The organism is Neogemmobacter tilapiae, from assembly GCF_014652215.1.
GTDB classification, from domain to species: Bacteria; Pseudomonadota; Alphaproteobacteria; order Rhodobacterales; family Rhodobacteraceae; genus Neogemmobacter; species Neogemmobacter tilapiae.
On sequence record NZ_BMYJ01000003.1, the window covers coordinates 55,863 to 283,866 of the forward strand.

The following is a 228,004-nucleotide window of genomic DNA, read 5'->3' on the forward strand; positions in this document are numbered from 1 at the left end:
CGGTTGCCCCTTGGCATGGGCCTCTTTGATCTCTTTCAGCACGCCCGCATATTTGTCGCGGCCTGTCCGATAGACCTGATCATGTTCGTCCTTGCGCTGGATCGCCCGGTTCGTCGGCACCTCCACCACACCCAGATTGTAGATCTGCGCGAATTCTTCCGCCTCGGTCATCGCCGTGCCGGTCATCCCGCCCAGTTTCTTGTAAAGCCGGAAATAATTCTGGAACGTCACACTCGCCAGCGTCACGTTTTCCGGCTGAATCTGCACATGCTCTTTCGCTTCAATCGCCTGATGAAGCCCTTCCGACAAACGCCGCCCGCGCATCATCCGCCCGGTGAATTCGTCGATCAGCATCACCTCGCCATCCCGCACGATGTAATTCTGATCCTTAAAGAACAGCTTATGCGCCCGCAGCGCTTGGTTCAGATGGTGAACAAGGCTCGTGCTTTCCGGGTCAAACAGCGACACATCCGCCTCCAGCAGACCCAGCTGCCGCAGCCGCCCCTCCAGCAACTCGTTGCCTTCTTCGGTATAGGTCGCCGACCGCGCCTTTTCGTCCAGCTTGTAATGCGCCTCGGTCAGCTCCGGCATCAGCGCATCAATCGTCTGATACAGATCCGACCGGTCATCCGAAGGGCCCGAAATGATCAAAGGCGTCCGCGCCTCGTCGATCAGAATGCTGTCCACCTCGTCTACGATGGCAAAGAAATGGCCCCGCTGCATCATCTGGTCGATGCGGCCTTTCATATTGTCGCGCAGATAGTCAAAACCCAGCTCGTTGTTCGTCGCATAGGTGATGTCCGCCTGATAGGCCGCGCGCTTTTCCTCTTCGGGCTGATAGGGATAGACGACACCCGTGGTCAGGCCCAAAGCCCCAAACACCTTGCTCATCCATTCCGCATCGCGCTTGGCCAGATAGTCGTTCACCGTGACGACATGCACGCCCTTGCCCGCCAAGGCGTTCAGATAGGCGGGGAAGGTGGCGACAAGGGTTTTCCCCTCACCCGTTTTCATTTCCGCGATATTGCCCTGATGCAGGAAAATCCCGCCCATCAGCTGCACATCAAAGGCCCGCAGACCCAAGGCCCGACGTGCGCCTTCGCGGCAATTGGCAAAAGCCTCGGGCAAAAGATCATCCAGCGCTTCGCCCTTTTGCAGACGCGCCTTAAAGGCCAGCGTCCGTTCTTTCAGGCCCTCATCCGACAGCGCCTGAAACTCAGGCTCCAGCGCATTGATCTTTTCGACCAGGGGACGAACCGATTTCACCTTGCGGTCGTTGACCGAACCAAAGACCTTCGTCGCAAGCGTTCCAAGACCCAGCATCATTTCCCCGCGTGGTCGTTTTCACCATTTCAGGCCGCGCCTGACATGATCGTGCGGGCTTCGGGGTTGCCCGCCCTACCCCACTTGCCTAAGAACAGCCAGGAAAGGCGCAGAAACCTGTCCCACGCGACTTGTGCGATGTAAGGAATGCCTGCGCGATAGTCAACGTGCCGCACAAGGCGGGCACGATCAGGAGGATGTGAGATGCCCGCAACAATACGACTTTGTGTCGTTTCCGCACTGGCGTTGGCCGCCGGTCTGGGTCTGCCCGCCATGGCGCAAGAGGCCACGACCGAGGCCCCCGCTGAAGCCACAACCACCACCTCGGCCGCTCAGGCGCTGACGGCAGAAACCGTGGTCGCAACTGTGGGCGACCAGTCGATCACCCTGGGCCATATGATCGCCCTACGCGACGCTTTGCCGCCGGAATATCTGACGCTGGACGACAAGACGCTGTATGACGGCATCCTGAACCAGTTGGTGCAGCAATCGGCCTTGGCGCAAACCCTGACCGGCAAGACGACCCTGCGGCAGGATCTGACCATCCAGAACGAAACCCGCGGTTTCCTGTCGGGTGCGGCGCTGCAAGCCGTGGCCGAAACCGCCGTCACCGATGCGGCCATTCAGGCCGCCTATGACGAACGGGTCAAGGCGATGGGCACGCAAACCGAATACCACGCCGCGCATATCATCGTGGACAGCGAGGAAAAGGCGGCCGCCCTCAAAACCGAAATCGACGGCGGCAAAGACTTTGGCGAAGTGGCCAAAGCCAACTCCACCGACGGTGCTGCCGCCAATGGCGGCGATCTGGGCTGGTTCGGTTTGGGCATGATGGTGAAACCGTTTGAAGATGCCGTCGTGGCGATGAAGCCGGGCGAAGTGAAAGGCCCGCTGCAAACCGAATTCGGCTGGCATCTGGTGAAACTGATCGAAACCCGCACCGCAGAAGCGCCCAAGATCGACGATCTGCGCGAAGAACTGGCCGGCGAGATCGAGAAAAAAGCCGTGGACGCCCATATTGAGGCGGTCATGGCGGGTGTCACTGTCACAAAACCGGGCGAAGCTTTCGATCCGGCGGCGTTGAAAGACACGACAATTCTGGGTCAGTGATCGAAAATCAGGGGGCGGATGATGGCAAAGACAGATTGGAAGGCCAAGGCCAAGGGCTTGAAAAAGCGGGTCAAGGCTTTGACGGGGGAGGCGGTGGCCGTCGCCGCGGCCCCCAAGACCAAGGTGAAACAGGTCTCGCCTCTGGCCCCGGCCAGCTTTCCCGATCTGCCCCTGATCAAAGGCGCACGCTTTGCCGCGGTTGAGGCGGGCGTGCGTTACAAGAACCGCCGCGATGTGATGCTGGTGGCCTTGGACGCGGGCACCACCGTGGCCGGTGTCTTCACCCGTTCGACCACCCGCGCCGCCTGCGTGCGCGATTGCCAACAGAAATTGGCGATCGAGGTGCCACGCGGATCCGGGGCCGCGATCATCGTGAACTCGGGCAACTCCAACGCCTTCACCGGCAAGACCGGCGAAAAATCGGTGGCGGCCGTCACGGGTTCCGTGGCCAAAGCGCTGGGCATTCCGGCGGAACGGGTCTTCTCCTCCTCCACCGGCGTCATTGGCGAGCCGCTGCCCCACGAACGGATCACCGCCGTTGTGGGCGATCTGGCCAACAACCTCACCGAAGACGGCATCAAATGGGCCGCCGAGGCGATTATGACGACCGACACCTTCCCGAAAGGGGCCAGCGCGGTGATCGAGGGCGAAGGCGGCCCGATCCACATTGCCGGCATTGCCAAGGGTTCGGGCATGATTGCCCCCGATATGGCGACGATGCTGGTCTATATTTTCACCGACGCTAAAATCACCGCATCGGCCCTGCAAAAGATGCTGTCCGACAATGTGGGCGATACGTTCAATTCCATCACCGTGGACAGCGACACCTCCACCTCAGACGCTTTGCTGCTGTGCGCCACCGGCCAAAGCGAGGCCGCCCCGGTGAAAGGCGCCGTCGCCAAAGCCTTCCAGACCGCCCTGCGCGGTGTCATGATGGATCTGGCACATCAGGTCGTCAAAGACGGCGAAGGGGCTACCAAGTTTGTTGAGGTCCGCGTCACCCGCGCCCAATCGCCCGACGATGCCACCCGTGTCGCCATGGCCATTGCCAATTCGCCCTTGGTGAAAACTGCCGTCGCGGGCGAGGATCCGAATTGGGGCCGCATCGTCATGGCCATCGGCAAATCCGGGGCCGTCGCCGACCGCGACAAGCTCGCCATCCGCTTTGGCGAACATCTGGTGGCCGAAAAAGGCTGGCGCGCCGCCGCCTATTCAGAGGAGGCGACCGCCGCCTATATGAAGGGCCAGAACCTGCTGATCCATGTCGATATGGGCCTTGGAAAATCCAACCGCACCGTCTGGACCTGCGATCTGACCCATCGCTACATCGACATCAACGCCGACTACCGCTCTTAACCCTTTCATCTTGCCATAAATACCTCGGGGGGGTCGCCGATTGTGCGCCATTGGTTCAAGCCCAATCGGCGACGGGGGCAGCAGCCCCCCGCCTTCTGGCAAAAGGAGCCCCATGAAAATCCTGCTCGTCACCGCCGTCGCCCTCATCGACCCCGATGGCCGCGTCCTGCTCGCCCAACGCCCCGAAGGCAAATCTTTGGCCGGCCTCTGGGAATTCCCCGGCGGCAAAGTCGACCCCGGCGAAACCCCCGAGGTGGCCCTGATCCGCGAGTTGCACGAGGAACTGGGCATCAACACATGGAAATCCTGCCTCGCCCCCCTCACCTTTGCCAGCCACACTTACGAAGACTTCCACCTTCTGATGCCCCTTTTCGCCTGCCGCCGCTGGGAGGGCACCGTTCAGGGCCGCGAAGGCCAGAACCTGGCCTGGGTTCGCCCCAACGCGTTGAAAGACTACCCCATGCCCCCCGCCGACATCCCCCTGATCCCCATCCTTCGTGACTGGCTGTAATCCCATGACCCCTGAATCCCGTATTTCCGAACTTGCCGACGCCATGACCCTGGCCGAACAGGTCAGCCTTCTGTCCGGCAGTGATTTCTGGTCCCTGCCCGCCGTCGAACGCCTCAGCATCGGCAAGCTGCGTGTCACCGATGGCCCCAACGGCGCGCGGGGCGGCGGTTCGCTGATCGGCGGCGTCAAATCGGCTGCCTTCCCCGTCGGCATTGCGCTGGGGGCCACATGGAACCCCGACCTCTTGCACCAAATCGGCCAAGCCTTGGCGGATGAGGTCAAATCCAAAAACGCCCATGTCCTGCTGGCCCCCACGGTGAACATCCACCGCAACCAGACCAATGGCCGCAATTTTGAATGCTATTCCGAAGACCCGATCCTGACCGCTGAACTCGCCGTCGGCTATATCACCGGCCTGCAATCGCAGGGCATTGGCGCGACAATCAAGCATTTCGCCGGCAATGAAAGCGAGATTCAGCGCACCACCATGTCGTCGGACGTCGATGAACGGACCCTGCGCGAGGTCTATCTTGTGCCCTTCGAGGCCGCCGTGAAACGCGCGAAAACCTGGGCGGTCATGTCCAGCTACAATCGGCTGAACGGCACCTATACCTCGGAACATGGCTGGCTTCTGAACACCGTTCTGCGCGGCGATTGGGGTTTTGATGGCGTTGTCATGTCCGACTGGTTCGGCAGCCATTCCACCGCCCCCTCCATCCTGAACGGCCTCGATCTGGAAATGCCGGGCCCCGCCCGTGACCGTGGCGAAAAGCTGATTGCGGCTGTTGAATCCGGCGAAGTGCCCGCAGGCGTCATCCGTCAGCGCGTGATCAACATCCTGCGCCTGATGGCCCGCACCGGCGCTTTGGACGATCACCGCCCCTTTAGCGAAAGCGCCAACGACCGCCCCGAACACCGCGCCCTGATCCGCAAGGCCGGGGCCGAATCGGCGGTCCTCTTGCAAAACAACGGCCTTCTGCCGCTGACGAACCCCGGCAAGATCGCCGTCATCGGCCCGAATGCGGCTGTGGCGCAGATCATGGGCGGCGGCTCCGCCCAATTGAACGCCCATTACCGCGTTTCCCCGCTGGACGGCCTGACCGCCGCCTTGGGGGCTGACCGCGTGATCCATGCCACGGGCTGCGACAACGGCAAATTCCAACCCATCCTGCAAACGCCGCTCAAGATGGCGCTCTATCCGACCACTGATCTTTCGGGCGAACCCACCACCGTGCAAGACTTGACCGAGGCGCAAGGTTTCTGGTTCGGCGAAATCGCCCCCGGCATCGACGCCGCGCATTTCTCGGCCCGCATCACTGGCCAGTTTACCGCGCCCAAGGCCGGCACTTGGCGGCTGGGCCTGCGCGTCGCCGGTTTGGCCCGCATCCGCGTCGATGGGGTGCAGGTCGCTGAAGCTTGGGAAACCTGGACCAAAGGCACGACCTTTTTTGAAGAGGGCTGCGAAGAGGTTCTCGCCGATCTGCCGCTGACGGCCGGTCAGACCATCCAGATCGAGATCGACCTTTCCTCCAAACCCTCAGCCAATCTGGCCTTTACCGCCTTGGCGGTTGGCTTGGGCCTGCCCACCGGACAGGCCGAGATTGACGAGGCCGTCGCCGCCGCCCGCGCGGCCGATGTGGCCATTGTCTGTGTCGGCCGCGATGCCAGCTGGGATACCGAAGGCGCCGATCTGCCGGGCATTTCCCTACCCGGCGGCCAGGTCTCCCTGATCCGCGCCGTCGCCGCCGCCAACCCGCGCACTGTGGTTGTCCTCCAGACCGGCGGCCCGGTGGAAATGCCTTGGACGGGCGAGGTCGCGGCGATCGTCCAAGCCTGGTATCCGGGCCAAGAGGCGGGCAATGCGATCGCCGACGTCCTACTGGGCCAAGCCGAACCCGGTGGCCGCCTGCCGCAAAGCTTTCCCGTCCGGTATGAGGATGGCGTGACCTTCACCCAAGACCCGGAAATCTATCCCGGCCTCGATGGACATGTGCGCTATGAGGAAGGCGTTTTCATCGGCTATCGCCACCACGACAAAACCGGAACCGATCCGCTTTGGCCCTTTGGTTTCGGATTATCCTATACCAATTTCGATATATCAGACCTCACTATTGGCCCCATCGATGCCGAAGGCAACTTCCAGGCCACGCTCAAAGTCACCAACACAGGCGATCGTGCCGGGTCCGAGGTGATCCAACTCTACCTCACCCCCGCCCCCTGCCCCGTTCCCCGCCCCAAGCGCGAACTCAAAGCCTTTGCCAAGGTCCACCTGAAACCGGGCGAAACGCAGACCGTCACCCTCTCGCTCGATGCCCGCGCCTTCGCTTGGTTCGACACCCAAACCCGCCGCTGGATCGCGAGCGCCGGCACCTATGGGGTTGAGATAGGTCGCAACGCCATGGACCTGCCTTTGCAGGGCCGCATCACCTTGGCGGAAACGATCATCCGGCTTCCTTGATTTCGTGCTGCACGAATGTTATCTATTCGTGCAGCATGGAGACCATCATGACAGCGACGGCGCAGGTCAAGACAATCGGGGCAAATGGTCAATTGTCGCTGGGCAAACGCTTTGCCGGGCGGCATGTGATCGTCGAAGAACAAGCCGAAGGTGTCTGGGTCATCCGCACGGCCCAGATCATCCCCGATTCCGAGGCTTGGATTCATGAACCCAAGGCCGCGAAAGATCTGGCCTTGGCTTTGGCCCATACCCCCAAGCCACCCGCCGCCGGTGACGATGAACTGGTTCTGAACCGCGCTGAACATGCCGAATGATCGGGTCGAACTGGATTTGAACAATCCAGTCTTTCAGGAAAACCTGTTCAACCTGCCCAAAGACATTCGGCATCAGGCCATAGAAACCCTACGCAAAATCCGTCAACTCACTTGGCAACAGGTCTACAGCGACAATGGCCTGAAATGGGAAAAGATCCTAAGTGTGACGCCACCAAAAGGCATCGCCGCTCTTTATTCCCTGCGCATCAGCCAATCCCGTCGCGCCACCGCTTACCGTGATGGCAACCTCATGCGGATGCTGACCATCGCTCCGGATCACGACGCCACCTATGGCCGCAAATGAAAAGGCCCCAGTCGATGACTGGGACCTTTCCACAAATTCCGACCCATCAGGCCAAAGTGCGCTTCACTTCTTCGCGCTCGAAAATCTCGATCACGTCGCCCGCGCGCACATCGTCGTAACGCTCGAACGCCATGCCGCATTCCTGGCCCGACTGCACTTCTTTCACTTCGTCCTTATAGCGCTTCAGCGTCTTCAGCGTCCCCTCGTGGATCACCACGTTGTCACGCAGCAGACGCACGCCCGCCGAACGGCGCGCCACGCCTTCGGTCACAAGGCAGCCCGCCACTTGGCCGATGCCCGTCACCTTGAACACTTCCTTGATCGTCGCATAACCGATAAAGGTTTCGCGGATCTCGGCTTTCAGCAGGCCCGAAGCGGCGGCTTTGATGTCATCCACCAGATCATAGATGATCGAGTAATAGCGGATCTCGACCCCCTTCTGATGCGCGCTGTTGCGCGCCGAGGCATTGGCCCGCACGTTGAACCCGATGATCGGCGCTTGGCTGGCTTCGGCCAGACCCACGTCGGTATCGGTGATCGCGCCCACACCGTAGGACAGAACCCGCACCCGCACCTCGTCGTTGCCGACTTTTTCCAGCGCCTGCACGATCGCCTCGGCCGAACCCTGCACGTCGGCTTTCACCAGAACCGGCAGTTCCGACACATCCAGATCGGCCTTAGCCTTCGCCATCAGCTGTTCCAGCGTCGTCGCAGCCCCAATCGCGGCGCGCTTGTCCTTCGCGGTCTTCTCACGATAGGTCGCAATCTCGCGCGCCTGTGCTTCGGTTTCCACCACGTTCAGCACATCGCCCGCTTCCGGCGTGCCCGACAGGCCCAGCACTTCCACCGGCACCGAAGGTCCAGCTTCATCCACGCGCTCGCCTTGATCGTTCAGCAGCGCGCGCACCTTGCCCCACTGCTGGCCCACCACAAAGATATCGCCTTTGCGCAGCGTCCCGTTCTGCACCAGAACCGTTGCCACCGGCCCACGACCCACGTCCAGCTTGGCTTCGATCACAGCCCCCGTCGCCGCCCGTTTCGGGTTTGCCTTCAGCTCCAGAACCTCAGCCTGCAAAGCAATCGCTTCCAGCAGCTCGTCCAAGCCCTTGCCCGTCAGCGCCGAAACCTCAACGTCCTGCACATCGCCCGACATCTGTTCCACCACGACCTCGTGCTGCAACAGATCGGTCCGCACTTTCTGCGGATTGGCCGACGGCTTGTCGATCTTGTTGATGGCCACGATCATCGGCACTTTCGCCGCTTTCGCATGGGCAATCGCCTCAATCGTCTGCGGCATCACAGCGTCATCCGCCGCAACCACCAGCACCACGATATCCGTCACATGTGCCCCGCGCGACCGCATCGAGGTAAAGGCCGCGTGGCCCGGCGTGTCGAGGAAGCTGATCACCGCCCCGCTCTCCGTGGTCACCTGATAGGCCCCGATATGCTGCGTGATGCCCCCGGCCTCGCCCGACACAACGCTCGTCTTGCGGATCGCGTCCAGAAGGCTCGTCTTGCCGTGGTCCACGTGGCCCATGATCGTCACAATCGGCGGCCGCGGTTGCAGGTCTTCGTCCCGATCCTGAACCGAATCGATCACCTGTTCCACGTCCGAGTCCGAAACCCGCACCGCCTTGTGACCGAATTCCTCGATCACCAGTTCGGCGGTATCCGCGTCGATGGCCTGGTTCATCGTGACCATCATACCCATCTTCATCAGCGACTTGACCACATCGGCGGCGCGTTCTGCCATCCGGTTGGCCAATTCGCTGACCACGATAGTTTCCGGCAGCTGCACATCGCGCACCTGCTTTTCGGGCTTGCTGCCCATCCCCATCGCTTTTTGCCGCGCTTTTTCCTGCTTCCGCTTGATCGCGGCCAAGCTGCGCTGACGCCCGCCTTCGCCGGTCATCGCATCCGACAGGGTCAACTTGCCCGAACGACGACCTTCGTCGCCCTTGCCCTTGGCCCCACGGTCACGGTCTGCATCACGCTCCCGTTCCGTCTTGCGCGGCGGAAGCCCCGGCTTCGCCGAGGCCGGCCCCCGCGGGTCTTCGCCCGGCGCGGTCGCCGCACCCGCCGCAGCTGGTGCAGGGCGTGCCCCACCCCGTGCCGCCGGTTTTGCGGCCGCTTCGGCCTTTGCAGCCTCGGCTTCGGCTTTCGCCGCCGCCTGACGGCGTGCCGCCGATGGTGTGTTCAGCACGTCCTGCTTGCGCTGACGCGCCTCTTCTTCGGCCCGCGCAGCCGCCCGTGCCGCTTCGGCGGCTGCATCTTCGGCTTTCTGCCGCAGGGCCGCTTCACGCGCCCGTTCCTCGCGCTCGCGCGCTTCGATTTCGTCGCGCTTGCGCTGACGCTCTTCCTCGCGCGCCCGATCTTCCTCGGCCCGCTTGGCAGCGTCTTCCTGTTCCCGCGCCTTCGCAGCCCGCAGCGCGGCCAGACGCCGATCCATCTCGGCATCCGAAATGCCCGCAGGCCGCTTCGACGGGTCGCCGGTATAACCCGACCCCGTTGCGCCACCCGGCTGCCCCGGCTTGGCCGGAACGACCACCCGCTTGCGTTTGGTTTCGACCACAACCGCATGGGTCCGTCCGTGGCTGAAGCTTTGCTTCACCGAACCCGAACGCGGTGCGCCGCCACCCAAACCCAGGGGTTTCTTGCCGTCAGTATCCGTCATGCGTCTTTCTTATCCCTTCCGGCGGTCCTGCCGCCGACGTGCCCGCGCAAACCAGCGAGTCGCGCCGCTTCCTCTACAACACGATTGGTGAGTCCGCCAGCGCCGAGCGCCGCGTGTATCGCATGTTCCCGGCCAAAGGACAAACCCAATTCCCCGGCCGTCAGGCATCCGATAAAGCGGTTCTCACCCTCGGGCAGGGAAATCTTGGTCTTCCCCCGCTCCGACCCGTCGCTGGCCTGGATCAACACCCGTGCCTGCCCTTTCGCCAGCCAGTCCTTGACCTTTTCATAACCGGTCACCGCACTGCCTGCCTTCCGCGCCAGACTGATCAAATCGACCACCCGCCGCGCTATCTGCGCCTCGACCTGCGCCGACAGATCGGCCCCCGCCTGCACAGGCTGCCGTGCCGCCCGGGCAAACAGGCCCTTCGACACAGCCTTGTCAATCGCCGCCCGGTCCGAGGTCACATAGATCCCCCGACCCGGCAGCTTGCCCATCACATCGGCCACCACCTGACCCTCCGGCCCGATCACGAAACGGATCAGCCCATCCTTCGGCGCCACCTCGCCCGTGACGATGCAGCGCCGTTCCGGCCCTTCGTTCAGATCTTCCCGGCCACCGCGCGTCATGGGCAATTCCAAGGCCTGAAATCAGGCCTCGGCCTCCTCGTCATCTTCGGCTTCCAGCGCCTCTTCCGGTTCGGCTTCGGTCGGATCCACCCAACCCAGCATCACCCGCGCCGTCATCACCAAGGTCTGCGCCTCTTCAAGGCTCATCTCGAACTTCTCCAGCACGCCTTCGTCTTTCACGCGCTGCCCGTTCACCGTGGTCCAGCCACCAGCCAGTTCCCAGTCGGCGCAGGTTGCAAAGTCTTCCAGCGTCTTCACGCCATCCTTCGCCAAGGCTTCCAGCATCTGCGGCGTCAGACCTTCGAAATTCGCCAGGCTGTCGTCCAAACCCAAGGACCGCGCATGTTCCAGCGCCTTTCGGTTCTGTTCGTCGATAAAGTCCCGCGCCCGCGCCTGCAATTCGCCTGCCGTGCCCTCATCGAACCCGTCGATAGACAGCAGTTCGTCCACATCGACATAGGCCACTTCTTCCAGATTGGTAAAGCCTTCGGCCACCAGAAGCTGCGCCATCATCTCGTCCACGTCCAACGTGTCCATGAACAGCTTGGTCCGTTCCGCAAATTCGGCCTGACGACGCTGGCTTTCCTCGGCCTCGGTCAGGATGTCGATGTCCAAAGCCGTCAACTGGCTCGCCAGACGCACGTTCTGCCCGCGGCGGCCAATCGCCAGCGAAAGCTGTTCGTCCGGCACCACCACTTCAATCTTGCCCGCTTCTTCGTCGAAGACCACCTTCGACACTTCCGCCGGTTGCAGCGCGTTCACCAGGAAAGTCGCCGTATCCTGATTCCACGGAATGATGTCGATCTTTTCGCCCTGAAGCTCGCCCACAACCGCCTGAACCCGGCTGCCCCGCATACCCACACAGGCCCCAACCGGATCAATCGAATTGTCATAGCTGATCACGGCAATCTTGGCGCGGCTGCCCGGATCACGGGCCACAGCCTTGATCTCGATGATGCCGTCATAGATTTCCGGCACTTCCATCTTGAACAGCTCTGCCATGAACTGCGGATCGGTCCGCGACAGGAACACCTGCGGCCCCCGCACTTCGCGCCGCACATCCTTGATATAGCAACGGATCCGGTCGTTCGGACGATAGCTTTCACGGCCGATCTTTTCGTTCCGCCGCAGGATGCCTTCGCCCCGGCCAATATCCACGATGATATTGCCGTATTCTTCCCGCTTGACCACGCCGTTGATGATCGTGCCTTTGCGGTCCTTGAACTCGTCATACTGACGATCCCGTTCCGCTTCGCGCACCTTTTGCAGAATCACCTGTTTCGCCGACTGCGCCGCAATCCGCCCCAGATCCACCGGCGGAACCTCGTCGATCACCTCATCGCCGATTTTCGGATCGGCCAGATAGGATTTCGCCTGTTTCACCGTGATCTGCGCATGGTGATTTTCTACCAGCTCATCCTCGACCACCGTGCGCACCCGCGCAAAGGTCGCCCGCCCGGTTTTCCGGTCAATCTTCACCCGGATGTCCAGTTCCGCCCCATAACGCGACTTGGCCGCACGGGCCAAGCTTTCTTCCATCGCCTGGATCACCAGATCGGGATCGATCATCTTTTCCCGCGCCACGGCCTCGGCCGTTTGCAACAGTTCAAGCTGGTTCGCTGAGGTAATCGCCATCTTCTAGACTCCCGGCGGTTCAGTGTTTCGTCACGGGGGCTTCGTCTTCGTCGTCGCCCCCTTCGGATTCTTCAATTTCGTCAAACTGGCTTTCGTCGATCACGCCGCTGGCCTTTTTCTGGCGCAGCATTTCCGCGATCAGATCGTCCGTCAGCAAAAGTTTCGCATCCGACAGCCAATCGAATTGCAGACCGATGGTCAGCGTTTCCGCCCCCTCTTCGATCTCGATCAGCACTTCTTCGGCCTCAACCCCTTGCAGGATGCCCTTGAACCGCCGACGCCCATCGATCAGTTCACTGGTTTCAATCCGTGCATCCCAGCCCTTCCACATCTCGAAATCCTTCAGCCGCGTCAGCGGCCGATCAATCCCGGGGCTCGAAACTTCCAGCACGTAATTGTCCTCAATCGGGTCTTCCACGTCCAGAATCGCCGAAACGGCGGTGCTGATCCGTCCGCAATCATCCACCTCGATCCCGCCTTCCGGCTTGTCAGCCATGATTTGCAGAATACGGGTCTTGCCCCCCATCAGGCGCACACGCACCAACTCGAACCCCATCGATTCGATCATCGGGGAAATCAGGTCGGCCAGACGCCGGTCGATGGCGGTTTTGGCGATAAGATCAGTCATGGCATCCAGAAACAAAAAACGGGCCCCAGCGGCCCGTTTGGTTCATCGGTCGTCCCGGGGGTGGAGACCGGAACTGCTGTTGGCAAGGCCTATACGCCCCTCCCCCAGCAAATGCAAGGGGCGAGGCCATAGCCCCGCCCCAGCCGATTACGCGGCCTTGGCCACGGTGTCGCGCGTCTTCCAAAGCGACACCACCACGCCCGCCGTCAGGATCGCAAAGGTGATCCCCAGCGACCACATGGGGGGAAACTTCGCCCAGCCCATCAGATCGGCGATAAAGATCTTCGACCCGATGAACACCAGCAGGATCGACAGCGCGTATTTCAGATAGGCAAACCGCGCCAACACCGCCGACAGGGCGAAATACAGGGCCCGCAAGCCAAGGATCGCAAAGATGTTCGACGTATAGACGATGAACGGGTCCGTCGTGATCGTGAAAACCGCCGGCACCGAATCGACGGCAAAGACCAGATCAGCGGCTTCCACCATCACCAGCGCCAGAAACAGCGGCGTCGCATAATTCACCAGCTTGCCGGTTTTCGGATCGGGCTTTTTCACAAAGAAATCGTTGCCCTCGATCTCATCCGTCACATGGAACCGCCGCTTCAGAAACTTGACCAGCGCGTTGTTGTGCAGGTCAGGTTCCTTGTCATGGCTCGAAAACAGCATTTTCACGCCCGTCAGGATCAGGAAGACGGCAAAGACATACAGCACCCACTGATACTGCGCGACCAGCGTCGCCCCCAGACCGATCATGATGCCGCGCAGCACGATCACGCCCAGAATTCCCCAGAACAGCACCCGGTGCTGATACATGCGGGGCACCGCGAAAAAGCCAAAGATCAGCGCGATGACAAAGATGTTGTCCAAGGCCAGCGTCTTTTCGACCACGAAAGCCGTCAGATACTGCGCCGTTGCAACGCCCCCCATCTGCCACCAGATAAACCCGGAAAAGCCCAAGCCCAGCGCAATATAGAAAGCCGACATTTTCAGGCTTTCGGCCACGCCGATCTCGTGATCGCCCGTGTTGAAAACCCCAAGGTCAAGAACCAGCAGGCCAATGACCAGAAACAGAAAGACACCCCACATCCAAAGCGGGGTTCCCAGAAACAATAGTGTTAGCATGTCCATTATCAGACCCTTTTGCACAGACATGCGCCGAGGTCCGCAGCGGAAGGCTTCCGGGCTGACATCGAGCGCGCTCGATGCGGCCGACATCACAGCATAGCTGTCAGAGGGGCCCGGTCCGCCCCCATCACTTAGGCGTGAAATTCACGGCTTCAAGCCCCCGCCCCCGGATTATCTTTCCAAACCCGCCAATTCAGCGGTGCCGCCACTGAAAGCCAAGCCAGATACGGCAGCAACAAAAGCCCGGCCCAAAGGTCCAGCAGGAAAAACGCCCAGACCATCAAGGCGACGACGATCCACAGCACCACCATGATCCCCATGCCCAGCCCCATCCGCCGCGCCCCAAAGAAGGTTGGCGTCCAAAGCGTGTTCAGCGCGATCTGCGCCGACCACAGCGCCAAGGCCCAGCCCGCCCCCGGCAGCGCCGAAACCCAAGTGGCAGCCAGCGCGGACAGGACATAAATCGTCGTCCAAGCCACCGGGAACATCCATTTTTCCGGCCGCCATTCCGGCTTTTTCAGCCCGTCGTACCAATCGCCCGGCTTGAACATGACTCCCGTCGATCCGGCAGCCGCACTGGCCAAGGCGAAAATCCCGAATGTTGCCCAATCCATCACGCCACCCCCTGCCGCCAATGATCCATCACCCGCACCAGTTCCGCCGTGATCGCCGGCTCCGACAGCGCATGGCCCGAAAGCCCCACCATCCGCAGATCACATTTTCCCCAGCCCTGCGCCAGTTTCCACGCCGAAATCGGCGGGCAGACCATATCAAACCGCCCCTGCACGATCACCGCCGGAATATCCGCCAACCGGGCCTTTTCCTCCAGAATCCAGCCATCCCGCGCCAGAAAACACGCATTCTGGAAATAGTGGTTCTCCAGTCGCGCAAAGGCCCGCGCATATTCTGCCGGGCTTTCTCCCATCACCCCATCGGATTGGATCGAGGCCAACGCATTTTCCCAAGACGCCCAAAGCCGCGCGTAACGGGTTTCTTCCCCAGCATTGCCGCTGAACAGCCGCCGGTGATAGGCCCCAATCAGATCGCCCCGTTCCTCCTCGGGGATCGCCAGCACGAAACGCTGCCAAAGGTCGGGATAAAACAGCCCCGCCCCCCCACCATAGAACCAATCAAGCTCCGCCCGCGTGCCCAGAAAAACCCCCCGCAGCGCCATCGCCACCACCCGTTCCGGATGCGTCAGCGCATAGCTCAGCGCCAAGGTCGCGCCCCAACTCCCGCCGAACAGGATGAAACGATCAATCTCCAGCAGATTGCGGATCACCTCGATGTCGCGGATCAGATCCGGCGTGGTGTTCGCCTCCACGCTCGCATGCGGCCGTGACCGCCCACAGCCCCGCTGATCGAACAGCACCACCCGATAAACCGCCGGGTCAAAGAACCGCCGCATCGTCGGGCTGCACCCGCCCCCCGGCCCGCCATGCAGCACCAGAACCGGTATCCCATCCCTGCGGCCACATTGTTCGACATAGACCTTGTGCCCGTCGCCCATGTTCACATGGCCCTGATCGAAAGGCTCGATCGGGGGATAAAGCGCCTCTTGCGCGTTTTTGGGGCCTGATCTTTGATCCATTCCCCCTATATAACGCCAATCAGCGGCTCTGCCATGCTGCTTTATGACAGAAGGTGATCCATGCAGACGACCATTGACCCAGCCGAAGTGGCAAAGTTTGAGGCGATGGCCGCCGAATGGTGGGATCCGAACGGCAAGTTCAAACCCCTGCATATGCTGAACCCCTGCCGCCTTGACTATATCAACGCCCAGATCGCCGCCCAATTTGACCGCGACCTGAAAGCGCCCCTGCCGTTCAAGGGCCTCCGCCTGCTCGACATCGGCTGCGGTGGCGGGCTGCTGTCGGAACCCATGGCCCGCCTAGGGGCCACCGTGGTTGGCGCCGACGCCGCCCCCCGCAACATTCCCGTGGCCCAAGTCCATGCCGAACAGATGGGCCTTTCCATCGACTACCGCCACAGCACCGCCGAAGACCTCGCCGCCGCAGGCGAGCGTTTCGATGTCGTCCTGAATATGGAGGTGGTCGAACATGTCTCGGACCCGCTCGCTTATCTGACGGCCTGCCATGATCTGCTAAAACCCGGCGGCATCATGCTCTGCTCCACCCTCAACCGCACGCCGCAAAGCTTTGCCATGGCGATCATCGGGGCCGAGTGGATCATGCGCTGGCTGCCCAAGGGCACCCATGAATGGAAGAAATTCATCACCCCCGATGAACTTTACGACCTCATCCGCAAGGCAGGCCTCACCCCCGTTGACCGCAAGGGCATGGTCTTCAACCCCCTCCGCTGGGACTGGTCCTTGTCAGACCGCGATCTGACTTGCAATTATGTGACGGCCAGCGTTCGGACTGGTTGATTTGAAACAGGTGCAGAATTGGCAAAATTTGTTTTTGGCACAGGCGTGGGTTCTGGCGGCAACCCCACCGGGGCTTCCATCTCTTTTGCGGTCATACCGCTCGTGCTGCTTCCCAAGGTCGAGGCAACGGCCGACAGCCTGCGCTACTTTGGCTCCAGTCAGGCTTCTTTCCGTTACAGTGGCGAGGGACTGAAATTTTCAGGTGCCCCCGGCGGGCCACTGGATGTGACCGGCGGCACGATCACCGGCCTGGTCGGCAAGATTGCCGGTGAAACAAAGGTGACCGTGACAGGCTGGGCCATTGACGCCCAGGCCTTCTATGACTTTTCCACCGCGCCGACCGAGCAGGCCTTGGCCAACCTGTTTTTCAACGGCAACGACACGATGATCGGCACAGCACTCGGCGACAGCCTGGAAGGTTTCGGCGGAAACGACGTCATCCAAGGCTTTGCCGGCCAGGATGAGCTTCAGGGCGGCAATGGCCGTGACCGGCTGGTTCTGGGCCGCGGCAATGACGCCGGAATTGGCAACGCCGGGAATGACACCATCCTTGGCGGTATTGGCAACGACACGCTTTATGCCTCGGCGGGCCAGGACTTGCTGACCGGCGGCGCAGGCGCGGATGATTTCCGTTTCGAAGAGACCCCCGCCACCACCGCAGGCAACCGGATCACCGATTTTCAGGCAGGGCTTGACGACATCGTTCTGAAAAGTTCCGAATTCGGCGGCCTCGCAGCGGGCGTTGTGGACAAAAACCATCTTCGGATCGGAAACGCCGCTTTGGATGCCAACGACTTTTTAATCTACAACAAGGCCACTGGTGCCTTGTTCTATGATGCTGATGGCAATGGCGTAGGGGAAAAGGTGCAGTTCGCCGCCGTCACGGCGGGGACCAATCTTACCAACGCTGATTTCCTGATCATCGCCTGATCGCGCCGCAATGGGTCGCGCGGTCACCATTCGGTCGTCCAGCGCCGCCTTGACGCAGGGGCCAGTTCAGCCCCTGCCTTGGCGCGCAAGTGTCCATTCCACAGCGAACGAAGGGCTTGCATCATGGCCCCTGGTTGATCATGCAGGCAAATGTGAACACCGCATCTGATCCCCTTTCCGCTGCCTTGGCAGACCTTGGTTGGTCGGCCTTCTTTACCGATCAGCTGACGGCGGAAGACGACGCCCTAGTCCCCATGCGCATCGCCACCGTCCACCGCGCCCGCCTCACCGCCGAATCCGGCCGTGGCCCTGTGCGCCTGATCCTTCCCATCGCCACCAACACCGCTGACTATGCCGTCGGCGATTGGGCCTTGGTTGAACCCGACACCAACACCCTCATCCGCCGCCTTAACCGCCAGTCCCTGCTGGAACGCCACACCGAAGGCGCGCGGGTTCCGCAGCTGATCGCCGCCAATGTCGATACCCTGTTCATCGCCACCTCCTGCAACGACGATCTGAACCCGGCCCGGCTGGAACGCTATCTGGCGCTGGCCGCCGAGGCGGGCACCAAACCCGTCATCGTTCTGACCAAAGCCGATCAGGTGCCCGATATCGCCCCCTACCGCGATCAGGTCACGGGCCTGCAACGCGACCTGCCCGTCGTCGCCGTCAACACCAAATCCCCCGAAACACTGGCCATCCTGGCCCCTTGGTGCGCCTCGGGCCAGACCATTGCCATCGTCGGCTCTTCTGGTGTCGGCAAATCCTCATTGCTCAACACCCTCGCCGCCAAGACGGGCGAGGATGCCCAACTGACCGGCGAAATCCGCGAATCTGATGCCAAGGGGCGGCACACCACCACCTCTCGCTCGCTTCACGCCATCGCCACCGGCGGCTGGGTCATCGACACTCCCGGCATCCGCACCCTGCATGTCAGCGACATTGCCGCTGGTCTGGGCGAGGTTTTCGCCGAAATCACCGAACTGGCCCCAAACTGCCGCTTTCGCAATTGCACCCATGCCCATGAACCGGGCTGTGCCGTTCAGGCGGCGGTCAAGGCTGGTGAACTCGATTCCGCGCGGCTGGCCCGCTGGCGTAAGCTGACGGATGAAAACACCGCCAACACGCCCGTCCAGACCGGCCCGCGCGGCAACAAGATCACCAAGGTTGGCGGCAAGAAACGCTAAGGGCGGCCCGAAAGCCGCCCTCCATCATCATTCCGCCGAAGATTTGGCCCAAAGATTGATGTCTTCCTCGGATGAAATCCGGTCAATCATCGCCAGCTCTTCCGCCGTGAATTCCAAGTTCTTCACGGCCCCCGCGCAATCCACCACCTGCTCGGGCTTGCTGGCCCCGATCAGCGCCGTGGTGATCCCGCCTTCGCGCAGAACCCAGGCCAAGGCCATCTGCGCCAAGGTCTGACCCCGTTCCTGCGCCATCGCATCCAGCGCCTTGACCGAGGCAATCGCCCGCTCGTTGATCGTCCCCGGATCCAGCGATTTGCCCTGCGCCGCCCGGCTGTCCGCCGGAATCCCACCCAGATACTTCCGCGTCAAAATGCCCTGCGCCAAAGGCGTAAAGGCTATCGACCCGATCCCCAACTCCTTCAGCGTATCCTTCAGCCCATCCGTTTCGACCCAGCGATTCAGGATGTTATAGCTCGGCTGATGGATCACGCAGGGCGTCCCCAGATCCTTCAGGATCGCCGCCGCCTCACGCGTGCGCTGGCTGTTATAGCTGGAAATGCCGACATACAGCGCCTTACCCGACCGCACGATCTGATCCAACGCGCCCATGGTTTCCTCCAGCGGCGTGTCGGGGTCAAAGCGGTGGGAATAGAAGATGTCGACATAGTCCAGCCCCATCCGTTTCAGCGACTGGTCGCAAGAGGCGACCACATATTTCCGGCTGCCCCATTCGCCATAAGGCCCGTCCCACATCCGGTATCCGGCCTTGGATGAAATGATCAGCTGATCCCGATAGCCCGCAAAATCCGTCCGCAAGATTTCCCCGAACGCCTCTTCGGCGCTGCCGGGCGGCGGGCCATAGTTGTTCGCCAGATCGAAATGCGTGATCCCGTGGTCCAGCGCCGTCCGGCAAATCGCCCGCTTGGTGTCGTGCGGTGTGTCGTGCCCAAAGTTGTGCCAAAGGCCCAGCGAAATGGCGGGCAGCATCAGGCCCGAGTTGCCGCAGCGGCGATAGACCATCCGCTCATGGCGGTCGGCGGCGGGGGTATAGGTCATGGAAGCCTCCCAGCAAAGATTACCGTTAATCTTTGCGGGCAAATGCGCCGGGGTTCAAGCCCCCGACAACCCATTCAGCAAGGCCGCAATGTCCGCGTCACTTTTCCCGGCCCCCAAAGCCATCGCATGCAGGCTTTGGCCCGGATCGGACACATCATAGCCTGCATCCCCCAGCAAAGCCTGCAAATCCTCCGCGCTCAGCCCGAACAACGGTGCGACCTTGTCCACCGGATTGGCCATCACCGCCCCCGCAAAGGCAAACTGCGGCGGCCCACCCGCACGCCCCTCTTCGCCCGCCAGAAAGAACGGCACCATCATCGCCACCGAAACCGCCGTCGCCACAATCATCGCCGGCTTGCGCAGATAGGCCATCATCGGCCGCCAGTTCTTCCACAGATGCAGCGCAAAGGGCAAAATCAGCACCAGACTTAGAATCTCGTGCATTTCCCGAAAGGCCGCCGGGCCGATATGCACGAAAAGCGCGATCCCCGTGATCAAAGAAATCATGAACAGCCAAGTGATGAATGGCGTGGCATAGCGGTGGACAATCTGGCTCATCGGTCTTCCTTGCATTCGGCGGCTGGCCCGCCAAAAGCAAAACGCGCGCGACGGGGCGTTCCGTCGCGCGCGTTGCAGGATTTTCGCCTAGATCAGACGAACCGGTTCCACAGGTTTTCCAGCCGCTCTTGACGGCCCGATTTCGGCTGCGGTTCCAGACCTTCGGCGGTCACCCGCGCCGCAGCAGCCTCCAGCCCGCCTTTCAGCATGGCTTGCGCGGCAGGGGTTTTCCAACCCGCATAGCGTTCGTCCCGCGCCTTTTCCAGCGAACCGTCTTCCAGCAGCGCTGCAGCCGCTTTCAGTGCCCGCGCACAGGTGTCCATCCCGCCGACATGCGCCAGAATCAGATCCTCGGCATCCAGCGACTGACGGCGCACCTTGGCGTCAAAGTTCGTCCCGCCCGTGGTGTACCCCCCCGCCCGCAGGATTTCATAGAAAGCCACCGCCTTTTCGGCATGGTTGTTCGGGAATTGGTCAGTGTCCCAGCCGGACTGATAGTCGTTCCGGTTCATGTCGATCGACCCGAAAATCCCAAGGGCCGAGGCCAGCGCGATTTCATGCTCAAACGAATGGCCCGCCAGAATCGCATGGCCCTGTTCGATGTTGACCTGAACTTCTTTCTCCAGCCCGAATTCTTTCAGGAACCCGTAAACCGTCGCCACGTCATAGTCATACTGGTGCTTTGACGGCTCTTGCGGCTTCGGCTCAATCAGGATCGCGCCTTTGAAACCGATCTTGTGCTTGTATTCCACCACCTGTTGCAGGAACCGCCCCGCATGGGCGCGTTCGGCTTTCAGGTCGGTGTTCAGCAGGGTTTCATAGCCTTCACGACCGCCCCACAGCACATAGTTCTGCCCGCCCAGACGTTTCGTCACGTCCATGTTCGCCTTCACATTGGCGGCGGCATAGGCGTAAACATCCGGGTCCGGGTTCGTGGCCGCCCCCGACATCCAGCGCCGATGGCTGAACATATTGGCCGTGCCCCACAGCAATTGCGTCTTGTGCTTGGCCTGTTTGGCTTCCAGATAATCCGCAATGTCGTTCAGGTTTTTCAGGCTTTCCGCGAAAGTCGCCCCTTCAGGGCGGGCATCGGCGTCGTGGAAGCAATAGAAAGGCACCCCCAGAATATCGAACATCTCGAACGCGACATCCGCTTTCAGCCGCGCCAGATCCATGCTGTCGCCAAACCACGGGCGCTCAAAGGTCTGCCCGCCGAACGGATCGCCCCCCGGCCAGGCAAACGAATGCCAATAGGCCACGGCAAAGCGCATCTGGTCTTCCATCCGCTTGCCCATGACGATCTCGTCGGGGTTATAGTGGCGAAAGGCGAATTCGTTGCTGCTGTCCGGGCCTTCATATTTGATCGCCGGGATGCCTTTGAAAAAGTCGGTCATGGTGTCGTTCCTTAGAAGTTTGCGCCAGTGATGGCGGTTTGGGCGGCGCGATAGCGGGCATGGCCGGCATCGAACGCGTCTTTCAGGGCCGCATCCGGTTCAACCGAACGCGCGATGGGCGGCAGGCTGGCGATTTCGGCGCCTGCCCCCGTGGCGGCCATAAGGGCCAGACGGGCGGCACCAAAGGCCCCGCCAAAATCACCCGCCACCGGCAGATGCACCGGGCAATCCAGCGCCGTGGCAATGGCCCGCAGCCAGTATTCCGACCGCGAACCGCCGCCGACGGCCAGCAGGTTTTCCAGCTTGGTTCCCGTTGCGGCCAAAGCATCGCGGCAGTCGCGGATGGCAAAGGTCACACCCTCCAGCACCGCCCGCGTCGCTGCGGCCCGGTCGGTCGCATGTTCCAACCCGACAAAGGCCCCCCGCACGGCGGCATTGTTCAGCGGAGTCCGCTCGCCCCCCAGATAGGGCAGGAAGGCCGTCTTGCCCGGCGCTTGCAGCGCCCCAAGGTTCCCCGTCAGGCTGGCCGCATCCTGCCCCACCAGCCCCGCAAACCAGTTCAGCGCATCCGTCGCCGCCAGAATCACGCCCATCTGGTGCCAGGTGTTGGGCAAAGCATGGCAGAACGTATGCACCGCCGTCGCCGGATCCGGCTGATAGCCGTCATTCGCCGCAAACAGCACGCCCGAGGTTCCCAGCGAAACAAACGCCTCCCCCGCCCGCACCACGCCGACCCCGACGCCGGACGCCGCATTGTCGCCGCCCCCGCCTGCAACGATTACGCTGTTGGACAAGCCCCAACGCGAACACAGCTCGGTCCGCAGTGTCCCCGACACTTCAGACCCTTCCACCAAACGCGGCATCTGATCGCGGTTCAGCCCCGTCGCGGCCAGCAGATCCTCCGACCAATCCCGCTTGCCCGTGTCCAGCCAGCTTGTCCCCGCCGCATCCGACATTTCCGCGACATGGTCCCCTACCAGCCAAAGCCGCAGGTAATCTTTCGGCAGCAGAACCTTCGCCACCTTGTCCCAAATGGCCCGCTCATGCCGCTGCACCCAGACCAGTTTCGGCGCCGTAAACCCCGGAAACACGATATTACCGCTAACACGCCGGAACTGCGGATCCCCATCCAATTCCGCCGCCTCTTCATGGCTGCGCGTGTCGTTCCACAGGATGCAGGGCCGCAGCACCTCATCCGCTTTATCCAGCAAGGTCGCCCCGTGCATATGCCCCGAAAGGCCAATCCCCTTGACCCCCGAAAGCCCATGCGCCGACAGCGCATCCATCACCTTTTCCGCCGCCGCGATCCAATCCGCCGGCGTCTGCTCGCTCCACCCCTCATGCGGCCGCGCCACGTTCAGCGGCGCGCTCGCTTCGGCGATCACCTTCTGATCTTCCGAAATCAGAATGCCCTTCAGACCGGACGTGCCCAGATCAAGCCCGATATACATGCTCACACCGCCTGCGCAGGCTTTTTGCCCGCAATGATCATGCCCAGAATGTCGTCATCCGTGACTTCATTCACATTCACCGTCCCCACACGCTGGCCGTTCTTCATCACCACCGCCCGGTCGCACAGCTTCATCACATTGTGGATGTCATGCTCGATCAGGAAAATCCCCAGACCCTGCGCCTTCAGTTCCTGGATCAGCTCTGACACCATCTGCGTCTCATGCGGCCCCAGGGCCGCTGTCGGCTCGTCCATGATCAGGATTTTCGCGTTGAAATAGACGGCACGCGCAATCGCCACCGATTGCCGCTGCCCCCCCGAAAGCGCGCTCACCGGCACGTTGAACTTGCGGAAGTTCGGGTTCAGCCGCCCCATGATCTTGCGGGTTTCCGCCTCCATCTTCGTCTCATCGACGAAACCAAAGCTGTTCACCAGCTCCCGACCCAGAAACAGGTTCGAAGCCGCATCCAGATTGTCCGCCAAAGCCAGCGTCTGATAGATCGTCTCGATGTTCTGCGCCCGCGCATCCCGCGGATCCTTGATCTCGACCTTTTCACCATTGATGAAAATGTCGCCCGCATCCGCCTGATAGGCCCCCGACAGGCATTTGATCAGCGTCGATTTCCCCGCCCCGTTGTGGCCCAAAAGGCCCACAACTTCGCCCGGATACAGATCGACCGTCACATGGTCGACCGCCTTGATGCCCCCAAAGGCAATCGAAATGTCGCGCATTTCGACAAGGGGCGTGCCGCGATTTGTGGTGTTCATGACTCGTCCCCTTATTTCAGGCGTTTGCGGTAAAGAATGTCCAGATAGACGGCCAGAACCAGCGCCGCCCCGATCACGATCTTGCGGTAAGAACCGTCGCCAAAACCGATCAGCACCATCCCCGTTTGCAGCGATACCAGCACCAAGGCCCCGATAATCGCCCCATAGATCGTGCCCACGCCCCCGGCCAACGACGTGCCGCCGACAACCGCCGCCGCGATCACATACAATTCGTCCAGATCCCCCAGCGCGTTGGTCGCACTGTTCAGACGCGCCGAACCGATGACCCCCGCCAGACCAGCCAAGGCCCCCATCAGCGTAAAGATCTTCACCGTCATCGCCCGGGTGTTGATCCCCGACAGCGCCGCCGCTTCCGGGTTGCCCCCGATAGCAAACACATAGCGACCAAAACGGGTGCGCGTCATCAGCACCGTCATCAGGATCGCCACGACCACAAGGATGATCACCGGATAGGCGTAGCCATGCGAGATAAAGGCGTCCTCCGGCACTTCCTGCCCCAGACCCTCATAATACTGTTTCAGAATGCCCTTCGGCCACGGATAGGCATTCACCACCCAGGTCGCCACGGCAATCAGCCCCACGCCCAGACCGGCCATGAAATATTCCGCCCACATCGGACGCAGCGGAAAGCCGTGCTTGCGCCGATTGCCACGCCCCCGCACGATCATCCAGATCACACCCGCGCTCGCAATCGCCGCCAAAATCCACGATCCCGTCGCCCCAATCGCCCCGAACGGCCCGCCCCCGATCAGCGCAAAGGTCTCATCCACCGGCGAAATCGTCCGGCCATCGGCCGCCAGAAAGGCCACACCGCGCCAGATCAGCAAACCGCCCAAGGTCACGATAAAGGCCGGGATCGACAAATAGGCGATCATGCTGCCTTGAAGCGCGCCGATCAAAGCCCCCAACACAATCCCGAAGATTACCGTGATGATCCAGATCGCCGGATGCCCCAGCCCCAGATATTGCGGCAGCCATTCCACCTGCAACAGACCCATATACATGCCCGTCACGCCGACAATCGAACCGACCGACAGGTCGATGTTGCGGGTGATGATCACCAGAACCATCCCCGTCGCCATGATGCCGATCGAGGCCGTCTGCACCGAAAGGTTCCACAGGTTCCGCGGCGTCAGGAAAGTGCCGCCGCCCAGAAACAGCTCGGCATAAACGTGAAAACCGATCCAGATCAGCAGCAGCGCGCCGACCATGCCGATCAGGCGGGGGTCAATTTCGGTGGCCCGCAGAAAACGGCCAATCGGGCCTTCCTCTTTTCCGGCGGCCTGAGGATTTTGGTTGATGTCGGTCATGTCCCGTCCATGTGACTAAAGGGTGACCGCGCGGCCTTGTTCCGGCCCATATGGCATGCGGTCAAAAGAGGACGTCTTGGCCTGGCGTCTCGCCCCGGCCCGTCAGGAAAATGGGGTGCCGCCCCAAGGACGGCACCCCGCGATCAAGCGATCACTCGCAGCCGACAACGCCAGCCATCGCACCTTCGCAAGCCTGCTCTTTCGAGATATGGCCCGCGTCGATCGCGACGTTCAGGTTGTCTTTGGTCAGCGGCGTCGGAGCCAGCAGGATCGCGTTCATTTCAACGCCTTTTTCCCCACCCGAGAACTTGGTCGCACCAGCGATCCCGTCCAGCGCCGTGCCATCTGCCAGGGCCGAGGCGATTTCGCCAGCGGCCTTGCCCAGTTGACGCGCGTCTTTCCAGACCGAAACGGTCTGGGTGCCACGGGCCACGCGGTTGATCGCAGCCAAGTCACCGTCTTGACCACCCAGAGGAACGTTCAGGCCCTGTGCGGCCAGCGCGGCCGCAGCACCACCGGCCATCCCGTCGTTCTGCGACAGAACGGCGTCCACGGCGTTGTTGTTGGCGGTCAGGATCTGCTCCATGTTCTTCTGGGCATTCTCTGGCTTCCAGCCGTCCGAGTTGGCTTCGCCGACGATCACAATGTCGCCCGCAGCCACGGCAGCGCCGATGACTTCTTCCATGCCTTGACGCAGGAAGCCGACGTTCGGATCACCGGGGTCACCCTTGATGATCGCATAGTTGCCTTTGGGGGCAGCGGCGAACACGTTTTCCGCGATGATGCGGCCCACGCCCACGTTGTCGAAGGTCAGATAGAAAGTCCGGTCGTCTTCGATCAGACGGTCATAGCCCACAACCGGAATGCCTTCGGCAGCGGCTTTCTCGATGGCCGGCCCGATAGCGTCCTTGTCCCAGGCGTTGATCACCAGCGCATCCACCCCTTGCGCGATCAGTGCGTCAACGTCCGACAGTTGCTTTTCAGCTGACGATTGCGCGTCAGCCGACACGTATTCGTTGCCAGCCGCTTCAATCGCCGCTTTCATCGCCGCTTCGTCGATCTTCCAGCGCTCTTCCTGGAACTGCGCCCACGACACGCCGATTTTCTTGCCTTCGGCCAAAGCAGCCGAATTGATACCAGCCGCGGCGATGACCGCAGCGATAAATACCTTGCGCATATTATCCTCCCTTGGATGCGACCCATGCATGGCCGGTCCGGCAGATTCGCCGATACGGGCGGGAAATTGGCCTGATTATTTTCAGTTGTCAAAATAAAAAATGTCGCTCAATCTTCACATGACCGCTTTTTCAGCAGGCACCTGCTGCATCGCGGCGAAAAACAGGCCTTGCGTAAACGTTATAGGCGATCTTTTGTTCAGGGGACTAAAGAAATGTCATCGGTGCGGCGGACGCAAAGGCCCGAGGGAAGGCTAGGCTGCGGCCCACTGATTCCGCCCCTGTCCGAATCACTCCGCCCACTGCGGCAACAGGTCTTCGAACGCATCCGCGCCGCTGGCCAGATCGCCCGCAGCCAGATCGCCAAGGAGCTTTCCGTCAGCCCCGCCAGCGTGACCACGCTGACGCAGGAACTGATCGAGGCTGGGCTGATCGAAGAAATCAGCGCCCCCCGCGAAAATGAGGCCGGACGTGGCCGCCCCGCCGTGGCCCTGGGCGTCCGGGCCGAGGCGCATCGCGTGGTGGGCCTCAAACTCTCCGACGGCAGTCTTTCGGCGGTGATCACCGATTTCGCCGGCAACCATCTGGCCGATCATGTGCTGGACCGTATGCCCGAACCCCTGACCCCGGCCGAGGCGGTCAGCCTGATCGACATGCTGGTCGACACCGTCACCGCCAAAATTGGCATGACCCGCCGCGACCTCTCTGCCGTTGGCATCGCCATGCCCGGCTTCATCGAAAGCAGCAGCGGCACCGTCCTTTGGTCCTCCGTCCTCGCCGAAATCCACGTCCCCCTCGCCGATCTCGCGGGCAGCCGTCTGGGCGTGCCCGTCTTCATCGACAACGACGCCAATCTTTGCGCCTTGGCCGAGCTGTGGTTCGGCGCGGGTCGCGGTCGCTCGGATTTCGCGGTTGTCACCATCGAACAGGGGCTTGGCATGGGCCTTGTCCTCAACCACCGCCTTTATCGCGGCGCGCGCGGGCTGGGGATGGAGCTGGGCCATATCAAGGTCCAGCTTGACGGTGCCCTCTGCCGCTGCGGCCAGCGCGGCTGTCTTGAGGCTTATACCGCCGACTACGCCCTTGCGCGCGAGGCGACCGTGGCCCTGAACCTCACCAACCGCGACGGCCGCCCGATGAAGGTGCTGCTGGAAAGCCTCTATGACCACGCCAAGGCCGGCAATGGGGCCGCCCGTTCCATCTTCCGTCGCGCCGGGCGCTATCTGGCCGTTGGCCTGTCGAACATCGTCAACCTCTTCGACCCCGAACTCATCATCCTCTCCGGCGAACGCATGCGCTTTGATTATCTCTACGCCTCCGAAACCCTGGCCGAGATGGAAAACCTCGCCATCCGCACCGGCAAACCCCTGCCCCCCATCGAAATCAGCACCTGGGGCCATCTCCTCTGGGCCCAAGGGGCCGCCGCCCTCGCCCTTTCGGCCATCAGCGAAAACCTGCTCCTGTCGACGCGCGAGAGTTTTGCCGCCCAATAGCCGGGAACCTTCGCATTGCGGATTGCGTTCACAGGCGGGGCTGCCATAGTCGGCCCATCACCTGTTGTTCTCGGGGGGGAACTTGGCCCGTTATCTGGTAACCCTTTCCGCCACGGCCCTGACCGCGGCCCTGTTGTCCGCTGCCCTGCCAACGCAAGCGCAGGATCTGGTCGATTTCCGCGTGTCCAGCACGGATGAGGATCTGACCGAAACCCTGAAAGACTCCTCCGCCCTGCTAGAGGCCGCCCGCGAAAAGACGCAAGAACCCGGCGACCTGTTTGCCGCCGCCTTGTCCGAATATGGCCGCATGGTCGGCGCGCTTTATGCCCAAGGCCATTACTCCCCCGTCGTCCATGTTCTGGTCGATGGGCGTGAGGCCGCTTCGATCCCCGCCCTCGACGCCCCCGCCCAAATCCGTCAGGTGATCGTCACCGTCGATCCCGGCCCCACCTTCCTGTTTTCCCGCGCCGCCATCGGCCCCCTCGCCACCGGCACCGAACTGCCCGAGGGTTTTGCCACCGGCCAAGTGGCGCAAAGCGACCTTGTCGTCGAAAGCGTGACCGCCGCGACAAAGGCTTGGCGCGATCTGGGCCATGCCAAGGCCGGTGTCGCCGCGCAAAAGATCGTCGCCAACCACCCCGCCCAGACTCTTGCTGCCGACATCGCGATGGACCCCGGCCCCCGCCTGCGCTTTGGCCCCCTTTCGGTCGAAGGCATCCAGCGTATGAAAGAACGCCGTGTGCGCAAAATCGCGGGCCTGCCCGAAGGTGAGGTTTTCAGCCCCGAGGAACTCGACCGCGCCGCCGACCGCCTGCGCCGCACCGGCGTTTTCTCCTCCGTCAGCATGATCGAAAGCGAAACCATCCAATCGCCCGACCTCTTGCCCATCACCGCCATGCTTGTTGAACAAAAGCCGCGCCATTATTCGCTGGGGGCCGAGCTTTCCAGTCTCGAAGGTGCCAAACTCACCGGCGAATGGACCCATCGCAACCTGCTGGGCGGGGCCGAACGCCTGACGTTCTCCGGCGAAATCCTGAACATTGGCGCGGCCACCGGCGGCACCGACTATGGGCTAGAGGTGACGCTTGACCGCCCCGCCACCTTTACCCCCGACACCACCTTGGGCCTGAAATTCGGCATCGGGCGGCTGAATGAAGAAGATTTCACCGCTGATCTCGCCGTCGCCGGGGTTTCCCTCAGCCATTATTTCAGCCCCAAACTCAGCGGTTCGCTTGGGATTGAATACGAATATGGCAAATTTGACATATCAGGAACCGAAATCACCCTCAAACATCTGGCGCTGCCCATAGGCCTGACATGGGACAGCCGCGATGAACCCTTGGATGCCACCAAGGGCTTTTACGTCGATGGTGAAATCAAACCCTTCAAGGGCTTTGGCGTCACCGCCTCGGGCCTGCGCGCCGTTGTCGATGCCCGCGCCTATCGCGGCTTTGGCGAAGATGCGCGCTTTGTCGTGGCGGGCCGTGTTCAGGCGGGCGCAATCTTTGGGGCCGATCCGCTGACCACCCCGCAGGATGACCTCTTCTATACCGGCGGCGGCGGTTCGGTGCGCGGTCAGCCCTATCAATCTTTGGGGGCCACCGATGCCAGTGGCGCGGCCTTGGGCATGGGCGGCACCGAATTCATGGCCGGGTCGCTGGAATTGCGCGCCAAGATCACCCAGAAAATCGGCCTCGTCGGCTTTGTCGATGCAGGCCAGGTCAGCATGGACGGCGGCGGCAGCGACTGGCACGCAGGCGCAGGCCTTGGTGCACGCTATGACACCGGCTTTGGCCCCATCCGTCTGGATGTCGCCACCCCCGTGGGGGGCGACACTGGCGACGGCGTGCAATTCTACATCGGTATCGGGCAGGCCTTTTGATGAAGCGTATCCTTTTCCCCCTTCTCTTCCTCGCCCTGCCCGCCCAAGCGCAGGAAAGCGACCGCGATTTTCTGACCGGCCTTCTGGAAGACAATCTTTCCGGCGCGGGCCGTCAGGTCATCGTCACCGGCTTTCAGGGGGCTTTGTCCTCGCAGGCGACCATCGAAAGGCTGACCATCGCCGATGATCAGGGCATCTGGCTGACGCTAAACGGCGTCGTGTTGGATTGGAACCGTTCCGCCCTTCTGGGCGGTCGCGTTTCGGTCAACCAACTGACCGCCGATGAAATCATCCTCGACCGCCTGCCCAAAACCGAAACCACCGCCAGCCCCGAGGCGGGCGGTTTTGCCATTCCCGAACTGCCTGTGTCGGTCGAGCTGGGCCAACTGGGCACCCAACGCCTGCTTTTGGGCGAATCGGTTCTGGGTGAACCGATCGAGGCGTCGATCACCGCGCGGGCCGCCATCGACGGCGGGCAAGGGGCGGCCCAACTGACGCTGGAACGCACCGACGATGGCCCTGCGGCCAAGATCGAATTTGGCGGTTCCTTCGACAACGCCTCCCAGCAACTCGTCCTGCGCCTTTCCGCGTCCGAGGCGGCGGGCGGGATCGCCACCCGGCTTTTGAACCTGCCCGGCAACCCGGCGGTGGATCTGTCGATTTCAGGCGATGGCCCCATCTCGGACTTTACCGCCGATGTGCGGCTGGCCAGTGCAGGGCAAGACCGCCTGACAGGTCAGATCGAACTGATCGAACGGCCCGACGGTCAGGCTTTCCGCGCCAATCTGGCGGGCGATCTTGCGCCCTTGTTCCTGCCCGAATACGCCGATTTCTTTGGCAATGACCTGCGCCTGACTGCCGATGGCCTGCGCCGCAGCAGCGGCGCGCTGTCGCTGAATGATTTCGATCTTTCGGCCCGCTCGATCCAACTGTCCGGCCAATTGCAATTGCGCGCCGATGGCCTGCCCGACAGCTTTAATCTGACCGCCGACATTGCTGACCCTGCGGGGCAGGCCGTAACCCTGCCCATCGCGGGCGAAACGCCGGTGCAGATCACAAAGGCCCATCTGCAACTGGGCTACGATTCCCGATCCGACACCGGCTGGCGGCTGGATGGTGCCCTTCAGGGCCTTTCAACCAGCGGCTTCCGCGCGCAGGATCTGGCGCTTTCCGGCGCAGGCCGCATTGGCCGCAGCACCGCGGGGGCTGTCGTCGGCGGCAGCCTGCGTTTTAACGGGCAAGGTCTGGCCACCGACGACCCCACCCTGCAACCGGTTCTGGCGCAGGGCCTGTCCGGCCAAGCCCTGTTCCATTGGCAAGAAGGCCAGCCCCTCGCCCTGTCGAACCTGACCCTGCAAGGCCCCGATTTCGGCCTGCAAGGCAACCTCCGCCTCTCCGATCCGGCCCAAGGCCTCCGCCTCTCCGGCAAGGCCACCATCAACGCCGATGACCTGACCCGCTTTGCCCTCCTTGCCGGGCGTCCCCTCACCGGCGCGGTGCAGGGGCAGGTTTCGGGGCAAGGCCTTTTGCTGGCAGGCGCGGGCGATGTGACGGGTCAGATTGACACAACCAATGTCACCATCGGCCAGCCCCATGCCGACCGGCTTTTGCAAGGGCAGGCGCAACTGGCCTTTGCCGTCACCCGCGATGCCACGGGCATCACCCTCAAACAGCTGGATGTCACCGCCCGCCAACTCACCGCCCGCGCCCAAGGCCAGCTTTCCAGCACCGCCACCGATCTCACCGCCCAGATCGCCCTCACCGACCTTGCCGCCCTTGATCCCGCCTATGGCGGTGCCCTTTCCGCCGATCTCGCGCTCAAGGGCCCCCTCGACAACCTCACCGCCACCCTCAAAGGCAACGGCACCAGCCTCCGCCTTGGCATCGCCGAGGCTGACCGCCTTCTGGCAGGCACCTCCACCCTCGACATCGAGCTTGGCCTTGCGGGCGACCGGATCGACCTCCGCCGCGCCCTTGTCCAGAACCCCCAACTGAACGCCAGCGCCCAGACCCAGGGCGAAGCCATCGCCCTCAACGCCCGCCTCGCCAACCTTGCCCTCCTCCTTCCAGATTTCCCCGGCCCCGTCACCCTCACAGGCACCGCCCGCCCCCAAGGCACGGCCTATGCCCTTGACCTGACAGGCACCGGCCCCGGCGGCATCAACGCCCGCGTCACCGGCACCTATGGCTCCACCGCCGCCCTTCGCCTGTCGGGCACCGCTCAGGCCGGCCTTGCCAATGTCTTCATCCGCCCCCGCACCATCACCGGCCCCGTCTCCTTTGACCTCGCCCTCAACGGCCCCCCCCAGCTTTCCAGCCTTTCCGGCACCATCACCCTCTCCCGCGCCCGCCTCGCCGATTCCGCCCTCCCCTTCTCCCTTGCGGGCATCGAAGCCACAGCCCGCCTCGCCGCAGGCCGCGCTGACGTTACCTTCTCCACCGCTGTCAGTTCCGGCGGCCAGATCACCGGCGGCGGCTCCCTCAGCCTCTCCCCCCCCTTCACAGGCGACCTTCAGGCCAGCCTTGCCCAGGTCATCCTCCGCGACCCCCGCCTTTACCAAACCCGCCTCAACGGCGATGTCCGCATCTCTGGCCCCCTCACCGGCGGCGCCCTGGTCACCGGCAACATCCTTCTCAATGAAACCGAAATCCGCGTCCCCGACACCGGCCTTGGCGCCGCAGGCAGCCTCCCCGACCTCCAGCATGTCGCCGAACCCGCCGATGTCCGCGAAACCCGCCGCCGCGCGGGCCTGCTCGGTGGCCCCGACACCAGCAGCACCGCCACCCGCCCCTTTGCCCTTGATATCACCATCGACGCCCCCGAGCGCGTCTTTGTCCGTGGCCGTGGCCTTGATGCCGAACTCGGCGGCAGCCTGCGCCTGACGGGCACCAGCGACAACATTCAGCCCATCGGCCAATTCGACCTCATCCGCGGCCGCCTCGATATCCTTGGCAAACGCCTCGAAATCGCCCAGGCCAGCCTTCAGATGGAGGGCAATTTCGACCCCCGCCTTGACATCCTCGCCTCGACCGAAAGCGAAGGCATCACCGCCTCGGTCCGCGTCGCCGGTCGCGCCTTTGAACCCGAAGTCACCTTCGAATCCTCCCCCGACCTGCCCGAAGAAGAAATCCTTTCCCGCCTGCTCTTCGCCCGCGATCTGACCAGCCTTTCCGCCTTTCAGCTCGCCCAGCTTGCCAGCGCCGTCGCCACCCTTGCAGGCCGTGGCGGCGAAGGCATCGTCGCCAAACTCCGCAAGGGCTTTGGCCTTGATGATCTCGACGTCTCCACCGCCGAGGATGGCAACACCGCCGTCAAACTGGGCAAATACATCTCCCGCAACGCCTATACGACGATCGAGGTTGAAAGCGACGGCACCAGCGAAATCCAGTTAAACCTCGACATCACCGACAGCATCACCGCGCGCGGTTCCGTCGACAACAAGGGCGACACAGGCATCGGCCTGTTCTTTGAGAAAGATTATTAGGAAGCGTCCCGTTCCGCGTCCACCGCGGCCCCCAGCAGCAGCGCATAGGCCCCGAAATAGAACCACATCATCAGCGCCGCCACCGCCCCGATGGACCCGTAAATTTTATTGTAGCTGGCGAAATTCGCCAGATACAAAACGAATCCCCGCGACACCATCACCCAAAGGATCAACGCCACGGCAATGCCCGGCGTAAAAAAAGCAATCCGTCCGCCCTGGGGGCGATTCGGTCCAAAGCGATAGGCGATGGCCAGACCAAAGATGGCTAGACCCAGACCCAGCAGGTTGTTCGCCGAATGCAGTACAAAGCTTGACGCCGCCCCCAGCGGCAGCAGCGCCAACACAATGGGGGCCACCACAGCGGCCAACATCGCCGCCAGCGTGATCCCCACCAGCGCCACGGTCAGCAGCATCGACAAGGCCTCATGCCACAGCCCGCCATGGTCGGGCAGGTGATGCACGGCGTTCAGCCCCCCCACCAGCGCCGAAATGCCCGCGCGGGCGGACCAAAGCGCGATCAGTGTGGACACAAGCGTTGCAAGCCCTAGGCCCGGCGTGCTGGCCGCCACCAAGGCCTCCAGCTGGCCAGAAATCAGGCTAAAGGCATCGGGCGGCAAAAGGTCTCGCAGCGGCTCGATCTGTTGGCCCACAAAGGCCGGGTCGGCTCCCACGCCCCACAGGGCAATAATCACAGCGGCGGCGGGGAACAGGGCCAGAAAGCCGAAAAAGGCGGTGCTGGCGGCGGCCATACCAATCTTGGCCATCTGGATGCGATACATCAGGCGGCGCAGAAAACTCAGGCTTTGGCGCAGAAAGGACAACACGGTTCAGACAGAGATCAGGAAAAACAAAAGGGTCCGCGCAAGGCGGACCCTTTGTACGACTTTACAGCCGTTTCGGTCAGATTAGTTGCTGCCCGAGGTCGAAGCCGAGTCGTCCGACGAAGCAACCAGAGCGGCCACAACGCCCAGACCCAGCAGCGGCAGCAGCAGGCCCGACGACGAGCCGGGGCCAGCAACGACTTCCGGAACCGGATCAGCTTCGACAACAACCGGGCCGCCAGCCGAGGCGACCGAAACCGAAGCCAGCAGTGCGGCGGCGGCGATAGCGAACTTTTTCATTTAACTCTCCGTGACTTGGATTGGTGGATTAACTTTGCGATACCATAGGGCTGCGGTTCATGGAAGCCCTAAGTTCGGGCGTTGTCAATGACCCTGGTCAGCACCATTGGCCCCCAGGATGTATTGATCAACTGATTGGATTTCCTAAGGAAATTACCGTTTTCGATCCAATATTCATTGGTGAATTCGGCCCCTTTTCCGGTGCAGCTTTCCGCAATATGACGCACCGTGTGTTGTCTCTCTACAACAGTGATATTGCTGCGCCCGCGATCTTGCAGAACGCAGTCGAATTCATAGCGCTGCGATTGGTCGGCCCCGTCCAGATAAACATAGATTCGCTTATGCTGTCCCTGCCCTGCCGCAATCTGCGCAAGGCTTGGGCCCGAGGCCTGCATGATATCCGCCCCAAAGCCCCGGGTGCCCACCACAAGGCCGTCACGGAAGGCCAGCGTTTTCTTATCCGCCGAGGCCCAAGTCTCGATACTTCCGTTCTGTCCATAAGGCACCACAAAGGTGAACAACTGCATCGTCGGAATTTCGACCATGATCATGGGCGTCTTGTATTGTGCCAACGCCGCCTGTGTCAGGGCGGGGGCCCCTGCCGCTGCCGCCTTGGGTTTCCCCAGCCCCTTCAGCGCCGCACCAACGGTCTTGGCCACCGGCGCCGCGTCCTTTTCCGAACCGCAACCGGCCAAGGCCAGTGCCAACAGGCCTGTCAGCAGAAAAGCCTTCTTGAACATCATTTCCAGAATCTTCCCCACTGATCTTCGATGCCAACCTGCTGATAATCGGACAGCAGATCGTAAAGCCGGCCATCCACCTTCAACCGGGCCCCGCCATCGCGGCTCAGCGGGCGGATCGTGGTGACGTTGGAACGGCGGTTGGGTGAACCCAGGAACCAGTTCACCGGAATTTCGATGATGATGCCCTTGTCAAAGGATCCTTCGCCGAAATCCTCAAACGGCACGTCGGTCAGCGTCGCAAAGACACCAAAACGCCAGCCATTCTCAAAGGTGCGGTTCAGCGTCAGCGTGGCCCCATAGTCGCCCGCCAGATAGCGGCCGACATCCAGCTGGGCCAGATAATTCTTGTCGCGCCCAAAGGCGTAATAACCCGACACATGGCCCGTCACGACATCATAGTCCTGAAAGCCGAACATTTGGTCATATTCGCGCTTCTTGGCATAGTTGACCTCGACGCCCAGCGCAAAGGGGCTGTCCACCTTTTTCCACAGCACTTCGGTCGAAACCCCACCGAACATGCTTTCCAGATAGCCCACGGTCACCCGCCCATACAGATTGGGCGAAAGCTGGCGATGATAGGCCAAAGTCAGATTGTTGATGTCCAAATCCTGATCGCGGTCATAAAGCACACCATCCGACCGGACCAGGGGCAGAACCGAATCCGAGCCCCGGCCATCGCCCAGATTGCCCGCAATCGGATAGGTCAAAGCCCCCGACGCCACCAACCCCGGCGCAATATCCCAGTTGCCTGACAGCTTTGCCCCGATTTCAGCCCGATAGGGATTTGTCGGATCAAACAGCCGCGTTTTCATATAGGGTGCCAAAGACCACGCAAACTTGGGATAAAGTTCTTCCCCCAGTTCCAAACCCGCAATATTGGGCGGCACATCGGCAAAGGTCACACGCTCCAGCATCGCCGCGTCCCCGCCCACCGCATAGTCCAGCTGTTCCAGATCGCTGCGCCGCACCGTCACTTTCGAGGTTTTCATACCGTTCACCACCGGCACAATCTCGAAATATTCCACCGACGCCGGCATGATCTGGCTCATGGCCCGCGCCACCCGACCAATCGCCTGCGCCTCCGCATCATTGCGCGGATTCCGGATCAGCACCGTCGCTGTCGTCGCCGTAAAGCTGATGCCTTCCACCACAATCCCGTCATCCTCTACCCGAGAATTGACGTTCTTGATCAACACCGGCGCAATCCCCGGCTGGCTCACCCATTCTGGCGACCAGGCGTCCGGATCCGCAGACCGGCTTGGCCGCGGCTTCACATAGAACGGCGCCGTATCCCGCACCCCGCCCATGGGCCGCTGCGCCGGATTGATGAAGAAATGCGCCGCAAGGCCCAGCTGGCTGCCATACATGTAGTAGGCCCCCAACTGCATCGCGTCATCCTTCCGGTACTCGATGCCAAAGTTGAACGGGCTGTTCCGATCAAAGGTCTGCCGATTGGTCGCTTCCATATCATAGGCGTCCGACGAATATTCCGCCTTCACGCTCCAATGATCGTTGAACCGATATTCAACCCCCGCAAAAGGCGCCGCATCCCCCTGGAACCATTGCCCAAAGTTGATCTTCCCCCCCCGATCGATGTCAATCGCCGGCCGGTCCCCAAACAACTGCCCAATACTTCCATAGCTGCCCAGACGCCCCCAGCCCAGACCTGCCGTCACCTTCAGATCATCGCCGATGTTCTTGGTTGCCACCACATATTCGCCAGCAAACAACCCCGTTCCCACGAAATCCTGCAAGCCCACCGTCACCGATGGCCGATATTCCCCCTCCCGCAACACCTGATACCGCAGATCAAAGCTCCGGTCGAAGTAAGTGTCGAATTTCGACGGCACCACCGCATTGAAATCCCGCACCCCTTGATACCGAAAACTTCCCGACAGACGCGGCGTGATCTGGAAGGTCAACGTATGCCGGCTGATCGGCCCGAAATGCGCGGTCGAGGCGGTGAACGCCCCATCGTGCTGCTGCTCCGCCGAAGGCATGTCGATCAGACCCGTCACGCCATAAAAGTTCAGCGACGGCCGACCTTCGGCCAGCGCGCCATGAGCGGCAAATGCAACAACAGCCGTCGAGGCGGCAAGCCGGGCGCGGCGGGTCGGGGCGTGTCGTCTGGTCATCAAAGCCTCTTATTCCTGCGCCACAGTCTAGGGGAACGCCACCCGCTCAACAATCACTTTCCCGCCGCCACCGTCACGGCAACCGGCGGCTGATAGCCCTCGACCCATGTGCAGATCAAAGCGCGCGCCGCTTCAGCATCGCCCGCCGCCACCGCAGCCCGCAGGGTCCGCAACACATTCGCCAATTCCAGTTCAGACAAACAAGCCTCGCGCGCCCGCAGAATTTTCTGATGCGGCGTCGTCAGCAACCCTTCGCCGATCAACAATTCCTCATGCAGCTTTTCCCCCGGCCGCAGCCCTGTCACCAAAATCTCGATGTCACCATCCGGATTCTTGGCATCTTTCACCGCATAGCCTGCCGCATGGATCATCTGCACAGCCAAATCCCTGATCCGCACCGGTTGCCCCATATCCAGCACGAACACATCCCCGCCTTCCGCATAGGAACCCGCCAGCAGAACCAGCTTTGCCGCCTCGGCAATCGTCATAAAGAACCGTGTCACCTCATCATGCGTCAAGGTCACCGGCCCGCCCTTCGCGATCTGTTCCTTGAACAGCGGAATCACCGACCCCGACGACCCCAGCACATTCCCGAACCGCACCATCGAAAAGACCGTCGCCGAATCGCGCTTGGCCATATCCTGCGCCACCAGTTCTGCCAGACGCTTGGACGCCCCCATGATATTTGTTGGGCGCACCGCCTTGTCCGTTGAAATCAGGATGAACCGCTCTACCCCCGCATCGATTGCCGCATCGGCCAATGTCCGCGTCCCCAGCACATTGTTCGCAAGGCCCGCAATCGGGTTCATCTCCACCAGGGGCACATGCTTATAGGCCGCCGCATGGAACACCACATCCACCGCATGATCGGCCATCACCGCCCGCGCCAGACGACTGTCCGTCACCGATCCCAGCACCGCCTGAATTTCCACCCCGGAATCCACGGCCAATTCATGCATTTCGCGGTCGATGTTATACAGCGCAAATTCGCTGACCTCGAACAACACGATCTTTTTCGGCTGGCACGAAATCAACTGACGGCACAGTTCCGACCCCACGGACCCGCCAGCCCCCGACACCAGCACCGACCGCCCCACATAGGCCTCGGCCCCCATCGGCAGACTGTCGCCATGCGTCTGCCGGTTCAGGAACTGCCCTGCGGAAACGGCACCCAGCCGATCGACCAGCTTTTCTTCACCCACCAGCTGCGCGAAAGAAGGCAGCGAATGCACCTCCAGACCCAACTGCTTCAGATGCCGCGAAATCTGCCCTTGCTTCGGCGCCGGCAGTGACGGCATCGCCAGAACGATCCGGTCCACCCCCCGTTCGCGCGCAAAAATTTCCAAACGCTCGGGCGGCAAAACCTTCAGACCTGCCACCATCACCGCCTGAAGCGCCGGATTGTCATCGACAAAGGCCACCGGCACCAGATCTTTGTGAGACCGCAAGGCGGCGGCCAGCTGCATCCCCGTATTGCCCGCCCCATAGATGATGACCCGCCGCTTGGTCTTGCCCTGCCGCAGCACCCACAACAGGATCTGCAACATCACCATCCGCGACATGACCGACAGCATGAACAGAATCAGGCCGTAAAGCACTGTCCCAAACACCGGCATGCCAAAGCCAGTGCCAGCATTCATTACCGCCAGAACCAGCATCAACCCAAAAGAATAGCTGGCCGTCCGCAGCACCGCCCGGCTTTCATAGGCGTTCAGCTTGATCCGCGGAATACCCAAGGCCACACTGGCGAACCCGGCAGCCACCGCCAGAATCGGCACGGCCATCCAGAATTGCCAGATGCCCCACAGCGGATGAAACGGGCCGTAAATCAACACAAAGGTCAGCAGCAAAGCCAGCGGGGCCAGCACCATGTCGACAGCCGTCAACACCAGGCGCTTTTGCCCCCGCGTCAGCCGTTCGACCAGTGCATAAAGCCTGCTTTTGCTGTTCTGCATCCGCCCCTCGGATCGCCCGCCTTTGCGGGTCTTGGTCACGATCAATCTACACCAATGACGCTGGCCACGGGTTCAATTCCTGCGGGTCACCCCACAGGCTGTGGCTCGCCATATCAAAATTGCAACAGAAGTCTACCGCCTAGCGCGACTTGTTCGCCCGCTGCGGGCCAAAACGGGCAAGCATCCGCCCGATTGTGCGGCCCAGCAGCAGGAAATCGTAACAAACATTGCGATTGCGTTGATAAATTAGGTCCAGATGCGCCTTGCGCGGCACGCAACGTCTTGCATAGACCGCATCGGTTTCGACCGCGTCCTTGCAGGGTTTCAGCAGCCGTTCCTCATGTCCGTGATAGACCAAGGTGGCCAAGCCGGTGATTCCCGGTCGGCTTTGCAGGACTTGCCCGTAAAGTTCGGGAAAGCGTTCGACATATTGGCGCAGGGGCGGGCGCGGCCCGACAAAGCTCATGTCGCCTTTCAACACATTCCAAAGCTGCGGAATTTCATCCAGCCGCGTTTTGCGCAGAAACCGCCCGGTGCGGGTGATACGCGCGGATTTGTCTCCACCCGAAACACCGCTGTCGCTGGCGGCCACTTTCATCGTCCGCAATTTCCACAACCGGAAAGGTCGGCCCGGCGCGCGCATCCGCTCTGCCACATAAAAGACGGGGCGGCCGTCCAGAACCAACAGAACACCGACCAAAATCAGAAAGGGCAGAAGCAAGATCGCCCCCAAGATCAGGGCGATGACGATATCCATCAGACGTTTGCCAAAGGTCATGCCCGTGCCCCCGCATCCATCCCCAAGACGCGCCATTCGGCGGCCATTGCGGCGGGATCGGCCTTCGGCAGATCAACCAACGCGCCCAGCGCCGACACATCCAGCACCAGCCGCGCCAGCACATCGGGGCTAGGCGGGCCATAGGCCCAGTCAAATCCCGCCGCATCCAGCAAACCGGCCATCGTCACAGCCGGGTCCAAGCCAAAATTCAGCACGCGCGGCAGCGGCTGTCCGCGCAGGGCCAAGGCGATCAAATCGCCCAGCACCCGACCAAAACTCACAGGGCCGATATAGGACCGCATCGGCCCCCCGGCACGCCCCGGCGCTGGGGTCAGGCTGACCGCACGGACAAAACGCGCGTTGCCAATCAGGCTGTCACAACCAAAGACATTGCCAATGCGCAGAAAGGTGACATGCGGCCGATGCGCCAAAGCCTGCTCCATCGCCAGCTTTGACCGGCCATAATCCGACCCCGGTGCGGGTTTGGTGGTCTCATGCAGGTCGGCATGGTCATCCGGCGCATAGACAGCACTGCTTGATGCCAGAAAGACATGCGCAGCGCCCTCTTCCTCCGCCAGACGACAGACCGCCTCGGCCAGCGTCACATTTCCCGCCAGATCACCCCGCCCCCCCGCCAGATGCACCACAACACCGCCTGCAAGGCTTGGCCCCGTCCAAGGCGCACCGATCTGCCACAGCAAATCCCCCGGCCCCGGATCACGCCGCACCTGCCAAAGCGGGCGAAAACGCCGCTCCTCCTGCCATACCTTCCGCAGCACCCGCCCCAGCTTGCCGCCCGAGCCCGTCACCAGAACCGGCGCCGTCATCGCCCGCCCCCCTGCTCCAGCAACCCTCGCATCTCCCGCAGCACCGACAGCGCCCCCCGCACCCGGTCCGCCCCGATCTGGCTGACCAGCTGCCCGATCACTGGTGCAATCGCCTGCACCGCCGCATCCCGAGCCGCCTTGCCCGCCGGGCTGATCGCCACAAACTTCCGCCGCGCATCGTCCCAATCGGGCCGGATGTGGATATGCCCCGCCCATTCCAGCTTGGCCAAAGTGTTCGTCATCGCCCCCCGCGTCACATGAAACGACCGCGCCAGCTGCGCCGGGGTCTTTTCCTGCTCACTCCGCGCCAGATGGTTCAGCACACTGAAATGCGACAGCTCCATCCCCTTCGGCAACACTTTCGACAGCCGGTTCCGCGCCAATTGGTCGGCCATGAACAGCTCGCCAAACAAGGCCACCGCGATATCTTCGGTTCGATCGGACATGCCCGACGTTCTGGCCATTCACAGCCCAAAAGGCAAAAGGAAAAGCGCCTTACGGTGCGTCAAACTCCCGGTCATGCCGCAGCGACGGCACCCGCCCCCGCGCCTGCCCCACCGCATCCAGATCCAGATCCGCGAAAATCACCCCCGGCGCCACGCCCGCATCCGCCAGAACCTCCCCCCAAGGCCCCACCACCAGCGAATGCCCATGCGTCCGCCGCCCCTTGCCTTCCGCCTCTGCATGAAACCCCGTCTGCGCCGGGGCCAGCACGAAACACCCCGTCTCAATCGCCCGCGCCCGCAGCAGCACCTCCCAATGCGCCGCCCCCGTCACATGGTTGAACGCCGCCGGAACCGTCAGAATATCTGCCCCACCCTGCGCCAAGGCCCGGAACAAGGCCCCGAACCGCACGTCATAGCACACCGCCATCCCCAGCCGCGCCGCGCCCATATCCGCCACAACCGCCCGATGACCCGGCCGATAGCCCGCACTTTCCCGGTAAACTTCCGCCTCCGACACATTCACGTCGAACATGTGAATCTTGTCATACCGCGCCGCAATCGCCCCATCCGGCCCGATCAGAAAAGATCGGTTCGCAAACCGCCCATCCGCATCCTCGGTCAAAACCCCCAAGGAACCCACCAGCAGCCAAATCCCCCCCGCCCTTGCCTGTTCCCGCAAGGCCGCCAAGGTCGGATCATCCCCCTCATGATGCAGAACCCGCCGCTGATGGTCCCGGTTTGACGACAACAGGTTCGTGCATTCCGGCGTCAGCACAAATTCTGCCCCGCCTGCAATCGCCTTGGCCACCAAATCCTGTGTCACCGGCAGGTTCGCCACCGGATCATCGCTCACATTCAGCTGAACCAGCCCGACACGCATCCCTCAGGCCAGCATCGGATCAAGTTTCCCCGCATCGTCCAGCGCATGGATGTCATCGCTTCCACCCACATGCCGCCCATCAATGAAAATCTGCGGCACGGTCCGTCGCCCCCCCGCCCGCTGCGTCATCGCCGCCCGCAGTTCCGGATCCCCGCTCACATCAATCTCTTTGTAAGCCGCCCCCTTTTTCGCCAGCAGCCGTTTCGCAGCCGCGCAATAGGGGCAGGTCGGGGTCGTATAGATTTCAACGCTTTTCATGGGGCACCTTTGCTTTCCCCCTCAATCTAGGACTCCTTCGCCACCCGCGCCAGTGCCAGAACCGAAATCCCGCTCGCCCCTTCCGCCAGACAAGCCTCAGCCGCCGCCGCAAAGGTCGCGCCCGAGGTCATCACATCATCCACCAGCAACACATGCCGGCCCTCCACTCGCCCCGCCCGCCGCGGATGCAGCCGCAAAGCCCCCTCCATATTCCGAAACCGCCCTTCACGGGTCTTGCCATCCTGCGATCCGGTAAACCGCTTGCGCAGCAGCAAATCCGGGCAATGCTCCAGCCCCGCCAACCGCGCCACCCCCGCTGACAAAAGCCCCGCCTGATTGTAGCGCCGCTTGATCAACCGCAACCAATGCAAGGGAATCGGGGCCACCAGCATATCCGCCCGCAACATCGGCCCCGCCGCCCGCAGCAACCAATCCGACGCCGGACGCGCCAGATCCAAACGATCCCCATGCTTTAACCCCAGCACCAGCTTTCGCCCATTGCCCTGATAAAGCAGCGCCGCCCGGCCCTGCCCCCAGGGCCGCGCCACCGCCAGACAATCATCGCATTGCACCACCTGCCCATCCTCATCCCCCGCCAAGGGCACCCCGCATTGGTCACAGACCAGCCCCCGGATGAACGGCGTTTCCCGCCAACAATCGGCACAAAGACCGAATTCCGTCGTCACCAACGTATCACAAGTCAGGCATTGCGGCGGATAGATCGCCCGGATCAGGGGTTTCAGCGCGGCCTGCATTGCCATATCTAAACCCCTGAACCCTTGGACTGCATGATGACCCCCGACCTCACCGACCGCCAAAGCCTTGCCCGCCACCGCGCCCGCGCGGCGCAAAAAGGCGCAGACCTGTTCCTGCTGGACGAGGTGATCCTTGAGGCTCAGGAAAGACTCATCGAGGTTAATAAATCGTTCACCGACATCGCCATCGTGACGCCTTGGCCGGAACCCTGGGCCGCCGCCTTTCCAAACGCCCGGATCGTGCCGGATGATGAAACCTTGGCCCTGGAACCCGGCGCACATGATCTGGTGATCCACGCCCTTTGCCTGCATTGGGCGAATGATCCCGTCGGCCAACTGGTCCAATGCCGCCGCGCCCTGCGCCCCGATGGTCTGCTGCTCGCCAGCCTTTTCGGCGGCCAAACCCTGCATGAACTCCGCACGGCCTTGGCCGAGGCCGAGGCGGCGATCACCGGCGGCCTTTCCCCCCGCGTCTTGCCGATGGCCGAAATCCGCGATCTGGGCGGGTTGATCCAGCGCGCTGGGTTAGCCCTGCCCGTTGCCGATGGCTATGCCCGCAAGGTGATGTATCGCGACCTCTTTCATCTGATCACCGATCTGCGGGCGATGGGCGAACAAAACGCCCTCACCGCTCGCCTGCGCCATCCGACACCCCGCGCGCTGTTTGCCCAAGCGGCGGCGATCTATGATCAGGCCTTTGCCGACCCCGAAACAGGCCGCATTCCCGCGACGTTTGAGACCCTGTGGCTGACCGGATGGGCGGCCCATGACAGCCAGCAAAAGCCGCTGCGCCCCGGTTCCGCCCTGACAAGGCTGGCCGATGCCCTAAATACCGCCGAAACGCCTCTGCCGACCAAGGATTGACCCATGTCCGCCGACCGCCTGACCCATGCCCCCGCCAACCATCCGCCCGTCATGCCCAAGAAGATCGGGGTTCTGCTGGCCAATCTGGGCACGCCGGACGGTTATGATTATTGGTCGATGCGGCGCTATCTGTCAGAGTTTTTGTCCGACAAACGTGTCGTCGATATTCCCAACTGGAAATGGCAGCCTCTGCTGCAACTGATCATCCTGACCAAACGCCCCTTCACCAGCGGCGCGAATTACAAACTGATCTGGAACCACGATAAGGGCGAAAGCCCCTTGATGACCTTTACCAAAGACCAAACCGCCGCCATCGCCGCCCGGATGCAGGCGCTTTATGGGGCGGATGTCATGGTCGATTTCTGTATGCGCTATGGCAATCCCTCCACCGAATCCAAGGTTCAGGCGATGGTCAAGGCGGGCTGCGAAAAGATCCTGTTCTTCCCGCTTTACCCCCACTACGCCGGGGCCACTTCGGCCACCGCCAACGATGCCTTCTTTGCCGCCCTTGCGAAAGAAAAACGCCAGCCCGCCGCGCGCACCGTGGCGGAGTATTTCGACCATCCGCTCTATATCGACGCGCTGGCCCAATCGGTGGAACGCGCCTATGCGGGGCTTGCGAACCGGCCCGATGTTCTGGTGGCCAGCTATCACGGCATGCCAAAACGCTATCTGATGGAGGGCGACCCCTACCACTGCCAATGCCAGAAAACGACGCGCCTGCTGCGCGAAAGGCTGGGCTGGGACAGGGCGGCGATTGATACCTCGTTCCAATCGGTCTTTGGGCGAGAGGAATGGTTGAAACCCTACACCGTCGAACATGTGGCGGAACTGGCGAAACAAGGCAAAAAACGCATCGCCGTGATCGCGCCTGCCTTTTCCGCCGATTGCATCGAAACGCTCGAAGAAATCAACGGCGAGATTCGTGAGGCCTTTGAACATGCGGGGGGTGAGGAATTCACCTACATCCCCTGCCTGAACGACGATGCCGCCCATATCGACGCGCTGACCGCGATCATTCAGGAAAACCTGCAAGGCTGGACCGCGTAGGGTGGGTGAAACCCACCACCAACACATTCAAAATATATAATATAGCAAGAAAAACAAAGACTTGTCTAGCATTTCACGCGTGAAAACCCCGGCCCTTTCAGGCCGGGGCGGGGTCTCTAGATCAACAGAACCTGCGTGCCAACCTTGGCAAGCTCGAACAGCTCCAAGATATGCTCGTTATAAAGCCCGATGCAGCCGTTCGAAGACTTCCGCCCGATCTTGCGGGTGTCATGGGTGCCGTGAATCCGGTAAGCGGGCCAGCTCAGATACAGCGCCCGGACGCCCAGCGGATTGTCCGGCGAGCCACCCTCAATGATATCCGGCCAGTCCGGGTTGCGTTCCTTCATCGAAGCAGTCGGCCGCCACGGCGGGTTCACGACCTTCTGGATCACCTCAGTCTTGCCCGTGCGGGTCAGCTCATCGTTCAGCGGCACCGAAGAGGGGTAGAGCTTATAGATCGACTGATCTTCCGACCAGTAATGCACGGCCCGCGACACGGTATCCGCAAGGATCGCCCCATTGCGGGTATTGTCGAAATACTGCCGCCAGTCGAGCATCCGAAAGCTCGAGATATTGTTCCGCGTCACCTTGGGCGCTTCAAAAACCGTGGTCCCATCCTGCACCTGCGCCAACGCCGGTGCCGCGAGAACGGTCGCCGCAGCGGCCCCCGCGATCAGGAGGTGACGTTTGGTGGGGTCGAAGCTGTCCTGTGCCATCATCTGCACCTTTGTATGGTCTGCTCTTTGGCGCTTCTTATCCCCCAGCCGTTACAGGTGCAATTCAAACCGGCGTCATCTTGCCGATACGGGGTTTGATCCCGCCGTTGGGATGGGATAAGCCCGAACCCGCAAAGATGGGGTTTAAGATGGACAGACGTTCGGTTCTGGCGGTTTCGGGTTTGGCCTTGGTCGCGGCCTGCACAAGTTCGGCCCCCCAGTTGGGCGCCGACGGCCTGCCCTTGCCGCAGGTCTACACCATCACTCAGGACATGACGAACGACATCTATTTCCGCTTGCTTGACAGCGTGAACTCGCTGCGTTCGGCGCGGAATCTTTCGCAGCTTCAGTTCAACGCCGAACTGAACGCCGCTGCCTCGGCCCATGCCCGCGACATGTCGGTCCAGAACCGGCCCTGGCACTTTGGTTCGGACGGATCCTCGCCTTTGTCCCGCGTGCAGCGGATCGGCTATAAAGGCCGCTTGGGCGGCGAATTGCTGAGCGAGACCTATGAGACCGAAGTTCAGACCCTGTCCGCCTGGATGGCCCAAGCGGACACCCGCGCGATCATTCTGGATCCGTCGGTGAATGAACTGGGCTTTTCCTGGTGGCAGGAGCCCAACGGAAAGATCTGGTGGGTGATGCTGACAGGCACAGCAGGTGCCACTGCCTATCAGTCGATCACGCCGATGGGCACCAGCGTGGTGCCTCAGTCCTCGGCATTTGCCAATTGAATCAGCTGTTCTTCGGGTGAGGCCGGAGCGATGGGCTGCGGCGCGGGTGGGAAGCCCCGCGCATCGGGCATGATCAGGATCGGCGTACCGTCGCGGACCATGGCATAGACGTCTTCCATTTCCTTGTCGGTCACCGCGATGCAGCCCCAGGTCCAGTCGCCGCGTTTGCCCTTCTTGCCGTGATTGCCGTGGACAAAAATCTCACCGCCGGGCCGCTGCCCCGCCGCTTCGGCAAATTCCCTGTCCGCCGGGTTCGGATAGGAAATGCCAATCGACAGGTGATAGTTCGAGTTCGGATTGCGCCGGTCGATGTAATAGATGCCCTCGGGCGTCTTCAGATCGCCCTCAAACTGCTTATGCCCCAGCGGTTGCTGGCCCAGACCAATGTCATAGGCCTTGAGCACCTTGTCGTTGTGCAGCAGATACATCTTGCGTTCGGCCTTGTGGACCTGAACCTGCGTCACCTCGGGCCCGTTGTATTTCTTGAACTTGGACCCACAGGCCGAAAGCCCAAGGGCCAGCGAAAGGGCAAGGATCAGTCGGAACGCGAACATGGAAAGGCTGCCTGTTGTTTTTCCTGAACATACCGCGAATTTCCCTGCCCCGCAAATAGGGCTGGATCAAGGCCCGCTCACGTCAGCGTGAAAAGCGGGCCGCCAATTCGACATGGGCCGACCAGCGGAACTGATCGACGGGCTGCACCCAATCCAGATGGTAACCCCCGGCGATCAGGGCCTTCGCATCGCGCGCAAAGGTCACCGGGTTGCAGGACACATAGGCGATCACCGGCACTTTGCTGGCCGCCAGCCTTGCGCATTGCGCCTCGGCCCCGGCGCGGGGCGGGTCGATGACCACGGCCTCGATCCCTTTGAATTCGTCGGGTTCCAGCGGACGGCGGAACAGGTCACGGGTTTCCGTTGTGACCTTTTTCAACCCCTGCGCCTGCCGCCAACCTTTTTCCAGCGCCGCCGTCAGGGCGGCATCGCCTTCGACCGCCAGAATCTCGGCTTGGGCCGCCAGTGACAGAGCAAAGGTGCCGCAACCGGCGAAAAGATCCGCGATCTTTCGGGCTGGACCGATGGCTTCCTTGACGGCGGTCAGCAAGGACGCCTCGCCATGATCGGTCGCTTGCAGAAATGCCCCCGGCGGCATCGGCACGCGGGCCCCGCCAAAACCCAACATGGGCATGATCCGCAGGGCCAAGGTTTCATTGTTCCATGTCAGCCGCGCCAGACCCTTTTCCTCGGCCAGTCGGGCAAGGTTCAGGCCCAGTTCGGCATCCATCGGCTTGCCGCCTGTCACACTGACATCCAACCCGGTCAGGCTGCGCGTGACGGTCAAAGACATTTCGCCCGAACGCGAGCCGCCAGTGATCACCAAAGCCTCTAGCGCGGGAAAGGCGGCGATCAAATCGGGATGCAAAAGTTGGCATTGCGGGACAGGGATGATCACATCGCTGCCGCGCTGGTGAAAACCCAAAAGTGCCCCCGCCTTGGTGCGTCGTCCGGCCAGTGTCGCCCGACGGCGGCTGCGGGCGGGTGAGGTCAGGATTGGACGCAAGGGCGCCTCCAACCCCTGACCAGCCAACGCACCCTGAACGATGCCTTCCTTCCAGCGCGCCGTTAACGCATCGCTCGCATGTTGCATCAGGCAACCGCCGCAGGCGCGGGCGTGGACACAGGGCGGTTTCACCCGGTCGGGCGACGGCGTCACGATCCGAATGTCTTGCAGCGTCTCGCCGCGCAGTTCGCCCGTCACCACCTCGCCCGGCAGAGTGCCGGGTGCGAACAGGCCTGCCCCGATTCCGTCGCCCAGATGGCCCAGCTTTTCGATGGTGACTTGCATGGGGCTTCCTTCAAGGGTGGCTTTCCAGCCCCTTTGCGCGGTTTCGTCCGGGGGTCAAGACGCTACTCGGCAGCTTCCTCTTCAACGCCCAGAAAGCCACCCGATTGCCTTGCCCAGTATCGAGCGTAAAGGCCGCCCTTTGCCAAAAGGCTTTCGTGGTTGCCTTCCTCGACGATCTGGCCCTGATCTAAGACAACGATCCGGTCCATGGCCACGATGGTCGAAAGCCGGTGCGCGATGGCCAGAACCGTCTTGCCCTGCATCACGCGGCCCAAGGCCTGTTGAATGCTGGCTTCCACTTCGGAATCCAAGGCGCTGGTTGCCTCGTCCAACACCAGAATAGGGGCGTCTTTCAGGAAGGTCCGCGCCAAGGCGATCCGTTGGCGTTGGCCGCCCGAGAGTTTCACCCCGCGTTCGCCCAAGTAAGCATCATAGCCCTGCCGCCCCTGATGGTCCTGCATCTGGGCGATAAATTCATCGGCCTCGGCCGCCTTGGCCGCCGCCTCAAGTTCGGCCTGCGAGGCGCCCGGTCGGCCATACAGGATATTGTCCCGTGCCGAGCGGTTGAACATTGCTGTTTCCTGCGTGACCATGCCGATCTGGCGGCGCAAAGATTCCTGCGTCACTTGGCGCACGTCCTGCCCATCGAACAGAACCTTCCCCTGTTCGGCGTCATATAGCCGCAAAAGCAGCGAAACGAGAGTGGACTTGCCTGCCCCCGAGGCCCCGACAATCCCGAGCTTTTCGCCGGGGCGGATGGTCAGATCAATGCCCCGCACCCCAGCGCGACCATGGCCATAGCCAAAGGTTACATGGTCAAAGCGAATCTCGCCCTTGACCCGCGCCAGATCGACAGCCCCAGGCGCGTCGGCCAGAACATGTGGCACAGCAAGCGTTTTCATGCCGTCTTCAACCTCACCAATCGAGGTATAGATCGACATCAGGGTAAAGCTGACCCAGCCCGACATCTGGGCGATCCGCAGGGAAATGGCCCCGGCGGCGGCAATCTCGCCCGGTGTGGCGCTGCCCACGGACCACATCCACAGCGCGCCACCGATCAGGATCACTGGAAGGATCCCGGCAAGCGTCATCAGCGCATAGCGGAACCAAGTGGAGATCACGCCGAAATCCAGCGATTTGTCGCGGAAGACCTCCATCGCATCAAGGGCGACCCGATCCTCATAGGCCGCATGGGCGAAAAGTTTGACCGTCTTGATGTTGGTGATGGTGTCAACAACCTGCCCCGACACCATCGCGCGGCTGGAGGCGCGGGCGGCGGAGTTGACTTTGACCTTGGGCAGAAAGAAGCGGATCAGCCAGATATAGGCGACCAGCCACCCGGCCAGCGCCAAGGCAATGCGGGCGTCAATGGCCACCAGATAGATGACCGAGCCGATGACCGAAGCCAGCGCAAAGGCCACGGTGTTGATCATTTCGGTCGCGACATCGGTCACGGCGCGCGCCGCCTGCATCTGCTTTTGAGCGATGCGGCCCGCGAAATCGTTGTCAAAGAAGGTGACAGCCTGGCCCAAGGTCCAGCGGTGCAAGCGCGACAGCACGAGGGGCAGGACGTTGGCCCCGACGACGATGGAGTTGGTGGCGGACGAGGCGGCAAAGGTCAGGGGGCGGAGGATGATGTAGAAGACCACGGCCCAGATCAGCAGGGAGAGGTTTTCGGTGAAGAACGTGGTGGGTCCGCTGGCGAGGGCGGTGTCGATGACCCAGCCAAGGATCAGGGCGCTGACCACCTCCATCGCGCCGGCGATGCCAGAGACGATGAAGGCCAGCCACAGCATGGGCCAAGACCCCGACAGCGACCAGCGGAAAAAGGGCATAAGGGTTTGCGGCGGCGGCCCTTCGGCGGGGCGGAAGGCGTTGATCGAATTTCCCAGCCGCCGCAATAAGGTGTTCATGCCGTTTCCTCATCCAACCCGATGAACCCGCCGGATTGGCGCGCCCAGAACCCGGCATACAAACCATCCGGAATGCGCAACAGTTCCGCATGGCTGCCTTGTTCCGCCACCCGGCCCCCGTCCAGCACCACAATGCGGTCCATCGCCGCGATCGTGGAAAGGCGGTGCGCAATGGCGATCACGGTCTTGCCCTGCATGACGCCATATAGGGTTTCCTGAATCGCAGCCTCAACCTCGCTGTCCAGCGCACTCGTCGCCTCGTCCAAGATCAGGATCGGCGCGTCTTTCAGGATCACGCGCGCAAGCCCGATACGCTGGCGCTGCCCGCCCGACAATTTCACACCGCGTTCGCCGACATGGGCATCATAGCCTTTGCGGCCCTGCGGATCCTCTAGCTGAAGGATAAACTCATGCGCCTCAGCCCGCTTGGCGGCCTGAACCATCGCCACATCGCCCGCCTCGGGCCGACCATAAAGGATATTGTCGCGCACCGAACGATGCAAAAGGCTGCTATCCTGCTGCACCATGCCGATGGCGCGGCGCAGGCTGTCCTGGCTGACCATAGCAATATCTTGCCCGTCGATCAGGATGCGGCCCTGTTCGGCGTCGTAAAACCGCAGCATCAGCTTGACGAGGGTGGATTTCCCCGCCCCCGAACGACCCACGACGCCGACCTTTTCGCCCGGTTTCAGCGTCAGACTGATCTGGTCCAACCCGCCCCAACCGCGCCCGTAATGATGCGAGACGCCCTCCAGACGGATTTCACCCTGACCTACGCGCAACGCGCAGGCCTCGGGCGCGTCCAACAGAGTAATGGGTTGGGTGATCGTTTCCATCCCTTCCTGCACAACGCCCAGGTTCTGCACCAAAGAGGTCGTGGCCCACATGATCCAATATGTCATGTTGTTCAGCCGCAAAACCAAGGCCGCCGCCGCCGCCACCATGCCCGCCGTGGTTTGCCCATCGGCCCAAAGCCAGATTGCCCAGCCGACAATCGACACGATCAACCCGCCATTCAGCAGGGTCAGCATCACATCCATCTTGGTGATGATGCGCATTTCTTTAAAGAACTTGGCCCGCGCCGTTTCGATGGCATCGCGGGCATAGTCCATTTCATGCTCGTTCTGGGCGAACAGCTTGACCGAATGGATGTTGGTATAGCTGTCCACCACCCGGCCAGTGATGGCCGAACGGGCATCGGAACTGGCCGTGGCGGCGGGGCCTGCGCGTTTGATCGTCCAGCGCACCAGCAGGCAGTAAAGCCCGAACCAGATCACCAAAGGCAGGATTAGCCGGGCATCGGCATCGGCCAGCACCGCGCCGGAACCAATGACAGTGACCACCGCAAAGGCCACGGCATCAAAGGTCTGGAACACCGCCTCACCCGCCGCCGGGGGGGTCTGCATGATGCGGTTGGCGATGCGACCGGCGAAATCGGATTCGAACCAGCCGACGGGCTGGCGCAAAACGTGGCGATGGGCACGGTAGCGGATCATCGTGCCAAAGTTGGGCAGGATGGTGTTGTGCAACAACGCGACATGCACGCCGGAAATCACCGGGCGCAGGAACAGGATGATCAGGGCGACCACCGCAAATTCCCAGCCATGCGTCGCCAGCACCTGCTGCGGCGGGGCACTGGCCAAAAGATCGACCATGCGACCGACATACCAGATCAAGGTCACGTCAAAGCTGGCCACCAAAAGGGCGGTCAGCGTGGTAACAGCAAAGACCTTGCGGAAAGGTCGGATGTAGCCCGCCAGAAACGGCCAAAGTCGCCGGGGGGGCGTGTCGGATTGCTCGTAGGGGCCGTAAGGGTCCACGAGGCTTTCAAAGAACCGGAACACGGGTTCGCCTCATTGGTGAATGTCTGACAGACTTAGACCGGGAATTCGGAAAGGAAAAGGCACAAATCAGGAACGGTTCTGTGCATCCCCGCGCGAAAGCGCCAAGAGTTGTGCCCTGTCCAAGGCAAAACCGGAATCGAGCCAAGCGCTTTCAAGGTGTTTGAGCTGTCGGCCCAAGGCAGCGCCCTGAAATTCGGGCATCAGATCAGCGGCCTTGATCGGGAAATGGGCGGCCATGCCTTGGGTCAAGCTGTCCTGCCAATTTTGCGGAAGTTCCTGCCCCATCAGGGCTGACTGCACCAGCAAAGCATCGCGCGCCAGTTCGCTGCCGTGCCGCCACGCCAGAATGGCGGGGGCTTCGCCGGATTGGACGGCTTGGGCCAAGGTCACCAGCCGCGCAGCGTCTTGTTTGGAAAGGCGCAGGGCATCGCCCCAATCGACAGACAAGGCCAAAACAGCCAGTCGCCGCCGCCAGTCAGGACCAACGCCATCCTCCAGATGCACCAGCGGGGCCAAGGCCCGAGGGTCGGACCCCGGCAGAATCCGCGCCAGGACGCCCGTCTGCGCCATGGCGGCCACCGAAGGGGCCGGGTCGGGTGCGGTCAGCAGCTTGGCCAGTTCATGCCCCACCCGTTCGCGCGACAACCCGTCCAGCAGGTCGACCCCGGCCGCACAAGCGGCCAGACCCTCGGCATCCAGCCCCTCGCCAGGATCGCCATACCAAGCGTGAAAACGGAAAAACCGCAGAATGCGCAGGGCGTCCTCGGCGATGCGTTCGCCAGCATCCCCCACAAAACGCACGCGCCGTGCCAAAAGATCAGGGAGCCCATCCAAAGGATCAACAACCGTGCCATCGGCCCGCGCGTAAAGCGCGTTCATCGTCAGGTCGCGGCGCATGGCATCCTGGGCGATGTCATCTGTAAAAGCCACCACCGCCCGCCGCCCGTCGGTTTCCACATCACGGCGGAAGGTCGTCACCTCATGCGCGACGCCCCCGGCCACCACCGTGACCGTGCCGTGGTCCATGCCGGTGGGAATGACCCTGAATCCTGCCGCTTGGCAAAGCTCTGTCACGCGCAAAGGCAAAGCATCGGTCGAAAGATCGATGTCCGCCACGGCTTCACCCAGCAAAGCATTGCGCACGCAGCCCCCGACGAACAGCGCCTGATGCCCGCCAGCCGACAGCACGGCGCAAAGCGCCTGTGTTCCTTGCCCGGTCATCCAATCGCCAGAAACCTTCACAGCCTGTCCGCCAACCCCCGCAAGATCCGCGCCGTCGCGCCCCAGATGTAATAGGGCCCCCAGGGTGCGGCATAGAAATTTCGAAAGGTGCCGCGCCAAAGCCGCCCTTCCACCCGATAATTCCCCGGATCGCCCAACCACGACAGCGGCACGCTGAACACCTCGTCCACCTCACCCGGCTCGGCCACAGGCGTGAAATCTGCCACATGGGCCAGAACGGGGGTGATGCGAAAACCTGTGACCGTTTCATGGTCGGGCAAGCGACCGATGATCGTTACGGCTGAATTGGGCAGACCGATTTCCTCGGCCGCCTCGCGCAGGGCCGCGCCTTCGGGGCCATCGTCGCCATCGTCGATCTTTCCACCGGGAAAGGCGATTTGCCCCGGATGATGCGCCAAATGGCTGGAGCGTTTGGTCAGGATCACGCGGTCGTCCTGAATGCCCACCAGCACCGCCGCCGGGCGAAGAACGCGGCCCAAAGGCCCCGACTGGCCGGGGTTCAAGTCATAATCCGAGGAAGGCCGCGCTGGGCGCAATAGGGCCGCATGCAAAGCATCCGGCCCCATCGTTCAGTTCCCTTCCGCAGGACGATCCGCCTCGAACCCCAAGGTGCGGGGGTCGAATTCGTAATGCGCGCCGCAGAACTGGCAATCGGCGGTCAGTTTCCCCTCATCCGTCGTCATTGTCATGATTTCGCGGCGCGAATAGATGCCCAGTGAATTGCGCACCTTATCTGCTGAACAGGAACAGCCAAAGCGGATCGCCTGCGCGTCATAGACCCGGGGCTGTTCCTCATGGAACAGCCGCAGCAGCAAGTCAGCGGGCGAGACATGGGGGCCAATCAGCTCCATCTCCTCCACCGTGTCCAGCAGCATGTTCACGCGGTTCCAGTTTTCACCTTCCTGGCCTTGCAGGATGTCGGCGTGATTAAGCAAACCACCCTCACCCGTGGCGTCTTTCTCGGCGACAAAGGGCGAGGCTTTGGGCATGTGTTGCAGCATGACGCCGCCCGCGCGCCAGACTTCGGGCTGGCCAGGCATCTGGCTGCGGGCCCAGCGCAAGACGAACCGCGTCGGCAGTTGTTCGGATTGGGCGAAATAGGTTTCTGCGCAGGTCGTCAGCGACCCGCCCGCCACGGGCGTAATGCCCTGATAGGGCGTCATCCCCGCCCCTTGGTCGATCCGCACAGCGAAATAGCCGCCACCGATCAGGTCAAAGGGGTTGTCGGTGGGCGTCAGTTTATCGGCGTCAAAGTTGGCATAGGCCCGCATCCGCGCCGGTTCACCATCTTCGGTCGGCCCATAGTAATCGGCCGCGATCAGCTTGACCGGCCCGCCGCCCGTCACCTGCAGCGAAAGCCGCCAGCGCAGTTTCATCGTCTGCCCGATCAGCGCCGTCAGCAGCGCGAGTTCCGCCACCAGCGATTCAATGTCTGAGGGGTAGGAATGCTGATCCAGCACTTCGTCCAGCACGCCATCCAGCCGCGCCACGCGGCCCCGGATGTCGGCCAGATCAAGCTGAAAGGGCAGGACGCTGTCGTCCCAGGCGATTTGCGAACCGATGGTCATGGGATTTCCTGAAAGCCAGTCTTTGGCATACCGCGTCCATATAAGCACGACAACCAAAGTGCCAAGCCCCTCTGGTAACTACCCGGCGAAAGTGCTTTCTTTCGCATCAGGGTTGGAGGAACGTTAATATGACGAACTGGGGAATCATCGGGCCGGGCTCGATTGCAGGCAACTTTGCGCAGGGGTTGAAGGAATCAGCCTCGGGGCGGCTGGTGGCGATTGCCAGCCGCGATGCCGGACGGCGGGCGGAATTTGGCGATAAATTCGGTGTCGCGGCGGACAAGCGTTACAGCGATTACGCGGCGATCCTGAAGGATGATCAGGTGCAGGCGATTTACATTGCCACGCCGCATCCTTGGCATTGCGAACTGGCGCTGGCGGCGATTCGGGCGAAAAAGGCGGTCCTGGTGGAAAAGCCGGGCGGGCTGAACGCCGCTGAAGTCGTGCTTTTGACCGAAGCGGCACGGCAAGAGGGGGTCTTTTTCATGGAGGCCTTCATGTACCGCTGCCATCCGCAGATCGCGCGGTTGCTGGAGGTGATTGCTTCGGGTGAGATCGGCACGATCCAGCATATGCGGATCAACTTTGGCTTTAATGCGCCAAACCGCCCAGGGTCGCGGCTGTATGAAAAATCGCTGGCGGGTGGCGGGATTTATGACGTCGGCGGTTATCCGGTGTCCTTGGCGCGTCTGGTGGCGGGCGCGGCGGTGGGTAAGGGCTTTGCTGAGCCAGTCGATGTAAAGGGCACGGGACTGGTCGGGGCAACAGGCGTGGACGAAGCGGCCTATGGGCTGCTGCGCTTTGCCAGCGGCATCACGGCCGAGGTCGCCGTGGCTGTCGGGCGGAACATGGACAATCGGGCGCTGATCTATGGCGACAAGGGCATGATCGAAGTGGTCGATCCTTGGACGCCGGGGCGCAATGCCGGGCCTTCCGACGCTTTGATCCGGGTGACGGTGGGCAAAGATACGCGCGAAATCTGGCTGCGTGACGAAAAGATGCTTTTCGCGTTCGAGGCGGAAGTGGCTTCGCAAGCGATTGCCGATGGGTTGCAGGAAGCCCCCTATCCGGCGATGAACTGGGCGGAATCCATTGGAAACAACACGGTTTTGGACCGTTGGCGGGCGGAGGTGGGGGTGGTCTCCATCGCCGATGAACCCTCGCAAAAGCGGGTGCTGAAGGGGGCGATTCCGGCCCATCTGCCGCGTGTGCCAAAGGCGACCCTTCCGGGCGTTGATCTTCCGGTCAGCCGCCTGATCATTGGTTGCGACAACAAGGATGGCATCGCCGAAGGCGCGGTCGTTTGGGATGCTTGGGCCGAGGCTGGGGGGAATGCCTTTGACACGGCGTTTGTCTATGGCGGCGGGCGGCACGAAACTGTTCTGGGCCAGTGGATCGCCTCGCGCGGGATGGCAAAGGATATCGTCGTTATCGCCAAGGGCGCGCATTCGCCCTATTGCCTGCCCGGCGCGATTGGGCCGCAGTTGGACCAGTCGCTGACGCGTCTGGGGCTGGACCGGGTGCCCGTCTATATCATGCACCGCGACAACCCAGATGTGCCGGTCGGCGAATTTGTCGAGGCGCTGAATGACCTGCGCAAAGCCGGCAAGATCAGCGTCTTTGGCGGGTCGAACTGGTCGCCTGCGCGGATTGCCGAGGCGAATGCCTATGCGGCGGCCAAGGGTTTGCAGGGCATGACGATCCTGAACAACAACCTTTCGCTGGCGACAATGATCAAGCCGGTCTGGGCGGGTTGTGTGTCGTCAAACACACCGGAAACCTTGGCGATGCTGCGGCAGGGCGGGGTGGCGCATGTCAGCTGGTCGTCGCAGGCACGGGGCTATTTCCTGCCGGAAGAACTGCGCAACCGACTGCCCGAAGACACGGCGCCGGAAACTTGTTTTGGCGGGCCGGACAATGCGGAGCGGCGGCGGCGCGCCGAAGCCTTGGCGGCACGTTTGGGGATTTCGGCGCATAACGTAGCGACGGCTTGGGTGCTTTCGCAGGGCTTCCCTTCGTTCGCCCTGATCGGGCCGCGCACGGCGGGGGAGATTGCTTCCACCTTGCCGGGTCTGGGGCTGGAACTTTCGCCCGAACAGGTGGCATGGTTGAATCTGGAACGCGACAGCGAGTAGGCCATGATCCGACGCTATGGGGAATCCGTGAAACCGGGCCAGCGCTATAAGCGCAGGCCCGGCGTCTATGCGGTGCTTTTGTCAGGGGATTCCATCCTGACAACCTTTCAGGAAAGCCCCGCGCCGGAATTTCAGCTTCCCGGTGGGGGGATTGATCCCGGTGAACACCCCGTTGCCGCCCTGCACCGCGAGGTGTTTGAGGAAACCGGCTGGCGGATTGGGAACATCCGCCATCTGGGCACCTTTCGGCGTTTCTGCTTCATGCCGGAATACGATTTCTGGGCGGAAAAGCTGTGCCAAGTCTATCTGGCCCGCCCCATTCGCCCCCACGGCCCGCCAACCGAGGCGGGACATACAGCGGTTTGGCTGCCCGTGACCGAGGCTTTGGGCCTGCTGGGCAATGCGGGTGATCGCGCGATGCTGACTTATGCGTTGGGGCTGCCCGCATAGTGCAAAAGCACCCCTGACACATCATCCCGGAAATCCTGACCCCCGGTGAAATCGGTCAAATCCCAAACCAGCGCCTCAAGCAAATCCTGTGGGGAAAGATGCGCGTTGGTGCGCAGGATACGGTCCAGCCCGTCCTGCCCCAACTCGCTGCCGTCGGGGGCCATGCATTCCGTCACGCCATCCGACACCAGAAACAACCTGTCCCCCGCTGCCAGTTGCAAGGCAAAAGGGTTATAGCCCGCACCGGGGATCAGCCCCACCGGCAAGCCCCCTTGGCCCACGAATTCCACCCGCCCGTCGGCGCGCAAAACCACGGGATGCGGATGACCCGCCTGCACCATTTCCACCCCGCCAGTGGCCAGATCCAGTTCGGCATAGGCCAGCGTCAGATATTGATCGACGCCCAGTTCATCCAGAATCAGGTTGTTCAACCGCGCAGCCACTGCTGGCGGCGGTAAGGTCTTTCCGTCGCGAAAGGCGATGTGCTGATCGGCATCTGACCCGACAAACAGCCCCGCCAGCCGCGCGGTCATCATGGCCGACGCGACTCCATGCCCCGCGACATCCACCGAAAACAAGGCGACGCGGCCTGGCGCCAGCTGAAAAAACCCGGCCAGATCGCCGCCCACATGGCCTGACGGCCGCAAAAGGACCGAGACAGTCGCACCGCCGAAGTCACGATAGCGGTCGCGGATCAGCGCCTGCTGCACCTTGCGCGCCTCGATCAGGTCACGGTTCAGATTGTCGTGCATTTGCTGCAACCGCCCCATCGCTGCGCTGATCATGCGGTTTTTATCCACCAGTTCCGATTGCATCCCCAAGATCCGTTCCCCCGCCCGCAGCCGGGCGTGCAGTTCGTCGGAATGCACCGGTTTCGTCAGGAAATCATCCGCCCCACAGTCGAGCCCATCGGCGACCTGTGTGCTTTCGGAATTTGAGGTCAGAAGGATAAAATAGGCGTAGGTTTCACGCGGCAAGGCGCGAAAGGCGCGGCAGAAATCCAGCCCTGACATGCCGGGCATCACCCAATCGCTGATCACCATCGCGAAATCCTGCGATTGGCACAGATCAAGCGCTTCTTCGGCCGACCCGGCCTCAATCACCTCATACCCGCCGCGTTGAAGCGACATGCAAAGCAAGCGGCGCTGGGCGCGGCTATCATCGACCACCAGAATCCGTCGGGCGATTGACGCCGCCGGTTCCTGCACTTTGATTCGGTCACTTTGCCGGGCGCTTTGCACGTTTCACCTGCCTTCCACGGCCTTGATCGCCCATCCGCCTTAACGGCAGGTGAAAATTAAAATGCCAAATTATGGGCGGGGTCAGACTTACCAACGGTTAATTAAGACACGCCATGCTGCGAGGACGGTACAGGGGAATGACGATGATTGATTGGAACAGGGTAGGAGACCTTCGGTCCGAAATCGGTGACGACAGCTTTGTCGAGGTGGTCGAGATTTTTCTGGAAGAAGCGGACGAGGTTACCAACCGAATGTTGCGCCTGACGACATCTGCCGCGCAAGCACAGGCTCTGCATTTTCTGAAGGGGGCAGCACTGAACTTGGGGTTCGAGGATCTGGCCGATTTGTGTCAGGCTGGCGAGCACCGCGCCGCCAGGGGCGTGATGATCGAGCCGGACCCCATTCTTGCATGCTATCAGGCGTCAAAGACCGCGTTCCTGACCAGCCTGCAACGGCCCAGCGCCGCCTGATCAGACCAAGGCGCGCTTTTCGATGTAATGGCCATAAAGCGTGGTCAAAACTGAGGCGCCCAGCATCAGACTGATCCAGCCCGTGATCGTGCCCCAAACAAAGACCAAGAAGCTGTTTTGGATGAAGAACAGCGGAACTTGCAGAATCAGCGCCAAACCAAAGGTCAAGCCAACCACGCCCAACATCACGCCGCTTTCCCCTTTTGTCGCCTCCCATCCGCTGAGGATCGGCACGCCGGGTTTCAGCGCGGCGCCAGGCAACATCGCGCTAAGGCGGGTCATCAACACGCCCACCGGCAACAGGAAGATCAGCGGCACCAGCTGCGCCAGCAGAAACTTGCCCGGCGAGGTGGCAAGCGTGGACGGGTCAACCCTAAACAAAGCATGACCCACAACAGCGCCCAACATCAAAAGCAGCAGCGCCGGAATCACTATCATCAACCCGATGCCCAGCCCTTTGCCGAAATAGCCCAGCACCCGGTCGGCATGGAAAACCGGCACCACGCCACCGCGTTCTTCGGTCAAAACAAAACGATGCCAAGCAACGGCGATCCAAAGCGACATGACGCCGCTAACAACGCCCACCGCAAATGCCAAACCGGGGTTCAACTGCCCACTGTCCATCGCTGCCTGCAAAGCTTCGGCGGTCGGGTAGTTGTGCAGGCCCGATCCAAAAAGTGCGGCTTGGCCGATCAGATAGGGAATGACCGACACTTGCAGTGCCGCGCCGAAATTGCCGAACACCTGCCGCCAAGAATGAACGAAGATCTGCCACGCTTTCATCGCGCCCTCATGCCTTACGCAGATGCAAGGGGTCATGCCGCACGACGCAAGTCAAGTGTGCCGGGTACAAGCCTGTTCTTGCCCCCTGCCCCTTTTCCCGTTAATCGCGCGGAAACTCTGGCGGAGACTTTGCATGTCGGCACCCAAGAAAGTTGTCCTGGCCTATTCGGGCGGTCTGGATACCTCGATCATTCTGAAATGGCTGCAAACCGAATATGGCTGCGAGGTGGTGACTTTCACCGCCGATCTGGGCCAGGGCGAGGAACTGGAACCGGCGCGCCAAAAGGCGCTGCTGATGGGGATCAAACCCGAGAACATTCACATCGTCGATGTGCGCGAAGAATTCGTGCGCGACTTCGTTTTCCCGATGTTCCGGGCGAATGCGCTGTACGAAGGGCTGTATCTGCTGGGCACATCGATCGCGCGACCGCTGATTTCGCAGCATCTGGTGCGGATCGCGCATGAAACCGGGGCCGATGCGGTGGCGCATGGGGCGACGGGCAAGGGCAATGATCAGGTGCGGTTTGAACTGTCGGCGGCGGCTTTGGACCCGGCGATCAAGGTGATCGCACCTTGGCGGCTGTGGGATCTGACCAGCCGGACGAAACTGCTGGAATTTGCCGAGGCGAACCAGATTCCGATTGCGAAAGACAAGCGGGGCGAAGCGCCGTTCAGCGTGGACGCGAACCTTTTGCACACCTCGTCCGAGGGCAAGGTTCTGGAAAACCCGGCCGAGGAAGCACCCGAATTCGTCTATCAGCGGGTTGTTCCGGTGGAACAGGCGCCGGATCAGGCGGAATATGTGGAAATCGGGTTCGAGCGCGGCGATGCCGTGTCGATCAACGGTGAGGCTTTGTCGCCCGCGACGATTTTGGCGCGTTTGAACGACATCGGCGGCAAGCATGGTGTGGGCCTGCTGGATCTGGTGGAAAATCGCTTTGTCGGGATGAAATCGCGGGGGCTGTATGAAACGCCCGGCGGGACGATCCTGTTGGAAGCGCACCGGGGGATCGAACAGATCACCTTGGACGCAGGCGCTGGCCATCTGAAAGACAGCATCATGCCGCGCTATGCGGAACTGATCTACAACGGGTTCTGGTTCAGCCCGGAGCGCGAAATGTTGCAGGCGCTGATCGACAAGTCACAGGAGCATGTGACGGGCACGGTGCGGGTGAAACTGTACAAGGGTTCGGCCCGGACGGTGGCGCGTTGGTCGGACCATTCGCTTTATTCCGAGAAGCATGTGACCTTTGAAGAAGACGCGGGGGCCTATGACCAAAAGGACGCGGCAGGCTTTATCCGCCTGAACGCCCTGCGCCTGCGCCTGATCGCGGCGCGGAATTCGCGGGTGAAATGATCCGGATGGCCAGCCCTTAAAGGGGCTGGCCATTCCATGTTCCGCTAAGTGTTGGTGCATCGCCATTCAGCGGATCAAAGAATTCCACATCGCCACTGTCGGAACCGGCGGCGATGTGCAGGGTTAGGTTCAGCCCGTCCTTGCCATCGCTGGCGTAGACTTCATGCCCGATGCCGTTCAGCACCACGCCCGGCCATATGCGGCAGTTTTCAAAGCGCAGAACCGTCATGCTGTCCGTGCCGCTGAATGTGACATTCCCCCCGCCGGTGCAGGCTGTCCTGATGACGGAAACACCGTCCCAGGCGTAGAAATCAGGATACATCCAAAGCTCGTCCCAGATCAGGCTGGCGATCGACATCGGATCATTATTGCCCGCCGGATAGAGCGGCAGATAATCGGTCATCAGCGGGACATTGCAGAAGGGTTCCAATCGGGGCCTCACCCCGTCAAACAACAAAGAGGCCACGGCATCGTCCGGGCAGGATTCGCCGCGACCCCAGATCACATGCGGGCCGTTCTGTTGCAGGATCAGATGGCTGTTCCGCGCATGGCGGGCGACAGATTTGGCCATTTCAGCCGGGGTGATCGGGTCGGCATCACCATTCAAAACCACGGTCGGATAATCCCCCCCGGCAAAGGGTTCGGGCCGCTTCACGCCCTTTTCAGGCGACCAGAAGGCACAAGCCAGACGTTCGGCGTAATAGCTGCGGTCCATCCGGCCCTTTGGCCAGGCCTTTGCCTGTTCGATCACCGCTTGCGCATCGGCTGTCGGATCGCCGCTGCCCTCGGCATAGTCGCCACAGGTGACGGCATAATAGGCCGCGCCGAACCACATGCCGTCCGACAGGGGCGTTTCCGTGTCGGGGTCGAGATACAGGTTCGCATATTCCAACCGCAGCAGGGGCACCAAATCACCGTCGCCCGCCGCAGCCAAAGCCCGCAGCAGTTCCGACCGCGATTCCTGCCCATACAGCGCATAAAACGCCACGTTTTGCAGGGCTTGCGGGGTCAGCGCCCTTTCGACATGGCCTTCCGAAGACAGGGGATAGGCGATTTGCATGGGCAAACGCGCCATCAGCGCGTCATAGGCCTGCGCTGCCGGTTGGCCCATGTCTTTGGCACAGTTCGGATCGGCGTCGCATTCGGCAAAGACTCGGTCCAGAATCGCCTCGGCTGCGCGGGTTGAGGTGGCGTAGAACCCTTGCGAGGACAGGTTCAGATCAACCACCCCATCCAGAATGATCCCCTTCACCGCCTTGGGATAGGCCGTCGCATAGGCTTGGGCGACCTGTGTGCCATAGCTTTCGCCATAAATCCAAACCATCCCGAGCCTCAGCTTTTGCCGAAAGGCTTCAAGATCGCGGATCACCTGATCGGTGGTCAGATAGGGCAACAGGTCAGGCCGCGCCACCTCGGCCTTGCAAGCCTGCACAAAGGCGCGGGCCAAGGCGATGGATTGGGCGGGAGCCTCGACCGGCAGGGGGGCGCGGTCAAAGGCGGCCTGCGCCTTCAGGCATTCAAGACCGGTTTCCGCACCCACCCCGCGCTGGTCGAAAAAGATGATGTTCATCTGATCGGTCAGTTCAGGGGTAAAGGTCGGCATATAGCTGCCCGCCGAAACCAACCCCGAAACGCCCGGCCCGCCCACCGCATAGATCAGCGTGCCCTGCGGATCGGGGGCCATATGCACGGCGAAGGTGACGGGAACGGTGCTGTCAGGGTCATTCGCCGCGTGATCCAGCGGCATGGGCAGGGTCACGCAGATCAGATCGGAATCGACGCAGGGTTGGGCATCCAATGCGGCCAAAGCATCGGGCAGGCTGTCTTGGGCTGCGCCCCCCAATGGGCACATAAATGCAAGAAAAACCGAAACAAATCTCATCTTCCGCCCCCAATTGCCCCTGCGACCATGCGGGGAACCGGTGGATGATACAAGGTCAGTCGGCAGTTTTCGAAGCGATCAAGCTTTCGGCTTCAAGCAACAGGCCCAAGCTCGCGTAGATGATCGAGAAATCGTGCATAAGGCTTTTGACTTGCGCCTCCAATCTTTGGCTGGCCAGAACAAGGCCGCCGACACGGCTGAAACCATAATTGCAGCGGATCGCAAGCTGGGTTTGATGGCCGTCGCAGATCGACGAAAGCAGTCTTGCAGTGGGATCAAACTGGTTTGCGATGCGAAAGTGCCGATCAAGGATGCTGGACAAGAGCGAATGGCTTGGGTCTGTGCGATGGGAGACATAAAGCAGGTGGTTAGGCCAAAGCTGCAGATTGGCTTGGTGATGGTAGAAGGTGTTTACGGTTTCAAGTCCTGACCAGCGCTTATCCGGCAAAGCGCGTGCGACGAGGTGGAACTCTGGCATCGGCACCCGATGATGCAGGGTTAGCAAGATGCCCTCGAAAAGGTCGTCGTCATCATTCGGGTGGGGGATTCGGATCTTGGAGTAGATCAGTTCCTGTTTGCCAAAATGGCTAACAGCAAACTCTTGCACCTTTAACCGATGTGCTTCAGGCAAAAGTCCGGGCCGAACGCGATCCCGCATGGTGTTTCTGATCTGGCGCGTGATCTTTGCGGGAACGTCTAGTCCGACCATAGCGGCCAAGCGCGGTAGGACGGTTCGCTGTTGGAGCAACTCCATCCAATGCAACGCAAAGACCGCTGGAAAAATACACATAGTGATGCCGAAGCCCAAAACCCAAGGGTTTACAGCCGACTGCAAAGACGCGTCATGGGCAAGCATGACAACCATTGCGAGGCTTGCCGCTATACCCATCAAGCCTACAATACGCGCACGTCGCAATTTTGGAAGGGCCGCCTTCACTGCGGCCATTGCATCCTGATCCGCCTCCACGACAGCCCCTACATCTTGTGCAGATAAAGCCGTTCGTAAAACGGCATCGCCTCTTCGGCGAGCTGCGCATAGTCGCCTTCCAATTCGGGCAGCGGTCCTTCGGCGGTGTCAAAGCCGGTGCTGCGATGCACGGCGTTGTACCAATGGGGTGCCCAGACCCCATCATAGGGTTTTGGCCCCGCCTGCCAATGCAGCATCCTGTCGTTGAAGGGCAGACCTAAAGAGCCGCACAGTTTCATCAAGGTCACCCGCGGCGTCGCACGGATATCCTCGGCGGCCACCACACGCGGGGTATGGCCCGTCCGATGGGCGATTTCATCGAACAGTTCCGCCTGCTGCACAAAGCCGATGTCGGCCAGCGTCGGCCCCTCGCGTTTCGCGGCATAGCTGGCGATCACCCGAGCCGGATGCCGGATCAGGAACACATTTTCGCAAGATGCCATCCAGTCGCGCGGGAAGCCCGGCACCATATGCAGTGTCATATGCTTTTGATAGAAATAGGGTTTCTCCGGATTGCCCGGCCCTCGACATTCGCCAGCGACGATAAAGGGATCGACAGGGCCTTTGGCAATCACCTCTTGATACATCGGATGGTGCAGACCTGTGGCTTGCAAATAGGCCGCATAAAACGGCTCATCCCAAACGCCGCAATCGCCCCGCGCGGCAAAGGAATACATCAGCGCCGTCGAAAGATTCCGAGGGCCGGACCACATCGCTATCCGCATGATTTCACCAACTCTTTATATAGGCCCCGCAGCCGTTGCGTCATCGGGCCCATCTGACCCGTGCCGATCTGCCGCCCGTCGATCAACCCCACCGGGGTCTGGGCCCCGAAGGTGCCCGTCAGGAACGCCTCCTCCGCAGAATATACCTCAACCAAGGAGAAATTGCGTTCGAAAACAGGGATGCCGTTGTCGCGGCAAAGGCGGATCACCTTGGCCCTTGTGATGCCGTTCATGCAGTAATCGCCCGTGCTGGTCCAAACCTCGCCCTTGCGGACGATGAAAAAATTGCAGGCATTGGTGGTGTTCACAAAGCCATGAACATCCAGCATCAACGCCTCATCCGCGCCGGCCTTTTCGGCGGCGATACAAGCCAAGATGCAATTCAGTTTGGAATGGCTGTTCAGCTTGGGATCCTGCGTCATCGGCAGACCGCGCATATGCGGCACAGTGGCCAGACGGATGGGGCGGGGAATCTTGGGCCGTGAATGTTCCATGATGATGGCGACGGTCGGCCCCTGCTGCGACAGGCGCGGATGCTGAAAGGGTCGTGTCTTGACCCCGCGCGTCACCATCAGCCGGGCATGGGCATCGGTTTCCATGCCATTGGCCTTTTGCAGATCGCGCAAGGATTGCGCGATCTGGGCGGGGGTCTGGCCGATGTCCAGATCAATCGCCTTGGCGGCCTCGAACAGCCGCTCCAGATGTTCGTCCAGAAAGGCCCATCTGCCGTCATAAAGGCGAATGCCTTCCCAAACCCCATCGCCCAGCATGAAACCGGCATCATAAACGCTGACCAGAGCCTGCGCCTTGGGTAGGATTTTACCGTTCACATGGATCAGGATCTGCTCGTTCCGGCTGTCTTCTTCAGCCTGATGGGTATGGGCGTGGTCGGTCATGGCGGGCTCCTTTCCGCCAGCCTAGCCCTTTGCCGTTGATCCCGAAAGCTGCAACCTAGACCGTGTTTCTGCCCAGCAGGCCCTTGCCTGCACCAAGTCGTCACGAAGGGCCTTTGCCGGGCCAGTTTTTAGGCGTTGTTCCAGCCTTTCCAAGACCTCATGCAATACCCCTGCCCCGAAAACAGCAGCCGAACCCGCCATACGATGCGCCATAGCCGCCATGGCTAGGGGATCGTCCGTGCTTTCGATCAACCTCGCCATATCCGAATCGGTTTGGCTAAGGAACTGACCAAGCAGCTCCCGAAACTTTGCCTCACCCAAGGACTGACGCAATTGATCCAGCGTATCATCGCGCACCAAGGGTTCCTGCGGCTCGGCAGCAACAGACCAAGCCTCGATCTGCGCAAACGTGCTTTGCAGTAGTCCCTGCAATCGACGGATCGAAATGGGTTTGATCAAAGTTTGGGCTAAGCCGGCTGCCCGAAAACGTTCCATATCTTGGGGCAGCGCATGAGCCGTCAGCGCAACGATGGGCGCTTGTTGGGACGCCCCCTTCGCATCAGCCTGGATGCGTCGCGCAGCGGCCAGACCATCCACATCGGGCATACTGATATCCATCAAAATTAGATCATAGGACTGTCGCCTCGCCAGAGCGACGCCTTCCTCGCCATCATGTGCCTCATCCACGAGACAGCCTTCGCGTTGCAACATTTCGCGCACAACAAAGCGGTTGATGTGGTTGTCCTCCACCACCAGAATTCGACGCCCAGCCCAAGGTTTGCGCCGCCGCCCGCGGCCGAGCCCCGCCTTTCCATCATTGGACGGCGACAAGACATCCTCTGCCAAGGGCAAGCGGACCCAGAACAGGCTTCCTTGTCCTGCCTCGCTTTCCACGCCAATCTGCCCACCCATCGCGCGCACCAACCTTTGCGCGATGCCGAGGCCCAGCCCCGTTCCACCGGCGCTGCGCATATAAGAGGCATCGATCGTTACGAAATCTTCGAAAATCCGGGGTTGATCGGCCTTGGGGATTCCTATTCCCGTGTCGATCACCCGAAATTCGGCCAAGCCGCCGGGTAGACGTTTGGCCAGAATCGTGACATCGCCATTTCGGGTGAACTTTACGGCGTTGCCCACCAAATTCAGTAGAACTTGTCGCAGACGCTTGGCGTCGCCCCGAACGGCGTTCAAGCTGTCGTCCTCTGGCGACCAATGCAGCCGATTGCCTTTCGTCAGCGCCAGATGGCCCTGATTCTCGACAATTTCTTGAACCAGGGCATTTGCATTGAAGTGGTCGGCCTGAAGCTCCATTTTGCCGGCATCTAGGCGCGAAATGTCCAGAACATCATTCACATGGTGCAGCAACAACTGGCCCGAGCTGGCGATCACCTGCACATAGCGTTTCTGGCTGTCGTCCAGCCGCGTGGACTGCAACAGTTCCAGCGTTCCCAGCATACCGTTCAGCGGCGTTCGCATTTCATGGCTCATCACCGCCAGAAAATCTGCCTTCGCCTTTTCGCCTTGGACAGCTTTGTCGCGCGCGTTGACCAGTTCCTGTTCCGCAGCAAGACGCGCCGAAATGTCGCGCAAAAAGGATACGAAAATCTCGCCTTCGGCACTGCTGGCGACTGACACCGAAAACTCGATGGGGAAGACCTCGCCGTTTTTCCGCCGACCCTCCATCTGGACGCGTGCCTTGCCCACGATCCGACTGTCGCGCGTGACATCGAACCGTCGCATACCAGCCGCGTGGGCCGCCTTTAGATGATCAGGGATCATCAGATCTGCCATGACCTGCCCGATCACCTCGGCCCGTGCATAGCCAAAAATGCCTTGCGCGGCGGCATTGTAGTCCAAGATCACCCCATCGCGGTCGATCACGATCACACCATCCAATGCGGTGGAAATAATCGCTTCAAGCCGCGCGCGTGTTGCTGATTGTTCATTCGCCCGACGATGGGCCTGCCTTGTCATGAAGGTCAGGACCATGACCATCATCGTCAATGCCAAAACAAGCGCCGCAGTCAGAAGTGCGATCCAAAGTAAGGTTTCCGAGGCGATCATCCGCCGCTCGTCCGCCGTAGCCGAGAAGATGCGGATACCCAACAAGGACATGGCCCGCAAACGAGCCTGCAAACCTTCGGCTTCGGCGACGATGTCGGGCAACGCGGCCTGCAAGTCGCTATCGTTGCCATCAACCAACACGACCTGCCGATCCAGAAAATTCTGGGTATAGGCGATGCTGGCCATCACATCTGGTGACCGGCGCAGTTCGCGGAACTGGCTGCTTTCCTGCAACATCCTTGCTCGGCTGTAAAAGATGTCAAACCTTTCGCGAAAGGCATCAAGCCCTTCCCCGCTGGCCATGGAACGGCGACCCGCGTTGATCATCGCCAACAGTTCCAACTCGTTCTGGGCCAGTGACCATTGCGTATTGTCCGCATTGGCCCGAGCAAGATCGTCAATCTCGCGTCGGACATCGGAAGACAGATATGAAATAGCAAAAGCGCAAAGCAAAATTGCCAGGGCCACAAGACTGGCGATCAGCACATTCAGAAGGGGCTGCGTTGACTGCGGATTCAGCACGGCCAACGCCCTACCTTGCCCCAGGCCATCACGGCAAAACCTCGATCCGATCCAATTGCCAGACACTGCGGGCATAGATCGTTTCCGACTGATAGGCCGGATTCTGATCATAGGGGTAAACCAGCCAAAGCGGACCTTTGTCGCGCAAGGTCATGCGTTGGCCATTATTCAGATAAGCAAGGATTGGCCCGCCCTGCACCGCGTCAGAAATTGGCACTTCGATGCTATAGTCATTCACCGCCGTAACCTTCAGGGTCCGGCCTTTGATCTTGAGATGCGCCAATAGTTCGACCAACGGCACACCAGACAAAACCTGCTGCCCTTCAGTCCAGATTGTCGTTGTCGCGAAGGTCTTTCGGTCAAGCGCTTCCAGCATGGCAAGATCAAAGGTGGCTGCGCCTTCGCCATTCGTTGCACCGATCAAACCGGTTACCGTCAAGACCACCTTACCTTTTGGCGGTTCAAGCCCTTCGGGCCAAGATGGCGCAGCTAAAGCCATCAGCAAAGCAGTCACCCATGTGAGAATTCGCATCTGTCTATACCCGCACCGGATCAATGCCGGATTCGTGACATATTCCGTTGCATGAGTCAGCACTGCCAATGGATATGGCCCTACCCGAAAGGATAGGAAGGGTATACAATGACCAATAGGGCAAAGAAAGTCTGCTGCGGTGATGGATCTAAGCGCCCTAGTCAAATGATGAAGGCCAAGCGATCCGTCCGGCGTGTCATTCTTGCCGGTCGGAGTGAGTACGAAGATTGATGTTCAAAGGAACAAGCGCGTCAGCCACTGGGGTTCTTAGGGTGGGTTCGACGATGGCCAGATTGTTGATTGCCGATGACCACGATCTCGTGCGGGAAACCATCGCGGCCTTCCTGCAAGCGGAAGGTGTGGGCGAGGTGACAACGGCACCGTCCTTGGGGGCCGCCCTATCTATTGTTCAGCAAAAAGGGCGGTTTGATCTGGTTCTGCTGGACTATAATATGCCGGGGATGGACGGGCTGTCAGGGTTGACGCGGATGATTACTGCGAACAAGGGCCCTGTTGCGATCTTGTCAGGAACCGCAACGCCAGGGATCGCAGAGGAAGCGATGCGCGCCGGGGCTGCGGGTTTTGTTCCGAAAACCCTGTCTTCAAAATCAATGGTGACAGCCGTGCGTTTTATGATCGCAGGTGAGGTTTTTGCCCCTTTTGCCTTTTTGCAGCAAGAGAGCCGCATAGGTGCAGGCAACCTGTCGCCGCGCGAAGTCGAGGTCTTGCGGGGGGTTTGTGACGGTAAGTCGAACAAGGAAATCGCCAGAGATCTGGACGTGCAGGAAGTGACCGTAAAACTGCATGTAAAAACGCTGAGCCGCAAGCTGAACGCCCGGAACCGAACCCATGCGGCGATGATCGCCCGGGATCAGAATTTGCTTTGAGCCGCTCCGAAATTCACAACCCAAGGATGTTTCGCCGCAGCAAGGTGGCTTGTTTCTCTGGTATTCCGTGGATACCGTCCGGTGTTGATCATGGGTAGGAGGCCGGGAATGTCACACGCAAAGGTTCGACCGGTCATCCTATGTGGCGGGTCGGGCAAGCGGTTGTGGCCCGTGTCCCGCAAAAGCCGACCCAAGCAATTCGTCCGGCTATTTGGGCAAGAAAGCCTTTTGCAGACGACGCTGCGGCGGCTTGAGGAAATGGGTTGTGTGAACCCCCTGCTGATGACGGCCGAAGATTATCGTTTTGTCGTCCAAGAACAACTTGCGGAAATGGGGTTAGGCGGGGCGAGCGTGGTGGTGGAGCCGACACCGCGCAACACGGGGCCCGCCATTTGCGCGGCGGCGGGACTGGCTTTTGCTGACGACCCTGAGGCTTTGTTGCTGGTGGCACCATCGGACCACCATATTGGCGATGTCACAGCCTTTGGGCAGGCTTTAGCCGCCGGCATAGAACAGGCGTTGGATGGCCGGATCGTGACCTTTGGTATCCGGCCGGATCGGGCCGAGACGGGATATGGCTATATTGAAACGGCAGAGCGACCACAGGACGGGATCGCACAGACGTTTCAAAGATTTGTCGAAAAGCCAGATTTGGCTGGCGCGCAACTGATGCAAGAATCGGGGCGGTATCTTTGGAATGCGGGGATTTTCCTGTTCTCGGCCCGCAGCATCCTGGCTGCTTTTGGGACACATGCACCAGGGGTGGCCTTGGCCGTAAAGGCCAGCATTGCCAGCTCTCGTCCTGACCTGTCCTTCTTGCGTCTCGGGCCGGAATTTGCCGAAGCGCCGGAAATCTCGGTCGACTACGCCGTGCTGGAACATGTCGCTGGCGTGGTGATACCGGTTTCTGCCCGATGGAACGATATGGGCAGTTGGCGCAGCGTCTGGCAGGAATCGGTTCGGGATGGGCAAGAGGTCGCCCGATCGGGTGAGGTGACAGCGATAGGTTGCGCCGACAGCCTGCTGCGGTCGGATGAACCGGGCGTACATCTGGTGGGGATCGGGCTGAAAAACATCGCCGCGGTGGCAACCCGCGATGGTGTGCTGATCACTGATCTGGATGCGACGCAATCCGTGTCCGAAGCGGTGATCCATCTGCAAAAGGCCGGAGTAAAGCAAGCCGACGATTTTCCGCGGCAGGCTCGCCCTTGGGGGCACTATGAGACTTTGGCCATGGGACCACGATTCCAAGTCAAATCCATCGTCGTGAAGCCAGGTGGCCAACTGTCGCTGCAAAGTCATGTTCACCGCGCCGAACATTGGGTCGTGGTGGAAGGGACGGCGCAAGTGACGGTGGGGCAGGAAGCGCGTTTGGTTGGCGAAAACCAGTCCGTCTATATCCCTTTGGGCGCTGTCCATCGCTTGGCCAATCCGGGGAAACTGCCCTTACGGCTGATTGAGGTTCAGACCGGTGCCTACTTGGGCGAAGACGACATCCGGCGCTATGAGGATGTCTATGCCCGCAAATAGGCTGACCTGTTTCAAAAGCTATGACATCCGCGGGCGCGTCGGTGTTGACCTGAACGAAGATCTGGCCTTTCGCATCGGATGGGCCTTTGCGACTTGCCAGAGGGCCAAGACCGTTGTCGTAGGTCGAGATGGCCGGGAAAGCAGCCCTGCGCTTCAGGCGGCCCTGATGGGCGGCCTTTGTGCGGCGGGTGTCGATGTTGTCGATATTGGGCAAGCTGGAACAGAGGAAGTTTACTTTGCCGTCGACCACTTTGGGGCCGACGGGGGGATTGAAGTTACCGCCTCGCACAACCCGATCGAATACAACGGAATGAAATTGGTAGGGCCGGGGGCAAAGCCGCTAAGGGACGGCGAATTGGGCAGGCTGGAGTCGCTGGCCATTGGATGCGATCCGACGCTGAAAAAGGGGAATGGCACGATCCGCGCCAAGATGGCCCGAACCGAATATGCGCGACGAGTGGTGGGCTTGATCGACGTCAAAAACCTGCGGCCACTGCGAATCCTGGTGAATGCGGGGAATGGCGTTGCGGGGGCTGCCTTTGACGCAATTGCCGCCGAACTGGCCGCACGGGCCGCACCTCTGAGTTTTGTGCGTGTGAACCATAACCCCGATCCACTTTTTCCAAACGGTGTCCTGAATCCGCTGTTGCCGGAAAACCGAGATCAGACCAGCCAGGCCGTTTTGGCCGCCAAGGCCGATATGGGCATTGCTTGGGATGGCGATTTTGACCGCTGTTTCTTTTTTGATGCGGCGGGTCATTTTGTGGACGGTGAACATGTTGTGGCGTTGCTGGCCGCCGCCTGCCTGGAGGACGAGCCGGGTGGACGGATCGTGCACGACCGACGGGTAATTTGGAACGTTCAGTCCGTGGTGGCGCGCGCCGGTGGTCAGGCTGTTCCGGCCAAAGTCGGACACGTCCACATGAAACATGCGATGCGCCAAGCCGACGCCATCTATGGTGGGGAAATGTCAGCCCATCACTACTTTCGGGATTTCATGTTCTGTGACAGTGGGATGATCCCTTGGCTCAAAATCGCCGCTTTGCTTTCGAAAACAGGGAAGCCTTTGTCGGCGTTGGTGGACGAGATGAGGGCCAATTTTCCAACATCGGGCGAGACTAATTTTCGGGTGTTAAATATTGCGGAATCTGTCGCGAAGGTCTCAGCAGTGTATCGAGCCTTGGCGACAGAAATTGATGAAAGTGATGGGCTGTCGCTGTCATTTCACGATTGGCGATTGAACCTGCGTGGGTCATCGACGGAAAACTTTCTGCGCCTGAATATCGAAACGCGGGGGAATGCTGCCTTGGTTGCGTTGAAACTGCAAGAAATCCGCGCGTTGCTGGCTCAGTAGCGGGTGGTCATCCTGTGACCACGTCGATGACTTAGCGTGACATGAGTAATTCCGACGGATTGCCACCAAGTCATCCGTTCCACCCTGAACACGGGGTCGCCGGGGTCAAAGCCCAAATGGGTAACTTCTTCCGCCGCCGCGGCGGCGGCGAGAAAACTGACCTCGACTTCAGAGTAGGGAACAGCCCGGATCAGCCATTCGTTCGGCCCCTCGTGGTGAAAATCCTGATCCAGCACTTGCGGCAGGGCTTGGGCATTGATCCAGCGATCTTCAAGCTGCCAAGGTTGCCCATCCGCCAAATGCAGACAAAGCAGATGCAATGCTGTGGACCCTTGTCCCAGATGCAGCCGGGCCGCCAACCAATCCGGTGCGGGCAGAAGCTCTTTCTTAATCAAAACATAGCGATAGCGCGCACCAGTGCGCTCGATTTCTAAACGCACAATCGGCATTTCGAACCGCGCTTGTCGCAGCGGGGCCAGCCGGACCCGCGTCCCCGCCTTGCGCTTGCGGTCCAACAGGCCCGCCTCGTCCAACTCGCGCAGAGCGCGGTTGACCGTGGCGCGGGCGCAGGCGAATTCTTCGGCCAGCGCCAGTTCGCCGGGCAAAAGGCTGCCGGGGGGCCAGATGCCTTGCGTGATCCGGCGCAGGATCTCTGCCTTAACCTCTCGGAAACCAATTGCCTCAGTCACGGCAAACATCACCCATCTTTGCAGCCCGGTTGGCCCTTGATAGGGATAGGTGCAGACATAAAGCAAGGCGGCCCATGTTTGAGATCCTGACACCCGCGCAATTTTTGACCAGCCCTTGGAGGAATGGCGGCGGCGTTACGCATGAGATTGCCAAGGCCGAGCAGGATGGCCGTTGGCTTTGGCGGCTGAGCGTGGCGGAGGTTGCCAGCGACGGGCCGTTTTCGCATTTTCCTGGCATGGCGCGGATTTTGACCGTGATCGAGGGCGCGGGGATGGTTTTGGACACGCCGGATGGGCCGCTTGCGGCGCAACCCTTGCACCCTGTCGGTTTCTCTGGCGAGACTTCGGTGGTTGGACGGTTGCTGAACGGCCAGATCCGCGATTTGAATGTGATTTATGATCCGCTTCGGGTGCGGGCCGAGGTCCGGCTTTGGCAGGGTGAGGCGGTTCAAAGCCATGACCGTGGGATGACCGGGCTGTTTGCGCTTTCGGATGGTGTTCACGCGAATGGCCAGACCGTCCCGGAGGGCGCGATGGTTTTGGGACACGGTTTTACCTTGCAAGGCGGGCAGGGCCTGTTGCTGCATCTGGATCAACAAAGCCCTACATGACTGCGCGCAGTCGTTGCGCCAAACCGCGCCAGCGCACTAGGATCCCGTCGCGCTGCCTATGGCGGCCCTGCTGCACCTGATGCCGTCCTGCTGACCACAGATCGGTCAGCGCCGATTGGCCTGCGGCAAAGGTCAGCCCGTCCAGCCAGCGATCCGGGGGCAGGGGGCACAGCGTGGGGTGGTCGGTGTCGATGGCCAAAAGGTCGGCCCAAAGGCCCAAGGCAATTTCCCCGGCTTGACGGCCAAGCGCCTGCGCCCCACCTTTCGCCGCTGCCGTGTAAAGATGATGCCCGACCGAACCTTCGCCCGCGACCAGCACATTGCGCTCCATGTCGCGCAGACGTTGGGAATATTCCAGCGTGCGCAATTCCTCGACCATCGAGATCCGCACATTGGAATCGCTGCCCACACCAAAGGCCCCAGCCGCCGCCAGCCAGCCCGGCCCATTGAACGGCCCGTCGCCCAAGTTCGCCTCGGTCACCGGGCAAAGCCCTGCCACGGCGCCGGTCGCGGCCAGTCGCGCAGTTTCGTCGGGGGTCATGTGGGTCGCATGGATCAGGCACCAATCGGGGCCAAGCGGCAGGTTATCTAGCGCCCATTCCACTGGCCTTGCGCCCAGCCAAGCCCGCACATCGGCCACCTCTTTTGGCTGTTCCGCGATGTGGATATGGCGTGGGCCGGGCAGGTTCATCGCCAGCAAGGCCCGCAGATCGTCGGGACAGGTGGCACGCAGTGAGTGTGGCGCGATGCCCAAAGCGGCGTCATGGGGCAGGACGGTCAGGCCCGTTTGCGCTTTGGACACCAGATCGGCAAAGCGTTCCACATCATTGCCGAAGCGTCGCTGCCCCTGCGCCAAGGGCTGCATTCCTGCCCCGCCATAGCTGTAAAGCACCGGCAGATGGGTCAGGCCGATGCCGGTCAGCGCCGCTGCCGCAAAGATACGCTCGGACAATTCTGCAATATTGTCATAGGCTTGCCCGCCTGGCTGATGGTGGACATAATGAAATTCGCCGACGGCGGCAAAGCCCGCCTCTTGCATTTCCATAAAGGCCAGCGCGGCGATGGTTTCGATGTCATCCGGGGCCAGGTGATCCATGAAGCGATACATCAGGTCGCGCCATGTCCAGAAGGAATCGCGCCCCGCCGCGCGGCGTTCGGTCAGCCCGGCCATCGCCCGCTGAAAGCTGTGCGAATGCAGGTTTGACAGGGCAGGCAGCAGGGCCTTGACCCGCGTGTCACCGGGCTGGGCCGAAGCCCCCGTTTCCAGCGATGAAATCCGCCCGTTCGTGATGCCAAGACGCACGTCAGAAACCCAATCTTGCCCCAACAGGGCCTGTTCGGCAAAGATCATCGCGGCTTCCTTATGTATAGACATAATAGTGATACTCGCATACATATCGATTCGGCAACCACGCTGTAAGGGCCGTCGATGCGCGCACCTGTCATCCTTGAAAACTGCCAGACCGCGATCCCCGATGCGGCGATTGTGATGGATGAACGGCTGCTTTGGCTGGGGCCGCGTGCGGATTTGCCCGGCGATTATGCGGGGCTTGTGCGGCATGATCTGGGGGGGCGGCTGGTGACGCCTGCGCTGATCGATTGCCATACGCATATCGTGCATGGCGGCAACCGGGCGGGCGAATTTGCGCAGCGTCTGGAAGGCGTTTCCTATGAGGAGATCGCGCGGGCCGGGGGGGGCATTCTGTCCACCGTGCGGGCGACGCGGGCGGCGACACAGGCGGAATTGGTGGCGAAGGCGCTGCCCTTTGTCGATGCGCTGTTGGCCGAGGGTGTGGGGACAATCGAAATCAAATCAGGCTATGGGCTGGAGGCCGAGGCGGAGCTGCGGATGCTGCGAGCGGCGCGTGAGATTGCCGGGCTGCGGGATGTGACGGTGAAGACGACCTATCTGGCGGCCCATGCGGTGCCGCCGGAATACAAGGGCCGGGCCGATGCCTATCTGGACGAGGTTTGTATTCCGACGCTGCGGGTGGCCCATGCCGAGGGGCTGGTGGATGCGGTCGATGCCTTTTGTGAAGGGATCGCCTTTTCGTCGGATCAGGTGGATCGGTTGTTTCGCGCGGCCAAGGCGCTGAATTTGCCGGTGAAACTGCACGCAGAGCAATTGTCGAACCTGCATGGGGCGGCGCTGGCGGCGGGGCATGGGGCGCTTTCGGCGGACCATCTGGAATGGCTGGATGAGGATGGGGTGAAGGCGATGGCGGCGGCGGTGACGGTGGCCGTGTTGTTGCCGGGGGCGTTTTATGCGCTGCGGGAAACGCGGTTGCCGCCGATCGATCTTTTGCGCCGTCATGGCGTGGCGATGGCGGTGGCGACGGATATGAACCCCGGAACCTCTCCGCTTTCGTCGCTGCTGTTGGCGATGAACATGGCCTGCACCCTGTTCCGGCTGACCCCGGCCGAGGCTTTGGATGGGGTGACGCGGCAGGCGGCGCGGGCCTTGGGCCTGTCGGATCGGGGCGAACTGGTCGTTGGCCAGCGGGCCGATCTGGCGGTGTGGAACTGCGAAAGCGTGGCGGAACTGTCTTATCGCATCGGGTTCAACCCGCTGCATCAACGCATCATCGGAGGCGTGTTGTGATCCTGACCCCCGGCAAAGTGACCCTTTCCGATCTGGCAACGATTTACCGCGAGGGGCTGGCGGTGACGCTGGACCCGTCCTGTCGGGCGGGGGTGCTGGCGGCGGCGGCAGTGATTGCGCGGGCGGCGGGGGCGGATGCCCCGGCTTACGGTGTGAACACGGGCTTTGGCAAGCTGGCGAGTCTGCGGATTGCTCCGGCGGATACAGAAACGCTGCAACGCAATCTGATCCTGTCGCATTGCTGCGGGGTGGGGCCGGATTTGCCTGCGGCACAGGTGCGGCTGATGATGGTGCTGAAGCTGCTAAGCCTAGGGCGGGGGGCGTCAGGCGTGCGGTGGGAGATCATTGCGCTGATCGAGGGGATGCTGGGGCAGGGGGTTGTTCCTGTGATCCCGGCGCAGGGTTCGGTGGGGGCTTCGGGCGATCTGGCCCCCTTGGCGCATCTGGCGGCGGTGATGATTGGTGAGGGCTTCGCGGATTACCGGGGAAAGCGGCTGACGGGCGGGGCGGCTTTGGCCGCTGCGGGGCTGGTGCCGGTGGTGCTGGGGCCCAAGGAAGGCTTGGCGCTGATCAACGGGACACAGTTTTCAACGGCCTGCGCCTTGGCGGGGTTGTTTGGGGCGTGGAATGCGGCGCAGGCGGCGCTGGTGACTTCGGCTCTGTCGACGGATGCCATCATGGGATCGACGGCGCATTTGCATCCGGACATTCACAGCCTGCGGGGCCATGCGGGGCAGGCCGAGGCGGCGGGCGTGTTGCGCGATCTGTTGGCGGGATCGGTGATCCGGGAAAGCCATCTTTTGGGGGATACACGGGTGCAAGACCCCTATTGCATCCGCTGCCAGCCGCAGGTGACGGGGGCAGCGATGGATGTTCTGCGGATGGCGGGGCGGACGCTGGAGATCGAGGCGAACGCGGCGACGGACAATCCTTTGGTGACATCGGACGGTCAAATCGTGTCGGGCGGGAATTTCCATGCGGAACCGGTGGGTTTTGCGGCGGATATGATCGCGCTGGCCTTGGCCGAGATTGGGGCGATTGCGCAACGGCGGGTGGCGATGATGGTCGATCCGGCGATGTCGTTCGGGCTGCCTGCGTTCTTGACGCCCGCGCCGGGGTTGAATTCTGGGCTGATGATCGCCGAGGTGACGACGGCGGCTTTGATGAGTGAAAACAAACACATCGCCATGCCCTGCGTGACGGACAGCACGCCGACATCGGCCAATCAGGAAGACCACGTCAGCATGGCGGCGCATGGGGCGCGGCGGTTGTCGCGGATGGTGGAGAACCTGAATGTGATTCTGGGGGTCGAGGCGATGTGCGGGGCGCAGGGCGTGGAATTCCGCGCGCCTTTGGTGACCAGCCCCGCCTTGCAGGCGGTGGTGGCGCGGCTGCGGCAGGATGTGGCGACGATGGGGGATGACCGTTATCTGGCGCCGGATCTTGCGGCGGCGGCGGCTTTGGTGGGCTCGGGTGAGCTGGCCAGCGCCGGGGGGCTGGCTTTGCCAGAACTTTGGGCATGACCTTTTCTGTTCAACCCGGTGATGGCCCCGTGATTCTGGCGATGCCGCATGGGGGCACGGATATGCCCGAGGCCTTGGCGGCACGGCTGAACGCCAATGGGCGGGCCCTTGCGGATACCGATTGGCACATCGCGCGGCTGTATGAAGGTCTTTTGCCGGGTGCGACCACGGTGCAGGCGACATTCCACCGCTATGTCATTGATGCCAACCGTGATCCCAAAGGCCAAAGCCTTTATCCCGGCCAGAACACCACCGAACTTTGCCCGACCACCGATTTCGACGGTCTTTCCATCTGGCAAGACGGACAGCAACCCGGCGCGGACGAGATCGCGCAAAGAACCCGCGATTTCCACGCGCCCTATCATGCGGCGCTGGCGGAACAGGTGGAGCGGGTCAAGGCGCGGCATGGCCTTGCCATTCTTTATGACTGCCATTCGATCCGTTCGGAAATTCCTTTCCTCTTCAACGGCCTGCTGCCGGTCTTTTCCATTGGCACCAACAGTGGCACCACCTGTTCCCAAGTCGTCGTAGAGGCCACACTGAAACCCTGCCAATCGGAAAGCCACGTGCTGAATGGCCGTTTCAAAGGCGGCTGGACGACGCGGCACTATGGCCGCCCGCAGGAAAACATCCATGCCATCCAGATGGAACTGGCCCAACGCGCCTATCTGAGGGCCGAGGCCGCCCCTTGGACCTATGACACCCAACGCGCCGCACCTTTGCGCCAGACCCTTTCCCAAATCCTGCACGGCCTTGCCGCCCTGACCGAAGGAATTCGCCATGAATGACCGCAAGAACGCCCGCGACATCTATCCCGCCACCGGCACCGAACGCACAGCCAAAAGCTGGCAGACCGAGGCGGCGCTGCGGATGTTGATGAACAACCTGCATCCCGATGTCGCTGAAAACCCGCATGAACTGGTCGTTTACGGCGGTATTGGCCGGGCAGCGCGGACCTGGGGCGACTTTGATCGCATTGTTTCGGCCCTGCGGGATCTGGAAGCGGACGAAACCCTGCTGGTGCAGTCGGGTCGACCGGTGGGGATTTTCCGCACCCATGCCGATGCGCCGCGCGTGCTGATTGCCAATTCCAACCTTGTGCCGCATTGGGCCAACTGGGACCATTTTCACGAATTGGATCGCAAGGGCCTGATGATGTACGGCCAGATGACGGCGGGGTCTTGGATTTACATCGGCACCCAAGGCATCGTGCAGGGCACCTATGAAACCTTTGCCGAGGCCGGGCGTCAGCACTATGGCGGCAATCTGAAAGGCCGCTGGATCCTGACCGGGGGCCTAGGCGGCATGGGCGGCGCGCAGCCCTTGGCGGCGGTGATGGCGGGGGCCTGCTGTCTGGCGGTGGAATGCGACGAGACGCGGATCGATTTCCGCCTGCGCACCCGTTATGTGGACGCCAAGGCCAAGACTTTGGACGAGGCTTTGGCCATGATCGCCGACTGGACGGCGAAGGGTGAGGCGAAATCGGTCGGCCTTTTGGGCAATGCCGCCGACATCTTCCCCGAACTGGTGGCCCGGATGAAGGCAGGGGGACCACGCCCCGATATCGTGACGGATCAGACCAGCGCGCATGACCCGCTGAACGGCTATCTGCCGCAGGGCTGGACGGTGGAACAGGCCAAGGCGATGCGCGAAACCGACCCGAAGGCGGTGGAAAAGGCGGCGAAGGCCAGCATGCGCGTGCATGTCGCGGCCATGGTCGATTTCTGGAACGCCGGGGTGCCGACGCTGGATTACGGCAACAACATCCGGCAGGTGGCCTTGGACGAAGGGCTTGAAAACGCTTTCGCTTTCCCCGGTTTTGTGCCCGCCTATATTCGTCCCTTGTTCTGCAAGGGCATCGGCCCCTTCCGCTGGTGTGCCCTGTCGGGCGACCCGGAAGACATCCGCAAAACCGACGCGGCGATGAAAAAGCTGTTCCCCGACAACGCCCATCTGCACCGCTGGCTGGACATGGCGGGGGAGCGGATCGCCTTTCAGGGCCTACCCGCACGCATCTGCTGGATCGGACTGGGGGATCGCCACCGCGCCGGGCTGATGTTCAACGAAATGGTCGCCTCCGGTGAATTGAAAGCGCCGATTGTGATTGGCCGCGACCATCTGGATTCCGGTTCCGTCGCCAGCCCGAACCGGGAAACCGAGGCGATGATGGATGGATCGGATGCCGTGTCGGACTGGCCGCTGCTGAACGCTTTGCTGAACACGGCGAGCGGGGCCACTTGGGTTTCGCTGCACCATGGCGGTGGGGTGGGGATGGGCTTTTCGCAGCATTCCGGCATGGTGATCGTGGCGGACGGGACCGAGGACGCCGCCCGGCGGCTGGAACGCGTGCTGTGGAACGACCCGGCGACGGGGGTCATGCGCCATGCGGATGCGGGGTATGAGGTGGCACGGGATTGGGCGCAGGTGCAGGGGTTAAGGTTGCCTTCGGTGCGAGGGGCTTCACATTTTCCTAAACATGGTTGATCGAGGCGCGAAGGGCTGGGCCCGCCGCGGGTGGGCACTGGAACGGCTGCTCTCCTCGATTTATGGTGCATCCCCGAACGATGTCGCGCCTGTTCCCAACGTCGCAATCGTGCCCGCCCGGGGGGCGGCGGGCACGGCCCGGCTGGTCGCCGGGCGGGACAGGTTAATCGCGCAGCCCTTATTCATGAAATTGAATTACACATTAACTGCTGTATGATGGCCAATCTCCTTGTTAAGTAAGATTGCTTCAGGCTATCATGAAACAAATTTCCAAGGACTTCCCCCATGCCCGACCCTCGCCTCATCCGCTATGACATCGCCGACCCTCAGGCCGGGGGTCAACGTCGGCCCTTTGCCAAGGCGGTCCGGGCGGGGGATTATGTGCATGTCTCGGGTCAGGTGCCGACGCTGAACGGCGAGGTGATCAGCGGCGGGATCGTGGCGCAGACCGAGGCGGTGATTGCGAATATCAAGGCGGTGCTGGCCTTGGCGGGTTGTGGGTTGGAGGATGTGATCAAGGTCACCTGCTGGCTGGATGATCCGCGCGATTTCTCCAGCTTCAATGCGGTGTTTGAAAAGCATTTCATCGACCATCCCCCGGCGCGTTCGACGGTGCAGTCGCGGTTGATGGTGGATGCCAAGGTGGAAATCGACGCCATTGCGTGGAAACCGCTGTGAAAATCCTGATCCATCCTGATGCCGAACGGGCCGCCGATTGCGTAGCCGAACTGATTGCCGCGCGGTTGCGGACGGAACCCGCGACCAATCTAGGGCTGGCGACGGGCGGCACGATGGAAGCGGTCTATGCGCGGCTGATCGCGGCCTACCGGGGGGGCCAAGTCAGCTTTGCCGGGGCGACCAGTTTTAATCTGGATGAATATGTGGGGCTGCCGCCGGACCACCCGTGCTCCTATTGGCGCTATATGCGGGAACATCTGTTCGACCATGTGGACCTGACCGACACGCATTTGCCGCATGGCGATGCCGCCGATGCCGAGGTGGAAGCGGCGCGCTATGAGGCGGCAATTGTGGCGGCGGGGGATATCGGGCTGCAACTGCTGGGGCTAGGGGCGAATGGGCATATCGGGTTCAACGAGCCGACCTCCAGCCTGTCGTCGCTGACGCGGATCAAGACCCTGACCCGCTCCACACGCGAGGCGAACGCGCGGTATTTTGAGCGGTTCGAGGATGTGCCAAGGCATGCGATCACGATGGGCATTGGCACGATTATGCGGGCGGATGAGGTGGTCTTGCTGGCCTATGGGGCGGGCAAGGTCGATGCCGTGGCGGCGATGATCGAGGGGCCGGTTTCGGCGGCTTGTCCGGCGTCGGTGCTGCAAATGCACCGCAAGGTGACGGTTGTGATCGACGAGGCGGCGGCGAAGGGGCTGAAACTGCGGGCCTATTATGATGAGGTCCACCCGGATGGTGGTGAGGCGCTGCTATAGGGCATCCAGCGCCTGCCGGAGCGCCCGGACCTTTTCCACATCGGTCCCCTTTGCGCCGGGGGGCTGAAAGCCGAAAGCGGCAATCTGTGCAAGGCCGGGTGGGGGCAGGGGGCTGGAGCCTGAGGCGTGGATTTCGTGCAGGGACAGGGCTTTGGCGAAGGCTGCCACATTGCCCGCATGAACCCCGCCGCCGGGCATGACCGTCACACCAGAGCGTGCCATTTCGGCCAGACGGTCCATCCCGGCCTCGGCCGTTTGCTCCCCGCCCGAGGACAGCACGCGGCGAATGCCCAGCGAGGCGCAAAGCGCCATCGCTTCCTTTACATCCGGCACAAGATCGATGGCGCGGTGCAAGGTGATGTCCAGCCCCTTGGCCGCTTGCACCAGGGTCGCCAAAACGGCCTCATCCAACCGCCCATCGGGCAGGCTGGCCCCGATCACGACGCCCGCCAGACCAGCAGCCCGAACGGCGGCAATCTCGGCCAGCATCGCCCGAACCTCTGCCGCCGACCAGACAAAATCGCCTGCACGGGGGCGGATCATCGCCATCGCGGGCAGGGGGCTTTCGGCGGCCAAGGCGATCAGCCCGGCCGAGGGCGTCAGCCCGCCAAGGGCCAAGGCTGAACACAATTCGATCCGGTCCGCCCCCCCGGCGAAAGCCGCTGCAATCCCCGCCGCATCATCGACGCAGATTTCAAGCGTGATCTTTGCCATGTTCCAACCCCATCAACAAAAGCGCGCCCAACACGCCCAAACCGCCTGACAACAGCGCGGTCAGCCCATAGCCGCCAAGCGCCGTGCCGATGCCAAAGACCCCCGCCCCCAAGGCCCCGCCCAGAAAATAGTTCACCGCCAGAAGTGAGGCGGAAAGGCCGGGGCGGTCGCGGATCAGATCGAGCAGATAGCTGATCGGCAGGGAAATCAAGGCGGCGGCGGAAAACCCGGCGATCAGGCTGGCGGCATAGACATGCCAGGGGGCACTCGCCACGGCCAGCCCACCCAGATAGACAAGGTAAAGCGCCGATGAAATCAGCAAAGCGCGGGTCAGGTTGTGGCCACGGACGGCCCAGGCCCAATAGACCATGAAACCCACCTCTAGCACCGCGACCATGCCGACCAGAAAACCGATGTCTTCGGGCTTGCCCCCGGCTTGGCCTGTGACGATCAAGGGCAGGACGGCGGTGTTCACATGCAGCACCTGCGAAATCAGCGCGACACCCAACACGCGGGCCAAAATCCCCCGCCCGACCAAAAGGCGCAGATCGCCCAAGGCGGCGCGGCTTGGCGGGGGTGGCGTATCATCCGCGCCTTTCATCCCAAACAGGATCGTTGCCATGCAAGCCGCCGCAACCACAGCGGCAATGGCCCATGCGGCAATCATGCTGTCGCGGCCTCGCATCATGATGCCCACAACGCCGGGCATCAGCACCCAGGACAGGGACACCATGATCCGCATCAGGGCGTTGACGATGCGCGCTTCTTCCGCCTCAAAACGGTCGGTCTGGGCGCGGACGGCCCCGAACAGCATCGAATTCGTGGCGTGGAACAGGGCCAAGGGGCCGATGGTGGCCAGCACAAAGGTCAGCGGCGAGGGAATCGCCCAGATCATGCCATAGCCAAGGATGCCAAAGGCCGAGACAAAGATCAGCGGCGCGCGATAGCTGTGCATCCGGTCGGACAAAAGCCCCGCCACAATCGCCATGGTGACATTGGCGACAGAGGCGAGCAAAGCGATCCAGGCATAGGCGCTGTCGGACAGACCCAGATCCTGAATGGCGAGCATGGATTGATAGGGCGAGGTTGCGGCCCCAGCGAAACCGTAAAGGAAAATCGCAAGGGCTGCGGCGCGCACCACGGCATGGCGGCGCAGGATTGAAAACCAGATCTGCATGATCAGCGCAGGAACCGGGCCGATGGCTGGGGTTCGGGCGTGAAATCATGGTCGGGGGCAAAGGGCAGGGTGCCCTTGGCACGGTGATGGTTGGTCAGGCGCGGAATGTCTTGGTTCACCACACCATCGGTCAGGGCCATCAGGTTCGGATTGGCGAGGGGGGCGAGTTCGGGCGACAGATAGCCGGATTTGACGACAAGAAGGCGGGCTTTCGTAGGGTCTAGGCCAAGGGCCGTGAAATCGGCGATGTTGTGATAGGGGCGGCGACGGGCGGCCAGAACAAGGGTGATGCCGTTAATTTGGACAACGGCTTGCGGGTCGTTGGGTTCAAGGAAGACGACCTTGGCCTTGGCCTGAACATGAACCCCTGCGGGGTCAAGGCTGGCTCCGATGGTCAGATCGAGGGTCGCGCCAAGACCTGCGCCAAAGCAAGCCTCTACCGCTGGACGGTCGGTAATGCCTGCAACCATTGCGCCTTGCCAATCGCGGGCGATGAGCTCGGCCAGAACATCGGCGCGGTCCCCAACCCCGCCGCCCGTGGGGTTGTCGCCACTGTCGGCCAGAATCACCGGCGCGGTTTTCGCCGCTGCCGCGATGTCCAGCATCTGACTCAAAGGCCCTGTCACCGAGCCAAAGCGGAACTCCCCCCGCGCCGCCCAGAAATCACTGGCGATCTGCGCCGCCGCCCGTTCCGCCGCCGCCCGGTCCAAGCCCGTCACCACCGCCGCTGCCGTGGCCCGGGGTTCGTCGGCCCAGACATAGCCGATCATCAGATCGGTGCGCCAAACCCCCTGCCCTTCCAACCCCGGCAGACCCGCATACAGCCGCCGCGCGGGTTCATCCTCGGTCGAAGACCGTTCGCCCGGCAACAGCAGGGGAATCGCGACCCGCACCACGCCGGGGCGTTCCTCGGTCTCCAGCGCCCGCAACAGCATTTCATAAGCGGCGCGCATGGTTTCGGGCGTGTCGATATGGGGGGCGGTGCGGTAGGCGGCGAAGATGTCGATCTGATCGACGATCTTTTGGCTGACGTTGCCATGCAGGTCATAGCTGGTGGCGATCAGCATCTCTGGCCCCACCACATCGCGCACCGCCGAAATCCAGTCGCCCTCGGCATCGAACAGTCCGTCCACCTTCATCGCGCCATGCATCGCGAGATAGACGCCATCGACAGGAAGCGCCTCCCGCAGACGGTCGAGGAATTCGGCCTTGAAGCCTTCATAGCATTCACGCGCCACAGGCCCGCCGGGCACGGCGCGGGCGTGTAAAAGCGGGGCAACCGTCGCTGGATAATCGCCCAGAAAGGCGAAGTAGTCATGGGCCAGCAGGTCATCCCCCCGCACAACGCGGAAGTCCTGTTCCTGCATCAACACGGGCGAATAGGTGGAGCATTCGGTGTGAATGCCCCCAACGGCGATACGCATTGGAAACCCCTAGAGTGTCGGATGCAGACGGGCCTGCACGGCAAAGCGCAGCCAGTCCTTGTTGTCGCGGTTCGTCCAACCCGCCTCGGCCACCGCCGAAAGGCGGGGGAAGACCAGATCGTTGAACCATGCGGTGGTGGTGTAATGTTCGCACCAAATACAGGCCTGAATCCCCCGCATATGGTGGCGCAGATCGGCGGGGAAATCGCCTTCCGCCTCATATTCATAGGTTTTCACGGGGGGCACCGGCCCGGCCCAGCCCGCGCCGTTTTCCAGCCAGTCGGGGCCTTGGACCATATCAAGGTAATAGGCCTGCCCCGGCGTCATCACCACATCATAACCGGCCTTCGCCAGTTCGATCCCCACCTCGGGCTTTTCCCAGGCCATCAGCAGCGTATCGTCGGGCGGCACGCCGCCGCCATGCGCCACCTCGTTCCAGCCGACCAGAACCTTGCCCCGCGCGGTCAGCATCGCCTTGATTTTGGTCAGGAACCAGCTTTGCATTTCGAAGGTTCCCGCCAACCCTTCGCGCTGCATCAGGCTGCGGGCTTTCGGGCTTTCCAGCCAAGCGTTTTTCGCCACCTCATCGCCGCCAATGTGGAAATAGCGCGAGGGGAAGATGCCGCAGAGTTCGTTGATGATCTTTTCCAGAACCACAAAGGTTTCCGGCATCCCCGGGTTCCAGGAATTGTTCGGATAGCCCTGCACCGGGTGATAGCTGTCGGGGGTCTCATCAGGATCGACAAGGAAGGGCAAGGCGGCCAGCACGCAGGCGGCATGGCCGGGGGTTTCAATCTCGGGCATGACCTCGATGCCCAAGGATCCTGCATGGGCCACAAGGGCGCGCATTTGGTCTTGGGTGTAATAACCGCCGCTTTGCGCAGCACCATCGCCCAATTGCGGCAGCATTCCTGGCAGATCATCGGCACGGGTCGCGCCCACGGTGGTCAATTCGGGATAGGCCTTGATCTCGGCGCGCCAGCCTTCGTCATCGGTCAAGTGCCAGTGGAACAGGTTCAGCTTGTGCCAAGCGAGCATGTCCACCACGCGGGAGACCTGATCAAAGCTCCAGAAATGGCGCGAGACATCCAGATGGCAACCGCGCCAGCCATAGCGGGGGGCGTCGATGATCGTGCCCGTGGCGGGGAAGAGGAATTTTGCATCCGCATAGGCCCCATGCAGCATCTGGGCGAGGGAAAGCAGACCGAAACGACGGCCAGCCTCGGCGCTGGCGGACAGGGTGATCGTGTCGCCAAAATCCAGACGATAGCCTTCGTCCGGCAGGGTTTTGTCCACGGCGAAACTCAGCGCGCGAGAACCTGGCGCGGGGGAAAGCTGGAAGAGTTTGCGCGCAGCGGGGAACAGGCGGGCGTGCAGGGCATCGACCGACAGCATCAGGCGAAGGTCGGGCAAGGATGCGCCGGGGGCGGCGTGCAGGATCACCGGGGCCGAGCCGGGGGTCGCCTCAATGGCGTTGGGCCAAGGCAGCAGGGCAAAGGGCAGGGTCAGCCGCCCCTCGGGCAGGCGGGGCGGCGGCAGGACGGGGGCGGCGTTGCCTTCGATCAAGTCGGCTACTTGCACGGTTTGGTGCGACCCATCTTTCAGCGTCACCCAAGCGGTTTTCGCGGCGTCATTGCGGTGGAAAGGCGAGCGGAACAGGCCCTCGGCCTGAAAACTCCACGCCTCACCCGGCGCAAGGGTTAGCGGGTCGATGGGGCCAAAGCGGTGATAGTTCGCCGTCCGGTGCAACAGCCGCGCGCCATAGATGTGATGTTCCGGCATGATCCGGGTGATCGTCGTCACCGAAAGGGTGAAATCGGCCAAAGGCGTATCGCCCAGATTGGTCAGTTTGATCGTCCAAGTGCCCGCAGGGGCGGGTTCGGCAGTCCAGGTGTTTTCAAGGAAAAGCATCGTTTGATCCGTTCAGTAATCTTCGGTCTGGCTGAAGGTGCGGGCAAGCGCTGGAATGCCGGCGGTCAGCCCGCAATCGACAGCCAGACAAACCCCGGTGATGGCGGCGGCAAGGGGCGAGGCGAGGAAACCCACGGCATTCGCCACATCCTCGGGCAGGACGATCCGGCCAAGGGCGTAATGTTCGGCGGCTTCTTTAAACACGTTCGGGTTTTCCGCTGCCCGCGCCTCCCAGCCTTGGGTTTTCACGGTGCCGGGGGCGACCGCATTGGCCCGCACCCCGTGACGACCATATTCCACGGCAATCGAACGCGTCAGATGCACCATTCCGGCCTTGGCCGCCGAATAGGCGGGATGGCCGTAAACCCCGAAGCCGTTGACCGAGGCAATGTTCACAACCGACCCCTTTGCCGCGACCAGCCGCGCGGCCAAAGCGTTGAACATCAGAAACGCCCCGTCAAAATTCAGCGCCCTGTCCTTGGCCCAGCTTTCCGGCGTCGTCTGATGCAAGGACGCCCCCCAAGCCGCCCCCGCGTTGTTCACCAGCGTTGTCAGCGGCCCCAGATCGGCCAGCCCCGCGCAGCTGGCGGCATTGGTCACATCCACCGGCATCGCCCGGAAACCCGCGCCCAACGCCAAGGCCGCCCGTTCCGCCCCCGCCAGATCGCGGTCGGCCAAGATTACCAGATCATGATCCTGCCGCAGACGTGCCCCGATGGCTCGCCCGATATCCCCCGCCCCTCCGGTCACAATGGCCAGACGCTGCCCCATGGGTCGCTTCCTTTGCGGCATATGGAAGAACCCGGCCCGGGGCGGCCGCCTGCGCCCCGGCGGGGGGTCAGTCGCCCAAAAGCTGGCGATCGTCGCCGTCGCGGTGGCGGATCAATTGTTCTTTGATCCCCCGCAGAATCCGCGCCGAACGCGGACGGTCGGCATAGGCCACAAGGTTCGCCATCACATCCACCGCCGCCAGATAGGCATAGCGCGTTGATGTGGCGCGAAAGATATTCTGCCCCTCGGGAAGGTTCACGCCAATCACCACATCGGCAGCGTCCGCCACCGGCGACCCGCTTTGTGTCATGGCAATGGTCGCAATCCCCCTTTCGCGCAGCAGCGCGAAACAGCGGGCCAGTTCCTGATTGCGCCCCGAAAAGGACGATCCAAACACCACCGTCCCGGGCCCGGCCGCCGCCGAAAGCATCAGGTTCATACCGTGATCGTTTGACGCGGAAATCCGCACGCCCAGCCGGAACAGGCGGTTCTGCAATTCGTTGACGATCATCGACGAATTGCCGCCCGAGCCAAAGGCATAGACCATTTCCGCCCCGGAAATCAGCGCCGCCGCCTTTTCCACCGCCGCCAGATCCAGCGCGCGGTGCATTTCAAACAGCGCCTTTTGCGCCTTGGTCACGATGTCTTCGGCCACCTCGACCGCCGTCGACGTCACCGATTCCGGTTTCAGATAGCGCAGGCCGACATAGGCGCTTTTGGCCAGTTGCACCTTGAAGTCTGAAAAAGAGGCACAGCCCAGACGGCGGCAAAAGCGGGTTACCGTGGGGGGCGACACTTCGGCCCGCGCCGCAATCTCGGTGATTGAGGCATTGGTGGCGAAATTCACATCGGCCAAGACGCTGGCCGCCAGTTTGCGTTCCAGCACGGAAAGCTTGCCCTCATCATCGGTCAGGGCCGCGATCAGGGCGTCGGGCGACAGGGGGGCGGCGACGATTTCGGTGTCTTCGTTCATGGGCATTCCGATGGGCAAAGGCGGTTCAAGGGGCGTTCCCCTGCCACGAACCCTGTGCTGATCGCCCGGTCAAGCATTTGCATGAAACCCGAAATTCATTTTCGTTCCGCCTTGACATTTAGCCCTATCAGGACCGAATATTCCAGTGACAAAGCAAGTATGCTGAAAATATTTTCACAGGGCGACCAAAAACATGGCAGAGCGTGACGCTTTCAAGAATCCCTTCCCGGCAGGTGATGCGGACCGTCGGGCGATCTGGGACATGCTGGTGACGCGCGACATCGACGCCTTTGTCGCGGCGGATTGGTCGGCGGTTCAGGGCGACTTTATCGAGGCGGGCTTTACGGGGATCAGCGGCAACCATCAGGGCGATCCGCAGGGCTATACCTTGGCCTTTCCGACGCTGGCGGGCTATCGCGACCGCTGGCTTTCGCAGGCCCATGCCTTTGGGGCGGATATGGCGGCGGGGGCTTTTGCGGGCGACGCGCGGGCCGGGATCTATCAGGCGACGCGGCTGGAAGAGATCGAGATTGACGGCGACGCGGCGCTGGTGCGCAAAAAGTTCGACGGGCGGCTGGCGAAAACGGACGGCAGCTTTGATCGCATGAACTGGCAGACGCTGTATATCTGTCGGCGGGATGGCGGGCGGTGGAAGATTGCGGGCTTTGTGGGCTATCTGCCCCATATCGTCGAATGACCGTGCCCCCCGGCCCCAGAAAGATCTTTGTCGCGGCCTTGGCGACCGAGACGAACACCTTTTCCCCCATCGTGGTGGACAGGCGGGCGTTTGAGGAATCGCTTTATGCGCCCCCCGGTCAGCATCCCGCGACGCCGACGCTTTGCACCGCGCCCATTCCGGTGGGGCGGCGGGTTTGTGCGGAGAAGGGCTGGGAGCTGATCGAGGGGACAGCCGCCTGGGCGGACCCGGCTGGGCTGGTGGCGCGGGGCGCGTTTGAAACCCTGCGGGACGAGATTCTGGGGCAGTTGCAGGCGGCCTTGCCGGTGGATGCGGTGGTGCTGGGGCTGCATGGGGCGATGGTGGCGCAGGGTTACCTTGACCCCGAGGGCGATTTTCTGGAGCGGGTGCGGGGCATTGTGGGGCCGGACGTCCTGTTGGCGGCCGAACTGGACCCGCACAGCCATTTGACGGCGCGTCGGGTGGCGGCGGCGGATGTCTTCGTGGTGTTCAAGGAATTTCCGCACACCGATTTCGTGGACCGGGCCGAAGACCTGTGGCGGATCGTGGTTGATACTTTGGAGGGGCGGGTGCGTCCGGTTATGTCGGTGTTTGACTGCCGGATGATTGATGTCTTTCCCACATCGCGCGAGCCGATGCGGGGGTTTGTGGACCGGATGATGGCGCTGGAGATGTCGGACCCGAAAGTGCTGTCGCTGTCGGCGATTCACGGTTTCATGGCGGGCGATGTGCCGGAAATGGGGGCCAAGATGATCGCCGTGACCGATGGCGATGCGGCCTATGGCGCGGCTTTGGCCGAACGGTTGGGGATGGAATTGTTCGCCAACCGGGGCAAGCATCTGATGCCGCAGCTGGATGAAAAGGCCGCGGTGGCGCAGGCGATGGCCGCCAAGGCCCATCCGGTGGTGATTGCCGATATGTGGGACAATCCGGGCGGCGGGACGGCGGGCGATGCGACGGTGGTCCTAAAGGAACTGCTGGCCCAAGGGGCGCAGGGCGTGGCGATTGGCACGATCTGGGATCCTATGGCGGTGCAGCTTTGCTTTGTGGCGGGCGAGGGGGCCGAGATGCCTTTGCGCTTTGGGGCGAAATCGGCACCATTCACGGGTGAGCCGATGGATGCCTTGGTGCGGGTGGTGCGGCTGAACGCCGAGGCTGAGATGCGGTTCGGGGAAAGCGTGGTTCCTTTCGGGCGGGCGGCGCGGATTGCGGTGCTGGACGATCAGGGGCAAGAGACGGGGATCGAGGTGATCCTGAACACGGTGCGGGCGCAAAGCTATGATCCGTCGCTGTTCACTGCCTTGGGGATTGATCCTTTGGCGCAGAAGATTCTGGTGATCAAATCGACGAACCATTTCTATGCAGCGTTTCAGCCGATTGCGGCGGATATCCTGTATTGCTCGGCGGGGCGGCCCTATCCGAATGATCCGACGACAACGCCCTATCGGCACGTGCGGGCGGATATCTGGCCGCGGATGGCGGACCCGTTTGGAAAGGACAGCTGATGGCTTTCCCTTGGCCTGAAGTGGGCACGGCGCTGGCGGATGTGATGACGCCAATGCCGGTCATTGATGAGGATCGGCTGGCAGCGAATATTGCCCGCGCGCAGGCCTATATGAACCAACATGGTCTGGCGTTCCGGCCACATATCAAGACGCATAAGATTCCCGCTGTGGCGCGGGCGCAGATGGCGGCGGGGGCGGTGGGCATCAACTGTCAAAAGCTGAGCGAGGCGGAGGCGTTTGCAGAGGCGGGGTTTGAGGATATTCTGATCACCTTCAATCTGTTGGGTTTGGAACGTCTGTCCCGCCTGCGGGCCTTGAAGGATCGGGTGGCGCGGCTGACGGTGGTGGCCGACAGTGCTGTGACGGTGGACGGTCTGGCCGCTGTTCCGGGGCTGGCTGTGATGGTGGAGTGCGATACGGGCGGTGGGCGCTGCGGGGTGCAAACGCCGGAGGAGGCTTTGGCGCTGGCCGAACGGATCGTTGCGGCGGGGCTGCGGTTTCAGGGCTTGCTAACCTATCCGGCCGTGGGCGGGGCAGAGCGGGTGGAAGAATTTCTGCGCGCGACGATCAGCCTTCTGACCGCGCGGGGCATCGACTGCCCGGTCCGGTCGAACGGGGGCAGCCCGGATTTGTGGCGGGCGCATCTGGTGCCCTCGGCCACGGAACATCGGGCGGGGACTTATGTTTACAACGACCGTTCGATGGTGCGGGCGGGGGAATGCGGGCCGGATGATCTGGCGATGCATATTCTGGCCACCGTTGTTTCACGGCCCACGCCGACGCGGGCGGTCTTGGATGCGGGATCGAAGGCGCTGACCTCGGATCTTTTGGGGTTCAGCGATTTTGGGGAAATTTTGGGCCTGCCGGGGGCAAGGATCGTCTCGCTTTCTGAAGAACACGGCGTGGTCGATCTTTCGGCCTGTGAGGGGCCGCTTCCCGCTGTCGGGGATCGAGTGAGGATCATCCCGAACCATACCTGCGTCGTTTCAAACCTGTTTGATCGGATGGTTTTTCACCGCAATGGCCTTGTCAGCCTGGTGGAAGAGGTGGCCGCGCGCGGGACGGTCTGGTAGGGTCGCGCCATGGCAAGGCAGGTCTATCAGGCGGAACGGATTTTTGACGGCAGTGACTGGCATGAGGATGCCGCGCTGGTGGTCGAGGATGGCCGCGTGGTGGATTTCACGCGTGAAAAGGGCGTTTTGTTAACCGGTTTCATCGTGCCGGGGCTGGTCGATTTGCAGGTGAATGGCGGGGGTGGGCGGCTTCTCAACAACGCGCCGACGCTTGAGACCATTCACCATATGCGCCTGGCCCATGCCGGCTTTGGCACGACCTCCATCATGGCGACGCTGATCACAGATGGCCCCGATGTGACCCGCGCGGCGATTGCGGCGGCCAAGGATGCGCCCGGTTTGCTGGGCCTGCATCTGGAGGGGCCACATCTGGACACGGCGCGAAAGGGGACACATGACCCCGGGCTGATCCGCCCGATGGCGGCGGATGATCTGGCGGTTCTGTTGCAAGCGGCCAAGGATCTGCCGCATCTGATCTGCACTTTGGCGCCCGAGGCGGTCGGTCTGGAACAGGTTCAGGCGCTGGTGGGGGCGGGGGCTGTGGTCAGCCTTGGGCATACGGATTGTACCCATCCCACCGCCCGCGCCTATACAGAGGCCGGGGCCAGCATGGTCACCCATTTGTTCAACGCGATGAGCCAGATGCAGCACCGCGCGCCGGGGTTGGTGGGGGCGGCGCTTTCCGACTCGCGCCTGTGGGCGGGGCTGATTGCGGATGGGTTTCATGTGGATGATGCGGTGATTCAGGTTGCCCTGCGGGCCAAGGATGAGATTTTTCTGGTGTCCGATTCGATGTCGACCATCGGAAGCGACCAAACCAGTTTCACCCTGAACGGGCGGCAGATCTTTCGGGCGGATGGGCGGTTGACCTTGGCCGATGGCACGCTGGCGGGGGCCGATATTGCGCTGTTGGATGCGGTGCGGCATGTGCATCTGACGCTGGGTCTGCCTTTGGAACGCGCGCTGCAACTGGCCAGCCTGCACCCTGCGCGCGCCTTGGGGCTGAGCGACCGGGGTCATTTGCGGCCCGGCGCGCGGGCTGATTTCTTTTGTCTGATGCCCGGTGTGAAAGCCGGGTCTTGCTGGATTGCCGGGGAACGAGTCGCATGATCCTGTGTTTTGACATCGGCGGAACGGCCATCAAGATCGCCCATGCCTTTGCCCGCGATGACATTCGCCCCATGGGCCGGGTGCCGACGCCTGCGGATGATTTCACGGCCTTTGTGGGCGCACTGCGCGAGGCGATCAAGGCGGCCCCCATGCGGCCAGAGCGGCTGGCCTTTTCTATTGCGGGGGTCATTGACCCCGACACGGGCCGGGCGACCGTGGCGAATATTCCCTGCCTGACCGGGCGGCGTTTGCAGAATGACCTTGAGGCGGCGCTGCTGGTGCCGGTCGATCTGGCGAACGACGCCGATTGCTTTGCGCTGGCCGAATCCGCCGTGGGGGCGGGGCGGGGGCATGAGGTGGTGTTCGGCATCATTCTGGGCACCGGGGTCGGTGGTGGTGTGGTGGTGCGGGGCGAGTTGATCAATTCGGGTGGTGGTTTCGCGGGGGAATGGGGGCATGGGCCTGTCGCGCAGCGCATTCTGACCGAGGCGAATGTGACCCTGCCTGCCTTTGCCTGCGGCTGCGGTTTGACCGGCTGTCTGGATGCCGTCTGTTCGGCGCGGGGCATGGAAAAGCTGCACGCGCATCTGCATGGGGTGCAGGCCGAAAGCACAGAAATCGTGGCGGGCTGGGAGGCGGGGCAGGTGGCGGAAAGCCGCACCATCGCCATTTGGCTGGAGCTGTTGTCCGGCCCGCTGGCGGTGGTGGAAAACATGCTGGGCGCGGGAATCATGGCGGTGGGGGGCGGGCTTTCCAATTCGAAACCGCTGATCGCGGCGCTGGATCAGAAGGTGCGCGCCCGCATTTTGCGGCGCTTTGACCGCCCGCTGATCGTGCCTGCCGAATGCGCGATTGAACCCGGATTGGTCGGCGCGGCCATTCTGGGTCTGGGTCGCCGGGTGGCGAGTGCGGCGTAATCGTTACCGCTGCCTTTTTCGGGGCAGTTTGTGAAAACGAATTACAGAAATGTAAGAAAGCCGTGAAAAATCGTTGACGATTGGCCTTGCGCTGCGCATGATCCAGAAAAAGAATTTCTCTACAGGGAAAGACGAATGCGAGTCGCGATCATCGGTCTGGGGTTCCGTCTGGGCTATCTGGGCCATGTCTTTCGGGAAATGGACCCGAGTTTTCAGATCGTAGGCTATCACGACCCGGCCCCGGCGGGGATGGCCGTGCTGCAAGAGCATGGGATTTCGGCAGGCAAGGCCTATGACAGCGCCGAAGAGCTGGTGCGGGCAGGCGGGTTTGATCTGTTGATGGTGGGTTCGCCGAACCATCTGCATCTGGACCATATCCGGCTGGGTCTCGAGGCCGGAGTGAAAATCTTTTCGGAAAAGCCCATCGTTTCGACGATTGAGCAAAGCTATGAACTGGCCGGGCTGCTGGGGCAGTATGGGCCGGATCAACTGCTGGTGGGCTTGGTGCTGCGCTATGCCCCGCTGTACCGCGATCTGATTACAGCGCGGGATCAGGGCCAGCTTGGCAAGATCGTGTCGATCGAGGCGGCAGAGCATATCTATCCCTATCACGGCGCATTTTTCATGCGGGACTGGCGGCGGTATGAAAAATGGTCAGGCAGTTTCATGCTGGAAAAATGCTGCCATGATCTGGACCTTTACAACGGGCTGATCGGGGCGCGGCCGGAACGGGTGGCGAGTTTCGGGGGGCGGAAGACCTTTATCCCGGCGAATGATCCGCGGCTGGAAGGGGTGAATGATCTGGGCCTTTACCACCGCAAACCCAGCGGCTGGAATGGGTCGGACAAGGTGTTCGACAGCGATGGGGATATCATCGACTATCAGGTGGCGATCATCGAATATGCCAATGGCGTGGGGATGAATTTCCACACGAACCTGAACGCCCCCGACCAGTTCCGCCGCTTTGCAGTGTTTGGCACGAAGGGTCAGGCCGAGGGGGATTTTATCCGGGGTTTCCTGAAGGTGACGGATGTGCTTTCGGAAAAGCGGATCACGGAAACGGAATACAAGGCGACGGCGCTGTCGCAGCACTATGGGGCCGATGAGCAGATGGCCGCCGAGGTGGTGGCGCATGTGATGCAGGGCGGACCGCTGCCGGTGTCGCCCTTGGACGCGCTGGAGGCGGGCATTCTGGCGCTGGCGACGGATGAGGCGCGGCGGACGAAACAGGTGATCGACCTGCGGCCGGTCTGGGACCGCTATGACAATGCTTTCGCGCGGAAGGCGGCGTAATGATCAAGTCGCGCTCCAGCCTGATCTTTGCCTGGGCGCTTTTGGCCCCCGCGATCCTGTATATTTTGGTGATCGTGGCTTGGCCGCTGTTTGAAACCTTTCGGCTGTCGTTCACCGATGCGTCGCTGCGGAAGGTGACGAACTATGTCGGCTGGAAGAACTATGACAAGATTTTCAACGAAACCTTCCTGACGGTGATCCTGCGGACCTTTGCTTGGACCTTCTTTTCGGTGGCGCTAAAGATGATCATCGGCACCTTTGGGGCGGTTTTGCTGAACGCGGCGGTGCCGGGGCGGCATATTTTCCGTATCCTGACGATGCCGCCGTGGATCGTGCCGATGGCGATTGGCATTTTCATGTGGGGCTGGATGTACAACGGCCAGTTCGGGATGATCTCGGGCCTGTTGCAGCGGTTCGGGATTGTGGACGGGCCGGTGGCGTTTCTGGCTTGGGGGAACACGGCGTTCTGGGCGACGATTGTGACGGATGTCTGGATCGGTGTGCCGATGGTCACGATCTATTTCCTGGCGGCGATCCAATCGATTCCGAAAGATCTGTATGAGGCGGCCTGGACGGATGGGGCCAGCCGTTGGACGCGGTTCCGGCGGATCACGCTGCCGCTGATGGCCCCCGCGATCATCACCATGTCGATGCTGTCGTTGATCGCCACGTTCAACAGTTTCGACATCATCTGGATCCTGACCCAAGGCGGTCCTTCGGGTTCGACGACGACGATGATCATCGACACCTATCAGACGGCGATTGGGTCGAAGAAATATGGTGAGGGGGCGGCGCGGGCGGTGGTGATCTGCATCTTTCTGTCGCTGTTCTGTCTTGCCTATTTCCGTGTGACGCGCCGTCTTTCGGCGACTGAGAAAGCCTGAGCCATGGCCCGTAAAAACACCGACACCCGCGCCATGATCGACCGCTATCGCTGGTGGGAAGTGATGGCGATCTATGCGGGGATCTTTGTCTTTCTGTTCTTTCTGCTGTCGCCCTTTATCGAAGGGTTTCTGGTCAGCCTGAAACCGCTGTCGCAGCTTTTCTCATCGCCCTATCGGTTCTGGCCGGAAAACGGGTCGTTCAAGGCCTATTCGACGATGTGGGATTCGGTGCCGGCCTTTGGTTGGTATATCTTCAACTCGTTCCTCATCTCGACGGTCGCCACGATCATCGTCTTGCTGCTGGTGGTGCCTGCGGCCTATGCCTTTGCGCGGTTTGAATATGCCGGGATGGCGCTGGTTCTGGGCGGGTTTCTGGCCGTGTCGATGTTTTCGGGCGCGGTGCTGCTGATCCCGCTGTTCCGCCTGATGCGGACCTTGGGCCTGCTGAACACCTATTTCGCCATGATCGTACCGGGGGTGGCTTTCCTGATCCCCTCGGCCATCTGGCTGCTGCGCACCTATATGATGCGCATTCCGGTCGAGTTGAACGAGGCGGCCTATATGGACGGGGCCAGCCAGTTTTACACCTTCCGCCGGGTGATCCTGCCGATTGCCATGCCGGGCATTGTTGTCGTCGCGATCACCACCTTTATCGGGGCCTATGCGCAGCAGTTTATCTTTGCGCTGACCTTTAACTCCAAGACCGAATACATGCCGCTTCCCGTGGGCCTTTTCGCCTATTTCGGCAAGCAGGACGTGATCTGGAACGAGCTGATGGCCGCCAGTTTCGTGGGCATTGCCCCGGCGCTGATCATCATCTTTTTCCTGCAACGCTATCTCGTCGGCGGGCTGACCGCCGGTGCGGTGAAACAATAATCAACTGGGAGACAAGAACGTGATCAAACTGTATCGAACAAGCCTGATCGGTGTCGCGCTAGCCTGCACCACCGCCCTGCCCGCGCTGGCGCAGGACATCACCTGGATCTATTGCGGCGACAAGATCGACCCCGTCCATGAAAAGGCCATTGCCGATTGGCAAGCGGCCAACGAAGGTTGGACCGTGACCCCGGAAGTCGTGGGCTGGGGCCAGTGCCAAGACAAGGCGACGACTTTGGCCGCAGCAGGCAGCCCGGCGGGCATGGCCTATGTCGGTTCGCGCACGCTGAAGGAATTCGCGCTGAACGATCTGATCGTGCCGGTGCCGATGACCGAAGAAGAGCAAGCCGCCTATTACCCGCATATTGTGTCGACCGTGACGTTTGAGGGCACGCAATGGGGCGTTCCGATTGCCTTCTCGACCAAGGCGCTGTATTGGAACAAGGCCCTGTTCAAAGAGGCTGGGCTTGACCCGGAAAGCCCGCCGAAGACCTGGGCGGAAACCATCGCAGCGGCGACCGCCATCAAGGAAAAGACTGGCAAGGCCGGTTATGGTCTGCCCGCCAAAACCTTTGACAACACGATGCACCAGTTCCTGCATTGGGTTTACACGAACAACGGCTCGGTGATCGATGCTGATGGCAACATCACGCTGGACAGCCCGCAGAACCTGGCCGCGCTGGAAGCCTATAAGGCGCTGGTGCCGGTTTCGGTCGAAGGGGCAACCGCCTATGAGCAGAACGAAATCCGCGCGATTTTCCTGGATGGCCAAGTGGGCATGATTCAGGCCGCTGTGGGTGCCGCCTATCTGCTGCGCGATGGTGGCAAGGTGGAATGGGGTGTCGCCGATCTGCCGCTGGGGCCGGATGCCCAAGGGCCGGGGACGCTGCTGATCACTGACAGCTTGGCCGTGTTCAAGGGTTCGGGGGTCGAGGAGAAGGCGATTGAGTTCGCCAAATATGTGACCTCTCCCGAAGTGCAGGAACCCTATGAAGGTGGTGGTGCCGCTGGTCTGACGCCGCTGCGTCCGTCGCCTGCGGTCGACAAGATGCTGGCCGAGAATCCCTTCTGGAAACCGTTTGTCGATGGCATCGCTTTCGGCGGGCCGGAGCCTTTGCTGACCGACTATAAAGGCTTTCAGAACGTGATGATCGAAATGGTGCAATCGGTGGTCACGGGGTCTGCGGAACCGCAGGCGGCGCTGACGAAAGCCGCGGGCGCGCTGGAAGAATACAAATAATCCTCCCCGGTCCTGCTGCGGGTGGGGCAGTCGGACCAAGCTGGGGGCGCGGTGAACGCGCCCCCGGTCTTTTGACAGTCAAGGAGTGCCGCTTTGGGCCAGCTTTCCCTGAAATCCGTGATCAAGACCTTTGGTGAATTCGAGGTTGTGAAGGGCGTGTCGCTGGACGTGCACGAGGGCGAATTCGTCGTCTTTGTCGGGCCTTCGGGCTGTGGCAAATCCACCCTTCTGCGGATGATCGCCGGGCTGGAACATACGACCGATGGGGATATCGTCATCGACGGGAAACGGGTGAACGACCTGCCGCCGGTGAAACGGGGCATTGCCATGGTGTTCCAATCCTATGCCTTGTATCCGCATATGACGGTTTTCGAGAATATCGCCTTTCCGCTGCGGGTGGAAAAAGCGCCTGCGGATGTGATCAAGAAAAAGGTCGAAGCGGCGGCCGCGATCCTGCATCTGGACACAAGATTGCAGCAAAAGCCGGGGCAATTGTCGGGTGGGCAGCGGCAGCGGGTGGCGATTGGCCGTGCGATTGTGCGGGAGCCGGAGATTTTTCTGTTCGACGAGCCTTTGTCGAACCTGGATGCGGCGCTGCGGGCGGATATGCGGATTGAATTGACCCGGCTGCACAAGCAGTTGGGCGCGACGATGATCTATGTGACGCATGATCAGATCGAAGCGATGACAATGGCCGACCGGATCGTGGTGCTGAACGGTGGGCATATTGCGCAGGTAGGGGCCCCGCTGGAACTGTATCACAAGCCGCAGAATACCTTTGTGGCGGGGTTCATCGGGAACCCGCGGATGAACCTGTTGCCCGCGCGCTGCGTGGGGACAAGTGCGGCGGCGGTGACGGTGCAATGTCAGGGGCAGACGATCACGCTTCCGGTGGCGGGGCGTGAGGGGCTGGTGGGCAGCGATCTGCTGCTGGGTATCCGGCCAGAGCATGTAGCGCTGGGGCGGGTGGATGTGACGCTGCGGGTGGTGCCGCATGTGGTGGAACAGCTGGGTCAGCAGACGGTGGGCTATGCGGCGCTGGAGGGGCGGGAGGAAAACTTCCTGTTCGTGCTGCCGGGTACGCGGGGGATTCAGGACGATCAGCCCTTGGATGTGGGGTTCAGGGCGGGGGATTGCCATCTGTTCGATGCGGAAGGGAACGCATTGGAGCGGCAGGTCGATCTGGCGGCGTTGACGGCCCCGGCGGGTTAAGGGGCCAAAATCAATTCTGCCGCGCGACTGGCCAAGGCCAGCGTCGGCGCATTGGTGTTGGCGGCGGGGATCTGGGGCATGATCGAGGCATCGGCAATGCGCAGGCCCTGAACGCCCATGACGCGCAGATGGCTGTCAACCACGCTGCCCATCGCGCAGGTGCCGACGGGGTGGTAGTTGGTTTTGACCGTGGCGCGGATATGGCGGTCGATGCTGTCGCTGGCAAAATCGGTGGGCATCAACGCGCCTGTGACCATATCGCGCAGGGGTGCTTGGGCCAGAACTTCGCGCGCTTTGGCGATGCCGTCACGCATGGCCTGCATGTCGGCGGGGTTAGTCAGAAAGGCGGGGTCGACCAAAGGCAATCCGTGGGGATCGGCAGGGTTCAGACGGATTTCGCCGCGCGATTTTGGGCGGGCAAGGCAGGGGGTGAGGGTGAGGCCCCAAGTCGGATCAACGCCACTGACGGTGCGATCGACATAGACGGTGGGCACGCAATAAAGCTGGATCATGGGGCGGGGATCGGTGCCAAGCGAGATAAAGGCGCAAGCCTCGACCCCCGTGGATGTCACCGGGCCGGAGCGGGAAAGGACATAGCGCAGACCGTGGCGCAGCATATTCCAGCCGCTGTCTTGACCAAAGTAACCCATGCCCCGGCGCAGGGTGGAAATCACCGGCACCTCGCAATGGTCCTGAAGGTTCTGGCCGACTTGGGGCAAGTCAGCCCGGACCGCTATTCCAGCGGCGCGAAGCTGGGTTTCGGGGCCAAGGCCCGAGCGCATGAGAAGATGAGGTGATGCGAGGGCCCCGGCGGTAAGCATGATCTGGGCGGCGTGGCTTTCGTGGGTCTGGCCGTTTTGCTGCCACCGGACCCCCGTCACGCGGTCACCGGTCATGAGCAGTTGATCGACACGCGCGCCGCATTCAAGGCGCAGGTTCTTGTGGGTCTTGATGGGGGCGAGAAAGGCTTTGACGGCGGAGGAGCGGCGTCGGGCGTGGCCGTCAATGGTGTGCTGCATGCGGCCGGAACCGGCTTGGGTGGGGCCGTTGAAATCGTCGTTGTGGTGTAGGCCTATCGCGTCGCAGGCGGCCAGAAAGGCGGCGGTGACGGGGTTCATATGGCCCAGATGCGAAACTTTGAGCGGGCCTTGGGTGCCGTGATGGGGGCCGGAAAGCTCGGCGTTGCCTTCCATCGCGGTGAAATGGGGCAGCATGGCTTGGTAGGACCAGCCTTGGTCACCGGTGATCTGTGCCCAATCGTCATAGTCTTGGGCGGTGCCGCGCAGATAGACCATGGCGTTGATGGCCGAGCCGCCGCCAAGGATGCGGCCTTGGGGGATGATCATGGATCGCCCGCCCAGTTGGGGTTGGGGCGTGGTGGGGTAATATTTGAGGAAGCGTTCGGAATTGAGGAACTTCATGTAACCGGCAGGCAGGTCGAGCAGGGGGTGGCCCCTTGCAGGGCCTTCTTCCAGCAGAAGGACGCTGGCCCCGGATTGCACAAGGCGCGAGGCGATCAGGCAACCGGAGGAGCCACCGCCGATGATGATGAAGTCAGACATCCGAGGATCCGGTCAGAAAGGGCAGAAGGGGGGCCAGCGGGTCGCCTTGTCGGGCATGGGTCAGGGCTGGGCCTTGGCCTTGGGGCGGGGCGCCAGAAAGGGGCAGAAGGCTGGCATAGGCCAAGGCCATGCCTTGATCCAAGAGGGGGCGATCCAGCGCCATCTCATCGCGCAGGATGCGCCAGAGAAGGGCCACGAGCAGCGGATCGGTCAGCGCCTTGTCCAGCGCATGAAAGCCCCGCGCCGGGCCGAGGCGCGAGAGGATGGCGGCGGCAAGGGGGGGGATGGCGGCGCTATCCATGCTGCGCCCCGTTGATGGCTGCATAAAGCTGACGGAACCGGGCGCGGCGGGGGACATAGGCCGCTGCAAGGGCCGGATCGGGGGTGATGGTCGCGCGGATGGGCGGGGGGTTGAAGTGGCCCGCGTCAAAGCCCGGCGACAAACAAGCCCGCGCCAATTTCGCCGCGCCATAGGCGGCCCCGACATCCGCGCTTTCTGGGATCAGCAGCGTCAGGCCTGTCGCGGCGGCGATGATCCGCAGCCAGGATTCCGACCGTGCGCCGCCGCCCACGGCCAGCACCGGCCCCATGGCCACGCCGCTGCGGCCCAAGGCGTCATGCACATCGGCCAAGGCAAAGGCCACGCCTTCCATCACCGCCTGCACCAGTTGTGCCCGGTCAGTCGAGGCCGCGAGACCGACAAAGGCCCCCCGTGCTGTGGGGGCGTTGTGAGGCGTTCTTTCGCCCGAGAGATAGGGCAGGAACATCACATCCGAGGCCCGCGCCACATCGCGGGGCACCAAGGCCGCCAGTTCGGGGGGCGTTGCGCCCATCTGCCGCGAAAGCCATGACAGGCTGTCCACCGCCGAAAGCGTGACCCCCATCTGATGCCAGCGCCCCGGTACGGCATGACAGAAGGCATGCACAGCCTCGGCTGTGTTGGGACGGAAATCGCGGGTTGCGGCAAACAGCACGCCCGAGGTGCCAAGGCTGAGGAACCCCGCGCCCGGTTCCAGCACACCCATGCCGCAGGCGGTGGCGGCATTGTCGCCGCCCCCTGCCGCGACGGGAACGGGGGACACGCCCCATTCGGCGGCAAGGTCGGCCCGCAGATGACCGGAAACGGCGGTGCCTTCCAGCACGCGGGGCATATGGTCAGGGGTCAGCCCCGTGGCGGCCAGCAATTCCGGGGACCAGCGCCTTTGGCCCACATCCAGCCAAAGCGTGCCGGCTGCATCCGACATGTCGGTGGCCTTTTCGCCGGTCAGCCAAAGGCGGACATAATCCTTGGGCAGCAGAACCATGCGGGTTGCGGCGAAGGTATGCGGTTCCTGTTCCGCCACCCAAAGCAGTTTTGGTGCGGTGAAACCGGCCATGGCGATATTGCCCGAAAGGCCCCGCACATCGGCGCGGGATTCAAAGGGGGCGCAATGATCGGCGGCGCGGCCATCGTTCCACAGGATGCAGGGCCGAAGGGGTCGGTCATCGGCCCCAAGGAGGGTGGCCCCGTGCATTTGCCCGGCCAGCCCGATGGAAGCGAGTTTTGCGAAATCTGCCGGAAAGTCGTGGCGCAAAGCACCCACCGCCGCCTGCACGGCGGCGATCCAGTCGTCGGGGTTCTGTTCGGCCCAACCGGGGTGCGGACGGCTGGTGGTCAGCGCCGCATCCCGGCTGGCCAGAACCTGACCGGCATCGGTCATCATCAGGGCCTTGACGCCCGAAGTTCCGATGTCGATGCCCAGATGCAAGGGATCAGCCCCGCAGGCTGATCTGGATTTTCACATCCGTCGGCCGCGCCTCGACCGCACGGTCGAAGGCCTGAATCGACTGTTCAAAGGGCAGTGTTGCCGAGATCAACGGTTTCAGATCGACCTTGCCGCTGGCAATCAGGGCGATGGCGCGGTCATAGACGTTGGAATAACGAAAGACCGTTTCAATCCGCGCCTCGCGCGCCTGAAGGCCGACAATGTCCATCGGCACGGGGTCGACGGGCATGCCGACCAGAACCACCGCGCCGCCGGGGGCGACAAGGGCGGGCAGGCCCAGAACGGCGCGGGCATTGCCGGAACATTCAAAGACGACATCCGCGCCCCAACCGGCGGTTTCCTCGGCCACCACTTCGGCGAAGGGTCGGTCTTTCAGGTTAAAGGCGGAAATGCCGGGATATTTGGCGATGATGTCCAGCTTTGGTTGGGCCATGTCGCTGATCAAGACGCGCGAACAGCCGCCCGCCAGTGCGGCCAGCGCGACCATCATGCCAATCGGCCCTGCGCCGGTGACCACCGCGACATCGCCAGGGCGGATTTTGGCGCGCAGGGCGGCCTGCATGCCGATGGCAAAGGGTTCGACCATCGCCGCCTCGGCATAAGAGACATTGTCGGGCAGGACATAGGTATAGGCGGCGGGATGCACCACCTCGGGCGCAAGGCAGCCGTGGATCGGGGGGGTCGCCCAAAAGCGGACGGCGGGATCGACGTTGTAGATGCCCAGTTTCGAGGCTTTGGAATTGGGGTCGGGAATGCCCGGTTCCATGCAGACCCGGTCGCCCAGTTTCAGATGGGTGACGGCGGAACCGACCGCGATCACCTGACCCGAGGCTTCGTGGCCCAGAACCATCGGTTCGTTGACGACAAAGGGGCCGATCTTGCCATGAGTGTAGTAGTGCACGTCTGAGCCGCAGACGCCGACCGTGTCGATGGCGATCTTGACATCATGCGGGCCGACCGTGGTCGGCAGGTCGATTTCACGCAGGGCGAGCTTGCCCTTTTCTTCCAGCACCAGCGCCTTCATGCCACCACTCCCGGTTCGAGGATCACCTTGAGCGAAGCCCGCCCATCTGCCGCAATGTCGATGCCTTCGCGGAAACGTGCAAGGGGCAGGCTGTGGGTGAGGATGTCTTCGATGGGCAGGCGGCCTTCGGCCAGCATGCGGATGGCATGGGCATAGGTGTTGGGCGAAAGATGCGCGCCGTGGATGTTGAGTTCCTTGCTGTCACCGATGATCGTCCAATCGACGGTGACGGGATCTTTGAAGACGGAAAATTCGACAAAGGTGCCCAGCTTGCGGATGGCAAGCAGGCCCTGTTCGACGGATTTTCCGGCCCCAGTCGCCTCGATATAGACATCGCAGCCGTAACCGTCGGTGAGGTCGCGGATGGCCTGCACGACATCCGTTTCGGCGGGGTTCATCACGATATCCGCGCCGCAGCGTTTCGCCAGTTCAAGACGGTGGGGGTTGAGATCGAGCGCGATCAGGCGGGCGGGGTTCTTCATGCGGGCGGCGGCGACCATGCCAAGGCCCAAGGCACCACAACCGGAAATGACCACGGTATCGTTGAAACCGATATTGCCGCGGTTCACCGCATGGATGGAGCAGGCCAAGGGTTCGACATAGACGCCGTGGCGGGGGTTCATGCCATCGGGCAGGCGATAGTTCCGCGATTTGGCGGGATAGACCATATATTCGGCCCATGACCCTTGGGTGATGCGGTGAAAGCCATAAAGGTCGTGGGGTTGGCACATCCAGTAATTGCCCTCGCGGCAATAGCGGCATTCGCCGCAGGGGACGATCTGTTCCGAAACGGCGACATCGCCCAAGGCCAGCCCGTGCAGTTCGGCAGCCCCTTCGCCCAAGGCGACGACCTGGCCCACGAATTCATGGCCGGGGATGACATCGGTTTCGGCATAGGCCTTGCGGTTGGCATCGCCCCAGAACATCGGCGTGCCTTGGAAACATTTCACATCCCCGGCGCAGATGCCGGCGGCGATGACCTTGACCAGAACCTCGCCCTTGCCGGGCTTGGGGACAGGGCGCGTTTCAAGGCGGTAGTCTTCGGGGCCATAGCAGACAACGGCCTGCATGGTTTCAGGAATTTGGGTCATGGGATCACCAGCAGGTATAGCCGCCATCGGCTGTCACGACCGATCCGGTCATGTAGCTGGCGGCCTGAGAGGCAAGGAAGACAACGATCGAGGCGATTTCGTCGGGCTGACCGGCGCGGGCCATGGGGGTCAGTTCCATCCATTTGGCGGCCATGACGGGATCATCGACCATCGCGTATTTCGTCATCTGGGTTTCGATATAGCCCGGTGCCACCGCATTGACGCGGACGCCGCGCCCGGCCCATTCGGCCCCCATGGAGCGCACCAGATGGTGCACGGCGGCCTTGGAGGCGTTGTAATAGCTTTGGTTCTGGGGCCGGTTGGAGATGTCACCGGAAATGGAACCGATGGCGACGATGGAGCCTTTGCCCGCCGTCAGCATCTGGGCCCCGAAGGCGCGGGCGGTGTAGAGGACGCCGTAGAAATTGGTGTTCATCACATCCTGAACCACCTCATCCGCGACGCTTTCGGCGGCCTCGCCCGAACGGGCGATCCCGGCGTTGGCGACGACCACATCCAGCGGGCCCAGCCGTTCGGCCAAGGCGAGGGTCGCGGCGCTGTCGGTGACGTCCAAGGCGTGCCATTCGGCGCTGTGGCCCCGCGCTGCGAAATCGGCGGCAACCTTTTGCAGCAGGGTTGTGTCGCGCGAGGTCAGGATCACATGCGCCCCCGCCTCGGCCAAGGCTTGCGCGCAGGCAAGGCCGATGCCTTGGCTGGCCCCGGTGACCAAGGCCCGTTGGCCGTGAAGGCTGAATTTGTCCAGAATGCTCATCTCACCCGGTTCCCTGTTGTCGTATCAAAGAACAGGCACTGGCCTGCCCCCACATCAAAACGCAGCTCCGACCCCAAGGCGGGGCGGAATTTCTTGTCGCAGCGCAGGTTGGCCCTTTGGCCGCCCATGTCCAGAACGACATAGGTGGATTCGCCGGTCGGTTCGACCTCGAACACGCGGCCTGAGAATTGACCTTGGTCGCTGATGCGCGTGTCTTCGGCGCGAAAGCCCAAGGTCAGCGCGCCGCTGCCGGGGCAGGCGAGGGAGGAAACCCCCGGCCCGTCGAAGCGCCCGCCCGAGGCTTGGCCTTGGACAAAGTTCATCGGCGGTGATCCGATGAAGCCCGCGACAAAGATATTCTGCGGATCATCATAGATTTCGTCGGGCGTGCCGACCTGCTGGATCTGGCCGTCGTTCAGCAGAACCACGCGGTCTGCCAAAGTCATCGCCTCGATCTGGTCATGGGTCACATAGATCATCGTCACGCCAAGCGTGCGTTGCAGATGTTTGATTTCCGCCCGCATGGCGACGCGCAGCTTGGCATCGAGGTTGGAAAGCGGCTCGTCCAGCAGGAACACCCCCGGCGAACGCACCAGCGCGCGGGCCAAGGCGACACGCTGCCTTTGGCCGCCTGAAAGGTCACGCGGATAGCGGGCCAGATAGGGCGTGAGGTCCACCTTTTTCGCGGCAGCATCGACCTGTTTGGCGCGTTCTTCCTTGGCCACTTTGGCGATTTTCAGCGGATAGCCGATGTTTTCGGCCACCGTCATATGCGGGTAAAGTGCGTAGGACTGAAACACCATCGCCACGTTGCGGTCGCGCGGATGCAGCACGGTCACATCGCGGTCGTCAAAGCGCAGCGTGCCGGTGGTGATTTCCTCAAGCCCCGCGATCATGCGCATTGTCGTGGATTTGCCGCAGCCCGAAGGCCCCAGCAGCACGACAAATTCCCCATCGGCAATATCGAGGTCGAGCGGTTTCAGAACCGTCAGCGCCCCATAGCTTTTGCCCACCCCAGCAAGGGTTACACGGCTCATGTTCTATCCTTTTCTGATGATCCACTGGCCCAGAACCGCTGACAAAAGCACCGCCACCCAAAGGGGGGCATAGGCTTCGACAAAGCGCATCCAGAACAGGGAAATGGCGATGAACAACACGACCGAAATAAAGATCCGGTCAAAGGTGTTGGTCTTGATGGGCAGAAACCCGTTGCGTTCGTTGGCCATGGTCTATCCTTTCACCGCGCCAAAGGTCAGACCGGCGACGATATGCCTTTGCACCAACGCCAGAACCAAGGCAGCGGGGGCGAGGGTCAGCATGGCGACGGCGGCCAGTTGGCCCCAGTTGGTGCCGGTTACGGTCACGAATTCCGCAAGGCCCGTGGTGATGGTCCGCGCCTCGACCGAGGTGAGGGTGGAGGCGAAGAGATATTCGTTCCAGGCAAAGACCCAGGTGAGGATGCCGGTGACAGCCAGACCGGGGCGGGCGAGTGGAAAGATCACGGTGCGCAAAACGGTAAAGGTGCTGGCCCCATCGACATAGGCGGCCTCGTCCAGTTCTTTCGGGATGGCATCGACGATGCCCTGCAACAGCCAAAAGGCGAAGGGCAGGTTGAAGACGCAGTAAAGCAGTATCAACCCGATGCGGCTGTCAAACAGTGACCAGTCGCCGATCTTGACAGCGGTGAACATCAGGAACAGCGGCAGCAGAAAGACGGCGGGCGGGGCCATGCGGTTGGTCAGCACCCAGAAAAAGATGTTGTCCCGCCCCACCAGCCGAAAGCGCGACATGGCATAGGCGGCCAGCAGTGCCAGAACCGAGACAAGCACCGCGTTGGAGGTGGCGATGATCAGCGAGTTGATCATGTACTTCTGGAAAGACGGGTTCGACAGAACCTCGGCATAGTTGGCCCAGGTCATTTTCGCCGTATCCACCAGGAAGGACGGCTTGCCGAAAAGATCCGCCCGCGATTTGACGGACACAAGGAACATCCACCAGACCGGCAGCAGGGTCAGCGCCGACATGCAGAGCCAGAAGATCAGCGTGACGGCGGTCGATTGGAAAAGCCCGCGTTTCATGCCTTGTTTTCCTTCATGCCGGTCATGGCGACGTAAAGCAGCCAGCACATGACGATGGTCAGATAGAGGGTGATCAGCGACATGGCGGAACCATAGCCGTAATCCGTCTTGGGAAAGACGACGCGCCAGATGTGCAGGCCGATGAACCGCGTTTCCGCCCCCGGTCCGCCGCCGGTTAGCATCCAGACCTCATCCACGGTGCGCAGGGCATCCATCAGGCGGATGAAGATCGTGGTCAGCAGGACCGGTTTCAGGAAGGCGAGGGTGATGTCCCAGAAGATGCGCCATTCGCTGGCCCCGTCGATGCGGGCCTGTTCCAAGGGTTCCTCGGGCAGGTTCGACAGGCCGGCCATCAGGGTCAATGTGACCAGGGGCGTCCAGTGCCAGATGTCCATGATGACGACGGTGGCAAAGGCCTGATCGGGAAAGCGCGACAGGATATAGTCGATGCCGAACCAGCTTTTCAGATAATGCGGGATCGGGCCAAGGCCGGGCACGGTCAGCAGCCGCCAAGTGGCACCCACGGCGATGGGGGCGATCATCAGGGGCAGGGTGTGGATGGTGCGGAACAGGCCCTTCAGCGGCACATTGCGCAACAGCATCCGGGCCAGAAATAAGCCAATAACCAATTGGCTGATCAGCACAAAGGCCGTGAATTTCAGCGTCAGCCAGATGGATTTCAGGAAGGCCTTGTCAAACACCAGTTCGCGGAAATTGTCCGCCCCGGTGAAGGTGGGTTCCGGGTTCTGGGCAAAGGTGTTCCAGTCAAAGAAGGACACCACCAGAACATAGATAAAGGGCACAAAGCCCGTAATGAACAGGATGAACAGGGTCGGTGCGATCAGCAGCCATCCGGTCGTGGAATTGCGCATCGACGCACTCCGCCAATGAAAGGGAAAAGCCCGGTGGGGCCAAGGGAGCATCCCCACCGGGCAGGAAGCAAGGTTATTCTTTCGCGTAACCCAGCTTGATCAGTTCGGCATCGGCGGCCGCGGCCGCGGCATCCAAGGCGTCTTCCGGCGTCATGGTGCCGACGATGGCCTCATAGATGAACGGGGCCACCACCTCGCGCACCTGGGCGTGGAACGGATATTCCGGTGCGCCCTTGAACAGATAGCCCTTGTCGCGCATCAAGTCGAAATAGCCGTCAGCCTTGGCGTTGACCTCTTGCACCTTGGGGTCGTCATAAGTCGCCTGATGCACGACGCGGGAACCCGCGACCGCCCAATCGGCCTGAACCGAGGCTTGGCCGATGAATTCCAGCCACAACACGGCGGCCTCTTTGTTCTTGGACGAATGCGGGATGCCGAAAGCGCCGCCATCGTAGTAACCGATGTAACCTTCACCCTTTTCGGCGGCTTCCATGACCCCCTCGACCATCGGCGGCAATGCAACCCCGACCTTACCCACCACGGTCGATTTTTCGGGGTTCGTTGCAATCCATGCGGCGTTTTCGCCATAGACCCAGCCCTGGGCCGCGCGGCCAGCGGCGAAGGTTGAGGCGACCTCGTCCCATGTCGAAGCGGTGGCTTCTGGCGGGGCGAATTCCAACAGGCCCACCCAGAATTTCAGCGCCTCTTTCGCCTCGGGCGAGTTCATGCGACCGCCCTTGTCGACCGAAGCGGCATAGGTGGTGCCGTCAATGCCCCAGTCGTAAACGCCATAGGTCGGTGCAATCGATTCGAAGAATTCATAGAAGGCCGCCGGATGGCCGGACGAGGCCTGAACCGTGGTGCCCCAGAGTTCATCATCCTGCGACAGATTGGCGAAGTATTCAGCGTTGTCGCGCCATTGCTGGAAGGTTGTGGCCGGGGCCAGATCATAGCCGTATTTGGCCTTGAACGCCTCTATATGCGCCGGGTCTTCGAACAGGTCTTTGCGGTAGAGATAGACCTTGATGAAGGCTTCCATCGGCACGCCAAAGATATTGCCGTTTTCGCCGCGGAAGTTGTCGATGAAGGTGGTGAATTCCTCGAATTTGAAGTCGGGCGCTTGCAGGTCGGGGTTGTCTTTCAGCGTCTGGGTGATGTCGACCAGAAAGTCGCGGGCGAGGTAGGAATAGATGATGTCCTGTTCGATATAGACAAAGTCATAGATGCCGGAATTGGCCTCCATGTCCTTGATCGCCTTGTCGAACATCTGATCCCAAGATGTGGTTTCGAATTCGACCACGATGCCGGTCTTTTCGGTGAACTGCGGGGCCAGCACGTCTTTGACATAGTTCGACGGCGGGGTGCTTTCCGACACGCCACGGATGGTGACGCCCTGATATTTCGCCCCGGCGTCCGACCAGAAATCGGCGCGGGCCGGTGCGCCAAGCGCAAGCGCGATCGCCGAAGTGGCGAGCATGAATTTCAACATTTTATTCCTCCCGTTTGGGCCTGTCGCGCGGCCCGGCGCACCCCTTGGGCAGGCGGACCATGATTCCGCACCGCCCTGGGGACAGCCATTCGATACAATTGTCTTTTTCATTGCACAAGTGTATTTTGCAGATGTAAATTGATATTTGCATTTGTTCGGGGTTGGGCTAAGTCGGGCTGGTGGGGTAAGGCCAGCGTAAACGTTGCAGAAGGGCGAAAGCGGGATGAACACGGGTGCAACCGACGAAAGCGAAGCCTTTCTGGCCGAGGTCTGCTGGCATTATTATGTGAACGAGTTGACGCAATCGGATGTGGCGCGGGTGATGGGGGTCACGCGGCTGCGGGTGAACAAGGCGCTGCAAGAGGCGCGCGCTGTGGGGCTGGTGCGGGTGGAAATCCGTTCGCCCTTTGTGGCGCGGTTGGATGTGCAGGAACGACTGCGCAAGGTGCTGGGTCTGGCCGAGGTGATCTGCGCGCCAGCGGATGCAGCGCATCACGATTACCACGGGCCGGTGGGGGCGGCGCTGGCGCTGTGGCTGGAAAAGGGGCTGCGGGATGGGCAATGGAAATCCATTGGCATGTCCTGGGGGCAGACCTTGAAAAGCGCGATCCAGCGGTTGCCGCGCCTGCCGATGCCCGATGTGGACATTGTGTCGATGATCGGGGGCACCTCGCAGGGGGGCAGTTTCAATGCCTTTGGCATTGCCTCGTCCTTGGCCGACAAGCTGGGGGCCAGCTATTCGCTGTTTTCAGCGCCGATCTATCTGTCACCCGGCACGGACAAGGCGCAATTCCTGTCGGAAGGGGCGTTCCAGTCGCATTTGGCGCGGCTGAAGCGGCTGGATCTGGCGGTGCTGGTGGCAGGGGATGTGACGGAAAAGTCCTTTCTTGTGTCGATGGGTTTGCCGAATGGGGTGACGCCTGCGGACCTTTTAGCAAAGGGCGCGGTGGGCGATGTTCTGGGGCATTTCCTGACGGTAGAGGGGGCCGAAATCGCCCATCCGATCAACAGCAGCGTGGTGGGGCTGGATCTTGAGGCGCTGGCCCTTGTGCCGCAACGGGTGTTGGCGGCCGGGGGGCAGCATAAGGTGGAGATCATTCTGGCGGCCTGCCGCCGGGGATTGGTGCAGACACTGATCACCGATGATGTGACGGCTGAAATGCTGCTGGGGCGGCTGGAATGACCGGGCTGGTGATCTTTGACTTCGATGGGGTGATTGCCAACAGCGAGATCATCGCTTTGGCCGAATTGCAGGCGATGCTGGCCGAGCATGGGTTAAAGCTGGATCGGGGCCAGATGATCGACCGTTTCTTGGGCAATTCGCTGGACCGGATCGTGGGGATTCTGGCGGCGGAAACCGGGCGACCGGTGGCGGCGGACTTTCGGGCGCGGTGGTATGACCGCTTGTTCGCGCGCTATGAGGTGGAATTGCAGCCGGTGGCGGGGATTTCTGAGGTGCTGGATGCGCTGGAAGATCGGGGCACAGATTACTGCATCGCCTCGGGCAGCTCGCGGCTGCGGCTGTCGGTGTCGATGGGCTGCATCGGCATGGCGGATCGTTTCAAGGACCGGGCCTTTAGCGCCGAGGATGTGCGTTGTGGCAAGCCGGAGCCGGATTTGATGCTGTATGCGGCGGCGATGCGGGGGGCGATGGTGCCTGATTGTCTGGTGGTCGAGGATGCGACGGCGGGGGTTCTGTCGGCCCGCCGGGCGGGAATGCGGGCATTGGGTTTTGTCGGCGGCGAGCATCTGGCCCCGGTGCGGGATGGTCAGGCGCAGGCGCTGCGGGCGGCGGGGGCCTTTGATGTGGTCGCGGACCATGCGCAGACCTTGGAACGTCTGGCGGCCTAGGCTTGATCCTTGACCACCTCCATCGCGACATAGGTGGAGGTGGAGGCGACATGGGGCAGGGCGGAAATGCGTTCACCCAGCAGGGTGCGATAGCCTTGGATGTCGGCAGTGCGGACTTTCAGCAGATAGTCAAAGCGGCTGGCGATCATGTGGCATTCTTCGATTTCCGCAATGCTTTGGACGGCGCGGTTAAATGCCAAAAGGGCGGGGTTGCGGGTGTCTGACAGCTTGACCTCTACAAAGGCCACATGGGCGCGGCCCATACGGATGGGGTTCAGCTGGGCGTGATAGCCGGTGATATAGCCTTGGGTTTCGAGTTTGCGGACGCGGGCCTGGGTGGGGGTTTTTGACAAGCCGATGGTTTCGGCGAGCTCGGCGATGGTCATGCGGCCATCGCGGGAGAGATGTTCCAGAATGGCGCGGTCATAGCTGTCTAGGTCATCTGTCATGTTTTGATCCCCAATTTCAGGCGAATAGTCTGTCAGATGGGGTATCTTTAGCCCAATCCACCAAAACCTTTGCGCTATTCTGGGCAAAAGCAAAGGGGATTCCGATGGACAAAGCTTGGTCGCAGATCACGATGGCTTCGCTGGCCCCGGAAGCGCCGCTTTTGCGGCAATTGCTGGATGAGGCCCGCTTGGACGGTGCCGCGCGTCAGGCGATCACGGCGCAGGGGGCTGATCTGGTGGGACGGATCCGGGCCAGTGCCAAGCCGGGGCTGATGGAGGTCTTTCTGGCGGAATACGGGCTTTCGACGCAAGAAGGCATTGCCCTGATGTGTCTGGCCGAAGCACTTTTGCGGGTGCCGGATGCGGCGACCATGGATGCTTTGATTGAGGATAAAATTGCGCCCTCGGATTGGGGACGGCATTTGGGGCAGTCGGCTTCGTCGTTGGTGAACGCCTCGACCTGGGCCCTGATGCTGACGGGCAAGGTGCTGGACGACACGCCGCCGGGCATCGCGGGGCATTTGCGGGGGGCGTTGAAGCGGCTGGGAGAGCCTGTGATCCGGGCCGCCGTGGGGCGGGCGATGCGGGAAATGGGCGGGCAGTTTGTGCTGGGGGAAACCATCAGCGCCGCGATGAAGCGGGCGCGCGAGCTGGAGGCGAAGGGCTACAGCTATTCCTATGACATGCTGGGCGAGGCGGCGCGGACAGAGGACGACGCGCGGCGCTATCATCTGGCCTATGGGCAGGCGATCACGGCGATTGCGGGGGCGGCGAAGGGGGGGGATATCCGGGAAAATCCGGGGATTTCGGTAAAGCTGTCGGCGCTGCATCCGCGCTATGAATGGGCGAAACGCGACAGGGTGATGGCGGAGCTGGTGCCGCGTCTGCGCGCCTTGGCGGGACTGGCGCGGTCGGCGGGGATTGGGCTGAATGTGGACGCGGAAGAGGCGGATCGGCTGGTGCTGTCGCTGGAGGTGATCAAGGCGGCGCTGCAAGATCCGGGGCTGGCGGGCTGGGATGGTTTTGGCGTGGTGGTGCAGGCCTATGGTCGGCGGGCGGGGGCGGTGATCGACTGGCTGCATGGGCTGGCGGGGGATTTGGACCGCCGGATCATGGTGCGGCTGGTGAAGGGTGCGTATTGGGACGCCGAGGTGAAACGGGCGCAGGTGCTGGGCCTTGCGGATTTCCCGGTGTTCACGCGGAAAGAGGCGACGGATGTGTCCTATATCGCCCTGGCGCGAAAGCTGCTGGGGATGACCGACCGGATTTACCCGCAGTTTGCCACGCACAACGCGCATACGGTGGCGGCGGTGCTGCATATGGGGCGGGACTTGCCGCGTGAGGCGTTTGAATTCCAGCGCCTGCATGGGATGGGCGAACGGCTGCATGACCTTGTTCTGGGCGACACAGGCCGCCGCTGCCGAATTTACGCGCCGGTGGGGGCGCATCGGGATTTGCTGGCCTATCTGGTGCGCCGCTTGCTGGAAAATGGCGCCAATTCCAGTTTCGTGAACCAGATTGTCGATGAGGAGGTGTCGCCTGCGCAGGTGGCGGCTTGTCCTTTGACGAAGATTGAAGGGTTGGCGCAGGTGGAAAGCCCGGCGATTGTTCGGGGGCCGGAGTTGTTCGGCGCGCGGCGGAATTCGGCGGGGCTGGATTTGACGGACCTTGGCGATTTGGCGCGGATTGCCGGGCGGGACGTGCCGCCTGTGGAACTGCCGACCAGCGATGTTGAAGCGGCTTTGGCAGGGGTTAAGCCGTGGCATGCGCCGGGCCGGGGCGAGGTGCTGCGCCGGGCCGCGGATTTGTATGAGGCGAACCTGGGGCCGATCCTAGCGCTTTTGGCGCGAGAAGGTGGAAAGACCCTGCCCGATGCGGTGGGGGAACTGCGCGAGGCGGTGGATTTCCTGCGCTATTATGCCGATGGGGCGGGAGGCCGCGCGCGGGGGGTTTTCGCCTGCATCAGCCCTTGGAACTTTCCTTTGGCGATCTTTACCGGGCAAATCGCGGCGGCTTTGGCGATGGGCAATGGGGTGATTGCAAAGCCTGCACCGCAAACACCGCTGATTGCCAAGCTGGCGGTGGACCTGCTGCATCAGGCCGGGGTTCCCGAGGACGCGCTGTGGTTCATTCCGGGCGGGCCAGCGGTGGGGGCGGCTTTGGTGGGGGATGCTCGGCTGGATGGCGTGGTTTTCACAGGGTCCACGGCGACCGCCCGCAAAATTCAGGCGACGATGGCGGCGACGGGCAACCCTTGCGCGCCCTTGATCGCGGAAACGGGGGGGCTGAACGCGATGATCGTGGACAGCACGGCCCTGCCGGAACAGGCGGTGCGGGATATTCTGGCATCCGCCTTTCAGTCGGCGGGGCAAAGGTGTTCCGCCTTGCGCTGTCTGTATGTGCAAGAGGATGTGGCGGAAACCATCGAACATATGCTGCTGGGCGCGATGCGGGAATTGCAACTGGGCGATCCTTGGGCATTGTCCACCGACATAGGCCCTGTCATCGACGCCCCCGCCAAGGCCAAGATTGACGCGCATGTTGCGAAGGCCAAGGCCGAGGGGCGGTTGTTGTTTCAGCTTGCCGCACCCGAGGGCCTTTTCGTCGGGCCAGCGGTCATTCGCGTGAAGGGGATTGCCGAGATGGCCGAGGAGATCTTTGGCCCTGTCTTGCACATCGCCCGCTATAAATCAGGCGATCTGGCCAAGGTCGTCGCGGCGATCAACGCCACAGGCTATGGGCTGACGATGGGCCTGCACAGCCGCATTGATGACCGGGTGCAATCGGTCGTGGAAACCGCACATGTCGGCAACCTGTATGTCAATCGCAATCAGATTGGCGCGGTGGTGGGGTCGCAGCCTTTTGGCGGTGAGGGGCTTTCGGGCACCGGGCCCAAGGCGGGCGGGCCTTTGTATGCCGCCCGCTTCTGTCAGGGCGGGGCGACGCTGCCGCCCGGCACCTATGACCTGCCCGGCCCCACGGGGGAATCGAACCGCCTGACGTTGACGCCGCGTTTGCCCGTACTGTGCCTTGGGCCCGGTGATGCGACGGCCCAGCAGCAGGCGCAGGCGATCCGCGCCTTGGGGGGTCTGGCCGAAATTGCACCGGACCTTGACCCAAAGGCGCTGATCACACGGCAGGGCATCAGTGGCGTGATGCTTTGGGCTGACCCCGAAACTGCCCGTCCCTTTGCCCGCGCCTTGGCCGAAAGGCCCGGTGCAATCCTGCCCCTGATCGGCGGAATGCCCGATTCGGCCCATGCGCTAAGCGAGCGCCACACATGCATCGACACCACGGCGGCGGGGGGAAATGCCCAGCTTCTGGCGCAGGTCAGCAAGGATTGAACGTTTTCAGGCGCAGCAAGCCTTGACCCTTCCCCCGGGCAGTGACACTTCAACAATCAGCTTGCCCGGAGGATTGACCCGATGCCCGCCTATCGTTCCCGCACAACCACCCATGGACGCAACATGGCCGGGGCCCGTGGCCTTTGGCGCGCCACAGGCATGAAGGATGGGGATTTCGGCAAGCCGATCATCGCTGTCGTCAACTCTTTCACCCAGTTCGTGCCGGGCCATGTCCATCTGAAAGACCTGGGCCAACTGGTCGCCCGCGAAATTGAAGCCGTCGGTGGTGTCGCGAAAGAATTCAACACGATTGCCGTCGATGACGGCATCGCGATGGGCCATGACGGGATGCTGTATTCCCTGCCCTCACGCGAATTGATTGCCGACAGCGTGGAATACATGGTCAACGCCCATTGCGCCGATGCGATGGTCTGCATTTCCAACTGCGACAAGATCACCCCCGGTATGCTGATGGCCGCGATGCGGCTGAACATTCCTGTGGTGTTCGTCTCGGGCGGGCCGATGGAAGCGGGCAAGGCTGTGATCAAGGGCCGCGAAATTGCGCTGGATCTGGTCGATGCGATGGTTGTCGCCGCCGACGAAAGCTATACCGACGAAGAAGTCGAAGAGATTGAAAAGGCGGCCTGCCCGACCTGTGGGTCGTGTTCCGGCATGTTCACCGCGAATTCGATGAACTGCCTGACCGAGGCTTTGGGGCTTTCCCTGCCGGGCAATGGTTCGACGCTGGCAACCCATGATGACCGCAAGCGGCTGTTCCTTGAGGCGGGGCGTCTGATCGTGGAGATCACCAAGCGGCATTATGAACAGAACGACGACAGTGTTTTGCCGCGCAATGTGGCGAACAAGGCGGCCTTTGAAAACGCGATGGCCTTGGACATTGCGATGGGCGGTTCGACGAACACCGTGCTGCATATTCTGGCGACGGCGCATGAAGGCGGCATTGATTTCACGATGGACGACATCGACCGTCTGTCGCGCAAAGTTCCCTGCCTGTGCAAAGTGGCCCCGGCCAAGCAAGACGTGCATATGGAAGATGTTCACCGGGCCGGGGGGATCATGTCGATCCTCGGTCAGTTGGACAATGCAGGCCTGTTGAACCGCGATTGCGTGACGGTGCATAGCCCCACAATGGGGGCTGCGCTGGATCATTGGGACATCAGCCGGACGAACCACGAAGAGGTGCGGCATTTCTTTATGGCGGCACCGGGTGGTCAGCGTTCGGCCACGGCCTTTAGCCAAATGTCGCGTTACAAGGTGTTGGATCTGGACCGCGAACATGGGGTGATCCGTTCAGCGAAACATCCTTTCTCGAAAGACGGCGGTCTGGCCGTGCTGAAAGGCAATGTGGCGCTGGACGGCTGCATCGTGAAAACGGCGGGGGTAGACGAGTCGATCCTTGTCTTTTCCGGCCCGGCGCGGGTGTTTGAAAGCCAGAATGATGCGGTGGCGGCGATCCTGTCGAACCATATCAAGGCGGGCGATGTTCTGGTCATCCGCTATGAAGGGCCAAAGGGCGGGCCGGGGATGCAGGAGATGCTGTATCCGACCAGCTATCTGAAATCGAAAGGTCTGGGCAAAGCCTGCGCTTTGTTGACCGACGGGCGTTTCTCGGGTGGCACCTCGGGCCTGTCCATCGGCCATGTCAGCCCCGAAGCGGCGGCGGGCGGGACGATTGGCTTGGTGCGCGAAGGGGATATGATCGACATCGACATTCCGGGCAGGACGATCAGCGTGCGGGTTTCCGAGGCCGAGTTGGCGACGCGGCGGGCAGAGCAGGATAAGCTGGGCTGGAAGCCTGCGAAAGTGCGCCCGCGCAAGGTTTCGGCGGCGCTGAAGGCCTATGCGATGCTGGCGACTTCGGCCGACAAGGGCGCGGTGCGGCAATTGCCGGACGATTTTTAGGGGAAAGGGGCGCTTTCGCGCCCCTTGTCATTCCGCCTCGGTGAAGACCTCATCCCGCTTTTTGCGGATGCTGGGTAGGGTGACGACGACCAGAACCGCGACCATCAGCAACAAAAGCAACAGACTGATCGGACGGGTCACAAACACCGTCGGATCGCCCCGGCCCAAAATCATCGCGCGGCGGAGGTTTTCTTCCAGCATCGGCCCCAGAACAAAGCCCAGCAGCAAAGGGGCCGGTTCGCAGCGCAGTTTGATCAGGCCGTAACCCAACAACCCAAAGAAGGCGACGGTGAACAGGTCATAGACGTTGGAGTTCACCGAATAGACCCCGATGGAACACATCGCCATGATGATGGGGAACAGGATGTGATAGGGCACTTTCAGCAGTTTGACCCAAAGCCCGATCAAGGGCAGGTTCAAGACCACCAGCATCAGGTTGCCGATCCACATGCTGGCGATGATGCCCCAGAACAATTCGGGTTGTTCGCTGGCGACATTTGGCCCCGGCACGATGCCTTGTATGATCATCGCCCCGATCATCAGGGCCATCACCGGGTTCGCCGGAATCCCCAGTGTCAGCAATGGAATGAACGAGGTCTGCGCCCCGGCGTTGTTCGCTGATTCCGGCCCCGCCACACCCTCAATCGCCCCATGGCCAAACTCTTCGGGCGTTTTTGAGATTCGCTTTTCAACGGTATAGGACGCGAAAGACGCCAACACCGCCCCACCCCCCGGCAAAATGCCCAGAACCGAGCCAATCGCCGTGCCACGGAACATCGGGGCCACCATCCGTTTCAGATCCGCCCGTGAGGGGAACAGGCCCGCCAGTCTGGTGCCCAGAACCGTCCGATCCTGTTCGCCTTCCAGATTGCGAAGGATTTCGGCAATCCCGAACACCCCCACTGCCAGCGCCACGAAATTCAGCCCTCCGGCAAATTCGGGCATCCCAAAGGTGAAACGCGGCGTTCCCGTGTAAAGGTCATCCCCCACCAACCCCAGCAACAGGCCCAACACCACCATCGCCAAGGCCTTCAGGATCGACCCATGGGCCAAGGCAATGGCCGAAACCAAACCCAGCATCATCAGGCTGAAATATTCGGCCGCTCCGAATTTCAATGCCACCACCGTCAGCGGCGGCGCAAAAAGGGCCACCAGCAGGGTCGCCACCGAACCCGCAAAGAACGAACCCAGCGCTGCCACCGCCAAGGCCGTTCCCGCCTTGCCCTTGCGCGCCATCTGATAGCCGTCGATCGCCGTCACCGCCGATGAACTTTCCCCGGGCATGTTGATCAGAATGGCCGTCGTCGACCCGCCATACTGTGCCCCATAATAGATCCCCGCCAGCATGATCAGCGAGGACACCGGCTCCAGCTGAAAGGTGATGGGCAAAAGCATGGCAATGGTCGCGGTGGCCCCGATGCCGGGCAGAACGCCGATCAAGGTGCCCAAGATCACGCCGATCAAGCAAAAGAACAAGTTTTCGGGCGAGGCGGCGGTGGCAAAGCCAAGGCCAAGGTTGGAAATCAGATCCATTTTGGGACGCCTTTCAAAGCGGAAGCCAAGGGCCGAAACGGCGGAAGGGCAGGCCAAGGCCATAGGAAAAGACGAGGGTCGAAAAGACCGTGACACCGAAGGCCAAAACCAGGGCCCATTGCGGTTTCATCTTGAGCGAGGCGAGGCCCGCGATCAGCGTGGTCAGAAAAATGGCAGGTACAAAGCCCAGACCACGCACGGTCAGGCCAAAGAACACCGGGGCGGGCAGGATGAACAGCATCCCGCGCCAGGCAAAGCCGCCCATCTCGGTCGCACTGACCTTTTTGAAGGCAATGATCAAGATGGCCAGCCCCAGCAGGATCAGGACGCCCGACAAGACCAGTGGGAAATAGCCCGGACCCATGCGAAAGGCAGTGCCGAGTTCCATGCCCAGCGATTGCACGCCGAAAAGCAGGCCGAAAGCGATGAACAAGATGCCCGCCGCAGCATCGGTGCGGTCGGTTTTGGTGGTCGTCATGGGGATCTCCCTTCAAGGGGGGCGAAGGGGCAGACCAATGGCCCGCCCCGCGGCTGGGTCAGTCGGCGTAGACGCCAGCGGCCTCGATGATCGGCTTCCAGCGGGCGATTTCACCGTCCAGTTTCGCCTTGAGCGCAGCCGGCGTTGCATCGGCGGCAGGGGAAGGGGCGGTGCCGAGTTCCGCCAGCTTGGTCGCTATCCCCGGATCGGCGAGCGCAGCTTGCAAGGCTGTGGCTAGGCGGTCCACTGCTTCGGGCGGGGTGCCTGCTGGGGCGTAAAGCCCGTGCCAGACCGAAACCTCTAGCCCCGGAAAGCCACCTTCGGCGACGGTGGGCATGTCGGGGAAGATGTCCAGACGGGCCGGGGTGGTGACGGCATAGCCCTTGATCGTGCCACCCTTTATCTGTTCGGTGGTGTTGGTTGTCTGATCGCACATCAGATCAATCTGCCCGCCGATCAGTTCGGTCATGGCCGGACCCGTGCCCTTGTAAGGGACGGTCACGATGGGGGCATCGACCGCCTGCATGAAGAGCATACCGCACAGATGCGAGGCAGCCCCGATCCCGGCATTGGCCATGGTGATCGTGTCGGCGTTTTCCTTGACATAGGCCATCAGCGCCGGGAAATCGGCGGGCTCCAGATCTTTGCGCGCGACGATGGTCATCGGCACCTCGGTCACCAGACCCACGGGCGCAAAGCCATCGGCGGGGCTGTAGGCGAGGTTGCGGTAAAGCGTCGCGGATGTCGCCATGCCGATATGGTGCAGCAGAACGGTGTAGCCATCGGCCTCGGCCGCCGCGACCTGACCGGCGCCCAAGGTGCCGCCTGCGCCGCCGACGTTTTCGACGATGATCTGCTGGCCCAGATCGGCCGACATGCGTTCGGCCACCAGCCGGGCGACGGTGTCGGTTGGCCCGCCTGCGGCAAAGGGCACGACCATGGTGATGGAACGGTCGGGATAGTCCTGCGCCAGTGCGGTGGTGGCCATCAGGGTTGCGGCGACGGCAAGGCCGGCGCGCATTGTGGTGAATGCCATTGTGTCCTCCCAGACAATTTTGCCCGCCGGACTCTCCTCCCAGCGGTTGGCATCACAAAGCGCGCTGGGGGCGCTTTACGCAAAGGTCATGCGAGGGCTTTCGGTGGATTTCTGGGATGGATTGGGGGGCTTTGCGTCGGAAACGTAACATCGGGGGAAAAACGATGGGTGGATTTCCACCCATTCTAGTCATCGCCTTCGGTGATCAGATGCCGGTCGAGGCCGTGTTTCTGCATTTTCTCGTACAAGGTCTTGCGGCTGATGCCGAGCGATTCATAGACTCGCCGCAGATGGCCGCGATGGGCGGCGATGGCCCCGGCAATCACGCTGCGTTCAAAACCCGCGACCCGTTCGGCCAAAAGGGCGGGGCCGCTGCCGGTTTGATCCAGCCAATCGAGGCCCAGAACCAGACGATCCGCTGCATTGCGCAATTCCCGCACATTGCCCGGCCAGTCGCGCGCCGACAATTCGGCCAGCAGCTCCGGGCTGGGCAGGCGATCATCCATGCCGTGCCGCGCCGCCGCCTCGCGCAGCAATTGCAGGAACAGCAGGGGCACATCCTCGCGCCGGGCCGACAGGGGGGGCACGCGCAGGGTGATGACGTTCAACCGGTAAAGCAGGTCTTCGCGGAAACGGCCCTGTTGCACGGCTTGCGCCAGATCGGCCTTGGAGGTCGCCAGAAATCGCACATCCAGCGCCACGGGATCGTTTGACCCCAGCCGGGTGATCACCCGGTCTTGTAGAACGCGCAGCAGTTTCGCCTGCAAATCCAAAGGCATAGAACCGATTTCGTCCAAAAGGATCGTCCCGCCGCGTGCATGTTCGAACCGTCCATAGCGGGGTCGCATGGCGCCGGGGAAGGCCCCGGCCTCATGCCCGAACAGCTCACTTTCCATAAGGTGATCAGGGAGCGAGGCGCAGTTGATCGCGACAAAGGGCTTGCCCGCGCGGGGGGAAAGGTCGTGCATGGCCTGCGCCACCACCTCTTTGCCCGCGCCGGTTGGCCCGGTGATCAAGGCATCCGCCTCGGACGGGCCGACAGTGCGGATGATCCGCCGCAGGTCGATCATCGCGGGGGAACGGCCGGGCAAACGCCCCTCAAGATCATCCCTTTGCCCGGCCACCGCGCGCAGCCGCCGGTTTTCCATGACAAGGGCACGATGGTCCAAAGCGCGACGCAGAACGGTCAGCAAGTCTTGCACGACAAAGGGCTTTTCGATGAAATCATAGGCCCCACGCCGCATGGCCTCTACTGCCAGGGACACCTCGGCATGGCCGGTGATCAGGATCACTGGCAGATCGGCGTCCAGATCGGTCAGCCGTTGCAGTAGGGTCATGCCGTCCATGCCCGGCATGCGGATGTCGCTGATCACCACGCCGTTCAGCCCCGGCCCGGCGCGTGACAAAGCCTCCTCAGCGGAGGGCAGGGCCAGCACCGACAGCCCCGCCAGTTCCAGCGCCTGTTCGGTGGACCGGCGCATCGCCTCATCATCATCAATCAGCAGGACGGTTTGTTGGGTCATTCGGCAGCAAGGCTTTCCTGAACGGGGGCGGGGCGAAAGTGCAGGGTAAAGACGGCCCCGCCTTCGGGATGATTCACAACCCGCAGGTCGCCCCCGAAATCCTGCATGATGTTGTAGCTGATCGACAGGCCCAGCCCCAGACCGGAGCCGACGGTTTTGGTGGTAAAGAACGGATCAAAGATCCTGTCGGCAATGGCGGGGGAAACCCCCGGACCATGATCGCGGATGGACAGGATCACTTCTGAGGCGCTGGCCGTTGCCGTTACCTCGATCCGGGGTTTCGATGTGCCTTCAACCGCATCGGCGGCATTGGTCAAAAGGTTGACGATCACCTGTTGCAGCCGGACAGAACCGGCCATGACTTGTGGCAAATCCGCCGGCAGCCAGACGACCAGCATCGCGCCCGAGGGTGCAAGACGGCTGTCGGCAATCAGGCGTGCCTCCTCCACCGCCTCGGTCAGGCTGACCGGGCGCAGGGTTTCCGGCTTGCGGGCCACATTGCGCAGATGGCGGGCGATGGTGGCCATCCGGTCGATCAGCGAAAGAATCTGGCCGATGTTTTCCCCCGCCCGCGCGAAATCACCACGTTCGATCAACAGGGTGGCGCTGTCGGCATAGTTGCGGGCGGCGGCAAGGGGTTGGTTGATCTCATGGCTCAGCGCCGCCGAAATGCGGCCCAAGGCGGCGAGTTTCCCGGCCTGCACGAGATCAGCCTGCATCCGGTGCAATTCGGCATTGGCAGCGGTCAGATCGGCGGTGCGGGCGGCGACCTGACCCTCCAATTCGGCCTGAGCGGCGGCCTGCAAGGCGATGCGTTCGGCCAGCCGTGCCCGCCTTTGCCGCCAAGCCCAAGCCAGAGACAGCGCCACCGCCAAGAACATCAGAAAAGCCAGCAGCACGACGCGGGCTTGCAGATGCATGGGGGCGGTGTCGAGCAGGACATGGACCGTCCAACCGGCGGCAGGCATGTCGCGGCGTAGTTCCAGATATTCACCGCTGCCTGCGGGCGGCAGGGGTTTGAACAGCTGATAGCCGGCTTCGCGGGTGTTCAGGAACGGCAGCTCGGTGAGCGGTTGATCGGAATATCGGCGTGAGGCATCGCTGCGGGCCAAGCGGTCGGGGGTCAGGGGCAGCAAGCCTTTGTAAAGCCAGCCGGGTTCGGTGGACATAAAAATGATGCCCTGCGGATCGCTGACCATCACGCGGATGTCGCCACCGCGCCAGCCCTGTTCAATCTGATCGACCCCGATTTTCAGGGCAACGACGCCAATGCGCTGACCCTGATCATCCAGAACGGCGGCGGAAAAGTAATAGCCCCGAACGCCCGAGGTGGTGCCCAAGGCAAAGAACCAGCCCTCACCCCCCGCCATCGCCTGAAAGAAATAGGGGCGATAGGCGAAATTCTGGCCGACGAAACTGTCGCTGCGGTCATGGTTGGAGGCGGAAAGCGTGGTGCCATTGGCATCCATCAGATAGAGGTCGCTGGCCCCCAGAATGGCATTGGTTTCCGATAACCATTGGTTCATTCGCCCGATGGCCGTGGCATCAGGCGCGCTCAGCAGCGCGCGGATGTCGTCCTGCCGGGCCAAAAGCGCCGGCAGGGCCTGAAAGCGGTTCAACTGCCCTTCCAACCCGGTGACGGTTTGGTGCAACAACCCCTCGGCCCGGGTCTGGCCTTCGGACAGGGCGGCGCGCCAAGCCATGCGGTCCACCGCGATGGCCAGCATCAGGCAGATCAGCGCAATCCCGAATGCGATGGCCCCTTTGCGCACGTCTCCCCCCGCCGCTTTGCCGGGGCATCATGGCCCATTCCGGCGGCGATGGCTAGGATCAGCGCCCCTATGCCCCGGCGCGGGCCTGTCGCAAGGCGCCTGCCCAAAGAGCGCGGGCGGCTTGGCGTTCTTCTGCGGATAGGCGGGGCGGGCAGATGTCGGCGGTCTGGGGCAGGGGCATTGTGTGGCCTATGCTGGCAAAGGCCATGGCGGCGACGCCCAAGGCGCCGATTTCCTCAACCTGCGCCACCTCCACCGGTTTGCCCAAAAGGTCGGCCTGCAATTGCATGAGGTAGGCATTGGCCGAAGCGCCGCCATCGGCCTTGAGCCCCAGCAGCGGGTGACCTGTATCCGCCTCCATCGCCGCAAAAACATCGGCAATCTGATGGGCGATGGCGTCAAAGGTGGCATGGGCCAGATGGGCCGGGGTGGTGGCATGGGTCATGCCCGTGATCGTGCCCCGCGCGGCATCGTCCCAATGCGGTGCGCCCAGACCCGCCAAGGCCGGGACGAAGCTGACGCCGCCGCTGTTCGGCACGGTTTGCGCCAGATCGGACAAGGCGCTGGCGTCTTTCAGGCCCAGGGTGCGGGCCATAAAGGCGGCGGCTTGGGCGGAAACGGTGATGTTCCCTTCTAGCGCGTAAGCCGTGCCTCGGACATCGGTCCAGGCGATGGTGCCGGAAAGCCCGTGGTTGGAGGCCGTGCGGCCCGGCGTCAGCACCATCAGGCTGGAACCTGTGCCATAGGTCGCCTTGACCGTTCCCGGCTGGCGGACGCCGTGGCCGTAAAGCGCGGCATGGCTGTCGCCCATCATCGCGCGGATGGGAATGCCAGCGGGCAGGGCGGTTGTGCCTTCGGCGGTCGAGCCGAACAGGCTGTCGGAGGGCATGGGTTCGGGCAGGCAATCCACCGATGCACCGAAGATTTCGGCCAGTTCAGGTGAAAATCGCAGGCTGTCGGTGTCAAACAACTGCGTGCGGCTGGCATTCGAATGATCGGTGGCGAAAACCGCACCGCCCGTCAGGTTCCACAACAGCCAGGAATCCACTGTCCCTGCCCGCAAGTGGCCCTTGGACAGCAGATCCCGCGCGCCGTTGATGTTGTCCAGCACCCAAGCCAGCTTTCCCGCCGGGAACAAGGGATTGATCCCTAATCCTGTCGCCGCCACCACCGCCGCGTCGTGTCCTTCGGCAATCAACCTCGCGCTGGCCTCCGCCGTGCGGCGGCATTGCCAGATGGGCGCGGGGCAGAGGGGTTCTGATGTCTGCGCGTCCCAGACCACCAAGGTTTCCCGCTGGTTGGTCAGGGCCAGGGCGTCGGGCGTGCCGTGGTCGGCCGCGATCCGGGCGATGACATCCTGCACGCTGGCCCAGATGGCACTGGCCGATTGTTCGGCCCAGCCGGGGTGGGGGTATTCCGTAACAAGCGGGCTTGCGGCCCGCCCGACCACGCGGCCCTGATCGTCGATCAGCACCGCCTTGGTGTTGGTCGTGCCCTGATCAATCGCCAGAACGCGCATCGCCTAGGCCCGTTTCCGAGCCAAAGCGCGTTTCGCAGCGGCGGCGATGCCTTCGCTGGACAGACCGAATTCCTTGAACAGGAATTCCACCGAACCCGTCGGCATGAAACCCGGAAAGCCCACACGTTCCACCGGAACCGGACGGTTCGCCGCGGTGAATTCTGCCACGGCCCCGCCGAGACCGCCGCGAATGCTGGCTTCCTCGACCGTCACAATCGCCCCGGTTTCGGCTGCTTGATGCAAGGCTTCCTCGTCCAACGGGTTCAGCGTCGCCATGTTCAGCACCCGCGCCGCAATGCCTTCCAAGGCCAATGCTTCAGCGGCCTGAACCGCCAGATGCACGGTTGTACCACTCGCAATGATGGTCAGATCATCCCCCTGACAAACCACTTCCGCGCGGCCCATTCGGAACACCCGATCCGCCACCTGCAAATCCGGCACCGGCATACGGCTTAGGCGCAGATAGACCGGCCCCTCATAGCCCGCCGCCCATTTCACCGCTTCCGCCGTTTCCCAGGCATCCGCAGGCGCGATCACCACCAGATTGGCCAGGGGCCGCAGCCAGGCGAAATCTTCGATCGAATGGTGCGTTGCGCCCAGTTCGCCATAGGCAATCCCCGACGATTGCCCCACCAGTTTCACGTTGAAATTGGCATAGGCAATGTCGGCCTTGACCTGTTCCAGCGCGCGACCCGTGATGAAACAGGACGCCGCCGAAACGAAAGGCACGCGGCCCCCATTCGCCAGTCCCGCCCCCACGCCCACCATCACCTGTTCGGCAATGCCCACATTGATCAGCCGATCCGGGAATTTCTTCTGGAAACTGTTCAGCTTGGATGAACCGACGGAATCATTCACCACCGCCACGATACGAGGATCCTTTTCGGCCAAAGCCTCCAATGTCGCCACCCAGGCATTGCGGCAATCGTTCCAGCCTTGGGCTGCGGGCGCTGCATGGGCCATTACACCAGTTCCTTCATCGCTTGCGCAAATTGCGCGTCATTCGGCACGCCATGGTGCCAGCTTGCCTGATTTTCCATGAAGGACACGCCTTTGCCCTTCACCGTATTCGCAATCACGCAGCGCGGCTTGTTCCCCGGCGCGCGGCCCAAGGTCGCCAAAAGGGCGGCATGGTCATGCCCGTCGATCATTTCCACATCCCAGCCAAATGCCGCGTATTTCTGATCCAAGGGGTCCAGCCCCGAGGTTTCCTCGGTCCCCGCGCCCTGTTGCAGGCGATTCCGGTCGATGATCAGCGTCAGATTGGCCAGTTTCCGGTGGCCCGCCACCATCGCCGCCTCCCAGTTCGAGCCTTCCTGTTGTTCGCCATCCCCCGTCAGCACAAAGGTCCGATAGGACGCGCCGCGCAATTGCCCCGCAATCGCAATGCCCACCGCCACCGGGAAACCATGCCCCAAAGGCCCGGTGTTGGTTTCGACCCCCGGCAGATAGTTGCGGTTCGGGTGGCCGTTCAGTTTGGAATGCGGCTGCATATAGGTTTGCAGCCAATCCTCGGGGAAGTAGCCCGCCCCGCAAAGCGCCGTATACAAGGCCCCCGTCGCATGCCCCTTCGACATGATGAACCGATCCCGGTCTTCCCAATTCGGGCGGCGGACATCGTAGTTCATCACCCCGAAATACAGCGTCGCCATTGCGTCAATCGCCGAAAAGTCGCCGCCGGGATGGCCCAGTTGCGCGCGGTGGACCATTTCAAAAGCCGTGCGCCGCATCCACAGCGCCTTTTCCCGAATGCGGGGAAGGGGGTCGTTTATTGTCATTTCAGAACCGGTTCGGGATATAAAGTTGCGGTTCGGGGTCGCCCCCGTGGTGATAGATCGGCCAGCCGAGATAGCGGGTCACGGCCTCGTTCACGACATCGGCATGGTGCCCGCGCACCATCGCCACATGATGTTCAAAGCCGTTTTGCGTGACGAAGCGCAGCAGGCGGCGCAGGTTTTCGACGCGGGTGACAGCAATGCCGCCGTCCATGGCAAAGGGGTGGTCGGTGAATTCGCCTTCACCCAGATAGCATTTCATGGTGCCCGCCCGGTCATCGGTGGACAGGCGGAAATAGGTCATGGGGCCAGGCTTTACCTTGCCCTTGACCGCGCCAAAGCATTTCGACCGCCCGATGCTTTCGCCCAGCACGTCCAGCTCGGAAATCTCGGGCGTGTCGCCGATGAAAGACTTGGGATAGTTGCCGCAATGGGTGCAGACGCACAGGTCTTTTTCGGCGCCGTAGTTGTTGTTCCAGTCCAGAATCGCCGGCGGCGCACCGCTCGCCAGCGCCAGCGCATACATCGACACTGCGCCCATGATGTCGACCTCGCAAGCCGAGGGCATCAGTTCTTCGCCCATCATCGACATGGTGACGCAGGTCGCGCAGCCGAAATTGTCCTGCAAGGACCGCCAGCATTGGATCGCACTGGCATCGCAGCCGTTTTCCTCGATCCAGCGGTTCACGGCCAAGGTCCATTTCGCCTGCTTCACGATCTGGTCGCGGGTGATGTGCCCCGGAATTGTGCCATAGGCCTTGATCTTTTCCATCTTGGCCAGAAGGTCCGGCTCATCATCCCGGATCGCCCCGGCGGCCCCCATCATTTCCGACAGATCGACCGTGACGACGGTCATTCCCGCCGCCTGCAACAGCTTTTCACTGTAGCGCATGGTCTGAAAAGCCCCCGTCCGCGCCCCGATGGAGCCCAGCCTTGCCCCACGCAGGCCGCGCACCGTCCGGCAAACCCGCGCGAAACGTTCCAGATCGGCCCCGAATTCGTCGCTGGACACATCGCAGGTGTGGCTCGTCGTTTCGGTGAACGGCACGCCATATTGCCAGAAATTGTTCGTCACGCTGATCTTGCCGCAGAACGCATCGCGGCGTTCGCTGACGGAAACCTTGCTGACCTCATCGTTGGAGGCTTGCAGCAAGATCGGCACGTTCAGCTTGGCCCGGTTCACCAGTTCGGCCACCGCAATTTCATCGCCAAAGTTCGGCAAGCAGATCACCAGCCCGTCGATGCGGTCGGCATTTGCCTTGAAATGCCGCGCGTAAAGTTCGGCATCGGGAATGCTTTGCACCGCCCCGTTCGCTGTCGCCTCGAACGGCAGGATCACCGCATCGATGCCCAGCCGCGACAGATGCGCCAGAACCTCATCCCGCGCGTCTTTGCACGGCGCGGGGCTGAAAAACGCCCGGCTGCCGATCACGACGCCCAATGTGACCTTGCGGCGAATGGTCAGGGACATGGTTCCTCCGATGGCTTTCATTTGCTTTCGATTGGATGTGTTTGTAGTCGAATCGAAAACCTCTGGCAAGCGGTGTGTTGGGCTTGTTTGTCATAGATTATACCCAAATCACTTGCTGCAAGCGCGAATTTCAATGCCGCATCGCGGCATGGGCGGCTCCAAAAAACAGCAGCAAAAGAAAACATTTGACGTGAAACGAAAACAAGCATCAGAAATGCACAGGAGGAGTGCATCTGATTCGGATGCAAACGAAAGGGAGGAAATCCAATGAACATGAAACGTCGCTTGCTGATGACCGTTATGGCCGCCGCTATGGCGGGCGCGCTGCCGTCCTTGGCTGCTGCTGCCGATACCATCGCCATCATCACCCCCAGCCATGACAACCCGTTCTTCAAGGCCGAAGCCGATGGTGCTGCCGCGAAAGCGAAAGAACTGGGCTATGAAGTCATGGTTCTGGTGCATGATGATGATGCCAACAAACAATCGGAACTGTTCGACAGCGCGATTGCAGCGGGCGTCAAGGCGATCATTCTGGACAACGCCGGGGCCGACGCTTCGGTCGCCGCTGTGCAAAAGGCCAAGGATGCGGGCATCCCGTCCTTCCTGATCGACCGCGAAATCACTGCAACGGGCGTGGCCGTCAGCCAGATTGTGTCGAACAACTATCAAGGCGCGCAGCTGGGTGCCGAGGAGTTCGTCAAACTCATGGGCGAAACGGGCGAATATGCCGAACTGATCGGCAAGGAATCCGACACGAACGCAGGCATCCGGTCGAAAGGCTATCACGATGTGATCGACCAATACCCGGATCTGAAAATGGTGGCCTCGCAAACCGCGAACTGGTCGCAGACCGAAGCCTATACCGTGATGGAATCGATGCTTCAGGCCAATCCGGGTATCAAGGGCGTCATCTCGGGCAACGACACGATGGCGATGGGCGCTTGGGCCGCTTTGGAAGCAGCGGGCCGGACCGATGTCATCGTGGTCGGCTTTGACGGGTCGAACGACGTGCGCGATTCGATTGCCAAGGGCGGCATCAAGGCGACCGTGCTGCAACCGGCCTATGCACAGGCGCAGATGGCAGTGATGCAGGCGGATACGTTCATCAAGACCGGCTCCACCGGCGTTGATGAAAAGCAGTTGATGGATTGCGTTCTGATCAACGCCGACAACGCGGCCAAGCTGGAAACCTTCGCGCTGTCTGAATAATCCCAGAAGACTGAACCGGCGCAGGCAGGCTCCCGCCTGCGCCGGATTTTTCCTTTTGTGCCTGGAATGAACATGACCCGTCTGCCGCTTGTTGCGCTGGCCTTGCTGGCCGCTATGGGCCTGCCCGCCTGCAAAATCGTAAAAACCCCGTTTCCGGGCGAAGGCGGTGCCATCGTTGCGGGCGAGGCAGGGGATGATGCGCGCATTGCCGCGCTGCTGGATGAAACATTGGACGCGACATTGCTGCCGTTGATCCGGGAAAAAGCGGTGGCGCTGGCTGATCTGCGCAGCGCACTGGCGGGGGGACTGGATGCGGCCGGGGCCACCTATGGCAACCGGGGCGCAGGCGAAGGGGCAGCTTGGAATTTTGCCGTCAAGGGCGCGGGCAAGGTGATTGCGGCAAATCTTGAAAGCCGGGCGCGCAAGGCGGAATTGGATACGGATGGCGACGGCAAGGCCGATGTGACACTTCAACTCGGCCCGGTGATCAAGGGCAGTTCCTTGCGCGACGCAGTGGCGCTGTTCAATTTCGGTGATTTCCGCGACCAGATCGAATTTGCGAAACTGGGGCGCGTGATCAATGATCGGGTTTCGGCAGGTTTGAAATTGCCCGAGAGCGACCTGATTGGCCAGACGCTGAACTTTACCGGGGCGGTGACGCTGACCAAAGCAAGCGATCCACTGCTGGTGACGGCGATCGAGGTTACGCCATGAGTGACCATCCCATCGGTCTGACCATCCGGGGCGGGGTCAAGGTCTATCCCGGAACCCGCGCGCTGAAAGGCGTCGATTTCGACCTGCGCATGGGGGCTGTGAATGTGCTGGTCGGGGAAAACGGGGCGGGCAAATCGACTTTGATGAAGGTGATTGCCGGGGTCGAAAGCCTGACCGAAGGCCGCGTTGAAATGGGCAGTCAGCCCGTCCATTTCCGCAACAAATCGGACGCCGTGGCGCATGGCATCGGCATTGTTTTTCAGGAACTGAACCTGTTCCCGAACCTGTCGGTGGCCGAAAACATATTTATCGGGCGCGAGCCTGTGCGGGGCGGCGTCGATATCGACACGGCCCATCAATACAAAGCCGCCGCTGCGCTGATGGCGCGCCTGGAGCAGGACATTGATCCCGACACGCCGCTTGGTCATTTGCGGGTCGGCCAGCAGCAGATCGTGGAAATTGCCAAGGCCTTGGCGCAGGACGCACGCATTCTGATCCTGGATGAACCGACCAGCGCGCTTTCGGCGGCCGAGGTTCAGGTGCTGTTCCGCGTTATCCGCGACCTGACGGCGCAGGGGGTGGGGATTGTCTATATCAGCCATCGCTTGGACGAACTGATCCATATCGGCGACTATATCACCGTGCTGCGCGATGGTGTGATCACCGGCGCGCGCAGCATGGAAGGGGTGGATATTCCCTGGATCGTGCGCGCGATGATCGGTGAGGGTTCCAAGGAATTCCCCCGCACAGAACCGCCGAATTTCGGGGACGAGGTGTTTCGCGCCGAAAGCGTGACCCTACCCCGTGCGGGCGGAGGGAACACGGTCGATCATGTGTCTTTGTCCGTGCGCAAGGGCGAAATCGTCGGGCTTTACGGGCTGATGGGGGCGGGACGGACGGAATTTCTGGAATGCATCATGGCCCAGCATCCCCATTCGCGGGGTCAGTTCTTTGTCGATGGCAAACCCCTCACTGAACCCGACGTCGCCTCTCGCATCGGGCGCGGCATCGCCCTGATCCCCGAGGATCGAAAGCGCGACGGTCTGGTGCAGATCATGTCGATCCGCGAGAATATCACGCTTTCCGCCTTGGGCCGTTTCACGCGGCTGTTCCACCTGAACCTGCGGGGCGAAGCCGCCACCGCGCTGGATTTCGTGAAACGCCTGACGATCAAGATCGCCAGCCCGGAAAACCCGGTGTCATCGCTGTCAGGCGGCAATCAGCAAAAGGTGGTCATCGGCAAGGCGCTGATGACCGGGCCGAAGATCCTTTTGATGGATGAACCCAGCCGGGGCATCGACATCGGGGCCAAGGCCGAGGTTTTCCGCACCATGCGCAAACTCGCCGCCGATGGTCTGGGCATCCTGTTCGTCACATCCGATCTGGACGAGGTTCGCGCCCTGTCCGACCGCATTCTTGTCATGGCGAATGGCCGCATCACGGGGGAATTCCCCGGCGATGCCGATGCCGCCGCCATCATCGGGGCCGCCAGCCCCAGCACCCAACGGAGCCAAGCCGCATGACTGCCACCTCGCCCGCCACCAATGCCCTGCTGCTCCTGCTGCGCCTGCGCACCTTTGTCGCCTTGTTCCTTGTGCTGGCCTTCTTTTCAGTCATGGCCCCGAATTTCCTGACCACCGCCAATGCGGTGATCGTGTCGAAACATGTGGCCCTGAACGCCTTTCTGGCCATCGGCATGACCTTTGTCATCATCACCGGGGGCATTGACCTTTCCGTCGGCTCCATCGTCGGGCTTTGCGCGATGGTCGCGGGTTGGCTGGTGTTGAACGGTGTCGATACCGGGATGGGCTATACGATCTGGTTCAACACCTATGAAATCGTGGGCCTTGTGATGCTGGTGGGCGTCGGCGTTGGGCTGATCAACGGCATTCTAATCACAAGACTGAACGTCGCCCCCTTCATCGCCACCTTGGGCACGCTTTACATCGCCCGTGGTGCGGCCCTGCTGTCCTCTGGCGGGCGGACCTTTCCGAACCTGAACGGGACTGAGGAGATGGGGACGGCCAGTTTCCCCTTTATCGGCACCGGCACCATTCTGGGCCTGCCCTTCATGGTCTGGCTGCTGATCGCGGTGGCGGTGGGCGCGCATTACATTTCCCGCCGCACGCCTTTGGGCCGCCATATCTATGCTGTTGGCGGCAACGAACGGGGCGCGGCCCTGTCTGGCGTCAAGGTCAACCGGATCAAGCTGTTCGTCTATATGTTTTCCGGCTTTTGTGCCGCCTTGGTCGGGTTGATCATCGCCAGCCAATTGCAGGCGAGCCACCCCGCGACGGGCGAGACGTTCGAGTTGAACGCCATCGCCGCCGCTGTGCTGGGCGGAACCTCAATGTCCGGCGGGCGGGGGCGGATCACGGGCACCATCGTCGGGGCCTTTGTCATCGGCATCCTGTCGGATGGGTTGATCATGATGGGCGTTTCCAGTTTCTGGCAAACCGTCATCAAAGGCATCGTCATCATCGTCGCCGTGGTCATCGACCAAGCCCAAAGCCGCCTTCAGGCCCGCGTGGCCTTGGCGCAAGAGGCGGCGGCGGCACGCTGAATTCAGTTTCGTTGCAAGTAAGGACGGTTCCTTCTATGGCTAACAGTCACAGGGAAAGTGATTGTTAGCGAAAACATCGGGGTCAAGGTGAACGAAAAGCCCGGAAATCTGCGCGCCGAACCCGTTGCGGGGCTTTTGTCCGAGCCGCGTCGTCGGCGCATCCTTGATTGGATCCAAGAGGAAGGTTCCGCCCGTGTCCGCGAACTGGCGCTGGCCTTTCAGGTGTCCGAGGCGACGATCCGCCAGGATCTGGAACGTCTGGAACAAGACGGCCAGATCACCCGCGAACATGGCGGGGCCTTTCTGAATTCGCTGCCTGCCCAGGTCGGCACCATGACCCTGCACCATCAGGACAATATGGAACAAAAGCGTCGCATCGGCGCTTTGGCGGCGGGGCTGGTCAAGGATGGCGAAACGATCATTCTGGATGCAGGCACCACCACTACCGAAATCGCCCTGCGTCTGACTGGGCGGCGGAATCTGACGGTGATCACCAACGCCCTGAACATCGCCGTCATCCTTGGCGCGGTTCCGGGGAATGCCGTCCATATGCCCGGCGGCCAGTTCAAAGCGCCCACGCTTTCGCTGTCAGGCGACAGTTCCGTCGAATATTTCCGCAACATCTTTGCCGCCAAGCTGTTTCTGGCGACGGCTGGCGTCGCCTTGGATGCGGGTCTGACCTATCCCAGCTTTGCCGATCTGCAATTGAAAGAGGCGATGATCAAAGCCGCCAGCCATGTCTATCTGGTCGCCGATTCGACCAAGATCAACAAATCCAGCTTTACCCGTCTGGGGTCGCTGGATGTGATCCATTCCTTCATCACCGATGCGGGCATTGGCGCAACCGACGCTGACGCATTTCGCAAGCGCGGCATTGAACTGCTGATCGCGGGTTAGGCTGTCTGCACGCCATCAGCGGCCAGAATCCCGCCCAGCCCCCGCAGCTGCTCCACCATCAGATCGACCATTTCGCCAAAACCCATCGCATCATCCTGCACCCAGACCTTGATCGACCGCGACATGGACAAAATCAGCACATCGGCGAGCAAGTAAGCGATTTCTGTGCGATCAGCGCCCAGCCGACCCACCAAAGCCGCGGCCATCTGCGCTGTCAGATGGGCCAAGGATCGATGAAAGGCCGGAATCATGCTGGGATAGGTTTCCAGAAAATCATGGATGGCGTGGATCTTGTCTTTCTCGGGCGCGTCCGCCTCTTGCGTGCCGCGCACCAGTTCGGCGAAATCGGCGACAACCGCACCCCGCCCCGCCTGAAACCGCGCCACCAGACCCACGTCGAATTGCGGTGGTGGTCCGACAGCGGCCGCCTCTTTGTTCGGGTAATAGTTGAAAAAGGTCCGCACCGAAATATCCGCCGCTTGGGCGATCATTTCCGTTGTCACGGCCTCGAAACCATTCTGACGGATCAGGCGCAACGTGATATGCTGGATCTCGCGCGCCGTTCGTAGACGGCGGCGATCACGAAGCGATGAGGCGGTATCAAGCAGGGCTTCCATGGGATTGCGCCTTGTGCAAAAATTGCATACTGTGCAAATTAGCCGGATTTGGCCTGTCGCGCAAGTCACTTGCCCTGAACCGCCCGCCCCCAATTGTTTGAGGTCACGATGAACCGTTCCTTTGTCACAGCCAGCCTTGCTCTGGCGCTTTCGGCCAGCCCGCTTTTTGCCCAGCAGGAAATGCCGCCGAAACAGGTGGGCGTCGTGGAAATGCAGTTGCAAGAGGTGCCGCGCATCGTGACGCTGCCGGGCCGGGCGATTGCGGGCGAAGAGGCGGCGATCCGGCCTAGGGTTTCAGGTCTTGTGAAGGAGATCCTTTACAAGGCGGGCACGCCACTGACCGCTGGCGATCCGATGTTCCGCATTGATGCCACCACCTACGAGGCGTCAGTCGTTTCCGCCGAGGCCGAGGTTGTTTCGGCCACGGCGGCGGTGACGCAGGCCAATTCGGCCTATGAACGGGTGCAACGCCTGTCGGGTTCGGCGGCGACGGCAGTGGATGTGGAAAATGCGCTTTTGACCAAGCAACAGGCCGATGCGCGGCTGAAGGCGGCGCAGGCGGCACTGGAACTGGCGCAGGCAGAACTGGGCTGGACCACGATCACCAGTCCGATTGCCGGGCTGGCTGGCGTGGCGCAGGTGTCGGTGGGCGATTTGGTGACGGCCAGCCAAGGCGATGCCTTGGCCGTCGTCACGCGGCTCGATCCGATTGACGTCGATATGTACGAACCCTCGGCCCGGTTGCTGGGCCTGTTCGACGACATCAACAGCGACAGGCTGAAGATGAACGACACGATCACCGCGACGCTGACGCTGGAAACCGGGCAGACCTATTCGGCCAAGGGCGAACTCTTGGCTCCCGGCCATACGGTTTCCACGACGACCGGGGCGGTGGACCATCGCTTCCGCTTTGAAAATGCCGAACGGCGGCTGTTGCCGGGCATGTTCGTGCGCGGTCAGGTGGAAATGGGCCGGACCGAGGCTTTTCTTGTGTCGCAATCGGCGGCAACGCGCGATCGGACGGGCAAGCTGTCGGTCTTTGTCGTGCAAGACGGCAAGGCCGTGCGCAAGGAATTGGTGGATGACGGCACCTATCAGAACAACTGGATTGTGGTTGAGGGGCTGACGGCGGGCGACCTGCTGGTGGCCGATGGGCTGATGGGGTTGATGGATGGCGCGGCCGTGACGACGGTGCCCGTGGAATATGACGCGCAAGGCGTGGTGCGGAATGTGGCCGCGCCAGAAGGGGCGGAAACGGCCCCCGAGGAGACCGCCACCGAAGAAGCCCCGGCGGCTTCGGAGTAAACCCAGATGGCCAAGTTTTTCATCCATCGCCCGGTCTTTGCCTGGGTTATCGCCCTGATCACCATGCTGGCAGGGGCCTTTGGCCTGTGGACACTGCCCATTGAACAATACCCGCAGATCGCGCCGACCAATGTCAGCATTCGCGCGAATTATACGGGTGCGTCGGCGGAAATCGTCGAAGCATCGGTCACCAAGGTCATTGAGGATTCGATGACGGGGATCGAGGGGTTGATCTATATGACCTCCAACTCCACCCCCGGCTCGGCCTCGATCCAACTGACCTTTGATGACAGCGTCGATCCCGACATCGCGCAGGTGCAGGTGCAGAACAAGCTGCAACTCGTCACCTCGCAACTGCCTTCGGTCGTGCAACAAAGCGGCGTTAATGTCGCAAGGTCCACCTCCTCCATCCTGCTGGTAGGCGCGCTGACCTCGACCGATGGGCGCTATGACTCGCTGGCCTTGGGCGACATCACCGCGCAGGTGCTGGAAGACCCGGTGAAACGCACGCCGGGCGTCGGGTCGATCAACGTCTTCAGTTCCGGCTATGCCATGCGCGTCTGGCTGGACCCGATGAAGATGGTCCAATATCAAGTGACCCCCGCCGATGTCATTGCGGCGGTGTCGGAACAAAACACCAATGTCACGGTCGGCGATCTGGGCAGCCAGCCTTCGCCCGAAGGCCAGCGGCTGACGCTTTCGGTTTCCGCCCAGTCGCAGTTTTCGACGGTGGATGAATTCCAGCGCATCCTTTTGCGGGTGGACGAAGACGGCTCTACCGTTTTCCTTGGCGATGTCGCGCGGATTGAGATCGGGCAGGAAAGCTATGGCTTTGCCTCGCGTTACAACGGGCATCCGGCCTCGGGCTTTGCGGTCAACTTGGCCAGCGGGGCCAATGCCGTCGATACGGCGGCGGCGGTCCGTGCGGTGATTGACGGTATGGCGACATCGCTGCCGGATGGGGTGGATGTGGTCTATCCCTATGACACCTCGCCCTTTATCGAAAAATCGATCCATCAGGTCTATAAGACCCTTGCCGAGGCGGTGGTTCTGGTTTTCCTTGTGATCCTTGTCTTCCTGCAAAGCTGGCGGGCGACGCTGATCCCGGTGATCGCGATCCCCGTCGTCTTGCTGGGCACCTTTGGCATCCTGACGGTGGCCGGTTTCACCATCAATACGCTGACCATGTTCGCCATGGTCCTGGCCATCGGCCTTTTGGTGGATGATGCCATCGTGGTGGTGGAAAACGTCGAACGGGTGATGGAGGAAGAAGGCCTTGGCCCGGTCGAGGCGACCGAGAAAAGCATGGACGAAATCTCGTCCGCGCTGGTCGGCATCGTGTTGGTCCTGTCGGCGGTGTTCCTGCCCATGGCCTTTATGTCGGGGTCAACCGGGGTCATCTATCGCCAGTTTTCCGTGACGATCATTTCGGCGATGGTGCTGTCGCTGGGTGTGGCCTTGATTCTGACCCCGGCGATGTGCGCCAGCCTGTTGCGCCCGCGCAAACATGGCGACGGCATCGCGCCCGCCCGCTGGTTCAACCGCAATCTGGACAGGGCAACACGCGGCTATGGCCGTTCAGTGGGGGCTTTGGTGCGGCGTCCGCTGCGGATGCTGTTGGTGCTGGCGGCGCTCAGCGGTGGGGCGCTTTGGATGTATGAAAAGCTGCCGGGATCGTTCCTGCCGCAAGAAGATCAGGGCGTGCTGATGGTCATGGCACAGACGCCCAAGGGATCGACCTCGGCGCAGACGATGGCCTTGGTCGAACAGGTGGAAAACTATCTGATGACCGCCGAGACCGACACAGTGGATTCGGTCTTTGCCGTGCTGGGGTTCAGCTTTGGCGGATCAGGGCAAAACAACGCCATGCTGTTCATCAAGCTGAAGGAATATGAAGACCGCGAAGGTTTCACTGCGGCCGATATGGTGAACCGGGCGAATGGCTATTTCTATATGACAGGCCGCGCGGGGCAGGTCTATTTCCTGCAACCCCCGCCGATCCAAGGCATGGGGTCGTCGTCGGGGTTCAGCATGTATCTGGTCGATCAGGCCGGGAACGGGCAGGAACAGCTTTCGGCGGCGGCAGGCGATCTGGTGGCCAAGGGCACGGCGGACGGGCGGGTGACAAACCTGCGGGGCAATGAACAGCCCAGCCAGACGACCCTGCGCTTGGACATTGACCAGCAGAAAGCGGCCGCCTTTGGCCTGTCGATTTCCGAAGTGAATGCGATGCTGGCGGTGATCTTTTCGGGGCGCGAGGTGAATGACTTTGCCTTGGGCAGCGAATTGCGTCCGGTGATCATTCAGGGCGAAGGGGCGGCACGGGCGCAGCCCGAGGATATCGGCCTATGGCATGCCCGGAACAAGACGGGGGAAATGGTGTCCTTCCGCGCGTTTTCAACGCAGGTCTGGGATCAGGAACCGCAGGCCTTGGCCCGTTACGGCGGCACCCGCGCGATGGAGATCAGCGGCGCGGCCGCAGCAGGTCTGTCGTCCGGTGCGGCGATGAGCGCGATGGAAGAAATGGTCGCCGAAATGCCGGGCGGCTATGGCACGGCTTGGACGGGGCTGTCCTATCAGGAACGCATGTCGGGCAATCAGGCACCAATGCTGTTCGCGCTTTCGGCCTTGGTCGTTTTTCTGGCGCTGGCCGCACTTTATGAAAGCTGGACAGTGCCCTTGGCCGTGTTGATGACCGTGCCCATCGGCATTCTGGGGGCCTTGGTTGCGACTTGGTGGTTTGGCCAGTCGAACGACGTCTATTTCAAGGTGGGCTTGCTGACGACCATCGGCCTTGCAGCGCGGAATGCCATCCTGATCGTCGAATTCGCGCAGTCGCTGCTGGGGCAGGGGCGTAGCCTGCTGGAAGCGGCGGTCGAGGCGTCGAAACTGCGGCTGCGGCCCATCCTGATGACGACCTTTGCCTTCATGCTGGGGGTTCTGCCCTTGGCGCTCGCCTCCGGCGCAGGGGCGGCGGCGCAGCATTCCATCGGCATTGGCGTGTTGGGTGGTATGGCGGCATCGGCTGTGATCGGGATCTTTCTGGTGCCGGTCTTCTATGTCGCGGTGCTGAAGGGCGTGGCACTGGTCCAGCGCAAAAAGGTCTAAGGCGAAAGGCCGCAGGTTTCCCTGCGGCCTTTCTTCATTCGGCGGCCTGCACCAGTTTGCGGGAGGCTGGGAACAGATCATCCATTTCCGCCACCGCACGGGCCAATCGCACCAAGGCCGCCTCGCCGGTCAGCACCCCCTCGGTGAAATCCTTGTCCGACACATGCACAGCGGTCGACAGAACCCGCGCCTCGAAAAACCCGAACAGCGGGCGCAACTGATGTTCCACCGCCAAGGCATGCCTGTCGCCGCCCCCTGTCGCCCCAATCAGCACCGGCTTGCGCAGCAGCGCCGCCGGGTCGATCAGATCGATCAGATGCTTGAACAGGCCCGGATAGCTGCCCTTGTAGATCGGCGTCGCCACGATCAGCGCATCGGCGTCCAGCAGTTTTTGCAGGTTCGCCTGCGCCTCGGGCGAAAGCTGCCCGATTTTGCGCGCCCGGCCCAGATCAACCCCGAAATCGGCCAGTTCCAGCAGGGTCGTCTCTGCCTCCAACTGATCCGCCGCCAAGGCCAAGGCACTGCCCACCAGCGCACGGGTTTTTGAGGGGGAGGTGATGTTGCCGGACAGGCCGACAATCGAAAGACGGGTCATAGGGCAATCCTTTCAATGCAAACCGAATTCGGCCATCAACTGCCGCCGCATGGCGACGAAAACCGTATCGTTGCGGTCACGCGGTCGGGGCAGTTCGACATTGATCAGCCGGGGCACGGCACCTTTTTCCTTGGGCAGAACCAGAACCCGGTCGGCCAGAAAGATTGCCTCCTCCAGGTCATGGGTCACAAGGATCAAGGTCACCTGTTCCTCGCGCCAGATGCGGGCCAGTTCTTCCTGCATGGTCAGCTTGGTCATCGCATCCAACGCGCCCAAAGGTTCGTCCAGCAACAGGATTTCCGGCTGCACCGTCAGCGCCCGCGCGATGCCCACCCTTTGCGCCATGCCGCCGGACAATTGTCTTGGATAGGCTTCCTCAAACTCCGCTAGGCCGACCAGCCGTATATAGCGCCGCGCATGGGCCTCGGCCCGATCACGCGGCAGGCCGCGCATTTCCAGCCCAAAGCCCACATTGCGCAGCACGTTCAGCCAAGGCAGCAGGCGCGGTTCCTGAAAGATGATGGCGCGTTCACGCCCCACGCCGCCGACCTTTGCCCCGTCAATCAGCACCTCGCCGCTGTCTGGTGCCTCCAGCCCCGCCAGAACCCGCAACAAGGTGGTCTTGCCGCAACCCGATGGCCCAACGATGGCCAGACTTTCCCCCGCACGGATGTTCAGGTTCAGATCGCGCAGCACCGCCAAAGGCTGGCCCTTCAGCGCGAAGGATTTGGAAAGGCCGCGCACGGCGACCTCTCCTTTCTTGGCTTTTTCCAGGGTTGTCATTGCATCCTCAATTCGTTGCCGGGGCATCGCCCGTGGTGAACAGGATGTCTTTCGCCACCAGCTTGCCCGCCGGGATGGACCCTTGGCGTTCCAGAACGTCGATCCAGAATTGGATGTCGCGTTCCACAGCCAAGCCACCTTCCCGCACGCCAAAGCCTGCGAAATACTGCGCGACATCGGGGTTCTCGTCGCGTTCGGCCAAGGCGCGTGCAAAGATCGCGCGGGTTTCTTCGGGATGCTCGCGGGCATAATCCAGCGCCTTGGCCGAACCTTCGACAAAGGCCTTCGCCTCCGCCGGATGTGCCTCGATCCAGTCGCGGCGCAGCACGACAAAGCCCCCGGCGATTTCGCCCAAGACATCCGTGTCATCAAACACCGCCTGCAAACCGCCCGTCTTGCGCGCAGCCCCTTCAAAGGTGGTTTGCCAATAGCCAAAGGCGGAAATGTCCACCTGACCCGACCGCAAAACCTGTTCCAGCTGCGGCCCCGGCACGACGATCAGATTGGCCGCATTTTCCGGCAGGCCGGCCTGATGCAGCGCCTCGCGCACGGTATAGTCCAGATGCGCGCCAAGCGTGTTCACCGCGATGGTCTTGCCGACGATATCCTTGATTTCCTTGATCGGGCTGCCTTCCAGCGTGTAGAAAATCGACTGCGCCTCTTCATTGATACCGTTCGAGGGATAGGCCGCGACAAAGTCATTGCCCGCCGCAATCGAATTGATCACCGCCGCCGTGGCCGCCGAGCCCAATTCGACGCTGCCGCCCGCCAAGGCCACCAGTGACGCAGGCCCGCCTTGGGCATAGCCCACGTTTTCCAAGGTGATGCCAGTGCCCTCGAAATAGCCGAGTTCGGCGGCCAGTTCATGGGCGGACAAGCCACCTTGGCTGGCCAGATAGCGGATGTTCACATCGGCCCAGGCGGGGGAAAGGGTCAGGCCTGTGGTGGCAGCGAAAGCGAAAAGCGAAAGTTTCATGATCAGTTTCCTTTGAGGATGGGGTTGGGTTAGCGGGCCAGTTCCGACCAGCGGCACAGGCGGCGTTGCAGGGCGACGAGCAAGGCATTCGCAGCCAGCCCAAACAGGGCCAGAAGGATGATGGCGGCGAACATCTGCGGGATCTGGAAATTGTACTGGGCGTTCATCACCTGAAAGCCGAGGCCCTTGTTAGCGCCGATCATCTCGGCAGCGATCAGCAGCAGCAGAGCGGTGGTCGCCGACAGGCGCAGGCCGACAAAGATGGCCGGAACCGAGGCGGGCAGGATGATGCGGCGAAAGATTGTCAACCGCGCCGCACCAAAGGTCTGCGCCATTTCCACCAGCTTGCGGTCCACTTCCTTGACGCCGCCGATGGTGGCCAAAAGGATGGGGAACAGGGTTGCCCAGAAGATCACAAAGACCTTGGATGCCTCACCCAGTCCCAGCAGCAGGATAAAGACCGGGTAAAGCGCAAGCGCCGAGGTCTGGCGGAAGAACTGCAAGATCGGGTCCAGCGCCTGTTCCAAGGGTTTGATCTGCCCCATGAACAGACCCAACGGAATACCCAGCAGAATGGCCGCACCATAGGCCAGCCCGGCACGTTGCAGGCTGATGGCAATGTCATCCATATAGGCGCCCGAGGTCAGGCTGTTCCACAGCGCGGCGATGATCGTGTCGAGCGGCGGAAAGATCGTCGGGTTGATCCAGCCGTTCGTGGCCGCCACCTGCCAGAAAAGCAGGAAGCCGCCCAACAGACCAAAGCGCTTCAGCCCGGCGCGGGCCAAGGCCCCGGCCCGGCTTGACAGGACCGGAAGGGCGGGCAGGCGCAGCGGCGGGTCGATGGTTTGAAAGGTCATGGCTCTACTCCGCCGCAAGGGTTGCGCCACGAGCCAAGGCCCAGCGGGTTTGGGGGAAGGGCAGGCCCAGATTGTCACGCAGGGTGCGGCCTTCGTATTCCGTGCGGAACAGGCCCCGCCGTTGCAGTTCCGGGATCACCAGATCGACGAAATCCGTCAGACCCGTGGGCAGCCACGGCGGCAAGATGTTGAACCCGTCCGCCGCTTCGTTCGTGAACCATTCTTCCAGAATATCCACAATCTGCACCGGCGTTCCGACCACGGTGAAATGGCCCCGCGCCGTGGCGATCCATTGGTAAAGCTGGCGAATGGTGAAATTGTTTTCCGTCGCAATCTGCCGGATCAGGGCTTGGCGCGACTTCATCCCTTCGGTCGGGGCCAGGGGCGGCAAGGGGCCGTCCAGATCGACCCCCGTCAGGTCCAACTCGCCCCCGGTCAGCCCTTCGACCAGCGCGATGCCGTCCTTTTCCAGGATCAGGCTGGTGAGGCGATCATATTTTTCCCGCGCCTCCGCTTCGGTCCGGCCCACGAAAGGCGCAACGCCGGGCATCACAAGGATATGGCTGGGGTCACGGCCCAGACCGCGTGCGCGGGCCTTAATATCGCGATAGAATTCTTGCGCTGTGTCCAGCTTTTGATGCGCGGTAAAGATCACCTCTGCCGTCGCCGCCGCCAGACCGCGCCCGTCTTCGGACTGGCCCGCCTGCACGATCACCGGATGGCCCTGCGGCGACCGCGCCACGTTCAGCGGCCCCCGCACCTTGAAATGTTCGCCCGAATGGTCGGTGTAATGCACCTTGTCCTTGTCAAAGAAAACGCCGCTTTTCTTGTCGCGGGTAAAGGCGTCATCCTCAAAACTGTCCCACAGCTTCTTGACGACCTGCACATGTTCCTGCGCCCGGCGATAGCGGAAGGCATGGGGATGCTGCTGATCGAGGTTAAAGTTCTGCGCTGCCGTTTCCGTAGCGGTCGTCACCACATTCCAGCCGGCCCGCCCGCCGGAAATCACGTCGAGCGAGGCGAATTTCCGGGCAAGGTTATAGGGCTCCTCATAGGTCGAGGACGCCGTGGCGATGAAGCCAAGGTTTTTCGTCAGGGGCGCAAGGGCGGAAAACAGTGTCACGGGTTCCAGCCCTGCGATGCGAGCATTGCCACCTTCGACGCCGCCACCAAAGCCGACCGACAGGTTGTCCGCCAGAAAATAGGCGTCAAACAGGCCGCGTTCAGCCTCTTGCGCCAGTTTGACGTGGAACTCAAAATTGGTGGCCCCATCAGCGGGCTGATCGGGATGCCGCCACGAGGCGATGTGCTGGCCACCACCAGGAAGGAAAGCGCCAAGGCGAATTTTGCGGGTCATATTGTCTCTCCAATGGGAATTGCGGTTCAGGCGGCGGGCTTGATGCGTGCCACGCTGGAACGACCGTCGATGCTGCGGGGAATGTCGCCTTCCAGCGTGATCCGCCGGACCACGCGATGGGCATCGCCATAGTCGTTGACGGCGTAGTGCTGGGTCGCGCGGTTGTCCCAGATCACGACGTCATTCTTTTGCCAGCGCCAGCGCACGGTGTTTTCCGGCGCGGTCACATAGGATTGCAGCAGGTCATAGATCTGCTGCGACTCGGTCCGCGACAGGCCGCTGATCCGCTGGACAAAGCTGCCCAGCAGCAGCGTGCGCTCGCCCGTTTCGGGATGAATGCGCACCACCGGATGTTCGGTTTCATAGACTTTCGAGGCGAAAACCTCGGCGTGATAGGTCTTGTCACGCTCGCTGGCTTGCGGGCGTTGCGCGGCATAGTCATAGGCATTGCTGTGGACGGCCCAAAGATTTTCGGCCAGTTGCCGCAGCCATTGCGGCAGGTTTTCATAGGCGGCGGCGGTGTTCGACCAGATCGTGTCACCGCCAAAGGCCGGGATCGTGACACCGCGCAGAACCGAGATTTTCGGATAGGCTTCGACAAAGGTCACATCGGTATGCCAGGCATCGGCGCGGCCACCGCCCCGGCTGGCATCCAGTTCCAGGATTGAGGCGCTGCCTGCCACCACCTTTTGCGTCGGATGGGGGTCCAAGGCGCCCAGACGGCGGGCAAAACCCTCTTGCCCCGCATCGTCCAGATGGTCCTGCCCCCGAAAGAACAGCACCTTATGGCGCAAAAGCAGGTCGTGGATGCGGGCGATGGTGGCGTCATCCAGCTGGCCGCCAAGGGCAATGCCGCGCACTTCGGCCCCGATCCTAGCCGAGACTTGGAACACCTGTTCCGGGGTGATTACATCGCCAAAGGTTTCACGAATGGTCATGGTTTTCCCTTCCTGAACAGAGGCTTGGCCTTTGTTCTTTATCACGACATTTCTTATCGTCATTTATAGAGGGGAAGGGTTCGTCCGGCGATTCCAAAGATCGCGCTTTGTCAGAAGGGTTCTTCCCCCCGCGCCATGGCCGGGGGGAAGAATATTTCTCAGGCCCCGATGAATTCCCGCACAAAGGCTGTTGCTGGCCTTGCGCGGATGTCGGCGGGTTTGCCGATTTGCTCGATGCGGCCCATCGACATGACGACAACCAGATCGGCCAGTTCCATCGCCTCGTCCTGATCATGCGTCACAAAGATTGTCGTCAGGCCGGTTTCGTCATGGATGTCGCGCAGGCCTTGGCGCAGTTCCTTGCGCACCTTGGCATCCAGCGCGCCAAAGGGTTCGTCCAGCAGCAACATGCGGGGTTCGATGGCCAAGGCGCGTGCCAAGGCGACGCGCTGGCGCTGGCCACCGGAAAGCTGGCTGGGGAAACGCCCGCCAATGTCGGGCAGTTGGATCAGCTCCAGCAGTTTCGTCACCCGTCGGGCAATTTCGGCCTTTTGCGGGCGGCTCGCCCTTGGGCGGGCGGTCAGGCCATAGGCGATGTTGTCAAACACCGTCATGTGGCGGAACAGGGCGTAGGACTGAAACACAAATCCCGCGCGTCTTTGTTGCACGGTCAGATTGGTCGCATCCTGCCCGTCAAACCGAACCCGCCCGGACGAGGGAAATTCCAAGCCCCCCAGAATACGTAGAAGGGTGGTCTTGCCGGAACCAGATGGGCCCAGCAAAGCGACCAGCGCGCCGGATGGGATGGACAGCGAAACAGGCGTCAGCGCCGCCGTGGTGCCAAATTGTTTGGAGATTTCGTCGATCTGGATATGCATGGCCTTTCCTTTCCCAATCAATGGCGACGTTGGGCCGAAAGCTGATCGGCATGGCGGATTTCAAGCAGGGTTTTCAGCAGCAGAGTGACCAGCGCCAGCAGCGCCAGCACGGCGGCCATCGAAAAGGCCGCGACGGAAAGGTATTCATTGTACAGCATCTCGATGGTGATCGGCATGGTCGCGGTCTGGCCACGGATCTTGCCGGACACCACGGCAACCGCCCCGAATTCACCCATCGCGCGGGCGTTGCACAGCAGAACGCCATACAACAGCGCCCAGCGGATGTTCGGGATCGTCACCGTCCAGAACGTCCGCCAGCCCGAAGCGCCCAAGGTCAGCGCCGCCTCTTCCTCGGCCCGGCCCTGTTCGATCATCACGGGGATCAACTCCCGCGCCACAAAGGGAAAGGTCACGAACATGGTGGCCAGAACGATGCCCGGAAGGGCAAAGACGATGTGATAGCCCTGCGCCACCAGCCAACCGCCCAGCAACGAATTGCTGCCGAACATCAACACGATGCACAGGCCCGCGACGACGGGCGACACGGAAAACGGCAGATCGATCAGCGTGATCAGGAATGCCTTGCCGCGAAAGTCGAACTTGGTGATGAACCAGGCTGCCGCAATACCAAAGGCCGCGTTCAATGGCACGGCAATGGCCGTGATGATCAGTGTCAGCTTGATGGCCGACAGCGCATCCCGGTTGCCAAGGCTTTTCACGGCAGCCCAAGCGCCCTGCACCAAAGCCTCGGCAAAGACGGCGATCAGCGGCGCAAAGACCAGCACCGCCAAGCCCGCAAAGGCGATGCCGATCAGCGCCCAGCGGGCCAGCGGGGTTTCCTCGGTGGCCGAACGGAAACGGATGGGGGCGATATCAGACATAACCAATTCTCCGACGGCTCCAGACCTGGATCAGATTGATCACCAGCAGCAGGGCAAAGCTGATCAGCAGCATGGCGATGCCGATGCTGGCGGCGGCGTCGTAATTGAATTCCTCCAACTGGATGACGATCAGCAGGGGGGCGATTTCGGTGACAAGGGGGATGTTCCCCGCGATGAAGATCACCGATCCGTATTCACCCACAGCGCGGGCCAGCGACAGGGCGAACCCGGTCATGGCGGCGGGGGCCAGCATCGGCAGGATGACCCGGCGCAGGGTGTACAGCCGCGTCGCGCCAAGGGTGGCCGATGCCTCCTCGACCTCACGCTCAATTTCCTCGATCACCGGCTGTACGGTGCGGGTGACGAAGGGCAGGCCCACAAAGACCAGCGCGATGAAGATACCCCATTGGCTATAGGCGATCTTCCAGCCCAGTTCTTTCGCCAGCGAACCAAACACACCATTCGGCGCATAAAGCGCGGTCAGGGCAATGCCCGCGACAGCCGTGGGCAGGGCAAAGGGCAGATCCACGGCGGCATCCAAAATGCGGCGACCGGGAAAGCGATAGCGCACAAGAACCCAGGCGAGCATCACCCCAAAAACCAAATTGAACAAGGCCGCAAAGAACGACAGGCGGAACGACAGGAACAGCGCCGCCCAAACCCTTTCGCGGTTCACAGTGTCCCAGATGTTGCACAAGCCAAAGCTGGCGCCCTTCCAAAGAAGGGCGCCGATGGGCAGAAGCACAACAAGGGATAGCATCGTCAGGGTGACCCCCATACTCAGCCCAAGGCCGGGCATGGGGGAACGGTGGATAAGGGGTCTGCCCATCTTTAAACTCACTTCGGAACGTAGATCTGATCAAAGATGCCGCCGTCGCCGAAATGTTCCGGCTGCACTTTGGCCCAGCCCCCGAAATGGGCGATGTCCACCAGTTCCAGTTTCGGGAAACGCGCCACATCATCCGGATTGGCCGCCGAGGCATCCCAAGCGCGGTAGAAGTTCTTGAAGGCAATCGCCTGACCTTCTGGCGAATACAGGAAATCAAGATAGGCCTGCGCCAGCTTGCGCTGTTCGTCGTTCGCAATGTTGCCTTCGACCAAAGCCACCGGCGGTTCGGCAAGAACAGAAACCGAAGGCACCACAATGTCGAACTGATCCTCGCCCAACTCTTTCAGCGCCAGATAGGCCTCATTCTCCCAAGCCAGCAGCACATCGCCGATGCCCCGCTGCGCAAAGGTCGTCGTCGAACCACGCGCCCCGCTGTCCAGCACCGGCACGTTTTTGAACAGCTTGCCCACGAACTCCTGCGGGTCTTGGCCGTTCTTTTCCGCCCAAGCCCAAGCTGCCAGATAGTTCCAACGCGCCCCGCCGCTGGTTTTCGGGTTTGGTGTGATCACCTCGACCCCGTCACCCACCAGATCACCCCAGTCTTTCAGACCTTTCGGGTTCCCCTCGCGCACCAGAAACACGATGGTCGACGTATAGGGCGAGGAATTGTGCGGCAGTTTCGTCTGCCAATCGGCGGGCAGCTTGCCGGTTTCCGCGATCTTGTCGATGTCGCTCGCCAAGGCCAAGGTCACCACCTGCGCCGAAAGCCCGTCGATCACCGCCCGCGCCTGCGAACCCGAACCGCCATGGCTCGTTTCGATGGTCGGCGCTTCGTTCCCTTGTGCGGCATACCAAGCCGCAAAGGCTTCGTTGAATTCGCGGTAAAGTTCGCGGGTCGGGTCATAGCTGACGTTCAGCAGCGTCTCCGCCTGCACCGGGGCAGGGGCCGCGCCCAGGCCCAAGGCCGCCAGCGCCAAGGCCGACAAGGCGCCTTTCAGCCAGCGCGACACCGGCCAGCCGGTCAGCTTTTGCTGGCCCGTCGAAATGGTCACGCGGCCATCGGCATGTTCGGCAATCTTGGTGCCTTGCGCCGAAACATGGCCGGCAAGGGTAATGGTGGTCAGCATCGTATTCTCCGGTTCTTGGTTGCGGGGGCCAAGGCCGCGCCGCGAGGGAAGGGGAAGAAAGGGCACAAGGCCCAGAATGGTTTGGGGATGGCTCAGCGGGTTCAACGTCCTGCCCCGGAACCCAGCGTTTCGATCCGTGCCTCCCAGACAGACGGGTCACGCCCGTCCAGCAGTTCGGCGACAGCGACGCCCGGCTCGCGCGTAAAGATCACCAGCGGCATGCCATTGATCCGATGCGCCGCGCCCGTCCGACGGTCAATCAGGCGCACCGCACAGGTGTCCTGCATCCCCATACGGCCAGCGGCGGCCTTGGGATGAATATGTCCTGCGATCATGGTCTGACCTCCTGTCATGGATGGGGAAACCTCATGTTTCTCCGATACCCTAAATATCGATGGGATTGGTCGTGTTTGGCAACAGAATAATAACGGCTATTTTTGTCGTGATTATAGAAGAATATTCTACACCCCTTCAGGCTCGACCATCCGCCTTGTGGCGGGCTAGAATCCGCGCCAGCAGCTTGGGGATATTCATGAAAACCATCGGCATTCTGGGCGGCATGTCCGCTGCCTCGACCCTGATCTACTATCAGCAATTCGTCACCCTGGCCCAGGAACGCCTGGGCGGGCTGCACGGGCCCGAACTTTTGATTCGTTCTGTCGATTTCGCTCGGATTGAACGCTTGCAACGCGCCGATCAATGGGATCAGGCAGGCGACATTCTGAACGCCGAGGCCAAGGCACTGGAACGCTGCGGGGCCGATCTGCTGATTCTGGCGACCAATACGATGCACAAACTGGCGGTTCCAATGATGGAGGGCGTCACGATCCCCTTCCTGCACATCGCCGAGGCGACCGCCCAAAGCCTCACCCGCGCGGGCCTGTCCCGCCCCGGCCTGATGGCGACGGCCTTTACGATGGAACAAAGCTTCTACACCGACCGGCTAGCTGCCGCGGGGCTGAACCCGATCATTCCCGAAGCATCAGACCGCGCCACGACGCACCAGATCATCTATGAACAGCTTTGCCGGGGCATCATCACCGAAGGCAGCCGCGCCGCCTATGTCGGAATTGCCGAAAGGCTGGTGCAAAACGGGGCCGACAGCCTGATTCTGGGCTGCACCGAGGTTGGGATGCTGCTGAACCAAGGCAATGTGCCGGTGCCGGTGTTCGACACCGCGCTGATCCATTGCGCCGCGGCCTTTGATTTGGCGTTAGCCTAGGCCCCCGCCAAATGGCCACCCGCGTCTGTGGGTCGCACCCTTCCGGCCCGTCCATCCAGCGCCGAGTCCTGTAGAAAACGCCGTGGCGGAACCCCGACATGGCGACTGAAGGCCGTGCTGAAGGTGCTGGCAGAGCCATAGCCGATCCGCCGGGCCACCTCGTCCATCGCGAGACCGCCACTTTGCAGCAGATTCTTTGCCACAGCCATGCGCCAAGCCAGCAGGTATTCCATAGGCCGTTGCCCCACCATCCGCACGAATCGATCAAAGAAGGCTGACCGCGACATTCCTGTTTCCTGCGCCAAGGCGGGAATCGTCCAGTTGTGTTCCAAGTCCCTGTGCATGGCACGAAGTGCCATTCCGATCCTTGCGTCGGCCAAGCCGCGCAATAGTCCTGGATGGGTATCCCTTGAAGGCGCGGCGCGAAGTGCCTCAATCAGCAGGATTTCAATGTATCTTTGCAGAATAAGCTGATGCCCGGCGGCCTCTCGCGCGACCTCGTCGCCCAAAAATTGCACCAACTGGCTGAGACGTCTTTCGCCCTTGATGTGGATCATGCGCGGCAAAAGCCCGACAAACAGCCGCGCGTCCGGTGCGCCAAAGTTAAACCAGCCGCCAAATTGCTGAACATCCGGCGGGCCCGCTTGTCGGCCATAGCGGATTTCTTGGTTCGCAAGGGGGGATGTCTTGGGGTCAATCCGTTGTGCCCGCGCCGGCTCCATGCTCGACATCACAAAGGCCGGTGTCGCAGGCAGCAGCACAAAATCCCCTTCGTGCAAAACAACGGACGGCGAACCATGCACCGCCAAGCGACAGCTTCCCTTTGTCACGGCGCAAAAGCCGGGTAGGCCAAATTCGGCATATTCTACCGCCCAAGCACCGGCCCCGCTGATGCCTTTCGAAAACACAGCACTGGGGCGCAGAAGTTCCACCACTTGGGAAAGCGGATCGGCCATTTCGGACTTTCGCAAAAGTAATGTGGACTGATCATAGATGTTCGTCCGGATCATGCCGGTTAAATCGGTCTCGTCAACATCAAACATGGAGATCAATATGAACACCGTCCTTATCACGGGCTGCTCGTCCGGCTATGGCTTGGAAACAGCGCGTCACTTTTACGCCATGGGCTGGACCGTGGTGGCCACAATGCGCCAGCCCCGCGCCGCCCTTCTGCCATCGTCGGATCGGATGCGCCTTTTGGCCTTGGACGTGACTCGTGAGGAAAGCATTCTGGCGGCGGTCAAGGCCGCTGGCCCAATCGACGTGCTTGTCAACAACGCGGGCATCGGCGTGGTAGGCGCGTTTGAGGCGACACCGATGGCCCATATCCGCAAGGTTTTTGAAGCCAACACCTTTGGAACCATGGCGATGGTGCAGGCCTTTATCCCTCAGATGCGGGCACGTCGGTCCGGAGTGATCGTCAATGTCACCTCCAGCGTCACCTTGGCCCCTATGCCGCTAGCGGCTGCCTACACAGCCAGCAAGCAGGCGATCGAAGGCTTTACCGGATCGCTGGCCCACGAACTTGCTGCCTTTGGTGTTCGCGCCAAGTTGGTCGAACCGGGCTATGGCCCGACCACCCGTTTTGCCCAGAATACGGACATTCCCGTCAGTGACTTGATCCCGGAAAGCTATGCCGCCTTTGCGGCCCCGATCTTTGCGGCCTTTGCCAATCCCCCCTTGACCACGAAGGAAAGCGATGTCGCCCAGATTGTTTGGCAGGCCGCGACAGATGACAGCACGCAGTTGCGCTATCCAGCTGGTCCTGACGCAGTCGCCTTGGCGCAGGCCTAGCCCGGGGCCTATCCCCTTAGGCCCCGATCACCTGATCCGCCACAGCCGAAGACCGCAGCATATCTTCCAGCGTCAGCGATTCGATGATCAACAGGTAAGACCAGAACACTTCGGCAAAGACCTTGCGGATGCGGCAAGTCGCCTCGTCCGTGCAATCATCGCAACGCTGATAGGCCCGCCGCGACAGGCAGGGCAGGGGGGCAATCGGCCCGTCGATCAGACGCAAAAGCTCGGAAATCGACACTTCCGCCGGTTTCTTGATCAGGCTGTAGCCCCCCGACCGCCCCCGGATCGACGCGATCACCCCCGCATTCCGCACCTCCAGCAGGATATGCTCCAGAAAACGCTTCGGCGTGTCCGAACGCTTGGCAATCTGTTCGATCGTCAAGGGTTCCGGCACCTCGCGCCGCGCCTCGTCGGCCAGCACAAGCAGGGCCTTCAGCGCATATTTCATTTTCTGCGTGATCATGGATCAGGGTTAAGCACTGAAAGCCCGACAATCAATGTCGTGATTGCCAAATTCCGGCGAAAGTGCCCCCAAATCCACTGGAATCTTAGTGGTTCCGACCACCAAAGCAGATTCTTCGCTTATACACGATAAAGACGCTAGACATTTAGTTGTTTATCTCCATGCTAAGGGAACTCGACCGTTGAAGGAGCGTAAGATGGATGACCTGGACCTGATCGATCGCAAGATCGTCGCCACGCTGATGGCCGATGCGACGCTGCCGGTGGCCCAGATTGCTGACAAAGTGGGCCTCTCCCAGACCCCCTGCTGGAAGCGCATCCAAAAGCTGGAGGCGGCGGGTGTCTTGACTGGCCGCGTCGCCTTGGCCGATCCGGGCCGCCTGGGTTTCGATCTGACCGTCTTTGTCGGGATCGAGGCCCCGGACCATTCCGAAGAATGGCGCGAGATCTTTGGCCGCGCCGTCGCCAGCCTGCCCCAGATCATGGAAGTCTACCGTATGGCCGGGGAAATGGACTATCTGCTGCGGGTTTCCGTGCAGGATATGGCGGCCTTTGACGCGCTTTACAAACAGCTGACGAATGCTGTCGCGATCAAGAACGTCACCAGCCATTTCGCGATGGAACGGATGAAGTTCACCACCGCCTATCCCGTCGATACCCGCACCCGCTAGAGGTAAAACTTCTAAATCCACTGGGAAGTTTGGAACCTTTAATCACGACAATCTTGCTAGATTATAACGGTGAACCGATTCCCGGACAGGAGGCAAAGATGACGAAAACCCTGATCGTGCACGGCCTTGACGGATCCCCCGCGCCGCATTGGCAGCAATGGTGGGCCGCAGGCGAACATGACGCCATCATGGTCGAACTCTCCGATCCCGACCGCCCGGTGCCCGCCGTGTGGGAGATTGAATTGGCCGGTATGATCCTGCGCCATCCTGACAGCATTCTGGTTGGCCATTCGCTGGGTGCGGTGCTCATCGCGCGTCTTTTGGCCACTTGGCCGCATCTGCGGGTGCGCGGCGCTTTGCTGGTCGCCCCCGCCGAAACCGAAGGCGTGCAGCGCATTGCCCAGTTCGGCAGCCTGCCGCAGCGGCGGATGGACATTCCGACGACAGTTGTGGCCAGCCGCAACGACCCGTGGATGTCGTTTTCGCGGGCCACCCATCTGGCGCGGGCTTGGGGCTCTGATCTGGTCGATATGGGCTTTTCCGGCCATATCAACGTCGATTCGGGCTTTGGTCCCTGGGCACAGGGTAAGGAACTGCGGGATGATCTGATCCTGCGCTCCACCCCCGTTTCGGTCTTTGGCCGTGGCGAAATGCGGGTGGCGCGATGACGCGGCTGTTCCGCACCACGCGCCCCGCTTTCGCCGATTGGCTGGGCCTGTCGCTGTTTGCGCTGGTCTATCTGGCAGCCATGGGGGCAGTCATCGCCCCGCATGTGCTGGCCCCCGATGCTCCGCGCGACATCGTGCTGAAAGAATGACTTCGACAACTCAGGAAAGGAACAGGACATGATCGACGGACGTTTTGACCCCGCCTTTGCCCAAGTCTTTGGCCAGGATCTTGTGGCGCAGGAAAGCCCTGCTTCCGGCCTTTCGCTGCGCTTGGCGCTGATCGGCTATGGCACGGTTCTGGCCGCTTTGTTCTGTCTTTGGCTGATGGCGCCGATGCCATGAAAGACCATCTGACCCATGACCCCGACCATCGCCCCGGCCCCCATGTGCTGATCGTGGGGGGCGGGGCCAGCGGCGTTTTGATGGCGGCCCATCTTCTGGCCCAAAGCGAGGCGCAGTTCCGCGTGACCATCATCGAAGGGCGGCACATGTTGGGCTGCGGTGTCGCCTATTCGACGACCGATCCCGACCATCTGCTGAACACGCGCGTTTTGAACATGAGCGCCTATCCCGATGATCCACAACATTTTTTGCGCTGGTTGCAGGCACAGCCCGAAGGGCAGGGCAAGACGGGGCAGTCTTTCGTCAGCCGGGCGGTCTATGGCGCCTATCTGGCGGATCTGCTGAAACCCTGGCAACAGGCGCAGGGCACCGCACGGCGGCTGCGCTGCGTGCGCCAGACCTGCCTGCGCATCGACGAAACCCCCCGCGGCTGTGTGGCGCATCTGGAGGACGGGCAAAGCCTGATCGGCGACCGGCTGATCCTCGCCACCGGCCATGTCCAGCCCGAACCCGATCCGCAGGGCCTTTTGACCGGGCCTTGGCAGGCTTTTGACCCGACCAAGGCCGACCAGCGTATCGTCATCATCGGCTCGGGCCTGTCGATGGTGGATCAACTGCTGTCCATCCTGAAATCGGGCCATCGGGGCGAGGTTGTCACCGTTTCTCGCCGGGGGCAATTGCCCCGTGCGCATAAGCCAACGCATCCGCTGACACTTGGCCCCGCCGATATTCCACTTGGGGCTTCGGTCAGTCGGATGTTGTTCTGGGCGCGTGGTCTGGCGGCCCGTGCCAAAACGCAGGGTGGCACATGGCGCGATGCTGTCGATGCCATCCGCCCGCATGTGCGCAGCATTTGGCGCGCTTGGTCGCAGGCGGAAAGGGCGCGTTTCCTGCGCCATGCCGCCACGCTTTGGGATGTGCATCGCCACCGCATGCCGCCCGAATCTGATGCCGAAATGCGCGCGGCCAAGGCGCGGGGCCAGTTGATCCTGCGCCGGGCCGCCTATCTGGCGACCGAGGCGGGGCCGGATGGCGGGCCCGTGGTGGTCTTGCGTGATCATGGCGCGGCGCAGCCGGTGCGCCTGTCCGCAGGCCGGGTGATCGACTGCCGGGGCATCCGTCATGATCCGGAACGGAATGCGACACCGCTGTTCGCCGACCTTCTGGCGCGGGGCAGGGCGCGGATTGACCCCCTGCGCATCGGGCTGGATGTGGACCGCTTCTGCCATCTGCTGCCGGGGTCGGGTGAGGCGCTGACCCGCGTGCAGGCGATAGGCCCAGTCACCCGCGCGGCCTTTTGGGAGATTACCGCCATCCCCGATATTCGCGAACAGACCGCCCGTCTGGCGCAGGATATGGCGGCCGATCTCGCTTGGGCCGGGGTTTAGACAGCCTAGCCCAACTCGGCCCAAGGACCGCTTTTCCCGTTTCCCTGCGGCCAGTCGGCAGCGGGTCTGCAAGTTCGGCCTTGCTGCTTTCGCGCTCCGTCCAATCGGACTGGCCTGCCCCCCCCCCACAATCCCCGATTGACAGCGCCCAAACCCCCGCCTATCCATTCCCCACGTCAGGGGAGTCCCGCCATAGGGGACTGAGAGGCTGATGGGGTTTCGATCACTCGGACCCCGGTGAAGCGACCCTTTGAACCTGACCCAGTTGAGACTGGCGTAGGAAGACCGAAGGTGCCGCCATGGCCCTTTGGGCCGTCGCGGCCCTCCATCTGGGGTCACGTCGCCCCTTTCTGCCTTTTCATCACGGGTCGTCTTTGTGCTGTGAAAGGAACAGACATGACGATTCACGAACCCCTCACCCCCAAGGTGACGACCGGCCCCTTGCCCGGTTCTTCAAAGCTCTACCTCCCCGGCCAGATACATCCCGACCTCCGCGTCGCCATGCGCCAGATTGCACTTTCGGCTATGGCGGGCGAGCCACCCCTCACGGTCTATGACCCCTCTGGCCCCTATACCGAACCCGCCGCCCTGATCGACATCGCCAAGGGCCTGCCCCCCCAACGCGCCCAATGGCAGATCGCACGTGGCGATGTGGCCCCCTATGCCCCCCGCCCCGTTCAACCCGCCGACAACGGCTTTGCCACGGGCGAACGGCTTGCCCCCGTCTTCCCCACCACCCGCCCACCGCTCAAGGCCCAACCGGGCCGCACCACCACCCAGCTTGCCTATGCCCGTGCCGGCATCATCACCCCCGAAATGGAATATGTCGCCATCCGCGAAAACATGGCCCGCACCGCCGCTGCCCCCCGCGACGGTCATGACTTTGGTGCTTCCATCCCCGACCTTGTCACGCCCGAATTCGTGCGCGACGAGATCGCCCGCGGCCGCGCGGTCATCCCTGCCAACATCAACCACCCCGAACTGGAACCGATGATCATCGGGCGCAATTTTCTGGTCAAGATCAACGCCAATATCGGCAACTCCGCCCTTACCTCGGGGATGGAGGAAGAGGTCGAAAAGATGGTCTGGGCCATCCGCTGGGGTGCCGATACCGTGATGGACCTGTCCACTGGGCGCAACATCCACAACATTCGCGACTGGATTCTGCGCAATGCCCCTGTCCCCATTGGCACCGTGCCGCTTTATCAAGCCTTGGAAAAGGTTGGCGGCGTGGCCGAGGCCCTGACATGGGAGGTTTTCCGCGACACACTGATCGAACAGGCAGAACAGGGCGTCGATTACTTTACCATCCACGCCGGGGTCCGCCTGCGCTATGTGCCCCTGACCGCCAACCGCGTCACCGGCATCGTCTCGCGCGGTGGGTCGATCATGGCCAAATGGTGCCTGCACCATCACCGCGAATCCTTCCTTTACGAACGCTTTGACGACATCTGCGACATCATGCGCGCCTATGACGTGACCTTTTCCTTGGGTGACGGCCTTCGCCCCGGATCCATCGCCGATGCCAATGATGCCGCCCAATTTGCCGAACTGGAAACTCTAGGGGAACTAACCCAGATCGCTTGGGCCAAGGATTGTCAGGTGATGATCGAAGGGCCGGGCCATGTCGCTATGCACAAGATCAAGGCCAATATGGACAAGCAATTGGCCACCTGTGGCGAGGCCCCGTTTTACACCCTCGGGCCGCTGACCACCGACATCGCGCCGGGCTATGACCATATCACCAGCGCCATCGGCGCCGCGATGATCGGTTGGTTCGGCACGGCGATGCTTTGCTATGTCACCCCCAAGGAACATCTGGGCCTGCCCGACCGAAACGACGTGAAAACCGGGGTGATCACCTATAAAATCGCCGCCCATGCCGCCGATCTGGCCAAGGGCCATCCCGGCGCGCAGGCCCGCGATGATGCCCTATCCCGCGCGCGGTTTGATTTCCGCTGGGAAGATCAGTTCAATCTCGGATTGGACCCCGACACGGCCCGCGCCTTCCACGACGAAACCCTGCCGAAAGAGGCGCATAAGCTGGCACATTTCTGTTCGATGTGCGGGCCGAAATTCTGCTCGATGAAGATCAGCCACGACATCCGCGCCGAGGCGCAGAAAGAAGGCATGGAGGCGATGGCCGCGAAATACCGCGACGGCGGCGCGCTTTACATGCCTAGGGACGCCGCGGAATGAGGGTCAGCATCTTGGGAGCCGGTGTCGCGGGCCTATGCGCGGCGCATGTTCTTGCGGCGCGGGGCATGGATGTGGTGCTGTGTGATGACGGGCGGGCAGGGGCCTCAACCCTTGCTGGCGGCATGATCGCGCCTTGGTGCGAGGCCGAGGTGGCACCGCAGGTTCTTGAGCGCGGCAAAACGGCGCTCGACTGGTGGGTGGCGCGCGTGCCGGGGGTGGCGCGGCGCGGCACGCTGGTTCTGGCGACGGGGCGCGACCGGGGCGAATTGACCCGTTTTGCGGCGCGGACCTTGGGGCATCAAAGCGTCGCGGCGGGTGATCTGGAACCCGCCCTTGCCGACCGCTTTGATCAGGCGCTGTTCTTCGCGGATGAGGGGCATCTGGACCCGGTGAAAGCCTTGGCCCATCTGCGGCAGGGCCTGCCCCTTGCGCCAAACCCCCGCCAAGGCGACGTGATCGTCGATTGTCGGGGCATCGCCGCGCGCGACCAACTGCCCCTGCGCGCGGTGCGGGGGGAAATGCTGGTGCTGCATGCGCCCGACATCAACCTTTCGCGCCCCATCCGTCTGCTGCATCCGCGCTGGCCCCTTTATGTCGTGCCGCGTGGCGATGGGATCTTTATGCTGGGGGCGACGATGCTGGAAAGCGACGATCCCGGCCCGGTGACGGCGCGTTCGGTGATCGATCTTTTGAACGCCGCCTATGCCCTGCATCCCGCCTTTGCCGAAGCGCGGGTGCTGAAAACCGGCGCGGGGCTGCGCCCGGCCTTTGCCGACAACCTGCCGCGTGTGGAACGTTGGGGTGGGGTTTGGCATCTGAACGGGCTTTACCGCCACGGCTTTCTGCTGGCCCCGGTTCTGGCTCAGGAACTGGCCGATGCTCTGATCGGGGGGATGGCCCATGCGGATTGAGGTGAATGGCCAAAGTCACGAAATGCCACCAACAACCGTCGCTATCGCTCTGGCAAATCTTGGCTTTCCGACCAAAGGCATCGCGACGGCCCTGAACGGTCATTTCCTTGCCGCCCATGCCCGCGACCGACTGCTGGCTGAAGGCGACCGGCTGGAAGTTTTGTCACCCATGCAAGGAGGTTAAGATGCAGGTCTACGGCACAAAGGTTAAAACACCGCTCTTTCTGGGCACTGCGCGTTATCCATCCCCCGCGATCCTGTTGCAGGCCATCCAAACGGCACAGGCCGAGGTGATCACCGTCAGCCTCCGCCGCGAAGGGGCTGGCGGTGGGGCCTTCCGCGACCTTCTGGCGCAAAGCGGGGCAAGGGTGCTGCCCAACACGGCAGGCTGCCATTCGGTCGCCGAGGCGATCACCACCGCCCGCATGGCGCGGGAAGTGTTTCAAACAGATTGGTTAAAGTTAGAGGTGATCGGAAACGCCGACAGCCTGCAACCGGATGTGTTCCAGACCGTTCAGGCCGCAAAAGTGCTGTGTGCAGAAGGGTTCAAGGTCTTTCCCTACACCACCGACGATCTGATCGTTGGGGAAAGGCTGCTGGAGGCGGGCTGTCAGGTTCTGATGCCTTGGGGCGCGCCCATCGGCACCTGTCAGGGCCTGCGCAACCCGGATGCCCTGCGGGCCATGCGGGCGCATTTTCCCGGCGTCCCGCTGATCGTTGATGCAGGGATCGGTGCCCCCAGCCACGCGGCGCAGGTGATGGAGATGGGCTTTGATGGCGTTCTGACGAATACCGCCGTCGCCTTGGCAGGCGATCCGGTGGCGATGGCCGGGGCCTTGGCCGGGGCGGTCGGGGCGGGGCAGGCGGCCTATCACGCGGGCATCGTCGCTCCGCGCGACATGGCCGAACCCTCCACCCCCGTCTTCGGATTGGCGGTGCTGGGATGAGGCTTTCGCGATTTTATCCTGTGATGCCGGATGCCGTTTGGGTCACGCGGGTCGTGGGTCTTGGCGCGCGGATGGTGCAACTGCGTGCCAAGGGTTTCACGCCTGATATCCTGCGAGATCAAGCCCTTAGGGCGCAGGAGATTTGCGACAGGGCGGGGGCGGAACTGGTGCTGAACGACCATTGGAAACTGGCCATCGACCTTGGGATCAAGGCGGTGCATCTGGGGCAAGAGGATATGGCCACAGCCGACTTTACGGCGATCCGGCGGGCGAGCATCGCCTTTGGTCTTTCGACCCATGACGAGGCCGAGTTGGACCGCGCCTTGTCACATGACCCGGCCTATATCGCGCTTGGTCCCATCTATGAAACCCGGCTCAAGGTGATGCCTTGGGCCCCACAGGGGTTGGAAAAACTCACCCGATGGAAGGCGGCTGTTGGATCAAAACCCTTGGTGGCAATTGGCGGGTTGACCCCCGAACGCCTGCCGGGGGTCTTTGCGGCCGGGGCGGATGTGGCGGCGGTGGTGACGGATTTGGTGACGGCCGAAGACGCTGCCGGCCGTGTGGCCGAATGGCGCGGGGCCTGCGATGCGCTATAATCGCCAGATGATCCTCCCCGGCGTCGGGGCCGACGGACAGGCGCGGCTGGCGGCCGCCCGTGTCCTGATCGTCGGAGCGGGGGGCCTTGGCTGTCCCTGTCTTTCGGCGCTGGCCGGGGCGGGGGTCGGACGGATTACCCTGGTCGATCCCGATGTGGTCGAGGCCACGAACCTACATCGTCAGTTACTGTACCTTCCCGGTGACATCGGCCAGCCCAAGGTCCAAGTCGCGGCCCAGCGCGCCATGGCCCAGAACCCGGATGTGCAGGTCATGCCGGTGATGACCCGATTGACGCCCGACAACCTGCCCGATCTGGCCCGATCCCAAGACCTGCTGATCGACGGTGCCGACAGTTTCGCCGTCACCTATGCCCTCTCCGACCATGCCCGCAGCACCGACCAGCCGCTGTTCAGTGCCTCGGCCGTTGGATTGGCGGGTTATGCCGGCGGCTTTTGCGGCGGTGGGCCGTCTTATCGCGCCGTCTTTCCCGAACCGCCGAACGCGGGCGCCACCTGTGACACGGCAGGGGTTCTTGGGCCGGTCCCCATGATGCTCGGCACAGCTTTGGCCCAAATGGCGCTGGCCCATATCCTTCGTCTCGCACCTTCGCCCATTGGCCGAATGCTCACGCTCGATTTCGCCACGGCGCGTTTCGACAGTTTCCGCTTTGACGAAGCTCCCGAACCAGAGCGTTCCATCCCCTTCATCGGCCCCCGATCCCGGCGATCCGGCGACATGTTCATCGACCTCCGCCACCAGACCCTGCCCCATATCCTGCCCAAGGCACGGCTTATTCTGGCTTGCCGCAGCGGCTTGCGCGCTTGGCGCATGGCCGAAACGCTGTCCCATCCCGACATCGCCCTTCTGGCCCTTGGCGATGACTGAAACCCTGCTTCTCATCGGCGGCATCGATTCAGGCGCCGGGGCCGGTCTCTTGCGCGATCACGCCACCGCGCTGTCACTGGGACTCTCGGTGCGGGTCGTAGTTACTGCACTAACCGCGCAAAATGATTGCGGTGTGCGGTCCGTCAACTTCACCAATCCCACCATGATCGCGGCCCAGATCGTGGCAGCCGTCGAGGCTGGGCCTATTGCCGCCGTCAAGATCGGAATGCTTGGCAACGCCGGGATTGTCCGGGCGGTCGAGGCCGCCTTACCCAATTGTCCCATTGTACTGGATCCGGTACTCAGCAGCACGTCGGGCCACAGCCTGCTTGATCCGTCCGGCCTGCTGTGTCTCCGTCGCATGATCCCCAAAGTTTCGGTTCTAACACCCAACCTGCCTGAACTTGCGCTTCTGTCGGGACAGCCCCAACCACAATCGGCCGAACTGGCCGAATCCTTGGCAAGGGCTTGGCCCATCGCTGTCCTTGTCAAAGACGGGCACGGCGCAGGCCATACAAGCACCGACTATCTTTTTCAGCCAAACTGTCCGGCGCTGACCCTACCCGCCCCGCGCCAGCGTCAAAGCCGACGTGGCACGGGTTGCACATTGGCGACCGCTTTGGCGTGCGGCTTAGCGCAGGGATTGTCGTTGGAAGCGGCGGCGCGAAAGGCAAAGCTGGCGGTGGGCACCTATCTTTCGTCGATAGTACCTGCCGTCGATTGCCACGACAAATCCGTTGACAGCTCGGCATGATTCGCGCATTTCTAAGGTAGGAAAAGGTTTTCCGATCGCAGAATCGCAGCTTTCAAGCCAAATCTCGCAGGAGGGCGGGTTTTGGTGGCGGTGGTGTCTTGCCCGGCGAAACCGGACCGCAAATGGGAGAAACGCCGCCGGGCGAACCGGGCGGTATGGGAGGATATGCCATGAAGACCATGCTCCCCCGGTTTGGCCGGGGATTGATGACTTGTGCCTTGGCGCTGGCCACGGCAACACCGCTGATGGCCGAAGACCTGACCATGTGGGTGCGCGAAAGTGCGGCTGATCCGGGCACCCTGATGGTGAACCTGTGGAACAGCACGCATGATAACAAAATCACGCTGACCGCGATTCCCGACAACCAGCTTGTCACCAAACTGGCGACCAGTTCGCAAACGGGCGATGCGCCGGATCTGGTGTCGTTCGACCTGATCTATATGCCCGACTTCATGAAGGCGGGGCTGCTGACAGATCTGACAGAACAACTGGCCGCCGATGGGAACTATGCGACTCATATCCAAGCCTATAAGGACATTGCCACCTATGAGGGCAAGACCTTTGGCGTGGGCTTTACCCCCGATGTGTCGGTGCTGGCCTGGAACAAGGATCTGTTCCGTCAGGCCGGGCTTGACCCGGAAAAGCCGCCGCAGACCATTGCGGAAATTCACGAAATGGCCACGAAAATCCGCGCCATCGGGCCGGATACCTATGGCTTCTACTTCTCGGGCTCTTGCCCCGGCTGCAATATCTTTGTGACCTCGCCCCTGATGGTGGCGGGTGGGGCCAAGATCCTGCCGAAAGACGCGAACGATACGGCGCTGGATGGTGAGGCGATCAAGGTCGTCCTGGAAACCTATAAGGCGATGTGGGAGGAGGGTCTGATCCCCGAAAGCGCCGAAGTCGATACAGGCGCGAATTTCGTGTCAGCCTTTGTGGGCGGCAATATCGGCATCGCGGGCACCGGCGGTTTTCTGATCAGCCTGATGGAGCGGGAACATCCCGATTTCGACTATGGCCTCACACTACTGCCGGGGTTGGAACCGGGGCAAGTCTCGGGCTTTGTCGGCGGTGACGTGGTGGCGATCCCGGCGAACGGCAAAAACGAAGCGGCGGCGCGGGAATTCGTGACCTGGGTTCTGTCGGACGAGGCGCAGTTGGAAGGTCTCGCCAAGAATTCGATCCTGACCACCCGCACCGATCTGGCCGACAACGAATACGCCCAGAACCCCAAGGTTCAGGTGACGGCGCAGGCCTTGGCCGCTGGCTATGTGCCGTGGGTGTTCCACTTTGCCGATATGGTGAACTCGGACAGCTCTCCTTGGATCACCATGCTGCAAACGGCGATCTTTGATGGCGATGTCGATGGCGCCATTGAAACCGCCCGCGCCGAGATGATGGCGATCGTGCAGCGCTAAGGCATCGGGTCGCCCCTTTGCGGGGCGGCCCTTTTCAAAGGGGATGGCGATGAAGATCAAGCGGAACGGATGGGTGGGGCTGGCGTGGTTGTCGCCGACGCTGCTGTTCGTCAGCGTCTTTGTGCTGTGGCCGATGGTCCATCTGGTCTGGCTGTCCTTCACCTCCACCTCGCTTTTGGGCGGCGGCGAATGGGTCGGGTTCAAGAATTACACCACCGCCTTCAACGATCCGAAATTCTGGGCGGCCTTTCGCTTTACCCTGCTTTACACCGTGATCCTGACCCCCATCCTGATGGGCCTAGGCTTTGCGCTGGCCTTGCTTGTGTCCCCGAACACACCGCTGCGGCGGGTGACGCGGACCGTCACCTTTCTGCCGGTGGTTATTGGCTTGGCTTCTTCCAGCCTGCTGTGGTTCTGGCTGTTTGACCAACAGGTTGGGCTGTTCAACCGTTTGCTGGTGGATCTGAACATTCTTTCGCAACCACTGGTCTGGTTCCGCAAGGTTGATACGGCGATGATTGCGGTGATCATTTCGGTGACATGGAAGGTGGTGGGCTTTGGCATGATCCTGATCATGGCGGGCATCCAGTCCATCCCTTCCGACCTGTTCGAGGCGGCACGGATCGACGGGGCCAGCCTTTGGCTGCGCGTGCGGCGGATCATCCTGCCCTTGGCGCTGCGGTCGATCCTGATGGCGACGGTGCTGTCGGTGATTGGTTCGATGCTGGCCTTTGACCAATTCTACCTGATGACGGGGGGCGGGCCGCGCGGTAAGACCTTTACCTCGGTCTACTGGATTTATCAGAACAGTTTCGTGCGCTTTGATCTGGGCTATGGCGCGGCTTTGTCGGTCATCCTGATGCTGGTCATCATGGCGATGACGGCGCTGCAATTAACGCTGCAATCGCGGGGCAAAGCATGACCATCGCCCTGCCCGCCCGCCCGCTGAAACGCCGCGCCCATGGCTGGCTGATCACCGCCATCTGCATTGCCGTCATCGCGCTGATGCTGCTGCCTTTGGTCATGTCTACACTGGCATCGCTGCGGCCCTTGGCAGAAACCTCGGCCACGCCGCCCAGCTATCTGCCCTCGTCCCTGAGCCTAGAGAATTACCGCAAGGTGGCGGAATATCAGCAAGGCATCTGGGTCTATGTAAAGAACTCGGCCGTGGTGGCGGGCATGGCAATTGTCATCTGTCTGGCGCTGTCGGTGCCGGCCGGTTTCGCCCTGGCCCGCTTTCCCGTGCCGGGGAAAGAGGTGCTGTTCCTGATCATCCTCGCCTCGATGATGGTGCCCTATCAGGCGCTTTTGGTGCCGATGTTCCTGATGTTTTCCAAACTGGGCCTAACCGCCAGCCCCTTGGGTCTGGCGATCCTGCACGCCGTGCTGCAACTGCCCTTTTCCGTCTATCTCATGCGCAACAGTTTTGAGGCGATCCCCAAGGAATTGGAGGAAGCGGCGCGTGTCGATGGAGCCTCAACCGCGTTCCAGCTGCGCCGTGTGTTCATGCCGCTCGCGATGCCCGGCATGGTCACGGTGGCACTGTTCGCCTTTATCGCCAGCTGGAACGAATTCATTGGGGCCCTGATCCTGATGAACACCGAAAGTGCCTTTACCGTGCCGATCATGCTGACTGGCGTTGTGTCAGGGGATTTTGGCGCTGTGGATTGGGGTGCTTTACAAGCCTCGGTCATCGTCTCGATTTTGCCCTGTCTGGCCGTCTATCTTGCCTTGCAGAAATATTATGTTTCGGGGCTTTTGGCGGGGGCAGTGAAATGAGTGATGGGCGGAATGGTCCTGTAACGATCCATGATGTGGCGCGGGCGGCGGGGGTGTCGATTGGCACCGTGTCCAAGGCGTTGAACAACACCGGGTCACTGGCCCCCGCGACGCGGGAAAAGGTGCTGGCGGCGGTCAAGGCGTTGAATTTTCGCCCAAACGTGCTGGCGAAAAGTCTGCACACCGGGTTGTCGGGCACGGTGGGGCTGATCTCCAATGACAGTTTCGGACGTTTCACCATGCCCATCATGGAGGGGTTGGAGGGGGTACTGTCCGAAAACGGCATGGGCGTTTTCATGTGCAATGCGACGGATGATGCCGAACGCGAAAAGGCGCATCTGGAACAGTTACTGGCGAAACAGATTGACGGAATCGTGGTGACGTCCCGCCGGGCCGACCGCCGCCCTGCGGTCGATTTGCAGGGCATTGGCCTGCCGGTGATCTATGTGTTTTCACACTCGGATGATCCCGATGATCTGACGCTTTTGCCCGATGATGAAGGCGGGGCTTTTACCGCCGTCAGCCATCTGATCCAATCAGGCCGCAAGCGGATTGCCCATGTCACAGGCCCCGATCATTTTGAGGCGGTGCGTCTGCGGCAAAAGGGCTGGCTTGCGGCCTTGGCCCAGGCGGGTCTGCCCCCCGGCCCCATCCTGCACGGCGAATGGTCCGAGGCGCATGGTCGCGCCTTGACCACCGAATTGATGGTCGGTCCCTTTCGCCCGGATGCCATTCTTTGCGGCAACGATCGGATCGCCCGTGGCGCCGCCGATGCCCTGCGCGAAAGCGGTCTGCGCGTGCCCGAAGATGTGGCCTTGGTCGGCTTTGACAATTGGAAGGTCATGGTCGAGGCCTGCCGCCCGCCCCTGACCTCAGTCGATATGAATCTGCGCGAGCTGGGGGCCGAAACCGGCCGCCGCATGGTACAGATGATCCGCGGCACCCCCCAATCCGGCACCATTCGCCTGCCCTGCAGCCTTGTGCTGCGCGACAGCGCCTGACGCATTCACAGGAGTTTCCATGCGCACCTATGCCTCTGTCCCCTTCTCGCAGGTCAAGATCAACGGGCCGTTCTGGTCGGAACGGTTGGAAACCGTGCTGACCAAGACCATCCCCAGCCAATATGCGCAGTTGGAAAAGCACAACATGCTGCGGTCGCTGAAACTGCCGCAGCCGGTGCCGCCGCTGACCATTCCGCGCAAGCCTGATGGTTTCACGACCGAGATTTTCTGGGACAGCGACATCGGCAAATGGATCGAAGCCGCGTCCTATGCCCTGTCCCATCGCCGCGACCCGGTGGTCGAGGCGCAGATCGAGGCGATCACCGATGATCTGGAAAAGGCGCAGGCCCCCGATGGCTATCTGAATTGCTGGTATCAGGAACGCGAGCCGGAAAACCGCTGGACCAACCTGCGCGACAACCACGAACTGTACAACGCCGGGCACCTCCTAGAAGGCGCGGTCGCCTATTTCCATGCGACGGGCAAAGACCGTCTGCTGGTGGTGATGGAACGCTATATGGACCATGTGGCCAGCGTTTTCGGGCGCGGTCCGGGGCAGAAACGCGGCTATTGTGGCCACCAAGAGGTGGAACTGGCGCTGGTCAAGGCCTGGCAGGCGACGGGCAAACGCAAGTTTCTGGATCTGGCCACCTACTTCATCGACGAACGCGGCGCGCAGCCGCATTACTTTGACATCGAGGCGCAAGCGCGCGGGCAAAAGCCCAGCGACTATGGCCAAGGCACCTATGAATATTCGCAATCGCATATCCCGGTGCGCGAACAGACCAAGGTGGTAGGCCATGCCGTGCGGGCGATGTATATGTACACCGCGATGGCGGATCTTGCCGCCGAACATGGCGATGCCGCGCTGAAACGGGCCTGCGAGGTGCTGTGGCGCGACGTGACCGAAACGCGGATGTATGTCACCGGCGGCTTTGGCCCCTCGGCCAGCAACGAAGGCTTTACGCTGGATTACGATCTGCCGAACGACACTGCCTATGCCGAAACCTGCGCTTCGGTGGCGATGGTGTTCTGGGCGGCGCGGATGCTGAACCTCGATTTGGATGGCCAGTATGCCGATATGCTGGAACTGGCGCTTTACAACAATTCGCTGGCCGGGCTTTCGCGGGATGGAACCCAGTATTTCTATGACAACAAGCTGGAAAGCGACGGCACCCACCGCCGCTGGGATTGGCATCCTTGCCCCTGCTGCACGATGAACGTGGCACGTCTGGTGGCCAGCATCGGGGGCTATGTCTTTGGCTTGGCAGAACGTGAAGTGGCGATCCACCTGTATGGCGGCGCTTCGGCGACGCTGCCGGTGGCCGGCGGGCAGGTGACGCTGACTGAAACGTCGAACTACCCATGGGATGGGGCGATCCGGGTGGCGGTGGAACCGGAAGGAACGGGCGGCTTCACGCTTTCCCTGCGGATTCCGGCTTGGTGCAAGGGCGCGACACTGGCGGTCAATGGCGCGTCTGTGCCGGTCAAGCCCGAACGCGGCTATGCGCGGATCACCCGCGCTTGGGCCAAGGGCGATGTGATTGACCTGAACCTGCCGATGCAAGCTGAACGTTCTTGGGCCAACCCCGAAGTCAAGGTGGATGTCGGCCGTGTCGCCCTGCGCCGTGGGCCTTTGGTCTATTGCTTGGAACAGATCGATCAGACCCTGCCCCTGTCGCGCCTGCGCCTGCCCCGTACGGCCACGCTGTCGGCGCGGTTTGCGCCCGACCTTCTGGGCGGCATCAGCCTGATCGAAGCCGAAGGTCTGGGTCTGGTGGACAGTCCAGCGTTGTATAGCGACACCCCACCAACTGAGACACCCGCCAAACTGACAGCCGTGCCCTATTACATCTGGTGCAACCGGGGGGCCAACGCCATGCAGGTCTGGGTGCGCGAATGACGGATCAGGCCCATGTCCGTCTGACATCGCTGGAAAAGCACTTTGGCGCGTTTCAGGCGTTAAAGGACATCCAGCTTTCCGTGGAAAAGGGCGAATTCTGTGCTTTGCTGGGGCCTTCGGGCTGCGGCAAATCCACCCTGCTGCGGCTGATCGCCGGGCTGGAAGAGGCGACTTCCGGCCGGATCGAAATCGCAGGCCGCGATGTCACCATGCTGGAACCCTCCGACAGGCAAATCGCGATGGTGTTCCAGTCTTACGCGCTTTACCCGCATATGTCGGTGGCCGAAAACATCGCCTTTTCGCTCGAGGCGGCGGGCGTTCCCAAGGCCAAACGTCTGGCAAAGGCCGCTGAGGCGGCTGCCCTTTTGCAGCTAGACCAACTGCTGGACCGCAAGCCTGCGGCCCTGTCTGGCGGGCAGCGGCAAAGGGTGGCCATTGGCCGCGCCTTGGTGCGCGATCCGCAGGTCTTTCTGTTCGATGAACCGCTCTCCAATCTGGACGCTTTGCTGCGCGTCCAGATGCGGATCGAACTGTCGAACCTGCACCGCCAGATTGGGGCCACGATGATCTATGTCACCCATGATCAGGTCGAGGCGATGACAATGGCCGACAAGATCGTCGTGATGAGCGCGGGTCAGGTGCAGCAGGTCGGCACACCGATGGAACTGTATGACAATCCCGCCAACCGCTTTGTCGCGGGTTTCATCGGCAATCCCGCGATGAGCTTTCTGAACGTGGCAGCCCTGCCCCCTGCCCTGCGGCCCGCAGGCGCGCAGGAAGTGGGCATCCGCCCCGAACATGTGCAGCTGACCGCGCCGGACGCCCCGCTGCATGGCTCGGTGCGGCTGGTGGAACGCTTGGGCAATCAAACCCTGATCCATGTCGAAACCCCCGCCGGGCCCGTCTGCGCCCAAGCGCCGGGCCATGCCACGGCGCGCCTCGGCGAAACCGTTGGTCTAGCGCTGGAGCCGGGTCGGGCCTTTCTGTTCGACGCGACGGGGCATCGGGTCTGACCCCTGCCCTATCGCAGCGTGTTAATGACCAGCGACAGCGCCGCCGAATTTTGGCGGCGGCTGGGATAATACAGGTGATAGCCGGTGAAACGTGGAGACCAATCGTCCAGAACCTGCACCAACCTTCCCCGATGCAAGTCCTCAGCCACCACATCTTCGGGAACGTAGCCCAGTCCCAAGCCATGACACAGCGCGTCTCGCATGGCCGAGGTGCTGTTAAAGGTCAGCTGACCGTTGACGCGCACGCGCAATTCCTGCCCGTCCTTTTCAAACTCCCAAGCATAAAGCCCGCCCGAGGTGGTCTGGCGGTGGTTGATGCAGTCATGGTTCACAAGATCATGCGGCACCTGCGGTTTCGGATGCCGTTCAAAGTATTCAGGTGCCGCAACGGCGACCAAGCGCCAGTCTGGGCTGATCCGCACCGCGATCATGTCTTGATCTAGGCTTTCCCCCAGCCGCACCCCCGCATCAAAACGCTCTTCCACGATGTTGCGAAAACCGTTGTCCAGAAACAGCTCCACGCGGATGTCGGGATAGGCTTGCAACATCGGCCGCAGTTTGGGCCAGACAATCCAATGAAAGGCGTGATCGGACAGGGTGATCCGTACCTGACCCGTCGGTCTGTCCCGCAGGGTCATCAGGGCATCGACTTCGCTTTCGATCTCGTCGATGCGCGGGGCTAGGGTGCGCAAAAGCCGCTCACCCGCCTCGGTCGGGGCGACGCTGCGGGTGGTGCGCGACAAAAGCCGAAGGCCCAGACGAGTTTCCAACGCGCGGATCACATGGCTTAGGGTTGATTGCGACGTGCCCAACCGCGCCGCCGCCCGGGTGAAACTCTGTTCCTCCGCGACGGCCATGAACCAAAGCATATCGTTCAGATCTTTGCGATCCATCGGCACCCTATTCATATCAAATTCCGATAAGTCCTTGCTGATTACACCGTCTAATCGAAAGACTGGCAAGGGGGTAGAAGCGTCGGCATATCCAGATGAAAGGCCTTTCATGGAAGCCACTTTTGACACGCAGCAAGGTCAGTCGACCCAGCCCTGGGCCGCAGTGCGTTGCCTGTCGCTGATGACCTTTGTGTTGGTCGCCTCAGAGTTCATGCCCGTCAGCCTCCTGACCCCCCTCGCCCGCGATCTGGGCATTACTGAAGGGCAGGCAGGGCAGGCGATTGCCTTTTCCGGCCTGTTTGCCGTGCTGACCAGCCTTTTCGGCAATGGCCTTTTGTCGAACATCGACCGCCGAACAGTGGTGGTGCTTTACACTTTGATTCTGGTCTTGGGCGGTCTGCTGACCAGCCTTGCGCCGGATTATCTGACCTTCATGCTCGGGCGGGCCTTGATTGGCGTGTCGATCGGCGGCTTCTGGTCGCTTTCCACCGCGATCCTAGCCCGGATCGTGCCAGCGGCGGATCTGCCCAAGGCGATTGCCATGTTGCAGGGCGGCACCGCCTTTGCCTTTGTCATTGCCGCCCCTTTGGGCAGTTTTCTGGGCGGCTTGATCGGTTGGCGTGGCGCGTTTTTTACCATCGTGCCGGTGGCCCTGCTGGCCGCCCTTTGGCAAATGCGCGCCGTGCCCTCGCTCCCTGCCGATACGGCCGTTTCGGTGGGGCGAATGGTCGGGCTTTTGCGGCAAAGGGTCTTTGCGCTTGGCATGATCTCCATCACCTTGGCCTTTATGGGGCAATTCGCCCTCTCCACCTATCTGCGGCCTTTTCTGGAAGGTGTTACTGGCCTAACGGTCAATCCTCTTTCGCTGGTTTTGTTGGGCTTGGGCCTTACCGGACTGCTGGGCACGCTGATTGTCGGCTTTCTGCTGCGGCGTTATCTGGCCAGCGTTCTGATCGGCCTGCCGCTGGTGCTGGGCCTGATTGCCCTGCTGCTGATCCCTTTCGGTCCCTATGCGCTGCCCATCGCCTTCCTTTTGATGCTTTGGGGCCTATTCATCACCCCCATTCCCGTCGCTTGGAACACCTGGATGACCAAGGCCGTGCCCGATCAGCTTGAGGCGGCAGGTGGCCTGCAAGTGGCGCTGATCCAGTTCGCTATCACCACGGGCGCCTTTGCTGGCGGCTTTCTGTTTGATCTGGCGGGCTGGCAAAGCACCTTCTTCCTAGCGGCCGTGCTTTTCGCCGGCTCGGTGTTTTTTGCAAGACTGACGCTACCTAAACCAAAAGGGCAAACCGATGGCTGATCTTTCACGACGGGCCTTTCTTGCCGCATCGCTTTGCGCGCCAGCCTTCGTACATGCCCAAACCACAGGAGAATCCATGCGCTTGCGCTGCCGCTTTGCCGATCAGGATGTCACCTACCGCCTGCTCGACAATCCCACGACCCACGATCTGATAACGCTTTTGCCTCTGACGCTGACCATCGAAGATTTCTCGTCCAACGAAAAACTGGCGCATCTGCCGCGGCGGCTGGACGAAGGCGGGCTTGCCGATTTCAACGACGAGGCGGCGGGCGATCTGTGCTATTTTCGTGGCTGGGGTAATCTGGCCTTCTTCCACGCCGCCTATCGCTATCGCGGCGATCTCATTCGCCTTGGTCACATCGAGGGTGGCCTAGCCCCCCTGCTGGTGCGCGGCGAACATTCCCTGACACTTGACCTGATCTAAAGGAGAATCCGATGAAAGCCACGGTCCTGCATGCCCCCGGCGATGTGCGTTATGAAGAGGTGCCCGAACCGGAAATCCTGAAATCCACAGACGCCATCATCCGGCTTTCGGCCAGCTGCATCTGCGGCTCGGACCTTTGGCCCTGGCGCGGCATCGACAAGCCTGCCGGCCCCATGCGCATGGGGCACGAATATTGCGGCGTGGTGGTCGAGGTGGGCGCCGATGTCAAAACCATCCGCCCCGGCCAGTTTGTCGTCGGCTCCTTTGCCCTGTCCGACAACACCTGCCCCCATTGCCGCCACGGGTTCCAATCCTCCTGTGTGCAGCGCGAATTCATGAGCGGCGCCCAAGCCCCTCTCGCCCGCGTCCCCTTGGCCGATGGCTCTCTGGTGGCAACCGAAACCATGCCCGACGATGACCTGATCCCCAGCCTTTTGGCGGTCTCGGATGTGTTGGGAACCGGCTGGTATGCCGCCGATGCGGCGCGGGTGCGGCCCGGCTCGACCGTGGCGGTGGTGGGCGATGGGGCCGTTGGTCTGATGGGCGTTCTGGCCGCAAAGCAGATGGGGGCCGGACGGATCATCGCGATGAGCCGTCATAAGCAACGGCAGGATCTGGCCCTGGAATACGGCGCGACGGATATCGTCACCGAAAGGGGCGATGCGGGCGTTGCCGCCATCAAGGCCATGACCCGCGATGTTGGGGCCGATGCGGTGCTGGAGTGCGTGGGGACCAAGGAGTCGATGTTTCAGGCGATCAACGCGGCCCGTCCGGGTGGTTCGGTCGGCTTTGTCGGCGTGCCGCATGGCGTCGAACTGGGCGGCGAATTCCTGTTCTTTTCGCAAAAGAACCTGCTGGGCGGCCCGGCCCCTGTGCGCCGCTTTCTGCCTGATCTGATGGACCTTGTGCTGACCCGCCAGATCAATCCCGGCAAAGTTTTTGATCAGGAATTGCCCATTGCCGATGTGGCCCATGGCTATCGCGCCATGGATGAACGCCGGGCGATCAAGACGCTGCTGCGGATCTGACCTCTTGAAATGCTATGCGACAGGTGACATATTTCAAACGTCACTTGTCGCATGAGGAAAGCCATGGCCGATCCCGCCCTGATCGAACAGGACATTGCCCGCACCTATGCCCTGCTGGGCGGTCGGGCGACGATGACCCGCCCCGTGCGCAACAGCCTTGAGGCGCATGACCTTTTGCTGAACGGCCTGCCCTCACCCGCGCTTTTGCATCTGACGAAAGAGGTGGGGATGCTGTCGCGGGGCAGCTTGCTGGACAAGGCCATTGGCATCAGCCTGCGCACCCTGCAACGGCGCAAGAAAGATGCGGAACCCGCGCTGCTCAGCGTTGATCAAAGCAACCGCGCTTGGAAATTCGCCGAAATTCTGGGCCGCGCCAGTGATATCTTCGGATCGCGCGCCGAGGCTGAGGCTTGGCTCGAACGCCCCGCCATCGGGCTGGATCAGCGCCGCCCGGTCGATCTTTTGGCAACATCCGTGGGGGTCGAGGCGGTCGAGCATTATCTGACGCGGATCGAATACGGGGTTCACACGTGAACCCGCTTTCTCCGCCGCTGGGAACCGGGGCCATCTGGTTCTGGCGGCTGGACATGGCCCGCCATGCGGGCACTTGGGCCAGCGGCGAAGGGGCTTTTCAGGTTGGCGGGCGGTGGAATCCACCGGGTTTGCGCTGTGTCTATGCCGCGCTTGACCCGGCGACCGCGACGCTTGAGGTGGCCGTCCACAAGGGCTTTCACGTGCTGGACAGTCAGCCCCATATCCTGACCAGGGCGCATATTCCCGATCCGGCCCTGATCCATGTCGTCCATCCGCAGGATGTGCCCAACCCGCATTGGCTGGTGCCCTGCACGCCCAATGCCAACCAGCAGGCCTTTGGCGCGGCTCTTCTGGCGCGTCATGCCTTTGTGCTGATCCCCTCGGCCGTGTCGCGGCACTGTTGGAACCTGATCTTTAGCCCGCGTGACGACGCGGCTTATACTGATGTTCAGCAGGAACGCTTTGCCCAAGACCCGCGCCTGCCCCGCTGAACCGCTAACGCAGCGCAACGCCCGTGGTCGGGTGGAACAGATGCACCCGTTCCGAAGCGATATGCACCGTCACTTGCCCAAGCCCATCGGCCACCCGTTCGGTTGCCGCAATCATCAGATCCGTGTCGGAGACGATGTAAGACGCCGAACCCGTCCGCTCCACCAAGGCGACCGGCAGGGTCAGGCTGTTCCCCCCTGCCCCGCCCAGTTCCAGATGCTCGGGCCGCAAGCCGACCGTCACCGCCTCGCCTGATGGGCGCCTGCCCGCAAAGCGCAGCACAGGGCTGCCCGCCAGATCCAGCGCCACCGACTGCTCGTCCTCGCCCACGCGCCCCGGCACAAAGTTCATCGCCGGGGAACCGATGAACCCCGCGACAAACTGGTTCGCGGGCCGGTCATACAGTTCCAACGGCGCACCTTGCTGTTCCACCACACCCGCCCGCATCACGACCACATGATCCGCCATGGTCATCGCCTCGATCTGGTCATGGGTGACATAGACCGAGGTCGCCCCCAGCCGGTTGTGCAGCTTGCGGATTTCGGCGCGCATATGGACGCGCAGGGCGGCATCAAGGTTGGAAAGCGGCTCATCAAACAGAAAGGCCGCCGGATCGCGCACAATGGCGCGGCCCATCGCCACCCTTTGCCGCTGTCCGCCGGACAGTTCACGCGGGTAGCGCTGCAACAGCGCCGAAAGCCCTGTGATTTCAGCAATTTCAGCGGCCCTTGCCTTGGCTTCGGCCTTCGACAGACCTTTCAGACGAAGGGCATAGGTCATGTTCCCTTCGACCGTCAGATGGGGATAAAGCGCATAAGACTGGAACACCATCGCAATGTCCCGCCCGCGCGGTGGCACCGCCGTCACGTCGCGTCCGGCAATTTCGATGCGCCCGCCGCTGATCGTTTCCAGCCCCGCAATCGTGCGCAAAAGCGTCGACTTCCCGCAACCCGATGGCCCGACCAGCGCCACGAACTGGCCCTTGGGAATGTCCAGATTGATCCCCTTCAGCGCGTGATAGCCGCCGTAATGTTTCTCGATGCCCGAAAGGGTGATTTGCTGGGTCATTTCAACGCTCCGGAAGTCAGGCCCGACACGATCTTGCGCTGCAAGGCCACGAAAAGGATCAGGATGGGGGTCACATAAATGGCGGAATAGGTCATGATCCCCGACCAGTCCGACGCATTCGGCCCGGTCAGGAATTGCAGGCCCACGGTGGCGGGTTGCAAGGCGCGGTCGGTGATCAGGCTGCGCGCATAGACATATTCGCCAAGGCTTTGCATGAAGATCAGGATCGCCGTCACCATAATCCCGTTGCGCGCCAAGGGCACGGCGATGAACAGAAACGCCCCCATCCGCGAATTGCCGTCGACCAGCGCCGCCTCTTCCAATTCCTTGGGAATCTGGGTAAAGGCCGCCCGCACCAACACGATATACAGGGGCAGAACCTTGGCCGCTTGGGCCAGCACAACGCCCGTGCGCGGCCAATCCATCATACCCACCTGATTGTAGGCCACAAAGATCGGGGTGATCATCAAGGATGACGGCAGAACCTGCATCATCAGCACGGTGAACAGCACCAGATCCATCCAGACCGACCGCACCCGCGCCAAGGCATAGGCGCAACCCGTGCCCAGAATCACCACCAGCGCCACCGTCCCCGCCGCGATGATGGCGGAATTCTTGATATAGCTGTCCAAGCCATATTTCACCCAAACCTCGGCAAAGCGGAATTGCGGGTCGTGCGGCCAAAAGGTCGGTGGGTTCTGGAAGGTTTCCGTGTTGGTTTTCAACGCGGTGATATACATCCAGTACACAGGGAACAGGTAGAACCCGACCATGACCAAGGCCACGGCCAGCAACACCCAGCGGGTCCAAAGGTTCTTAGCCAGCATGTTCGTTCCTTGTTGAGCGGACATAGACAAAGGCCACGATGACCACGAACAGGATCATCAGCACCGACACGACCGAACCTTGCCCGATGCGATATTCCTCGAAACTCAACTGCCAGGCCCAGTATTGCAGCACATTCGACGCATTCGACGGGCCACCACGGGTGAGGGCTGCGAAAAGGTCGAATTGTTGCAGGGTAAAGATCACACCCAGACTGATCACCGCCCCAAGCTGTGCCCGCATCAGGGGCAGGGTGATGGTCAGGAAACGGTGAAGGCGCGATGCCCCGTCCAGTTCGGCGGCCTCATAAACATCCGCCGGAATGGCCGCCAGACCGACCGACAGCAGGATCATGTTAAAGGGGATGCCCAGCCAGATGTTGGCGATGATGCCCGAATAAAGCGACACGGAAGGGTCCGACAGCCAGAAAATCTTGCCCTCAATCAGGCCCAAAGATTGCAGCACATAGTTCAAAACCCCGAAATCGCCCGCCAGAATCCAGCCCCAGACGGCCCCAACGACCAGCCCCGGCAGAATCCAGCCTGCCAGAAACAGGCCCCGCAACCATGTGGCACCGGGGAAATCCTGTTGAAAGAACAGCGCCAGCCCAAAGCCGATGGTCAGTTGAAAGAACACCGACAGGCCGACGAATTGCACCGTGTTCCAGAAGATCGGCGTGAAAACCCGTTCGCCCATCACTTCGGAATAATTGTCCCAACCGACAAAGGGCCGATCAAAGGACGCCAACGAAAACAGGTCCACTTCCTGAAAGGACATGACGACGTTGTAAATCAGAGGAAAGGCCGAAAAGACCACCAGATAGCCCAAGGCCAGCATCACCAGCAGGGTGTCAAAACCCCCACCGTCACGGAAAACGCGGTCAAAGCGCAGCATGGTCACCTCAGCGGGAAAAGGGCTGCGAGGGGAGGGAGCGACCCCCCGCAGCCATCGGGCCATTACTGGCCCAGAACACCGTCAATCTTGGCCTGTGCATCCGCCAGCGCCTGTTCTGCTGGGGCTTGGCCCGTCAGCGTGGACTGGATCGCGTCTTGCACGGCTTTCGAAATCTTCGGCCATTCGGCATGGGGGCCACGGTTGCGCGCATATTTCATCGATTCGACGAATACCGCATAAGCCGCCGCATGTTTCGGATCGGCCACGTCCACCGGATAGGCGGGCATATAGCCGAATTCGTTCCAGACACGCGGCATCTGTGAATACATGTATTCGACGAATTTGAACGCCGCTTCCGGCTGATCGGTGTTTGCCAGAATGACGTTGTCGCCTTCGCCCAAGGCACTGGCGCGCGGCGCATCTGCCGAAGGCGCGGGCAGCAGGGCGACGCGATAGTCGAACTTCGCCTCTTCGCTCATCCTTGGCAGTTCCCACGGGCCCGAGATCGACATCGCCGCCGAACCCGCGTTGAAGGTGCCCGTCGAATCCCACTGGCCGCGGATCAGGGTATCGGGGCTGGCCAGCCCTTCATCGATGAACTGCTTCCAAAGGTTAAGAGCGGTCACCGCACCGGGCGTGTTGACGTTGTTGAAATCGCCCCCGGCCATTTGCAGCCAAGGCAGAAACTGGAACGTCCCCTCTTCGGTCCCCACCGCAGAGAACGCCAGCCCATAGATGTTTTCTTCCGGCTTCGTCAGCGCCTTGGCCGCCGCATAAAGCTCGTCCCAAGTTTTCGGTGGATTGTCCGGGTCCAGCCCTGCCGCCTTGTACATATCGGCGTTGTAATAGAGGGCAATCGTGTTCGCACCGCGCGGAATACCGTAAATCCCGCCCTCATAGGTGACCGAGGCCAAGGGGCCCGGGTAGATCTGATCCGGCTTGATGACCGAGGATTTGTCGATCATCGGCTTCATGTCCAGCAGCAACCCGCGCGAGGCGAAAAGGGCGACTTCCGGGTTGTCGATATAGGTCACGTCGGGCGCATCGCCGGTCGAAACCGCGCGGGCCAGATCGTTCACCATATCCTCGAACTGCACCGAGCGGACATTCACGATGATGTCCGGGTTGGCCTTCATGAATTCTTCGGCCATCACATAGTGATATTCGCCGGGCCGGTCGATCGTCCACAGGTCGATGGTCACCGTTTCGGCCAAGGCCGGAACAGCTGCCACAGCAAAGGCGGCCGAGGTCAGAAGTCTTTGAATGATCATGGTTTCTCCTCCCATGGGTTACGGTTTGGCCCGGTTGATCCGGGCGCCTGTTGTTACAAAAGCGAGGGGTCACCCCCACCATAGGCACCGTCTTCGGCGACATAATCGCCGCCACGGCATTCCTTCAGGTACTTCATCGACCGGACCTGGCCGGTCATTTCCAGCGCATCGCGGTAAACCGGGTCATGCCAGCCCTCGATGTCGATGGACCCTTTGTATCCATGGCGGCGCAGCTCGCTGATGATTTCGACCCAATTGCTGTCACCAAATCCCGGCGTCCGCATATGCACGAAAGGATGTTTCCCAAAGATCCCATGTTCACGGATCACGTCCCAGCGGATGGTCGCATCCTTGCCGTGAACGTGGAAAATCTTGCTCGCCCATTTACGGATTTGCGGTGTGGGATCAATCAGATAAACCATCTGATGGCAGGGTTCCCATTCCAACCCGATATGATCATCCGGCGTTTCGTTAAAAATCAGCTCCCAAGCGTCGGGGTTATGCGCGATGTTCCAATCGCCCGTCTGCCAGTTGCCATCCATCGCGCAGTTTTCAAAGGCGATCTTCACGCCCTTGTCCGCAGCGCGTTTTGCCAGTTCCGACCAGACCTCACGATAACGCGGCAGGCTGTCGGTCAAAGGCTTGCCCCGGACGCGGCCCGTAAAGCCCGCCACGCAAGTCGCCCCAAAATGATGCGCGTTGTCGATGCAATCCTTCCAGCCTTGCAGGGTTTCGCGGTCCATCGGCTGATCTTCCAAAGGGTTGCCGAACATGCCCAAGGTCGTGATCTTGATATCGCGATCCCCAATTGCGCCGACGCAGGCCTTGCCCAGTTCGGCCAGATTTTGGCCGTTAGTCGTTTGCCAGAAGAAGGGTTCAAAACTTTCAAAGCCCAGATGGCCAATCTGGCCGATGCGTTTGGCAGCCTCGCCGCCAGAGGCCGAGATCATGGTTCCGATGCGGATGGATTTGGCAGGGTCAGACATTCAGGCCTCTTGGATTGTGACCGGAACACGCGCCCCGGTTTCGGCGCTTTGGATGGCCGCAAAGACCATCGCCAGCGAATGGATGTTGTCGATGCCCACGGTCAACGGCTTGTCGCCCTGCTGCACCGCCCGCACGAAATCAAGGATCACCCCGGCATGGCCTTCGACCAGCGGCTCGGGCAGATCGGGCACTTCGACGGGGGTCAACGGACGGAAGAAACCTTCGGCACCCGCGACCACATGGGCTGTGATGCCCTCATTCCCGTCCCAAAGAATGGTCCCCTTGGTGCCAATGATGCGCCAGTTGCACTCCCAAGCCGTATTCGCCCCTTCGGCGCACCAGCTTCCGCGATAGGTCATCGTCACGCCATTTGCGAAATCGAACAGTGCATCGGCACTGGCCCCTTGGGCGTACCAGCTGCCCTTCGGGTTGGTTTCGCGGCAATAAACAGCGGTGGGCGTCGCCCCGATCAGCCAGCGCGCCGCGTCAAAGCTGTGGATCGCCATATCCAGCAGCAGCACATGCGCCATTTCATCGCGGAAGCCGCCGAAATGCGCCCCGATAAAGAAATCCTGATGCAGCGCCGTCATTTCGCCCAAGGCCCCGCTGTCCAGCAGCGCCTTCACCCGCCGAATGCCCCGCAGAAAGCGCCGGTTCTGAATCACGGCATGAATCCGCCCTGCCCCATCCGCTGCGGCAATCAGATCGCGCGCCTGATCCAGCGTGTTCGCCATCGGCTTTTCCGACAGAACATGCGCCCCGGCCGCCAAAGCCTGACGCACCACCGCATGACGGGCGGGAGGAACCACCAGATCAAACACCAGATCGGGCTTTTGGCTTGCCAGTATCGTCCCCAGATCGACACCGCATTCCGCATCCAAGCCATGCCGCGCCGCCAAGGCCTTCGCCGTGTCGATGTTCAGATCGACCAGACCCACCAACTGCACGGCAGCGGTCAGTTCCGGTGTCTCTTTCAGCGCCCGAAGCCAGCCATCGGCCATCGCTCCGCAGCCCACCAAAACGGCGCGCAACATGGAATTCCCCTCCCTTTCCACACGCAGCGGTCCCTCCAGACCCTTCTGCCACGCATGGTTTGTAAACGTTTACGAACACTTCCATAACAGGCCGATTCGTGTCAATCAGATTTTTGGAAACGTTTACAACGTGGCGCAGGAGCAGCCCTCGTGACCGATATCCGGCGTCTGGCCGAACATCTGAACATCTCGATCGGCACCGTCTCGCGGGCGTTGAACAACCGCCCCGGCGTGCATCCCGAAACCCGCAGCCGCGTGCTGCAAGCGGCCACCGAACTCGGCTATGTCGCCAATGCCTCCGGCCGCAGCCTGCGGCGCGGGGCCACCAACACCATTGGCTTTGTCATTGAAACCGGCAGCCCGGCCAATCAGGCGGGTGACAACTTTTTCTACATCGTCACCGACGCCATGCATGAGTCCCTGGCCGAACGTGGCTATGACCTCGTGATCCTCCCCTGCCATTCTGCCGATGATCCCGTCGAATATCTCGCCCGTCTGGTGGCCCGTGGCATCGTCGATGCCCTCGTCATCACCGCCACCCGCGTTCAGGATCAGCGCATTGCGCTGCTCGCCAAATCCGCCATGCCCTTCCTCACCCTGGGCCGCAGCGAAACCCCCGGCGAATACCCTTGGATCGACCTTGATTTCCACGATGTCGCCCGCCGTTCTGTCGCTGAACTCGTCGCCCTCGGCCATCGCCGCATTGCCGTGGCCTTGCCCGAAAAGGACGTGAACCTTGGCCAGCATTACCGCAGCGGCTATCTCGCTGGTCTGCAAGCCGCGGGCCTGCCCGTCGATCCTGATCTGATTCTCCGCGTCGCCACGTCCGAGGAAGGCGGCTATGACTTTGGCCGCCAACTGGCCGCCCTGCCCCACCGCCCCACCGCCGCCCTTTTGTGTTCCGAGGCCACCACCGTTGGCCTCTATGGTGCCTTGCGCAACAACGGCATCGCCCCAGGCACCGATGTCAGCATCATCACCTTCCGCGAAAATCCCCAACTCCGCTTTCTTGACCCTGCCCCCGCCTGTTTTCGCACCTCTTTGCCTGAACTAGGGCAGGAAATGGCCCGTGCTGTCCTGGATCTCTTGGGCAACAACGGAGATCAGGCTCGGCGAAATCATAAGCTTTGGCCAATGACTTTCGTTCCAGGGGCTTCTGTAGCGCCCCCAGGGTCATGAATACCTGACCCGTCGATCCAAGCTGTTCACTTGAACGTTTTAGATACTCCTGACAGCCTTGCCCCATACAGACGGGCATTTCATCAGGAGCAGAACTGTGGCCAACGAACTTATTCTGGGCAGCGCAAACAACGACATTTTGTCAGGTGGTTTTGGTGATGACACCCTGAACGGTCTACAGGGGCACGATCTGCTGCAAGGCCAAGATGGAAATGACCTGATCACGGGCGGTGATGGGAACGACACGTTGGCCGGCGGCGAGGATGCCGACAGTCTGATGGGCGATCAGGGTGATGACAGCCTGTGGGGCGATCGCGGACACGACAGCCTGAACGGCGGAATGGGGAATGACTTGCTCTCAGGCGAGGCGGGCGACGATACACTGATCGGCGATGAAGGGGACGATTTCATTGGTGCGGGATCTGGCAATGACTCGGTTCAAGGTGGGCAGGGCAACGACTTTATCGACGGCGATGCCGGCCAAGACACTTTGCAAGGTGATGCCGGGCAAGATCGGATCAACGGTGGAGCAGGCAACGATCATCTCACCGGTGGGGATAGCCGCGATTCTCTGACCGGAGGCGATGACAACGATACGCTCATCGGCGGATCGGACAATGACACTTTATCCGGCGAAAGCGGCGACGATTTGATCCAGGGGGATCAGGGCGAGGACGTGCTTTATGGCGGTTTTGGTCGCGATCTGTTGTCAGGCGGCGACGACACAGACTTGATCTACGGCGGGACCGATGATGATTTTATAGAAGGAGGCACTGGCCACGACTTCCTGCAAGGCGACGCCGGAAATGACACCATGCATGGGGATGACGGGGATGACAGCCTGACCGGTGGCTTCGGCAATGATCTTGTCTATGGCGGTGCCGGGAATGACACATTGGTCTCCTCAGGCGGATTTGCCGACGAGCTAGGTGGCCATGATACGCTGCAAGGAGGTGACGGTGATGACGTATATTGGCTGATCGGCGAAGAGACGGTTGTAGAAAGCGCAGCGGCAGCGGCGGGGCAAGATTGGTTGTACTCAAATACTATTTCTCTGAATTTAAACGATTTTTCTGGTGTTGAAAACGCCGCGATCTGGGGGTTGGGCGGATTGACTGCGACCGGGGATGACAGCGCGAACATCCTACAGGGTTATGCTGCCAGCCAAACCCTGCTCGGTGGCGCAGGCGGTGATCGGTTGGAAATTCTGGTGATTGCCCAGTCCTCGCTATCCGGAGGCCTGGGCAACGATCGGATGTTTGGTAATGCAGGGCGTGAAACCATGTCCGGAAATCAGGGGTCTGATCGGCTCCGAGGTGCCGACGGCGATGATCGACTCTCGGGTGGGGCGGACGACGACAATGTCGGAGCAGGCCGTGGGAATGACCATCTCTTCGGCGGTGCAGGCCATGATCTTTTGCTCGGTTTTGAAGGTCGTGACCGAATCAGCGGCGGTGTGGGCAACGATACTCTAGGGGGGCGTGAAAATACCGATACGCTGATTGGCGGCGCAGGTGATGACACTTATTATGTGGGCAACGCAAAAACGCTGGTCTCTGAGAAGGCGGGAGGCGGCAGCGATACTCTGATCAGCGACCGTGTTTCCCTACACGCACAAGATTTCAAGCAGATCGAGAGTTTCCGGCTTGAGGGTGATCGCGATCTCAACCTGACAGGGGCCATCCAAGGTGACAGGCTTTCAGGCAACTCCGGCGACAACCGCCTGGACGGGGCGGGAGGGCAGGACTGGCTTTCTGGCGGCAAGGGAAATGATCAGTTCGTGTTTCGCACTTTGTCGGAAATTGACCGGGATCGCATTGCAGATTTCGGAACAGGGGATAAGATAAACCTGTCTGCTTTCATGGATGGCGGACGCTTTATCGGCCAAGCCAAATTCTCCGGCACGGCGGATCAGGTCCGCTATGATCGCGCTAGCGGCTTATTGCAGGGAGATGTCAATGGCGACGGTCGTGCGGATTGGACCATCGTTCTCATGAACCATGCTGTTCTTCAAAAGGACGATTTTCTGTTCTGAAGGAACGCCTTCGCGATACAAATTTAGCGGCAGGATCAAAGGTCTTCTGCGACCCGTCCTTGAATTTGCCGCAAACCTTCTGCTGGTGCAGTGGTGCCGCTGAAGGGACTCGAACCCCCGACCCCATCATTACGAATGACGTGCTCTACCAACTGAGCTACAGCGGCGACGGGGGCGAGGTATCACCAAGCGGAACGGGTGTGAAGCCCCTTTTTCACGGATCGCCCGCCTCGGGGCGATGATCCAGAATTTCGGTGATTTCCGTCGCGTCGGGTGCTTGCGAGGCGGGGCTGATCAGCAGCGGCAGCAGGGCAGCACTGGGGTCTGCGGCGGCATCAGCAGCGGGCGGACGCCAAGAAAGCGTATCGAATCCGCCGCAATGGGCGCAAACCGGGGCCCATTCCGCCTGCACCCTCTGGCATTTGTCGCAGCACCATGCCGGCCCGCGCGGGGCCGAAACGGCGCGGGCGAGCCAACCGCGCACCGCCGATTCCTCGGCCCCCTGCCCGCGCTCAATGGCGGCCATCAGCGCCAGCGCCCTTTGGCTGGGGTTCTTGTCCAACAGATCGCCCAGCGCGCGGCGCGCGGCGGGGAAATCTTCGGCCGACAGATTCAATTCGGCCAGCAGCATCCGCGTTTCAGGATCATCCGGATGTAGCGTGGTCAATACCTTGAACCGCTTCAGCCGCGCCTCCGGCGTTTCCTCAGGCTCCAGCGCCGCAAAGGCCGCCGCCAGATCGGGATGCGGTCGCACGTCCCACGCCTTTTTCAAGACCTTCGTCGCTGCTTTCACCTCGCCCTTCTGCGCTAAACCCCGCGCCGCCAAGGATGCCGCCGGGATCAGGTCAGGCGACAATCGGTTCGCCAGAATCGCCGCCTCGCGCGCCTCGACGCTCGCGCCATCGTCCAGCACGCCCCTGGCCTCTTGCAGGGCCAGCACCGCATCGCGCCGCCGATAGACATCCTTTGGCAGGCTGCCCGTTTTCGCCTGCGTCTCCAGCGTTTTCCGTGCCCCTTTCCAATCGGCCTGCCCCGTCTGCATCTGCAAAAGGACATCCTGAATTTCCGGGTGGCGCGGTTTCAGCTCCAACGCCTTTTCCGCCAGTTTCAGCGCCGTCGCCTGATCCCCCTCGGCCAGCTTTTGCAGCATCAGGCCGCGCACACCAATGAACCGGGTCCGGTCATCCGCCAAAAGCGCCTTATAGGCCTCGGACGCCCGCGTGTTGTTGCCCGCCATTTCGGCGGATTGGGCGGCGATCAGATTGGTCAGTTCCGGCCTTGCCAGATATTTCTCGGCCCTTTGCGCCCGTGACAGCGCCAGATGCCCGTCGCCCGAAGCCAAGGCAATCAGACTGTCCGACAGCGCCTGATAGCCTTTGCGCTCCCGATTGCGGTCGAAATAGCGCGACAGGGCTGTTTCATCGCCGTTCAGAAAGTGAAACGTAGCCGACAGCAGCGCCAAGATGCGCAGCGCCAGCCAGACCAGCGCAAACAGCAGCAGGATGGCGATCAGGGTTTGCAACGGGCCAAGCGTGAACTCATAGCCCATCGCCGCCAAGCGAATGCCGCCGCCCAGATCGGTCAGATAGACCGCGCCCAGCGCCATGGCGGCAATCAGGGCAAAGAACAACAAGGCCTTGAACAGAGATGTGATCATGGTTGCCACCCGGCAACCGCCGCCAGCGCCGTTTGGCGTTTCGTGGCCTGCTCCACCCAAGCCGTCATTTCGGCCGCCGCCTCGGGCGACAGGGCAGCCAGTTCGCTGAGCGTCGCGGCCAGATCACCCTTAGCCAGCGCTGCCTCGGCCCGCGACAGGATGGCATCGGGATCACTGCCCTCTTGCGGCGTCAGCGACCGCGCGCCGGTTTGGCTGCGCAGAAAAGTGCCGAAACGGTCGGTCCAGCCCTCACCCGGCTCTGCGCGCAAGGCCGCTGTCAGCGCGGCACGGGCAGCGGCGGGAAAATCCGCCTGTAACTGCGCAAGGCTAGGCAGGCCGCTGTCGGCTTGCTGTGTGATCCCCTCAGGTGCCGTCACGCCTTCGGCAGTCAAAACAGCCAAAGCCTCGGCGTAAGGCTGGCCGCTTTCCATCGTGGCCGTCAGCCGTGCCAATCCCGTGGTGATCCGCGCGGCGCGGGCTGTCGCTTCGGCCTCGGCCTTGGTGGCGGCCAATTGCGCCTCGGCCTCTTTCGCCGCTGCTTCGACACGCGCCACCGCTTCGGCACTGTCCGCTTGACCAACCGACACAGGCCGCGCCTTCAACGCCGCCAGTTCACTTTCGATCTTATCCAGACGAGGCGTCAGATCGGGCAGGTCCGCAGCAGGCTTGGCCAGCGCCGCCTCCACCGCCGCCAACCTATCTGTCAGGCTGGTATCGGGTTTCGGAATCGCCGCCAGCGCCATTTCAACCGCAGTCAGGCGGTCAATCAGCGCCGTATCGGTCGCCACCGGCTGCCAGCCCTGCGGCAAAAGATACATCGACAGACCAAAACCCATCGCTGCCGCCAGCGCGCCGCCGGTCACCAGACCCGGAAAGGCCGAACGCGGACGATCGGGTTTGGGCGGTGTTGGAACAGCTTCGGGTGCAGGATCGGGAATGTCCGTCGTGTCTGTCATGTCCCTCTCCTACCTTTTCGTAACCCTAGCCCTGCCCAACGCCGCCCGACAAGAGCCGTTCCATCGCCGCAACCATCGCCTCGGCGTCAGGCCTTTCCGAAATGGCCATGCGATCCCCGGCGCGCAAGATCAGCGCATCGGCCACGGCAGGCGACAGCGCTGCAAACCACAGGGCCGCCGGCAGATTTCCGCGCGCCTGCCTCAGCAAATCTGCCGACCGTGGCGAAAAGACCGGGGCAATGACAGAGCCGGAACCCGCCAAAAGGGCAAGCGCCTGATCCGTCAGCCCGCATGGTAAAGTTTCATAGACCACAACGCCCTGCACATTCAGGCCCAGCGCCGCAAAATCCTGCCGAACCTCGCGTCCATGCGGGTGCAGGAATGGGCCGGCCAGCCCCTTGGTGCGGATCAATTCCGCCAAGGTTAACGCATCGCCCCCCGCCGATTCGGCTTGATAACCAGCTTCGCACGCGACCTCTGCCGTGCGATCACCAACACAAAACGCCAGTTGGGGAAGATTCCATCCGCGCCCTTGTAGCGCCCGCACCGCGTTTTCCGAGGTGAAAAGCACCGCCGCGAAATCCCCCTTTGGTTGGTCCACGGGAACATTCTGCACCGATTGCAGCGGGGAAATAACGACCGGCCAAGACGCAAGACTGCGGGCAAAACGTTGCGAAGCGGCCAAAGGCCGTGTCAGCAGAACCGGGATGGGTTGGGATTGCCTGACCATGCTTTGGGTGTTACCCCCACCCGAACCCCCAAGGCAACCGCATGAAACCCCTGACCTTCCTTGGCATCGAATCCAGTTGCGATGACACTGCCGCCGCCGTGGTGCGGTCGGATGGCACCATCATGGCCTCGGTTGTCGAAGGGCAGACCGCCCTGCATGCCGCCTTTGGCGGCGTTGTCCCTGAAATCGCCGCCCGCGCCCATGCCGAACGGCTGGATACTTGCGTCGAACAGGCGCTGACGCAGGCCGGTTTGGCGCTGACCGATCTGGACGGCATCGCCGTCACGGCAGGGCCGGGGCTGATTGGCGGGGTTTTGTCGGGCGTGATGCTGGCCAAGGGACTGGCCTTGGCGACAGGTCTGCCGATGGTGGGGGTTAACCATTTGGCGGGCCATGCGCTGACCCCGCGCCTGACAGATGGTCTGAAGTTTCCCTATCTGATGCTGCTCGTCTCCGGCGGACATTGCCAGTTTCTGCGCGTCGATGGCGTGGATCGCTTTACCCGTCTGGGCGGTTCCATCGACGATGCCCCCGGCGAGGCCTTCGACAAGGTGGCGAAAATCCTCGCCCTGCCGCAACCCGGTGGCCCCTCTGTGCAGGCCGAGGCAGCGCTGGGCGATGCCAAGCGCTTTCCCCTGCCCCGGCCGCTGCTGGACAGGCCCGGTTGCGACATGTCCTTTTCGGGCCTCAAGACCGCTGTTTTGCGGCTGCGGGACACCTGCATGACCGGCTTGGGTGGCCTGCGCGCGCAAGATCGGCGCGACATTTGCGCCGCTTTTCAAGGTGCGGTGGCGGACGTTCTAACGGAAAAAACACGGCGGGCCCTGTTGACCTGCCCCGATGCCACCGCCTTGGCCGTGGCGGGGGGTGTCGCGGCGAATGTCGAAATCCGGGCGCGGCTGACGGCGCTTTGCAATGAGCTAGACCTGCGGTTCTTGGCCCCACCCTTGGCGCTGTGCACAGACAATGCGGCGATGATCGCTTGGGCGGGTATCGAGCGATTTCAATCGGGTGCTCTGGACGGGATGGAACTGGTGGCGCGGCCACGCTGGCCCTTGGACCAGACCGCTCCGGCCCTGATCGGATCGGGCAAAAAGGGGGCCAAGGCATGATCGGCATCGTGGGTGCAGGCGCTTTTGGCACGGCCCTCGGTGTGGCCTTGGCAAGCGAAAGCCGTGACGTAGTGCTTTGGGCGCGGGATGCGACCCAGGTGGCAGACATGGCATCGATCCGCGAAAACAAAGCTCTTCCCGGGGTGAGGCTTCCGCCGGCCTTGCATCCAGCCGCTGCGCTAGAGGATTTGTCGGCGGCACAAGTCGTTCTTCTGACCTTGCCGATGCAGGCATTGCATGGCTTTCTGGATATGTATCAATCTCATTTCAGCCATAAGATACTGGTCGCTTGCTGTAAGGGCATTGACCTATCGGCCCTGACTGGCCCATCGCATGTCATCGCCCGCACCTGCCCGTCTGCCACCCCCGCTGTGCTCACGGGGCCATCCTTTGCCGCCGACATCGCCCGCGGCCTTCCCACAGCCTTAACCCTTGCCTGTGATGATCCGCAGATTGGTGAGATGCTTCAACGGGCACTTTCAACGCCTGCACTGCGGCTTTACCGCACGACAGATGTCACCGGGGCCGAATTAGGCGGAGCATTGAAGAATGTCATCGCTATCGCTTGCGGTGTCGCGATTGGCGCGGGTTTGGGTGAAAGCGCGCGGGCCGCGTTGATGGCGCGGGGCTTTGCCGAGATGCAGCGGCTGGCCTTGGCGCGGGGTGCGCAGGCCGAGACGCTGATGGGGCTTTCAGGCTTTGGCGATCTGGTGCTGACCTGCACCTCCGCCCAATCCCGAAATTTCCGCCACGGCCTTGCGCTGGGCAAGGGTGAAGCTCCGCCTGCGGCCACGGTCGAAGGAGTCGCCACAGCCCAAGCTGTCGCCCGTTTGGCGGGACAGTTGGGGCTGGAAATGCCAGTCACGGCGCAGGTCGCAGCGCTTGTCACGGGTCGTCAGACCGTCAAGAATGCTTTGGAAAGCCTGCTGACCCGTCCGTTAAAAGAGGAATGAGATGCCCCTGTTCGCCCTGATCTGTGAAGACAAACCCGGCCATCTGGCCACCCGCATGGAAAACCGCCCCGCCCATTTGGATCACATCAAGAACAGCGGGGTCGTGGCCATGGCCGGGCCGACCCTGGACGGTGAGGGGCAGATGAATGGTTCGATCGTGGTGCTGGATGTGGCGGACCGGGCGGCGGCCGCGGCTTGGGCGGTAGCAGACCCCTATGCGAAAGCGGGATTGTTTGCCAATGTGGCGATCAAGGAATGGAAAAAGGTGATCGGCTGATGCCTTTCTGGTTGTTCAAATCCGAACCCGATACCTGGAGCTGGGACCAGCAGGTCGCCAAAGGCGAGGCGGGCGAGGAATGGCATGGGGTCCGCAATTATCAGGCGCGCAACAATATGCGGGCGATGAAGGTTGGGGATCTGGGGTTCTATTATCATTCCAATATCGGCAAGGCGGTGGTGGGGATCGTACAGGTTTGCCGGGAAAGCGCGCCGGACAGCACGACCGATGATCCGCGTTGGGATTGTGTGATGATCAAGGCGGTGCGGCCCTTGGCGCGGCCTGTCACGCTGGAGGAGTGCAAGGTTCAGCCGGGGTTGGAGCAGATGGTTCTGGTCAACAATTCCCGCCTCTCGGTCCAGCCGGTGACGGAGGCGGAATGGGCCATCGTTTGCCAGATGGGTGGGGTGGAGCCGTAGGAGGATTTCGATCCGACCGGCCTATGCAAAGCAGGCGATTTCACGCGTGAAATACAGAATATGTGCTTGATATTGTTTATATATGCAATATTTGGAATGTATATTCTGGGTGCCGCCATCCCGTTGCCCCACATAAAAGAACGAAGGGCCGCGCACCCCTACGCAGCCCTTCATCCACCCCACGTGCCCCATTGCACACACGTGTTCTGATATAGGACCGCGCATCCTGCGCCGTTCATCTGAATCTGCGGCAAAGCCCCGATTCCGGCAAGCGCCGAATGTCGGGGATTTACCTCAAATGCTGTTGATCACCGTGCCCGCAGGTTGGGCAGGAAGGCCGCCGCCAGACCGATCAGCGGCAGCCAGGCCGAGATCTGAAAGACAAAATGCACATCGCGCGCATCCGCCACCTGCCCCATGATCGCCGCGCCCAGCGCGCCCATGCCAAAGGCCAGACCAAAGAACAGGCCCGCAATCATCCCCACCTTTTGCGGCAGCAATTCTTGCGCATAGACGATGATCGCCGGAAAGGCCGAGGCCATGATCATCCCGCCCAGCGCCGACAGCACGATGCAGGGGTAAAGCCCCACATAGGGCATCAGGATCGAAAACGGGAAAACCCCCAGAATCGACAGCCAGATCACCCGTTTCCGCCCGATCCTGTCACCGACCGGCCCGCCAACAAAGGTGCCCAAGGCCACCGCCGCGAGATAGATGAACAGACAGAACTGTGCCTGATCCACGCTAAGCCCGAATTGTTCGATCAGGTAAAAGCTGTAATAGCTGGAAAAGCTGGCCGAATAGACAAACTTGGAAAACATCAGCAGGATCAGCAAGATCAGGGTCAAGCGCACCTTGCCGGGGGCCAGATCATGCAGCTTGGGCCGACTTTTGCCCGCCAAGGCCCGGTGCGCGCCTTCGCGCACGAACCAGCGTCCGACATAGGTTAGCACCAACATGCCCAGCATCGCCACGGCGGCAAACCATTCCACCGAAATCTGGCCGCGCGGCACGACAATCGCCGCTGCCGCCAAGGGCCCCAGCGAGGTGCCGATATTGCCGCCCACCTGAAAGAAGCTTTGCGCAAAGCCGGGGCGCATTCCAGCGGCCAGCCGCGCGATGCGCGAGGATTCAGGGTGAAAGATCGCCGATCCCAGACCGATCAGGGCCACCGAGATCAGCACCATGCCAAAGCTGGCCGCATGGGCCAGCAGGATCAGGCCGACCAGCGTGCTGCCCATTCCGGCGGCCAAGGCATAGGGCAAGGGGCGCTTGTCGGTGTAAAGGCCCACCAGCGGCTGAAGGATCGAGGCGGTGCCCTGAAAGGCCAGCGTGATCAGCCCGATTTGCCCATAGGTCAGGGCCAGTGAATCCTTGATCAGCGGATAGATCGCCGGGATCAGCGATTGCATCAGATCGTTCAGCATGTGGCAAAAGGCCACGGCAAAGATCACATGGGTGACGGTGGTCTCCGGCCCGTGCAGCGGCGCTGCATCGGGGCGGGTCTGGGGTGCGCTTGTCATGATTTCGTCCGCTTCGGGTCCGGCAAGGCGTAACATGCACCGGACCCGGGCGAAAGATCAGCGCCTGTTCATTTATACACGGCTTCTTTGCCGAAATGTTTGGTCAGAAGGTAATAGACAACCGCACGATGCTTGTTCCGCTCGGACCGGCCATATTGGTCGATCACCGCATTGATCGCTTCCATCAGTTTCGGCCCATCGGCCAGACCCAGTTTCTTGATCAGAAAATTGTTCTTCACCCGCTCCAGTTCCGCGTCATCGCTGGCCGCCACCGTTTCGCTGTCGGCACTATAGATCGACGGCCCACAACCGATGGTCACCTTGGTCAACAGATCCATGTCCGGCGCGACCTTGCATTTGTTCTTCAGGTCGTCGGCATATTTCGTGATCAGCTCGTCCCGCTTGCTCATTCCAAAGGCTCCTCGTCCCTGTGTGTTTTCGGCAGCAATGCCCTGCCGTAGCCGCGACCTTAGGCTATGTCTTGCACCGAACAAGGGGGAAGTTTCGTCGGCAGGTTGCACCCGACGAGAGTTGCGGGCAGTTTATGCCGAAGGAGAGCCCCAATGAGCGCAGCGACCGAAGACATCTTGTTCGGCAAACTCCGTGATGCGGTGCAGGCGCAAAACGGCGAGTATCACGACACGGGCCGGCATGTCGTGTCACTGCTGCCGCAGGGTTCGCGGCGATTGGCCATCACCTTTGACAATCTGGCTGCAAAGCGCGAGGCGGCCGATCGGATGCCTTGGGGCTATGATTTTTTGGCGGCGGCCAATTGGGATGTCATGGGCGTCATGTCCAAGTCGTCGAACTGGTTCCGCGAAAGCACGCTTTACGACCTGTTTGACCATTTTCGGGATGCGCGGCTGTTTCAGCACTATGACCAAGTGGCTTTATACGGTTCGTCGATGGGCGGCTTTGGCGCTTGTGCTTTTGCGTCGGCCGTCCCCGGCTGCACGGTTTTTGCCTTTGCGCCACAGCGGAGCCTGGCACCGGAGCTGGCCCATTTCGAATTGCGTTATCGCTATGGTCGGCGGCAGGGCGATTGGACCGATCCGCGCTATCGGGACGGGGCCGAGGGCATTAAAGCCGCGCGGCGGGTCTATCTGGCCTATGATCCACGCGAAAGGCTGGATGGGATGCATGTGGCGATGCTGACGGGGCCAAATGTGATGCCGCTGGTCATGCCGGGCGTTGGGCACAAAATCCCGCCTATGCTGTTGAAGATGGGGATCCTGAAGCCCTTGGCGCAGGCTGCGCTGATGGGCACTTTGGAGCCTATGGAATTCCACCAGCTTTATCGCCAGCGGCGAAATTCTGTGCCTTGGGTCGAAAGATTGTTGTCGCGCGCCTTGGCACGAAAACATTACCATATGGGGGCTGCGGCCGGTGAGCGGGCGATGTCAATGCAGCCGCATTGGAAAATCAGACATCAACTGAACGCGCTGCGGGCGGCGGCAAAAGATTTGGGACCGTAGTCCGCTGACCTTTTTGCCGCCGCACGGGCCCTATCATCAATAACGATAGTGATCCGATTTGAACGGGCCTTCCACCGTGACGCCGATGTAATCGGCCTGATCCTTGCGCAATTCGGTCAGTTTGACGCCGATCTTTTTCAGGTGCAGGCGGGCGACTTTTTCGTCCAGCGCTTTCGGCAGGATATAGACGCCGGGCGCATAGTCCTGCCCTTTGGTCCAAAGCTCGATCTGGGCCAGCACCTGGTTGGTGAACGAGGCCGACATGACAAAGGACGGGTGGCCGGTGGCGTTGCCAAGGTTCAAAAGACGACCTTCGGACAGCAGGATGATGCGGTTGCCCGAGGGCATTTCGATCATATCCACCTGTTCCTTGATATTGGTCCATTTGTGGTTGCGCAGGGCGGCGACCTGGATTTCGTTGTCGAAGTGGCCGATGTTGCCGACGATGGCCATATCCTTCATCTCGCGGATATGTTCGATGCGGATGACGTCGCGGTTGCCCGTGGTGGTGATGAAGATGTCGGCCGTGGCGACTTCGTCTTCCAGCAGGGTGACCTCATAGCCGTCCATCGCGGCCTGAAGGGCGCAGATCGGATCGACTTCGGTGACTTTGACGCGGGCACCTGCGCCACGCAGGGATGCGGCGGAACCCTTGCCGACATCGCCATAGCCGCAGACGACGGCGACTTTGCCGGCCATCATCGTGTCGGTGGCGCGGCGGATGCCGTCGACCAGCGATTCTTTGCAGCCGTATTTGTTATCGAATTTCGACTTGGTGACCGAATCGTTCACGTTGATCGCGGGGAAGGGCAGTTGGCCCTTTTTGTGCAGATCATAGAGGCGATGGACGCCGGTGGTGGTTTCTTCGGAAACGCCCTTGATGGCCGCCTTGGTCTTGGCGAACCAGCCGGGAGATTGCTTCATCCGTTTCTGGATTTGCAGTTTGATGACTTCTTCTTCTTCGGATTGCGGGACGGCGAGGACATCCTCACCTGCTTCCATCCGGGCGCCCAGAAGGACGTAAAGCGTGGCGTCGCCGCCATCGTCGAGGATCATGTTCGCGCCTTCGGGGAACATGAAGGATTTGTCCAGATAGTCCCAATGTTCTGTCAGGGTCTGGCCCTTGACGGCGAAAACTGGGATGCCCGCGGCGGCAATGGCTGCGGCGGCGTGGTCTTGGGTTGAAAAGATGTTGCACGAGGCCCAGCGCACATCGGCCCCCAGCGCGACCAGCGTTTCGATGAGTGCGGCGGTCTGGATGGTCATGTGCAGCGAGCCCACGATCCGCGCGCCTTTGAGCGGCTGGCTGGCCCCGAATTCCTCGCGGCAGGCCATCAGGCCCGGCATTTCGGTTTCGGCGATGGTCAGTTCCTTGCGCCCAAACTCGGCCAGTGCGATGTCCTTGACGACGTAATCTTGCGGCATGTCCCGATCCTTGATCCTGATGTCGCGGCGCGGATAGCATTTTGGCAGCCACGGCACAATCAGTCGCTGAACAGGGCGACGTAGGAGTGATAGCGGAAAATCCGGTTCCGCTTGTTGCCGGTCGTCTCTTGGACCAGTTCCATACTTACCAGCCGTTCAACCAGATTGTTTGCCGCCTGAACCGAAATGTCCAAATGCTCGGCGACGTAAGCCACAGTAAAGATCGGATGCCTGTAAAGTGACTCGAGCAATTTGAGCCCATTCCCAGCGCTTCGCCCCAAGACAGAAATCAAACCGTCGCGATGCGCCTCTCGCATCTGGACGATCTTTCGTGCCGTCTCGGCCGCTTCATTTGCAACCTCGGCAACGCCCCTTAGAAAGAACTTTAACCATTCCTCCCATGCACCGTCTGTTCTCGTGGCTTGCAAGAGGTCGTAGTAGCGTGCCCGGTTGCGTTTCAAGTAGTGAGACAGATAGAGAACGGGCTTTCCAAGTTCTTGTTGCTGACAAAGGCAAAATGCTATTAAGAGCCGTCCCATCCGTCCGTTACCGTCTAGAAATGGGTGCAGGGTCTCGAACTGAGCATGGATGAGTCCCAACCTGACGAGCAGCGGAAGGCCATCTTGAACATGCAGATAGCTTTCCAGAGCGCCTAAAAGTCTTGGCAGTTCAGAAGGTGGTGGCGGAACAAAGCTGGCACTCTTCAGTCCGGCTCCAGCCGGACCAATCCAGTTCTGACTGACACGAAATTCGCCTGGCGTTGCATGCTGTCCGCGCACGCCACGCATGAGTTCCTTATGTATTTCTCGGATCAGACGCATTGATAGGGGCAGTGTATCAAGTCGATCTAACCCGTAATTCAGTGCTGCGATGTAATTCAGGATTTCTTCCGTATCATCGGGTCTTGTCGGGTCAAAAATTTGTGCTTCAACTTCAAGTACATCGCCCAAAGAAGCCTGTGTTCCCTCAATCTGAGACGACAAGACCGCTTCTTTGCGGATATACATGAACACAAAAAGCTCGGGGTTCGGCAGTGCCTCAATTGAGCCGTTCAGCTTGCCCAGCGCACGGTCTGCGTTGGAGTTCAGAACCCAAAGTTCGTCGTCGAAGACTATAGGCGGCGTGGGTGGCAAGTCATGAGGCACAAATGCTGTGTAGCCTTCAAGTTGGTGTCGCCACGTGCCAGATTCGCGCCGCATCTTGAGTACTTTCCCAACCTTCAGTTCATCTATACTCAAGTTCGCGGAATCATGGACGAAAGTAAACACCCATATTCAATCGCCGCTTTAATATGGGTTGCGAAACATTGTCTTGATTCAGGTTTGTTGAACATGGAAACGCTATGAAACAACCCCGCGCCTGGCAGAGGATGCTTTCGGGTCGTAGGCTGGACCTGCTGGACCCGACGCCCCTGGATATCGAGATTGAGGATATCGCCCATGGTCTGGCCTTTGTCGCGCGGTGGAATGGACAGACGCGGGGGGATTGGCCCTATTCAGTTGCGGAACATTCGCTGTTGGTGGAAGAGATTTACACGCGGTCGGGTGGGGGTTTGGCGAAATGGCGGCTGGCGGCACTGCTGCATGATGCGCCGGAATATGTGATCGGCGACATGATCAGCCCGGTGAAGGCGGCGGTGGGGCCGGGCTATGGCGAGTTGGACTTGCGGCTGACGGCGGCGGTGCATCTGCGCTTTGGCCTGCCTGCGGCGCTGCCGGTGGCGGTGAAAAAGGCGATCAAAGCGGCGGATAAGGTTTCGGCCTGGCTGGAGGCTGTGCAGATTGCCGGGTTTTCCGAAACCGAAGCGGACAAGTTCTTTGGGCGTCCGGAACCCAGTGTGATCAAAGGCTTGGCAATAAAATTAAGACCGCCCGCACAGGTGCGGGCGGACTATGTGGCGCGACATTCGGAACTGATGGCGCTTTGCACGATCTAGCCCCGTTTGGCTTTGCGATGGGTCTTGACCGGCTCTTGCCGGCTGGCCAGCATCAGGACTTCTGCGATAATTCCTAACATCTTTTTCTCCTATGGTTGGATGTCTGGCGCGGATATGCTCTTTTCTGTGGGGAAAGCCGAGTCAGGAATAATTTTGATATGTTAGGCAATCTATCAGATGGAGATTGATTGGCTGCGCCTGCCGCCGCTGTCGTCGCTGCGCGCCTTCGAGGCGGCGGCACGTCTGGGCGGCTTTTCTGCCGCGGCGCGGGCGCTGAACGTGACCCATGCCGCCGTGGCCCAGCAGGTGCGGGGGCTGGAGGAACACCTGGGTTGCGCCCTGATCCTGCGGGAAGGGCGCGGCATGGTTTTGACGGCGGACGGGCGGCGGCTGGCTGTGGCGCTGAACGACGGCTTTGGTCAAATCGCCGGGGTTCTGACCGCCCTTGGCACTGAGGATGGCGAGCGTCCGGTTCGCGTGACATTGACCGCCAGCTTTGCCAGCCAGTGGCTGATGCCCCGTCTGCGCGATTTCTGGCGCGAATATCCCGACATCGCCCTGACCCTGCATCCCGAAGCCAAGATTGTGGATCTGCGGCGCGAGGGGATGGATCTGGGCATCCGCTATGGCAGGGGTGACTGGCCAGGCCTTGTTTCCACCTATCTGGCCTCGGCGCGGATGGTGGTGGCGGGCGCGCCGGATTTGTTCGCGGGACAGGAAATTCCCGATACAAATACTTTGTCTAAAATGGAATGGATTATCACCGCCAATTCCCCGGAACAGGATGAGGTAATTTCCTATCTGGGCATCAATCCTGAAACGATTTCGCGCACCGAATTTCCGAATGAGGAATTGTCGATTGCCGCCGCGCGCCAAGGTTTGGGGCTGATCGTTGAAAGCATCGCCCTGATCGAAGATGATATCCGCGAGGGCCGACTGCGGATGGTCCGCGACAGTGACGACAGTCAGGCGGCCTATTACATCGTGATGCCACCCGGACGACAGCGGGCCGCCGTCCGGGCTTTTGTCAAATGGCTGTCCAGCGCTGCTTAGATCGCCAGATCTTCGGGCTGTTTGCCTGCTTTCAGCGCGGCATCAAACCAGCGCGGCTTGCGCCCACGGCCCGACCAGGTTTCGGATTTGTCAGCCGGATTGGCATATTTTGCCGTGGCCGGTGCGCGTTTGCGCGTCGGCGCAACGCCCGACAGTTCCGCAAAGGTAAAGCCCATTTCACGGGCTTTTTCTTCAAGTGCCGCAATGGCTTCGCGCTTGCGACGATCTTCAAATGTCGAAATGGCGCGCATAACCTGCTGATGCAGGTCTTTCAGATCTTTCAATGAATATTCGTTTAGGTCGATGTGCATGATGTGGCCTCTTTCATTCCCCAGTATGAAAGGATTAATCCCATGCTGCCCCTTTTACAAGAATATTGCATTGGGATCGGCACCATTCAGCTTTCTGGCATCTTTTCGACGAAACATCCGACGCTGTCTGCCATTTGTTGTGGCGTCGTTTCACGCCGATAGAAATCGGCAAAGCCCGAGCCGGGCAACATCAGATAGGTAAAGGTGGAATGGTCCATCAGATAGAATTCCGGATCGCCGTCTTCGCGTTTTTTGCCATAGGCTTTGTAAGCTTTGATCGCGACATCGATCTGGCTTTGCGTTCCCGTCAAACCCAACATCTGCGGGTGCAAATTCTCTGTAAATTCGGCCAGAACTTCGGGTGTATCACGCGCCGGGTCTATGGTGATGAACACCGGTTGGACATCCAAGCCCTTGGCGGCCAGAAGATCAATCGCCTCGGCATTGCGGGCGTTGTCGAAAGGACAGACATCGGGGCAGAAGGAATAGCCAAAGTAGACCAGAGATGGTTTGGACAGAACTTGGGCCTCGGTGACGGTCTTCCCGTTTTCATCGACGAGGGAGAATGGTCCACCAATCAAGCCGGGACCACCGGCGATCTGGCTGGTTCGACATTCTGCAAAGACATCGCCACCCCTTCCGCCTGCAACAAACCAAACGCTGCCTGTCAGAAAAGCCAGCACCGCCACGCCCGCTGCACCCGCCCAGATTCTGTCCATCTTGGCCCCCAAAGCCAGGTTTTTTCTGCCGCAGTCATCCGACACTCTGCCTGCGGGGGCAATTGCAAAAACTACAATCCCAACCGATATGCAACTTTGTGAAGAATACTTTTACGTGTGGCAACTTCAGGATTAACTTGCCCTTAACCTTCGGCGGGTGAAGTCATGGGCGGGCCTGCTTTTGGCCCGGAGGATGTGATGGCGTTCGATTGGCTGCTTGTTCTCGGTCTGGCCTTGTCTGCGGTCTTTGCCGCCGGAGGCGGTATCTTGATCTTGGCCGCGCTTCAGGTTGGTCAACGCAGAGTTCCCCATGGGCTGTTTTCCGGTCAGGCCGATGAGGTGGCCTTTCTGTTTGATGGTGAGACATTGCTGGACGCAACACCCTCGGGCCGGTCCATGCTGCGGCTAGGGCCACCCATCGACAATGCGCGGGCGCGGTTGGTGGCCAATCTCTCGACCCGCTTTCCAAAATTTCCCGAATTGCTGGAGGGTTTGCCGCGTGATGGTTCTTTTGTCTTGACCAGCGGCGATGGATCGGGGCGCCACAGCTTTCTGCAAGCAGAGCTGCGGGGTGGGCTGACCCGCATCGCGCTGGTGTCGGATGATCATGCGACCGGTGTGGGAACAGATGCGCAAACACTGGTCACGATGGAAGCCGAGATTGCCGCCTTGCGGGCCGCTGTAAGTCGGGCCCCCTATCTGATCTGGCGGCAAGACCAAAAGGGTCAGGTCGTCTGGGCAAATGGGGCCTATCTGGTCGAGGCGGTCGAAAGGCTGGATGCCGGCCAAGATCTGCGCTGGCCTTTGCCGCATGTCTTTGATCAGGCGGTCAGCGTGGAAGGGGCGGCGGTGCGGCGGCTGTTCGTCGAAAAGGCCAATGCCGGAAAACAATGGTTCGAGGTTCAGTCTGTGGAAGACGGGGAATCGACGCTTTTCTTTGCGCTTCCCGCCGATGCTGCGGTGGCGGCCGAGGCCGCTCTGCGGGATTTTATGCAAACCCTGACCAAGACCTTTGCCGAACTGCCAACCGGGCTTGCGATTTTTGACCGACGGCGCCAGTTGCAGTTGTTCAACCCGGCCCTTGTTGATCTGACGGGCCTGCCGCCTGATCTTTTGTCGGTGCGACCCACGCTGTTTGCCTTTCTGGATGCCTTGCGGGATCGGCATATGATACCAGAGCCGCGTGACTATCGGCATTGGCGCAACCAGATGACTGAACTGGAGGAGGCTGCTGCAAACGGCCAGTATCAGGAAACTTGGAATCTGCCGTCTGGGCAGACCTTTCGGGTGATCGGGCGACCACATCCGAATGGGGCGCTTGCGCTGATGTTCGAAGACATCACACCGGAAATGGCGCGCACAAGACGCTATCGTGCCGATCTGGAGCTGGGCCAGTCGGTGATCGACGCGATGGAGGATGCCGTGGCGGTCTTTGCGGGCAACGGTCAGTTGGTGATGACGAATGCCGCCTATGGTGCGCTTTGGGGTCATGATCCGACCACGCAGTTGATTGAGGCCGGGATTGAAGGGGTGGCAAGCTGGTGGCGTGATCATAGCGCACCGTCGAACCTTTGGGCCGAGGCGGAGCGGTTTGTGGCCCGTATGGGCAGCAGTGGCGAATGTCGGGGTGAAGTGCGTCTGTTTGACGGTCGATTGGTGGCCTGCCGTTTCCGCCCACTGCACGGCGGGGCGACGCTGGCCGCGTTTCGGGTTTTGTCGCCGGACAGCAGCCGTTCGGGTCAGCGGTCCTTGCGTATGGCATGAAGGCTTGCAGGGCGGGGCGGCAACGGTCAGATTGCCGCTATGGACAGATCGGAACTTTGCTTTGACTTGGTGGATGCGGCGGCGACCGAAAGGCTTGGCTCGGCCTTGGCGGATTGGCTGCGGATCGGCGATACCCTTTTGCTGGAAGGCCCGATTGGCGCGGGAAAGACCCATCTGGCCCGGTCCCTGATCCAGGCAAGGCTGGGTCGGGCCGAGGATGTGCCCTCACCCACATTTACCCTTGTCCAGACCTATGAGGACGAGCGCGGCGATATCTGGCATGCTGATCTTTACCGTCTGAGCCAGGTGGACGAAGTGATTGAACTGGGCTTGGACGCTGCCTTTGACCGGGCGATCTGTCTTGTCGAATGGCCAGATCGGCTGGGCGACCTGGCGCCCGACGGGGCCTTTCAATTAACTCTGTCGGCCAAAGGCGATGGACGAGTGGCGCGGCTGTCGGGGCCGACGGCGCGCTTGAAGGAGCTGGGGCGTGTCTGCTGACCCCCGGCTTGAGGAGGCAAGGGCATTCCTGGCCAAGGCCGGGTGGGGGCTGGCTGCACTCCGGCCCTTGGCGGGCGATGCCTCGGATCGACGCTATTTTCGCCTGAGCCTGGGGCGAAAGCGTGCTGTGTTGATGGACGCACCACCCGGCAAGGGCGACGATCCCGCCGATTTTCTGAAGATCAGCGATCATCTGCACCGTTTGCATCTGTCGGCCCCGCAGGCCATCGCGAAAGACACGGCAAACGGATTTCTGTTGCTGGAGGATTTTGGTGACGGGGTGTTTGCCCGACTTGTTGCCAATGATCCCAACCAAGAGTTGCCGCTATACAAGGCCGCGGTGGAAACCCTTTTGCATCTGCAACGCCATGCCGCCCCCGCCGGATTGCCGGATCTGAGCGCAAAAGATTGGGCCGAGGCGGCGATGTTCGCACCCCGCTTTTACGCAGCGGCCATCCTTGGCCAAGAACCCAACCACGCCCCGCTGCAAACGGCTGTCGAGACAGCCCTGCGTCGCCATGCGGACGGCCCAAGGGTGCTGATCCTGCGCGATTTCCATGCCGAAAACCTGATCTGGTTACCCCGTCGGCAACATCTGCGACGGGTCGGCCTGCTGGATTTCCAGCTGGGCCAAATGGGACAGCCTGCCTATGATCTTGTGTCCTTGCTCCAGGACGCCCGCCGCGATGTCTCGGCCGAAACCGAAACGGCACTTTGCGCCATGTTTGGACAGGATGACCCCGGCTTTGCGGCGGCCTATGCCGTCCTCGGCGCCCAGCGCGCCCTGCGGATCATCGGCATCTTTGCCCGGCTATGCCTGCATGGCGGAAAGCCCGGCTATCTGCCCCTGATCCCCCGTGTCTGGGCGCATTTGCAGCGCAATTTGGCCCATCCCGCCCTGTCAGACGTAGCCAAGGCCAGTGCCATCTTGCCGCCCCCCACTGAAGAGAACCTGCAAAGGATTGCCCGGCAATGCGCGCGCCACCCTTAATGCTTTTTGCCGCCGGCTTTGGCACCCGCATGGGCACCTTGACGGCGGATCGGCCCAAGCCGCTGATCCCCGTGGCGGGAAAACCCCTGATGGATCATGCGTTGGATTTGGCGGATGCCGCCAAGATCAGCAAGGTCGTTGTGAACCTGCATTATCGGGGCGACCAAATCCGCGAACATCTTGCCGCGCGGCCCATCCTGTTTTCTGACGAAAGTGATCTTATCCTTGAAACCGGCGGAGGTCTGCGTGCAGCGATGCCCTTGTTGCAGGAAAGCCCCGTTATCGTGCTGAACAGCGATGCTGTCTGGACTGGCGAGAATCCTCTCTTGGCGCTCATGGCGCATTGGCGGGCCGAAATGGGCGCACTTCTGACGCTCATCCCGGTCGATATGGCGAATGGGCATAGTGGGCATGGCGATTTTGTTATGGATTCGACGGGCAAGTTGCAGCGTGGAAGCGGCGCGCAAAGTTTTGTTTATGCGGGTGCGATGATAACCCGAACCGAGGGGCTGCCGGATATTGCCGAGCAGGTGTTCAGTGTGAATCGGCTGTGGGATCGGCAGATCGAGCAAGGCCAGTTGTTTGGTTATGTCCATCAAGGCCAATGGTGCGATGTCGGTCGCCCCGAGGGCATCGCGCTGGCGGAAGGCATCCTTGCCGGACAACGGCCATGACCAGGATCTTTGGCCTTCCCCCCGGAGCGGATTTCGCGGCCCTTCTGGTACAGGGGCTTCGGCAACGTATGGCCGGGCAACCACCCGAAGCGATGGCGCGGGTGTTGCTTATTGTGAACACGGCGCGGATGCGGCGGCGGTTGACCGAACTGTTCGTTGCCGCGGGGCCGGGATTTCTGCCCCGAATCCGGCTGATCACGGAATTGGCTGACGATCCTTTGCCAGGCCTGCCCCCAGCGGTGCCGCCACTGCGGCGGCGGTTGGAGTTGGCGCAGTTGATCGCGCCGATGCTTGAGGCGCGGGCCCTGCTTTCGCCCCGTGAAACCTTGTTCGATCTGGCTGACAGTCTGGCCGATCTGGTGGATGAAATGCAGGGCGAAGGGGTCAGCCCAGCCGTCATATCGGGGCTGGATGTGGCAGATCATTCGGCCCATTGGCAGCGAACACAAGAGTTCATGGCGATTGTCGCGCGTTACTTTGCGGATCCTGACCAGCCGGACCCGCAGGCGCGCCAACGCAGGGTGGTGGGCGCTTTGGTCGAACGTTGGCAAAGGCAACCGCCGGATCATCCGGTGATCTTGGCGGGTTCGACGGGTTCGCGCGGCACAACGGCCCTTTTGATGCAAGCGGTGGCAAAGCTGCCGAACGGGTTGTTGGTTCTGCCGGGTTTTGATTTTGACGTGCCGCGCCATGTCTGGGCGGTGATGGGCGATGTGCTAACCTCGGAAGATCATCCGCAATTCCGGTATCGGCATCTGATGGATCTGTTGGACATAGAGCCGGACCAAATCGGGCGATGGCTGGATGCTGAAGCCCCTAGTCCGGGCCGAAATGCCCTTGTTTCGCTTTCTCTCCGCCCGGCACCGGTGACCGACCAATGGTTGGCCGAAGGGCCAAGTCTGCCAGACTTGATGGATGCGACGAGGGATATGACTTTGGTCGAGGCGCCGAGCCCGCGGATTGAGGCGCAGGCGATTGCCTTGATCCTGCGAGGGGCTTTGTTGAATGGGCACAAGGCGGCACTGATTTCGCCGGACAGGATGTTGACGCGCCAAGTGACGGCGGCCTTGGATCGTTGGGGGATTGTTCCCGACGACTCGGCGGGGCGCCCCTTGGCCCTGTCGGCACCGGGGCGGTTTCTTCGGCATGTGGTAGGGTTGATCGGGAACAAGCCAGGGGCTGAGGCGGTCCTGAGCCTGTTGAAGCATCCGCTGACCAGCAGCAGCGAGGCGCTTCGCGGCACGCATCTGCGGTTGACGCGGGAGCTGGAGCTTTGGGCAAGACGCAAAGGGGCGGCCTTTATCGATGGTGAGACCTTGGCGCGTTGGGGTGCTGGCGTCGAAGAAGCCGGCCATTGGGTTTCCTGGCTGACGCAACTGTTGGGGGAGATGGCCGATAGATCGGTTCTGCCCTTGCCTGAAAGGGTGCAAAAGCATCGCAATTGGGCCGAGCGTCTGGCCGCGGGCCCAGAGGCGGAGGGGTCGGGGGAGCTGTGGCTGAAAGAGGCTGGTGAGATGGCCGCCAAAGCGTTTGCAGAACTGGAAGCCGAGGCCGTCCACGGCGGCGAGCTTGGCCCAAGAGATTATTTGCGGCTGATCGAGAACTTGTTGAACGGGCGGGAAGTGCGCGAAGATCGACCGGTTCATGGGCAGCTGATGATTTGGGGTACGCTGGAGGCCCGTGTCCAGGGCGCAGATCTGGTTATTCTGGGGGGGTTGAACGATGGGATTTGGCCGCAATTGCCGCCGCCAGACCCCTGGATGAATCGCGCCATGCGCAAAGCGGCGGGGCTTTTGTTGCCGGACCGTAAGATCGGCCTTTCAGCGCATGATTACCAACAGGCTATCGGTGCGCCTGTCGTCGTGCTGACCCGCGCGGTTCGCGATGCGGAAGCGCAGACGGTGCCTTCGCGCTGGGTGAATCGGCTGACAAACCTCATGGCGGGCTTGCCGGAACGCGGCGGAAAGCAGGCCCTACAGGACATGCGGGCACGAGGGCAGGCATGGCTGGATCAGGCTTTGACGCTGGACCAACCGCAAGAGGCGATCAGCCGCCAACCGCGCATTGCCCCGGCGCCGCCGGCCGAGGTTCGGCCGCGGGAGTTGTCGGTGACGGATGTCAAAACCTTGATCCGTGATCCCTATGCGATCTATGCGCGGGAGGTGCTGAAGCTGCGGCCCTTGCCTGCGCTGCGGCGCGAGGCGGATGTGCGGCTGAAAGGGGAAGTCATCCACCGTATTCTGGAGCGCTATATGAAAGAGCGTGACCCGAATCTTGCTGAAAGCGATGCGGTGGCGCAATTGCTGCGGGTGGCAGACGCGGTTCTGGAAAGTGAAGTGCCTTGGGCGACAGCACGGCAGCAATGGCGTTGGCGGATCGAGGCATCGGCACAGGTTTTCCTGGCCTCCAGCCTTGGGGCGGTTCCCGCTGTGCTTGAGAAAGGGGGCAAGGTGCCGCTGGACCGTGTTGCAGCGCATCTGAAAGGACGGCCCGACAGGATTGACCTGTTGCCGGACGGGAGGGTTCAGATTTTTGACTATAAGACCGGGACGCCACCTTCGGGTCCGCAGCAAAAGGCCTTTGACAAGCAGTTGCCGTTGCTGGCGGGCATGGCCGAGCGGGGGGCTTTCGGGGATTTGGGGCTGGTCGATGTGGCGGGCGCGGAATATCTTGTGATTGGTCCAAAACCCTATCGCAAGGAATGGGATTTGGGTGACGAATTGCCAGATGAAATCTGGCAGCGTTTCGAGACACTTTTTGCAACCTATCTGGGTGAGGATCAGGGTTTTGCGCCAAGGCGGGCGATGGAGCGGAAAGGCCATGCGAGCGACTATGATGGTCTTTCGCGTTTTGGCGAATGGGACATCTCGGATCGCCCCAGCACCGTGAAAGTGGGGCGGCGATGAAGCGTGATGCAGCCTCGGCCGCGCAAGTGCGGGCCGCTGATCCGGCGGGCAATGTCTGGCTTGGGGCCAATGCGGGTTCGGGCAAGACCAGCGTTCTGACGGACCGCGTGGCGCGGTTGCTGCTGAAGGGGGCAAAGCCGGGCAGCATCCTTTGCCTGACCTATACCAAGGCCGCGGCAACCGAAATGCAGAACCGGCTGTTCGAAAGGTTGGGAAAATGGGCGATGTTGGGCGATGCGCCCTTGGCCGCCGATCTTGCGCGGCTGGGTCTGGACGGACCACAAGACCGCGAAGATCTGAACCGGGCACGGCGGCTTTTTGCACAAGCCATCGAAACGCCGGGCGGTCTGCGGATTCAGACCATCCATTCCTTCTGTGCCGGTTTGTTGCGGCGCTTTCCGATGGAGGCGGGAATATCGCCCGCCTTTACCGAAATGGAGGAAAGAGCAACACGTCTATTGCAAGCCGAAGTGCTGGAAGATTTGGCGGCAGGGGATGGGGCCGCGGCTTTTGCGGATCTTGTGAAAGTCACGGGCAGCGAGGGTCAAACCTTTGATCTTCTGTCGGCGATTTTGTCGGAGCGTGATAGTTTCGAAGCCGGGCTTGATGAAACCAAGACTCTTGCCGTGTTGGGGGCGCCCATCGACCTGACGGAGCAGAAGCTGTTGGCTCAGGTCTTCCTAGGCGACGAAAGTGCCTGGCTGGCCACACTGGTTGCCCAGATCAGCGCCTCGCCGATCCGCAAGGATTCGGATGAAAAGTTGGCGAATGCCCTGAGCGCCGCCTTGGAAACGGCGCCGAGCCTCAATGCCTTGGCCGTGTTGGAAAGCGTATTGCTGACCAAATCTGGCAAGGCCCCGTTCACAGCCAAGATTGGATCTTTGCCCACGAAAGAGTTGCGCAATTCACTGGGGCCAATCCAGCAAAAGCTGGAGCAACTGATGCAGCGCGTCGAAATGGCGCGCCCGCTGCGGCTGGCTTGGGCTGTGGTCCAGCGCAGTGCTGTGCTTTATCGCTTTGCCGACTTGTTTCTGACCGAATACAAGGCCCGAAAGGCGGCGCGCGGGGCCTTGGATTTTGATGATCTGATCAGCAAGGCACGCGATCTTTTGTCTTCGCCCGGAACGGCACCTTGGGTGCTTTACCGGCTGGACGGCGGCATCAGCCATATTCTGGTGGATGAGGCGCAGGATACCAGCCCAGCGCAATGGCAGGTGATCCGGCTGCTGGCCGACGAGATTTTGGCGGGCCAAGGCGCCTCGGACCAAGCGCGGACAATCTTTGTCGTCGGCGACAAGAAGCAATCCATCTATTCTTTCCAAGGCGCGGATGCCCAGGAATTTGACCGGATGCGCCAGTTGTTCGGCGAAAGATTGGCCAATGGCGCGGATCGCGGCCTGGCTGATCTGACATTGGAGCATTCCTTCCGGTCATCCCCGCTTATTCTGTCGGCAGTCGATGCCGCTTTGGGTTCAGACGCGACGGCCCTGGCGCTGGGTGGCGCGTTCCGTCATGCCGCCTATCGCGGTGAAATGCCGGGAAGGATCGAGCTTTGGCCCCCTATGCTGCCAGAGCCCGAGCCAAAGGACGACGATTGGAGCAACCCCGTCGATCTGGTGCCGCCCGAACATCATGCCGTGCGCATGGCCCGGCGCATTGCACAGCAAATCGGGCGGATGCTGGCCGAAGGCACACAAATTCCCACCAAAGAGGGCAGCGAAAGACCTCTGACGCCGGGCGATATTCTGATCCTCGTGCAACGTCGTTCGGAACTTTTCGCTGAAATCCTGCGGGCGCTGAAACAGGCCGGGCTTCCGGTGGCGGGGGCCGACCGGATGAACCTGGGTGGGGAACTGGCCGTCAAGGATCTGACGGCGCTTTTGGCATTTCTGGCAACGCCCGAGGACGATTTGGCCCTGGCCGGCGCGCTAAGATCGCCCCTGTTCGGCTGGGATGAAGGTCAGCTTTATGATCTGGCACAGGGGCGAAAGGGTTATCTTTGGGAAGCGTTGCGCAACAGCGGCGAACGAGGCGGCAGCGCGTTGAAGATTCTGACGGACCTGCGCAACCAGACAGACTTTCAGCGGCCTTTCGATCTGATCGAACAAATTCTGACGCGGCATGGCGGGCGCGAAAAGCTGCTGGCGCGTTTGGGGGCCGAAGCCGAAGATGGCATCGACGCGCTTTTGGCGCAGGCTTTGGCTTATGAACGCAGTGAGGTGCCCAGCCTGACAGGCTTTCTTGCTTGGATGCAGACGGATGAGGTAACCATCAAGCGCCAGTTGGAAAGTGGTCAGAACCTGATCCGGGTGATGACGGTCCATGGCGCGAAGGGGTTGGAATCGCCGGTCGTGATTCTGCCGGAAACGGCCGACCGTGCATTGCCCCTGCGGGATGTGCTGGTTCGGTTGTCGGAGGATGGGCCGCTGGTTTGGAAAGCGGGTGCCGCCGAAAATCCCGTTCCGGTTCAGGCGGCCGTCACCGAGGCCAAGGCCGCCGCAGCGCGGGAAAGTCTGCGTCTGTTGTATGTGGCCATGACGCGGGCACAAAGTTGGTTGATCGTGGGAGCGGCGGGAAAGCTGAAATCGCACGGCACGGCGGCGGATGACGAGAGCGAAGGCGAAGCCTGGTATGATCGCGTGAAAGCGGGATTGTTGGCTATTGGGGCCGAAGAGGATGGGGAGGGTGGGCTTTTGGCCCGCTTTGGTGCATGGCCGCAGCCTGCAAAGTCCCCCGATGTGACGCAAGCGAAGCCCCTGTCGGTTCGACCCGACCTGGCGCTGGCTGCTGCACCGCGTCCTGCCCCGCGCCCAGTCTCTCCATCCTCTTTGGGTGGGGCCAAGGTTTTGACGGGCGAAGAGCCATTGGCCAAGGAATTGGCGGGCGATGGCAAAACGGCAGGCACGGCACTGCATCGCCTTTTGGAATACCTTCCGGGGCAGGATCCTGTCGATTGGTCCGCGTTGGCCGAGGCGCTGATCCCGGATCCTGACCTGCGACAAAGAGCCTTGGACACGGCCCGCCGATTGCTGACGGACCCTGCTTTGGAGGCTATTTTTGTGCCAGAGGCCTTGGTTGAGGTTGGGATAACAGCGGTGCTGGACGGCCAGCCGCTGTTGGGGAGTATTGATCGGCTGGTTGCTGGGCCAGATCGCATCTTGGCCGTTGATTACAAATCAAACGCGGTGGAACCGAGGGATGTCGCAGAGGTTCCAGAAGGCATTCGCCGACAGATGGCGGCCTATGCCACCGCCTTGGCCCAGATCTATCCGGGCAAAAAGATCGACACGGCTGTTCTTTGGACCGGGTCGGGGCGGCTGATGCCTTTGGGCTGAGCGTTCCCCCCTTTCGCCGCGGGGGTTGAGTTTGTAGGGTTTCTACCCAAACAGGGGGACGCGGATTGAGCGACGACAATGTGACGCCGATGATGGCGCAGTTTCTGGATATCAAGTCCCAGAACCCCAATGCCTTGCTGTTCTATCGCATGGGCGATTTCTATGAGATGTTCTTTGACGATGCTTTGCAGGCGGCGCAGGCGCTGGATATTGCGCTGACGAAACGGGGCACGCATCTGGGCGAACCGATCCCCATGTGCGGGGTGCCGGTTCATGCCGCCGAAGGTTATCTGCTGACGCTGATCCGCAAAGGCTTTCGTGTCGCCATAGCAGAACAGTTGGAAGACCCCGCCGAAGCCAAGAAGCGGGGGTCGAAATCGGTCGTGCGGCGCGACGTGGTGCGTTTGGTAACGCCCGGGACGCTGACCGAAGACAGTTTGTTGGAGGCGCGGCGGCACAATTTTCTGGCGGCTTTTGCCGAAGTGCGAGACGAAGGGGCGCTGGCTTGGGCCGATATTTCCACAGGTGAGTTGCGGGTGGTGGCCTGTCCAATGGCCCGTCTGGGGCCAGAACTGGCCCGACTGGCCCCGCGGGAAGTGTTGATCAGCGAGACACAGGAAAGCCAGCTTGGCCCCCTGATCGAAGATATGGGGGCGGCTTGCACTGCCTTGGCGCGCAGCAGTTTTGACAGTGCGGGCGCCGAAAAGCGGCTGGCAGATTTGTTCAGAGTAGAAACGCTGGAAGGTTTTGGCGGCTTTGAACGGGCCGAGGTTGCGGCTTTGGGGGGGCTGATCGACTATCTTTCGCTAACGCAGCGGGGCAAGTTGCCGCTGCTGCGACCGCCGGTTCGTGAACTTGCCGGTGGGGCGATGCAGATTGATGCCGCCACCCGCCGCAATCTGGAACTGACGCAAAGCCTGTCAGGCGGGCGCGACGGTTCGCTTTTGGCGGCGATTGACCGGACGGCGACAGCGGCCGGGGCCAGATTGCTGGAGGCGAGGCTTTCTGCCCCGTCTTGCGATTTGATGGTGATTGATGCGCGCCACAAAGCGGTGCGCGCCTTGGTGCAGGACGCGCGGCTGCGGGACGGGTTGCGCGAGGTGCTTCGCCGTGTGCCGGATATAGACAGGGCGCTGTCACGGCTTGCGTTGGACCGGGGTGGTCCGCGTGATCTGACGGCCCTTCGCGCGGGGTTGGAGGCGGCGGCGCAGGTCGGCTTGCGTTTGGGCAAGACCGGTACTTTGCTGGATCAGGCGGGTCAGGCCCTCTTGGGCCATGATGGGCTGCATGATTTGCTGGAGCGCGCGCTGGTGGCCGAGCCGCCGCTTTTGACGCGGGATGGCGGCTTTGTTGCCAGCGGCCACGACGCCGAGCTGGACGAAACCCGCCGGTTGCGGGACGAAGGGCGGGGCGTGATCGCAGGGATGCAGGCGGACTATATCGCGCAGACCGGTATCCAAAGCCTGAAGATCAAGCACAACAATGTGCTGGGCTATTTCATCGAAACAACCGCAACCCATGCCGAACGGATGCTGTCGCCGCCGCTGAACGAAACTTTCATCCACAGGCAGACAACGGCGGGTCAGGTCAGGTTCACGACTGTGCCGCTTTCGGAACTGGAAACGCGTATCCTGAACGCGGGTAACCGGGCCTTGGAGTTGGAGAAGGGGCATTTCGAACGCTTGCGCCAGGCGGTGCTGGATCAGGCCGGCCCCTTGGGCCATGCGGCCCGGGCCTTGGCAGAAATCGACCTGACAACGGGATTTGCGGAACTGGCCGTGCAAGAAAACTGGGTCGAGGCTGTGGTGGATGATAGCCGTGCCTTTGATGTGGTTGGGGGTCGTCATCCTGTCGTTGAGCGGGCTCTTCGGCGGCAGGGGCAAAGTTTTGTCGCCAACGATTGTGCCTTGACCCAAGGCACGACCCCGGCCATCTGGCTTTTGACCGGGCCGAACATGGCCGGGAAATCCACCTTTCTGCGGCAGAATGCGCTGATGGCCCTGCTGGCGCAGGCGGGCGGCTTTGTTCCGGCCCAGAAAGCGCGAATAGGTCTGGTTAGCCAGTTGTTCAGCCGGGTGGGTGCGGCGGATGATCTGGCGCGGGGGCGTTCGACATTCATGGTCGAAATGGTGGAAACCGCCGCCATTTTGAACCAAGCCGACGACCGCGCCTTGGTGATCCTTGACGAAATCGGGCGGGGCACGGCGACCTATGACGGCTTGTCGATTGCTTGGGCCGTTTTGGAACATCTGCACGAGGCCAACCGTTGCCGCGCGCTGTTTGCCACGCATTACCATGAAATGACCGCCTTGGCCGGGCGTCTGGCGGGCGTGGAAAACGCGACCGTCAGTGTCAAGGAATGGGAAGGCGAAGTCATCTTTCTGCATGAGGTGAAAAAGGGCGCGGCGGATCGGTCTTATGGGGTGCAGGTCGCGCGGCTGGCGGGTTTGCCTGCGGCGGTGATCGAACGGGCGAAAGTGGTGCTGGAGGCGCTGGAGAAGGGCGAACGCGAGGGCGGTTCCGCGCATCAGAAGGCGGTGATTGACGATTTGCCGCTGTTCCGAATGGCGGCCCCTGTGGCCCCTGCCCCGGCGAAAGGCTCGGTGGTTGAAGACCGGTTGAAGGCGGTGCATCCGGACGAATTGACGCCGATGGCGGCGCTGCAATTGGTTTATGAATTGCGCGGGCTGGTGAAGGGTTAACCTACCAACTGCCGCTGGCCCCGCCACCGCTGGAGCTGCCCCCACCAAAAGAAGAACGACCCGACCCAGAGCCGGAACCTGAATCAGATTCCCCTTTCGCGGCAATGATGTGATCGACCGAATGTTGGTGTTGGCAATGATAGCAGTGATAGTTCATCCGCTTTAGTCCAGTGGATGTTTTTGTCGCGAAACGGATGGTGGTGGAGTTTCCCTCCATCGTTTTGTAGCCGCAAGCGCGGCACGCCCCGTAACGACTCAACCAGCGTCTGTAACCCTCGATGGTCACATGATCGCAGCCGGGACATTCCCAGACATCGTATTCCACGCTTCCCAGCGCTTCCTCGGCAATCTCACCAGTTTCAAGGTGGTTGTCTTCCCAAACCTGATCCAAACGGACCATGCGCTTACCATCAACCGGGCAGATACGCGGGCGGTTGCGTCGCCAAGATTGAAACAGGTTGAATATCAAGACCCCTGCCCCGGCCAGTAACGAAAAGACCAAAGTCTTGACAGCCCAAGTCCCGCGTGAGGCCTGATCCAGCGCGCGCTCCATAAGACCCATGGGCTGGCCTGACCTTGCCCGCAGTTGAAGGATCAGCGCATCGACCCCATCCTCAATCCCTTGATCAAACTGCCCGTTGCGAAAGGCTGGAAGCATTTCCCGGTCGATGATCTGCTGCATCTGGCGATCCATCGCGGGTTCATATCCGGCCCCAAGCTCGATCCGCATCTGGCGATCATCCTTGGCGACAAGGACCATGACTCCATCGTTGCGCGCCGCATTTCCCACACCCCAATGGTTGAAAAGCCCGGTGGCGAAGGGTTCGATCTGGCCCTGATGCCCATAGGTTTTCATAGTGGTCATCGTCACAACAACCGCTTCAACACCTGTCCGGTCAAACAGGTCGATCAGGGCGTGGCGCAACTCAGTCTCTTCCAGATCTGTCAGAAGATTGCCAAAGTCGTTGACGTAAACATCTGTGTAGGCGGGATAATCTTGCGCCTTTGCCCTGTCCGCCAGCCCAAAGGCCGCGCACAGGGCAATCAGGAAACAGGCCCGGAAGACCTGTTTCACCGCATCATCCTTGGGTGTTCGACGAAACACCCACCTGCGCCGGGCGCAGGAGGCGGTCGTGCAGCAGGAAGCCTTCGGTCATGACCTGAATGATCTGGCCGACTTTCGTGCCCGGAAGCGGGGCTTCGAACATGGCCTCGTGCTGGTTCGGGTCGAAAATATCGCCCACAGCCGGGGCGATTTTGGTGACGCCATGCTTTTGCATTACATTCACCAATTCCCGCATGGTCAGTTCCACGCCTTCGAACAGGGCTGCGGCTTGCGCTTTTTGTTCGTCGGTCGCGGCATCCAGCGCGCGTTTCAGGTTGTCATGCACGGGCAAAAGATCGCGCGCCAGACGGGTTCCGCCGTATTGTTCAGCCTCGCGCCGGTCGCGTTCGCCGCGTTTGCGGGCGTTTTCAGCATCGGCCAAGGCCCGCATGAAACGGTCGCGCATGTCATCGCGTTCGGCTTTCAGCGCCTCGATCTCGTCCAGCGCGGCAGTTTCCGCTGTTTCGATTGCTTCGTCCTGCGCTGCCATTGCCTCTTCGGCCATTTCGTCTTTCCCTTTTTCGTCCGTCATGCCTGACCCCGGTCCTGCATCAAGCGCCCAACAAGCTGGGCTGTATAATCCACAATCGGCACGATCCGCCCATAGTTCAGGCGTGTCGGGCCGATCACCCCCACCGCCCCAATGATCCGCCGGTCAGCGTTCATATAGGGGGCCACAACCAAAGCGGAACCCGAAAGTGAAAAGAGTTTGTTTTCGGACCCGATAAAGATCCGCACCCCTTCGCCTTCCTCCGCCAGATCGAGGAAGTCGGCGATATCGCGCGTTCTTTCGAGATCGTCAAACAGTTGGCGCACGCGGTCGAGTTCGGCGGCGCCGGCCTGCGCCTCGCCCAGCAGGTTGGACCGGCCCCGCACGATCAGCCGCTCGGTGGGTTCGCCCTGATCTTCCCAGACGGCCAGACCCGAGGCGACAAGGGCGGCGGCCGCGACGTCAATCTCTTGCCGACGGCGGGTGATGTCTTGCGCCACGGTCAGGCGCAGATCGGCCAAGGTGCGGCCTTCGGCGTAATGGTTCAGGAAATTCGCGGCCTCGCGCATGGCGGATGGGGTCAGGCCCGGCGGTGGGGTGAAGACGCGGTTTTCGACGCGGCCGTCGGCCAGAACCAACACCACCAGGGCGCGGTCTGGGCCGAGTGATACAAATTCCATATGGCGGATCGGCGCTTCTTGTTTTGGCACGAGCACAAGGCTGGCGCCCCGAGTGATGCCCGACAGCGCCTGACCGACCCGGTCCAGCATGGTGGCCACATCGCGCTGGTTTGAGGTGGCCGAAGCGTCGATGCGCTGGCGGTCGTCTTCGGCCACCGCGCCTACCTCCATCAGCCCATCGACGAACATCCGCAGGCCCTGCTGCGTGGGGATGCGGCCTGCCGAGACATGGGGGCTGTCCAGAAGGCCCAGATATTCCAGATCGTGCATCACGTTACGGATTGTCGCCGCGCTGATCTTTTCCGACAGAATCCGCGTCAGGCTGCGCGAACCGATGGGTTCGCCCGAGGCGAGATAGCCTTCGACCACCCGGCGAAAGATTTCGCGGGTCCGGTCGTTCATGTCAGAGAGAATCGGTTGGCGTTCGGTCATGGGTCTTTATCTGGGGGCAAGGGAACCTAGGGGCACAAAGCGCCCGCGTCAATCGCGGCTTGCATCGGATGGGCGCGGGGCGGTAACTGGCCGCAACAATCGAGAAAGGAAAATCCATGCGTCCGTCAGGCCGTCAGTTGGGCGATTTGCGCCCTGTCAGCATCGAAACCGGGGTGATGAAGCATGCGGAGGGTTCCTGCCTGATCCGCATGGGCGAAACCCATGTGCTGTGTTCGGCGACGATTGAGGATAAGCCCCCGTCTTTCCTAAAGAATTCGGGCCTTGGCTGGGTGACGGCGGAATATGGGATGCTGCCGCGCGCGACGAACAGCCGGAACCGGCGTGAGGCGGCGGTGGGCAAGCAATCGGGCCGGACGCAGGAAATTCAGCGGCTGATCGGGCGGGCCTTGCGCGCAGGGGTGGACCGTTCGGCACTGGGGGAACGCCAGATCGTGATCGACTGTGACGTGTTGCAGGCCGATGGCGGGACGCGTTGCGCGTCGATCACCGGGGGATGGGTGGCTTTGCGGTTGGCGGTGAACAAGCTGCTGGCGAGCGGGCAGATCGTGTCGGACCCGATCCTGGACCATGTGGCAGCGGTGTCTTGCGGGATCTATGCGGGCCAGTCGGTGCTGGATCTGGATTATGCTGAGGATTCGACGGCGGGGACGGATGGGAACTTTATTCTGACCGGGCGGGGCAAGCTGATTGAGGTGCAGATGTCGGCGGAAGGTTCGACTTTCTCGCGCGATCAGATGGTGGAATTGCTGGATCTGGCCGAGGCGGGTTGTGCCAGCCTGATTGCGGCGCAAAAGGCGGCTTTGGGGCAATAAATGCGCAAGTTCACGGGCGAAAAGCTGGTGGTGGCGACCCATAACAAGGGCAAGCAGGAGGAGATTTCTGACCTGCTTTCGCCTTTTGGCATCACGGTGCTTTCGGCGGCGGAACTGGGGCTGGCGGAACCGGCGGAAACCGAAAGCACATTCATCGGCAATGCCCGGATCAAGGCCCATGCAGCGGCGCAGGCCACAGGTTTGCCTGCGCTGGCGGATGACAGCGGGATTACGGTGGACGGTCTGGATGGCGCGCCGGGGGTTTATACCGCCGATTGGGCGGAAACGCCTGCCGGGCGCGACTTTGTGATGGCGATGGGCAAGACGTGGGCGGCGTTGGAGGCGGCACGGGCCCCCTTCCCCCGTCTGGCGCAGTTTCGCTGCACGCTGGTTCTGGCCTGGCCGGATGGGCAGGATGAGGTGTTTGAAGGCGTGATGCCGGGGCAAGTGGTCTGGCCGATGCGGGGGGATCAGGGGCATGGCTATGACCCGATTTTCCAGCCCGATGGCTATGATGTGACCTTTGGCGAAATGGACCGTTGGGAAAAGAACAAGATCAGCCACCGGGCGGATGCGTTTCGGAAATTGGTAGAGGGATGTTTCACATGAAACGCATTTCGACAGGATCGCCGTTTGAGGCGACGATGGGGTATAGCCGCGCCGTGGTGAAAGGCGGCTGGTGCTTTGTGTCGGGTGTCACGGGCTATGATTACGCGACGATGGTGATGCCCGAAGGTGTGGCGGATCAGGGGCGGAATTGCTTTGGAACCATCGGGCGGGTGCTGGCTGAAGCTGGGTTTGAAATGGGTGATATCGTCCGGGTGCAGTATACGGTGACGGATGTGGCGCTGGTGGATGAGTTGGTGCCCGTTCTCGGCGCGTTTTTGGGCGACGTGCGGCCTGCGGCGACGATGGTCATTGCGGGGCTGATCCGGCCAGAGATGAAGGTCGAGATCGAAGTGACGGCTTTCAAGGGGTAGGTTCGGTGCAGGAAGATTGGCGCGATGGGGGGTTCGGGATTTACGTCCACTGGCCCTTTTGCCAATCGAAATGCCCCTATTGCGATTTCAACAGCCATGTCGCGGAACGCGTTGATCAATCGCGTTGGCTGACGGCCTATCTGGCCGAACTCGACCGGCTGGCGGCAGAAGTGCCGGGGCGGCTGGTGAACGCGGTGTTCTTTGGCGGCGGAACGCCCTCGCTGATGCAGCCGGATGTTGTGGCGGGGGTTCTGGAGCGGATCCGCAAGCTGTGGCCGCAGGCGAATGATGTGGAAGTGACGCTGGAGGCCAATCCGGGGTCGATTGAGGCCGGGCGGTTCCGCGCCTATCGTGAGGGCGGGGTGAACCGTGTTTCAATGGGCATGCAGGCGATGCGGGATGAGGACCTGCGGCGCTTGGGGCGGATGCATAGGGTGGCCGAGGCGCGGGCGGCGTTTGACATTGCGCGCGATTGCTTTGACCGGGTGAGTTTCGATCTGATCTATGCGCGGCAGGATCAATCGCTGGCGGATTGGCGTGCCGAGTTGGATGAAGCCTTGGCGATGGCGGTGGACCATCTGTCGCTTTACCAGTTGACGGTTGAGGAAGGCACTGTTTTTGCGGAACGTTTCAAGCGTGGACAATTGCGCGGCCTGCCGGATGAGGACAAGGCGGCGGACTTTTATGAGGTGACGCAAGAGGTTTGCGGGGCGGCCGGAATGCAGGCCTATGAGGTGTCAAACCACGCAAGGCCCGGCGCCGAGTCGCGGCACAACCAGGTTTACTGGCGGTCGGGGGATTGGCTGGGAATCGGGCCGGGGGCGCATGGGCGGCTGACCTTGGGCAGCCGGCGTTGGACCACGGAAGCACCGCGCGCGCCGGGGGAATGGCTTGCGACGGTCGGGCGGGGCCTTGCCGGGGAACTGCCGCGCGAGGCTTTGACGCCGGGTGAGCGATTGGATGAATTTCTGATCATGGGGCTGCGGCTGAGCGAGGGAATCGCGCTGGATCGGATGCTGGGCCTTGCCGGGAAAGGGCTTCGCGCCGATATTCAGGCGGAATTGGAAAGCGATGGTCTGATCCTGATGGGGAACGGGCGAATAGCCACGACAGAGCGGGGGCGGCTGGTTTTGAACCATGTCATCCGGCGGATCAGCGAGGGGCTTTCGTGAAATTCTTTTGGAATATTGGGGGTTTGGCAAGTCTTGCCCTGGGCGTTCTGGGCATTGCCTTGCCCGTTTTGCCCACCGTTCCCTTTCTGATTCTGGCGGCCTTTTGCTTTGCCCGCGGGTCAGACCGGCTGCATGATTGGTTGTTGCACCACCCTCGCCTTGGCCCGCCCATCCGTGATTGGCAGGAAAAACGCGCGATCAGCCGCAAAGCCAAATGGCTGGCCAGCCTGTCGATGGCGGCGGTCTTTGCGCTGTCGCTGGCTTTGGGCTTTCGCTGGACGATTTTGGCGGTTCAAGCCGCCTGTCTGGGCGGCTCGGCCTTGTTCATATGGTCGCGTCCCGACGCATGACCGACAGCACCCGGCAGAGCATATCCAGATCGTCCAGCGTGTTGTAGCGGATCGACAGCGTGCCTTTTTCGCCGCCCGGTTCATGGGTGATTGTCACGCCCATCCCTAGGTTCGCGGAAATATCTGCCTCGATCGCCCGCGTATCGGCGTCTTTTTCGAAATGCTTGGAAAGCCCCGGATGGCGCGGTTTTTCTTGGCCCCCCGAGCCTTTCGCCAGCTTTTCGGTTTCGCGCACCGAAAGACCCCGGTCGATGACCTGCCGCGCCAATTGCGACGGGTTTTCCGAAGTGATCAACGCCCGCGCGTGGCCCGCTGTCAGCTTGCCCGAACGCAGAAATTCCTGCACATCGCCGGGCAGGTTCAGCAGGCGCAGAAGGTTGGCGATATGGCTGCGGCTTTTGGACAGGGCTTCGGCCACACGTTCTTGGGTGTGGCCAAAGCGCTCCATCAACTGCTTGTAGGCGTTTGCTTCCTCCAACGGGTTCAGATCGGCGCGCTGAATGTTTTCGATGATGGCGACTTGCAGCACTTCATCATCGTCAAAGGCGCGTACCAGAACCGGCACTTCGTGCAACTGCGCAATTTGCGACGCGCGCCAGCGGCGTTCACCGGCCACGATTTCATAGATATCGCTGCCCGAGATCGCCCGCACGATGATGGGTTGCAGCACGCCTTTTTGCCGGATCGAAGAAGCCAGCTCCTCTAGCGCCTCAGGGGCAAAGGTGCGGCGCGGCTGGCGTGGGTTGGGTTGCAGTTTTTCGACCGGCAACAGCGTGACGGAACGGCGCTGTTCGACCGGGGTTTCCGGGTTCATATCGGCCATAAGGGCCGACAGGCCGCGCCCTAGGCCCCGGCGTTCAGGCTGTTTCGACATGTCAGGCGGCCCCCTTTTCTTGCATCAAGGGGGAATGCCGCGATGTCACCTCGCGCGCAAGGGCGCGGTAAGCCTCGGACCCCTTGGACAGCGGATCATAGGTGAGCACGGGTTGCGCATAGGAAGGCGCTTCGGACAGGCGGACATTGCGCGGAATGACCGTGCGGAAGACCAGATCACCCAGATTGTCGCGGGCATCGCGTTCGACCATCAAAGACAACCTGTTGCGGGCGTCATACATGGTTAACACAATACCTTCGATGCGCAGGTCGGCATTGCCGCTGTTGCGGATTTCGCGGATGGTCAGCATCAATTGCGAAAGCCCTTCTAGAGCGAAGAATTCGCTTTGCAGGGGGACCAGCACGGAATCGGCGGCGACCAGCGCGTTGACGGTCAGAAGGCTGAGCGAAGGCGGGCAATCGATCAGGATGTAATCGAGGTTCAGCGCCTGCACCGACGGGTTGCGCAAAGCGTCGCGCAGGTGGCGGGTGCGGCGTTCCTGATGGCCCAGCTGCACATCGGCCGAGGCGAGATCCGCATTGGCGGGGCCGATGAACAGGCCTTCCCAGGCGGTTTGCTGGATAACGTCCTTTAGGGGTTTGCCTTCCAGAACAATGTCATAGCTGGACAGTTTGCGCTGATTGGCCTCAATCCCCAAGCCCGTCGATGCGTTGCCCTGCGGATCAATGTCGATCAACAGCACCCGAGCACCGAGTTCCACCAAGGCGGCGGCCAGATTGATCGAAGTCGTCGTCTTTCCCACCCCGCCCTTCTGGTTGGTGATTGCGATGATGCGGGGGGCCTGGCGGCGGATTTGGTCAGGCATGGGTCAGGTCTTCCAGCTTGAGGAGGCAGGCGGATTCGTCCGTTTCACTTTGTATCCGGGTCAGGTGAAATTGCCAGTTCTGCCGGGCAGATTCGATTTCCTGATCGGCGGTTTTTCCTTTTGGAAAAATCGCTGCGCCCTGTGGTGAAAGGTGGCGGTGGGCAAAGGCGCAAAGTTGATCAAGGCTTGCCAAGGCGCGGGCAGATACAACATCTGCGCCTAGCGGGGGAATCGCCTCTATCCGTTGTGTGAGGATTTGCGGTTTCAGACCAAGCTCCAAGCTGGCGCTGCGCAAGAAGGCGCATTTTCGTTGGTCGGATTCAACAAGAGTCACTTGCAGCGATGGGTTTTTTTCGGCGGCAATGCAGGCAACGACCAGACCGGGAAAGCCGCCACCACTGCCGAAATCGGCCCAATGCTGGGCATGGCCAGGGGCAAGATCATAGATTTGCGCCGAATCGACGATGTGGCGCGTCCAGATCTCGGCCTCGGTCGATCGGGCGATCAGATTGATCTTGCTGTTCCACTTGGCAACGATGGCTTGAAAGGCGCGCAAACGCTCCAATGTTTCACGTGAAACATCCAACATCAGGCGTCAGTCCCGGTTTTCTGGGCGCGCCGGACATGCGCCAAGATCACTGCAAGCGCGGCAGGAGTCATGCCCTCGATCCGCCCCGCTTGGGCGATATTGGTCGGCCGCTGGCGGTTCAGCTTGGATTTCAGTTCGTTGGACAGGCTGGAAAGACCGTCATAGGCAAAATTCAGCGGGATGGCCGCATCCTCATCCCGGCGCAGAAGGTCAGCCTCGGCCGCTTGCCGGTCCACATATTGCGCATACAGCGCATCGCACCACAGTTGGGTTTGGATGCTTTCCGGCAGTGCCGCATAGTCCGGAACGACCGAAGCAACACCAGATATGGTTGCATCTGGGAAAGACAACACCGAATAGGCGCTGCGCCGTGCGCCATCTTGCGAGGCATGAATACCCAATGCGCCAATCTGGCGCGGGGTCAATTGACACGCCTGCAAGGCGGCGCGGCCCTTTTCGATCATGTCCATCTTGGAATCAAAGGCCTGACGCCGCCCCTGGGCCACGATCCCCTGCCCCACGGCCAAAGGTGTCAGCCGCTGATCGGCATTGTCGGCGCGCAAGGTGAGCCGGTATTCCGCGCGCGAGGTGAACATCCGGTAAGGTTCGGTCACCCCCCGCGTCACCAGATCGTCAATCATAACGCCGATGTAGCTGTCAGCGCGGCTGAAATGAACGGGTGCCTGCCCACGCGCACGATTGGCGGCATTCAACCCCGCCACTAGGCCCTGCGCCGCGGCCTCTTCATAGCCGGTTGTCCCGTTGATCTGGCCCGCAAAGAACAGCCCTTCGGTCGATTTCACTTGCAGCCCCAGTGTTAGGGCACGTGGGTCAAAATAGTCGTATTCGATGGCATAGGCGGGTTGCAGGATCTTTACCTGCTCTAGGCCGTGGATCGACCGGACATAGGATTCCTGCACCTCTATCGGCAACGAGGATGAGATGCCATTGGGATAAACCGTATCATCGTCCAGCCCCTCGGGCTCCAAGAACACCTGATGCGATTCCTTATCGGCAAAGCGCACAACCTTGTCTTCGATCGACGGGCAATAGCGCGGCCCCACACCTTCGATATGCCCGCCATACATCGCCGAGCGTGACAGATTCGCCCGAACGATGTCATGCGTACGGGCGTTGGTCTGGGTGATGCCACAGCTGATTTGACGCACCAGCGGCGCCTTGTTCAGAAAGGAAAACATCGTCGGATCGCTGTCACCCGGCTGCGTGTCCAGAACCGACCAGTCAATCGTCTTGCCATCCAGACGGGGCGGCGTTCCGGTTTTCAGCCGACCGCGCGGCAGGTCAAATTCGGCCAAGCGTTCCGCCAAACGAATCGAGGGTTTGTCGCCCATCCGCCCGCCAGACTGACGCTGATCGCCGATATGGATCACCCCGTTCAGGAAGGTGCCCGAGGTCAGCACGACATTTTCTGTGCGGATTGATCCCAGACTGGCCAAGCCCAAACCGGTCACTTGACCAGATTCAATCAGGATATCGGTGACTTCATCCTCAATCACCGTCAGATTGGGTTCGGCTGCCAGCAAACCCTGAATGGCCTGTCGATACAGTTTGCGGTCGGCTTGCGCCCTTGGCCCCTGCACCGCCGGGCCCTTCCGCCGGTTCAGCAGCCGAAATTGAATCCCTGCGGCATCGGCGGCGCGACCCATGATGCCGTCCATCGCATCGATTTCGCGCACCAGATGGCCCTTGCCCAGGCCGCCAATGGCCGGATTGCAAGACATCACGCCAATGGCTTCGCGCCGCAGCGTCACCAAGGCCACGGAAACACCCGCCCGCGCGGCGACGGCCGCAGCCTCGGCACCGGCATGTCCCCCACCAATCACCACCACGTCGAAGTGTTTCACGTGAAACAACCCTATTTCCCGATGCAAAAGCTGGAGAAGATTTCGTCAAGGTAATCCTCGACATCCACCTTCCCAACCAAGGATTCCAGCGCGCGAAGCCCCTGCCGCAAATCATCCGCGATCAGCTCGGCCCGACCTTGGCCCGCCCATATCGCATTTTGCGCTGATTCCAAAGCCCCCACGGCGCGCAACATGGCCACGCGATGCCGCTCTCGTGTGGTGGTACCCGCGCCTGCGGCCCGCTGTTCCAATTCCTCGGCAATCCGCCGCACCAGATCGGAAATGCCAAGGCCCGTAAGGCCCGACACTGCAAGCCCCTCGCCCTTAGTCACATCAGCCTTGGCACGGGCCAAGATGTCGCCAGGCCTTGCCGCCACATCCTGCGGCAAATCGCCGTCATCCAGAAAGACACGCAGATCGGCAGCTTCAGCCCGCGCGACGGCCCGTGCGATCCCGGCCTTTTCAACCTCATCGTCAGTCGCCCGCAGACCGGCCGTGTCCAGCAAGGTCACTGCCAAGCCACCAAGGTCCATCCGAACCTCGATCACATCCCGCGTTGTGCCTGCCCGCGCCGAAGTGATCGCCGCCTCACGCCCCGCCAAGGCATTCAAAAGCGTGGATTTTCCGGCGTTCGGGGCACCGACGATGGCCACTTCAAACCCATCACGCACGCGTTCCGCGATACGACTGCCGACCACTTCCCCCCGCAAGTCCTGCAAGACGGAATCCAGCAAAGCCAGAACTTCTGGCGTCACATCCACCGGCACATCTTCGTCTGCGAAATCAATTGTGGCCTCGATCAAGGCTCCCGCCCGGATCAAGTCCGCGCGCCAAGCCGCCACTTTCTGGCCGACCGCCCCCGACAGAATCCGCAGCGCCTGCTTTCGTTGTGCCTCCGTCTCTGCCTCGATGAGATCGGCCAGACCTTCCACCTCGGACAGCGACAAAGCCCCGCTTTCAAAAGCCCGCCGCGTGAATTCACCCGGTTCGGCCAAGCGCAACCCGTCCCTTGAACCCAGCACCTGCAAAACCGCCTGAACCGTCGCCTGCCCACCATGAACATGCAGCTCGGCGACCTCATCCCCACTAAAGCTAGCGCCCGCTTCAAAGCGAACCACCAAAGCTTGATCCAATACCACCCCATCCCAGCGTAAGGTCCGTAGATAGGTGCGCCGCGGCTCGGGCAAAGTTCCTGCCAGACGCTCCGCCACGTTCCGCGCCAAGGGCCCCGACAAACGGATCACAGCAACGCCCGCCTTTCCGCGCGCGCTGCCCAGGGCAAAGATCGTGTCCATAACCGCCCCTTAGGCGTTCATCGATTCAAAGAATTCGGCGTTTGACTTGGTCTGCTTCAGTTTGCCGATCAGGAATTCAATGGCATCGGTCGTCCCCATCGGGTTCAGGATCCGCCGCAGAACATAGGTCTTTTGCAGATCCGACTTTTCGACCAGCAGGTCCTCTTTCCGCGTTCCCGACTTGAGAATGTCGATGGCCGGGAACACCCGCTTGTCCGCCACTTTCCGGTCCAGCACGATTTCGCTGTTGCCAGTGCCTTTGAACTCTTCAAAGATCACCTCGTCCATCCGGCTGCCGGTGTCGATCAGCGAGGTCGAGATGATGGTCAGCGACCCACCCTCTTCAATGTTGCGCGCCGCCCCAAAGAAGCGTTTCGGGCGCTGCAGGGCGTTGGCATCGACACCGCCCGTCAGAACCTTGCCCGAGGACGGAATGACCGTGTTATAGGCCCGGCCCAGACGGGTGATGTTATCCAAAAGGATCACCACATCGCGTTTGTGTTCCACGAGCCGCTTGGCCTTTTCAATGACCATTTCAGCCACCGCAACGTGGCGGCTGGCTGGCTCGTCAAAGGTCGAGGCGATGACCTCCCCTTTCACTGTCCGCTGCATATCGGTCACTTCTTCCGGCCGTTCGTCGATCAGCAGGACGATCAGATAGCATTCCGGATGGTTGATCGAAATCGCCTTGGCGATGTTCTGCATCATGATCGTCTTACCCACCCGCGGCGGCGCCACGATCAGGCAGCGCTGGCCTTTGCCGATGGGCGCCACAAGGTCGATAACCCGGCCCGAGCGGTCTTTCAGGCTCGGATCCTCGATCTCCATCTTCAGCCGCTCATCCGGGTACAGCGGCGTCAGGTTGTCGAAATGGACCTTGTGCTTGGCGCGTTCCGGATCGTCAAAGTTGATCTTCGTGGCTTTCACTAGGCTAAAGTAGCGCTCGTTTTCTTGCGGAGCCTTGATGACCCCCTCAATCGTATCCCCGGTCCGCAGGGAAAACTGGCGGATCATTTCGGGGCTGACGTAAATGTCATCCGGCCCCGAGAGATAGTTGGCCGAAGGCGAGCGCAGAAAGCCGAAACCATCCTGCAAGACTTCCAGCACCCCGTCGCCGCCGATTTCCCAGCCTTCTTCGGCATGCTCTTTCAGGATCGAGAACATCATCTCGCCTTTGCGCATCGAAGGGGCGTTCTCGATCTCCCATTCCTCGGCCATCGCCAGCAGATCGGCGGGGGTCTTGGCTTTCAGTTCGGCGAGATTCAGGCGTTCAACGTTCATGAGGAGTCCCAAGACGCAGGGCAAAATCGCCGCGTCAGATCGTGAAAAAATGTGAAATGCGATTCTGGCCGGACGGCCTCGCAATTTGCCACATAGTCAGGTGTAAGGCTTCTGTCAAGAAAAGCCTAGAATTTCACGATGACCGAAGCGACGATCACGACCAGCAAAAGCGTCGGCACCTCGTTCATCATGCGATATTGCCGCCCCGTCAAACGGTTGGTTCCAGCGATGAAGTCCTTGCGCCGCCAGCCCAGCCAATGGTGAAACCAGGTCATCCCCAGAACGCAGGCGGCCTTGGTCCAGGGCCAGATCTGCGACCAGTCGACCATACCGGGAATGAAGACGAGACAAAGCCCAAAGATCCAAGTGGCAACAGACGCAGGATTGATGATCGCCTTCAAAAGCCGCCTTTCCATGGTTTGGAAAAGCATATCGGTGGCGCTGCCGCGTTCGACCTGTTCGGTGTGATAGACATAAAGCCTTGGCAGATAGAACAACCCGGCCATCCAGGCGATGACGCTGATCACATGCAGGGTTTTGATCCAGAGGTAATGTTCCGCCAGAAAGTCTGTCATCATGGCCCCTTCTTCTTTCTTAAAGAAATATAAGAAAGAAAAGATGATGCTGTTGGGCTTGTGGGTATGGGGATTATCGGCTTTTCGCAAGCTCTGATCCACATCGGGAAAAGATCCTGACGCAAGGTGAAGAAAATTCGCGGAATCTGGAATCATCCTTTCTTTTCATAAAGCTATGCGCGCAAATTTCTGTGGGTAAGTTTCCGAAGCCTTGGATAGGTTCCTGCAAACCACAATTTTCCACAGCAGGCCTTGGCCGCTTTGCACAGCCACAAAATCTCACCTCTGGGCTTGACGGATTCCACCCCGGACGGCACCAAGGCCGCCAAAGCCCGTTTGACCCCCAAAAGGCCAAGGGGAACAAATGCAGACCTTCCCAAGACTTTTCCACAAGGCCGCCATGATGCCCCGCCCGCTGATCCTTGCCTCTGGTTCGGAAATTCGCCTCACCCTGTTGCGCAACGCGGGGTTGGAGGTTTCGGCCATTCGGCCGCGTGTCGATGAGGAAATGATCAAAAGCAGCCTGTTGAGCGAAGGGGCCAGCCCGCGCGATCTGGCGGATGCGCTGGCCGAAATGAAGGCGCGGAAGGTGGCGGAAAAGAACCCCGAGGCGCTGGTTCTGGGTTGCGATCAGGTCTTGGCCTTTGGAACCGAGGTTTGGGGCAAGCCTGAAACCCCGGAACAGGCGGTGGAACAACTGACCCGCCTGCGGGGCCAGACCCATAGACTGCTTTCGGCGGTGGTGCTGTATGACAAGGCCGAACCCGTCTGGCGTCATGTTGAAACCGCCAGCCTGACGATGCGGGATTTTTCGCCGGAATGGCTGGCGGGTTATGTGGCGCGCAACTGGGATGAAATCCGCCACTGCGCGGGTGGCTATCAGCTTGAATCCGAAGGGATCAGGCTGTTCACGGCGGTGCAAGGCGATTACTTTACCATTCTGGGGCTGCCGCTTTTGCCGGTGCTTCTGTATTTGGGTCAACGAGGGTTTATCGAAACATGACCGACCATCCGCGCATTCCCCTGGCCGGGATCATCGGCTCGCCCGTCAATTTCAGCCGCTCGCCCTATCTGCATGGGTTCTGGCTGAAACGCTATGGGATCAAGGGGCATTACGTGCATCTGGACATCGGTCAGGCTGATCTGGCCGAGGCGTTGAAAATGATGCCGCGCATGGGTTTTGTCGGCGCAAATGTGACGATTCCGCATAAGGAAACCGTGCTGAAACTGGCGGATTCCGTGACGGATCGGGCGGCGCTGATCGGGGCTGCAAATACTTTGGTGTTCAAAAAGGATGGCAAGGTTCTGGCCGACAACACCGATGGTTTGGGTTTCATCGCCAATCTGCGACAGAACGCGCCACACTGGAACCCGGCGGCGGGGCCTGCGGCGGTTCTGGGGGCTGGGGGTGGCGCGCGGGCTGTCATTGCGGCGCTGATCGAGGTGGGGGTGCCGGAAATTCGTCTGGCGAACCGGACGCGGGGCCGGGCCGAGAATTTGCGGCATGATTTCGGGGCCAAGGTGCATGTGGTGGATTGGACCGAGGCGGGCGAGATGCTGGATGGGGCCGTGACGGTGGTGAACACTACGTCGATGGGGATGTCGGGCAAGGCAGATTTCACGGTGCCGCTGGACGGGATTTCATCGAAAGCGGTGGTGACGGATCTGGTTTATGTGCCGTTGATGACCGATTTTCTGGCGGCGGCAAAGGCGCGCGGCGCCCATACGGTGGATGGTCTGGGGATGCTGCTGCATCAGGCGGTGCCGGGGTTTGAACGCTGGTTTGGGCAGAAGCCTGTGGTGGACGAAGAAACCCGCCAAGCGGTGCTTTTGGCATGATCGTTCTGGGCCTGACCGGGTCGATTGGCATGGGCAAATCGACAACGGCGGGCTTTTTCCGAAAGTTGGGGGTGCCGGTTTGGGATGCCGATCAGGCGACGCATCGGCTTTATGCTCAGGGCGGGGCGGCGGTGGTGCCGATTGCGGAGATCTTTCCGGCGGCTTTGGCTGATGGCTGCATCTCGCGCCCGGCGCTGAAGGCCATTATTGCGCGTGACCGGGGTGCTTTGGCGCAGATTGAGGGGATCGTGCATCCTTTGGTGGCGGCGGATCGTCAGGCTTTCGTGGCGGGGGCAAAGGCGGATCTGGTGGTGGTGGACATTCCGCTGCTGTTTGAAAAAAACTATGAGGATCAGGTGGATGCCGTTCTTTTGGTGACGGCACCACCCGAATTGCAGCAGGCAAGGGTGATGGCGCGGCCCGGTATGAGCGCCGAAATCTTTGCGCAGCTTTTGGCGCGGCAGATGCCGGATCGGGACAAGCGGGCACGGGCGGACCATATTCTGGAAACCCTGAGCCTTGAGGCCGCCGAGGCGGGGGTCAAGGCGCTGGTGGCCTATCTGAAAGGCAAGGCTGATGCGTGAAATCGTAATGGATACCGAAACAACCGGCTTTGAACCCAGCGAAGGGCACAAGCTGGTGGAAATCGGCGCGATCGAGCTGTGGAATCACCTGCCGACCGGCAAGGTCTATCACCAATACATCAACCCGCAGCGGATGATGCCGAAAGAAGCGTTCGAGGTGCATGGGCTGGGCGACGATTTCCTGCGCGACAAGCCGCTGTTTTCGCATGTGGCGCAGGCGTTCTGGGATTTCATCGGCGATGCGCCTTTGGTCATTCACAATGCGGCCTTTGATATGAAGTTCCTGAATGCGGAACTGATGCCCCTGGGCTTTCCGCGCCTGCCGGACAGCCGGGCGATTGATACGGTGATGATGGCGCGGAAGAAATTCCCAGGCTCGCCAGCCTCACTCGACGCGCTTTGCCGCCGTTTTGGCATCGACAATTCCAAGCGGGAAAAGCACGGCGCGCTGCTGGACAGCGAGCTTTTGGCCGAGGTTTATCTGGAGTTGATCGGCGGTCGGCAGCCCGATCTGGCGATGGTGCCGGAACCAGCCGCGAAGTCAAAACCCGGCGCGGTGCAGTCGGGCACTTGGCGACCCGGCGCCCGGCCCGCGCCCTTGGCCTCGCGTATCACCGACGAAGAAGCCGCCGCCCATGCGGATTTTGTGGCCAAGCTGGGCGAAGCGGCGATCTGGCTGAAACGCCAATGAAAAGGCCCGCGCAAGGCGGGCCATTCCAGAACTACGACGACAGAACCTGCTGCGCTTTTTCGGCCTCGGCCCGGCGGGCGATTTCCTGGCGATAGAGCGCCAGATAATCCACCGTGTCGATGTTCAAGGGCGGGAAGCCGCCGTCGCGCGTTACGTCTGAAATGATCCGCCGGATGAAGGGGAAGACCAGACGCGGGCATTCGATCAGCAGGAAGGGGTGCATCTGCGCCTCGGCCACGCCTTCGATGTGGAAAACAGCGCCATATTCCAGTTCCATCAGGAACAGGGTGTCGCCATTGGCCTTGTTTTTCGAGGTGACGCGGAACTTGTTGATCACCTCATACTGATGCTCTGCCCCGCGCTTGCGCGCGTCTAGGCTGACCGCCACCTGAATGTCAGGCTGCACTTCACCGCCCGAAAGGCCCTTTTGTGCCACCATGTTTTCAAACGACATGTCACGCACGAACTGGGCCATCACCTGCAATTTAATCTGCGGTGCTGCTTCCGGGGCTGCGCCGTTACCTTCGGCCATATTCCAACTCTCCCATATCCGGGGCCTTTGTGGCCGCCGCAAAATCCGCGGACTGTCTAGCAGACCGGTCCGCCCGGCTCAATCCTTCGTAATGTCGCGCATCGGCGCTTGGCCCGGTTCGTCCATGCGGTGCCATTCGCCGTCAATGATGGTGGCGCTGCGCGTGGTGCCTTGCCCCCCCATCCGCGACAGGACGGCGCCTGCCAGCAAGCTTTGCACAGGCGGCAAAAGCAGGATGAGCCCCAGAACGTCGGTCAGAAAGCCCGGCAGGATCAACAAGATCCCCGCGATGACACCAAACAGTCCCCGCCCTAAATCCTGCGTTGGCGCTTGGCCTGCGCGCAGGCCCTGACGCGCCCGCATGATGGCCCCACCGCCCTGCAAGCGGATCACGAAAATGCCCAGCGCAAAGGTGCCCAGAATGATCGCCATCGTGGCCCAAAGCCCGATGCGCCCGCCGATGGTGACGAAGAGACCGATTTCGATCAGGGGCCACAACAGCAGCGGCAGCAAGATTTGCATCCCGAACAACCTTTCTTTGCAGGGTCGGATGGTGGACTTGTGCCAACCCGTCCCCTACATAAGGACGGAAAGGCGGAAAACCAGTCGGAAACCGCCGCAGAAAGGGTTAAAACCATATGGGCTCGTCACTGATACAACTTCTGGTCCTGGCAGGCGTCGCCGTCTTCCTGATCCTCAAGCTGCGTTCCGTGCTGGGCACAAGGGACGGCTTCGAAAAGCCGCCGATCCCGCTGGATGATCTGCGCCCGCGTTCCTCGGGGCCTGTGCTGGTCGAGAATGGCCCAGACCGGGACATCATTGATCATGTGACCGAAGGTTCGAAAGAGGCCGAGAACCTTGCCGCGATGAAGGGGGTTGAGGCGGGCTTTTCCGTGGGCACCTTCCTGCAAGGGGCGCGGGGGGCCTATGAG

213 protein-coding genes, 1 tRNA gene and 1 pseudogene (2 of these 215 only partly in view) are annotated in these 228,004 nt (G+C 61.5%); 101 read left to right on the plus strand and 114 right to left on the minus strand.

Annotated elements, in window-relative coordinates; all coding sequences use genetic code 11:
* On the minus strand, positions 1-1,323 hold the beginning of the coding sequence (secA, locus tag IE095_RS05330; protein WP_189410868.1) for a preprotein translocase subunit SecA. The gene continues 1,398 nt to the left of window position 1, outside the view; only the first 1,323 of its 2,721 coding nucleotides appear in the window; it begins with the start codon at positions 1,321-1,323; its stop codon lies off the left edge, out of view.
* 204 nt (positions 1,324-1,527) lie between these two features.
* Here secA and IE095_RS05335 point away from each other — a divergent pair, with 204 nt between their 5' ends.
* The 6 genes from IE095_RS05335 (at position 1,528) to IE095_RS05360 (ending at position 7,376) form a co-directional block, all read left to right on the plus strand.
* A complete protein-coding gene (locus IE095_RS05335) occupies positions 1,528-2,433 on the plus strand; it encodes a peptidylprolyl isomerase (RefSeq protein ID WP_229804543.1) in 906 nt (301 codons plus the stop codon).
* Positions 2,434-2,454: 21 nt separating this feature from the next.
* Positions 2,455-3,789, plus strand: coding sequence for a bifunctional glutamate N-acetyltransferase/amino-acid acetyltransferase ArgJ (gene argJ, locus IE095_RS05340; RefSeq protein ID WP_189410596.1), 1,335 nt, complete (start codon positions 2,455-2,457; stop codon positions 3,787-3,789).
* 112 nt (positions 3,790-3,901) lie between these two features.
* A complete protein-coding gene (locus tag IE095_RS05345; RefSeq protein ID WP_189410597.1) occupies positions 3,902-4,300 on the plus strand; it encodes a (deoxy)nucleoside triphosphate pyrophosphohydrolase in 399 nt (132 codons plus the stop codon).
* Positions 4,301-4,304: 4 nt separating this feature from the next.
* Positions 4,305-6,758, plus strand: coding sequence for a beta-glucosidase (locus tag IE095_RS05350; RefSeq protein WP_189410598.1), 2,454 nt, complete (start codon positions 4,305-4,307; stop codon positions 6,756-6,758).
* A 47-nt stretch (positions 6,759-6,805) separates the two neighbouring features.
* On the plus strand, positions 6,806-7,072 hold the full coding sequence (locus IE095_RS05355) for a hypothetical protein (protein ID WP_229804544.1): 267 nt from the start codon (positions 6,806-6,808) through the stop codon (positions 7,070-7,072).
* Positions 7,062-7,376: a hypothetical protein gene (locus tag IE095_RS05360; protein WP_189410599.1), complete on the plus strand. Its 315-nt coding sequence runs from the start codon at positions 7,062-7,064 to the stop codon at positions 7,374-7,376. Before IE095_RS05355 ends, IE095_RS05360 begins: the two co-directional genes overlap by 11 nt.
* 46 nt (positions 7,377-7,422) lie before the next feature.
* Here IE095_RS05360 and infB read toward each other — a convergent pair whose 3' ends face one another.
* The 7 genes from infB to pip all read right to left on the minus strand — a co-directional run bounded on the left by infB (position 7,423) and on the right by pip (position 15,661).
* The gene (gene infB, locus IE095_RS05365; RefSeq protein ID WP_189410600.1) at positions 7,423-10,050 is read right to left on the minus strand and encodes a translation initiation factor IF-2; all 2,628 of its coding nucleotides are present in this window, start codon (positions 10,048-10,050) and stop codon (positions 7,423-7,425) included.
* Positions 10,047-10,679, minus strand: coding sequence for an RNA-binding protein (locus tag IE095_RS05370; RefSeq protein WP_189410601.1), 633 nt, complete (start codon positions 10,677-10,679; stop codon positions 10,047-10,049). Before IE095_RS05370 ends, infB begins: the two co-directional genes overlap by 4 nt.
* Positions 10,680-10,700: 21 nt before the next feature.
* Positions 10,701-12,314, minus strand: a complete 1,614-nt coding sequence (gene nusA, locus IE095_RS05375; RefSeq protein ID WP_189410602.1) for a transcription termination factor NusA — start codon at positions 12,312-12,314, stop codon at positions 10,701-10,703.
* Positions 12,315-12,333: 19 nt separating this feature from the next.
* The gene (gene rimP, locus IE095_RS05380; protein ID WP_189410603.1) at positions 12,334-12,942 is read right to left on the minus strand and encodes a ribosome maturation factor RimP; all 609 of its coding nucleotides are present in this window, start codon (positions 12,940-12,942) and stop codon (positions 12,334-12,336) included.
* A 147-nt stretch (positions 12,943-13,089) separates the two neighbouring features.
* Complete coding sequence (locus IE095_RS05385) at positions 13,090-14,067, minus strand: TerC family protein (protein WP_229804546.1); 978 nt, start codon at positions 14,065-14,067, stop codon at positions 13,090-13,092.
* 155 nt (positions 14,068-14,222) lie between these two features.
* Positions 14,223-14,684 (minus strand): tryptophan-rich sensory protein TspO, encoded by a 462-nt coding sequence (tspO, locus tag IE095_RS05390; protein WP_189410605.1) that lies wholly within the window; start codon positions 14,682-14,684, stop codon positions 14,223-14,225.
* Positions 14,684-15,661: a prolyl aminopeptidase gene (gene pip / locus IE095_RS05395; RefSeq protein ID WP_189410606.1), complete on the minus strand. Its 978-nt coding sequence runs from the start codon at positions 15,659-15,661 to the stop codon at positions 14,684-14,686. The genes tspO and pip overlap by 1 nt, the downstream gene beginning before the upstream one ends.
* 60 nt (positions 15,662-15,721) lie before the next feature.
* Here pip and ubiG point away from each other — a divergent pair, with 60 nt between their 5' ends.
* The 3 genes from ubiG (at position 15,722) to rsgA (ending at position 18,576) form a co-directional block, all read left to right on the plus strand.
* Entirely contained in the window at positions 15,722-16,459 is a 738-nt protein-coding gene (ubiG, locus tag IE095_RS05400; RefSeq protein WP_189410607.1) for a bifunctional 2-polyprenyl-6-hydroxyphenol methylase/3-demethylubiquinol 3-O-methyltransferase UbiG, read from the plus strand.
* An 18-nt stretch (positions 16,460-16,477) separates the two neighbouring features.
* Complete coding sequence (locus tag IE095_RS05405; RefSeq protein ID WP_189410608.1) at positions 16,478-17,389, plus strand: calcium-binding protein; 912 nt, start codon at positions 16,478-16,480, stop codon at positions 17,387-17,389.
* Positions 17,390-17,541: 152 nt separating this feature from the next.
* Positions 17,542-18,576 carry a ribosome small subunit-dependent GTPase A gene (gene rsgA, locus IE095_RS05410; protein ID WP_229804547.1) on the plus strand — a complete coding sequence of 345 codons (1,035 nt, stop codon included), beginning with the start codon at positions 17,542-17,544 and terminating at the stop codon, positions 18,574-18,576.
* Positions 18,577-18,603: 27 nt separating this feature from the next.
* On the opposite strand, the gene mgrA is transcribed toward rsgA, so the two are convergent.
* The 7 genes from mgrA to IE095_RS05445 all read right to left on the minus strand — a co-directional run bounded on the left by mgrA (position 18,604) and on the right by IE095_RS05445 (position 26,310).
* Positions 18,604-19,632 carry an L-glyceraldehyde 3-phosphate reductase gene (gene mgrA / locus IE095_RS05415; RefSeq protein ID WP_189410610.1) on the minus strand — a complete coding sequence of 343 codons (1,029 nt, stop codon included), beginning with the start codon at positions 19,630-19,632 and terminating at the stop codon, positions 18,604-18,606.
* A gap of 54 nt (positions 19,633-19,686) precedes the next feature.
* Entirely contained in the window at positions 19,687-20,190 is a 504-nt protein-coding gene (locus IE095_RS05420; protein WP_189410611.1) for a DUF4405 domain-containing protein, read from the minus strand.
* A 92-nt stretch (positions 20,191-20,282) separates the two neighbouring features.
* A complete protein-coding gene (gene xylA / locus IE095_RS05425) occupies positions 20,283-21,584 on the minus strand; it encodes a xylose isomerase (protein WP_189410612.1) in 1,302 nt (433 codons plus the stop codon).
* A gap of 11 nt (positions 21,585-21,595) precedes the next feature.
* Entirely contained in the window at positions 21,596-23,035 is a 1,440-nt protein-coding gene (gene xylB / locus IE095_RS05430) for a xylulokinase (protein ID WP_189410613.1), read from the minus strand.
* A 2-nt stretch (positions 23,036-23,037) separates the two neighbouring features.
* Positions 23,038-23,802, minus strand: a complete 765-nt coding sequence (locus tag IE095_RS05435; protein ID WP_189410614.1) for an ATP-binding cassette domain-containing protein — start codon at positions 23,800-23,802, stop codon at positions 23,038-23,040.
* An 11-nt stretch (positions 23,803-23,813) separates the two neighbouring features.
* Entirely contained in the window at positions 23,814-25,133 is a 1,320-nt protein-coding gene (locus IE095_RS05440) for a sugar ABC transporter permease (RefSeq protein WP_189410615.1), read from the minus strand.
* 151 nt (positions 25,134-25,284) lie between these two features.
* Complete coding sequence (locus tag IE095_RS05445; RefSeq protein ID WP_189410616.1) at positions 25,285-26,310, minus strand: substrate-binding domain-containing protein; 1,026 nt, start codon at positions 26,308-26,310, stop codon at positions 25,285-25,287.
* A gap of 213 nt (positions 26,311-26,523) precedes the next feature.
* Between IE095_RS05445 and IE095_RS05450 the strand changes: the two genes are divergently transcribed.
* The 3 genes from IE095_RS05450 (at position 26,524) to IE095_RS05460 (ending at position 33,168) form a co-directional block, all read left to right on the plus strand.
* The gene (locus IE095_RS05450; RefSeq protein ID WP_189410617.1) at positions 26,524-27,801 is read left to right on the plus strand and encodes an ROK family transcriptional regulator; all 1,278 of its coding nucleotides are present in this window, start codon (positions 26,524-26,526) and stop codon (positions 27,799-27,801) included.
* Between the two features lie 82 nt (positions 27,802-27,883).
* Entirely contained in the window at positions 27,884-29,683 is a 1,800-nt protein-coding gene (locus tag IE095_RS05455) for an autotransporter assembly complex protein TamA (protein ID WP_189410618.1), read from the plus strand.
* Positions 29,683-33,168 carry a translocation/assembly module TamB domain-containing protein gene (locus IE095_RS05460; RefSeq protein WP_189410619.1) on the plus strand — a complete coding sequence of 1,162 codons (3,486 nt, stop codon included), beginning with the start codon at positions 29,683-29,685 and terminating at the stop codon, positions 33,166-33,168. The genes IE095_RS05455 and IE095_RS05460 overlap by 1 nt, the downstream gene beginning before the upstream one ends.
* Here IE095_RS05460 and IE095_RS05465 read toward each other — a convergent pair.
* From IE095_RS05465 to IE095_RS05515, 11 genes are all read right to left on the minus strand, one after another.
* Entirely contained in the window at positions 33,165-33,989 is an 825-nt protein-coding gene (locus tag IE095_RS05465) for a YihY/virulence factor BrkB family protein (RefSeq protein ID WP_229804548.1), read from the minus strand. The genes IE095_RS05460 and IE095_RS05465 overlap by 4 nt on opposite strands.
* An 84-nt stretch (positions 33,990-34,073) precedes the next feature.
* Positions 34,074-34,289: a hypothetical protein gene (locus IE095_RS05470; protein WP_189410620.1), complete on the minus strand. Its 216-nt coding sequence runs from the start codon at positions 34,287-34,289 to the stop codon at positions 34,074-34,076.
* A gap of 68 nt (positions 34,290-34,357) precedes the next feature.
* Positions 34,358-35,032, minus strand: coding sequence for a YjbF family lipoprotein (locus IE095_RS05475; protein WP_189410621.1), 675 nt, complete (start codon positions 35,030-35,032; stop codon positions 34,358-34,360).
* Positions 35,029-37,167, minus strand: coding sequence for a YjbH domain-containing protein (locus IE095_RS05480; protein ID WP_189410622.1), 2,139 nt, complete (start codon positions 37,165-37,167; stop codon positions 35,029-35,031). The genes IE095_RS05475 and IE095_RS05480 overlap by 4 nt, the downstream gene beginning before the upstream one ends.
* A 53-nt stretch (positions 37,168-37,220) precedes the next feature.
* Entirely contained in the window at positions 37,221-39,122 is a 1,902-nt protein-coding gene (locus IE095_RS05485; RefSeq protein ID WP_189410872.1) for a nucleoside-diphosphate sugar epimerase/dehydratase, read from the minus strand.
* Positions 39,123-39,261: 139 nt separating this feature from the next.
* Entirely contained in the window at positions 39,262-39,900 is a 639-nt protein-coding gene (locus tag IE095_RS05490) for a sugar transferase (RefSeq protein WP_189410623.1), read from the minus strand.
* A complete protein-coding gene (locus tag IE095_RS05495; RefSeq protein WP_189410624.1) occupies positions 39,897-40,727 on the minus strand; it encodes an NAD-dependent epimerase/dehydratase family protein in 831 nt (276 codons plus the stop codon). Before IE095_RS05495 ends, IE095_RS05490 begins: the two co-directional genes overlap by 4 nt.
* A complete protein-coding gene (locus IE095_RS05500) occupies positions 40,724-41,173 on the minus strand; it encodes a MarR family winged helix-turn-helix transcriptional regulator (protein WP_189410625.1) in 450 nt (149 codons plus the stop codon). Before IE095_RS05500 ends, IE095_RS05495 begins: the two co-directional genes overlap by 4 nt.
* Positions 41,174-41,222: 49 nt before the next feature.
* Positions 41,223-42,053 (minus strand): carbon-nitrogen hydrolase family protein, encoded by an 831-nt coding sequence (locus tag IE095_RS05505; RefSeq protein ID WP_189410626.1) that lies wholly within the window; start codon positions 42,051-42,053, stop codon positions 41,223-41,225.
* 3 nt (positions 42,054-42,056) lie between these two features.
* Positions 42,057-42,311: a glutaredoxin 3 gene (gene grxC / locus IE095_RS05510; RefSeq protein WP_189410627.1), complete on the minus strand. Its 255-nt coding sequence runs from the start codon at positions 42,309-42,311 to the stop codon at positions 42,057-42,059.
* 26 nt (positions 42,312-42,337) lie between these two features.
* Positions 42,338-43,072, minus strand: coding sequence for a double zinc ribbon domain-containing protein (locus IE095_RS05515; RefSeq protein WP_189410628.1), 735 nt, complete (start codon positions 43,070-43,072; stop codon positions 42,338-42,340).
* Between the two features lie 30 nt (positions 43,073-43,102).
* Between IE095_RS05515 and IE095_RS05520 the strand changes: the two genes are divergently transcribed.
* Both IE095_RS05520 and hemH read left to right on the plus strand, forming a co-directional pair.
* Positions 43,103-43,930 (plus strand): methyltransferase domain-containing protein, encoded by an 828-nt coding sequence (locus IE095_RS05520; RefSeq protein WP_189410873.1) that lies wholly within the window; start codon positions 43,103-43,105, stop codon positions 43,928-43,930.
* A gap of 3 nt (positions 43,931-43,933) precedes the next feature.
* Positions 43,934-44,980, plus strand: coding sequence for a ferrochelatase (hemH, locus tag IE095_RS05525; RefSeq protein WP_189410629.1), 1,047 nt, complete (start codon positions 43,934-43,936; stop codon positions 44,978-44,980).
* 116 nt (positions 44,981-45,096) lie between these two features.
* Here the strand turns inward: hemH and IE095_RS05530 are convergent, their stop codons facing one another.
* The gene (locus IE095_RS05530; RefSeq protein ID WP_189410874.1) at positions 45,097-45,699 is read right to left on the minus strand and encodes a L,D-transpeptidase; all 603 of its coding nucleotides are present in this window, start codon (positions 45,697-45,699) and stop codon (positions 45,097-45,099) included.
* Positions 45,700-45,845: 146 nt separating this feature from the next.
* Between IE095_RS05530 and dalA the strand changes: the two genes are divergently transcribed.
* Entirely contained in the window at positions 45,846-46,430 is a 585-nt protein-coding gene (gene dalA, locus IE095_RS05535) for a divisome-associated lipoprotein DalA (RefSeq protein ID WP_189410630.1), read from the plus strand.
* A gap of 65 nt (positions 46,431-46,495) precedes the next feature.
* Here dalA and IE095_RS05540 read toward each other — a convergent pair.
* The 7 genes and pseudogenes from IE095_RS05540 to hslO form a co-directional block, all read right to left on the minus strand.
* Positions 46,496-46,984 (minus strand): annotated as a pseudogene (locus IE095_RS05540) (L,D-transpeptidase family protein); the annotation flags it as partial.
* An 82-nt stretch (positions 46,985-47,066) separates the two neighbouring features.
* Positions 47,067-48,275, minus strand: coding sequence for a class I SAM-dependent RNA methyltransferase (locus IE095_RS05545; RefSeq protein ID WP_189410632.1), 1,209 nt, complete (start codon positions 48,273-48,275; stop codon positions 47,067-47,069).
* 62 nt (positions 48,276-48,337) lie between these two features.
* Positions 48,338-50,188, minus strand: coding sequence for an ABC transporter ATP-binding protein (locus IE095_RS05550; RefSeq protein ID WP_189410633.1), 1,851 nt, complete (start codon positions 50,186-50,188; stop codon positions 48,338-48,340).
* Positions 50,185-52,032: an ABC transporter ATP-binding protein gene (locus IE095_RS05555; protein WP_189410634.1), complete on the minus strand. Its 1,848-nt coding sequence runs from the start codon at positions 52,030-52,032 to the stop codon at positions 50,185-50,187. The genes IE095_RS05550 and IE095_RS05555 overlap by 4 nt, the downstream gene beginning before the upstream one ends.
* Before the next feature lie 66 nt (positions 52,033-52,098).
* Positions 52,099-53,274, minus strand: coding sequence for a CCA tRNA nucleotidyltransferase (locus IE095_RS05560; RefSeq protein ID WP_189410635.1), 1,176 nt, complete (start codon positions 53,272-53,274; stop codon positions 52,099-52,101).
* Entirely contained in the window at positions 53,271-53,840 is a 570-nt protein-coding gene (locus IE095_RS05565; protein WP_189410636.1) for an NUDIX hydrolase, read from the minus strand. The genes IE095_RS05560 and IE095_RS05565 overlap by 4 nt, the downstream gene beginning before the upstream one ends.
* 3 nt (positions 53,841-53,843) lie before the next feature.
* Positions 53,844-54,842 (minus strand): Hsp33 family molecular chaperone HslO, encoded by a 999-nt coding sequence (hslO, locus tag IE095_RS05570; protein ID WP_189410637.1) that lies wholly within the window; start codon positions 54,840-54,842, stop codon positions 53,844-53,846.
* A 128-nt stretch (positions 54,843-54,970) separates the two neighbouring features.
* On the opposite strand from hslO, the gene IE095_RS05575 reads away from it, so the two are divergent.
* Positions 54,971-56,977 carry an aldo/keto reductase gene (locus IE095_RS05575; protein ID WP_189410638.1) on the plus strand — a complete coding sequence of 669 codons (2,007 nt, stop codon included), beginning with the start codon at positions 54,971-54,973 and terminating at the stop codon, positions 56,975-56,977.
* Between the two features lie 3 nt (positions 56,978-56,980).
* On the plus strand, positions 56,981-57,427 hold the full coding sequence (locus tag IE095_RS05580) for an NUDIX domain-containing protein (protein WP_189410639.1): 447 nt from the start codon (positions 56,981-56,983) through the stop codon (positions 57,425-57,427).
* Here IE095_RS05580 and IE095_RS05585 read toward each other — a convergent pair.
* Positions 57,403-58,641, minus strand: coding sequence for a PP2C family protein-serine/threonine phosphatase (locus IE095_RS05585; RefSeq protein WP_268247713.1), 1,239 nt, complete (start codon positions 58,639-58,641; stop codon positions 57,403-57,405). The genes IE095_RS05580 and IE095_RS05585 overlap by 25 nt on opposite strands.
* Positions 58,642-58,811: 170 nt before the next feature.
* Here IE095_RS05585 and IE095_RS05590 point away from each other — a divergent pair, with 170 nt between their 5' ends.
* Positions 58,812-59,138, plus strand: coding sequence for an Hpt domain-containing protein (locus IE095_RS05590; RefSeq protein WP_189410640.1), 327 nt, complete (start codon positions 58,812-58,814; stop codon positions 59,136-59,138).
* Here IE095_RS05590 and IE095_RS05595 read toward each other — a convergent pair whose 3' ends face one another.
* Positions 59,139-59,921, minus strand: a complete 783-nt coding sequence (locus tag IE095_RS05595; protein WP_189410641.1) for a hypothetical protein — start codon at positions 59,919-59,921, stop codon at positions 59,139-59,141.
* A gap of 133 nt (positions 59,922-60,054) precedes the next feature.
* On the opposite strand from IE095_RS05595, the gene IE095_RS05600 reads away from it, so the two are divergent.
* Positions 60,055-61,278 (plus strand): argininosuccinate synthase, encoded by a 1,224-nt coding sequence (locus IE095_RS05600; protein ID WP_189410642.1) that lies wholly within the window; start codon positions 60,055-60,057, stop codon positions 61,276-61,278.
* 16 nt (positions 61,279-61,294) lie between these two features.
* On the opposite strand, the gene IE095_RS05605 is transcribed toward IE095_RS05600, so the two are convergent.
* The 6 genes from IE095_RS05605 to IE095_RS05630 form a co-directional block, all read right to left on the minus strand.
* Positions 61,295-63,121 (minus strand): alpha/beta fold hydrolase, encoded by a 1,827-nt coding sequence (locus IE095_RS05605; protein ID WP_189410643.1) that lies wholly within the window; start codon positions 63,119-63,121, stop codon positions 61,295-61,297.
* A gap of 94 nt (positions 63,122-63,215) precedes the next feature.
* The gene (locus tag IE095_RS05610; RefSeq protein ID WP_189410644.1) at positions 63,216-64,127 is read right to left on the minus strand and encodes a hypothetical protein; all 912 of its coding nucleotides are present in this window, start codon (positions 64,125-64,127) and stop codon (positions 63,216-63,218) included.
* A gap of 8 nt (positions 64,128-64,135) precedes the next feature.
* The gene (locus IE095_RS05615; RefSeq protein WP_189410645.1) at positions 64,136-64,852 is read right to left on the minus strand and encodes a sulfotransferase-like domain-containing protein; all 717 of its coding nucleotides are present in this window, start codon (positions 64,850-64,852) and stop codon (positions 64,136-64,138) included.
* Positions 64,843-65,748: a D-amino acid aminotransferase gene (locus tag IE095_RS05620; protein WP_189410646.1), complete on the minus strand. Its 906-nt coding sequence runs from the start codon at positions 65,746-65,748 to the stop codon at positions 64,843-64,845. The genes IE095_RS05615 and IE095_RS05620 overlap by 10 nt, the downstream gene beginning before the upstream one ends.
* A gap of 21 nt (positions 65,749-65,769) precedes the next feature.
* Complete coding sequence (locus tag IE095_RS05625; protein ID WP_189410647.1) at positions 65,770-68,334, minus strand: PAS domain-containing hybrid sensor histidine kinase/response regulator; 2,565 nt, start codon at positions 68,332-68,334, stop codon at positions 65,770-65,772.
* A gap of 28 nt (positions 68,335-68,362) precedes the next feature.
* Positions 68,363-68,929 (minus strand): putative pterin-binding protein, encoded by a 567-nt coding sequence (locus IE095_RS05630; protein WP_229804589.1) that lies wholly within the window; start codon positions 68,927-68,929, stop codon positions 68,363-68,365.
* Between the two features lie 221 nt (positions 68,930-69,150).
* Here IE095_RS05630 and IE095_RS05635 point away from each other — a divergent pair, with 221 nt between their 5' ends.
* The 3 genes from IE095_RS05635 to IE095_RS05645 all read left to right on the plus strand — a co-directional run bounded on the left by IE095_RS05635 (position 69,151) and on the right by IE095_RS05645 (position 72,637).
* Positions 69,151-69,753 (plus strand): response regulator transcription factor, encoded by a 603-nt coding sequence (locus IE095_RS05635; protein ID WP_189410648.1) that lies wholly within the window; start codon positions 69,151-69,153, stop codon positions 69,751-69,753.
* Positions 69,754-69,861: 108 nt separating this feature from the next.
* The gene (locus IE095_RS05640; protein WP_189410649.1) at positions 69,862-71,283 is read left to right on the plus strand and encodes a mannose-1-phosphate guanylyltransferase/mannose-6-phosphate isomerase; all 1,422 of its coding nucleotides are present in this window, start codon (positions 69,862-69,864) and stop codon (positions 71,281-71,283) included.
* Complete coding sequence (locus IE095_RS05645; RefSeq protein ID WP_189410650.1) at positions 71,270-72,637, plus strand: phosphohexomutase domain-containing protein; 1,368 nt, start codon at positions 71,270-71,272, stop codon at positions 72,635-72,637. Before IE095_RS05640 ends, IE095_RS05645 begins: the two co-directional genes overlap by 14 nt.
* Here the strand turns inward: IE095_RS05645 and hutC are convergent.
* A complete protein-coding gene (hutC, locus tag IE095_RS05650; RefSeq protein WP_189410651.1) occupies positions 72,631-73,335 on the minus strand; it encodes a histidine utilization transcriptional repressor HutC in 705 nt (234 codons plus the stop codon). The genes IE095_RS05645 and hutC overlap by 7 nt on opposite strands.
* A 65-nt stretch (positions 73,336-73,400) precedes the next feature.
* Here hutC and IE095_RS05655 point away from each other — a divergent pair, with 65 nt between their 5' ends.
* A complete protein-coding gene (locus tag IE095_RS05655; RefSeq protein WP_189410652.1) occupies positions 73,401-73,937 on the plus strand; it encodes a HutD/Ves family protein in 537 nt (178 codons plus the stop codon).
* Here IE095_RS05655 and IE095_RS05660 read toward each other — a convergent pair.
* Entirely contained in the window at positions 73,930-75,288 is a 1,359-nt protein-coding gene (locus IE095_RS05660) for a formimidoylglutamate deiminase (protein ID WP_189410653.1), read from the minus strand. The genes IE095_RS05655 and IE095_RS05660 overlap by 8 nt on opposite strands.
* Positions 75,289-75,366: 78 nt before the next feature.
* On the opposite strand from IE095_RS05660, the gene hutI reads away from it, so the two are divergent.
* The 6 genes from hutI (at position 75,367) to nagB (ending at position 81,994) form a co-directional block, all read left to right on the plus strand.
* Positions 75,367-76,539: an imidazolonepropionase gene (gene hutI, locus IE095_RS05665; RefSeq protein ID WP_189410654.1), complete on the plus strand. Its 1,173-nt coding sequence runs from the start codon at positions 75,367-75,369 to the stop codon at positions 76,537-76,539.
* On the plus strand, positions 76,536-78,062 hold the full coding sequence (gene hutH, locus IE095_RS05670) for a histidine ammonia-lyase (protein WP_189410655.1): 1,527 nt from the start codon (positions 76,536-76,538) through the stop codon (positions 78,060-78,062). Before hutI ends, hutH begins: the two co-directional genes overlap by 4 nt.
* Positions 78,059-78,850, plus strand: coding sequence for an N-formylglutamate deformylase (gene hutG, locus IE095_RS05675; protein WP_189410656.1), 792 nt, complete (start codon positions 78,059-78,061; stop codon positions 78,848-78,850). Before hutH ends, hutG begins: the two co-directional genes overlap by 4 nt.
* Positions 78,843-80,546: a urocanate hydratase gene (hutU, locus tag IE095_RS05680; protein WP_189410657.1), complete on the plus strand. Its 1,704-nt coding sequence runs from the start codon at positions 78,843-78,845 to the stop codon at positions 80,544-80,546. The genes hutG and hutU overlap by 8 nt, the downstream gene beginning before the upstream one ends.
* 285 nt (positions 80,547-80,831) lie before the next feature.
* Entirely contained in the window at positions 80,832-81,224 is a 393-nt protein-coding gene (locus IE095_RS05685) for a RidA family protein (protein ID WP_189410658.1), read from the plus strand.
* A complete protein-coding gene (gene nagB / locus IE095_RS05690) occupies positions 81,221-81,994 on the plus strand; it encodes a glucosamine-6-phosphate deaminase (protein WP_189410659.1) in 774 nt (257 codons plus the stop codon). The genes IE095_RS05685 and nagB overlap by 4 nt, the downstream gene beginning before the upstream one ends.
* Here the strand turns inward: nagB and IE095_RS05695 are convergent.
* The 6 genes from IE095_RS05695 to IE095_RS05720 all read right to left on the minus strand — a co-directional run bounded on the left by IE095_RS05695 (position 81,989) and on the right by IE095_RS05720 (position 88,964).
* Positions 81,989-82,708: a copper homeostasis protein CutC gene (locus IE095_RS05695; RefSeq protein WP_189410660.1), complete on the minus strand. Its 720-nt coding sequence runs from the start codon at positions 82,706-82,708 to the stop codon at positions 81,989-81,991. The genes nagB and IE095_RS05695 overlap by 6 nt on opposite strands.
* Complete coding sequence (locus tag IE095_RS05700) at positions 82,689-83,885, minus strand: MFS transporter (protein ID WP_189410661.1); 1,197 nt, start codon at positions 83,883-83,885, stop codon at positions 82,689-82,691. The genes IE095_RS05695 and IE095_RS05700 overlap by 20 nt, the downstream gene beginning before the upstream one ends.
* A 2-nt stretch (positions 83,886-83,887) precedes the next feature.
* Complete coding sequence (locus IE095_RS05705) at positions 83,888-85,309, minus strand: M81 family metallopeptidase (RefSeq protein WP_189410662.1); 1,422 nt, start codon at positions 85,307-85,309, stop codon at positions 83,888-83,890.
* A gap of 9 nt (positions 85,310-85,318) precedes the next feature.
* Positions 85,319-87,220, minus strand: coding sequence for a beta-N-acetylhexosaminidase (locus IE095_RS05710; protein WP_189410663.1), 1,902 nt, complete (start codon positions 87,218-87,220; stop codon positions 85,319-85,321).
* A gap of 12 nt (positions 87,221-87,232) precedes the next feature.
* Complete coding sequence (locus tag IE095_RS05715) at positions 87,233-87,991, minus strand: SDR family oxidoreductase (protein ID WP_189410664.1); 759 nt, start codon at positions 87,989-87,991, stop codon at positions 87,233-87,235.
* A gap of 67 nt (positions 87,992-88,058) precedes the next feature.
* Positions 88,059-88,964: a MurR/RpiR family transcriptional regulator gene (locus tag IE095_RS05720; RefSeq protein ID WP_189410665.1), complete on the minus strand. Its 906-nt coding sequence runs from the start codon at positions 88,962-88,964 to the stop codon at positions 88,059-88,061.
* Positions 88,965-89,157: 193 nt separating this feature from the next.
* On the opposite strand from IE095_RS05720, the gene IE095_RS05725 reads away from it, so the two are divergent.
* The 10 genes from IE095_RS05725 (at position 89,158) to IE095_RS05770 (ending at position 99,771) form a co-directional block, all read left to right on the plus strand.
* Positions 89,158-89,661, plus strand: coding sequence for a hypothetical protein (locus IE095_RS05725; RefSeq protein WP_189410666.1), 504 nt, complete (start codon positions 89,158-89,160; stop codon positions 89,659-89,661).
* Positions 89,658-91,166 (plus strand): M81 family metallopeptidase, encoded by a 1,509-nt coding sequence (locus IE095_RS05730; protein WP_189410667.1) that lies wholly within the window; start codon positions 89,658-89,660, stop codon positions 91,164-91,166. The genes IE095_RS05725 and IE095_RS05730 overlap by 4 nt, the downstream gene beginning before the upstream one ends.
* Entirely contained in the window at positions 91,166-92,239 is a 1,074-nt protein-coding gene (locus IE095_RS05735) for a D-TA family PLP-dependent enzyme (RefSeq protein ID WP_189410668.1), read from the plus strand. Before IE095_RS05730 ends, IE095_RS05735 begins: the two co-directional genes overlap by 1 nt.
* A gap of 9 nt (positions 92,240-92,248) precedes the next feature.
* Complete coding sequence (gene nagA, locus IE095_RS05740; protein WP_189410669.1) at positions 92,249-93,349, plus strand: N-acetylglucosamine-6-phosphate deacetylase; 1,101 nt, start codon at positions 92,249-92,251, stop codon at positions 93,347-93,349.
* Positions 93,346-94,266, plus strand: a complete 921-nt coding sequence (locus IE095_RS05745) for an ROK family protein (protein WP_189410670.1) — start codon at positions 93,346-93,348, stop codon at positions 94,264-94,266. Before nagA ends, IE095_RS05745 begins: the two co-directional genes overlap by 4 nt.
* A gap of 135 nt (positions 94,267-94,401) precedes the next feature.
* Positions 94,402-95,559, plus strand: a complete 1,158-nt coding sequence (locus IE095_RS05750; RefSeq protein ID WP_189410671.1) for a Gfo/Idh/MocA family protein — start codon at positions 94,402-94,404, stop codon at positions 95,557-95,559.
* Complete coding sequence (locus IE095_RS05755; RefSeq protein WP_189410672.1) at positions 95,559-96,443, plus strand: carbohydrate ABC transporter permease; 885 nt, start codon at positions 95,559-95,561, stop codon at positions 96,441-96,443. The genes IE095_RS05750 and IE095_RS05755 overlap by 1 nt, the downstream gene beginning before the upstream one ends.
* Positions 96,444-96,446: 3 nt before the next feature.
* Complete coding sequence (locus IE095_RS05760) at positions 96,447-97,319, plus strand: carbohydrate ABC transporter permease (RefSeq protein ID WP_189410673.1); 873 nt, start codon at positions 96,447-96,449, stop codon at positions 97,317-97,319.
* A gap of 19 nt (positions 97,320-97,338) precedes the next feature.
* Entirely contained in the window at positions 97,339-98,559 is a 1,221-nt protein-coding gene (locus tag IE095_RS05765; protein ID WP_229804551.1) for an extracellular solute-binding protein, read from the plus strand.
* A gap of 93 nt (positions 98,560-98,652) precedes the next feature.
* Complete coding sequence (locus IE095_RS05770) at positions 98,653-99,771, plus strand: ABC transporter ATP-binding protein (protein ID WP_189410674.1); 1,119 nt, start codon at positions 98,653-98,655, stop codon at positions 99,769-99,771.
* On the opposite strand, the gene IE095_RS05775 is transcribed toward IE095_RS05770, so the two are convergent.
* From IE095_RS05775 to IE095_RS05825, 11 genes are all read right to left on the minus strand, one after another.
* Positions 99,768-101,333, minus strand: coding sequence for a GMC family oxidoreductase (locus tag IE095_RS05775; RefSeq protein WP_189410675.1), 1,566 nt, complete (start codon positions 101,331-101,333; stop codon positions 99,768-99,770). The two genes, IE095_RS05770 and IE095_RS05775, sit on opposite strands and share 4 nt — an antisense overlap.
* Positions 101,326-101,634, minus strand: a complete 309-nt coding sequence (locus IE095_RS05780) for a hypothetical protein (protein ID WP_189410676.1) — start codon at positions 101,632-101,634, stop codon at positions 101,326-101,328. Before IE095_RS05780 ends, IE095_RS05775 begins: the two co-directional genes overlap by 8 nt.
* Positions 101,627-103,081, minus strand: coding sequence for a xylulokinase (gene xylB, locus IE095_RS05785; RefSeq protein WP_189410677.1), 1,455 nt, complete (start codon positions 103,079-103,081; stop codon positions 101,627-101,629). The genes IE095_RS05780 and xylB (IE095_RS05785) overlap by 8 nt, the downstream gene beginning before the upstream one ends.
* Before the next feature lie 4 nt (positions 103,082-103,085).
* A complete protein-coding gene (locus IE095_RS05790) occupies positions 103,086-104,123 on the minus strand; it encodes an NAD(P)-dependent alcohol dehydrogenase (RefSeq protein ID WP_189410678.1) in 1,038 nt (345 codons plus the stop codon).
* Positions 104,120-105,214, minus strand: coding sequence for an alcohol dehydrogenase catalytic domain-containing protein (locus IE095_RS05795; protein WP_189410679.1), 1,095 nt, complete (start codon positions 105,212-105,214; stop codon positions 104,120-104,122). Before IE095_RS05795 ends, IE095_RS05790 begins: the two co-directional genes overlap by 4 nt.
* Positions 105,215-105,218: 4 nt before the next feature.
* Complete coding sequence (locus IE095_RS05800; RefSeq protein WP_189410680.1) at positions 105,219-105,986, minus strand: SDR family NAD(P)-dependent oxidoreductase; 768 nt, start codon at positions 105,984-105,986, stop codon at positions 105,219-105,221.
* The gene (locus tag IE095_RS05805; RefSeq protein WP_189410681.1) at positions 105,983-107,023 is read right to left on the minus strand and encodes an ABC transporter ATP-binding protein; all 1,041 of its coding nucleotides are present in this window, start codon (positions 107,021-107,023) and stop codon (positions 105,983-105,985) included. The genes IE095_RS05800 and IE095_RS05805 overlap by 4 nt, the downstream gene beginning before the upstream one ends.
* 3 nt (positions 107,024-107,026) lie before the next feature.
* The gene (locus IE095_RS05810; protein ID WP_189410682.1) at positions 107,027-107,212 is read right to left on the minus strand and encodes a DUF2160 family membrane protein; all 186 of its coding nucleotides are present in this window, start codon (positions 107,210-107,212) and stop codon (positions 107,027-107,029) included.
* A gap of 3 nt (positions 107,213-107,215) precedes the next feature.
* A complete protein-coding gene (locus IE095_RS05815; protein ID WP_189410683.1) occupies positions 107,216-108,064 on the minus strand; it encodes a carbohydrate ABC transporter permease in 849 nt (282 codons plus the stop codon).
* On the minus strand, positions 108,061-108,936 hold the full coding sequence (locus IE095_RS05820; protein WP_189410684.1) for a carbohydrate ABC transporter permease: 876 nt from the start codon (positions 108,934-108,936) through the stop codon (positions 108,061-108,063). The genes IE095_RS05815 and IE095_RS05820 overlap by 4 nt, the downstream gene beginning before the upstream one ends.
* Positions 108,937-109,009: 73 nt before the next feature.
* The gene (locus IE095_RS05825) at positions 109,010-110,425 is read right to left on the minus strand and encodes an ABC transporter substrate-binding protein (RefSeq protein WP_189410685.1); all 1,416 of its coding nucleotides are present in this window, start codon (positions 110,423-110,425) and stop codon (positions 109,010-109,012) included.
* A gap of 223 nt (positions 110,426-110,648) precedes the next feature.
* Here IE095_RS05825 and IE095_RS05830 point away from each other — a divergent pair, with 223 nt between their 5' ends.
* Together IE095_RS05830 and IE095_RS05835 are read left to right on the plus strand one after the other, a co-directional pair.
* Positions 110,649-111,608 (plus strand): sugar-binding transcriptional regulator, encoded by a 960-nt coding sequence (locus IE095_RS05830; RefSeq protein WP_189410686.1) that lies wholly within the window; start codon positions 110,649-110,651, stop codon positions 111,606-111,608.
* Positions 111,605-112,276, plus strand: a complete 672-nt coding sequence (locus IE095_RS05835; RefSeq protein ID WP_189410687.1) for an HAD family hydrolase — start codon at positions 111,605-111,607, stop codon at positions 112,274-112,276. Before IE095_RS05830 ends, IE095_RS05835 begins: the two co-directional genes overlap by 4 nt.
* Here the strand turns inward: IE095_RS05835 and IE095_RS05840 are convergent.
* Complete coding sequence (locus tag IE095_RS05840; RefSeq protein ID WP_189410688.1) at positions 112,273-112,725, minus strand: Lrp/AsnC ligand binding domain-containing protein; 453 nt, start codon at positions 112,723-112,725, stop codon at positions 112,273-112,275. The genes IE095_RS05835 and IE095_RS05840 overlap by 4 nt on opposite strands.
* Before the next feature lie 104 nt (positions 112,726-112,829).
* Between IE095_RS05840 and IE095_RS05845 the strand changes: the two genes are divergently transcribed.
* On the plus strand, positions 112,830-116,069 hold the full coding sequence (locus IE095_RS05845) for an L-glutamate gamma-semialdehyde dehydrogenase (RefSeq protein ID WP_189410689.1): 3,240 nt from the start codon (positions 112,830-112,832) through the stop codon (positions 116,067-116,069).
* A gap of 81 nt (positions 116,070-116,150) precedes the next feature.
* Positions 116,151-117,992, plus strand: a complete 1,842-nt coding sequence (gene ilvD, locus IE095_RS05850; RefSeq protein WP_189410690.1) for a dihydroxy-acid dehydratase — start codon at positions 116,151-116,153, stop codon at positions 117,990-117,992.
* 27 nt (positions 117,993-118,019) lie between these two features.
* Here ilvD and IE095_RS05855 read toward each other — a convergent pair whose 3' ends face one another.
* The 9 genes from IE095_RS05855 to IE095_RS05895 form a co-directional block, all read right to left on the minus strand.
* The gene (locus tag IE095_RS05855) at positions 118,020-119,525 is read right to left on the minus strand and encodes a tripartite tricarboxylate transporter permease (RefSeq protein ID WP_189410691.1); all 1,506 of its coding nucleotides are present in this window, start codon (positions 119,523-119,525) and stop codon (positions 118,020-118,022) included.
* 13 nt (positions 119,526-119,538) lie between these two features.
* The gene (locus tag IE095_RS05860; RefSeq protein WP_189410692.1) at positions 119,539-120,003 is read right to left on the minus strand and encodes a tripartite tricarboxylate transporter TctB family protein; all 465 of its coding nucleotides are present in this window, start codon (positions 120,001-120,003) and stop codon (positions 119,539-119,541) included.
* 58 nt (positions 120,004-120,061) lie between these two features.
* Entirely contained in the window at positions 120,062-121,039 is a 978-nt protein-coding gene (locus IE095_RS05865; RefSeq protein ID WP_189410693.1) for a tripartite tricarboxylate transporter substrate-binding protein, read from the minus strand.
* Between the two features lie 185 nt (positions 121,040-121,224).
* On the minus strand, positions 121,225-122,562 hold the full coding sequence (locus IE095_RS05870; protein WP_189410694.1) for a sigma-54-dependent transcriptional regulator: 1,338 nt from the start codon (positions 122,560-122,562) through the stop codon (positions 121,225-121,227).
* Positions 122,559-124,334, minus strand: coding sequence for a sensor histidine kinase (locus IE095_RS05875; protein ID WP_229804553.1), 1,776 nt, complete (start codon positions 124,332-124,334; stop codon positions 122,559-122,561). The genes IE095_RS05870 and IE095_RS05875 overlap by 4 nt, the downstream gene beginning before the upstream one ends.
* Before the next feature lie 67 nt (positions 124,335-124,401).
* Positions 124,402-125,853: an FGGY-family carbohydrate kinase gene (locus tag IE095_RS05880; RefSeq protein ID WP_189410695.1), complete on the minus strand. Its 1,452-nt coding sequence runs from the start codon at positions 125,851-125,853 to the stop codon at positions 124,402-124,404.
* Positions 125,854-125,856: 3 nt separating this feature from the next.
* Positions 125,857-126,816 carry a transketolase family protein gene (locus IE095_RS05885; RefSeq protein ID WP_189410696.1) on the minus strand — a complete coding sequence of 320 codons (960 nt, stop codon included), beginning with the start codon at positions 126,814-126,816 and terminating at the stop codon, positions 125,857-125,859.
* On the minus strand, positions 126,816-127,583 hold the full coding sequence (locus tag IE095_RS05890) for a transketolase (RefSeq protein WP_229804555.1): 768 nt from the start codon (positions 127,581-127,583) through the stop codon (positions 126,816-126,818). The genes IE095_RS05885 and IE095_RS05890 overlap by 1 nt, the downstream gene beginning before the upstream one ends.
* Positions 127,584-127,632: 49 nt before the next feature.
* Positions 127,633-129,099 (minus strand): L-fucose/L-arabinose isomerase family protein, encoded by a 1,467-nt coding sequence (locus IE095_RS05895; protein ID WP_229804557.1) that lies wholly within the window; start codon positions 129,097-129,099, stop codon positions 127,633-127,635.
* A gap of 267 nt (positions 129,100-129,366) precedes the next feature.
* Between IE095_RS05895 and IE095_RS05900 the strand changes: the two genes are divergently transcribed.
* The 5 genes from IE095_RS05900 (at position 129,367) to IE095_RS05920 (ending at position 134,482) form a co-directional block, all read left to right on the plus strand.
* Positions 129,367-130,308, plus strand: coding sequence for a D-ribose ABC transporter substrate-binding protein (locus tag IE095_RS05900; RefSeq protein WP_189410698.1), 942 nt, complete (start codon positions 129,367-129,369; stop codon positions 130,306-130,308).
* Between the two features lie 72 nt (positions 130,309-130,380).
* A complete protein-coding gene (locus IE095_RS05905) occupies positions 130,381-131,022 on the plus strand; it encodes a DUF2291 family protein (RefSeq protein ID WP_189410699.1) in 642 nt (213 codons plus the stop codon).
* A complete protein-coding gene (locus IE095_RS05910; protein ID WP_189410700.1) occupies positions 131,019-132,545 on the plus strand; it encodes a sugar ABC transporter ATP-binding protein in 1,527 nt (508 codons plus the stop codon). The genes IE095_RS05905 and IE095_RS05910 overlap by 4 nt, the downstream gene beginning before the upstream one ends.
* Complete coding sequence (locus tag IE095_RS05915; protein WP_189410701.1) at positions 132,542-133,585, plus strand: ABC transporter permease; 1,044 nt, start codon at positions 132,542-132,544, stop codon at positions 133,583-133,585. The genes IE095_RS05910 and IE095_RS05915 overlap by 4 nt, the downstream gene beginning before the upstream one ends.
* A gap of 57 nt (positions 133,586-133,642) precedes the next feature.
* A complete protein-coding gene (locus IE095_RS05920; RefSeq protein ID WP_229804559.1) occupies positions 133,643-134,482 on the plus strand; it encodes a DeoR/GlpR family DNA-binding transcription regulator in 840 nt (279 codons plus the stop codon).
* On the opposite strand, the gene IE095_RS05925 is transcribed toward IE095_RS05920, so the two are convergent.
* Positions 134,479-135,099 carry a TetR/AcrR family transcriptional regulator gene (locus IE095_RS05925; protein WP_189410702.1) on the minus strand — a complete coding sequence of 207 codons (621 nt, stop codon included), beginning with the start codon at positions 135,097-135,099 and terminating at the stop codon, positions 134,479-134,481. The genes IE095_RS05920 and IE095_RS05925 overlap by 4 nt on opposite strands.
* 108 nt (positions 135,100-135,207) lie before the next feature.
* Between IE095_RS05925 and IE095_RS05930 the strand changes: the two genes are divergently transcribed.
* Positions 135,208-136,404 carry an efflux RND transporter periplasmic adaptor subunit gene (locus IE095_RS05930; protein ID WP_189410703.1) on the plus strand — a complete coding sequence of 399 codons (1,197 nt, stop codon included), beginning with the start codon at positions 135,208-135,210 and terminating at the stop codon, positions 136,402-136,404.
* 6 nt (positions 136,405-136,410) lie between these two features.
* The gene (locus IE095_RS05935; protein ID WP_189410704.1) at positions 136,411-139,512 is read left to right on the plus strand and encodes an efflux RND transporter permease subunit; all 3,102 of its coding nucleotides are present in this window, start codon (positions 136,411-136,413) and stop codon (positions 139,510-139,512) included.
* Between the two features lie 34 nt (positions 139,513-139,546).
* Here the strand turns inward: IE095_RS05935 and IE095_RS05940 are convergent, their stop codons facing one another.
* The 11 genes from IE095_RS05940 to IE095_RS05990 all read right to left on the minus strand — a co-directional run bounded on the left by IE095_RS05940 (position 139,547) and on the right by IE095_RS05990 (position 149,068).
* Positions 139,547-140,107 (minus strand): NAD(P)H-dependent oxidoreductase, encoded by a 561-nt coding sequence (locus tag IE095_RS05940; RefSeq protein ID WP_189410705.1) that lies wholly within the window; start codon positions 140,105-140,107, stop codon positions 139,547-139,549.
* A 12-nt stretch (positions 140,108-140,119) separates the two neighbouring features.
* The gene (locus IE095_RS05945; RefSeq protein ID WP_189410706.1) at positions 140,120-140,890 is read right to left on the minus strand and encodes an ABC transporter ATP-binding protein; all 771 of its coding nucleotides are present in this window, start codon (positions 140,888-140,890) and stop codon (positions 140,120-140,122) included.
* 7 nt (positions 140,891-140,897) lie between these two features.
* Positions 140,898-141,866: an ABC transporter substrate-binding protein gene (locus IE095_RS05950; RefSeq protein WP_189410707.1), complete on the minus strand. Its 969-nt coding sequence runs from the start codon at positions 141,864-141,866 to the stop codon at positions 140,898-140,900.
* Positions 141,867-141,895: 29 nt separating this feature from the next.
* Positions 141,896-142,723: an ABC transporter permease gene (locus tag IE095_RS05955; RefSeq protein WP_189410708.1), complete on the minus strand. Its 828-nt coding sequence runs from the start codon at positions 142,721-142,723 to the stop codon at positions 141,896-141,898.
* A gap of 4 nt (positions 142,724-142,727) precedes the next feature.
* Complete coding sequence (locus tag IE095_RS05960) at positions 142,728-144,080, minus strand: LLM class flavin-dependent oxidoreductase (protein WP_189410709.1); 1,353 nt, start codon at positions 144,078-144,080, stop codon at positions 142,728-142,730.
* Between the two features lie 26 nt (positions 144,081-144,106).
* The gene (locus tag IE095_RS05965; RefSeq protein WP_189410710.1) at positions 144,107-145,018 is read right to left on the minus strand and encodes a TauD/TfdA dioxygenase family protein; all 912 of its coding nucleotides are present in this window, start codon (positions 145,016-145,018) and stop codon (positions 144,107-144,109) included.
* Positions 145,019-145,176: 158 nt separating this feature from the next.
* The gene (locus IE095_RS05970) at positions 145,177-145,896 is read right to left on the minus strand and encodes a sulfate/molybdate ABC transporter ATP-binding protein (RefSeq protein WP_189410711.1); all 720 of its coding nucleotides are present in this window, start codon (positions 145,894-145,896) and stop codon (positions 145,177-145,179) included.
* Between the two features lie 17 nt (positions 145,897-145,913).
* Positions 145,914-146,777, minus strand: a complete 864-nt coding sequence (gene cysW, locus IE095_RS05975) for a sulfate ABC transporter permease subunit CysW (protein WP_189410712.1) — start codon at positions 146,775-146,777, stop codon at positions 145,914-145,916.
* Entirely contained in the window at positions 146,770-147,606 is an 837-nt protein-coding gene (gene cysT / locus IE095_RS05980; protein WP_189410713.1) for a sulfate ABC transporter permease subunit CysT, read from the minus strand. Before cysT ends, cysW begins: the two co-directional genes overlap by 8 nt.
* An 8-nt stretch (positions 147,607-147,614) precedes the next feature.
* Complete coding sequence (locus IE095_RS05985; protein ID WP_229804561.1) at positions 147,615-148,733, minus strand: sulfate ABC transporter substrate-binding protein; 1,119 nt, start codon at positions 148,731-148,733, stop codon at positions 147,615-147,617.
* Positions 148,734-148,834: 101 nt separating this feature from the next.
* On the minus strand, positions 148,835-149,068 hold the full coding sequence (locus IE095_RS05990) for a hypothetical protein (RefSeq protein ID WP_229804566.1): 234 nt from the start codon (positions 149,066-149,068) through the stop codon (positions 148,835-148,837).
* Between the two features lie 197 nt (positions 149,069-149,265).
* Here IE095_RS05990 and IE095_RS05995 point away from each other — a divergent pair, with 197 nt between their 5' ends.
* Positions 149,266-149,955: an aspartate/glutamate racemase family protein gene (locus IE095_RS05995; protein ID WP_189410714.1), complete on the plus strand. Its 690-nt coding sequence runs from the start codon at positions 149,266-149,268 to the stop codon at positions 149,953-149,955.
* On the opposite strand, the gene IE095_RS06000 is transcribed toward IE095_RS05995, so the two are convergent.
* The gene (locus IE095_RS06000) at positions 149,952-150,998 is read right to left on the minus strand and encodes an AraC family transcriptional regulator (protein WP_229804567.1); all 1,047 of its coding nucleotides are present in this window, start codon (positions 150,996-150,998) and stop codon (positions 149,952-149,954) included. The genes IE095_RS05995 and IE095_RS06000 overlap by 4 nt on opposite strands.
* A gap of 10 nt (positions 150,999-151,008) precedes the next feature.
* On the opposite strand from IE095_RS06000, the gene IE095_RS06005 reads away from it, so the two are divergent.
* On the plus strand, positions 151,009-151,749 hold the full coding sequence (locus tag IE095_RS06005; RefSeq protein WP_189410715.1) for an SDR family oxidoreductase: 741 nt from the start codon (positions 151,009-151,011) through the stop codon (positions 151,747-151,749).
* A gap of 16 nt (positions 151,750-151,765) precedes the next feature.
* Here the strand turns inward: IE095_RS06005 and IE095_RS06010 are convergent, their stop codons facing one another.
* The gene (locus IE095_RS06010) at positions 151,766-152,218 is read right to left on the minus strand and encodes an Rrf2 family transcriptional regulator (RefSeq protein WP_189410716.1); all 453 of its coding nucleotides are present in this window, start codon (positions 152,216-152,218) and stop codon (positions 151,766-151,768) included.
* Positions 152,219-152,414: 196 nt separating this feature from the next.
* Between IE095_RS06010 and IE095_RS06015 the strand changes: the two genes are divergently transcribed.
* The 18 genes from IE095_RS06015 to IE095_RS06100 all read left to right on the plus strand — a co-directional run bounded on the left by IE095_RS06015 (position 152,415) and on the right by IE095_RS06100 (position 168,696).
* Entirely contained in the window at positions 152,415-152,888 is a 474-nt protein-coding gene (locus IE095_RS06015; protein ID WP_189410717.1) for an Lrp/AsnC family transcriptional regulator, read from the plus strand.
* A gap of 98 nt (positions 152,889-152,986) precedes the next feature.
* Complete coding sequence (locus IE095_RS06020) at positions 152,987-153,556, plus strand: RBBP9/YdeN family alpha/beta hydrolase (RefSeq protein ID WP_189410718.1); 570 nt, start codon at positions 152,987-152,989, stop codon at positions 153,554-153,556.
* Positions 153,553-153,705: a hypothetical protein gene (locus IE095_RS06025; protein ID WP_189410719.1), complete on the plus strand. Its 153-nt coding sequence runs from the start codon at positions 153,553-153,555 to the stop codon at positions 153,703-153,705. Before IE095_RS06020 ends, IE095_RS06025 begins: the two co-directional genes overlap by 4 nt.
* A gap of 28 nt (positions 153,706-153,733) precedes the next feature.
* Complete coding sequence (locus IE095_RS06030; protein WP_189410720.1) at positions 153,734-153,898, plus strand: hypothetical protein; 165 nt, start codon at positions 153,734-153,736, stop codon at positions 153,896-153,898.
* Positions 153,895-155,286: an FAD/NAD(P)-binding protein gene (locus IE095_RS06035; protein ID WP_189410721.1), complete on the plus strand. Its 1,392-nt coding sequence runs from the start codon at positions 153,895-153,897 to the stop codon at positions 155,284-155,286. Before IE095_RS06030 ends, IE095_RS06035 begins: the two co-directional genes overlap by 4 nt.
* 396 nt (positions 155,287-155,682) lie before the next feature.
* The gene (gene thiC, locus IE095_RS06040) at positions 155,683-157,485 is read left to right on the plus strand and encodes a phosphomethylpyrimidine synthase ThiC (RefSeq protein ID WP_189410722.1); all 1,803 of its coding nucleotides are present in this window, start codon (positions 155,683-155,685) and stop codon (positions 157,483-157,485) included.
* Positions 157,482-158,396 (plus strand): FAD-dependent oxidoreductase, encoded by a 915-nt coding sequence (locus IE095_RS06045; protein ID WP_189410723.1) that lies wholly within the window; start codon positions 157,482-157,484, stop codon positions 158,394-158,396. The genes thiC and IE095_RS06045 overlap by 4 nt, the downstream gene beginning before the upstream one ends.
* A gap of 22 nt (positions 158,397-158,418) precedes the next feature.
* Positions 158,419-158,580: a sulfur carrier protein ThiS gene (gene thiS / locus IE095_RS06050; protein WP_373295395.1), complete on the plus strand. Its 162-nt coding sequence runs from the start codon at positions 158,419-158,421 to the stop codon at positions 158,578-158,580.
* Between the two features lies 1 nt (position 158,581).
* Positions 158,582-159,343 carry a thiazole synthase gene (locus IE095_RS06055; protein ID WP_189410725.1) on the plus strand — a complete coding sequence of 254 codons (762 nt, stop codon included), beginning with the start codon at positions 158,582-158,584 and terminating at the stop codon, positions 159,341-159,343.
* Positions 159,344-159,366: 23 nt separating this feature from the next.
* A complete protein-coding gene (locus tag IE095_RS06060; protein WP_229804573.1) occupies positions 159,367-159,942 on the plus strand; it encodes a thiamine phosphate synthase in 576 nt (191 codons plus the stop codon).
* Positions 159,932-160,828 (plus strand): HesA/MoeB/ThiF family protein, encoded by an 897-nt coding sequence (locus IE095_RS06065; protein WP_189410727.1) that lies wholly within the window; start codon positions 159,932-159,934, stop codon positions 160,826-160,828. The genes IE095_RS06060 and IE095_RS06065 overlap by 11 nt, the downstream gene beginning before the upstream one ends.
* Complete coding sequence (thiD, locus tag IE095_RS06070) at positions 160,821-161,582, plus strand: bifunctional hydroxymethylpyrimidine kinase/phosphomethylpyrimidine kinase (protein ID WP_189410728.1); 762 nt, start codon at positions 160,821-160,823, stop codon at positions 161,580-161,582. Before IE095_RS06065 ends, thiD begins: the two co-directional genes overlap by 8 nt.
* Before the next feature lie 170 nt (positions 161,583-161,752).
* Positions 161,753-163,000, plus strand: a complete 1,248-nt coding sequence (locus IE095_RS06075) for an ABC transporter substrate-binding protein (protein WP_189410729.1) — start codon at positions 161,753-161,755, stop codon at positions 162,998-163,000.
* 49 nt (positions 163,001-163,049) lie between these two features.
* Complete coding sequence (locus tag IE095_RS06080) at positions 163,050-163,922, plus strand: carbohydrate ABC transporter permease (RefSeq protein ID WP_189410730.1); 873 nt, start codon at positions 163,050-163,052, stop codon at positions 163,920-163,922.
* Positions 163,919-164,779, plus strand: coding sequence for a carbohydrate ABC transporter permease (locus IE095_RS06085; protein WP_189410731.1), 861 nt, complete (start codon positions 163,919-163,921; stop codon positions 164,777-164,779). Before IE095_RS06080 ends, IE095_RS06085 begins: the two co-directional genes overlap by 4 nt.
* Positions 164,776-165,780: a LacI family DNA-binding transcriptional regulator gene (locus IE095_RS06090; protein WP_189410732.1), complete on the plus strand. Its 1,005-nt coding sequence runs from the start codon at positions 164,776-164,778 to the stop codon at positions 165,778-165,780. Before IE095_RS06085 ends, IE095_RS06090 begins: the two co-directional genes overlap by 4 nt.
* A 19-nt stretch (positions 165,781-165,799) precedes the next feature.
* Positions 165,800-167,683, plus strand: a complete 1,884-nt coding sequence (locus IE095_RS06095; protein WP_189410733.1) for a glycoside hydrolase family 127 protein — start codon at positions 165,800-165,802, stop codon at positions 167,681-167,683.
* Complete coding sequence (locus tag IE095_RS06100) at positions 167,680-168,696, plus strand: ABC transporter ATP-binding protein (protein WP_189410734.1); 1,017 nt, start codon at positions 167,680-167,682, stop codon at positions 168,694-168,696. Before IE095_RS06095 ends, IE095_RS06100 begins: the two co-directional genes overlap by 4 nt.
* Positions 168,697-168,704: 8 nt before the next feature.
* On the opposite strand, the gene IE095_RS06105 is transcribed toward IE095_RS06100, so the two are convergent.
* Entirely contained in the window at positions 168,705-169,589 is an 885-nt protein-coding gene (locus tag IE095_RS06105) for a LysR family transcriptional regulator (RefSeq protein WP_189410735.1), read from the minus strand.
* 109 nt (positions 169,590-169,698) lie between these two features.
* Between IE095_RS06105 and IE095_RS06110 the strand changes: the two genes are divergently transcribed.
* From IE095_RS06110 to IE095_RS06130, 5 genes are all read left to right on the plus strand, one after another.
* Positions 169,699-170,892: an MFS transporter gene (locus IE095_RS06110; protein ID WP_189410736.1), complete on the plus strand. Its 1,194-nt coding sequence runs from the start codon at positions 169,699-169,701 to the stop codon at positions 170,890-170,892.
* A gap of 76 nt (positions 170,893-170,968) precedes the next feature.
* A complete protein-coding gene (locus IE095_RS06115; protein ID WP_189410737.1) occupies positions 170,969-171,316 on the plus strand; it encodes a cyclophilin-like fold protein in 348 nt (115 codons plus the stop codon).
* 11 nt (positions 171,317-171,327) lie between these two features.
* The gene (locus IE095_RS06120) at positions 171,328-172,344 is read left to right on the plus strand and encodes a zinc-dependent alcohol dehydrogenase family protein (protein WP_189410738.1); all 1,017 of its coding nucleotides are present in this window, start codon (positions 171,328-171,330) and stop codon (positions 172,342-172,344) included.
* A 63-nt stretch (positions 172,345-172,407) separates the two neighbouring features.
* The gene (locus IE095_RS06125; RefSeq protein ID WP_229804575.1) at positions 172,408-172,878 is read left to right on the plus strand and encodes an Xre family toxin-antitoxin system antitoxin; all 471 of its coding nucleotides are present in this window, start codon (positions 172,408-172,410) and stop codon (positions 172,876-172,878) included.
* Positions 172,875-173,369, plus strand: a complete 495-nt coding sequence (locus IE095_RS06130; protein WP_229804578.1) for an RES family NAD+ phosphorylase — start codon at positions 172,875-172,877, stop codon at positions 173,367-173,369. The genes IE095_RS06125 and IE095_RS06130 overlap by 4 nt, the downstream gene beginning before the upstream one ends.
* Positions 173,370-173,373: 4 nt before the next feature.
* Here the strand turns inward: IE095_RS06130 and IE095_RS06135 are convergent, their stop codons facing one another.
* From IE095_RS06135 to IE095_RS06160, 6 genes are all read right to left on the minus strand, one after another.
* On the minus strand, positions 173,374-174,435 hold the full coding sequence (locus IE095_RS06135) for an ABC transporter ATP-binding protein (RefSeq protein WP_189410740.1): 1,062 nt from the start codon (positions 174,433-174,435) through the stop codon (positions 173,374-173,376).
* Entirely contained in the window at positions 174,432-175,262 is an 831-nt protein-coding gene (locus IE095_RS06140; RefSeq protein WP_189410741.1) for a carbohydrate ABC transporter permease, read from the minus strand. The genes IE095_RS06135 and IE095_RS06140 overlap by 4 nt, the downstream gene beginning before the upstream one ends.
* On the minus strand, positions 175,252-176,154 hold the full coding sequence (locus IE095_RS06145; protein ID WP_189410885.1) for a carbohydrate ABC transporter permease: 903 nt from the start codon (positions 176,152-176,154) through the stop codon (positions 175,252-175,254). The genes IE095_RS06140 and IE095_RS06145 overlap by 11 nt, the downstream gene beginning before the upstream one ends.
* Positions 176,155-176,216: 62 nt before the next feature.
* Positions 176,217-177,425 carry an ABC transporter substrate-binding protein gene (locus tag IE095_RS06150; protein ID WP_189410742.1) on the minus strand — a complete coding sequence of 403 codons (1,209 nt, stop codon included), beginning with the start codon at positions 177,423-177,425 and terminating at the stop codon, positions 176,217-176,219.
* Positions 177,426-177,478: 53 nt separating this feature from the next.
* The gene (locus tag IE095_RS06155) at positions 177,479-178,411 is read right to left on the minus strand and encodes a sugar phosphate isomerase/epimerase family protein (protein ID WP_189410743.1); all 933 of its coding nucleotides are present in this window, start codon (positions 178,409-178,411) and stop codon (positions 177,479-177,481) included.
* The gene (locus tag IE095_RS06160) at positions 178,412-179,446 is read right to left on the minus strand and encodes a Gfo/Idh/MocA family protein (RefSeq protein ID WP_189410744.1); all 1,035 of its coding nucleotides are present in this window, start codon (positions 179,444-179,446) and stop codon (positions 178,412-178,414) included.
* Positions 179,447-179,596: 150 nt separating this feature from the next.
* Between IE095_RS06160 and IE095_RS06165 the strand changes: the two genes are divergently transcribed.
* The gene (locus tag IE095_RS06165; RefSeq protein WP_189410745.1) at positions 179,597-180,625 is read left to right on the plus strand and encodes a substrate-binding domain-containing protein; all 1,029 of its coding nucleotides are present in this window, start codon (positions 179,597-179,599) and stop codon (positions 180,623-180,625) included.
* A gap of 97 nt (positions 180,626-180,722) precedes the next feature.
* Positions 180,723-182,660, plus strand: a complete 1,938-nt coding sequence (locus IE095_RS06170) for a calcium-binding protein (protein ID WP_268247712.1) — start codon at positions 180,723-180,725, stop codon at positions 182,658-182,660.
* A gap of 91 nt (positions 182,661-182,751) precedes the next feature.
* Here the strand turns inward: IE095_RS06170 and IE095_RS06175 are convergent.
* The 4 genes from IE095_RS06175 to IE095_RS06190 all read right to left on the minus strand — a co-directional run bounded on the left by IE095_RS06175 (position 182,752) and on the right by IE095_RS06190 (position 186,003).
* Positions 182,752-182,827: transfer RNA gene (locus IE095_RS06175), tRNA-Thr, on the minus strand.
* A gap of 47 nt (positions 182,828-182,874) precedes the next feature.
* Positions 182,875-184,317: a heme biosynthesis protein HemY gene (locus tag IE095_RS06180; protein ID WP_189410747.1), complete on the minus strand. Its 1,443-nt coding sequence runs from the start codon at positions 184,315-184,317 to the stop codon at positions 182,875-182,877.
* On the minus strand, positions 184,314-185,273 hold the full coding sequence (locus IE095_RS06185) for a COG4223 family protein (protein WP_189410748.1): 960 nt from the start codon (positions 185,271-185,273) through the stop codon (positions 184,314-184,316). The genes IE095_RS06180 and IE095_RS06185 overlap by 4 nt, the downstream gene beginning before the upstream one ends.
* 25 nt (positions 185,274-185,298) lie before the next feature.
* Positions 185,299-186,003: a uroporphyrinogen-III synthase gene (locus IE095_RS06190; protein ID WP_189410749.1), complete on the minus strand. Its 705-nt coding sequence runs from the start codon at positions 186,001-186,003 to the stop codon at positions 185,299-185,301.
* A gap of 41 nt (positions 186,004-186,044) precedes the next feature.
* Here IE095_RS06190 and tsaD point away from each other — a divergent pair, with 41 nt between their 5' ends.
* Genes tsaD through IE095_RS06210 form a run of 4 tightly spaced genes read left to right on the plus strand, consistent with a single transcriptional unit; the run spans position 186,045 to position 188,764 of the window.
* Positions 186,045-187,115 carry a tRNA (adenosine(37)-N6)-threonylcarbamoyltransferase complex transferase subunit TsaD gene (tsaD, locus tag IE095_RS06195; RefSeq protein WP_189410750.1) on the plus strand — a complete coding sequence of 357 codons (1,071 nt, stop codon included), beginning with the start codon at positions 186,045-186,047 and terminating at the stop codon, positions 187,113-187,115.
* On the plus strand, positions 187,112-188,068 hold the full coding sequence (locus tag IE095_RS06200) for an NAD(P)H-dependent glycerol-3-phosphate dehydrogenase (RefSeq protein ID WP_189410751.1): 957 nt from the start codon (positions 187,112-187,114) through the stop codon (positions 188,066-188,068). The genes tsaD and IE095_RS06200 overlap by 4 nt, the downstream gene beginning before the upstream one ends.
* A gap of 1 nt (position 188,069) precedes the next feature.
* Positions 188,070-188,345, plus strand: a complete 276-nt coding sequence (locus tag IE095_RS06205) for a YciI family protein (protein WP_189410752.1) — start codon at positions 188,070-188,072, stop codon at positions 188,343-188,345.
* A complete protein-coding gene (locus tag IE095_RS06210; RefSeq protein WP_189410886.1) occupies positions 188,345-188,764 on the plus strand; it encodes an EVE domain-containing protein in 420 nt (139 codons plus the stop codon). The genes IE095_RS06205 and IE095_RS06210 overlap by 1 nt, the downstream gene beginning before the upstream one ends.
* A 308-nt stretch (positions 188,765-189,072) precedes the next feature.
* Here IE095_RS06210 and IE095_RS06215 read toward each other — a convergent pair whose 3' ends face one another.
* Positions 189,073-190,287, minus strand: coding sequence for an MFS transporter (locus IE095_RS06215; RefSeq protein ID WP_189410753.1), 1,215 nt, complete (start codon positions 190,285-190,287; stop codon positions 189,073-189,075).
* 68 nt (positions 190,288-190,355) lie between these two features.
* Positions 190,356-190,697 carry a DUF2853 family protein gene (locus IE095_RS06220; protein WP_189410754.1) on the minus strand — a complete coding sequence of 114 codons (342 nt, stop codon included), beginning with the start codon at positions 190,695-190,697 and terminating at the stop codon, positions 190,356-190,358.
* Positions 190,698-190,850: 153 nt separating this feature from the next.
* Between IE095_RS06220 and IE095_RS06225 the strand changes: the two genes are divergently transcribed.
* Entirely contained in the window at positions 190,851-191,762 is a 912-nt protein-coding gene (locus IE095_RS06225) for a hypothetical protein (protein ID WP_189410755.1), read from the plus strand.
* Positions 191,763-191,798: 36 nt separating this feature from the next.
* Here IE095_RS06225 and ahcY read toward each other — a convergent pair whose 3' ends face one another.
* Entirely contained in the window at positions 191,799-193,187 is a 1,389-nt protein-coding gene (ahcY, locus tag IE095_RS06230) for an adenosylhomocysteinase (protein ID WP_189410756.1), read from the minus strand.
* A 59-nt stretch (positions 193,188-193,246) separates the two neighbouring features.
* On the minus strand, positions 193,247-194,455 hold the full coding sequence (locus IE095_RS06235) for a Fic family protein (protein ID WP_229804580.1): 1,209 nt from the start codon (positions 194,453-194,455) through the stop codon (positions 193,247-193,249).
* Positions 194,456-194,529: 74 nt separating this feature from the next.
* Here IE095_RS06235 and IE095_RS06240 point away from each other — a divergent pair, with 74 nt between their 5' ends.
* The gene (locus IE095_RS06240) at positions 194,530-195,123 is read left to right on the plus strand and encodes an HD domain-containing protein (RefSeq protein WP_189410757.1); all 594 of its coding nucleotides are present in this window, start codon (positions 194,530-194,532) and stop codon (positions 195,121-195,123) included.
* A gap of 177 nt (positions 195,124-195,300) precedes the next feature.
* Positions 195,301-196,176, plus strand: coding sequence for a LysR family transcriptional regulator (locus IE095_RS06245; protein WP_189410758.1), 876 nt, complete (start codon positions 195,301-195,303; stop codon positions 196,174-196,176).
* On the opposite strand, the gene IE095_RS06250 is transcribed toward IE095_RS06245, so the two are convergent.
* Together IE095_RS06250 and IE095_RS06255 are read right to left on the minus strand one after the other, a co-directional pair.
* A complete protein-coding gene (locus IE095_RS06250) occupies positions 196,173-196,487 on the minus strand; it encodes an H-NS histone family protein (protein ID WP_189410759.1) in 315 nt (104 codons plus the stop codon). The genes IE095_RS06245 and IE095_RS06250 overlap by 4 nt on opposite strands.
* Positions 196,488-196,573: 86 nt before the next feature.
* Complete coding sequence (locus IE095_RS06255) at positions 196,574-197,206, minus strand: SCO family protein (RefSeq protein ID WP_189410760.1); 633 nt, start codon at positions 197,204-197,206, stop codon at positions 196,574-196,576.
* Between the two features lie 165 nt (positions 197,207-197,371).
* Between IE095_RS06255 and IE095_RS06260 the strand changes: the two genes are divergently transcribed.
* The 7 genes from IE095_RS06260 to mutS all read left to right on the plus strand — a co-directional run bounded on the left by IE095_RS06260 (position 197,372) and on the right by mutS (position 210,079).
* Positions 197,372-198,970 (plus strand): PAS-domain containing protein, encoded by a 1,599-nt coding sequence (locus tag IE095_RS06260; RefSeq protein WP_229804582.1) that lies wholly within the window; start codon positions 197,372-197,374, stop codon positions 198,968-198,970.
* Between the two features lie 39 nt (positions 198,971-199,009).
* Positions 199,010-199,471 carry a tRNA (adenosine(37)-N6)-threonylcarbamoyltransferase complex ATPase subunit type 1 TsaE gene (gene tsaE / locus IE095_RS06265; protein ID WP_189410761.1) on the plus strand — a complete coding sequence of 154 codons (462 nt, stop codon included), beginning with the start codon at positions 199,010-199,012 and terminating at the stop codon, positions 199,469-199,471.
* Positions 199,461-200,462 (plus strand): aminoglycoside phosphotransferase family protein, encoded by a 1,002-nt coding sequence (locus tag IE095_RS06270; RefSeq protein ID WP_189410762.1) that lies wholly within the window; start codon positions 199,461-199,463, stop codon positions 200,460-200,462. The genes tsaE and IE095_RS06270 overlap by 11 nt, the downstream gene beginning before the upstream one ends.
* Positions 200,444-201,136, plus strand: coding sequence for a nucleotidyltransferase family protein (locus IE095_RS06275; protein ID WP_189410763.1), 693 nt, complete (start codon positions 200,444-200,446; stop codon positions 201,134-201,136). The genes IE095_RS06270 and IE095_RS06275 overlap by 19 nt, the downstream gene beginning before the upstream one ends.
* Positions 201,133-204,042, plus strand: coding sequence for a double-strand break repair protein AddB (gene addB / locus IE095_RS06280; RefSeq protein WP_189410764.1), 2,910 nt, complete (start codon positions 201,133-201,135; stop codon positions 204,040-204,042). The genes IE095_RS06275 and addB overlap by 4 nt, the downstream gene beginning before the upstream one ends.
* On the plus strand, positions 204,039-207,377 hold the full coding sequence (gene addA / locus IE095_RS06285) for a double-strand break repair helicase AddA (RefSeq protein WP_189410765.1): 3,339 nt from the start codon (positions 204,039-204,041) through the stop codon (positions 207,375-207,377). Before addB ends, addA begins: the two co-directional genes overlap by 4 nt.
* Positions 207,378-207,466: 89 nt before the next feature.
* Complete coding sequence (gene mutS / locus IE095_RS06290; RefSeq protein ID WP_189410889.1) at positions 207,467-210,079, plus strand: DNA mismatch repair protein MutS; 2,613 nt, start codon at positions 207,467-207,469, stop codon at positions 210,077-210,079.
* Position 210,080: 1 nt separating this feature from the next.
* On the opposite strand, the gene IE095_RS06295 is transcribed toward mutS, so the two are convergent.
* Genes IE095_RS06295 through hrcA form a run of 3 tightly spaced genes read right to left on the minus strand, consistent with a single transcriptional unit; the run spans position 210,081 to position 212,756 of the window.
* Positions 210,081-211,154 (minus strand): TPM domain-containing protein, encoded by a 1,074-nt coding sequence (locus IE095_RS06295; RefSeq protein ID WP_189410766.1) that lies wholly within the window; start codon positions 211,152-211,154, stop codon positions 210,081-210,083.
* A gap of 4 nt (positions 211,155-211,158) precedes the next feature.
* Positions 211,159-211,716, minus strand: coding sequence for a nucleotide exchange factor GrpE (locus IE095_RS06300; protein WP_189410767.1), 558 nt, complete (start codon positions 211,714-211,716; stop codon positions 211,159-211,161).
* The gene (hrcA, locus tag IE095_RS06305; RefSeq protein WP_373295396.1) at positions 211,713-212,756 is read right to left on the minus strand and encodes a heat-inducible transcriptional repressor HrcA; all 1,044 of its coding nucleotides are present in this window, start codon (positions 212,754-212,756) and stop codon (positions 211,713-211,715) included. The genes IE095_RS06300 and hrcA overlap by 4 nt, the downstream gene beginning before the upstream one ends.
* A 146-nt stretch (positions 212,757-212,902) precedes the next feature.
* On the opposite strand from hrcA, the gene rph reads away from it, so the two are divergent.
* Genes rph through IE095_RS06330 form a run of 5 tightly spaced genes read left to right on the plus strand, consistent with a single transcriptional unit; the run spans position 212,903 to position 216,121 of the window.
* Positions 212,903-213,619: a ribonuclease PH gene (rph, locus tag IE095_RS06310; RefSeq protein ID WP_189410769.1), complete on the plus strand. Its 717-nt coding sequence runs from the start codon at positions 212,903-212,905 to the stop codon at positions 213,617-213,619.
* Entirely contained in the window at positions 213,620-214,228 is a 609-nt protein-coding gene (gene rdgB / locus IE095_RS06315) for an RdgB/HAM1 family non-canonical purine NTP pyrophosphatase (RefSeq protein WP_189410770.1), read from the plus strand. It abuts the gene before it with no gap.
* Positions 214,225-214,599 carry a RidA family protein gene (locus IE095_RS06320; RefSeq protein WP_189410771.1) on the plus strand — a complete coding sequence of 125 codons (375 nt, stop codon included), beginning with the start codon at positions 214,225-214,227 and terminating at the stop codon, positions 214,597-214,599. The genes rdgB and IE095_RS06320 overlap by 4 nt, the downstream gene beginning before the upstream one ends.
* Before the next feature lie 5 nt (positions 214,600-214,604).
* Positions 214,605-215,771 (plus strand): radical SAM family heme chaperone HemW, encoded by a 1,167-nt coding sequence (gene hemW, locus IE095_RS06325; RefSeq protein ID WP_189410772.1) that lies wholly within the window; start codon positions 214,605-214,607, stop codon positions 215,769-215,771.
* Between the two features lie 14 nt (positions 215,772-215,785).
* The gene (locus IE095_RS06330) at positions 215,786-216,121 is read left to right on the plus strand and encodes a YbaN family protein (RefSeq protein WP_229804591.1); all 336 of its coding nucleotides are present in this window, start codon (positions 215,786-215,788) and stop codon (positions 216,119-216,121) included.
* Here IE095_RS06330 and IE095_RS06335 read toward each other — a convergent pair.
* From IE095_RS06335 to IE095_RS06365, 7 genes are all read right to left on the minus strand, one after another.
* Positions 216,096-216,995 (minus strand): ParB/RepB/Spo0J family partition protein, encoded by a 900-nt coding sequence (locus IE095_RS06335; protein ID WP_189410774.1) that lies wholly within the window; start codon positions 216,993-216,995, stop codon positions 216,096-216,098. The genes IE095_RS06330 and IE095_RS06335 overlap by 26 nt on opposite strands.
* A gap of 1 nt (position 216,996) precedes the next feature.
* Positions 216,997-217,821, minus strand: a complete 825-nt coding sequence (locus IE095_RS06340) for a ParA family protein (protein WP_189410775.1) — start codon at positions 217,819-217,821, stop codon at positions 216,997-216,999.
* Positions 217,814-218,410, minus strand: a complete 597-nt coding sequence (gene rsmG / locus IE095_RS06345; protein WP_189410776.1) for a 16S rRNA (guanine(527)-N(7))-methyltransferase RsmG — start codon at positions 218,408-218,410, stop codon at positions 217,814-217,816. Before rsmG ends, IE095_RS06340 begins: the two co-directional genes overlap by 8 nt.
* Positions 218,410-220,275 carry a tRNA uridine-5-carboxymethylaminomethyl(34) synthesis enzyme MnmG gene (gene mnmG, locus IE095_RS06350; RefSeq protein WP_189410777.1) on the minus strand — a complete coding sequence of 622 codons (1,866 nt, stop codon included), beginning with the start codon at positions 220,273-220,275 and terminating at the stop codon, positions 218,410-218,412. Before mnmG ends, rsmG begins: the two co-directional genes overlap by 1 nt.
* An 11-nt stretch (positions 220,276-220,286) precedes the next feature.
* Positions 220,287-221,570, minus strand: a complete 1,284-nt coding sequence (mnmE, locus tag IE095_RS06355) for a tRNA uridine-5-carboxymethylaminomethyl(34) synthesis GTPase MnmE (protein ID WP_189410778.1) — start codon at positions 221,568-221,570, stop codon at positions 220,287-220,289.
* Positions 221,571-221,579: 9 nt separating this feature from the next.
* A complete protein-coding gene (gene rho / locus IE095_RS06360; RefSeq protein WP_189410779.1) occupies positions 221,580-222,851 on the minus strand; it encodes a transcription termination factor Rho in 1,272 nt (423 codons plus the stop codon).
* Positions 222,852-222,976: 125 nt separating this feature from the next.
* A complete protein-coding gene (locus tag IE095_RS06365) occupies positions 222,977-223,426 on the minus strand; it encodes a CopD family protein (RefSeq protein ID WP_189410780.1) in 450 nt (149 codons plus the stop codon).
* 403 nt (positions 223,427-223,829) lie between these two features.
* Between IE095_RS06365 and IE095_RS06370 the strand changes: the two genes are divergently transcribed.
* Genes IE095_RS06370 through dnaQ form a run of 4 tightly spaced genes read left to right on the plus strand, consistent with a single transcriptional unit; the run spans position 223,830 to position 226,540 of the window.
* Positions 223,830-224,429, plus strand: a complete 600-nt coding sequence (locus IE095_RS06370) for a Maf family protein (protein WP_189410890.1) — start codon at positions 223,830-223,832, stop codon at positions 224,427-224,429.
* Positions 224,426-225,265 carry a shikimate dehydrogenase gene (locus IE095_RS06375; RefSeq protein WP_189410781.1) on the plus strand — a complete coding sequence of 280 codons (840 nt, stop codon included), beginning with the start codon at positions 224,426-224,428 and terminating at the stop codon, positions 225,263-225,265. Before IE095_RS06370 ends, IE095_RS06375 begins: the two co-directional genes overlap by 4 nt.
* Positions 225,262-225,849 carry a dephospho-CoA kinase gene (coaE, locus tag IE095_RS06380; protein ID WP_189410782.1) on the plus strand — a complete coding sequence of 196 codons (588 nt, stop codon included), beginning with the start codon at positions 225,262-225,264 and terminating at the stop codon, positions 225,847-225,849. Before IE095_RS06375 ends, coaE begins: the two co-directional genes overlap by 4 nt.
* Positions 225,842-226,540: a DNA polymerase III subunit epsilon gene (gene dnaQ / locus IE095_RS06385; RefSeq protein WP_189410783.1), complete on the plus strand. Its 699-nt coding sequence runs from the start codon at positions 225,842-225,844 to the stop codon at positions 226,538-226,540. The genes coaE and dnaQ overlap by 8 nt, the downstream gene beginning before the upstream one ends.
* Before the next feature lie 31 nt (positions 226,541-226,571).
* On the opposite strand, the gene secB is transcribed toward dnaQ, so the two are convergent.
* Positions 226,572-227,072, minus strand: coding sequence for a protein-export chaperone SecB (gene secB / locus IE095_RS06390; protein ID WP_189410784.1), 501 nt, complete (start codon positions 227,070-227,072; stop codon positions 226,572-226,574).
* A gap of 78 nt (positions 227,073-227,150) precedes the next feature.
* The gene (locus IE095_RS06395; protein WP_189410785.1) at positions 227,151-227,594 is read right to left on the minus strand and encodes an FxsA family protein; all 444 of its coding nucleotides are present in this window, start codon (positions 227,592-227,594) and stop codon (positions 227,151-227,153) included.
* A 116-nt stretch (positions 227,595-227,710) separates the two neighbouring features.
* Here IE095_RS06395 and IE095_RS06400 point away from each other — a divergent pair, with 116 nt between their 5' ends.
* On the plus strand, positions 227,711-228,004 hold the start of the coding sequence (locus IE095_RS06400) for a Tim44/TimA family putative adaptor protein (protein WP_189410786.1). Its footprint extends 363 nt past the window's final position; the window shows 294 of its 657 coding nt (coding positions 1-294); it begins with the start codon at positions 227,711-227,713; its stop codon lies off the right edge, out of view.

What these genes read in the sequence shown, in the direction of transcription:
- IE095_RS05995 (WP_189410714.1), top strand. Translation starts at nt 149,266, where the DNA reads ATGAAAACCATCGGCATTCTGGGCGGCATGTCCGCTGCCTCGACCCTG.
- mnmE (WP_189410778.1), bottom strand. Translation starts at nt 221,570, where the DNA reads ATGGACACGATCTTTGCCCTGGGCAGCGCGCGCGGAAAGGCGGGCGTT.
- IE095_RS06030 (WP_189410720.1), top strand. Translation starts at nt 153,734, where the DNA reads ATGATCGACGGACGTTTTGACCCCGCCTTTGCCCAAGTCTTTGGCCAG.
- IE095_RS05815 (WP_189410683.1), bottom strand. Translation starts at nt 108,064, where the DNA reads ATGAAACGCGGGCTTTTCCAATCGACCGCCGTCACGCTGATCTTCTGG.
- IE095_RS06320 (WP_189410771.1), top strand. Translation starts at nt 214,225, where the DNA reads ATGAAACGCATTTCGACAGGATCGCCGTTTGAGGCGACGATGGGGTAT.
- IE095_RS06140 (WP_189410741.1), bottom strand. Translation starts at nt 175,262, where the DNA reads ATGCTGGCTAAGAACCTTTGGACCCGCTGGGTGTTGCTGGCCGTGGCC.
- IE095_RS05745 (WP_189410670.1), top strand. Translation starts at nt 93,346, where the DNA reads ATGATCCTGTGTTTTGACATCGGCGGAACGGCCATCAAGATCGCCCAT.
- IE095_RS06240 (WP_189410757.1), top strand. Translation starts at nt 194,530, where the DNA reads ATGAAACAACCCCGCGCCTGGCAGAGGATGCTTTCGGGTCGTAGGCTG.
- IE095_RS05420 (WP_189410611.1), bottom strand. Translation starts at nt 20,190, where the DNA reads ATGAGCCAGATTGTCCACCGCTATGCCACGCCATTCATCACTTGGCTG.
- IE095_RS05495 (WP_189410624.1), bottom strand. Translation starts at nt 40,727, where the DNA reads ATGACGGCGCCGGTTCTGGTGACGGGCTCGGGCGGCAAGCTGGGGCGG.
- IE095_RS05810 (WP_189410682.1), bottom strand. Translation starts at nt 107,212, where the DNA reads ATGGCCAACGAACGCAACGGGTTTCTGCCCATCAAGACCAACACCTTT.
- IE095_RS05575 (WP_189410638.1), top strand. Translation starts at nt 54,971, where the DNA reads ATGACGAACTGGGGAATCATCGGGCCGGGCTCGATTGCAGGCAACTTT.
- dalA (WP_189410630.1), top strand. Translation starts at nt 45,846, where the DNA reads ATGGACAGACGTTCGGTTCTGGCGGTTTCGGGTTTGGCCTTGGTCGCG.
- IE095_RS05835 (WP_189410687.1), top strand. Translation starts at nt 111,605, where the DNA reads ATGACCGGGCTGGTGATCTTTGACTTCGATGGGGTGATTGCCAACAGC.
- IE095_RS06180 (WP_189410747.1), bottom strand. Translation starts at nt 184,317, where the DNA reads ATGATCACATCTCTGTTCAAGGCCTTGTTGTTCTTTGCCCTGATTGCC.
- ubiG (WP_189410607.1), top strand. Translation starts at nt 15,722, where the DNA reads ATGCAGACGACCATTGACCCAGCCGAAGTGGCAAAGTTTGAGGCGATG.
- IE095_RS06150 (WP_189410742.1), bottom strand. Translation starts at nt 177,425, where the DNA reads ATGATCATTCAAAGACTTCTGACCTCGGCCGCCTTTGCTGTGGCAGCT.
- IE095_RS05505 (WP_189410626.1), bottom strand. Translation starts at nt 42,053, where the DNA reads ATGCGTGTCGGGCTGGTTCAGCTGAATGTGAGCGATGATCCGGTGGCG.
- IE095_RS06035 (WP_189410721.1), top strand. Translation starts at nt 153,895, where the DNA reads ATGAAAGACCATCTGACCCATGACCCCGACCATCGCCCCGGCCCCCAT.
- argJ (WP_189410596.1), top strand. Translation starts at nt 2,455, where the DNA reads ATGGCAAAGACAGATTGGAAGGCCAAGGCCAAGGGCTTGAAAAAGCGG.
- hutG (WP_189410656.1), top strand. Translation starts at nt 78,059, where the DNA reads ATGACCTTTTCTGTTCAACCCGGTGATGGCCCCGTGATTCTGGCGATG.
- IE095_RS05355 (WP_229804544.1), top strand. Translation starts at nt 6,806, where the DNA reads ATGACAGCGACGGCGCAGGTCAAGACAATCGGGGCAAATGGTCAATTG.
- IE095_RS05780 (WP_189410676.1), bottom strand. Translation starts at nt 101,634, where the DNA reads ATGGATAGCGCCGCCATCCCCCCCCTTGCCGCCGCCATCCTCTCGCGC.
- hslO (WP_189410637.1), bottom strand. Translation starts at nt 54,842, where the DNA reads ATGACCATCGGTTCGCAAATCGCCTGGGACGACAGCGTCCTGCCCTTT.
- xylA (WP_189410612.1), bottom strand. Translation starts at nt 21,584, where the DNA reads ATGACCGACTTTTTCAAAGGCATCCCGGCGATCAAATATGAAGGCCCG.
- IE095_RS05935 (WP_189410704.1), top strand. Translation starts at nt 136,411, where the DNA reads ATGGCCAAGTTTTTCATCCATCGCCCGGTCTTTGCCTGGGTTATCGCC.
- IE095_RS05880 (WP_189410695.1), bottom strand. Translation starts at nt 125,853, where the DNA reads ATGCGCGTTCTGGCGATTGATCAGGGCACGACCAACACCAAGGCGGTG.
- rdgB (WP_189410770.1), top strand. Translation starts at nt 213,620, where the DNA reads ATGCGCAAGTTCACGGGCGAAAAGCTGGTGGTGGCGACCCATAACAAG.
- IE095_RS06245 (WP_189410758.1), top strand. Translation starts at nt 195,301, where the DNA reads ATGGAGATTGATTGGCTGCGCCTGCCGCCGCTGTCGTCGCTGCGCGCC.
- IE095_RS05385 (WP_229804546.1), bottom strand. Translation starts at nt 14,067, where the DNA reads ATGCTAACACTATTGTTTCTGGGAACCCCGCTTTGGATGTGGGGTGTC.
- IE095_RS05925 (WP_189410702.1), bottom strand. Translation starts at nt 135,099, where the DNA reads ATGGAAGCCCTGCTTGATACCGCCTCATCGCTTCGTGATCGCCGCCGT.
- hemH (WP_189410629.1), top strand. Translation starts at nt 43,934, where the DNA reads ATGTCCGCCGACCGCCTGACCCATGCCCCCGCCAACCATCCGCCCGTC.
- IE095_RS05900 (WP_189410698.1), top strand. Translation starts at nt 129,367, where the DNA reads ATGAACATGAAACGTCGCTTGCTGATGACCGTTATGGCCGCCGCTATG.
- IE095_RS05965 (WP_189410710.1), bottom strand. Translation starts at nt 145,018, where the DNA reads ATGACCATTCGTGAAACCTTTGGCGATGTAATCACCCCGGAACAGGTG.
- dnaQ (WP_189410783.1), top strand. Translation starts at nt 225,842, where the DNA reads ATGCGTGAAATCGTAATGGATACCGAAACAACCGGCTTTGAACCCAGC.
- IE095_RS05755 (WP_189410672.1), top strand. Translation starts at nt 95,559, where the DNA reads ATGATCAAGTCGCGCTCCAGCCTGATCTTTGCCTGGGCGCTTTTGGCC.
- IE095_RS05915 (WP_189410701.1), top strand. Translation starts at nt 132,542, where the DNA reads ATGACTGCCACCTCGCCCGCCACCAATGCCCTGCTGCTCCTGCTGCGC.
- hutC (WP_189410651.1), bottom strand. Translation starts at nt 73,335, where the DNA reads ATGTTTGCCGTGACTGAGGCAATTGGTTTCCGAGAGGTTAAGGCAGAG.
- IE095_RS05955 (WP_189410708.1), bottom strand. Translation starts at nt 142,723, where the DNA reads ATGACCTTTCAAACCATCGACCCGCCGCTGCGCCTGCCCGCCCTTCCG.
- tsaE (WP_189410761.1), top strand. Translation starts at nt 199,010, where the DNA reads ATGGACAGATCGGAACTTTGCTTTGACTTGGTGGATGCGGCGGCGACC.
- IE095_RS05335 (WP_229804543.1), top strand. Translation starts at nt 1,528, where the DNA reads ATGCCCGCAACAATACGACTTTGTGTCGTTTCCGCACTGGCGTTGGCC.
- rimP (WP_189410603.1), bottom strand. Translation starts at nt 12,942, where the DNA reads ATGACTGATCTTATCGCCAAAACCGCCATCGACCGGCGTCTGGCCGAC.
- IE095_RS06275 (WP_189410763.1), top strand. Translation starts at nt 200,444, where the DNA reads ATGCGCGCGCCACCCTTAATGCTTTTTGCCGCCGGCTTTGGCACCCGC.
- IE095_RS06225 (WP_189410755.1), top strand. Translation starts at nt 190,851, where the DNA reads ATGAGCGCAGCGACCGAAGACATCTTGTTCGGCAAACTCCGTGATGCG.
- IE095_RS05705 (WP_189410662.1), bottom strand. Translation starts at nt 85,309, where the DNA reads ATGCGTATCGCCGTTGGGGGCATTCACACCGAATGCTCCACCTATTCG.
- IE095_RS05890 (WP_229804555.1), bottom strand. Translation starts at nt 127,583, where the DNA reads ATGCGGCGCACGGCTTTTGAAATGGTCCACCGCGCGCAACTGGGCCAT.
- IE095_RS06335 (WP_189410774.1), bottom strand. Translation starts at nt 216,995, where the DNA reads ATGTCGAAACAGCCTGAACGCCGGGGCCTAGGGCGCGGCCTGTCGGCC.
- IE095_RS05695 (WP_189410660.1), bottom strand. Translation starts at nt 82,708, where the DNA reads ATGGCAAAGATCACGCTTGAAATCTGCGTCGATGATGCGGCGGGGATT.
- IE095_RS06100 (WP_189410734.1), top strand. Translation starts at nt 167,680, where the DNA reads ATGACGGATCAGGCCCATGTCCGTCTGACATCGCTGGAAAAGCACTTT.
- IE095_RS05435 (WP_189410614.1), bottom strand. Translation starts at nt 23,802, where the DNA reads ATGAACACCACAAATCGCGGCACGCCCCTTGTCGAAATGCGCGACATT.
- IE095_RS05600 (WP_189410642.1), top strand. Translation starts at nt 60,055, where the DNA reads ATGTCGGCACCCAAGAAAGTTGTCCTGGCCTATTCGGGCGGTCTGGAT.
- IE095_RS05845 (WP_189410689.1), top strand. Translation starts at nt 112,830, where the DNA reads ATGGACAAAGCTTGGTCGCAGATCACGATGGCTTCGCTGGCCCCGGAA.
- IE095_RS05350 (WP_189410598.1), top strand. Translation starts at nt 4,305, where the DNA reads ATGACCCCTGAATCCCGTATTTCCGAACTTGCCGACGCCATGACCCTG.
- IE095_RS05580 (WP_189410639.1), top strand. Translation starts at nt 56,981, where the DNA reads ATGATCCGACGCTATGGGGAATCCGTGAAACCGGGCCAGCGCTATAAG.
- rsmG (WP_189410776.1), bottom strand. Translation starts at nt 218,410, where the DNA reads ATGTTGGATGTTTCACGTGAAACATTGGAGCGTTTGCGCGCCTTTCAA.
- IE095_RS06005 (WP_189410715.1), top strand. Translation starts at nt 151,009, where the DNA reads ATGAACACCGTCCTTATCACGGGCTGCTCGTCCGGCTATGGCTTGGAA.
- IE095_RS05960 (WP_189410709.1), bottom strand. Translation starts at nt 144,080, where the DNA reads ATGACCCGCAAAATTCGCCTTGGCGCTTTCCTTCCTGGTGGTGGCCAG.
- grxC (WP_189410627.1), bottom strand. Translation starts at nt 42,311, where the DNA reads ATGAAAAGCGTTGAAATCTATACGACCCCGACCTGCCCCTATTGCGCG.
- IE095_RS05545 (WP_189410632.1), bottom strand. Translation starts at nt 48,275, where the DNA reads ATGCAAGTCACCATCGAAAAGCTGGGCCATCTGGGCGACGGAATCGGG.
- IE095_RS05710 (WP_189410663.1), bottom strand. Translation starts at nt 87,220, where the DNA reads ATGCTTTTCCTTGAAAACACCTGGACTGCCGAACCCGCCCCTGCGGGC.
- thiC (WP_189410722.1), top strand. Translation starts at nt 155,683, where the DNA reads ATGACGATTCACGAACCCCTCACCCCCAAGGTGACGACCGGCCCCTTG.
- hutI (WP_189410654.1), top strand. Translation starts at nt 75,367, where the DNA reads ATGCGCGCACCTGTCATCCTTGAAAACTGCCAGACCGCGATCCCCGAT.
- IE095_RS05590 (WP_189410640.1), top strand. Translation starts at nt 58,812, where the DNA reads ATGATTGATTGGAACAGGGTAGGAGACCTTCGGTCCGAAATCGGTGAC.
- IE095_RS05870 (WP_189410694.1), bottom strand. Translation starts at nt 122,562, where the DNA reads ATGACCCAACAAACCGTCCTGCTGATTGATGATGATGAGGCGATGCGC.
- IE095_RS05565 (WP_189410636.1), bottom strand. Translation starts at nt 53,840, where the DNA reads ATGGGGCCGGATGCTTTGCATGCGGCCCTATTGCGCCCAGCGCGGCCT.
- IE095_RS05860 (WP_189410692.1), bottom strand. Translation starts at nt 120,003, where the DNA reads ATGACGACCACCAAAACCGACCGCACCGATGCTGCGGCGGGCATCTTG.
- thiS (WP_373295395.1), top strand. Translation starts at nt 158,419, where the DNA reads ATGCCACCAACAACCGTCGCTATCGCTCTGGCAAATCTTGGCTTTCCG.
- IE095_RS05825 (WP_189410685.1), bottom strand. Translation starts at nt 110,425, where the DNA reads ATGTTGAAATTCATGCTCGCCACTTCGGCGATCGCGCTTGCGCTTGGC.
- IE095_RS06060 (WP_229804573.1), top strand. Translation starts at nt 159,367, where the DNA reads ATGCCGGATGCCGTTTGGGTCACGCGGGTCGTGGGTCTTGGCGCGCGG.
- IE095_RS06185 (WP_189410748.1), bottom strand. Translation starts at nt 185,273, where the DNA reads ATGACAGACACGACGGACATTCCCGATCCTGCACCCGAAGCTGTTCCA.
- mutS (WP_189410889.1), top strand. Translation starts at nt 207,467, where the DNA reads ATGATGGCGCAGTTTCTGGATATCAAGTCCCAGAACCCCAATGCCTTG.
- IE095_RS05660 (WP_189410653.1), bottom strand. Translation starts at nt 75,288, where the DNA reads ATGATCTTTGCCGAACAGGCCCTGTTGGGGCAAGATTGGGTTTCTGAC.
- IE095_RS05615 (WP_189410645.1), bottom strand. Translation starts at nt 64,852, where the DNA reads ATGCGGATAGCGATGTGGTCCGGCCCTCGGAATCTTTCGACGGCGCTG.
- IE095_RS05685 (WP_189410658.1), top strand. Translation starts at nt 80,832, where the DNA reads ATGCCCGACCCTCGCCTCATCCGCTATGACATCGCCGACCCTCAGGCC.
- IE095_RS05895 (WP_229804557.1), bottom strand. Translation starts at nt 129,099, where the DNA reads ATGTCCCTGACCATTCGCCGCAAGGTCACATTGGGCGTCGTGATCGGC.
- IE095_RS05360 (WP_189410599.1), top strand. Translation starts at nt 7,062, where the DNA reads ATGCCGAATGATCGGGTCGAACTGGATTTGAACAATCCAGTCTTTCAG.
- coaE (WP_189410782.1), top strand. Translation starts at nt 225,262, where the DNA reads ATGATCGTTCTGGGCCTGACCGGGTCGATTGGCATGGGCAAATCGACA.
- IE095_RS05440 (WP_189410615.1), bottom strand. Translation starts at nt 25,133, where the DNA reads ATGACCGACATCAACCAAAATCCTCAGGCCGCCGGAAAAGAGGAAGGC.
- IE095_RS05595 (WP_189410641.1), bottom strand. Translation starts at nt 59,921, where the DNA reads ATGAAAGCGTGGCAGATCTTCGTTCATTCTTGGCGGCAGGTGTTCGGC.
- mgrA (WP_189410610.1), bottom strand. Translation starts at nt 19,632, where the DNA reads ATGACCTATACCCCCGCCGCCGACCGCCATGAGCGGATGGTCTATCGC.
- thiD (WP_189410728.1), top strand. Translation starts at nt 160,821, where the DNA reads ATGACTGAAACCCTGCTTCTCATCGGCGGCATCGATTCAGGCGCCGGG.
- IE095_RS06125 (WP_229804575.1), top strand. Translation starts at nt 172,408, where the DNA reads ATGGCCGATCCCGCCCTGATCGAACAGGACATTGCCCGCACCTATGCC.
- IE095_RS06010 (WP_189410716.1), bottom strand. Translation starts at nt 152,218, where the DNA reads ATGATCACGCAGAAAATGAAATATGCGCTGAAGGCCCTGCTTGTGCTG.
- nagA (WP_189410669.1), top strand. Translation starts at nt 92,249, where the DNA reads ATGGCAAGGCAGGTCTATCAGGCGGAACGGATTTTTGACGGCAGTGAC.
- IE095_RS06370 (WP_189410890.1), top strand. Translation starts at nt 223,830, where the DNA reads ATGCCCCGCCCGCTGATCCTTGCCTCTGGTTCGGAAATTCGCCTCACC.
- IE095_RS06065 (WP_189410727.1), top strand. Translation starts at nt 159,932, where the DNA reads ATGCGCTATAATCGCCAGATGATCCTCCCCGGCGTCGGGGCCGACGGA.
- cysW (WP_189410712.1), bottom strand. Translation starts at nt 146,777, where the DNA reads ATGTCTGATATCGCCCCCATCCGTTTCCGTTCGGCCACCGAGGAAACC.
- IE095_RS05500 (WP_189410625.1), bottom strand. Translation starts at nt 41,173, where the DNA reads ATGTCCGATCGAACCGAAGATATCGCGGTGGCCTTGTTTGGCGAGCTG.
- IE095_RS05620 (WP_189410646.1), bottom strand. Translation starts at nt 65,748, where the DNA reads ATGACCGACCACGCCCATACCCATCAGGCTGAAGAAGACAGCCGGAAC.
- IE095_RS05820 (WP_189410684.1), bottom strand. Translation starts at nt 108,936, where the DNA reads ATGCGCAATTCCACGACCGGATGGCTGCTGATCGCACCGACCCTGTTC.
- IE095_RS06340 (WP_189410775.1), bottom strand. Translation starts at nt 217,821, where the DNA reads ATGCCTGACCAAATCCGCCGCCAGGCCCCCCGCATCATCGCAATCACC.
- IE095_RS06045 (WP_189410723.1), top strand. Translation starts at nt 157,482, where the DNA reads ATGAGGGTCAGCATCTTGGGAGCCGGTGTCGCGGGCCTATGCGCGGCG.
- IE095_RS05760 (WP_189410673.1), top strand. Translation starts at nt 96,447, where the DNA reads ATGGCCCGTAAAAACACCGACACCCGCGCCATGATCGACCGCTATCGC.
- addA (WP_189410765.1), top strand. Translation starts at nt 204,039, where the DNA reads ATGAAGCGTGATGCAGCCTCGGCCGCGCAAGTGCGGGCCGCTGATCCG.
- IE095_RS05790 (WP_189410678.1), bottom strand. Translation starts at nt 104,123, where the DNA reads ATGAAGGCGCTGGTGCTGGAAGAAAAGGGCAAGCTCGCCCTGCGTGAA.
- IE095_RS05715 (WP_189410664.1), bottom strand. Translation starts at nt 87,991, where the DNA reads ATGGGGCAGCGTCTGGCCATTGTGACCGGAGGGGCGGGGGATATCGGG.
- IE095_RS05655 (WP_189410652.1), top strand. Translation starts at nt 73,401, where the DNA reads ATGTTTGAGATCCTGACACCCGCGCAATTTTTGACCAGCCCTTGGAGG.
- IE095_RS06260 (WP_229804582.1), top strand. Translation starts at nt 197,372, where the DNA reads ATGGGCGGGCCTGCTTTTGGCCCGGAGGATGTGATGGCGTTCGATTGG.
- IE095_RS05930 (WP_189410703.1), top strand. Translation starts at nt 135,208, where the DNA reads ATGAACCGTTCCTTTGTCACAGCCAGCCTTGCTCTGGCGCTTTCGGCC.
- IE095_RS06190 (WP_189410749.1), bottom strand. Translation starts at nt 186,003, where the DNA reads ATGGTCAGGCAATCCCAACCCATCCCGGTTCTGCTGACACGGCCTTTG.
- IE095_RS05730 (WP_189410667.1), top strand. Translation starts at nt 89,658, where the DNA reads ATGACCGTGCCCCCCGGCCCCAGAAAGATCTTTGTCGCGGCCTTGGCG.
- IE095_RS05490 (WP_189410623.1), bottom strand. Translation starts at nt 39,900, where the DNA reads ATGACCTTTGGCAAACGTCTGATGGATATCGTCATCGCCCTGATCTTG.
- IE095_RS06205 (WP_189410752.1), top strand. Translation starts at nt 188,070, where the DNA reads ATGCCCCTGTTCGCCCTGATCTGTGAAGACAAACCCGGCCATCTGGCC.
- IE095_RS05805 (WP_189410681.1), bottom strand. Translation starts at nt 107,023, where the DNA reads ATGAGCCGTGTAACCCTTGCTGGGGTGGGCAAAAGCTATGGGGCGCTG.
- IE095_RS05750 (WP_189410671.1), top strand. Translation starts at nt 94,402, where the DNA reads ATGCGAGTCGCGATCATCGGTCTGGGGTTCCGTCTGGGCTATCTGGGC.
- IE095_RS06135 (WP_189410740.1), bottom strand. Translation starts at nt 174,435, where the DNA reads ATGACCCAGCAAATCACCCTTTCGGGCATCGAGAAACATTACGGCGGC.
- secB (WP_189410784.1), bottom strand. Translation starts at nt 227,072, where the DNA reads ATGGCCGAAGGTAACGGCGCAGCCCCGGAAGCAGCACCGCAGATTAAA.
- IE095_RS06120 (WP_189410738.1), top strand. Translation starts at nt 171,328, where the DNA reads ATGAAAGCCACGGTCCTGCATGCCCCCGGCGATGTGCGTTATGAAGAG.
- IE095_RS06055 (WP_189410725.1), top strand. Translation starts at nt 158,582, where the DNA reads ATGCAGGTCTACGGCACAAAGGTTAAAACACCGCTCTTTCTGGGCACT.
- IE095_RS06025 (WP_189410719.1), top strand. Translation starts at nt 153,553, where the DNA reads ATGACGCGGCTGTTCCGCACCACGCGCCCCGCTTTCGCCGATTGGCTG.
- IE095_RS06000 (WP_229804567.1), bottom strand. Translation starts at nt 150,998, where the DNA reads ATGTTTGATGTTGACGAGACCGATTTAACCGGCATGATCCGGACGAAC.
- IE095_RS05970 (WP_189410711.1), bottom strand. Translation starts at nt 145,896, where the DNA reads ATGCATATCCAGATCGACGAAATCTCCAAACAATTTGGCACCACGGCG.
- IE095_RS05885 (WP_189410696.1), bottom strand. Translation starts at nt 126,816, where the DNA reads ATGGCCCATGCAGCGCCCGCAGCCCAAGGCTGGAACGATTGCCGCAAT.
- IE095_RS05840 (WP_189410688.1), bottom strand. Translation starts at nt 112,725, where the DNA reads ATGACAGATGACCTAGACAGCTATGACCGCGCCATTCTGGAACATCTC.
- IE095_RS05795 (WP_189410679.1), bottom strand. Translation starts at nt 105,214, where the DNA reads ATGACCCAAATTCCTGAAACCATGCAGGCCGTTGTCTGCTATGGCCCC.
- IE095_RS06160 (WP_189410744.1), bottom strand. Translation starts at nt 179,446, where the DNA reads ATGTTGCGCGCCGTTTTGGTGGGCTGCGGAGCGATGGCCGATGGCTGG.
- hrcA (WP_373295396.1), bottom strand. Translation starts at nt 212,756, where the DNA reads ATGAACGACCGGACCCGCGAAATCTTTCGCCGGGTGGTCGAAGGCTAT.
- addB (WP_189410764.1), top strand. Translation starts at nt 201,133, where the DNA reads ATGACCAGGATCTTTGGCCTTCCCCCCGGAGCGGATTTCGCGGCCCTT.
- tsaD (WP_189410750.1), top strand. Translation starts at nt 186,045, where the DNA reads ATGAAACCCCTGACCTTCCTTGGCATCGAATCCAGTTGCGATGACACT.
- IE095_RS06155 (WP_189410743.1), bottom strand. Translation starts at nt 178,411, where the DNA reads ATGTCTGACCCTGCCAAATCCATCCGCATCGGAACCATGATCTCGGCC.
- cysT (WP_189410713.1), bottom strand. Translation starts at nt 147,606, where the DNA reads ATGGGCAGACCCCTTATCCACCGTTCCCCCATGCCCGGCCTTGGGCTG.
- infB (WP_189410600.1), bottom strand. Translation starts at nt 10,050, where the DNA reads ATGACGGATACTGACGGCAAGAAACCCCTGGGTTTGGGTGGCGGCGCA.
- IE095_RS05855 (WP_189410691.1), bottom strand. Translation starts at nt 119,525, where the DNA reads ATGGATCTGATTTCCAACCTTGGCCTTGGCTTTGCCACCGCCGCCTCG.
- IE095_RS05725 (WP_189410666.1), top strand. Translation starts at nt 89,158, where the DNA reads ATGGCAGAGCGTGACGCTTTCAAGAATCCCTTCCCGGCAGGTGATGCG.
- IE095_RS05460 (WP_189410619.1), top strand. Translation starts at nt 29,683, where the DNA reads ATGAAGCGTATCCTTTTCCCCCTTCTCTTCCTCGCCCTGCCCGCCCAA.
- tspO (WP_189410605.1), bottom strand. Translation starts at nt 14,684, where the DNA reads ATGGATTGGGCAACATTCGGGATTTTCGCCTTGGCCAGTGCGGCTGCC.
- IE095_RS05485 (WP_189410872.1), bottom strand. Translation starts at nt 39,122, where the DNA reads ATGCAGAACAGCAAAAGCAGGCTTTATGCACTGGTCGAACGGCTGACG.
- IE095_RS06090 (WP_189410732.1), top strand. Translation starts at nt 164,776, where the DNA reads ATGAGTGATGGGCGGAATGGTCCTGTAACGATCCATGATGTGGCGCGG.
- IE095_RS05450 (WP_189410617.1), top strand. Translation starts at nt 26,524, where the DNA reads ATGTCATCGGTGCGGCGGACGCAAAGGCCCGAGGGAAGGCTAGGCTGC.
- IE095_RS05480 (WP_189410622.1), bottom strand. Translation starts at nt 37,167, where the DNA reads ATGACCAGACGACACGCCCCGACCCGCCGCGCCCGGCTTGCCGCCTCG.
- IE095_RS06115 (WP_189410737.1), top strand. Translation starts at nt 170,969, where the DNA reads ATGCGCTTGCGCTGCCGCTTTGCCGATCAGGATGTCACCTACCGCCTG.
- IE095_RS05345 (WP_189410597.1), top strand. Translation starts at nt 3,902, where the DNA reads ATGAAAATCCTGCTCGTCACCGCCGTCGCCCTCATCGACCCCGATGGC.
- IE095_RS06080 (WP_189410730.1), top strand. Translation starts at nt 163,050, where the DNA reads ATGAAGATCAAGCGGAACGGATGGGTGGGGCTGGCGTGGTTGTCGCCG.
- IE095_RS05905 (WP_189410699.1), top strand. Translation starts at nt 130,381, where the DNA reads ATGACCCGTCTGCCGCTTGTTGCGCTGGCCTTGCTGGCCGCTATGGGC.
- IE095_RS05945 (WP_189410706.1), bottom strand. Translation starts at nt 140,890, where the DNA reads ATGACAACCCTGGAAAAAGCCAAGAAAGGAGAGGTCGCCGTGCGCGGC.
- xylB (WP_189410613.1), bottom strand. Translation starts at nt 23,035, where the DNA reads ATGTATATCGGGCTTGATCTGGGCACGTCCGGTCTGAAGGGCATTCTG.
- IE095_RS06300 (WP_189410767.1), bottom strand. Translation starts at nt 211,716, where the DNA reads ATGACGGACGAAAAAGGGAAAGACGAAATGGCCGAAGAGGCAATGGCA.
- IE095_RS06255 (WP_189410760.1), bottom strand. Translation starts at nt 197,206, where the DNA reads ATGGACAGAATCTGGGCGGGTGCAGCGGGCGTGGCGGTGCTGGCTTTT.
- IE095_RS06095 (WP_189410733.1), top strand. Translation starts at nt 165,800, where the DNA reads ATGCGCACCTATGCCTCTGTCCCCTTCTCGCAGGTCAAGATCAACGGG.
- IE095_RS05950 (WP_189410707.1), bottom strand. Translation starts at nt 141,866, where the DNA reads ATGAAACTTTCGCTTTTCGCTTTCGCTGCCACCACAGGCCTGACCCTT.
- IE095_RS06215 (WP_189410753.1), bottom strand. Translation starts at nt 190,287, where the DNA reads ATGACAAGCGCACCCCAGACCCGCCCCGATGCAGCGCCGCTGCACGGG.
- IE095_RS06110 (WP_189410736.1), top strand. Translation starts at nt 169,699, where the DNA reads ATGGAAGCCACTTTTGACACGCAGCAAGGTCAGTCGACCCAGCCCTGG.
- IE095_RS06250 (WP_189410759.1), bottom strand. Translation starts at nt 196,487, where the DNA reads ATGCACATCGACCTAAACGAATATTCATTGAAAGATCTGAAAGACCTG.
- IE095_RS06105 (WP_189410735.1), bottom strand. Translation starts at nt 169,589, where the DNA reads ATGGATCGCAAAGATCTGAACGATATGCTTTGGTTCATGGCCGTCGCG.
- rph (WP_189410769.1), top strand. Translation starts at nt 212,903, where the DNA reads ATGCGTCCGTCAGGCCGTCAGTTGGGCGATTTGCGCCCTGTCAGCATC.
- IE095_RS05990 (WP_229804566.1), bottom strand. Translation starts at nt 149,068, where the DNA reads ATGATCGCAGGACATATTCATCCCAAGGCCGCCGCTGGCCGTATGGGG.
- IE095_RS05515 (WP_189410628.1), bottom strand. Translation starts at nt 43,072, where the DNA reads ATGGCAATGCAGGCCGCGCTGAAACCCCTGATCCGGGCGATCTATCCG.
- IE095_RS06085 (WP_189410731.1), top strand. Translation starts at nt 163,919, where the DNA reads ATGACCATCGCCCTGCCCGCCCGCCCGCTGAAACGCCGCGCCCATGGC.
- IE095_RS06375 (WP_189410781.1), top strand. Translation starts at nt 224,426, where the DNA reads ATGACCGACCATCCGCGCATTCCCCTGGCCGGGATCATCGGCTCGCCC.
- IE095_RS05940 (WP_189410705.1), bottom strand. Translation starts at nt 140,107, where the DNA reads ATGACCCGTCTTTCGATTGTCGGCCTGTCCGGCAACATCACCTCCCCC.
- IE095_RS06075 (WP_189410729.1), top strand. Translation starts at nt 161,753, where the DNA reads ATGAAGACCATGCTCCCCCGGTTTGGCCGGGGATTGATGACTTGTGCC.
- rho (WP_189410779.1), bottom strand. Translation starts at nt 222,851, where the DNA reads ATGAACGTTGAACGCCTGAATCTCGCCGAACTGAAAGCCAAGACCCCC.
- IE095_RS05370 (WP_189410601.1), bottom strand. Translation starts at nt 10,679, where the DNA reads ATGACGCGCGGTGGCCGGGAAGATCTGAACGAAGGGCCGGAACGGCGC.
- IE095_RS05865 (WP_189410693.1), bottom strand. Translation starts at nt 121,039, where the DNA reads ATGGCATTCACCACAATGCGCGCCGGCCTTGCCGTCGCCGCAACCCTG.
- ahcY (WP_189410756.1), bottom strand. Translation starts at nt 193,187, where the DNA reads ATGCCGCAAGATTACGTCGTCAAGGACATCGCACTGGCCGAGTTTGGG.
- IE095_RS05470 (WP_189410620.1), bottom strand. Translation starts at nt 34,289, where the DNA reads ATGAAAAAGTTCGCTATCGCCGCCGCCGCACTGCTGGCTTCGGTTTCG.
- IE095_RS06015 (WP_189410717.1), top strand. Translation starts at nt 152,415, where the DNA reads ATGGATGACCTGGACCTGATCGATCGCAAGATCGTCGCCACGCTGATG.
- IE095_RS05445 (WP_189410616.1), bottom strand. Translation starts at nt 26,310, where the DNA reads ATGCGCAAGGTATTTATCGCTGCGGTCATCGCCGCGGCTGGTATCAAT.
- IE095_RS05720 (WP_189410665.1), bottom strand. Translation starts at nt 88,964, where the DNA reads ATGAACGAAGACACCGAAATCGTCGCCGCCCCCCTGTCGCCCGACGCC.
- IE095_RS06220 (WP_189410754.1), bottom strand. Translation starts at nt 190,697, where the DNA reads ATGAGCAAGCGGGACGAGCTGATCACGAAATATGCCGACGACCTGAAG.
- ilvD (WP_189410690.1), top strand. Translation starts at nt 116,151, where the DNA reads ATGCCCGCCTATCGTTCCCGCACAACCACCCATGGACGCAACATGGCC.
- IE095_RS05645 (WP_189410650.1), top strand. Translation starts at nt 71,270, where the DNA reads ATGCCCGCAAATAGGCTGACCTGTTTCAAAAGCTATGACATCCGCGGG.
- IE095_RS06145 (WP_189410885.1), bottom strand. Translation starts at nt 176,154, where the DNA reads ATGCTGCGCTTTGACCGCGTTTTCCGTGACGGTGGGGGTTTTGACACC.
- IE095_RS05530 (WP_189410874.1), bottom strand. Translation starts at nt 45,699, where the DNA reads ATGATGGCACAGGACAGCTTCGACCCCACCAAACGTCACCTCCTGATC.
- IE095_RS05635 (WP_189410648.1), top strand. Translation starts at nt 69,151, where the DNA reads ATGGCCAGATTGTTGATTGCCGATGACCACGATCTCGTGCGGGAAACC.
- IE095_RS06395 (WP_189410785.1), bottom strand. Translation starts at nt 227,594, where the DNA reads ATGCAAATCTTGCTGCCGCTGCTGTTGTGGCCCCTGATCGAAATCGGT.
- IE095_RS05520 (WP_189410873.1), top strand. Translation starts at nt 43,103, where the DNA reads ATGACCCCCGACCTCACCGACCGCCAAAGCCTTGCCCGCCACCGCGCC.
- nusA (WP_189410602.1), bottom strand. Translation starts at nt 12,314, where the DNA reads ATGGCGATTACCTCAGCGAACCAGCTTGAACTGTTGCAAACGGCCGAG.
- IE095_RS06210 (WP_189410886.1), top strand. Translation starts at nt 188,345, where the DNA reads ATGCCTTTCTGGTTGTTCAAATCCGAACCCGATACCTGGAGCTGGGAC.
- IE095_RS05550 (WP_189410633.1), bottom strand. Translation starts at nt 50,188, where the DNA reads ATGAACACCTTATTGCGGCGGCTGGGAAATTCGATCAACGCCTTCCGC.
- IE095_RS06365 (WP_189410780.1), bottom strand. Translation starts at nt 223,426, where the DNA reads ATGACAGACTTTCTGGCGGAACATTACCTCTGGATCAAAACCCTGCAT.
- IE095_RS06020 (WP_189410718.1), top strand. Translation starts at nt 152,987, where the DNA reads ATGACGAAAACCCTGATCGTGCACGGCCTTGACGGATCCCCCGCGCCG.
- pip (WP_189410606.1), bottom strand. Translation starts at nt 15,661, where the DNA reads ATGGATCAAAGATCAGGCCCCAAAAACGCGCAAGAGGCGCTTTATCCC.
- IE095_RS05700 (WP_189410661.1), bottom strand. Translation starts at nt 83,885, where the DNA reads ATGCAGATCTGGTTTTCAATCCTGCGCCGCCATGCCGTGGTGCGCGCC.
- IE095_RS05475 (WP_189410621.1), bottom strand. Translation starts at nt 35,032, where the DNA reads ATGATGTTCAAGAAGGCTTTTCTGCTGACAGGCCTGTTGGCACTGGCC.
- IE095_RS05910 (WP_189410700.1), top strand. Translation starts at nt 131,019, where the DNA reads ATGAGTGACCATCCCATCGGTCTGACCATCCGGGGCGGGGTCAAGGTC.
- IE095_RS06200 (WP_189410751.1), top strand. Translation starts at nt 187,112, where the DNA reads ATGATCGGCATCGTGGGTGCAGGCGCTTTTGGCACGGCCCTCGGTGTG.
- IE095_RS05775 (WP_189410675.1), bottom strand. Translation starts at nt 101,333, where the DNA reads ATGTCTGACTTCATCATCATCGGCGGTGGCTCCTCCGGTTGCCTGATC.
- IE095_RS05830 (WP_189410686.1), top strand. Translation starts at nt 110,649, where the DNA reads ATGAACACGGGTGCAACCGACGAAAGCGAAGCCTTTCTGGCCGAGGTC.
- IE095_RS05800 (WP_189410680.1), bottom strand. Translation starts at nt 105,986, where the DNA reads ATGAGCATTCTGGACAAATTCAGCCTTCACGGCCAACGGGCCTTGGTC.
- IE095_RS05640 (WP_189410649.1), top strand. Translation starts at nt 69,862, where the DNA reads ATGTCACACGCAAAGGTTCGACCGGTCATCCTATGTGGCGGGTCGGGC.
- hutU (WP_189410657.1), top strand. Translation starts at nt 78,843, where the DNA reads ATGAATGACCGCAAGAACGCCCGCGACATCTATCCCGCCACCGGCACC.
- IE095_RS05735 (WP_189410668.1), top strand. Translation starts at nt 91,166, where the DNA reads ATGGCTTTCCCTTGGCCTGAAGTGGGCACGGCGCTGGCGGATGTGATG.
- IE095_RS05985 (WP_229804561.1), bottom strand. Translation starts at nt 148,733, where the DNA reads ATGCTGACCACCATTACCCTTGCCGGCCATGTTTCGGCGCAAGGCACC.